This is a genomic window from Cryobacterium luteum, assembly GCF_900110125.1.
GTDB classification, from domain to species: domain Bacteria; phylum Actinomycetota; class Actinomycetes; order Actinomycetales; family Microbacteriaceae; genus Cryobacterium; species Cryobacterium luteum.
In genome coordinates, this window is the sequence record NZ_FOCN01000003.1 from 1 (window position 1) to 230,686 (window position 230,686).

Annotated in this window: 206 protein-coding genes, 6 tRNA genes and 1 pseudogene (1 of these 213 cut by a window edge); 139 read left to right on the top strand and 74 right to left on the bottom strand. The window is 64.7% G+C overall.

Features of this window, described 5'->3' with window-relative positions; all coding sequences use genetic code 11:
* On the top strand, nucleotides 1–1,657 hold a 1,657-nt coding region (locus BMW72_RS04290), incomplete at its 5' end, for a transposase (RefSeq protein ID WP_092107658.1).
* Nucleotides 1,658–1,879: 222 nt separating this feature from the next.
* On the opposite strand, the gene BMW72_RS04295 is transcribed toward BMW72_RS04290, so the two are convergent.
* The 4 genes from BMW72_RS04295 to BMW72_RS04310 all read right to left on the bottom strand — a co-directional run bounded on the left by BMW72_RS04295 (nucleotide 1,880) and on the right by BMW72_RS04310 (nucleotide 7,156).
* A complete protein-coding gene (locus tag BMW72_RS04295) occupies nucleotides 1,880–4,045 on the bottom strand; it encodes a 3-hydroxyacyl-CoA dehydrogenase NAD-binding domain-containing protein (RefSeq protein ID WP_092107660.1) in 2,166 nt (721 codons plus the stop codon).
* Nucleotides 4,042–5,247, bottom strand: coding sequence for a thiolase family protein (locus BMW72_RS04300; RefSeq protein ID WP_092107662.1), 1,206 nt, complete (start codon nucleotides 5,245–5,247; stop codon nucleotides 4,042–4,044). Before BMW72_RS04300 ends, BMW72_RS04295 begins: the two co-directional genes overlap by 4 nt.
* Before the next feature lie 99 nt (nucleotides 5,248–5,346).
* Nucleotides 5,347–6,573 carry an HRDC domain-containing protein gene (locus BMW72_RS04305; protein ID WP_092107664.1) on the bottom strand — a complete coding sequence of 409 codons (1,227 nt, stop codon included), beginning with the start codon at nucleotides 6,571–6,573 and terminating at the stop codon, nucleotides 5,347–5,349.
* The gene (locus tag BMW72_RS04310; protein WP_092107666.1) at nucleotides 6,566–7,156 is read right to left on the bottom strand and encodes a DUF3000 domain-containing protein; all 591 of its coding nucleotides are present in this window, start codon (nucleotides 7,154–7,156) and stop codon (nucleotides 6,566–6,568) included. The genes BMW72_RS04305 and BMW72_RS04310 overlap by 8 nt, the downstream gene beginning before the upstream one ends.
* A 64-nt stretch (nucleotides 7,157–7,220) precedes the next feature.
* On the opposite strand from BMW72_RS04310, the gene BMW72_RS04315 reads away from it, so the two are divergent.
* The gene (locus tag BMW72_RS04315; protein ID WP_092107668.1) at nucleotides 7,221–8,426 is read left to right on the top strand and encodes an alpha/beta hydrolase family protein; all 1,206 of its coding nucleotides are present in this window, start codon (nucleotides 7,221–7,223) and stop codon (nucleotides 8,424–8,426) included.
* On the opposite strand, the gene BMW72_RS04320 is transcribed toward BMW72_RS04315, so the two are convergent.
* Nucleotides 8,423–8,854, bottom strand: a complete 432-nt coding sequence (locus tag BMW72_RS04320) for a SufE family protein (RefSeq protein ID WP_092107670.1) — start codon at nucleotides 8,852–8,854, stop codon at nucleotides 8,423–8,425. The two genes, BMW72_RS04315 and BMW72_RS04320, sit on opposite strands and share 4 nt — an antisense overlap.
* Nucleotides 8,854–9,750, bottom strand: coding sequence for a sulfurtransferase (locus tag BMW72_RS04325; RefSeq protein WP_092107672.1), 897 nt, complete (start codon nucleotides 9,748–9,750; stop codon nucleotides 8,854–8,856). Before BMW72_RS04325 ends, BMW72_RS04320 begins: the two co-directional genes overlap by 1 nt.
* A gap of 155 nt (nucleotides 9,751–9,905) precedes the next feature.
* Here BMW72_RS04325 and zapE point away from each other — a divergent pair, with 155 nt between their 5' ends.
* Together zapE and BMW72_RS04335 are read left to right on the top strand one after the other, a co-directional pair.
* Nucleotides 9,906–10,958 carry a cell division protein ZapE gene (gene zapE, locus BMW72_RS04330; RefSeq protein WP_092107674.1) on the top strand — a complete coding sequence of 351 codons (1,053 nt, stop codon included), beginning with the start codon at nucleotides 9,906–9,908 and terminating at the stop codon, nucleotides 10,956–10,958.
* A gap of 156 nt (nucleotides 10,959–11,114) precedes the next feature.
* Nucleotides 11,115–12,341, top strand: a complete 1,227-nt coding sequence (locus tag BMW72_RS04335) for an ammonium transporter (RefSeq protein ID WP_092107676.1) — start codon at nucleotides 11,115–11,117, stop codon at nucleotides 12,339–12,341.
* Nucleotides 12,342–12,520: 179 nt separating this feature from the next.
* Here BMW72_RS04335 and BMW72_RS04340 read toward each other — a convergent pair whose 3' ends face one another.
* Nucleotides 12,521–13,702 (bottom strand): MarP family serine protease, encoded by a 1,182-nt coding sequence (locus BMW72_RS04340; RefSeq protein ID WP_092107678.1) that lies wholly within the window; start codon nucleotides 13,700–13,702, stop codon nucleotides 12,521–12,523.
* Between the two features lie 194 nt (nucleotides 13,703–13,896).
* On the opposite strand from BMW72_RS04340, the gene BMW72_RS04345 reads away from it, so the two are divergent.
* On the top strand, nucleotides 13,897–14,628 hold the full coding sequence (locus BMW72_RS04345) for a YqjF family protein (RefSeq protein ID WP_092107680.1): 732 nt from the start codon (nucleotides 13,897–13,899) through the stop codon (nucleotides 14,626–14,628).
* A 71-nt stretch (nucleotides 14,629–14,699) separates the two neighbouring features.
* Complete coding sequence (locus BMW72_RS04350) at nucleotides 14,700–15,281, top strand: hypothetical protein (RefSeq protein WP_092107682.1); 582 nt, start codon at nucleotides 14,700–14,702, stop codon at nucleotides 15,279–15,281.
* Between the two features lie 14 nt (nucleotides 15,282–15,295).
* Here BMW72_RS04350 and BMW72_RS04355 read toward each other — a convergent pair whose 3' ends face one another.
* The 6 genes from BMW72_RS04355 to BMW72_RS04380 all read right to left on the bottom strand — a co-directional run bounded on the left by BMW72_RS04355 (nucleotide 15,296) and on the right by BMW72_RS04380 (nucleotide 21,247).
* A complete protein-coding gene (locus BMW72_RS04355; RefSeq protein WP_092107684.1) occupies nucleotides 15,296–15,949 on the bottom strand; it encodes an SDR family oxidoreductase in 654 nt (217 codons plus the stop codon).
* A gap of 36 nt (nucleotides 15,950–15,985) precedes the next feature.
* A complete protein-coding gene (locus tag BMW72_RS04360) occupies nucleotides 15,986–16,699 on the bottom strand; it encodes a M50 family metallopeptidase (RefSeq protein WP_092107687.1) in 714 nt (237 codons plus the stop codon).
* 145 nt (nucleotides 16,700–16,844) lie between these two features.
* Nucleotides 16,845–17,351 (bottom strand): DUF2306 domain-containing protein, encoded by a 507-nt coding sequence (locus BMW72_RS04365; RefSeq protein WP_241983839.1) that lies wholly within the window; start codon nucleotides 17,349–17,351, stop codon nucleotides 16,845–16,847.
* Nucleotides 17,352–17,543: 192 nt separating this feature from the next.
* On the bottom strand, nucleotides 17,544–18,233 hold the full coding sequence (locus BMW72_RS04370) for a hypothetical protein (RefSeq protein ID WP_092107691.1): 690 nt from the start codon (nucleotides 18,231–18,233) through the stop codon (nucleotides 17,544–17,546).
* Nucleotides 18,234–18,359: 126 nt separating this feature from the next.
* On the bottom strand, nucleotides 18,360–21,092 hold the full coding sequence (locus tag BMW72_RS04375) for a winged helix-turn-helix domain-containing protein (RefSeq protein ID WP_092107693.1): 2,733 nt from the start codon (nucleotides 21,090–21,092) through the stop codon (nucleotides 18,360–18,362).
* Between the two features lie 82 nt (nucleotides 21,093–21,174).
* Nucleotides 21,175–21,247: transfer RNA gene (locus BMW72_RS04380), tRNA-Val, on the bottom strand.
* Nucleotides 21,248–21,537: 290 nt separating this feature from the next.
* On the opposite strand from BMW72_RS04380, the gene BMW72_RS04385 reads away from it, so the two are divergent.
* From BMW72_RS04385 to BMW72_RS04460, 16 genes are all read left to right on the top strand, one after another.
* Nucleotides 21,538–21,609 (top strand) — tRNA-Gly (locus BMW72_RS04385).
* Between the two features lie 73 nt (nucleotides 21,610–21,682).
* Nucleotides 21,683–21,753, top strand: a tRNA-Cys gene (locus tag BMW72_RS04390).
* Between the two features lie 46 nt (nucleotides 21,754–21,799).
* Nucleotides 21,800–21,871, top strand: a tRNA-Val gene (locus BMW72_RS04395).
* A 210-nt stretch (nucleotides 21,872–22,081) separates the two neighbouring features.
* Complete coding sequence (thrS, locus tag BMW72_RS04400) at nucleotides 22,082–24,049, top strand: threonine--tRNA ligase (RefSeq protein ID WP_241983851.1); 1,968 nt, start codon at nucleotides 22,082–22,084, stop codon at nucleotides 24,047–24,049.
* A 25-nt stretch (nucleotides 24,050–24,074) separates the two neighbouring features.
* A complete protein-coding gene (locus tag BMW72_RS04405) occupies nucleotides 24,075–24,644 on the top strand; it encodes an HIT family protein (protein ID WP_092108139.1) in 570 nt (189 codons plus the stop codon).
* 120 nt (nucleotides 24,645–24,764) lie between these two features.
* On the top strand, nucleotides 24,765–25,667 hold the full coding sequence (gene pdxS / locus BMW72_RS04410; protein WP_092107697.1) for a pyridoxal 5'-phosphate synthase lyase subunit PdxS: 903 nt from the start codon (nucleotides 24,765–24,767) through the stop codon (nucleotides 25,665–25,667).
* Nucleotides 25,668–25,684: 17 nt separating this feature from the next.
* Entirely contained in the window at nucleotides 25,685–26,320 is a 636-nt protein-coding gene (pdxT, locus tag BMW72_RS04415) for a pyridoxal 5'-phosphate synthase glutaminase subunit PdxT (protein ID WP_241983852.1), read from the top strand.
* A 74-nt stretch (nucleotides 26,321–26,394) separates the two neighbouring features.
* On the top strand, nucleotides 26,395–26,964 hold the full coding sequence (locus tag BMW72_RS04420) for a DUF1697 domain-containing protein (RefSeq protein ID WP_092107699.1): 570 nt from the start codon (nucleotides 26,395–26,397) through the stop codon (nucleotides 26,962–26,964).
* A gap of 76 nt (nucleotides 26,965–27,040) precedes the next feature.
* Nucleotides 27,041–27,805 carry a YebC/PmpR family DNA-binding transcriptional regulator gene (locus BMW72_RS04425; RefSeq protein WP_092107701.1) on the top strand — a complete coding sequence of 255 codons (765 nt, stop codon included), beginning with the start codon at nucleotides 27,041–27,043 and terminating at the stop codon, nucleotides 27,803–27,805.
* The gene (gene ruvC / locus BMW72_RS04430; protein ID WP_166787692.1) at nucleotides 27,756–28,448 is read left to right on the top strand and encodes a crossover junction endodeoxyribonuclease RuvC; all 693 of its coding nucleotides are present in this window, start codon (nucleotides 27,756–27,758) and stop codon (nucleotides 28,446–28,448) included. Before BMW72_RS04425 ends, ruvC begins: the two co-directional genes overlap by 50 nt.
* Entirely contained in the window at nucleotides 28,445–29,110 is a 666-nt protein-coding gene (gene ruvA, locus BMW72_RS04435) for a Holliday junction branch migration protein RuvA (protein ID WP_092107705.1), read from the top strand. Before ruvC ends, ruvA begins: the two co-directional genes overlap by 4 nt.
* A complete protein-coding gene (gene ruvB, locus BMW72_RS04440) occupies nucleotides 29,107–30,186 on the top strand; it encodes a Holliday junction branch migration DNA helicase RuvB (protein ID WP_092107707.1) in 1,080 nt (359 codons plus the stop codon). The genes ruvA and ruvB overlap by 4 nt, the downstream gene beginning before the upstream one ends.
* A gap of 239 nt (nucleotides 30,187–30,425) precedes the next feature.
* Nucleotides 30,426–30,812, top strand: coding sequence for a preprotein translocase subunit YajC (yajC, locus tag BMW72_RS04445; RefSeq protein ID WP_092107709.1), 387 nt, complete (start codon nucleotides 30,426–30,428; stop codon nucleotides 30,810–30,812).
* A 116-nt stretch (nucleotides 30,813–30,928) separates the two neighbouring features.
* Nucleotides 30,929–32,653: a protein translocase subunit SecD gene (gene secD, locus BMW72_RS04450; RefSeq protein WP_092107711.1), complete on the top strand. Its 1,725-nt coding sequence runs from the start codon at nucleotides 30,929–30,931 to the stop codon at nucleotides 32,651–32,653.
* A complete protein-coding gene (gene secF / locus BMW72_RS04455; RefSeq protein ID WP_092107713.1) occupies nucleotides 32,653–33,666 on the top strand; it encodes a protein translocase subunit SecF in 1,014 nt (337 codons plus the stop codon). Before secD ends, secF begins: the two co-directional genes overlap by 1 nt.
* Before the next feature lie 244 nt (nucleotides 33,667–33,910).
* Nucleotides 33,911–36,166, top strand: coding sequence for a RelA/SpoT family protein (locus BMW72_RS04460; protein ID WP_092107715.1), 2,256 nt, complete (start codon nucleotides 33,911–33,913; stop codon nucleotides 36,164–36,166).
* On the opposite strand, the gene BMW72_RS04465 is transcribed toward BMW72_RS04460, so the two are convergent.
* The 3 genes from BMW72_RS04465 to BMW72_RS04475 form a co-directional block, all read right to left on the bottom strand.
* Nucleotides 36,153–36,773, bottom strand: coding sequence for a type IV toxin-antitoxin system AbiEi family antitoxin (locus BMW72_RS04465; RefSeq protein WP_134360296.1), 621 nt, complete (start codon nucleotides 36,771–36,773; stop codon nucleotides 36,153–36,155). The genes BMW72_RS04460 and BMW72_RS04465 overlap by 14 nt on opposite strands.
* Nucleotides 36,774–36,883: 110 nt before the next feature.
* A complete protein-coding gene (locus tag BMW72_RS04470; RefSeq protein ID WP_092107719.1) occupies nucleotides 36,884–38,116 on the bottom strand; it encodes a DUF349 domain-containing protein in 1,233 nt (410 codons plus the stop codon).
* 109 nt (nucleotides 38,117–38,225) lie between these two features.
* The gene (locus tag BMW72_RS04475) at nucleotides 38,226–39,020 is read right to left on the bottom strand and encodes a peptidylprolyl isomerase (RefSeq protein ID WP_092107721.1); all 795 of its coding nucleotides are present in this window, start codon (nucleotides 39,018–39,020) and stop codon (nucleotides 38,226–38,228) included.
* Nucleotides 39,021–39,126: 106 nt separating this feature from the next.
* On the opposite strand from BMW72_RS04475, the gene BMW72_RS04480 reads away from it, so the two are divergent.
* The 11 genes from BMW72_RS04480 (at nucleotide 39,127) to aroB (ending at nucleotide 50,588) form a co-directional block, all read left to right on the top strand.
* The gene (locus tag BMW72_RS04480; RefSeq protein WP_092107724.1) at nucleotides 39,127–40,467 is read left to right on the top strand and encodes a replication-associated recombination protein A; all 1,341 of its coding nucleotides are present in this window, start codon (nucleotides 39,127–39,129) and stop codon (nucleotides 40,465–40,467) included.
* A gap of 198 nt (nucleotides 40,468–40,665) precedes the next feature.
* Nucleotides 40,666–41,295: a 30S ribosomal protein S4 gene (gene rpsD / locus BMW72_RS04485; RefSeq protein ID WP_092107727.1), complete on the top strand. Its 630-nt coding sequence runs from the start codon at nucleotides 40,666–40,668 to the stop codon at nucleotides 41,293–41,295.
* Between the two features lie 96 nt (nucleotides 41,296–41,391).
* The gene (locus tag BMW72_RS04490; RefSeq protein ID WP_092107729.1) at nucleotides 41,392–41,763 is read left to right on the top strand and encodes a DUF948 domain-containing protein; all 372 of its coding nucleotides are present in this window, start codon (nucleotides 41,392–41,394) and stop codon (nucleotides 41,761–41,763) included.
* A gap of 134 nt (nucleotides 41,764–41,897) precedes the next feature.
* A complete protein-coding gene (locus BMW72_RS04495) occupies nucleotides 41,898–42,122 on the top strand; it encodes a hypothetical protein (protein ID WP_092107731.1) in 225 nt (74 codons plus the stop codon).
* Nucleotides 42,123–42,225: 103 nt separating this feature from the next.
* The gene (alaS, locus tag BMW72_RS04500) at nucleotides 42,226–44,880 is read left to right on the top strand and encodes an alanine--tRNA ligase (RefSeq protein WP_092108143.1); all 2,655 of its coding nucleotides are present in this window, start codon (nucleotides 42,226–42,228) and stop codon (nucleotides 44,878–44,880) included.
* Between the two features lie 89 nt (nucleotides 44,881–44,969).
* The gene (gene ruvX, locus BMW72_RS04505) at nucleotides 44,970–45,440 is read left to right on the top strand and encodes a Holliday junction resolvase RuvX (protein ID WP_092107733.1); all 471 of its coding nucleotides are present in this window, start codon (nucleotides 44,970–44,972) and stop codon (nucleotides 45,438–45,440) included.
* A 1-nt stretch (nucleotide 45,441) separates the two neighbouring features.
* Nucleotides 45,442–46,857: an endolytic transglycosylase MltG gene (gene mltG, locus BMW72_RS04510; protein WP_092107735.1), complete on the top strand. Its 1,416-nt coding sequence runs from the start codon at nucleotides 45,442–45,444 to the stop codon at nucleotides 46,855–46,857.
* On the top strand, nucleotides 46,850–47,743 hold the full coding sequence (locus tag BMW72_RS04515) for a shikimate dehydrogenase (protein ID WP_092107737.1): 894 nt from the start codon (nucleotides 46,850–46,852) through the stop codon (nucleotides 47,741–47,743). Before mltG ends, BMW72_RS04515 begins: the two co-directional genes overlap by 8 nt.
* Nucleotides 47,744–47,748: 5 nt before the next feature.
* Nucleotides 47,749–48,957, top strand: coding sequence for a chorismate synthase (gene aroC, locus BMW72_RS04520; protein WP_092107739.1), 1,209 nt, complete (start codon nucleotides 47,749–47,751; stop codon nucleotides 48,955–48,957).
* A 19-nt stretch (nucleotides 48,958–48,976) separates the two neighbouring features.
* Complete coding sequence (locus BMW72_RS04525) at nucleotides 48,977–49,498, top strand: shikimate kinase (protein WP_166787694.1); 522 nt, start codon at nucleotides 48,977–48,979, stop codon at nucleotides 49,496–49,498.
* Nucleotides 49,491–50,588: a 3-dehydroquinate synthase gene (aroB, locus tag BMW72_RS04530; RefSeq protein ID WP_092107741.1), complete on the top strand. Its 1,098-nt coding sequence runs from the start codon at nucleotides 49,491–49,493 to the stop codon at nucleotides 50,586–50,588. The genes BMW72_RS04525 and aroB overlap by 8 nt, the downstream gene beginning before the upstream one ends.
* Nucleotides 50,589–50,591: 3 nt before the next feature.
* Here aroB and BMW72_RS04535 read toward each other — a convergent pair whose 3' ends face one another.
* The 3 genes from BMW72_RS04535 to BMW72_RS04545 all read right to left on the bottom strand — a co-directional run bounded on the left by BMW72_RS04535 (nucleotide 50,592) and on the right by BMW72_RS04545 (nucleotide 54,136).
* Nucleotides 50,592–51,071: a DUF779 domain-containing protein gene (locus BMW72_RS04535; RefSeq protein WP_092107743.1), complete on the bottom strand. Its 480-nt coding sequence runs from the start codon at nucleotides 51,069–51,071 to the stop codon at nucleotides 50,592–50,594.
* 132 nt (nucleotides 51,072–51,203) lie between these two features.
* Nucleotides 51,204–52,727, bottom strand: coding sequence for an acetaldehyde dehydrogenase ExaC (gene exaC, locus BMW72_RS04540; protein ID WP_092107745.1), 1,524 nt, complete (start codon nucleotides 52,725–52,727; stop codon nucleotides 51,204–51,206).
* Nucleotides 52,728–52,783: 56 nt separating this feature from the next.
* Nucleotides 52,784–54,136 (bottom strand): GAF domain-containing protein, encoded by a 1,353-nt coding sequence (locus BMW72_RS04545; protein ID WP_166787695.1) that lies wholly within the window; start codon nucleotides 54,134–54,136, stop codon nucleotides 52,784–52,786.
* Nucleotides 54,137–54,364: 228 nt separating this feature from the next.
* On the opposite strand from BMW72_RS04545, the gene BMW72_RS04550 reads away from it, so the two are divergent.
* The 19 genes from BMW72_RS04550 (at nucleotide 54,365) to BMW72_RS04640 (ending at nucleotide 74,684) form a co-directional block, all read left to right on the top strand.
* Nucleotides 54,365–54,769 carry a hypothetical protein gene (locus tag BMW72_RS04550; RefSeq protein ID WP_092107749.1) on the top strand — a complete coding sequence of 135 codons (405 nt, stop codon included), beginning with the start codon at nucleotides 54,365–54,367 and terminating at the stop codon, nucleotides 54,767–54,769.
* Nucleotides 54,770–54,814: 45 nt separating this feature from the next.
* Nucleotides 54,815–55,249 (top strand): type II 3-dehydroquinate dehydratase, encoded by a 435-nt coding sequence (locus BMW72_RS04555; protein ID WP_092107751.1) that lies wholly within the window; start codon nucleotides 54,815–54,817, stop codon nucleotides 55,247–55,249.
* A 104-nt stretch (nucleotides 55,250–55,353) separates the two neighbouring features.
* Nucleotides 55,354–55,917, top strand: a complete 564-nt coding sequence (gene efp / locus BMW72_RS04560) for an elongation factor P (RefSeq protein WP_092107753.1) — start codon at nucleotides 55,354–55,356, stop codon at nucleotides 55,915–55,917.
* Nucleotides 55,914–56,333: a transcription antitermination factor NusB gene (nusB, locus tag BMW72_RS04565; RefSeq protein ID WP_092107754.1), complete on the top strand. Its 420-nt coding sequence runs from the start codon at nucleotides 55,914–55,916 to the stop codon at nucleotides 56,331–56,333. The genes efp and nusB overlap by 4 nt, the downstream gene beginning before the upstream one ends.
* Before the next feature lie 53 nt (nucleotides 56,334–56,386).
* Nucleotides 56,387–57,394, top strand: coding sequence for a thioredoxin domain-containing protein (locus BMW72_RS04570; protein WP_092107756.1), 1,008 nt, complete (start codon nucleotides 56,387–56,389; stop codon nucleotides 57,392–57,394).
* Nucleotides 57,395–57,487: 93 nt separating this feature from the next.
* On the top strand, nucleotides 57,488–58,030 hold the full coding sequence (gene pyrR, locus BMW72_RS04575) for a bifunctional pyr operon transcriptional regulator/uracil phosphoribosyltransferase PyrR (RefSeq protein ID WP_092107758.1): 543 nt from the start codon (nucleotides 57,488–57,490) through the stop codon (nucleotides 58,028–58,030).
* Nucleotides 58,027–58,989 (top strand): aspartate carbamoyltransferase catalytic subunit, encoded by a 963-nt coding sequence (locus tag BMW72_RS04580; RefSeq protein ID WP_092107760.1) that lies wholly within the window; start codon nucleotides 58,027–58,029, stop codon nucleotides 58,987–58,989. The genes pyrR and BMW72_RS04580 overlap by 4 nt, the downstream gene beginning before the upstream one ends.
* On the top strand, nucleotides 58,979–60,340 hold the full coding sequence (locus BMW72_RS04585; protein ID WP_241983840.1) for a dihydroorotase: 1,362 nt from the start codon (nucleotides 58,979–58,981) through the stop codon (nucleotides 60,338–60,340). Before BMW72_RS04580 ends, BMW72_RS04585 begins: the two co-directional genes overlap by 11 nt.
* Entirely contained in the window at nucleotides 60,333–60,872 is a 540-nt protein-coding gene (locus BMW72_RS04590) for a PH-like domain-containing protein (RefSeq protein ID WP_174843163.1), read from the top strand. Before BMW72_RS04585 ends, BMW72_RS04590 begins: the two co-directional genes overlap by 8 nt.
* A gap of 130 nt (nucleotides 60,873–61,002) precedes the next feature.
* The gene (carA, locus tag BMW72_RS04595) at nucleotides 61,003–62,136 is read left to right on the top strand and encodes a glutamine-hydrolyzing carbamoyl-phosphate synthase small subunit (RefSeq protein WP_092108149.1); all 1,134 of its coding nucleotides are present in this window, start codon (nucleotides 61,003–61,005) and stop codon (nucleotides 62,134–62,136) included.
* Nucleotides 62,136–65,423 carry a carbamoyl-phosphate synthase large subunit gene (carB, locus tag BMW72_RS04600; RefSeq protein WP_092107762.1) on the top strand — a complete coding sequence of 1,096 codons (3,288 nt, stop codon included), beginning with the start codon at nucleotides 62,136–62,138 and terminating at the stop codon, nucleotides 65,421–65,423. Before carA ends, carB begins: the two co-directional genes overlap by 1 nt.
* 17 nt (nucleotides 65,424–65,440) lie before the next feature.
* Nucleotides 65,441–66,340, top strand: a complete 900-nt coding sequence (gene pyrF / locus BMW72_RS04605) for an orotidine-5'-phosphate decarboxylase (RefSeq protein WP_092108151.1) — start codon at nucleotides 65,441–65,443, stop codon at nucleotides 66,338–66,340.
* Nucleotides 66,333–67,253 (top strand): guanylate kinase, encoded by a 921-nt coding sequence (gene gmk, locus BMW72_RS04610; protein WP_092108153.1) that lies wholly within the window; start codon nucleotides 66,333–66,335, stop codon nucleotides 67,251–67,253. The genes pyrF and gmk overlap by 8 nt, the downstream gene beginning before the upstream one ends.
* A 96-nt stretch (nucleotides 67,254–67,349) precedes the next feature.
* Nucleotides 67,350–67,610 (top strand): DNA-directed RNA polymerase subunit omega, encoded by a 261-nt coding sequence (gene rpoZ / locus BMW72_RS04615; RefSeq protein ID WP_092107764.1) that lies wholly within the window; start codon nucleotides 67,350–67,352, stop codon nucleotides 67,608–67,610.
* A gap of 37 nt (nucleotides 67,611–67,647) precedes the next feature.
* On the top strand, nucleotides 67,648–68,874 hold the full coding sequence (gene coaBC, locus BMW72_RS04620) for a bifunctional phosphopantothenoylcysteine decarboxylase/phosphopantothenate--cysteine ligase CoaBC (protein ID WP_092107766.1): 1,227 nt from the start codon (nucleotides 67,648–67,650) through the stop codon (nucleotides 68,872–68,874).
* 140 nt (nucleotides 68,875–69,014) lie between these two features.
* The gene (metK, locus tag BMW72_RS04625; RefSeq protein ID WP_092107768.1) at nucleotides 69,015–70,208 is read left to right on the top strand and encodes a methionine adenosyltransferase; all 1,194 of its coding nucleotides are present in this window, start codon (nucleotides 69,015–69,017) and stop codon (nucleotides 70,206–70,208) included.
* A 13-nt stretch (nucleotides 70,209–70,221) separates the two neighbouring features.
* Nucleotides 70,222–72,309: a primosomal protein N' family DNA-binding protein gene (locus tag BMW72_RS04630; RefSeq protein ID WP_092107770.1), complete on the top strand. Its 2,088-nt coding sequence runs from the start codon at nucleotides 70,222–70,224 to the stop codon at nucleotides 72,307–72,309.
* On the top strand, nucleotides 72,310–73,227 hold the full coding sequence (gene fmt / locus BMW72_RS04635) for a methionyl-tRNA formyltransferase (protein ID WP_092107772.1): 918 nt from the start codon (nucleotides 72,310–72,312) through the stop codon (nucleotides 73,225–73,227).
* Entirely contained in the window at nucleotides 73,224–74,684 is a 1,461-nt protein-coding gene (locus BMW72_RS04640) for an RsmB/NOP family class I SAM-dependent RNA methyltransferase (RefSeq protein ID WP_092107774.1), read from the top strand. The genes fmt and BMW72_RS04640 overlap by 4 nt, the downstream gene beginning before the upstream one ends.
* A gap of 104 nt (nucleotides 74,685–74,788) precedes the next feature.
* Here BMW72_RS04640 and BMW72_RS18650 read toward each other — a convergent pair whose 3' ends face one another.
* Nucleotides 74,789–75,118 carry a ribosomal maturation YjgA family protein gene (locus BMW72_RS18650; RefSeq protein WP_166787696.1) on the bottom strand — a complete coding sequence of 110 codons (330 nt, stop codon included), beginning with the start codon at nucleotides 75,116–75,118 and terminating at the stop codon, nucleotides 74,789–74,791.
* Nucleotides 75,119–75,292: 174 nt separating this feature from the next.
* Here BMW72_RS18650 and rpe point away from each other — a divergent pair, with 174 nt between their 5' ends.
* The 15 genes from rpe to pyk all read left to right on the top strand — a co-directional run bounded on the left by rpe (nucleotide 75,293) and on the right by pyk (nucleotide 92,410).
* Nucleotides 75,293–75,973 carry a ribulose-phosphate 3-epimerase gene (rpe, locus tag BMW72_RS04650; protein WP_092107776.1) on the top strand — a complete coding sequence of 227 codons (681 nt, stop codon included), beginning with the start codon at nucleotides 75,293–75,295 and terminating at the stop codon, nucleotides 75,971–75,973.
* Nucleotides 75,973–76,236, top strand: a complete 264-nt coding sequence (locus BMW72_RS04655) for a phosphoribosyl-ATP diphosphatase (RefSeq protein ID WP_092107778.1) — start codon at nucleotides 75,973–75,975, stop codon at nucleotides 76,234–76,236. The genes rpe and BMW72_RS04655 overlap by 1 nt, the downstream gene beginning before the upstream one ends.
* A gap of 70 nt (nucleotides 76,237–76,306) precedes the next feature.
* The gene (hisG, locus tag BMW72_RS04660; RefSeq protein WP_092107780.1) at nucleotides 76,307–77,146 is read left to right on the top strand and encodes an ATP phosphoribosyltransferase; all 840 of its coding nucleotides are present in this window, start codon (nucleotides 76,307–76,309) and stop codon (nucleotides 77,144–77,146) included.
* Between the two features lie 23 nt (nucleotides 77,147–77,169).
* A complete protein-coding gene (gene hisF, locus BMW72_RS04665) occupies nucleotides 77,170–77,931 on the top strand; it encodes an imidazole glycerol phosphate synthase subunit HisF (RefSeq protein WP_092107782.1) in 762 nt (253 codons plus the stop codon).
* Nucleotides 77,931–78,296, top strand: a complete 366-nt coding sequence (hisI, locus tag BMW72_RS04670; RefSeq protein WP_092107784.1) for a phosphoribosyl-AMP cyclohydrolase — start codon at nucleotides 77,931–77,933, stop codon at nucleotides 78,294–78,296. The genes hisF and hisI overlap by 1 nt, the downstream gene beginning before the upstream one ends.
* Nucleotides 78,293–79,849 (top strand): anthranilate synthase component I, encoded by a 1,557-nt coding sequence (locus tag BMW72_RS04675; RefSeq protein WP_092107786.1) that lies wholly within the window; start codon nucleotides 78,293–78,295, stop codon nucleotides 79,847–79,849. The genes hisI and BMW72_RS04675 overlap by 4 nt, the downstream gene beginning before the upstream one ends.
* 11 nt (nucleotides 79,850–79,860) lie before the next feature.
* The gene (locus tag BMW72_RS04680; RefSeq protein WP_166787697.1) at nucleotides 79,861–80,505 is read left to right on the top strand and encodes a Trp biosynthesis-associated membrane protein; all 645 of its coding nucleotides are present in this window, start codon (nucleotides 79,861–79,863) and stop codon (nucleotides 80,503–80,505) included.
* Between the two features lie 73 nt (nucleotides 80,506–80,578).
* On the top strand, nucleotides 80,579–80,806 hold the full coding sequence (locus BMW72_RS04685; RefSeq protein WP_092107790.1) for a DUF6704 family protein: 228 nt from the start codon (nucleotides 80,579–80,581) through the stop codon (nucleotides 80,804–80,806).
* A 19-nt stretch (nucleotides 80,807–80,825) separates the two neighbouring features.
* Nucleotides 80,826–81,596, top strand: a complete 771-nt coding sequence (trpC, locus tag BMW72_RS04690) for an indole-3-glycerol phosphate synthase TrpC (protein WP_092107792.1) — start codon at nucleotides 80,826–80,828, stop codon at nucleotides 81,594–81,596.
* 1 nt (nucleotide 81,597) lies between these two features.
* On the top strand, nucleotides 81,598–82,824 hold the full coding sequence (gene trpB, locus BMW72_RS04695) for a tryptophan synthase subunit beta (RefSeq protein WP_092107794.1): 1,227 nt from the start codon (nucleotides 81,598–81,600) through the stop codon (nucleotides 82,822–82,824).
* On the top strand, nucleotides 82,821–83,669 hold the full coding sequence (gene trpA, locus BMW72_RS04700) for a tryptophan synthase subunit alpha (RefSeq protein WP_092107796.1): 849 nt from the start codon (nucleotides 82,821–82,823) through the stop codon (nucleotides 83,667–83,669). The genes trpB and trpA overlap by 4 nt, the downstream gene beginning before the upstream one ends.
* An 87-nt stretch (nucleotides 83,670–83,756) precedes the next feature.
* Complete coding sequence (gene lgt / locus BMW72_RS04705) at nucleotides 83,757–84,719, top strand: prolipoprotein diacylglyceryl transferase (protein WP_370448704.1); 963 nt, start codon at nucleotides 83,757–83,759, stop codon at nucleotides 84,717–84,719.
* Between the two features lie 151 nt (nucleotides 84,720–84,870).
* Nucleotides 84,871–89,448, top strand: coding sequence for a glutamate synthase large subunit (gltB, locus tag BMW72_RS04710; protein WP_092107799.1), 4,578 nt, complete (start codon nucleotides 84,871–84,873; stop codon nucleotides 89,446–89,448).
* Nucleotides 89,441–90,898 carry a glutamate synthase subunit beta gene (locus BMW72_RS04715; RefSeq protein WP_092107801.1) on the top strand — a complete coding sequence of 486 codons (1,458 nt, stop codon included), beginning with the start codon at nucleotides 89,441–89,443 and terminating at the stop codon, nucleotides 90,896–90,898. The genes gltB and BMW72_RS04715 overlap by 8 nt, the downstream gene beginning before the upstream one ends.
* 66 nt (nucleotides 90,899–90,964) lie before the next feature.
* Entirely contained in the window at nucleotides 90,965–92,410 is a 1,446-nt protein-coding gene (pyk, locus tag BMW72_RS04720) for a pyruvate kinase (RefSeq protein ID WP_092107803.1), read from the top strand.
* Nucleotides 92,411–92,523: 113 nt separating this feature from the next.
* Here pyk and BMW72_RS04725 read toward each other — a convergent pair.
* Nucleotides 92,524–92,609, bottom strand: a tRNA-Leu gene (locus BMW72_RS04725).
* A gap of 37 nt (nucleotides 92,610–92,646) precedes the next feature.
* Here BMW72_RS04725 and BMW72_RS04730 point away from each other — a divergent pair.
* Together BMW72_RS04730 and BMW72_RS04735 are read left to right on the top strand one after the other, a co-directional pair.
* Nucleotides 92,647–93,252, top strand: a complete 606-nt coding sequence (locus tag BMW72_RS04730) for an ANTAR domain-containing response regulator (protein WP_035879545.1) — start codon at nucleotides 92,647–92,649, stop codon at nucleotides 93,250–93,252.
* Between the two features lie 129 nt (nucleotides 93,253–93,381).
* Nucleotides 93,382–96,891: a TM0106 family RecB-like putative nuclease gene (locus BMW72_RS04735; protein WP_092107805.1), complete on the top strand. Its 3,510-nt coding sequence runs from the start codon at nucleotides 93,382–93,384 to the stop codon at nucleotides 96,889–96,891.
* Here the strand turns inward: BMW72_RS04735 and BMW72_RS04740 are convergent.
* Nucleotides 96,888–97,313, bottom strand: coding sequence for a hotdog fold thioesterase (locus tag BMW72_RS04740; protein WP_092108157.1), 426 nt, complete (start codon nucleotides 97,311–97,313; stop codon nucleotides 96,888–96,890). The two genes, BMW72_RS04735 and BMW72_RS04740, sit on opposite strands and share 4 nt — an antisense overlap.
* A 53-nt stretch (nucleotides 97,314–97,366) precedes the next feature.
* On the opposite strand from BMW72_RS04740, the gene polA reads away from it, so the two are divergent.
* Nucleotides 97,367–100,039, top strand: a complete 2,673-nt coding sequence (gene polA, locus BMW72_RS04745; protein ID WP_092107807.1) for a DNA polymerase I — start codon at nucleotides 97,367–97,369, stop codon at nucleotides 100,037–100,039.
* A 12-nt stretch (nucleotides 100,040–100,051) separates the two neighbouring features.
* On the opposite strand, the gene BMW72_RS18655 is transcribed toward polA, so the two are convergent.
* Complete coding sequence (locus BMW72_RS18655; RefSeq protein WP_166787691.1) at nucleotides 100,052–100,597, bottom strand: hypothetical protein; 546 nt, start codon at nucleotides 100,595–100,597, stop codon at nucleotides 100,052–100,054.
* Here BMW72_RS18655 and BMW72_RS04755 point away from each other — a divergent pair.
* The 6 genes from BMW72_RS04755 to uvrB all read left to right on the top strand — a co-directional run bounded on the left by BMW72_RS04755 (nucleotide 100,578) and on the right by uvrB (nucleotide 109,696).
* Entirely contained in the window at nucleotides 100,578–100,946 is a 369-nt protein-coding gene (locus BMW72_RS04755) for a sensor histidine kinase (protein WP_277871541.1), read from the top strand. The genes BMW72_RS18655 and BMW72_RS04755 overlap by 20 nt on opposite strands.
* A 9-nt stretch (nucleotides 100,947–100,955) precedes the next feature.
* The gene (locus BMW72_RS04760) at nucleotides 100,956–102,632 is read left to right on the top strand and encodes a DUF885 domain-containing protein (protein WP_092107813.1); all 1,677 of its coding nucleotides are present in this window, start codon (nucleotides 100,956–100,958) and stop codon (nucleotides 102,630–102,632) included.
* A 217-nt stretch (nucleotides 102,633–102,849) separates the two neighbouring features.
* On the top strand, nucleotides 102,850–104,304 hold the full coding sequence (gene rpsA / locus BMW72_RS04765) for a 30S ribosomal protein S1 (RefSeq protein WP_092107815.1): 1,455 nt from the start codon (nucleotides 102,850–102,852) through the stop codon (nucleotides 104,302–104,304).
* 287 nt (nucleotides 104,305–104,591) lie between these two features.
* Nucleotides 104,592–106,940, top strand: coding sequence for a response regulator (locus tag BMW72_RS04770; protein ID WP_092107817.1), 2,349 nt, complete (start codon nucleotides 104,592–104,594; stop codon nucleotides 106,938–106,940).
* Entirely contained in the window at nucleotides 106,940–107,563 is a 624-nt protein-coding gene (gene coaE / locus BMW72_RS04775; protein ID WP_092107819.1) for a dephospho-CoA kinase, read from the top strand. Before BMW72_RS04770 ends, coaE begins: the two co-directional genes overlap by 1 nt.
* 69 nt (nucleotides 107,564–107,632) lie before the next feature.
* The gene (gene uvrB / locus BMW72_RS04780; RefSeq protein WP_092107821.1) at nucleotides 107,633–109,696 is read left to right on the top strand and encodes an excinuclease ABC subunit UvrB; all 2,064 of its coding nucleotides are present in this window, start codon (nucleotides 107,633–107,635) and stop codon (nucleotides 109,694–109,696) included.
* Here uvrB and BMW72_RS04785 read toward each other — a convergent pair.
* The 4 genes from BMW72_RS04785 to BMW72_RS04800 all read right to left on the bottom strand — a co-directional run bounded on the left by BMW72_RS04785 (nucleotide 109,650) and on the right by BMW72_RS04800 (nucleotide 112,968).
* Nucleotides 109,650–110,048 carry a hypothetical protein gene (locus tag BMW72_RS04785; RefSeq protein ID WP_139175904.1) on the bottom strand — a complete coding sequence of 133 codons (399 nt, stop codon included), beginning with the start codon at nucleotides 110,046–110,048 and terminating at the stop codon, nucleotides 109,650–109,652. The genes uvrB and BMW72_RS04785 overlap by 47 nt on opposite strands.
* Nucleotides 110,049–110,305: 257 nt before the next feature.
* Nucleotides 110,306–111,340 (bottom strand): FtsX-like permease family protein, encoded by a 1,035-nt coding sequence (locus tag BMW72_RS04790; RefSeq protein ID WP_166787698.1) that lies wholly within the window; start codon nucleotides 111,338–111,340, stop codon nucleotides 110,306–110,308.
* Nucleotides 111,341–111,640: 300 nt separating this feature from the next.
* Entirely contained in the window at nucleotides 111,641–112,363 is a 723-nt protein-coding gene (locus tag BMW72_RS04795) for an ABC transporter ATP-binding protein (RefSeq protein WP_092107827.1), read from the bottom strand.
* A complete protein-coding gene (locus BMW72_RS04800; RefSeq protein ID WP_092107829.1) occupies nucleotides 112,360–112,968 on the bottom strand; it encodes a PadR family transcriptional regulator in 609 nt (202 codons plus the stop codon). Before BMW72_RS04800 ends, BMW72_RS04795 begins: the two co-directional genes overlap by 4 nt.
* Nucleotides 112,969–113,171: 203 nt before the next feature.
* Here BMW72_RS04800 and uvrA point away from each other — a divergent pair, with 203 nt between their 5' ends.
* The 9 genes from uvrA to secG all read left to right on the top strand — a co-directional run bounded on the left by uvrA (nucleotide 113,172) and on the right by secG (nucleotide 124,195).
* Nucleotides 113,172–116,039: an excinuclease ABC subunit UvrA gene (uvrA, locus tag BMW72_RS04805; RefSeq protein WP_092107831.1), complete on the top strand. Its 2,868-nt coding sequence runs from the start codon at nucleotides 113,172–113,174 to the stop codon at nucleotides 116,037–116,039.
* Nucleotides 116,040–116,052: 13 nt separating this feature from the next.
* Nucleotides 116,053–117,963, top strand: a complete 1,911-nt coding sequence (gene uvrC, locus BMW72_RS04810; RefSeq protein ID WP_092107833.1) for an excinuclease ABC subunit UvrC — start codon at nucleotides 116,053–116,055, stop codon at nucleotides 117,961–117,963.
* Nucleotides 117,964–118,024: 61 nt separating this feature from the next.
* Nucleotides 118,025–118,900 (top strand): RNase adapter RapZ, encoded by an 876-nt coding sequence (gene rapZ, locus BMW72_RS04815; RefSeq protein ID WP_092107835.1) that lies wholly within the window; start codon nucleotides 118,025–118,027, stop codon nucleotides 118,898–118,900.
* A gap of 80 nt (nucleotides 118,901–118,980) precedes the next feature.
* Nucleotides 118,981–119,961 carry a DNA-binding protein WhiA gene (whiA, locus tag BMW72_RS04820; protein ID WP_092107837.1) on the top strand — a complete coding sequence of 327 codons (981 nt, stop codon included), beginning with the start codon at nucleotides 118,981–118,983 and terminating at the stop codon, nucleotides 119,959–119,961.
* A gap of 102 nt (nucleotides 119,962–120,063) precedes the next feature.
* Entirely contained in the window at nucleotides 120,064–120,690 is a 627-nt protein-coding gene (locus BMW72_RS04825) for a superoxide dismutase (RefSeq protein ID WP_092107839.1), read from the top strand.
* A 98-nt stretch (nucleotides 120,691–120,788) separates the two neighbouring features.
* On the top strand, nucleotides 120,789–121,796 hold the full coding sequence (gene gap, locus BMW72_RS04830; protein WP_092107841.1) for a type I glyceraldehyde-3-phosphate dehydrogenase: 1,008 nt from the start codon (nucleotides 120,789–120,791) through the stop codon (nucleotides 121,794–121,796).
* A gap of 10 nt (nucleotides 121,797–121,806) precedes the next feature.
* On the top strand, nucleotides 121,807–123,021 hold the full coding sequence (locus BMW72_RS04835; protein ID WP_092107843.1) for a phosphoglycerate kinase: 1,215 nt from the start codon (nucleotides 121,807–121,809) through the stop codon (nucleotides 123,019–123,021).
* Nucleotides 123,012–123,812 carry a triose-phosphate isomerase gene (gene tpiA / locus BMW72_RS04840; protein ID WP_174721691.1) on the top strand — a complete coding sequence of 267 codons (801 nt, stop codon included), beginning with the start codon at nucleotides 123,012–123,014 and terminating at the stop codon, nucleotides 123,810–123,812. The genes BMW72_RS04835 and tpiA overlap by 10 nt, the downstream gene beginning before the upstream one ends.
* Before the next feature lie 131 nt (nucleotides 123,813–123,943).
* Nucleotides 123,944–124,195 (top strand): preprotein translocase subunit SecG, encoded by a 252-nt coding sequence (gene secG / locus BMW72_RS04845; RefSeq protein WP_092107845.1) that lies wholly within the window; start codon nucleotides 123,944–123,946, stop codon nucleotides 124,193–124,195.
* 11 nt (nucleotides 124,196–124,206) lie between these two features.
* On the opposite strand, the gene BMW72_RS19190 is transcribed toward secG, so the two are convergent.
* Entirely contained in the window at nucleotides 124,207–124,389 is a 183-nt protein-coding gene (locus BMW72_RS19190; protein ID WP_241983841.1) for a hypothetical protein, read from the bottom strand.
* Nucleotides 124,390–124,416: 27 nt separating this feature from the next.
* Between BMW72_RS19190 and BMW72_RS04855 the strand changes: the two genes are divergently transcribed.
* Nucleotides 124,417–124,785: an RNA polymerase-binding protein RbpA gene (locus BMW72_RS04855; RefSeq protein WP_092107849.1), complete on the top strand. Its 369-nt coding sequence runs from the start codon at nucleotides 124,417–124,419 to the stop codon at nucleotides 124,783–124,785.
* A gap of 102 nt (nucleotides 124,786–124,887) precedes the next feature.
* Here the strand turns inward: BMW72_RS04855 and pgl are convergent, their stop codons facing one another.
* The 6 genes from pgl to tkt form a co-directional block, all read right to left on the bottom strand.
* Complete coding sequence (gene pgl / locus BMW72_RS04860; protein WP_092108161.1) at nucleotides 124,888–125,670, bottom strand: 6-phosphogluconolactonase; 783 nt, start codon at nucleotides 125,668–125,670, stop codon at nucleotides 124,888–124,890.
* Nucleotides 125,671–125,672: 2 nt separating this feature from the next.
* Nucleotides 125,673–126,635, bottom strand: a complete 963-nt coding sequence (locus BMW72_RS04865) for a glucose-6-phosphate dehydrogenase assembly protein OpcA (protein WP_092107851.1) — start codon at nucleotides 126,633–126,635, stop codon at nucleotides 125,673–125,675.
* Complete coding sequence (gene zwf / locus BMW72_RS04870; protein ID WP_092107853.1) at nucleotides 126,632–128,173, bottom strand: glucose-6-phosphate dehydrogenase; 1,542 nt, start codon at nucleotides 128,171–128,173, stop codon at nucleotides 126,632–126,634. Before zwf ends, BMW72_RS04865 begins: the two co-directional genes overlap by 4 nt.
* Before the next feature lie 126 nt (nucleotides 128,174–128,299).
* Nucleotides 128,300–129,901, bottom strand: a complete 1,602-nt coding sequence (locus BMW72_RS04875) for a glucose-6-phosphate isomerase (protein WP_092107855.1) — start codon at nucleotides 129,899–129,901, stop codon at nucleotides 128,300–128,302.
* Nucleotides 129,901–131,043 carry a transaldolase gene (gene tal, locus BMW72_RS04880; protein WP_092107857.1) on the bottom strand — a complete coding sequence of 381 codons (1,143 nt, stop codon included), beginning with the start codon at nucleotides 131,041–131,043 and terminating at the stop codon, nucleotides 129,901–129,903. The genes BMW72_RS04875 and tal overlap by 1 nt, the downstream gene beginning before the upstream one ends.
* Before the next feature lie 94 nt (nucleotides 131,044–131,137).
* Nucleotides 131,138–133,231: a transketolase gene (tkt, locus tag BMW72_RS04885; protein ID WP_092107859.1), complete on the bottom strand. Its 2,094-nt coding sequence runs from the start codon at nucleotides 133,229–133,231 to the stop codon at nucleotides 131,138–131,140.
* A 346-nt stretch (nucleotides 133,232–133,577) separates the two neighbouring features.
* Between tkt and BMW72_RS04890 the strand changes: the two genes are divergently transcribed.
* Complete coding sequence (locus BMW72_RS04890) at nucleotides 133,578–134,498, top strand: heme o synthase (RefSeq protein WP_092107861.1); 921 nt, start codon at nucleotides 133,578–133,580, stop codon at nucleotides 134,496–134,498.
* A 31-nt stretch (nucleotides 134,499–134,529) separates the two neighbouring features.
* On the opposite strand, the gene BMW72_RS04895 is transcribed toward BMW72_RS04890, so the two are convergent.
* Together BMW72_RS04895 and BMW72_RS04900 are read right to left on the bottom strand one after the other, a co-directional pair.
* Nucleotides 134,530–135,117 (bottom strand): hypothetical protein, encoded by a 588-nt coding sequence (locus BMW72_RS04895; protein ID WP_134360263.1) that lies wholly within the window; start codon nucleotides 135,115–135,117, stop codon nucleotides 134,530–134,532.
* 47 nt (nucleotides 135,118–135,164) lie between these two features.
* Entirely contained in the window at nucleotides 135,165–136,136 is a 972-nt protein-coding gene (locus BMW72_RS04900; RefSeq protein ID WP_092107865.1) for a COX15/CtaA family protein, read from the bottom strand.
* A 321-nt stretch (nucleotides 136,137–136,457) separates the two neighbouring features.
* On the opposite strand from BMW72_RS04900, the gene sufB reads away from it, so the two are divergent.
* The 8 genes from sufB (at nucleotide 136,458) to BMW72_RS04940 (ending at nucleotide 144,431) form a co-directional block, all read left to right on the top strand.
* A complete protein-coding gene (gene sufB, locus BMW72_RS04905; protein WP_092107867.1) occupies nucleotides 136,458–137,876 on the top strand; it encodes a Fe-S cluster assembly protein SufB in 1,419 nt (472 codons plus the stop codon).
* Between the two features lie 42 nt (nucleotides 137,877–137,918).
* The gene (sufD, locus tag BMW72_RS04910; RefSeq protein WP_422386304.1) at nucleotides 137,919–139,124 is read left to right on the top strand and encodes a Fe-S cluster assembly protein SufD; all 1,206 of its coding nucleotides are present in this window, start codon (nucleotides 137,919–137,921) and stop codon (nucleotides 139,122–139,124) included.
* A 2-nt stretch (nucleotides 139,125–139,126) separates the two neighbouring features.
* Nucleotides 139,127–139,453, top strand: a complete 327-nt coding sequence (locus BMW72_RS04915) for a Rieske (2Fe-2S) protein (protein ID WP_092107871.1) — start codon at nucleotides 139,127–139,129, stop codon at nucleotides 139,451–139,453.
* A gap of 65 nt (nucleotides 139,454–139,518) precedes the next feature.
* Entirely contained in the window at nucleotides 139,519–140,283 is a 765-nt protein-coding gene (gene sufC, locus BMW72_RS04920) for a Fe-S cluster assembly ATPase SufC (protein WP_092107873.1), read from the top strand.
* Between the two features lie 4 nt (nucleotides 140,284–140,287).
* The gene (locus BMW72_RS04925; RefSeq protein ID WP_092107875.1) at nucleotides 140,288–140,617 is read left to right on the top strand and encodes a metal-sulfur cluster assembly factor; all 330 of its coding nucleotides are present in this window, start codon (nucleotides 140,288–140,290) and stop codon (nucleotides 140,615–140,617) included.
* Nucleotides 140,618–140,768: 151 nt separating this feature from the next.
* Nucleotides 140,769–141,398 carry a TetR/AcrR family transcriptional regulator gene (locus BMW72_RS04930; protein WP_092107877.1) on the top strand — a complete coding sequence of 210 codons (630 nt, stop codon included), beginning with the start codon at nucleotides 140,769–140,771 and terminating at the stop codon, nucleotides 141,396–141,398.
* A 118-nt stretch (nucleotides 141,399–141,516) separates the two neighbouring features.
* Nucleotides 141,517–143,115 (top strand): ABC-F family ATP-binding cassette domain-containing protein, encoded by a 1,599-nt coding sequence (locus BMW72_RS04935; RefSeq protein WP_092107879.1) that lies wholly within the window; start codon nucleotides 141,517–141,519, stop codon nucleotides 143,113–143,115.
* A gap of 56 nt (nucleotides 143,116–143,171) precedes the next feature.
* Entirely contained in the window at nucleotides 143,172–144,431 is a 1,260-nt protein-coding gene (locus BMW72_RS04940) for a glycosyltransferase (RefSeq protein WP_241983842.1), read from the top strand.
* Nucleotides 144,432–144,436: 5 nt separating this feature from the next.
* Here BMW72_RS04940 and BMW72_RS04945 read toward each other — a convergent pair whose 3' ends face one another.
* The 3 genes from BMW72_RS04945 to BMW72_RS04955 are packed head-to-tail and all read right to left on the bottom strand — an operon-like array spanning nucleotide 144,437 to nucleotide 145,844.
* Nucleotides 144,437–145,285 (bottom strand): SURF1 family cytochrome oxidase biogenesis protein, encoded by an 849-nt coding sequence (locus tag BMW72_RS04945; RefSeq protein WP_092107881.1) that lies wholly within the window; start codon nucleotides 145,283–145,285, stop codon nucleotides 144,437–144,439.
* Complete coding sequence (locus BMW72_RS04950; RefSeq protein ID WP_422386305.1) at nucleotides 145,282–145,554, bottom strand: hypothetical protein; 273 nt, start codon at nucleotides 145,552–145,554, stop codon at nucleotides 145,282–145,284. Before BMW72_RS04950 ends, BMW72_RS04945 begins: the two co-directional genes overlap by 4 nt.
* A complete protein-coding gene (locus BMW72_RS04955; protein WP_092107884.1) occupies nucleotides 145,551–145,844 on the bottom strand; it encodes a DUF3099 domain-containing protein in 294 nt (97 codons plus the stop codon). The genes BMW72_RS04950 and BMW72_RS04955 overlap by 4 nt, the downstream gene beginning before the upstream one ends.
* 166 nt (nucleotides 145,845–146,010) lie before the next feature.
* On the opposite strand from BMW72_RS04955, the gene fabG reads away from it, so the two are divergent.
* A complete protein-coding gene (gene fabG, locus BMW72_RS04960; RefSeq protein ID WP_092107886.1) occupies nucleotides 146,011–146,721 on the top strand; it encodes a 3-oxoacyl-ACP reductase FabG in 711 nt (236 codons plus the stop codon).
* Nucleotides 146,722–146,754: 33 nt separating this feature from the next.
* Here the strand turns inward: fabG and serB are convergent, their stop codons facing one another.
* Nucleotides 146,755–147,408: a phosphoserine phosphatase SerB gene (gene serB / locus BMW72_RS04965; protein ID WP_241983843.1), complete on the bottom strand. Its 654-nt coding sequence runs from the start codon at nucleotides 147,406–147,408 to the stop codon at nucleotides 146,755–146,757.
* Nucleotides 147,405–148,649, bottom strand: coding sequence for a glucose-1-phosphate adenylyltransferase (locus tag BMW72_RS04970; protein ID WP_092107888.1), 1,245 nt, complete (start codon nucleotides 148,647–148,649; stop codon nucleotides 147,405–147,407). Before BMW72_RS04970 ends, serB begins: the two co-directional genes overlap by 4 nt.
* 80 nt (nucleotides 148,650–148,729) lie before the next feature.
* Between BMW72_RS04970 and glgA the strand changes: the two genes are divergently transcribed.
* The 3 genes from glgA (at nucleotide 148,730) to BMW72_RS04985 (ending at nucleotide 151,238) form a co-directional block, all read left to right on the top strand.
* Nucleotides 148,730–149,911 carry a glycogen synthase gene (gene glgA, locus BMW72_RS04975; protein WP_092107890.1) on the top strand — a complete coding sequence of 394 codons (1,182 nt, stop codon included), beginning with the start codon at nucleotides 148,730–148,732 and terminating at the stop codon, nucleotides 149,909–149,911.
* 85 nt (nucleotides 149,912–149,996) lie between these two features.
* Complete coding sequence (locus BMW72_RS04980) at nucleotides 149,997–150,779, top strand: ABC transporter ATP-binding protein (protein ID WP_092107892.1); 783 nt, start codon at nucleotides 149,997–149,999, stop codon at nucleotides 150,777–150,779.
* 207 nt (nucleotides 150,780–150,986) lie between these two features.
* Entirely contained in the window at nucleotides 150,987–151,238 is a 252-nt protein-coding gene (locus BMW72_RS04985) for a type B 50S ribosomal protein L31 (protein WP_092107894.1), read from the top strand.
* 73 nt (nucleotides 151,239–151,311) lie between these two features.
* Here BMW72_RS04985 and BMW72_RS04990 read toward each other — a convergent pair whose 3' ends face one another.
* From BMW72_RS04990 to treS, 4 genes are all read right to left on the bottom strand, one after another.
* Nucleotides 151,312–151,998: an exonuclease domain-containing protein gene (locus BMW72_RS04990; RefSeq protein WP_092107896.1), complete on the bottom strand. Its 687-nt coding sequence runs from the start codon at nucleotides 151,996–151,998 to the stop codon at nucleotides 151,312–151,314.
* Between the two features lie 94 nt (nucleotides 151,999–152,092).
* Nucleotides 152,093–152,806, bottom strand: a complete 714-nt coding sequence (locus BMW72_RS04995; protein WP_092107898.1) for a GAF and ANTAR domain-containing protein — start codon at nucleotides 152,804–152,806, stop codon at nucleotides 152,093–152,095.
* A gap of 27 nt (nucleotides 152,807–152,833) precedes the next feature.
* Complete coding sequence (locus BMW72_RS05000; protein WP_092107900.1) at nucleotides 152,834–153,523, bottom strand: GAF and ANTAR domain-containing protein; 690 nt, start codon at nucleotides 153,521–153,523, stop codon at nucleotides 152,834–152,836.
* 128 nt (nucleotides 153,524–153,651) lie between these two features.
* Nucleotides 153,652–155,349, bottom strand: a complete 1,698-nt coding sequence (gene treS / locus BMW72_RS05005) for a maltose alpha-D-glucosyltransferase (RefSeq protein ID WP_092107902.1) — start codon at nucleotides 155,347–155,349, stop codon at nucleotides 153,652–153,654.
* A 116-nt stretch (nucleotides 155,350–155,465) separates the two neighbouring features.
* Between treS and BMW72_RS05010 the strand changes: the two genes are divergently transcribed.
* Together BMW72_RS05010 and BMW72_RS05015 are read left to right on the top strand one after the other, a co-directional pair.
* On the top strand, nucleotides 155,466–156,401 hold the full coding sequence (locus BMW72_RS05010; RefSeq protein WP_092107904.1) for an alpha/beta fold hydrolase: 936 nt from the start codon (nucleotides 155,466–155,468) through the stop codon (nucleotides 156,399–156,401).
* Nucleotides 156,398–157,471, top strand: a complete 1,074-nt coding sequence (locus BMW72_RS05015) for a glycosyltransferase family 4 protein (protein WP_092107906.1) — start codon at nucleotides 156,398–156,400, stop codon at nucleotides 157,469–157,471. The genes BMW72_RS05010 and BMW72_RS05015 overlap by 4 nt, the downstream gene beginning before the upstream one ends.
* A 170-nt stretch (nucleotides 157,472–157,641) precedes the next feature.
* Here the strand turns inward: BMW72_RS05015 and BMW72_RS05020 are convergent, their stop codons facing one another.
* Entirely contained in the window at nucleotides 157,642–158,295 is a 654-nt protein-coding gene (locus BMW72_RS05020; protein ID WP_092107908.1) for a histidine phosphatase family protein, read from the bottom strand.
* Between the two features lie 6 nt (nucleotides 158,296–158,301).
* Entirely contained in the window at nucleotides 158,302–159,225 is a 924-nt protein-coding gene (locus BMW72_RS05025; protein WP_092107910.1) for a Sir2 family NAD-dependent protein deacetylase, read from the bottom strand.
* A 130-nt stretch (nucleotides 159,226–159,355) separates the two neighbouring features.
* Here BMW72_RS05025 and BMW72_RS05030 point away from each other — a divergent pair, with 130 nt between their 5' ends.
* Together BMW72_RS05030 and BMW72_RS05035 are read left to right on the top strand one after the other, a co-directional pair.
* A complete protein-coding gene (locus BMW72_RS05030; RefSeq protein WP_092107912.1) occupies nucleotides 159,356–160,213 on the top strand; it encodes a TrmH family RNA methyltransferase in 858 nt (285 codons plus the stop codon).
* 4 nt (nucleotides 160,214–160,217) lie between these two features.
* Nucleotides 160,218–161,459 (top strand): D-alanyl-D-alanine carboxypeptidase family protein, encoded by a 1,242-nt coding sequence (locus tag BMW72_RS05035; protein ID WP_092107914.1) that lies wholly within the window; start codon nucleotides 160,218–160,220, stop codon nucleotides 161,457–161,459.
* 20 nt (nucleotides 161,460–161,479) lie between these two features.
* Here the strand turns inward: BMW72_RS05035 and BMW72_RS05040 are convergent, their stop codons facing one another.
* A complete protein-coding gene (locus tag BMW72_RS05040; RefSeq protein WP_092107915.1) occupies nucleotides 161,480–162,268 on the bottom strand; it encodes an SGNH/GDSL hydrolase family protein in 789 nt (262 codons plus the stop codon).
* A gap of 86 nt (nucleotides 162,269–162,354) precedes the next feature.
* Between BMW72_RS05040 and BMW72_RS05045 the strand changes: the two genes are divergently transcribed.
* A complete protein-coding gene (locus BMW72_RS05045; RefSeq protein WP_092107917.1) occupies nucleotides 162,355–164,172 on the top strand; it encodes a DEAD/DEAH box helicase in 1,818 nt (605 codons plus the stop codon).
* Here BMW72_RS05045 and BMW72_RS05050 read toward each other — a convergent pair whose 3' ends face one another.
* Nucleotides 164,173–165,396: a trans-sulfuration enzyme family protein gene (locus tag BMW72_RS05050; protein WP_092107919.1), complete on the bottom strand. Its 1,224-nt coding sequence runs from the start codon at nucleotides 165,394–165,396 to the stop codon at nucleotides 164,173–164,175.
* A gap of 106 nt (nucleotides 165,397–165,502) precedes the next feature.
* Between BMW72_RS05050 and BMW72_RS05055 the strand changes: the two genes are divergently transcribed.
* Complete coding sequence (locus tag BMW72_RS05055) at nucleotides 165,503–165,982, top strand: Lrp/AsnC family transcriptional regulator (RefSeq protein ID WP_092107921.1); 480 nt, start codon at nucleotides 165,503–165,505, stop codon at nucleotides 165,980–165,982.
* A 102-nt stretch (nucleotides 165,983–166,084) separates the two neighbouring features.
* On the opposite strand, the gene cspE is transcribed toward BMW72_RS05055, so the two are convergent.
* Both cspE and BMW72_RS05065 read right to left on the bottom strand, forming a co-directional pair.
* On the bottom strand, nucleotides 166,085–166,288 hold the full coding sequence (gene cspE / locus BMW72_RS05060; protein WP_035840308.1) for a transcription antiterminator/RNA stability regulator CspE: 204 nt from the start codon (nucleotides 166,286–166,288) through the stop codon (nucleotides 166,085–166,087).
* Nucleotides 166,289–166,599: 311 nt separating this feature from the next.
* Nucleotides 166,600–167,436: a DUF3097 domain-containing protein gene (locus BMW72_RS05065; RefSeq protein WP_092107923.1), complete on the bottom strand. Its 837-nt coding sequence runs from the start codon at nucleotides 167,434–167,436 to the stop codon at nucleotides 166,600–166,602.
* A gap of 59 nt (nucleotides 167,437–167,495) precedes the next feature.
* On the opposite strand from BMW72_RS05065, the gene BMW72_RS05070 reads away from it, so the two are divergent.
* The 3 genes from BMW72_RS05070 to BMW72_RS05075 all read left to right on the top strand — a co-directional run bounded on the left by BMW72_RS05070 (nucleotide 167,496) and on the right by BMW72_RS05075 (nucleotide 169,574).
* Nucleotides 167,496–168,206, top strand: coding sequence for an SOS response-associated peptidase (locus tag BMW72_RS05070; protein WP_092107925.1), 711 nt, complete (start codon nucleotides 167,496–167,498; stop codon nucleotides 168,204–168,206).
* A 104-nt stretch (nucleotides 168,207–168,310) separates the two neighbouring features.
* A complete protein-coding gene (locus tag BMW72_RS18660) occupies nucleotides 168,311–168,475 on the top strand; it encodes a hypothetical protein (protein WP_166787699.1) in 165 nt (54 codons plus the stop codon).
* Between the two features lie 163 nt (nucleotides 168,476–168,638).
* On the top strand, nucleotides 168,639–169,574 hold the full coding sequence (locus BMW72_RS05075; RefSeq protein WP_092107927.1) for a J domain-containing protein: 936 nt from the start codon (nucleotides 168,639–168,641) through the stop codon (nucleotides 169,572–169,574).
* Here BMW72_RS05075 and BMW72_RS05080 read toward each other — a convergent pair.
* Nucleotides 169,571–170,455, bottom strand: a complete 885-nt coding sequence (locus BMW72_RS05080) for a hypothetical protein (protein ID WP_092107929.1) — start codon at nucleotides 170,453–170,455, stop codon at nucleotides 169,571–169,573. The genes BMW72_RS05075 and BMW72_RS05080 overlap by 4 nt on opposite strands.
* Before the next feature lie 93 nt (nucleotides 170,456–170,548).
* Between BMW72_RS05080 and BMW72_RS05085 the strand changes: the two genes are divergently transcribed.
* From BMW72_RS05085 to BMW72_RS05100, 4 genes are all read left to right on the top strand, one after another.
* Nucleotides 170,549–170,929, top strand: coding sequence for a hypothetical protein (locus tag BMW72_RS05085; RefSeq protein ID WP_092107931.1), 381 nt, complete (start codon nucleotides 170,549–170,551; stop codon nucleotides 170,927–170,929).
* A gap of 104 nt (nucleotides 170,930–171,033) precedes the next feature.
* Nucleotides 171,034–172,197: a LolA family protein gene (locus tag BMW72_RS05090; RefSeq protein ID WP_092107933.1), complete on the top strand. Its 1,164-nt coding sequence runs from the start codon at nucleotides 171,034–171,036 to the stop codon at nucleotides 172,195–172,197.
* Nucleotides 172,198–172,228: 31 nt separating this feature from the next.
* Nucleotides 172,229–173,209, top strand: a complete 981-nt coding sequence (locus tag BMW72_RS05095) for an ABC transporter ATP-binding protein (RefSeq protein WP_241983844.1) — start codon at nucleotides 172,229–172,231, stop codon at nucleotides 173,207–173,209.
* A complete protein-coding gene (locus BMW72_RS05100; protein WP_092107937.1) occupies nucleotides 173,196–174,068 on the top strand; it encodes an ABC transporter permease in 873 nt (290 codons plus the stop codon). The genes BMW72_RS05095 and BMW72_RS05100 overlap by 14 nt, the downstream gene beginning before the upstream one ends.
* Nucleotides 174,069–174,178: 110 nt before the next feature.
* Here the strand turns inward: BMW72_RS05100 and BMW72_RS05105 are convergent.
* A tRNA-Leu gene (locus BMW72_RS05105) sits at nucleotides 174,179–174,263 on the bottom strand.
* 124 nt (nucleotides 174,264–174,387) lie between these two features.
* Between BMW72_RS05105 and BMW72_RS05110 the strand changes: the two genes are divergently transcribed.
* The 3 genes from BMW72_RS05110 (at nucleotide 174,388) to mshC (ending at nucleotide 178,068) form a co-directional block, all read left to right on the top strand.
* Nucleotides 174,388–175,737, top strand: a complete 1,350-nt coding sequence (locus BMW72_RS05110; protein ID WP_092107939.1) for a M20/M25/M40 family metallo-hydrolase — start codon at nucleotides 174,388–174,390, stop codon at nucleotides 175,735–175,737.
* 111 nt (nucleotides 175,738–175,848) lie between these two features.
* Nucleotides 175,849–176,703 carry an undecaprenyl-diphosphate phosphatase gene (locus tag BMW72_RS05115; RefSeq protein WP_092107941.1) on the top strand — a complete coding sequence of 285 codons (855 nt, stop codon included), beginning with the start codon at nucleotides 175,849–175,851 and terminating at the stop codon, nucleotides 176,701–176,703.
* Between the two features lie 60 nt (nucleotides 176,704–176,763).
* Nucleotides 176,764–178,068: a cysteine--1-D-myo-inosityl 2-amino-2-deoxy-alpha-D-glucopyranoside ligase gene (mshC, locus tag BMW72_RS05120; RefSeq protein ID WP_092107943.1), complete on the top strand. Its 1,305-nt coding sequence runs from the start codon at nucleotides 176,764–176,766 to the stop codon at nucleotides 178,066–178,068.
* Nucleotides 178,069–178,093: 25 nt separating this feature from the next.
* On the opposite strand, the gene BMW72_RS05125 is transcribed toward mshC, so the two are convergent.
* On the bottom strand, nucleotides 178,094–179,053 hold the full coding sequence (locus BMW72_RS05125; RefSeq protein ID WP_092107945.1) for a PAC2 family protein: 960 nt from the start codon (nucleotides 179,051–179,053) through the stop codon (nucleotides 178,094–178,096).
* A 95-nt stretch (nucleotides 179,054–179,148) separates the two neighbouring features.
* On the opposite strand from BMW72_RS05125, the gene BMW72_RS05130 reads away from it, so the two are divergent.
* The 9 genes from BMW72_RS05130 to lnt all read left to right on the top strand — a co-directional run bounded on the left by BMW72_RS05130 (nucleotide 179,149) and on the right by lnt (nucleotide 189,567).
* On the top strand, nucleotides 179,149–179,901 hold the full coding sequence (locus tag BMW72_RS05130; RefSeq protein ID WP_279625481.1) for an HAD family hydrolase: 753 nt from the start codon (nucleotides 179,149–179,151) through the stop codon (nucleotides 179,899–179,901).
* Nucleotides 179,898–180,899 (top strand): tRNA (adenine-N1)-methyltransferase, encoded by a 1,002-nt coding sequence (locus BMW72_RS05135; RefSeq protein WP_092107947.1) that lies wholly within the window; start codon nucleotides 179,898–179,900, stop codon nucleotides 180,897–180,899. The genes BMW72_RS05130 and BMW72_RS05135 overlap by 4 nt, the downstream gene beginning before the upstream one ends.
* Nucleotides 180,900–181,030: 131 nt before the next feature.
* A complete protein-coding gene (locus BMW72_RS05140; RefSeq protein WP_092107949.1) occupies nucleotides 181,031–181,975 on the top strand; it encodes an FKBP-type peptidyl-prolyl cis-trans isomerase in 945 nt (314 codons plus the stop codon).
* Between the two features lie 13 nt (nucleotides 181,976–181,988).
* On the top strand, nucleotides 181,989–184,130 hold the full coding sequence (locus BMW72_RS19195) for a helix-turn-helix transcriptional regulator (protein ID WP_241983845.1): 2,142 nt from the start codon (nucleotides 181,989–181,991) through the stop codon (nucleotides 184,128–184,130).
* Nucleotides 184,131–184,132: 2 nt separating this feature from the next.
* Nucleotides 184,133–184,447, top strand: a complete 315-nt coding sequence (locus BMW72_RS05155) for an Asp23/Gls24 family envelope stress response protein (protein WP_092107951.1) — start codon at nucleotides 184,133–184,135, stop codon at nucleotides 184,445–184,447.
* A 33-nt stretch (nucleotides 184,448–184,480) separates the two neighbouring features.
* Entirely contained in the window at nucleotides 184,481–184,738 is a 258-nt protein-coding gene (gene tatA, locus BMW72_RS19485; protein ID WP_092107953.1) for a twin-arginine translocase TatA/TatE family subunit, read from the top strand.
* Between the two features lie 46 nt (nucleotides 184,739–184,784).
* A complete protein-coding gene (gene tatC / locus BMW72_RS05165) occupies nucleotides 184,785–185,537 on the top strand; it encodes a twin-arginine translocase subunit TatC (RefSeq protein ID WP_092107955.1) in 753 nt (250 codons plus the stop codon).
* 36 nt (nucleotides 185,538–185,573) lie between these two features.
* The gene (locus BMW72_RS05170) at nucleotides 185,574–188,033 is read left to right on the top strand and encodes a DEAD/DEAH box helicase (protein ID WP_241983846.1); all 2,460 of its coding nucleotides are present in this window, start codon (nucleotides 185,574–185,576) and stop codon (nucleotides 188,031–188,033) included.
* Nucleotides 188,034–188,040: 7 nt separating this feature from the next.
* A complete protein-coding gene (gene lnt, locus BMW72_RS05175; protein ID WP_092107957.1) occupies nucleotides 188,041–189,567 on the top strand; it encodes an apolipoprotein N-acyltransferase in 1,527 nt (508 codons plus the stop codon).
* Between the two features lie 105 nt (nucleotides 189,568–189,672).
* Here lnt and BMW72_RS05180 read toward each other — a convergent pair whose 3' ends face one another.
* The 4 genes from BMW72_RS05180 to BMW72_RS05195 form a co-directional block, all read right to left on the bottom strand.
* A complete protein-coding gene (locus BMW72_RS05180) occupies nucleotides 189,673–190,041 on the bottom strand; it encodes an RNA polymerase-binding protein RbpA (RefSeq protein WP_092107959.1) in 369 nt (122 codons plus the stop codon).
* Nucleotides 190,042–190,150: 109 nt separating this feature from the next.
* On the bottom strand, nucleotides 190,151–190,888 hold the full coding sequence (locus tag BMW72_RS05185) for a glycerophosphodiester phosphodiesterase family protein (protein WP_092108176.1): 738 nt from the start codon (nucleotides 190,886–190,888) through the stop codon (nucleotides 190,151–190,153).
* A 30-nt stretch (nucleotides 190,889–190,918) separates the two neighbouring features.
* Nucleotides 190,919–191,884, bottom strand: a complete 966-nt coding sequence (locus tag BMW72_RS05190; RefSeq protein ID WP_092107961.1) for an SPFH domain-containing protein — start codon at nucleotides 191,882–191,884, stop codon at nucleotides 190,919–190,921.
* The gene (locus tag BMW72_RS05195) at nucleotides 191,877–192,368 is read right to left on the bottom strand and encodes an NfeD family protein (protein WP_092107963.1); all 492 of its coding nucleotides are present in this window, start codon (nucleotides 192,366–192,368) and stop codon (nucleotides 191,877–191,879) included. The genes BMW72_RS05190 and BMW72_RS05195 overlap by 8 nt, the downstream gene beginning before the upstream one ends.
* A gap of 163 nt (nucleotides 192,369–192,531) precedes the next feature.
* Between BMW72_RS05195 and BMW72_RS05200 the strand changes: the two genes are divergently transcribed.
* Nucleotides 192,532–193,296, top strand: coding sequence for an SDR family oxidoreductase (locus BMW72_RS05200; RefSeq protein ID WP_092107965.1), 765 nt, complete (start codon nucleotides 192,532–192,534; stop codon nucleotides 193,294–193,296).
* A gap of 53 nt (nucleotides 193,297–193,349) precedes the next feature.
* Nucleotides 193,350–195,780, top strand: a pseudogene (locus tag BMW72_RS05205) (ATP-binding cassette domain-containing protein).
* Between the two features lie 987 nt (nucleotides 195,781–196,767).
* Here the strand turns inward: BMW72_RS05205 and dhaM are convergent.
* From dhaM to dhaK, 3 genes are read right to left on the bottom strand one after another with little or no spacing between them, the layout of a single operon-like run.
* Nucleotides 196,768–197,493 carry a dihydroxyacetone kinase phosphoryl donor subunit DhaM gene (gene dhaM / locus BMW72_RS05210; RefSeq protein WP_241983847.1) on the bottom strand — a complete coding sequence of 242 codons (726 nt, stop codon included), beginning with the start codon at nucleotides 197,491–197,493 and terminating at the stop codon, nucleotides 196,768–196,770.
* Nucleotides 197,494–197,516: 23 nt separating this feature from the next.
* A complete protein-coding gene (gene dhaL / locus BMW72_RS05215) occupies nucleotides 197,517–198,227 on the bottom strand; it encodes a dihydroxyacetone kinase subunit DhaL (RefSeq protein WP_092107969.1) in 711 nt (236 codons plus the stop codon).
* 11 nt (nucleotides 198,228–198,238) lie between these two features.
* Nucleotides 198,239–199,240, bottom strand: a complete 1,002-nt coding sequence (gene dhaK, locus BMW72_RS05220; protein WP_092108178.1) for a dihydroxyacetone kinase subunit DhaK — start codon at nucleotides 199,238–199,240, stop codon at nucleotides 198,239–198,241.
* Between the two features lie 237 nt (nucleotides 199,241–199,477).
* Here dhaK and BMW72_RS05225 point away from each other — a divergent pair, with 237 nt between their 5' ends.
* Both BMW72_RS05225 and glpK read left to right on the top strand, forming a co-directional pair.
* Nucleotides 199,478–200,242 (top strand): MIP/aquaporin family protein, encoded by a 765-nt coding sequence (locus BMW72_RS05225; protein WP_255576012.1) that lies wholly within the window; start codon nucleotides 199,478–199,480, stop codon nucleotides 200,240–200,242.
* 91 nt (nucleotides 200,243–200,333) lie between these two features.
* Complete coding sequence (gene glpK / locus BMW72_RS05230) at nucleotides 200,334–201,848, top strand: glycerol kinase GlpK (RefSeq protein WP_092107973.1); 1,515 nt, start codon at nucleotides 200,334–200,336, stop codon at nucleotides 201,846–201,848.
* Between the two features lie 54 nt (nucleotides 201,849–201,902).
* Here glpK and trpD read toward each other — a convergent pair whose 3' ends face one another.
* Nucleotides 201,903–202,955 (bottom strand): anthranilate phosphoribosyltransferase, encoded by a 1,053-nt coding sequence (gene trpD / locus BMW72_RS05235; protein ID WP_092107975.1) that lies wholly within the window; start codon nucleotides 202,953–202,955, stop codon nucleotides 201,903–201,905.
* A gap of 143 nt (nucleotides 202,956–203,098) precedes the next feature.
* Here trpD and ctaE point away from each other — a divergent pair, with 143 nt between their 5' ends.
* The 5 genes from ctaE (at nucleotide 203,099) to BMW72_RS05260 (ending at nucleotide 208,242) form a co-directional block, all read left to right on the top strand.
* Nucleotides 203,099–203,728, top strand: a complete 630-nt coding sequence (gene ctaE, locus BMW72_RS05240; RefSeq protein ID WP_241983849.1) for an aa3-type cytochrome oxidase subunit III — start codon at nucleotides 203,099–203,101, stop codon at nucleotides 203,726–203,728.
* 37 nt (nucleotides 203,729–203,765) lie between these two features.
* Nucleotides 203,766–204,578 carry a cytochrome bc1 complex diheme cytochrome c subunit gene (qcrC, locus tag BMW72_RS05245; protein ID WP_092107977.1) on the top strand — a complete coding sequence of 271 codons (813 nt, stop codon included), beginning with the start codon at nucleotides 203,766–203,768 and terminating at the stop codon, nucleotides 204,576–204,578.
* A 95-nt stretch (nucleotides 204,579–204,673) separates the two neighbouring features.
* Nucleotides 204,674–205,747 carry a cytochrome bc1 complex Rieske iron-sulfur subunit gene (gene qcrA / locus BMW72_RS05250; RefSeq protein WP_092107979.1) on the top strand — a complete coding sequence of 358 codons (1,074 nt, stop codon included), beginning with the start codon at nucleotides 204,674–204,676 and terminating at the stop codon, nucleotides 205,745–205,747.
* Nucleotides 205,744–207,393 carry a cytochrome bc1 complex cytochrome b subunit gene (gene qcrB / locus BMW72_RS05255; protein ID WP_092107981.1) on the top strand — a complete coding sequence of 550 codons (1,650 nt, stop codon included), beginning with the start codon at nucleotides 205,744–205,746 and terminating at the stop codon, nucleotides 207,391–207,393. The genes qcrA and qcrB overlap by 4 nt, the downstream gene beginning before the upstream one ends.
* A gap of 24 nt (nucleotides 207,394–207,417) precedes the next feature.
* Nucleotides 207,418–208,242: a methyltransferase domain-containing protein gene (locus BMW72_RS05260; protein WP_092107983.1), complete on the top strand. Its 825-nt coding sequence runs from the start codon at nucleotides 207,418–207,420 to the stop codon at nucleotides 208,240–208,242.
* Nucleotides 208,243–208,349: 107 nt separating this feature from the next.
* Here the strand turns inward: BMW72_RS05260 and BMW72_RS05265 are convergent, their stop codons facing one another.
* From BMW72_RS05265 to BMW72_RS05285, 5 genes are all read right to left on the bottom strand, one after another.
* Nucleotides 208,350–208,772 (bottom strand): cytochrome c oxidase subunit 4, encoded by a 423-nt coding sequence (locus BMW72_RS05265; RefSeq protein WP_092107985.1) that lies wholly within the window; start codon nucleotides 208,770–208,772, stop codon nucleotides 208,350–208,352.
* Entirely contained in the window at nucleotides 208,773–210,503 is a 1,731-nt protein-coding gene (gene ctaD / locus BMW72_RS05270; protein WP_092107987.1) for an aa3-type cytochrome oxidase subunit I, read from the bottom strand.
* Nucleotides 210,504–210,506: 3 nt separating this feature from the next.
* A complete protein-coding gene (ctaC, locus tag BMW72_RS05275; RefSeq protein WP_092107989.1) occupies nucleotides 210,507–211,397 on the bottom strand; it encodes an aa3-type cytochrome oxidase subunit II in 891 nt (296 codons plus the stop codon).
* Between the two features lie 248 nt (nucleotides 211,398–211,645).
* The gene (locus tag BMW72_RS05280) at nucleotides 211,646–212,032 is read right to left on the bottom strand and encodes a HesB/IscA family protein (RefSeq protein ID WP_092107991.1); all 387 of its coding nucleotides are present in this window, start codon (nucleotides 212,030–212,032) and stop codon (nucleotides 211,646–211,648) included.
* A gap of 107 nt (nucleotides 212,033–212,139) precedes the next feature.
* The gene (locus BMW72_RS05285) at nucleotides 212,140–213,633 is read right to left on the bottom strand and encodes a dipeptidase (RefSeq protein WP_092107993.1); all 1,494 of its coding nucleotides are present in this window, start codon (nucleotides 213,631–213,633) and stop codon (nucleotides 212,140–212,142) included.
* 38 nt (nucleotides 213,634–213,671) lie between these two features.
* On the opposite strand from BMW72_RS05285, the gene BMW72_RS05290 reads away from it, so the two are divergent.
* A complete protein-coding gene (locus BMW72_RS05290; RefSeq protein WP_092107995.1) occupies nucleotides 213,672–214,265 on the top strand; it encodes a DUF3043 domain-containing protein in 594 nt (197 codons plus the stop codon).
* 39 nt (nucleotides 214,266–214,304) lie between these two features.
* Here BMW72_RS05290 and BMW72_RS05295 read toward each other — a convergent pair whose 3' ends face one another.
* Entirely contained in the window at nucleotides 214,305–215,462 is a 1,158-nt protein-coding gene (locus BMW72_RS05295) for an alkaline phosphatase family protein (RefSeq protein ID WP_174721690.1), read from the bottom strand.
* 119 nt (nucleotides 215,463–215,581) lie between these two features.
* Between BMW72_RS05295 and BMW72_RS05300 the strand changes: the two genes are divergently transcribed.
* Nucleotides 215,582–218,065, top strand: coding sequence for a DNA gyrase/topoisomerase IV subunit A (locus BMW72_RS05300; RefSeq protein WP_092107997.1), 2,484 nt, complete (start codon nucleotides 215,582–215,584; stop codon nucleotides 218,063–218,065).
* A 151-nt stretch (nucleotides 218,066–218,216) separates the two neighbouring features.
* Here the strand turns inward: BMW72_RS05300 and BMW72_RS05305 are convergent, their stop codons facing one another.
* Nucleotides 218,217–220,295: a DNA gyrase/topoisomerase IV subunit B gene (locus BMW72_RS05305; RefSeq protein ID WP_092108184.1), complete on the bottom strand. Its 2,079-nt coding sequence runs from the start codon at nucleotides 220,293–220,295 to the stop codon at nucleotides 218,217–218,219.
* Between the two features lie 184 nt (nucleotides 220,296–220,479).
* Between BMW72_RS05305 and BMW72_RS05310 the strand changes: the two genes are divergently transcribed.
* Nucleotides 220,480–220,716, top strand: coding sequence for a DUF7455 domain-containing protein (locus BMW72_RS05310; protein WP_092108186.1), 237 nt, complete (start codon nucleotides 220,480–220,482; stop codon nucleotides 220,714–220,716).
* Nucleotides 220,717–220,824: 108 nt separating this feature from the next.
* Here BMW72_RS05310 and BMW72_RS05315 read toward each other — a convergent pair whose 3' ends face one another.
* From BMW72_RS05315 to BMW72_RS05335, 5 genes are all read right to left on the bottom strand, one after another.
* Nucleotides 220,825–221,583, bottom strand: a complete 759-nt coding sequence (locus tag BMW72_RS05315; protein WP_092107999.1) for a type 1 glutamine amidotransferase — start codon at nucleotides 221,581–221,583, stop codon at nucleotides 220,825–220,827.
* Nucleotides 221,580–222,857 (bottom strand): MurT ligase domain-containing protein, encoded by a 1,278-nt coding sequence (locus BMW72_RS05320; RefSeq protein WP_134360240.1) that lies wholly within the window; start codon nucleotides 222,855–222,857, stop codon nucleotides 221,580–221,582. The genes BMW72_RS05315 and BMW72_RS05320 overlap by 4 nt, the downstream gene beginning before the upstream one ends.
* A gap of 43 nt (nucleotides 222,858–222,900) precedes the next feature.
* Nucleotides 222,901–224,190, bottom strand: coding sequence for an RNA polymerase sigma factor (locus BMW72_RS05325; protein ID WP_092108004.1), 1,290 nt, complete (start codon nucleotides 224,188–224,190; stop codon nucleotides 222,901–222,903).
* A gap of 204 nt (nucleotides 224,191–224,394) precedes the next feature.
* Nucleotides 224,395–225,720: an MFS transporter gene (locus BMW72_RS05330; RefSeq protein WP_092108006.1), complete on the bottom strand. Its 1,326-nt coding sequence runs from the start codon at nucleotides 225,718–225,720 to the stop codon at nucleotides 224,395–224,397.
* A 70-nt stretch (nucleotides 225,721–225,790) separates the two neighbouring features.
* On the bottom strand, nucleotides 225,791–226,714 hold the full coding sequence (locus tag BMW72_RS05335; protein ID WP_092108008.1) for a proteasome assembly chaperone family protein: 924 nt from the start codon (nucleotides 226,712–226,714) through the stop codon (nucleotides 225,791–225,793).
* A 129-nt stretch (nucleotides 226,715–226,843) separates the two neighbouring features.
* Between BMW72_RS05335 and BMW72_RS05340 the strand changes: the two genes are divergently transcribed.
* The 3 genes from BMW72_RS05340 to sucB all read left to right on the top strand — a co-directional run.
* On the top strand, nucleotides 226,844–228,337 hold the full coding sequence (locus tag BMW72_RS05340; protein WP_092108010.1) for a leucyl aminopeptidase: 1,494 nt from the start codon (nucleotides 226,844–226,846) through the stop codon (nucleotides 228,335–228,337).
* 99 nt (nucleotides 228,338–228,436) lie between these two features.
* Nucleotides 228,437–229,810 (top strand): dihydrolipoyl dehydrogenase, encoded by a 1,374-nt coding sequence (gene lpdA, locus BMW72_RS05345; protein WP_092108012.1) that lies wholly within the window; start codon nucleotides 228,437–228,439, stop codon nucleotides 229,808–229,810.
* A gap of 62 nt (nucleotides 229,811–229,872) precedes the next feature.
* On the top strand, nucleotides 229,873–230,686 hold the 5' portion of the coding sequence (gene sucB / locus BMW72_RS05350; protein ID WP_092108014.1) for a 2-oxoglutarate dehydrogenase, E2 component, dihydrolipoamide succinyltransferase. The gene runs 575 nt beyond the window's last position; only the first 814 of its 1,389 coding nucleotides appear in the window; its start codon is at nucleotides 229,873–229,875; its stop codon lies off the right edge, out of view.

A 230,686-nucleotide genomic window follows, 5' to 3' on the forward strand; every position in this document is an offset into this window, starting at 1 on the left:
TATGGCCCTGAATTATCGTCCGGTGGATCGTGATCAATCGTTTCTGATACCGCCGGATATGCGTGATTGGTTGCCGACGAATCACCTCGCGTGGTTCCTGATCGATGTCGTGAAGCAGCTCGACACGAGCGCTTTGCACGACAAGACCAAACTCGGCGGCACGGGCCGTGGGGGGTATAACCCCGACCTGTTGTTGGCGGTGTGGATTTACGCGTCGGCCCGCGGGATCTCGTCGTCGCGGCAGATTGAGCGGGCCTGCATCGAGGACGTCGCGTTTCGGGTGTTGTGCGGGCAGGACGTGCCTGACCACACCGTTTTGGCCCGGTTTCGGCAACGCAACCGCGGCGCGATGGCGGGTCTGTTCGCGCAGGTCCTCGTGTTGTGTGTCAGCCGCGGGCTGGGCAAATTCGGGGTCATCGCCATCGATGGCACGAAGATCAAAGCCAACGCGTCGAAGGACCAGAACCGGTCGTTGAAGAAGTTGCGCGACCTGGCGAAGACGATTCTGGATCAGGCGGCGGCGACAGATGCGGCCGAAGACGCCGCGAACACTCCGACGGCCGACGATGACCTTCCCGACGGGTTCGAGCCCGGCCCGGATCGAGCCACTCGAATCCGGGCAGAGCTCGACACCATCCGCGCAGCGATCGAGCCAGAGCCGGAAACCGATTCCGCGACCGAGGACACAACGGATGCGGCGGTGAAGCAGAAGGATCCGCCGGGTCCGGGTGGGAGCCGGCTCGAGCGCATCCAAGACGGGATCGCGCAGCTGGAGGCCGTGGTCAAGGCCGAGAATGATCCTCTGATCGAGGCGCTTCAGACCCGGCTTCTGTGCGCGCAGGAGCGGTTGAGCGATCTGGAAGCAAAGCAGGCTGCGTCCCGGGCGCGGTTCGCCGCCAAGCCCAACGGTTACCCACCGAGAGAGAACAACGGGCGATGGCACAAAGCCGTTCATGGTGTCGCGTTCGCCGAAGCCAACCTGGCCCGGGCCAGAGAGCGCGCGGATCGGCAACTTTCGGGAGAGACGGAATCCACCGGACGGTATCTTCTGCGCCGCAATATCACCGACCCGGACTCGCGTCTGATGCACGCCCGCGACGGGTTTGTTCAAAGCTATAACGCCCAACTGGCCACCGCCGACGACCAACTCATCATCGCCGTTGACGTCGTCACCGCCCCCAACGATCAAGGCCAACTCATCCCCATGATGGCCAACCTGGAAACCAACCTGCGGCGCTGCCAGCAGGAAACATCCCGCACCGATCTGGACGTTGGACTGGTCGTGGCCGACAACGGATATCTCTCCAACGAGAACGTTGACGCTCCCGGGTTCGACCGGCTCCTCGCTCCGGGCCGCGGAAAGATGAAGGACGGCGCCTGGGCGGGGACCATTAACGCCAAGTCGGGCGAAGCCCGCTCGCATGCCGTGAACACCATGGTCACCAAGCTCGCCCTGCCCGGCAATCAGAAGATCTACAATCGCCGCGGCGTCCTCGTCGAACCGGTCAACGCTTTCCTCAAAGACCGGCGCGGACTCCGCCAATTCGCGTGCCGTGGCCACGCTGCAGCCCAAGCCGAAGTCCACTTCGCCGCACTAACGACCAACCTGATGAAACTCTTCACCGCCGGCCTCACCGCAGCTCCCGCCACGAGTTAGAACGGCCCGCGGGACCACCGCACGCTGCCCCAACACCCCCGTCGAACGCCGAAAACGGCCTTCGACGCGGTCACCGCGCCTGCTCAACCACCACCCGACGGGCATCCGCCTCGAAATTCACTGCTGACTGCCGAAAACCTCCAGCCATAAATCAACAGGCTCTCAATCCTGGGCCCGCTTTTGCGAAGGCGGGCCCGGTCCGCAGACCGGGCCGGGTTCTCGCTAGTTGCGAGCGGATGCCGCCCCGACCGCAGCACCGACGCCGCGGATCGGCGGGGTGTGGAACGTACCGCCGAACACCCGTTCGCTCGCACCGACCCGGTCAAGGTAGGGGGTGATCCCGCCCATCTGGAACGGCCACCCGGCGCCGAGGATCATACACAGGTCGATGTCCTCGGCCGCGTGCACAACGTCATCGTCGAGCATCCGCTTGATCTCGTCGGCCAGGCCGTCTTCGACCCGCTGCAGAATCTGCTCGGCCGTCATGGGCTCACGGCCGCCGGCGACGATCGTCAGCGCGCCCTTATCGAAACCGGTGCGGCGACCCTTGCCGTCGCGCTCAAGAATCTTGCCATGTTCGGCGAGCTTGTGCAGATTGTCGCTCTCGAAGAACCGGTCGGGGAACGCAGCGTGGTGCGTGTCGAGCACGTGAGCCCCCACGGTGAGGCCGACCAGCTCGAGCAGTTCGAACGGGGTCATCGGCAGCCCGAAGGGCGCCACAGCGGCTTCCACCACCTCGAACGGTGTTCCGGTATCAACGGCATGCATGGCTTCGCCGAGCAACTTGGCCAGGATCCGGTTGACCACGAAGCCGGAAGTGTCTCGGGTGATCACCGCGTTCTTCCGCAGCTTGCCGGCGATGACCATCGCCGTCGCGAGGGTGACCTCGTCCGTTTGCGGGGTGTTGACCACCTCGATGAGCGGCATGACCGCGACCGGGTTGAAGAAATGAAACCCGACCAGGCGTTCCGGATGCGCCAGCTTCGACCCGATCTGCTCGACCGAGAGCGACGACGTGTTCGTGGCCAGAATCGCTTCCGGCGACACGAACTTCTCGATTTCAGCGAACACGGACTGCTTCACGCCGAGCTCTTCGAAGACGGCTTCGATCACCCAGTCGGCGTCGGAGAACAACGACTTGTCGGTGGTGCCGGTGACCAGGACGCGCAGCCGGTTGGCTTCGTCGGCGGAGATCCGATTCTTGCTCTGCAGCGTTGCGATCTCGTCGTGGATATAGGCGACGCCCTTGTCGACGCGGGCCTGGTCGAGGTCGGTGATGACCACCGGTACCTTGAGGCGTCGCACGAACAGCAGCGCGAACTGGCTGGCCATGAGACCCGCGCCGATCACGCCGACCTTGGTGATCGGGCGGGCGAGCTTCTTGTCGGGCGCTCCCGCCGGCCGTTTGGCTCGCTTCTGCACGAGGTTGAAGGCATAGATGCTCGCCTGCAGCTGGTCGCCGGCAATGAGGCCGGCCAGCGCCTCATCCTCGCGCTGGAACCCCTCGGCTCGGGTGCCGCTCTTGGCTGCCTGCAGCAGGTCGAGTGCCACGTAGGGTGACTTCGCGACCTCGCCGATGCGGTTCACGAGCATCTTGCGGGCAATACCGACGGCGACGTCCCACTTGACGAGACGCTCGATCTTGCCGGGCGCGTTCGGGCGGGACACCTTTGTCGTGCCCGCAATGACACCGTCGGCCCAATTGATGGAGTCTTCGAGGAACCGCGCCGAGGTAAACATAACGTCCGCGATGCCGAGGTCGAGGGCATCCGCTCCGCTGAGGGTGCGGTTGTTCTTGAGTGGGTTTTCAATGATGACCTTGAGGGCGTTTTCGATGCCGATCAGGTTGGGCAGCAGATAGGCGCCGCCCCAGCCCGGAATCAGACCGAGGAACACTTCGGGCAGGGCGATCGCGGGCACGGCCGCGTCGATGGTGCGGTAGTTGGCATTCAGGCCGATCTCCAGGCCGCCACCGAGCGCGAGCCCGTTGATGAAGACGAACGACGGCACCCCGAGCGTGTCGAGCTTGCCGAGCGCGTGGTGGCCGAGCTGGCTGAGCAGTTTTCCAGCCTCGAGGGAGGGGATCTCGGCGACCTTGCTGAGATCCGCACCGGCGGCGAGGATGAACGGTTTGCCGGTGATGGCGACCCCGTGGATCTCGCCGCGCCCGGCCCGCGCGGTCAGTTCGTCCAGGGTGGCGGCGAATTCCAGCAGGGTGACGGGGCCGAGGGTGTTCGGCCGGGTGTGGTCACGCCCGTTGTCGAGGGTGACCAGGGCCAGGGTTCGGCCCGCACTCAGCGGTACGTCGCGCACGAAGGAATGCGTGACAACCTCGTCCGCCGAGATGGCGACGAGCGAGGAGAAGTCCAGGGAACTGTAGTCGGTCATCGCTTGGCTGCCTTCTTGTTGAAGTGCGGGTTTTCCCAGATCACGGTGCCGCCCTGGCCGAGGCCGATGCACATCGCGGTGAGGCCGTAGCGCACCTCGGGGTGCGACTCGAACTGGTGGGCAAGCTGATTCATCAGACGAACACCCGATGAGGCGAGCGGATGCCCCAGCGCGATAGCGCCGCCGTATTCGTTGACGCGGGGGTCTTCATCATCGATGCCGAAGTGGTCGAGAAAGGAGATGACCTGCACGGCGAAAGCCTCGTTGAGCTCGAACAGGCCGATGTCGGTGATCGACAGACCGGCCTTGCGCAGGGCTTTCTCCGTGGAGGGGACCGGGCCGAGGCCCATGACCTCCGGTTCGACGCCGGCGAACGCGAAGTTCGTCATGGTCATCTTCACGCCGAGGCCGAGTTCCTTGGCCGTGGCGGCGCTGGCCAGCAGGCACGCGGACGCGCCGTCGTTGAGGCCGGAGGCGTTGCCGGCCGTGACGCGGCCGTGCGAACGGAAGGGGGTGCGCAGCGTAGCGAGGCCCTCCATGGTGGTTTCCGGGCGAGGTGCTTCATCACGGGTGGCCAGGCCCCAGCCGGATTCGCTGCGCGTGGCAACGGGAATCAGGTCGGGCTGGATGTTGCCCGCCGAGTAGGCTGCAGCGACCTTCTGCTGGCTGCGCAGCGCGAATCGGTCGGAGCGTTCCTTCGTGTACGACGGAAACCGGTCGTGAATACGTTCGGCCGTGGCGCCCATGTTGAGCGCGTCTTCGCTCACGAGCTTCTCGGACAGGAACCGCGGGTTCGGGTCGGCGCCGAAGCCCATCGGGTGGCGTCCCATGTGCTCGACGCCGCCGGCGATAGCCAGGTCGTACGCACCGAAACCGATCGAGGACCCCATCATGGTGACGGCGGTCATCGCCCCGGCGCACATGCGGTCGATCGCAAACCCGGGCACCGACTTGGGCAGACCGGCCAGTAGCGCCGCCGTGCGACCGAGCGTCAAGCCCTGGTCCCCGGTCTGGGTTGTGGCGGCAATCGCGACATCGTCGATGCGTTCCGGCGGCACGCCCGGGTTACGTTCCATCAGCCCGATGATCGCCTTGACCACGAGGTCATCGGCTCGGGTGTTCCAGTACATGCCTTTTTCGCCGGCGCGTCCGAACGGGGTTCGAACCCCGTCCACAAAAACGACTTCTGCTCTCTCGGCCACAATGCCTCCAGTACGTGTTGGATCAGATCCGAATCGATCTGTTAGTTCTGATCCGATCCTAGGGCGACCAAAATAGCCGCCCGAATCGTTTGCCGGTTTCTACGACTCCGGATCCGCGACAGGATCGGCCATTTGTAGAACCTCTACAAAAGCATCCGCTATTAATTGTGCAGTGGCGTCAACTTGCCAGCGGCGTGCCCCTAAATTGGCGAGTGCCTCCCCAACGGATGCTGCATCCGCCGGCTCCGGCGGAGTCCACGCCACCCGGCGCAGGTAATCAGGGGTGAGCAGATTCTCCAGGGGGATCTCGAGTTCGTCCGAGACGGTCTGCAGCGCAGCTCGAGACGCTTTGTACCTCACATCGGCTTCCGGATTGCGGTCGGCCCAGGCACGCGGCGGCGGCAGGGTGTCGTTGCTGGCCTTGAGCGCGGGCAGGTCGGCGGTGGCGCGGCCGCGCTGAATCGCATTCCACCAGCGATCAAGCTCGTTCCGGCTCGCCCGTCCGTTGAATTCCCGCAGATCGCTGAGCGCCTGGCGGGTCGCCGGCAGTACGCGGGCAGCGGCGAGCAGAGAGGCGTCGGGAACGAGGCGCCCGGGGGAGACGTCGACGTCACGAGCGAATTCGTCGCGGGCCAGCCACAGTTCGCGGGCGACGGCCAGATTGCGCTGGCCGTGCAACGAGTGGATGCCCGACAGCCGCCGCCACGGGTCCACGCGGGCGGCTTTGGCTTCCTTGGCCAGGGTCGCGGCGAACTCCTGATCAGCGATGTCGGTCTTGTCGGACTCGACGAGCAGGTCGACTATGCGGTCGCGCAGGTCGGGCAGCAGTTCAACGTCGAGGGCGGCGTAGACCAGCCAGGATTCGGGCAGCGGCCGGGTCGACCAGTTCGCGGCCGAGTGCTCCTTGGCGAGGTGGATTCCGAGCAGTTCCTCCACCACGGTGCCGAGCCCGACCCGCGGAATGCCCAGCAGTCGGGCGGCGAGCTCGGTGTCGAAGATGCGGGCCGGGTCAAGTCCGACCTCGCGCAGGCAGGCGAGGTCCTGGCTCGCGGCGTGCAAAATCCACTCAGCGTCGGCGAGGGCGTGGTTCAACTCACTGAAGTCGCCGATGGGTGGCGGGTCGAACAGAAAGGTACCGGCGCCGCGGCGATAGATCTGGATCAGATACGCGCGTTGCGAGTACGTGAAACCGGATGCCCGTTCCGCGTCGACCCCGACCGGCCCGGTGCCGGCGGCCAGGGCGGCCGTTGCAGCGAGGTAGGCCTCGCGGGTGTCGATGACCTGGTGATGAACGAGGGTGGGTGGGGTGGGTTGCGATTCAGCCACGGGCTGCTCGGCGTGCTGACAACATGCTGACTCCTTCCCCAGCGGGAGGGAGGCCGGCGAGCATGCAGAGCAGCTCGCCCCAGCCCTCGACGTGGGCGGTGAGATTGTGATCCAGGGGTGTCCACGACGCGCGCAGCTCAATCTGCGCGCCATCCCCCTGTTTGGCGAGTTCGCCAAAGCCTGACGAGATTATTTTAGTCGCCGTTCCGGAGGCCGCCGTGTACGTGGCCTTGCGGGAGTCCAGCGCATCGACAAGCCACGCCCAGGTGACCTCCGCCAGAAACGGGTCCAGCCCGATCTCCACCTCGAGCGGAGCCTGCGCGAAACACACCACGCGGAAGGCGCCGTTCCACGCCTCCGGCTCCTCGGGATCGTAGAGCAGAATGAACCGGCCCGTTCCCAGGTCCGAGTCGCCGCCGTGCCGCACCGGCTTGATGTTGGCGGCCAGGGCGATCGAATACGGCGCGAGCTGGGCGGGTGCGGCGATCTCGGTGACGACTAATTCGGCCCGACTCCTGGCGCGGCGAATCGCGGCCAAAGCCGCGGCAAACTCCGCGGGGAGCGATCGATCGGTTTCGGGCACGTCTGCAGACTAGAGTTTTTTCTGGGTGTTGTCCGTGAGGCACGCCGATCAGTCGGAGGTGCACATGCACGAACCACAGCCCCCAAACGGGCGTCAGCCGGGTGTTCTGCGCACGATTCTGGGCGTCGGCGGCATCGTCGCCGTCGGCTCCGCCGTGGCGCTCGTCGCGGCGGCCGGGGTTCTCTCGGCGGTGATGGCGAAGACGATCGTCACCCCTCCGGCCAGGCGTGAGGACGACACGCGCGTGGTCGCGGTCGACCGGTCGGGCGGTACCGTCACCCTGCAGCGCCATCGCGACTCCGTCCTTCCGGGCGAATACAGCTTTTTCTTCAGTGCGGGCACCGGGCACGTTCGGGTCGGCGAGATCACCGCGCGCACCACGCACACCGTCACTCGGCGCATCCTCAAGCTGGACTACGGCGACCTGGCCGCCGCCCGTCGTGGCCGGTTCAGCGGCTGGCTGTACACCGGGCCCGCCGATCTTGGGTTCGAGTGGAGCGACGTCACCGTGCCAACGCCCATCGGTCCCGCCCCCGCTTGGCTCATACCAGCGGATGCCGCACCCCCGTCGACCCGCTGGGTCATCCAGGTGCACGGCCGGGCGGTGCGCCGCGAAGAGGCGTTGCGGGCGGTTCCGGTGTTCCGTGCGGCCGGCTACACCTCGTTGCTCGTCTCCTATCGAAACGATGGCGACGCCCCGGCCAGCCCGGATGGACGATACGGCCTCGGCGATACCGAATGGCCGGACGTGGCCGCCGCGATCGACTTTGCCGCCGCGCACGGGGCCAGGAGCATCATTCTGATGGGCTGGTCGATGGGCGGCGCCGTGGCGCTGCAGACACTCACCCGCAGCCCATCGGCCGGTTTGATCGCCGGGATCGTGCTGGAATCTCCGGTCATCGACTGGGCCGACGTGGTCGCGGCGCAGGCGGTCGACCGGAGGCTTCCGCGGACGATCGCGCGCTGCGCCGTGCTGCTGATGGGGTCTCGCTGGGGTGCGAGCTTCACCGGCCAGGCCGCACCTATCGATTTCGGTCGGCTCGACTTCGTCGCTCGAGCCCGTGACCTGCACCGCCCGGTTCTGCTACTGCACAGCGACGATGACGGTTTCGTGCCGGCCGCCGGTTCGCGCCGACTCGCCGGCCGGCGGTCCGACATCGTGACCTTTGTCGCTTTCAGCGATGCCAGGCACACCAAACTCTGGAACTTTGACCCAGCGCGGTGGAACGCCGAGATCACGGCCTGGCTCGCCCGACTGCCCGAGGTTTAGGCCAGCCGCTCGCGCAGCTGACGTTTGGCCCGGCCGAGCATGGCGGTCATCCCGCGCAGACGCAGGGGGGAGACCGCCTCAGTCAGTCCGATCGACTGCGGAAAGTCATCGGGAACCTTGAGCACCTGCTCGGCGGTCAGCCCATCGAGGCCCTGGGCCAGGATCGACGCGAACCCGCGGGTGGTCGGCGACTCGCGCGGAGCTGTCGCGTGCAGGTGGAACGTGTCGGCAGCATCCAGTTCAACGAAGATGAACACCGGCGACTGGCACTCGACGACACGCTCGAGCAGATCGGGGTGGTCCTGAAACTTCTGCGGGAGTTCCGGCAGCTCGTTGGCGAACTCGAGCAAAAGCAGCAGGCGATCCTTCTGCTCGAGGGCCAAAAAGTCCTCTTGGATCTCCGCGAGCTTGGCCGGAAGTGCGCTCATCAGCGCGGCACCGCGCCGGGTTCGGTGCCGACGGCGATCGGCACGGCGACGGCATTGCCCCACTCGGTCCAGGATCCGTCGTAGTTGCGCACCTTCTCGAACCCGAGCAGGTGTGTCAGCACGAACCAGGTGTGGCTTGATCGTTCGCCGATGCGGCAGTAGGCGATCACATCGTCACCGGCGGTCAGGCCGGCTTCCTCGCGGTAGATGGCGTCCAGTTCGGCGCGGGTGCGAAAGGTGGAGTCGGCTGCTGCAGCGCGGGCCCACGGTACCGAAGCGGCAGAGGGAATGTGGCCGCCGCGCAGGGCACCTTCTTCGGGGTACGCCGGCATCGTCGTGCGAGCGCCGCTGTATTCCTCGTCGGAACGCACATCGATGAGCGGATTGCCGAAGTGGGCGAGAACGTCGTTCTTGAAGGCACGGATCGGCAGGTCGTTGCGCGCGATCACCGGGTAGTCCGTGGTGGCCGCGGGGGAGGCATCCGTTGTGATCTCGCGGTTTTCGGCGAGCCACTTCGTGCGTCCGCCGTCGAGCAGGCGAACATCCTCGTGGCCGAACAGCGTGAACACCCAGAGGGCGTAAGCGGCCCACCAGTTGCTCTTGTCACCGTAGATGACGACCGTGCTGTCGCGGGCGATGCCCTTCGCGCTCATCAGCGCGGCGAAGGCCGCGCCGTCGATGTAATCGCGATTCACCTTGTCGTTGAGGTCGGTGTGCCAATCAATCTTCACCGAGCCGGGGATGTGTCCCACTTCGTAGAGCAGCACGTCTTCGTCGGATTCGACTACGACCAGTCCGGCGTCGCTGCGGTGCTCAGCCAGCCAGTCGGTGGAGACGAGCCTGGCGGGGTGGGCGTAGGCGGCAAATTTCTCGGTCGGGTCGATCGGGGCAGACATGTAACCTCCAGGTGGACCGCGATGCACACGGATTCGGGTTGACCGCGGATTAGGCTTATCGGGCCCACCGTTTAAACCTACGCGGTGCCGGCACACCGCGCACGTGCACAGCACGGCGCATTCGCAGCTAGATCCAGAGGAACGGGCATTTCAGCATGGCACCAGAGGCGCACCAGAAAGCACAGCACACGGTTCCGCAACTGGCAGACCGAACCCCGACCATCACCGGGCGGGAAATCGTGGCCGAGCTGGTTCCGCCTCCCCAGTTCGAACACGCCTCGTTCGAGAACTACCGGCCCGATCATGACTACCCGTCCCAGATCGCGGCCGTTGAAAAGCTTCAGGAGTTCGTGAACCCTCGCCCCGCCGGCTTTTTCTCCCGCCGTCGGCAGGCCAAGGACGACCTGCCCGGCATCTACCTCGACGGTGGATTCGGTGTCGGTAAGACACACCTGCTTGCCGCCCTCTGGCACGCCGCGACCGGTCCGAAATATTTCGGTACCTTCATCGAGTACACCGCTCTGGTGGGGGCCCTCGGCTATCAGGAGACCATCAAGGAGCTGCGCAGCGCCAAGCTCATCTGCATCGACGAGTTCGAGCTCGACGATCCCGGCGATACCATGGTGATGACCAGGCTGCTCGGCGAACTCGTCGCCACCGGCACCCGCGTCGCCGCCACGTCGAACACCCCGCCGAACTCGCTCGGCGAGGGCCGCTTCGCCGCGCAGGACTTTCTGCGCGAGATCTCGGCCATGAGTGCCAACTTCGAGACCCTGCGCATCGACGGCCTCGACTACCGCCGCCGCAATGTCACCGGCCAAGCCGTGGCGGTGGAGCCCGAGGCACGGGAGCACCTCGTCAATACCCTGCTCGGGCGTGGTTCGAAGGTCACCGAGGATGACTTCGGTTCCTTGATCCGTCATCTGGGTACCGTGCACCCGTCGAAATACATCAAGGTCATTCGCGACGTCGAGGTCATCGCCTTGCGCGGCGTCTTCCTGCTGACGGACCAGTCGGATGCCCTGCGGCTGGTGGCCTTCATCGACCGGGTGTACGACGCCGAGATTCCGATCGTGGCCAGTGGGCGCCCGCTCAATGAGGTCTTCGATGACGAGATGATGGCTGGCGGGTATCGCAAGAAGTACCAGCGTTCCCAGTCGCGCATGGTTGCCCTCACTACGGGGGAGTTGCCGCCGCACACGGATTAGCCGTGAAACGTGGCGTTAACAATTCGCCAAAGCTCGTAACCCGCACGAAACACCTCGGAAGGTTTGTTGTAACAGTCACCTCAGATACTTGACTCGTATCCGAGGTGACTCACCTCGCGCTACACCCTGCACATTCGAGACGCGTGAGGACAATCTATGGATACCGGAAGCATTGCATGGGGGCTGACAGCCACCGCACTGGTGTTGTTCATGACACCGGGTGTCGCCTTCTTTTACGGCGGACTGGTCAAGGCCAAGAGCGTCATCAGCATGATGATGATGAGCTTCGGCGCACTGGGGCTGATCAGCGTCCTGTGGATTCTGTATGGCTTCAACATGAGCGCAGTGGGCAGCGCCACTGACTTCGCCGGCAACCCGTTCTCCGACTTCGGTCTGGGTCAGCTCGCGATGGGAGAGACCGGCAGCATCGATCTGCTCGGCGCCACCTACGGTGCGACGTTCGCGATCATCACCGTCGCCCTGATCAGCGGCGCGGTCGCCGACCGGGCCAAGTTCGGCTCCTGGATGATCTTCGCCGGTGTCTGGGCGACCCTCGTCTACTTCCCGGTCGCTGCATGGGTCTGGGGCGGCGGTTGGATCATGAACCTGGGCGAGACGCTCGGCCTCGAAGGCATCGCCGTGATCGACTACGCCGGTGGCACAGCGGTGCACATCAACGCCGGCGCCGCAGCTCTCGCGCTCGCCCTGGTACTGGGCAAGCGCGTCGGGTTCCAGAAGGGCATCACCAAGCCGCACAACGTGCCGCTCGTGCTCATCGGTGCCTCCATCCTCTGGTTCGGCTGGTTCGGCTTCAACGCCGGAGCTGAGTGGCTCAACGGCCTCGCCAACGTCGGCATCATCGTCGTCAACACCCTCGGCGCCACGGCAGCGGCCATCCTCGCCTGGATGCTCGTCGAGAAGTTCAAGGACGGCAAGGCCACCTCGGTCGGCGCTGCGTCCGGTGCGGTTGCCGGCCTCGTCGCCATCACGCCGGCCTGCGCCAATCTCGAGCCGGGCTGGGCACTCCTGCTCGGCGCCGTCGCCGGTGCCGTCTGCGCCATGGCCGTTGAACTCAAGTTCAAGCTCGGCTTCGACGACTCGCTCGACGTCGTGGGCATCCACCTCGTCGGTGGCATCATCGGCACGCTCTACCTCGGCTTCTTCGCGATCGGCACCGGCCTGTTTACCGGCGGCGACCTCGGCCAGCTCGCCGTTCAGGCGATCGCAGCCTTCGCGGTTCTCGCCTACTCCTTCGTCGTCGCCTATGTACTCGGCCTCGCGATCGAGAAGTCCATCGGCTTTCGCATCAAGAACGAAGACGAACTGGCCGGAATCGACACCAGCGTGCACGGCGAAGAGGGCTACGCCCTCGAGCGCGTCTAGGTTCTAACGCTCACCATCTCGGCGAGCGCAGGGCGGTACGGAAAGCGGGCCCACCCGCTTCCCGTACCGCCCTCTCCGTGCTCCTGCCGGTGCTGGGCCTGCCGGGATGTCAACCGGACACCGGACCAGCCGGCGGAGAGTGGATGCCGTCCAGCCGGCGGCAGGCGGATGCTCGCGGCTCAGCCGCGAACGCAGGTGCCGGAAGAGACCGGGGCCGACAAACCGGAAGCCTGACTGATGACCGGCTCAACCTCGGCGAGGGCGAGGGCATAGCCGACGTTCTCGGTGTTGCTCGCCTTGGCGAAGATCACGCCGACCACGAGGCCGGATTCGCTCAGCAACGGTCCGCCCGACTCGCCCTGCTCTACGTCGGAGGCGAGGGTGTAAACCTGACGAGGCGTCGGGTCCTGGCCGTAGATATCGGCGACGTTGATGGTGCCGAGCGCGATGACCTGGGCCGGGTCGGAGACGTACGGCCCGCCGAAGGGATACCCGTCGGCGACTGCGCCGCTGCCGGCAGCAAGGTTCTCTCCCACGGTCAGCGGCGCGGTGTCGAGGCCGGGCACCGAAATGATGGCGAGGTCGTCAACCGGGTCGAAGTACACGATCTCCCCGGCGAGGGCAACGCCGGCCGGTGTTTCCACAACGGGCTGGCCGACGCCGGCGACCACGTGCGCGTTGGTGATGACGTGTTCAGCCGAGACGACGAATCCACTGCCGGACTGGCTCTGCCCACAGGCGTAGGCCGTGCCGGTGATCCGCACGACCGACTGTGCGGCCAGGGCCAAGGCCGGGCTGCTGGTGTCGGCCTCGGCGGCCTGGGGGGTGGGGCCGGTGAAAGCATCGACGATGCGCGGCAGACCCTGCGTCACGGCTACGGACCGCAGCTGGGCCATGAACGCCTTCACCGGGTCGGGCGTCAACGAGTCAATGCCGGACACAACGGTGGAGGACGCGATGGCGGGGGAGAGGAACGGAATACCGAGGGCTCCGATACTGAACGCCACCATCGACGCGACGAGGGCCGATGCCACGGCTGCAAAAGCGGCTCCGAGCACGCGGTTGATGGTTCCGAGCGGTGAACGCTTCTTACGACTTCCGACCAGTCCGCCGACCGAAGCGCCGAGCGAGTGGCCGATGAGTACGAGCAGGATAGCGACGGCGATGGTGCCGGGGGTGCGCCATTCCGGGGCGGGAATCCAGCCGCCCACGAGCGGTACGACGAAGAAAGCGGCGATTCCACCGATCACGGCGCCGACAATGCCGGTGAGACTTCGCAGCAGCCCGCTGCGGTACCCATTGACGAGAGCCACCACCAGCATCAGGATCAGCACAAGGTCGAGAACGGTTGAGCCCGGCATCCTTCTCCTCGTCTGGTCATTTTTCGTGGTCGTGTCACAACGATTTCGTCTACGTCATGCTTACACAGCCCGCCTCCGCGATTGCTGGGGGCACCGGTCTGGCGGCCCGCATTCCCGGGCGATCAACAGGCGCGGACCCCTCCGCAGCGACTACCGTTGAAGCAAATCGGTGAGAATTTTGCAGGAGGACGTGCGTGACGAACGCTGAGGCATATCCCATTTCGGCGATCGCACCGCTTCTGGCCGGGCGGGCCGTGGCCAGCCAGCGCTGGTCGCACCTGGTCTTCCTGCACTGGCGAGTGGATGCCGCGCTCGTCGCGCCGCTCCTGCCGAAAGGCCTGATCCCCGACGAATACGACGGGTCGAGCTGGGTCGGCCTGATCCCCTTCGTGCTGGATCGCGCGACCGTCCTTGGCAGCCCGCCCATTCCCTACTTCGGAACCTTCGTCGAGGTGAACGTGCGTCTCTATGCGGTCGATGCCCAAGGCCGCCGCGGCGTGGTGTTCGTCTCGCTCGAGGCCGGTCGGCTCGCCGCTGTACTGGCCGCGCATGCTCTGTTCTCGCTGCCCTACAAGTGGTCCCGCACTCGGCTCCACATCGATTCGGGCCGGTACCGGTACACCTCGACCCGCCACCGCGATCGCAACCTGCACACCGACATCGTCGCTCGCCCCGGGACCGGCACCGTGAGCAACGACCCCTTGGCAGATTTTCTGACCGCCCGCTGGGCACTGTTCACGAGCATCCGCGGGCGCACCGTGCATCTGCGCAACCACCACGAGCCGTGGCCGATTTTCCGCGCCGACCTTGAGCGCCTCGACGACACGTTGCTGGCGGCCGCGGGCTTTGTCGGCCTGGCCGATCGCTCTCCCGATTCCGTGCTGTACTCGCCCGGCGTCACCACCTGGTTCGGCCGCGGCCACTGACGGCGACCGACGCCGTGACTGTTTCGCACACATCGGGGCAACCATCAATCCACACGAAGGAGCACAGCATCATGGGATTCTTAGACTTTCTGCTCGGTCGCAAGGAACAGTCACCGACCGGGCCCGCAGCCAATCGTACCGGCAGCGCCCCCGCGCGCAGCGAGGATGAGGTCGCGGTCGAGCGCTACCAGTACCTCCTGCGCACGGCCCCGCCCGAAACCATCGAGCAGGTGCACACCGAGGCCTTTTCAAAACTGACCGATGAACAGCGGGACATTCTCTTTCGCCAGCTCACCGAGAACGTCCCGCCGAGCGAACGACCAGCGGATGCCGCGCCAGCCACGCTCGCCCAGGCCGCGACCCGGGCCGAACTGCGCCAGCCGGGAACGCTCACCCGGTCGTTCGGCAACCAAAACGGCATGGGTTTCGGCGGCATGATGGGCAGTTCCCTGCTCGGCACGGTCGCCGGCTTCGTCATCGGTTCCGCGCTGGTCAGCGCCTTCATGCCGATGGATGGCGGAGGCACCGATGCCGGTAACGAAGCGAACACCGAAACGAACGCTGACGCCGGAAGCGACGCCGGCGGGGACTCCGGTGGTGATGTCGCCGGTGACTTCGGCGGCGATTTCGGCGGCGGTGACTTCGGGTTTTAGCCCGGTCGACCGGTTCAGCGCACGGCGGCGACGGCCTCATCGATGGGGACGTCACCGTCGGTGAACTCAATGAAGCGGCCCGCGGTGTTCTCGTTGGCGAGCACGGCAGCAGCGACTCGCGCCACGTTCTCGCGTGACGTATCAGCGCGGGGCAGGTCGCTGCCCACGTTGATGGTGCCGGTCGCCGGGTTCAGGGTCAGCGTGCTCGGTCCGAGAATGGTCCAGTTGAGCGAGGTCGCGCGCAGATAGTCGTCGGCGGCGGCCTTGGCTTCGTAATACGCGAACATGCCATCGTCGGGGGAGGCACCGTGGTCGGCGCGTGAGCCCAGGTAGGACACCATCACATAACGGTAGATCCCGGCCTGAGCCGCGGCATTCATTGAGCGGATGGCCGCATCCCGATCCACCGCGTAGGTGCGCTCCGCGCTTCCTCCGCCGGCACCGGCCGACCAGACCAGGGCGTCCTGCCCGGTCAGTATGGTCGCAAGCTCGTCGGTGGACAGGTTCTCGATATCCGCCAGCATCGGCGTCGCACCGGTAGCCGCGACGTCGTCTGCGTGTGCCGGGTTGCGGATGAGTGAACTCACGTCGTGGCCGTCAGCGGTGAGTAAGCGGGCCAGGTGGAGGGCAACTTTTCCGTGCCCGCCGATGATCGCAATTTTTGTCATGTATTCAAGCCTGCCACGGTTGCCTGCATGCACGACTCAGACGAGGCCGAATCCGAGCAGTTGTGCGCTCAGCGCAATGCAGCCCAGCTGCAGGGCAATGAAGACGCCCACCCAGACAGTGCCGGGAATGTGCGTCAACCGGGCCAACTGGTCCGCATCCGAGGAGGATCCGGCCCGCCGTGAGCGGGACTGCGCCAGCTCGAAAGACGTGCGGAGCGCACCGAACAGCAGAAAAGCCGTCACCAGCAGGGCGAACACGCCCTGCACCTGAGCTGACCCGAACCAGGACACTCCAAACACCACCGCGGCGGTCACGGCCACCGACCAGAGCCCGAACCAGTTGCGAATCTGCACGAGCAGCAGGGCCAGTGCGGCCAGCAACGCCCAGAGCAGTCCCACGTCGTACCCTCGGCTGAGCAGCCAGGCGGCGCCGAGCCCGAGCAGGGCTGGGGCCGGGTAGCCGGCGAGCAGGGTGAAGATCATGCCAGGCCCACTGGGACGACCGCGGCTCACGGTGAGTCCCGAGGTGTCCGAATGCAAGCGGATGCCGCCGAGTCGACGTCCGCAGAGCACCGCGACGACGCCGTGGCCGCCTTCGTGCACAATCGTGATGGCGTGTCGGGCCACGCGCCACACCGGCGGAAAGAGCACGATCAGGGCGGCCCCAGCCACGGTCAGCCAGGTCGTAGGGGGCTGCAAAGCGGCGTGCGGTGTTGTCATGCGTTGCCAGATATCGAGAAGCACGTCCATGTGTCCCACACTATGTGAGGTCCACTGTATGTCTGTGGCTCGATCAGTCGGGTGGGGTGCGGCCACGGGCGACGAGAGCCAGCAGCGACCGCCCGGTGGGTCGCGCAGGAGTCGTTGCAGGGCACGTGTACTGAACCGCCCGCAGTCATGTTGCCATCCTTGTCAGGTTTGGGGAGGGGAGTCGCCGCGCTCTGTGCCGGATGACCGTCTCGGCCACCACGACATTAATGACCCAGGCGGCACCCATGAGTGTTGTACGCGAAAGCTCGTCGGTGGATCCGAAGATGATCGAGCCGGGGAGAAGGACGATCGCCTGGGTGCCGGCGCCCATGCCGATCGCGAAGGCCCGCGTCATCCAGTCGCCGTGCGCAACGAACTTGCGCCGCATGAGCGCGCGGATGCCGAGCAGGATACTCGCGGCCATCGCGGAGCCGAAGAACAGGCGGAGGACCGTCAGTACGACGCCATCGCCGAGGGGGTGTGGGTAGAAAACCGCCATCCACATCCCGGACAGGGCCGTCAGCAGCCCGGCGGGGATGAGGATGCGGCCCGCCACGCGGTGCCATCGATTCCTGCGGCGACGCAGAGCAGGCACAAACTGGAACGCACCGAGAAGGCTGAAGATGGTGACGCTGATAATGTGGATTACCACGGGGAAGGGGGAGTCAATGAATCGCGCGTTGTGGCTTGTCAGTGCGGCCCCACCGGTCACCTCGCCAAGCCGCGCCGCGCCCGCGAGCACGGGGATAAGGCTGAGAAGGATGAGCCCCGTAGGCGTGAGCCATGGGGAACCAGGCGCTCCACCTCGAATCAAGCTGCCCAGCGAGGCGAATTTCGTACCGCCTCATCTCGACGCGCGGTCGAGGCCGGCCTCGTCGGTGTGCGCCTGCAGGGCCGTGGCGTTTGCGCGCAGATCGTACCAGAGCGAGTAGCCGAACCAGACGAGGGCGAGGCCCATGGGGATGGCGGCCATCCGCTCGAGAGTGTGCGGAAGCAGTGCCCCAGCGATCGGCGTTACGGCCGCGGCGGCGATGAGCAGGATGCCAGCCCCGCGCGACAGCATGCGGGCTCTGATGATGGCGATGCCGAAGAGAATCGCGCCAACCACGTACAAGACGGCTCCGACCTGAGGAAGTGCCGTGAGCGGTCCGAGGTCGGTCACAGGCGCGTAGCGGCCGAATAGCCCGACGAAGTCCGTGGAGGTCTGGGGAGCGTCGACCACGAACAGGGGTGCGATGAAGGCTTCCGCGAAGTTGAAGGCAGACTGCAGAATGAAGAAGAAGCCGAACATCAGGTATCCGATGAGGCCGAGGATCCCAAACTGCCGCACCTGCCTGAGGTAGATGCCGGTGACACCGACGACAGCGAGCACCGCCTCGACGAAACTCAGGATGTGGACGACCACCCACTGTTGTGTGGACAGCGATGCGACGACGTCGGCGGGGTGGATGAACTGGATGACGATATAGGCAAGGCCTGCGAGAGCGGCAGCAACCGCGGTCCCGCGGGTGAGGGTGGATGTCGTGATGTTCATGGCGTGCTCCTCGTGCTCCAGGTTGGCCGGGCGATTGCCCGGCCATATCCGAAAAGCTACGAAACGATGTGGTGACGCGTAATCACCACATTGGCGGATCGCGTGGTGATTGTGGGACTGGCGGCGCTAGATCAAACCCTGCGATTCGGCAGAGCGAACGGCGGCAGCACGGCTGCTCACGTTGAGTTTGAGGAAGATATGTTTCGTATGGGTGCGCATCGTGTTCAGAGAGACGTAGAGCTCGCGGGCGATCTGCGGACCGGAAAGTTCCGTCGCGAGGAGTCTCAGGACGTGCAGTTCGCGCTCGCTCAGCGTGTCGATCGGCTGCCCAGAGGCCATAACGCCCTCGGTCGCGCGAAGAGCCTGGCTGAGCCGACGAACGAAGTCTGGGCGGATGCCCGCGCCCGCTGCGGTGCGCAGGAGCGTGAGCATGGGCGCGCGCTCGTCGACGAACAGGCGGAAATAGCCCTCGGGCTCTGCCAGGGCGAGGGCGCGTTCCAGGGGGACGAGCGCGCGGGATGTCTTGCCCTGCGCGAGGAATGCGAGGGCCTGCAGCACCAGGATTTCGCACACGCTGCCTCTCCGACCGCCCGCTTCCGCAGCAATGATCAGCCGGCCGAGCACAGCGTGCGCGGCGTCGATGGAGTTGCTCAGGGCGTCAACGCTGTACTCCGCGATCAACAGTCGAGCGAGCGTGATGTGGCCAAACTCGCGGAGATAGTCTGGTGTATCCGTGGGCGTCAGCCCCTGCTCCACCACCCACGTGCGTGCCTCGAAAAGGCGCCCCTGCGTGATCCGAATGCGAGCCTTCATACCGTCGATCGGGCGGACGTCGGGGAAGAATCCGCGGCGGTAGTGGTGTTGCGCCTGCGTGAGCGAGTCGATAGCGAGGTCGGGTTCACCGTCGGCTTCGTGCACTCTCGCCATCGCCACGAACCATCGGTATCGATGCTCGTGCGAGAGGGCACCGTCGCCCAGTGCGGTGCTTGCTGTCAGGTGCTCCTTGGCGAGCATGAGATCGTTGCGCTCTCGAAGGACGTCGCTGAAGCCAGCGTGCAGGTCTGCCGTCGGCTGGCCGCCATTGCCGCGCTGGATGGCTTGCTGCAACGCATCATTATAGATTCCCTGAGCTTCCCGAAGCCGACCGAGCGGGATCAGCATGTCTGCGATGACCATTGTGGTGCTCAGCGCGTCGGTCAGGTTGCCGGCGAGGCGGAGGCTGTTCGCGGAATCCCCGAAAGCCTTAACGCCGGCCTCGAGGTCGCCGTTGGCCCATGCCGCGAGGCCCCACAAACCGGCCGCTGCGCCCCGCCCCAAGTGATCCTCGGGCCGTGCGGCGTCTAAGGCGCGCTGGGCATGGTGAACGATCCCGGCCTGGTTTCCCATCGCCAGGGCGAGGGAAGCACGGTACAGCTCGATCGTGACAGGGAGGGCTTGAAGTTCCTCACCCGGTTCCGAATCGTGTGCGGACCCATCGCCAGCTTCGCCTCCCGCCAGGAGCTGTTCTGCTTCGGTTAGCTGGCGATCCACGGAGGGGATATCGCCAGCGACGAGGGAGGACCATGCGGAAAACACTCGCAGCACCGGTCTGCGCTTCTTGGCGTCATCCGGCAGCGTCGCGAGCCATCCGAGGAGGGTCGCATCCTGTCTGCTCTTCCGGACGATCGGGATGGTCGCCTCGATCACGCGTGCGGCCCGCGTGAAGTCGGATGCTTCGAACGCATGTCGAACGGCTTCATCGGGCGAGTTATTGAGTTCGTACCATGCACTGGCACGGCCATGAAGCGGTCGGACGTGGTCGGGCCCGTGCACGAGGAGCCTCGAGCGCAAGACGTCAGCGAAGAGATGGTGGTAGCGGTACCACTGGCGTCGGTCATCCAGGGGAACTATGAACAGGTTCGCTCGCTCGAGTGATTCCAGAATCTCGGCGCTGTCCGAGCGTCCGGTCACGGCGTCGCACAGGGAGCCGCAGAGCCGGTCGAGAATCGCCGTCTGGCAGAGAAACTCACGCACGTGAAGCGGCGCCCGATGGAGCACCTCCTCAATGAGGTAGTCGATGACGAACCGGTTGCTGCCGGTGAAAGCGTCGATGAAGGCGGGGATATCTGTGCTGCCACGCATGGACAGCGCGGCGAGTTGAAGCCCAACGATCCAGCCCTCCGTGCGCATCTCCAGCGCAGCGACGTTCTCACGGGTGAGCGACAGACCGGTCATCTGATCGAGAAACGCGGCGGCTTCGTCGGAAGTGAAGCGCAGGTGGGCGGCGCGCAATTCCGTGAGGTGTCCGTCGGCTCGCAATCGAGCCAGGGGCAGAAGCGGATCGGAGCGGCTGGCTATTGCCAAGTGGATCGTGGACGGCAGATGGTCGAGGAGGAACGCGACCGCGTCGCGCACTGATGCGTCCTCGATGAGCTGGAAATCGTCCAGGAACAGGATCATGCGGTTTGGGCTGCGGGAAACGTTGTTGATGAGTGACGTGAGGGTCGCCTCTGGAGACAGTTGGCCGTGGTCATCCACCTGGCCGACATCTGGATCTGCACCGACATCTGGATCTGCACCGACATCTGGATCTGCACCGTGGACAGCGGCCACAAGATAGTTGAGAAATCGAACCGGGTCGTTGTCGCTTTGTTCCAGCGACAGCCAAGCGACGCGGACCTTCGGGTCGAGTCGACGACTCTGCGCGATCCACTCGCCCAGAAGTGTGGTCTTGCCAAATCCCGCTGGTGCGGAGACGACAGTCAGTTTTCGTCCCGCGCGGACCCCCGCTTCCAGTTGGTCGACGAGACGCGGGCGGGAAATGACGTGGGAGCGCAGCGGTGGTACGAAGAGCTTTGTGGCCAGTATCGGCATCACCATTGGCCCATCGTAGCCCTGTGCCGAACGCCTATACCGATCGGACGAGTTCTGGTTGCCAAACGCACTGACCGGGGGTTTTTTGTGGGCGATGCGGGACTTGAACCCACGACCTCTTCCGTGTGAAGGAAGCGCGCTACCAGCTGCGCCAATCGCCCAAATGAATTACTGCACCGCAACCAAACGTTGGCTTGCGACTTTTGATACTAGCCCAGACTGATGCGTTGCCGCACATCGACGGCGCACCGGGTGTGGCGCGTCCAACCTTGGGACCAGCCAAGCCGTCGTTTCGGACGCGGTCGAAGCCAATTTAGCGTGGCGCGGGAGCCGCGCCGCTGCGTCGCAAACCCGCCAGCACTACATGGCGCAACACGCCGTAAACGGCTCGGTTTGGTTTCCGTCTTGCTATTCAGCTAGAGTCTCTGAGTACGCAGAAATGCGGACAGTTGCGGATGTGGCGCAGTGGTAGCGCATCACCTTGCCAAGGTGAGGGTCGCGAGTTCGAATCTCGTCATCCGCTCAAATGAACTGGAATCGGCCTTCGGGCCGGTTCCAATTCGTTTGGTATGAACCCATATGGTGTGAACCCACATGGTGGATTGGCCGAGAGGCGAGGCAGCGGCCTGCAAAGCCGTTAACACGGGTTCGAATCCCGTATCCACCTCCGTTCTTTGAGCACGTCCTGAAGAATACGTACTTCCCAGAATCTTGGGCGATTGGCGCAGCGGTAGCGCGCTTCCCTGACACGGAAGAGGTCACTGGTTCGATCCCAGTATCGCCCACAGAGTATGTTCCGTTCACAACAAAAGCCCCGGTTCGCTGGGGCTTTTTTGTACCCAAAATCGCAACGGTGCGTGGAGAACTGTGCCAGCGCTCTGCCCGCCGACGAACTACGCCGCGCACGCCGCTAAAGTTGACGGGTAGGCAATCAATAGGGAGTTATACACGTGGCTGACGGCTTTGCGCTTTTCACCGATCGATCCGTTGTCGCAATGCGCGTCAACGGTGAGTTGAAAGATCTGGCGGCCACCGTGTTGCCGACGGATACCGTCGAACCGGTCAGCATAAATTCTCCCGACGGCCTCAACATTCTGCGCCACTCCGCCACCCACGTGCTCGCCCAGGCCGTGCAGACCGTGAACCCGGCCGCCCGCCTCGGTATCGGCCCCTTCGTCACGGATGGCTTCTACTACGACTTCGACGTGGCCGAACCGTTCACGCCGGACGATATCAAATCGCTCGAAAAGGCGATGGACCGCATCATCCGCCAGGGCCAGCGGTTCGTGCGCCGCGTCGTCACCCACGACGAGGCCCGCGCCGAACTGGCCGCCGAACCCTACAAGCTCGAACTCATCGGCATCAAGGGCGGACCCGGTGAGGGCGGCGATGCTGCCGGCAACAACAGCCCGACCGCCGACGAAGAATCGGTCGAGGTCGGCGGCGCTGAACTCACCATCTATGACAACGTCGACCCGAAGACGGGGGAGACGGTCTGGAAGGACCTCTGCCGCGGCCCGCACCTGCCCAACACCCGCATGATCGGCAACGGCTACTCGCTCACCCGGCTGGCCGCCGCGTACTGGCGCGGTTCCGAGAAGAACCCCCAGCTGCAGCGCATCTACGGCACGGCCTGGCCGACCAAGGATGAACTTCGCGCCTACCAGACCCGTCAGGAAGAGGCCGCCAAGCGCGACCACCGCAAACTCGGCGCCGAACTGGACCTGTTCAGCTTTCCGGAAGAGATCGGTTCCGGCCTGGCCGTGTTCCACCCCAAGGGCGGCATCATTCGGCAGGAGATGGAGAACTACTCGCGCAAACGCCACTCCGAGGCCGGCTACGACTTCGTCTACTCGCCGCACATCACCAAGTCGACCCTGTTCGAAACCTCCGGCCACCTCGACTGGTACCGCGAGGGTATGTTCCCCCCGATGCACCTTGACGAGGAACGCGACGAGACCGGCCATGTCACCCGTCAGGGCGTCGACTACTACCTCAAGCCGATGAACTGCCCGTTCCACAACCTCATCTTCAAGTCCAGCGGTCGCAGCTACCGTGAGCTGCCGATGCGTCTGTTCGAATTCGGGTCGGTCTACCGCTACGAGAAGTCCGGTGTGCTCAACGGGCTCACCCGTGTGCGCGGCATGACCCAGGACGACGCCCACATCTACACGACCAAGGAAGGCATGAAAGAGGAGCTCACCAGCACCCTCAACTTCGTGCTGCAGCTCCTCGCCGACTACGGACTCGAGGACTACTACCTCGAGCTGTCCACCAGAGACCCGAAGAAGTTCGTCGGCAGCGACGACGCCTGGGAGGAGGCCACGGAGACCCTGCGCGAGGTCGCGGAAGGCTCCGGTCTCGATCTGGTCGCCGACCCGGGCGGGGCAGCCTTCTACGGCCCCAAAATCTCGGTTCAGGCTCGCGACGCCATCGGTCGCACCTGGCAGATGTCGACCATTCAGCTCGACTTCAACCTGCCCGAACGGTTCGACCTGGAGTACACCGCGAACGACGGCAGCCGCCAGCGACCGGTAATGATCCACCGTGCCCTGTTCGGCTCGATCGAGCGCTTCTTCGCCGTGCTCACCGAGCACTACGCCGGGGCCTTCCCGGTGTGGCTGGCGCCGGTTCAGGTCGTCGGCATCCCGGTGTCCGAGCAGTACGGCCCCTACCTCGACGACGTGATCGCGACCCTGAAGAAGGCCGGCGTGCGCGCCGAGGTCGACCACTCCGACGATCGCATGCAGAAGAAGATCCGCACCCACACCAAGGCCAAGGTGCCCTACCAGCTCATCGTGGGCGAAGACGACCAGGCCAACGGCGCGGTGAGCTTCCGCTACCGCGACGGCACGCAGCAAAACGGCGTGCCGGTTGCCGAGGCTGTGCGTCTCATCGTGGAATCGATCGAGAATCGCGCCCAGGTCGTGACCACCCCGGTCGCCGCCGAAGTGCAGGCGTAGCGTGCCGGGCATTCCCGCCGACCGTCTGCGCGGTTCCGAGTCCGCTGACGCGGGTGCGGGGGAGACGTCTGCCGACTTCGCGGCGGTGCCGGATGCCTTCCAGCGGCTTTGGACGCCGCACCGGATGGTCTACATCCAGGATGGTCAGCAGCCGCACCCCGACGACTGCCCGTTCTGCATCGCACCGGGGCTGGGCAATGAGAAGGCACTGATCGTGGCGCGCGGCACCCACGCCTACGTGCTGCTCAACCTTTTTCCCTACAACAGCGGTCACCTGTTGGTCTGCCCGTACCGGCACGTCGCCACCTATGATCAGGCCACGCCGGAGGAGGTCGCCGAGATCGGTGAACTCACCCAGATCGCCATGCGGGTGCTCACCCAGGTGTCGAAGTGTGACGGATTCAACCTCGGCATGAACCAGGGGCGCATCGCCGGAGCCGGCATCGCCGAGCACCTGCACCAGCACATCGTGCCCCGCTGGGCTCTGGACTCCAACTTTTTTCCCATCATCGCCGGCACCAAGGCCATTCCGCGCCTGCTCGGCGACGTTCGCCGTGAAATCGCCGACGGCTGGCCCGCCGCGACGTCACTCTAGCTCTCCTGTCACCGTCGGGCGCCCGCTGGTATGCCTCGGCCCGTTCCCGTTCCGACCACAGCGCCCCCGACCCCCAGCCCCCGACCAGACCACCACCGTGCAAGGAATAGGATCGTAGTTATGACTGAATCAAACTCCGCCGAGCAGTTCGGCTCGAGCCGCGTCAAGCGCGGACTCGCCGAAATGCTCAAGGGCGGCGTCATCATGGACGTCGTCACCGCTGCCCAGGCTCGAATCGCTGAAGACGCCGGCGCTGTCGCCGTCATGGCCCTCGAACGCGTTCCCGCCGACATCCGCTCACAGGGCGGCGTGGCCCGCATGAGCGACCCCGACCTGATCGACAGCATCATCGCCGAGGTCAACATTCCAGTCATGGCGAAGGCCCGCATCGGCCATTTCGTCGAGGCGCAGATTCTTGAGGTGCTCGGCGTCGACTACATCGACGAGTCCGAAGTGCTCAGCCCGGCCGACTACAAGAACCACATCGACAAGTGGAACTTCACCATTCCCTTCGTCTGTGGCGCGACCAACCTCGGTGAGGCGCTTCGCCGCATCAACGAGGGCGCAGCCATGATCCGTTCGAAGGGTGAGGCCGGCACCGGCGACGTCTCCGAAGCCACCAAGCACATCCGCACCATCAACGGTGAGATCAAGCGCCTCACCTCGATGAGCCGCGACGAACTGTACGTCGCCGCGAAGGAGCTGCAGGCTCCGTACGAGCTCGTCGCCGAAATCGCCTCGACCGGCAAGCTGCCCGTTGTGCTGTTCACCGCAGGCGGCGTGGCCACCCCGGCCGACGCTGCCATGATGATGCAGCTCGGTGCTGACGGCGTGTTCGTCGGCTCCGGAATCTTCAAGTCGGGCAACCCGGAGCAGCGCGCGGCAGCCATCGTGAAGGCCGTCACATTCTACGATGACGCCAAGGTCATCGCTGAAGTCTCCCGAGGCCTCGGCGAGGCCATGGTCGGCATCAACGTGTCCGATATTCCGGCGCCGCACCTCCTCTCCACTCGCGGCTGGTAGCGCATCCGTTCGTGACGATCCTCTCCGTGGGCACCGGACCGACCGCTACCGCCGTACCGGCAGGACTGCGCGTCGGGGTGCTCGCGCTGCAGGGCGATTTTCGCGAACACGCGCAGGTACTGCGTGAGCTCGGAGCAAGCGTTGACCTGGTTCGCCGTCCGGAAGAACTCGACCAGATCGACGGTCTGGTCATTCCGGGCGGTGAATCCAGCGTCATGGACAAACTCGCCCGTACGTTCGGCCTCGCCGTGCCGCTCCGGGCTGCCATCCGCGGTGGGCTTCCGGTCTACGGTACCTGCGCCGGCCTGATCATGCTCGCCGACACCATTCTCGACGGCATGAACGGGCAGCAGAGTCTCGGCGGGCTCGATATCAGTGTGCGCCGCAACGCCTTCGGCTCGCAAACGGCGTCCTTTGAGACCGACCTCGACATTCCGGTGCTCGGTGAGCAGCCGGTACACGCCGTCTTCATTCGGGCTCCGGTCGTTGAGACCGTCGGCCCGCGAGCGACGGCCCTGGCCACCCTCGACGACGGTCGCTGTGTCGCCGTGGAGCAGGGAAACCTGCTTGGCACGTCCTTTCACCCGGAAATCACCGGCGAAGACCGTTTTCACCGGTATTTCCTGCAGAAACTGAGTCGCCGTCGCAGGTGAGGAGATGCTCATTTGTGCCGGGCGCGTGAGTGTGGCTAGGGTTCAGACATGACTCAGACAACCGGTGGTCAACGATGACCCGTTACGTAGCACTGCTCCGCGGCATCAACGTCAACGGCATCACCGTTGCCATGGCCGATCTCGCCGACACTTTTCATGAACTCGGCTACACCGACGTCAAAACGGTGCTGGCGAGTGGCAACGTGCTCTTCAGTATCGACAGCCCGCTCGTCGACACTCCGCCAATTAACAGAGTGGATGCCGCCGCCCTCAAGTCCCGCATCGAAGCCGCCCTGACCGCCCGGTTCGAGTATGAGGCGTGGATCGTGCTCGTCGACGCCGAATCGCTCGACCGAATCGTGCGTGCCTACCCCTTCAACGCGGACCACGATGGTTGGCATTCCTATGTCATGTTCTCCTCCGACCCCGGCCATCTCAGCGAACTCGCCGGCCACGCCAAGGAACTCGATGCGTCCGACGAACGCATCGAACTCGGCCATGGCGTGCTGTACTGGGAGGTGCGCAAGGCTGTCGGCATCAAGAGCGCTTTCAGCAAGAAGAGCGCCAAGCTCAAGTACCGCGACACGACCACCACGCGCAACCTGCACACGCTGCACAAGCTGCTCGAAGTCACTCCGGGATAGACTGGAATGGCACCAAGCGTGCACCAACTTCGCAGCGCTCACTTATTTTTTGACGTAGCACAACAACGGGAGATGTATGTCCGGGCATTCCAAATGGGCCACCACCAAGCACCAGAAGGCGGTCACCGACTCGCGTCGGGCCAAAGCGTTCGCCAAGCTCATCAAGAACATCGAGGTCGCGGCCCGACTGGGCGGCGCAGATCTCTCGGGTAACCCCACTCTGGTCGACGCCATTCAGAAGGCCAAGAAGACCTCGGTACCCAACGACAACATCGACCGTGCCGTCAAGCGCGGTGCCGGACTGTCGGGTGAACAGGTCGACTATACGACCATCATGTACGAGGGCTACGCTACGCACGGCGTCGCAATCATGATCGAGTGCCTCACCGACAACAAGAACCGCGCTGCCGCGGAAGTTCGAACCGCGATGGCCCGCAACGGCGGAGCCATGGCCGACCCGGGCAGTGTCGCCTACAACTTTCACCGGAAGGGCGTCGTGGTGGTCAAGCACCTGCCGACGATCACCGAGGATGACATCATGCTCGCCGTTCTCGATGCCGGTGCCGAGGAGGTCATCGACGAGGGCGACACGTTCGAGATCCACTCCGCCGTTGGCGACCTCGTCGCCACCCGCACCGCGCTGCAGGCAGCCGGAATCGACTACGAGTCGGCGGACATCGCCTTCATTCCGTCGCTCAAGATCGAGGTCGACGCCGAAACCGCACGCAAGGTGTTCCACCTGATCGACGCGATGGAAGACCTCGATGACGTGCAGAACGTCTACTCCAACTATGACCTGTCTGCTGAAGTGCAGGCCGCCCTCGCGAGCGAGTCCGAGTAGTTCGGTGGCGGTCCGGGTTCTCGGCATCGACCCGGGCCTCACCCGCTGCGGTGTCGGCGTCGTCGACGTAGAAGGTAACCGGTCGGCCCGCCTGGTGGACGTGACCGTGCTGCGGAGCGCGCCCGGCCTTCCCCTGGAGCAGCGCTTGCTGCTGTTGTCCCAGGGGCTGGAAGAGATGCTTGACCGGCACCGGCCGCAGTTCATCGCCATTGAGCGGGTCTTCGCCCAGCACAATGTGCGCACCGTCATGGGGACAGCCCAGATCAGCGGCGTCGCCCTGCTGATGGCCGCCCAGCGCGGCGTGCCGGTGACCCTGCACACGCCGAGCGAGGTGAAAGCCGCCATCACCGGTTACGGGGCCGCCGACAAGAAACAGGTCGGCACCATGGTCGCCCGCATTCTCGGCCTCACCGAGATTCCCAAACCGGCCGACGCAGCGGATGCCCTCGCCCTCGCCATCTGCCACGCGTGGCGCACCGGCGCCTCCGGCGGCACCCTGCCGACCGTAGCTTCGATCACAGCGACCGTCACACCCGGGCCACTCACCCCGGCCCAGAAAGCATGGCGGGCCGCTGAGCGTGGGTCGATGCCAGGGGTGTCTGTACCGGCACTGTCAGTGGTGCCCCGTAGTCTTAAGCAGTGATCTCTTCCGTACGTGGCCTCGTCCTCTCAGCCCTCGGCTCAACCGTGGTCGTCGAAGTGGGGGGTATCGGCCTCGCCGTGCAGGTGACGCCGGCCACTGCCCTGGGCGTGCGCATCAACGACGAAGCCCGGCTGATGACGACGCTCATCGTACGCGAAGACTCGCTCACCCTGTATGGCTTTTTCACCACCGAGGAACTCACGGTATTCGAACTGCTCGTCGGAGTCACCGGTGTCGGCCCCAAATCGGCCCTCGGCGTGCTGGCCGTGCTCACGCCCAACCAGATCGCGCAGGCCGTCGCCGGCGACGATGACGGCGCGTTCCGCAAGGTGAGCGGCATCGGGCCGAAGACAGCCAAACTCATCGTGCTCTCCCTCACCGGAAAGCTTGCCGTGACGCCCGCCAGCACGCCGACCCGCCCGCTGGGAGCCACCTCCGTGGCTGCGAGCGTGCAGGCGGCACTGATCGGCCTCGGCTGGTCGGAACGCGTCGCGGCCGAGGCCGTCGACGACACTCTCACCGAATTGGCGGATGCCGCCGGTGCCGACTCCGCCCCGCCGGCGGTCGCCGCCGTGCTCCGACTGGCCCTCGGCCGCCTCGGCCCGGCAGCGCACCATGCCACAGGAGCGGCCGCCGCTTCGACCAGCAAGGATCGTTCATGACCCGCGACGCCGCCGCCAACCCTGCAGCCGTCGAGCACCCCGCCGCCGAACTCAGCAATCCCTCGCTCGAGAGCGAATCGGAGCTGGCCTTCGAGGGCGCGCTGCGCCCGGCGAGCCTGGCTGAATTCGTCGGCCAGAAGAAGGTCCGCGGGCAGTTGCAGCTTCTGCTGACCGCCGCAACGATGCAGAATCGCACGCCCGACCATATCCTTCTGGCTGGCCCACCCGGCCTCGGCAAGACCACCCTGGCGATGATCGTCGCCTATGAGGGCAACCGCCCGCTGCGCATGTCGAGCGGCCCCGCCATCCAACACGCCGGTGATCTCGCGGCTGTGCTGTCGTCGTTGGTGCCCGGCGAAGTGCTGTTCATCGACGAAATCCATCGCATGGCCCGCTCCGCCGAAGAGATGCTCTATCTCGCCATGGAAGACTTTCGCATCGACATCATGGTGGGCAAGGGAGCCGGCGCCACCTCCGTTCCGCTCGACCTGGCGCCGTTCACCCTGGTCGGGGCCACGACCAGGTCGGGGCTCCTGCCGAACCCCCTGCGCGACCGATTCGGCTTCACCGCGCACCTCGAGTTCTACGCCGAGAACGAGCTTGAACAGGTGCTCGGTCGGGCCGCGCAGCTGATTGGTCTGCCGATCAAAGCGGATGCCCTCGCCGAGATCGCCGGCCGCTGCCGAGGCACACCGCGAATCGCGAACCGCCTGCTGCGGCGGGTACGGGACTATGCCCTCGTGCACGGGGGAGCGGCGGACATAGCGGCCGTGCACGCGGCCCTCGAGCTGTATGACGTCGATGCGATCGGCCTTGATCGACTCGACCGCGAGGTCATGAAGATCATCCTGACCCGCTTTGGTGGTGGGCCCGTCGGCCTCAACACGCTCGCCGTCTCGGTCGGTGAAGAGTCCGAAACAGTGGAGGCGGTCGTGGAGCCGTTCCTGGTACGGATAGGCTTCCTCACGCGCACCCCGCGAGGGCGCGTTGCCACCAGCGCAGCGTGGCAGCATTTTGGTCTGGCCTCTCCGCCTGGCCTGACCATACCGGGCAGTGCAACGCTTATTGACCTATAATTCAATTTGGCCCGTCTGTCTATACCAATTACGGCTATACCAATTACGGCCATACCAATTACGGCCATACCAATTACGGCTATACCAATTACGGCTATACCTACATCGGCCATACCTGAAAAGCCGTACTTGGGAAAGACGACACCTGATCGATCCGCTGGCACGTGCCGGTGGGTTAGTCTGGCCCACACTCACAAGCTTCGGCCACCCGCGCCGCAATCGGAAGGTTTCACCGCTCCATGGATAATCTGACTCTCGTCATGCTGGCCGTTCTGGCCGTTCTCGTCTTCTTCATGTTCCGCAACGGCCGTAAGCGCAAGAAAGACCAGGAGGCCCTGCAGGCCACCATGGTTCCCGGCGCCGATGTCATGACCAACTTCGGCATGTACGGCACGATCATTGCCATCGATGAAGAGGCCAACAAGGTCCAACTGCAGATCGCGCCCGGCGTCATCGTTGAAATCCACCGTCAGACCATCGCTCGCGTGGTCGAGCCGGTCGTTGCAGAGGATCTCGACGACACCCACGTTGACAGCATCGATTCGCTCAGTGAACCGGAATTCGGCCAGCGTGTTGCCGACACCGACACCGACACCACCGAGCAGCCCAAAAAGGGCGACGCGTAGCTCCTGCTTTATAGGTCTTCCTCGCCTGGCTTGACCTGCATCACGACATACGTCCTGCATTACGCGGCGCGCCCACGCATTCTGGCGTGGGCGCCAACAGAAAGCTGAGTTCATAGGTGGCTAAGTCGTCGTCTCCGGCCAAAAAGGCCTGGCGTTCCCTGACCTGGTTGGGCGTACTCATCGTCGGCCTGATCGCTCTCAACGCTTTCGGTGTCTTCACCCAGAACGGATCGTGGACGCCGAAGCTGGCGCTCGACCTTGAGGGTGGAACGCAGATCATTTTGGCTCCTCAGCTCGAGAGCGGGCAGACGGTCACGTCGGACCAACTAAGTGAGGCCGTGGGCATCATTCGCCAGCGCGTCGACTCCTCGGGCGTTTCCGAGTCGGAGATCAACACCCAGGGCGGGCAGAACATCGTGGTGTCGATACCCGGCACCCCCGATGACGCCACCCTGGAGCGAATCAAGTCGTCGGCCAAGCTCGAGTTTCGGGCCGTGCTCGTCGCGGGCCAGCCGTCCGGCCAGACCGTCGGCGCTGACGGCACAGCGACGCCGGCACCGGAGGCGACTGTCGATCCGACCCTGTCGACCACACCCGCCGTCGAGCCGACGGACGCGAGTGACCTCAACTACGTCACCCCAGCGCTCCAGGCCGAGTACGACGCCTTCGACTGCAGCAAAATCAACACGACCAACGTGGCTCCGGCGAATGCCCCCCTCATCACCTGCGAGTCCGACGACTCGGTCAAGTACATCCTCGGCCCGGTCGAGGTGGACGGTTCCACGATCGCGGACGCGACCAGTGGCCAGCGCACCACGCAGAGCGGTGCGACCACCGGCGAGTGGGCCGTCAATATCGTCTTCAACAACGACGGAACCTCGAAGTTCGCCGATGTCACCCAGCGCCTGTTCAACCTCACCGGCGTGCAGAACCAATTCGCGATCGTGCTCGACGGGCACGTGATCTCCGCCCCGGCCACGCAAGCTGCCATTCTCGACGGCAAGCCACAGATCACCGGGTCGTTCGATCAGGAGACGTCCAAGGCCCTCGCCGACCAACTCAAATTCGGTGCTCTTCCGATCAGCTTTACCGTGCAGAGCCAGGACACCATCTCGGCGACGCTCGGCTCAACGCAGCTGCTCAACGGCCTCATCGCCGGCCTGATCGGTTTGATCCTCGTGGTCATATATTCGCTCGCACAGTACCGTCTGCTGGGACTCGTCACCGTGGCCTCGCTCGGAGTCGCAGCGGTGATCACCTACTTGCTCATCACCATCCTCTCCTGGCGTGAGGGTTACCGGCTCTCCCTGGCGGGTGTCGCTGGTCTGATCGTGGCCATCGGTATCACCGCCGACTCGTTCATCGTCTACTTCGAACGCGTGCGTGACGAACTGCGCGATGGTCGTGGTCTGGAATCGTCGGTCGAAGCCGGTTGGAAGCGCGCTTTCCGCACCATTGTCGCTTCCGACGTCGTCAACTTCCTCGCCGCCGCCGTTTTGTTCGTGCTTGCGGTCGGCAACGTGCGGGGCTTTGCCCTGACCCTCGGCCTCACCACGATCGTCGACCTCCTCGTGGTCAGCCTGTTCACACACCCGATACTGCAGCTGATCGCCAAGACGAAATTCTTCAACGAGGGCCACAAGCTCAGCGGACTCGACCCGCGCGCGCTCGGTGCCGTGTACCGCGGACGGGCTCGGTTCGAGCCCTCGGCGTCGATCTCGCCGACCAAGGTCTCGTCCTCGAGCAAGGAAGCGGCAAAACGACAGACCATCGCCGAGCGCAAAGCGTCTGAACTTGTCGGTACCAGCACTGATCGATCGACGGACGGGAAGGATTCCTGATGGCCAGCTTCTCGCAATTCGGAAATGACCTCTACACGGGCGCTCGGTCGCTCAACATCGTGGGACGTCGCAAGCTCTGGTACCTGATCGCCGGCGGCATGATCCTTATCGCCCTGGTCGGCCCGTTCCTGCTGCGCGGCGGGTTCGTCTTCGGTATCGAGTTCACCGGCGGAAGCCAGTTCGTCGTCTCGCAGACCACGAGCCAGTCCGAGAGCATCGCGACGGATGCCGTGGCGAGCGTCGTTCCCGATGCTGTTCCGAAGGTCTCCACCGTGGGCTCGGATGGTGTGCGCGTGCAGACCGACCAGCTGTCGGAAACCGAGACGACCGGAGTGCGTGACGCTCTCGCCGCCGCTTTCGACGTGCCGGTCGCTGAAGTCGCCACCTCGTTCATCGGAGCAACCTGGGGGCAGGACATCACAGGGCAGGCACTGCGCGCCCTCGTCGTGTTCCTCGTACTCGCCGGCATCATCATGGCCATCTACTTCCGCACCTGGAAGATGTCGGTGGCGGCCATGGTCGCGCTGCTTCACGACCTGGTCATTACCGCCGGATTCTACGGAATCACCGGTTTCGAAATCACACCGGCCGCGGTGATCGGCTTCCTGACGATTCTCGGCTACTCGCTCTACGACACGGTCGTGGTCTTCGACAAAATTCGGGAGAATACCAACTTCGACGGGTCAGGCTCGAGCCGCACCTTCTCCGAATCGGTCAACCTCGCCGTCAACCAGACGCTCGTGCGTTCCATCAACACCTCCGTCGTCGCGGCTCTGCCCGTGGCGTCGATTCTGTTCATCGGTGCGTTCGTGCTGGGCGCCGGTACCCTGCGCGACATCTCACTTGCCCTGCTCATCGGAATTCTGGTCGGCACCTACTCGACCATTTTCATTGCCTCGCCGCTGTACGCCCAGCTGCGAAACGGTGAGGACGCCATCCGCAAGCACGACAAGAAAGCCATTGCGGCCCGTGCGAAAGCCTCGGCTCCGGCCGCGGAGAGCGTCACGGCCTAGCCTGACCTGAAACAACCGACACGGCCAGCCCAGCAGGGCTGGCCGTTTTGGTACCGGGCCGGAGTAAATTTTCCACCAAAAGGGAATCGGGTAGGGGCCCCGCTCTTTCCTTTTCGTCCGAAATTTGCGTAGGCCCCCGCCCTACGTTCTGCCAAGGGCGTACGGACGGCGCCCCGGGAACCGGCATAATTGATACAACGCAAAGCCCTTCAGCGTCTTTCGACGGGCGTGACGAGGTGAGACGATGACGGACACGACGACCCCCTCCCCGGCGTCGCTGCGCCGTCTGGTTCCGCGCATCTTCTCCCGGGCCCAGCCGGCCGGAGCCGTCGACCGCCTGATCAAGACGGTGCGACTGAACCACCCCAAGGTAGACCTGTCGATCATTGAACGTGCCTATACGGCCGCCGAGCGCGCGCACGACGGTCAGCTGCGGCGGAGCGGCGAACCGTACATCACCCACCCGGTCGCCGTGGCACAGATTCTGGCCGACCTCGGAATCGGTACCAAAACCATCGCTGCAGCTCTGCTGCACGACACCGTCGAAGACACCGACTACACCCTCGATGCCCTGCGAGCCGACTTCGGCGATGAAATCGCGATGCTCGTCGACGGGGTCACCAAGCTCGACAAGGTGAAATACGGCGATTCAACCCAGGCCGAAACCGTGCGCAAGATGATCGTCGCCATGTCCAAAGACATCCGAGTGCTCATCATCAAACTCGCCGACCGACTGCACAACGCCCGTACCTGGGGCTTTGTTCCCAACGAATCCGCCGTGCGCAAGGCCACAGAAACGCTGGAGATCTACGCGCCCCTCGCGCACCGGCTGGGAATCCAGACCATCAAGTGGGAACTCGAAGACCTCTCGTTCGCGGTGCTGTATCCCAAGCTCTACGCCGAAATCGAAAGCCTGGTCAAGCAGCGCACGCCGCAGCGCGAAGAATTCGTGCAGCAGGTCATCGACACCATCAACGACGACCTCAAATCGGCCCGCATTCGCGGGAAGGTCGCCGGGCGCCCCAAACAGTACTACTCGATCTACCAGAAGATGGTCGTGCGTGGTCGGGATTTCGATGAGATCTACGACCTCGTCGGTATTCGCGTCCTCGTGAACTCCGTGCGGGACTGCTACGCGGTGCTCGGATCCATCCATGCCAGGTGGACGCCGCTGCCCGGCCGGTTCAAGGACTACATCGCCACTCCCAAGTTCAACCTGTACCAGTCGCTGCACACGACGGTTCTCGGCCCGAGCGGTCGCGCCGTAGAAATTCAGATCCGCACAACCGAGATGCACCAGCGTGCCGAATTCGGCGTCGCCGCGCACTGGAAATACAAGGAACAGGTCAACGGCAAAAGTGCCGGCGGACCCGGCCCGCAGAGCGACACCGACATGGCCTGGCTCGCTCACATCTCAGACTGGCAGGCGGAAACGGCCGATCCAGGCGAGTTCCTCGACTCGCTGCGCTATGAGATCGGCGCCAAAGAGGTCTACGTCTTCACCCCGAAAGGCCGCGTCATCGGCCTGCCCTCCGGCGCCAGCCCGGTCGACTTCGCCTACGCCGTGCACACCGAGGTGGGCCATCGCACCATGGGAGCCAAGGTCAACGGCCGCCTGGTGCCGCTCGAGAGTGAGCTCATCACCGGCGACGTGGTCGAGGTGTTCACCTCCAAGAACCCCGACTCCGGCCCCAGCAAAGACTGGCTGAACTTTGTCAAAAGCCCCAGAGCGCGCAACAAAATTCGGCAGTGGTTCACTAAGGAGCGCCGCGACGAAGCCATTGAGCAGGGCCGCGACGCGATCGCGCGCGCCATGCGCAAGCAGAACCTTCCGCTGCAGAAACTGATGAACCAGGACTCCTTCGCGGAGGTCGCGGCCCAGCTCAAGTACGAAGATGTGTCGGCGCTCTACGCCGCCGTCGGTGAGGGGCACGTCTCCACCCAGTCCGTGCTCGAGAAGGTCGTCTCGTCGGTGCAGAGCATCGAAGACATCGACAGCAACGACTTTCCGGTCGCCGCACGAGGTCGGCCGCACACGACCCGCAACGGTGACTCTGGGGTGCTCGTTCGCGGTGCGCCCGACATTCTGGTCAAGCTCGCCCGGTGCTGCACGCCCGTGCCGGGGGACAAGATCGTGGGCTTCGTCACCCGCGGCGCCGGCGTCTCGGTGCACCAGGCCGCCTGCCACAACGTGCAGTCCCTGCTCAAGGAACCCGAGCGCATGATTGAGGTGGAGTGGGCGCCCACCTCGAAAAGCCTGTTCCTGGTGCACATTCAAATTGAAGCCCTCGACCGGTCCGGCCTCCTCTCCGACGTCACTCGCGTGTTGTCGGAGCACCATGTGAACATTCTCTCGGCCACCGTCAATACCTCGAGCGACCGCCTGGCCCTCAGCCGGTTCGTCTTCGAGATGGGGGACACCACCCACCTCGATCGCGTGCTCAATGCCGTGCGGCGCATTGATGCCGTCTACGACGTCTACCGGGTCAGCGACGGCTAACCGGCGGGACCGGCGGGCCAGGCTCCGTGCTGTGCCGCAGGGCACTGAGTGGGGCGCTGACGGCCGCGAACCGGGCAACGGCCAGGGTGCTGTGGGCCGGACTGCCGCGTTTGCACAGGCGCACGGCGGCCGCGACGTCGGTGAACTGGCCGTAATGCAGTAGTCGGGCCAGGAGCAGCGTCAGGTCGTTCGTCAGCGGCGACGTTGACGTCGGCGTGTAACGGGCAAGATCGACGGCGGTACGCAGGGGAGTGGTGATGCGGACGCCAGCGATGGTGTGCACGTCATCGGGAGTGCGCACGATCTCGCGCACCTGAGCCCGCGGCGACCACAGTGCCGTTGTGCGCGCCCCGATCACAACACAGAACTGGTGACGGCGGGGCTCCGGTGCCACACCGTAAATCCACGCGGCCGTGAGCTGCTCGGCGATGGCGCGGGGCGGAACCAGCTGGCTGGCGGCGACGGCCCGACTGGAGCATCCGTCTATCTCGTCGATCACGCACCAAGAGTCGGCGACCTGGAAAACCTGCCCGTCGAGGCGGGCGCCGTAGAGTTCGGCAAGCGCCAGGTCGTTGACCGTGAGCACTCGGTCTCGTGGAGTTGTCATGCCACCAGAATGTCGCTTAAACAGGTCCGGGCCCCCGAAGGAGCCTGGACCTGTGGAGAAGCTGAGCTCGGCGCGGAATTGTGGATAACCGCGAATGCTGCTCGCGCGGACTACTCGCCGATCGCCTTGAGCCAGGCCTTGCGGGCCTCGAGTGCCTCTGTGGCGTCCTTGATGGCGCGGGCGTTCTGACCCTTCTGCGCCGTGGCGAGTTCTGCCTCGAGCTTGGCGATGGCGTCGTTCAGCTGACCGGCCAGGCCCTCGGTGCGGGCCTTGGTTTCCGGGTTGTTGCGCTTCCAGTGGTCGTCGTCGAGTTTGCGCACTACGGCCTCCACCTTGCGGAGGCGATCCTCGATCGGCTTGACCTGATCGCGGGGGACCTTGCCGATCTCGTCCCACTTGCGTTGGATCGCGGTGAGGGTGTCGCGTGCGGCATTGCGATCGGTCGTGGTGAGCAGGGTCTCGGCCTGGGTGAGAAGTTCGACCTTGAGCACGAGGTTTGCGGAGAACTCCTCGTTGTCCTGAGCTTCAACTTCGCTCTTGACCGAGTAAAGCACGTCGCCGGCGGCCTTGAACTTCGCCCACATGGCGTCGTCCTGCTTCTTGCCGCTGCGGCCGGCTTTCTTCCACTCGTCGAGCAGGTTGCGGTAGGCGGAGACGCCGTCGGCACCCTGGGGGGCGAGGGCCTCGGCCTGTTCGATCAGGTGCTGCTTTTTGGTACGAACGTCTTTGTGAGCGCTGTCCAGTTCCGCGAAGAACGCCTTGCGGTTCTGCTCGATCGTGGTGCGTGCGGCGCGAAAACGCTTCCACAGGTCGTTGGCTTCGCCCTTGGGAATGCGCGGAGCGTCGTGCTGGTGCGCCTGCCATTTGGCGAACAGGGCGTCGAGGGCAGCGCTGGTCTGCTTCCACTGTGTCTTGGCGGGATCTTCGGCGGCCAGGCGCTCGGCCTCGGCCACGATTTCGGCTCGCTCGGCGACGGCAGCAGCGGATGCAGCCTTCGTTTCAATGCTCTGCTGTTCGGTGAGCTCACTGACGGCCCCGCCGAGGGCGCCGAGACGCTCAGCCAGTGCGGCGAGGTTGCCCACGGCATTGGCGTTGGCGACGGCAACGGTCAGGTTGGCCACTGACTTGGCGATGTCTGCGGCGGGAGCGCCACCCTTGGCACGCTGCTCAAGCAGGGTGACCTGCCCGTTGAGCTCAACATACTTGCGTTCGAAGTAGGCCAGGGCCTCTTCCGGAGTGGCATCCGGGTACTGGCCGACCGCGCGTTCGCCGGCTGCCTCGCGCACATAAACCGTGCCGGTTTCGTCTACGCGACCCCATGGTTGCTGATCTGTCGTAGTCAAGAGCCTCACCTTTGCTGAGTTGTTGTGTGGATCCGCGGGAGTGACGAGTGCGAAACCTAAGAAATACCCTGATAAGCCTATTGCAATAGCGCAGGGGGATCGATCGATCCTACTGAACTGTTATCGCCGTGATCGTCGTCGGCACGACCGGAGAGACGCCGTCAGCACTGATGCCTGCATCGGTGATCTGCGCCCTGACCGCGTCGAGGCGGCTCGTGATCTTGCCGAGCACGGTATAGCCGCCGGCTGAATCGGACGGAATCGTACTGTCTTCATAGACGATGAAGAATTGGCTGCCGTTGGAGAAGCCGTTGTCACCGGAGCGGGCCATCGCCAGCGTTCCCGCCGGATAAGAATCGTCGGCCGGGGCGTTCTCCACCGGGCCGTAGTTGTAGCCCGGTCCGCCCGTGCCGTCGCCGGCGGGGTCGCCGCACTGCAACACGAAAATGCCTTCTACCGTGAGGCGGTGACAGGTGAGGCCGTCGTAGACGCCACCCTGCACGAGGCTGATGGTCGACGACACCGCCTGCGGTGCGAGCGCACCGTCGAGTTCGATGCTCAGCGGAATGTCGTTGAGGGTGAGTGTGCCGGTCCAGGTGCGTCCCTCGGCGAGGGTGCTCGCGGGCACGTCACCCGAGTTCTCACCGGCCGCTGCGGTGGCTGCGGGCGTTGGAGTTGCACTCGCGGCTGCTGTCGGTGCCGGGGTGCCGGGGCCACCGTCGAAGTAGAAGACCTGCGCGACGACGATCAAGGTGAGCACGACGAGCAAACCGCCGCCGGCGATCAGATTGTCGCGCACGCGACGCTTCTGCTGATGCTCGTGCACCGCGCGCCGGGCTTGGTAGGAACGAACACGTCCGCGCTCTTCACGTGCTGCACGCTCAATCTTGTAATTCGAAGCCACTGGGAACCCCTCCGGGGCCGTCGGGGTTGGCGACGACCGTACAAAAAGCAACCAGGCGTCAACGCGCCCGACCTCGTAGAACTCTCTCACAAACTACGCTGGAGGAATGTCGGATGCTCAACCGGGTCTGCGCAGTGGTGCGACCCCCCTCGCCGTACGAATGCGCCCAAAAACCCTGGACGAGGTCGCCGGCCAGCGCCACTTGCTGACGCCGGGTTCACCCCTGGTGAGTCTCGCGAGCGATAAGACAGGGGAGCGCGGCAGCGTGTCGGTCATATTGTGGGGACCGCCAGGGACCGGCAAGACGACCCTGGCCCAGGCAATAGCGCACAGTTCGGGACGCCGTTTCGTCGAGCTGTCCGCCGTGACGGCCGGCGTGCGGGACGTGCGCCAGGTGATGGAAGACGCTCGCACCAATAGGGACCTGTATGGGCTCTCCACCGTGTTGTTTCTCGACGAGATCCACCGTTTCTCCAAGGCTCAACAGGACACTTTGCTGCCGGGGGTCGAGAACGGCGTCGTCATTCTGGTCGCCGCAACTACCGAGAACCCCTCCTTCTCAATAATCTCGCCCCTGCTGTCCCGGTCGCTGCTGCTCACCCTCGAAGTGCTCAGCGACGACGACCTCGGCATCGTTGTGGATCGCGCCGTCACGGATGCGCGCGGCCTGGCCGACCGGTTCGAACTGGAGCCGGAGGCTCGGGGCGCGATCATCCGCCTCGCCTCCGGCGATGCGAGGCGGGCGCTGACCGCGCTGGAGGCGGCATCCGTTTCGGCGGAATCAACGCTGGAAGCCGGCGCTACGGGGAAGCCAGTGATCACGACCGACATCGTTTCGCTCGCGGTGGATCGGGCGCTGCTGCGCTACGACCGCAACGGCGACGAGCACTACGACGTGATCAGTGCCTTCATCAAATCGGTGCGCGGCAGCGACGTGGACGCCGCGCTGCACTACCTGGCCCGCATGATCGAGGCCGGTGAGGACCCGCGCTACATCTGTCGCCGCATCATCATCCTCGCCTCGGAGGATATCGGCATGGCCGACCCCCAATCGCTTGTGATCGCCGTGGCCGCCGCCGACGCGGTGGCATTGATCGGCATGCCGGAGGGCCGGATTCCCCTCGCGCAGGCGGTCGTGCACCTCGCGACCGCCCCCAAGTCCAACGCCGCCTATATGGCCCTCGACGCGGCAATCGCCGACGTGCGGGCCGGGAAGATGGGCCGCGTGCCCAAGGGAATGCGCGACGCGCACTACCCGGGGGCCAAGCGGCTCGGGCACGGCAAGGGTTACCTGTACCCGCACGACGACGCCCTCGGCGTGGTCACCCAGCAGTACCCGCCGACCGAACTGAAAAGCACCCAGTATTACGTACCGACCGAGCACGGCCACGAACGCGATATCTCCGCCCGCCTCCTCAAAATCCGGCGCATCGTACGCAACCAGTGAGTGGGTTCTCGTATGCTAACCTTGACTCTGCCTACAACTGGTTTCGGCATGCGGCTGCGTCCGTTTCCGGTTTGGAGGGGAATCGTTCTGTAGCCGAACGTCCCATGGCACCCAATCCTCTGATCTCCCATGACCGGTGACGACTCTGTCGACACCCGCCCTGGTATCCCTGTTATTGAGTCCGATTGAAAGGAAACCGTGTCTACCAAGTCACGTACCCGCAGTAAAACTCGCCTCTCGCGCGCCCTGGGCATTGCCCTCACGCCGAAGGCAGCCCGCTTCCTCGAGAAGCGCCCCTACGCACCCGGTGAGCACGGCCGCACCAAGCGCAAGACCGATTCGGACTATGCCGTTCGTCTGCGCGAAAAGCAGCGCTTACGCGCCCAGTACGGCATCCGCGAAGCCCAGCTCAAGATTGCCTTCGAGCAGGCTCGTCGTCGTCAGGGACTGACCGGTGAGAACCTCGTGGAGATCCTCGAGACCCGTCTCGACGCCCTCCTCGTTCGCTCCGCGATTGCGCGCACCACGGCGCAGGCTCGCCAGATGATCGTGCACCGTCACATCCTCGTTGACGGAGAGCTCGTTGACCGGCCCTCCTTCCGCGTGAAGCCGGGCCAGCTCATGCACGTCAAGGCTCGCAGCGAGGGCATGGAGCCCTTCCAGGTTGCAGCAGCCGGCGGACACGTCGACCTGCTTCCCAAGCTCCCGCCGTACCTCGAGGTTGAGCTCGACAAGCTTCAGGCCCGCCTCGTGCGCGCCCCGAAGCGCATCGAGATCCCCGTGACCTGTGAAGTTCAGCTCGTCGTGGAGTACTACGCAGCTCGATAACACAACCGCTACGCTGAAGGGCGGATCACCTCAGGGGGATCCGCCCTTTTTGCATACCCGGGCTCGCGCCGAGCCCTCGAACAGAGTGGAGTCACCGTGTCAGGTGGAGATATTGCCGGCCTCGTCGCAGCCGGCGTGTTCGCGATCCTGGTTGCGTTCATCGCCATCCCGCTGGTCAAACTGGGCCGGGTCTTCGACGAGACGACCGCGGCCATTCACGAACTCAGCGACGGAATCACCCCGATTCTCACCGAGACGACCGAGACCATTCGCTCCACCAACCACCAGCTGGCGCGAGTCGACACCATCACGAGCAACGTAGCGGATGTCACCGGTAACGTCTCAGCGCTCGTCGCGTTGTTCGCGGCGACCGTCGGTGGGCCGCTGATCAAGCTCGCCGGTTTCTCGGCCGGCGTGCGGGCGGCCTTTCGCGCCGGGAGGCCGCGCTCCGGGCGCAATCGGAGTTGACCGGCTACTCTGGACACGGCGTTGATATTCTCGCGCCCCACTTATCGACAGCTTCGGCTAGCGGTGCTGCGGCTTCATTCAATTCTGTTCTATTGTCTGCGGCTGCAAGCCGCGCAGATTCAGGGAGAAACGCCATGAAGAACGTCATCTGGTTGGTCATCGGCGTTGCCGCGGGCTTCGTGGTCGCCCACGAGGTGAACAAGACCCAGCAGGGCAAGGCGTTTTTCACCGAACTCGACACCAAAGCACGTGAATTCGGCGAGGCCATGTCCGAGGGATACCGCCAGCGCGAGGCGGAGCTGCACGCCGCCCTGGGCGATGACGCCGCTGGCGGTGCGCCGGTGACCGGCGCCCCGTAGGCATCCGCTGAGGTGAAGCCGCACTGAATCAGCGCTGAAACAGCGCCGAAGCACCCTGATTTGAAGCACCACCACATTCATGCACCATGAACAAACGGACACCATGCAGACTGCTGACATTCGCGGGCGCTGGCTCGACTTCTTCGCCGATCGTGGACACACCGTTGTGCCGTCCGCGTCCCTGGTGAGCGACGACCCCACCCTTCTCTTCACCGTGGCCGGCATGGTGCCGTTCGTGCCTTACCTCACCGGGCTCGTTCCCGCGCCGTACCCGCGCGCCACCAGCGTGCAGAAGTGCATTCGCACCAACGACATCGAAGAGGTCGGCAAGACCCCCCGCCACGGCACGTTCTTTCAGATGAACGGCAACTTCAGCTTCGGAGATTATTTCAAGGAGGAAGCCATCGGCTTCGCCTGGGAGCTGCTGACCACCCCGGAGAACCAGGGCGGCTACGGCTTTCGCGAAAGTGACCTCTGGGTCACCATCTACCTCGACGACGATGAGGCACATCGCTACTGGCGCGCGCTCGGCGTACCGGAAAACCGCATCCAGCGCCTCGGCATGGAATCCAACTACTGGTCCACCGGCCAGCCCGGGCCGGCCGGCCCCTGCTCGGAGATCTTCTTCGACCGGGGCCCCGCCTACGGCAGGGACGGCGGACCGGCCACCGACGATGACCGTTACGTCGAAATCTGGAACCTCGTGTTCATGCAGTACCTGCGCGGCGAAAGCACCGGTAAGAGCGACTTCAAGATTCTCGGAGACCTGCCGAGGAAGAACATCGACACCGGCATGGGCCTTGAGCGTGTTGCTTTCCTGAAGCAGGGCGTCGAAAACATGTACGAGATCGACCAGGTACGCCCGGTGCTCGATCGCGCGGCCGCTCTGTCGGGCCGACGCTACGGCGCCGACCACGACGATGACGTGCGCATGCGCATCGTCGCCGACCACGTGCGCTCCTCCCTCATGCTCATGAGCGACGGCGTCATGCCGTCGAACGAGGGGCGCGGCTACATCCTCCGCCGCCTGCTGCGGCGCAGCGTGCGCGCCATGCGTCTGCTCGGCGTCGACACCGTGAGCCTGCCCGAACTGCTGCCAGCCTCCCGTGACGCCATGAGCGCCGCGTATCCCGAGGTGAAAAGCGACTTCGGTCGCATCAGCCAGGCCGCGTTCGCCGAGGAAGAGACCTTCCTGCGTACCCTCGCGAGCGGCAGTGCAGTGCTCGACCTCGCCGTGGCCAAGACGAAGAAGGCCAACAAGACCGAACTGGCCGGCCCCACCGCATTTCTGCTGCACGACACCTACGGTTTCCCGATTGAGATCACCCTCGAGATCGCCGAAGAGGCCGGCTTGAGCGTGAACCGCGACGCGTTCGACGTGCTCATGACCAAGCAGCGCACTATGGCGAAGGCCGATGCGAAGTCCAAGAAGACCACCCTCGCCGACCTCGGCGTCTACAGCGCCTTCCGCGCCCTCGGCGAGACCGTCTTCACCGGCTACGACGACCTACAGAACGAGTCGAGCGTGCTCGGCCTCATCGTCGACGGCGAGTCCGTCACGAGCGCGGTCGCCGGCGAGACGGCTGAGGTCATCCTCGCCGAAACCGCCCTGTGGGCCGAATCCGGCGGACAGGAAGCGGATGCCGGCCTCATCGTCGGCCCCGGCTACGAGCTCAAGGTGCTCGACGTGCAGAAGCCGGTCAAGGGGCTGATCAGCCACAAGGTGCTCGTGCAGGCCGGTGAGGTCGCCGTGGGCGACAGCGCAACCAGCGTGGTCGACGAAAGCTGGCGTCGCGGTGCCCGCCAAGCCCACTCCGGAACCCACGTTCTGCACGCGGCCCTGCGCCAGGTGCTCGGCCCGAACGCCCACCAGTCCGGTTCGTACAACAAGGCGGGCTTCTTTCGTCTTGACTTCTCCTGGAACCAGGCGCTGTCACCGGCGACCCGCACCGAGATCGAAGAGATTTCCAACAACGCCATCCGCGACAACCTGCCGGTCTCCACCCGGGAGCTGCCCCTGGCGGAAGCGAAGTCACTTGGCGCCATGGCCCTGTTCGGTGAGAAGTACGGCGACGTCGTGCGGGTCGTCGACATCGGTGGCCCCTGGTCGCGCGAACTTTGTGCCGGCACCCACGTTTCCAGCAGCGCCGAGATCGGCATGATCAACCTGATCAGCGAGGCTTCGGTCGGATCGACCAACCGGCGAGTCGAATCGCTCGTTGGCCTCGAAGCCTTCCGCGACCTCGCCGCCGAGCGGATGCTGGTGTCCCAGCTCACCTCCAGCCTCAAGACACCGCGCGACCAGCTCCCCGATCGCATCAGCGACCTGGTCACGAGTCTGAAAGCGGCGGAAAAAAAGATCGCCGCCTTCGAAGCCCGCGCCCTGACCGACCGGGTTCCCGCCCTGCTGGCCACGGCTCGTCGGATCGGTGCGGTAACGGTCGTCGCCGAAGATCTCGGCGTGCTGGGCTCTCCGGACGACGTGCGCCTGCTGGCCCTCGCGACCCGGGAACGCCTCGGCACCGACGCGGTCGTCGTGGCGCTCTCGGCCGTTGCCGCCGACAAGCCGGTCGTGATTGTCGCCACCAACCAGGCTGCCAGGGACGTCGGACACAAGGCCGGTGCTCTCGCTAAGACCGTCGCGGGCATTCTCGGCGGCGGCGGCGGCGGCAAGGACGACCTCGCCCAGGGCGGCGGACCCAACGGGGACGCCATTCCGGCTGCGCTGCAGGCCGTCGTCGCAATGATCAGCCGCTGACCATGCGATCCGACCGAACCCCGGCTCGGCCCCGCACCGACAGGACGGAGGCCGGAACGGTTGGGGTCGTGCCTGCGCCGGTGCACCGTATGCGCTCCGGGGTGCGCGTAGGGGTTGATGTCGGCAAGGTGCGCATCGGCCTGGCTCGCAGCGACAACCACGGCATGCTGGCCACACCGGTCGAGACCGTGGCCAGGGACCAGGCCGGCCTGACCGACCTCGCCCGCATTCGCGCGGTCGTGGTGGAGCTTGACGCGGTCGAGGTCATTGTCGGGCTGCCGCTGGCGCTGTCCGGAAACGCGACGGCCTCGACCGACGACGCGGTCGAATTCGCTGAAAGACTCGCGCGGGCCTTGAGCGTGCCGGTGCGGCTGGTCGACGAACGGCTCTCCACTGTGTCGGCGCAGTCTGCGTTGCGGGCATCCGGTCGCCCGGCGAAGACCCAACGGCCAGTGATCGATCAGGTGGCCGCGACTATCATTCTGCAACACGCGCTCGACAGCGAGCGTGCCTCGGGGCGACCAGCTGGCTCGCCCGTCGAACCGACCGAGAGGCCGTAACGTGCAGAGTTCCACCCCCGAAGAGCCGCCGCTGAGCCGCCGTCAGTGGCGCGCGCAACAGGCCGCTGCCGAGCTGGCCGCTGCCGAGCTCGCAGCCGCGGCGGGCACGGCAGCCGCGGCGGGCACGGCAGCTGACGATGCGGCCGGCACTGCGGCCGGCCTCAGGAGTTCAGCGGTCCAGCCGAGCGAGGCGCATTCCAGCCTGCCGGCGGAGCCCGCCCACGCCCCGCTGTTACCGCTCCGCCCCGCTCCCGACACGCAGTCGACTGAACCAGCTGACTCCGGTCGCGGACGCACCAACCGCCGCTCTCAGCTCGCCGACGAACCACCGCGAGAAAAGCGTAGCCACACCGGTGCCTGGGGATGCCTCATCGTCTTCGCCGTGCTGGCCGCGCTCGTAGCCGGCGCGTACTTTTTTCTCCAGGGGCCGATTTCCCAAATTATCGCGGCCACGCAGGGACCGGCCGATTTCACCGCAGAGGAAGCGGCCACCGGCGAAGACGTCGTCATCATGATCCACGAGGGCGACGGCGGTTCGGACATCACCAGCACCCTCGTCGACGAGGGCGTCGTGAAGAGCTTCGACGCGTTCTACTCGATTCTGCTGCAGACCACTCCGGAGCCGGTGTTTCAACCCGGCGCCTACCAGTTGAAGACCAAAATGGTCGCCAGCACCGCCCTCGACGCCCTGCTCGATGATGGCGCGCGACTGAACCAGACCGTGATCGTGCCCGAGGGCACCGCGGCCGTGGATGTGCTGCAGTCGATCTCAGAGGGCACCGACATTCCCCTCGCAGACCTGCAGGCCGGCGCAGCCAACGTGGCCGGGTTCGGCCTGCCGGCCGAGGCGACCACCCTTGAGGGCTTTCTGTTTCCGGCCACCTACACTTTTTCGCCGGGGGACACCGCCCAGATTGTTCTGCAGACCATGGTGAACCGGCAGTATGAAGCCCTCGACGCCGCCGGCGTCGCGGTCGCCGATCGTTGGAAGACCATCGTGTTCGCCTCGCTGATCCAGCGCGAGGCCGGCCTGCGCGTCGACTACTACAAGGTGGCCCGGGTGTTTCTGAACCGGCTGGACCCGGCCCAGTGGGAGAGCGGACTGCTGCAGTCCGACGCGACCGTCGCCTACGGCACCGGCAACACCCACCTCGTGACCACGACCGACGCTGAACGCGCTGACGCCGGCAATATGTACAACACCTACGCGCATCCGGGTATGGTCGTCGGCCCTATTTCAAACCCGGGTGACCTCGCAATCGACGCCGCCCTGCACCCGGCCGATGGACCCTGGCTGTTCTTCGTCACGGTCAACCTCGATACCGGGGAGACGGTCTTCTCCACTACCGTGGCAGAACACGACGCCGCGGTCGTGGTTTGGCAGAACTGGATGAGGGAGCACCCCGAATATGGATAGTCTCACGTCGAACCGTCTCGCAGTGCTCGGCTCACCGATCAAGCATTCCCGATCGCCGATGCTGCACCGGGCCGCCTACCGGCAGCTCGGCCTCGACTGGACCTATGAGGCCGTTGAGGTGAAATCCGGTTCTTTGGCCATGTTCCTGAGCAAGCTCGGCCGGGAATGGCGCGGCCTGTCACTGACCATGCCGCTCAAACAGGAGGTGCTGCCCTTCATCGACGATTGCGATCGGGTCGCGCAGCTGACCGGTGCCGTCAACACGGTTCTCCTCCGAAAGGTTAACGGTCGCAGCACCTTGAGCGGGTACAACACGGATGTCGCCGGGTTGGTGCGGGCCCTCGCCGAAGGGGGAGTCACCCGCGCAGCGCATGTGACTCTGCTCGGAGCCGGGGCAACGGCGGCATCCGCTTTGATGGCGGCGGCGGAACTCGGCACCGAGTTTGTCGCGGTGCTCGTGCGCGACCCGCAGAAGGCGCTGCCCCTCGTCGAACTCGGTCGGTCGCTCGGCGTGGTGGTCGACCTGCAGGATCTCAGCGGAGCTACCCGCGTGGACAGCGATGTCGTGATCAGTACCCTGCCCGGGGGAACCCTGCTTTCGGCGCCGTTGCCGCTCGCCCTGCGGGAACAGGCCATCCTGTTCGACGTGGCCTACTCGCCGTGGCCGAGCGGTGTTGCCACCTCATGGCAGGAAGCCGGCGGTACCGTACTGAACGGCCTGGGCATGCTGTTGCACCAGGCTCTGATCCAGGTGCGGGTCTTCGTCACCGCTGATCCGTTCGAACCGCTGCCCGACGAGTCGGCCGTCCTGGCGGCCATGCGCGGTGCGCTCACCCGCGACTCCGGCCCCGGTGACGCTGCACCCCTTACCGCTGTGGAAAGATAGGAACCATGCTTCGTTGGCTCACAGCCGGAGAATCTCACGGCCCCGAACTCATCGCCATTGTTGAGGGTTTGCCCGCTGGAATCCCGGTCACCCTTGATTCGATCCGCCTCGATCTGGCGCGCCGCAAGCTTGGCTATGGCCGCGGCGCGCGCATGAAATTCGAAGAGGACGAACTCACCCTCTCGGGTGGCGTGCGGCACGGACTCACCCTCGGCGGGCCGGTCGCGCTGCGCATCGGCAATTCGGAATGGCCCAAGTGGGTCGAGGTGATGAGTGCGGCACCGGTCGACCCTGCCACGCTCGCTCGCGGCCGTGGTGCCCCCCTGACCCGCCCCCGGCCGGGCCACGCCGACCTCGCCGGCATGCAGAAGTACGGCTTCGACGAAGCCCGTCCGGTGCTGGAACGGGCGAGCGCCCGCGAGACCGCCGCGCGGGTGGCGCTCGGCGCGGTCGCCAGGTCCTTCCTGAACGAGCTGGGAGTCCAGCTGGTCAGCCACACCATCGCCATCGGTCCGGTGCGCGTGCCCGACGGTTCGCCGCTGCCGGAGCCCGGCGACGTCGACACCCTCGACGCTGACCTGCTGCGCTGTTTCGACGTGAGCACATCCGCTTTGATGGTGGCTGAAGTGGATGCTGCGCACCAGGACGGCGACACCCTCGGCGGCGTTGTCGAGGTGCTTGCCTACAACCTGCCCCCCGGGCTCGGGTCCTTCGTGCACTGGGACCGCCGCCTGGATTCGCAACTCGCCGCTGCCCTCATGGGCATCCAGGCGATCAAGGGTGTCGAGGTCGGCGACGGTTTCGAGACCACCCGCCGCCGCGGTTCGGCCGCCCACGACGAACTCGTTCAGGCGGACGGCGCCATCCAACGGGTCAGCGACAAGGCCGGCGGCACCGAGGGCGGCATGAGTACCGGTACGGTGTTGCGGGTTCGCGCCGGGATGAAGCCGATCGCGACGATTCCGCGGGCGCTGCGCACGGTCGACGTGGCTACCAGCGAACCGGCTCCGGCGCACCACCAACGCTCCGACGTCTGTGCTGTGCCGGCGGCCGGCATCGTCGCCGAGGCCATGGTGGCGCTCGTTCTCGCGAACTCCATGCTCGAAAAATTCGGGGGAGACTCGATCGGGGAGACCCGACGCAACCTCGAGTCGTACCTGGCCCACATTCCCGCCAACCTGCGCACCGGCGCGGCGAGCGACGCATCGCTGTGAGTGAGAGCCGGCTGAAGCCATGCTGACCCGGCGAAACTCGCTGCTGCCGATCGTGTTCATCGGGCCGATGGCCGCCGGCAAGACCAAGATCGGTCGCCGGGTGGCGCGCGGCCTTGACGTGCCTTTCATCGACACCGACAAGCGTGTCGTGGAAAGCTACGGTCCCATCCCGGAGATCTTCGCCCGGGAGGGCGAAGAATATTTTCGTATCGTCGAGCGCGAAGCGGTGGATTGGGCGCTCGGCGAGCCGGCCGTCGTCTCGCTCGGCGGGGGAGCAGTTCTGCACCCCGAGACCCAGGCTGATCTCGCCGACGCGACCGTCGTCTACCTGAGCGTGAGCACCGCGGCCGTCGAGGCCCGCCTCGGCGGTACCAAACGGCCGCTCCTGGCTGGCGGCATCGCCGACTGGGAGCGCATCTATAACCTGCGCCGCTCCACCTATGAATCCCTCGCGACGATTCGCCTGGATACCTCCAACCGACCCATCAGCGGCATCGCCGACGAAATCGTGAATTGGGTTCAAGAAAGAAATGATGACTGAGATCTCCCAACAGACCGCTACCACCGTGATCACCGTGACCGGGGTCGACAGCTATCCGGTCAGTGTGGGGCGCGGCCTGGTCAGTACCGTCGCCGAGCAGCTCGGCAGCGGCGTCAATAAGGTGCTGATCGTGCACACCTCCACGGTCGGTGCCCGCGCCGTCGCCCTTCGCGACAACCTGCTCGAGACCTACTCCGAAGTGCTGCTGGCCGAGATTCCCGACGCCGAGGCGGCCAAACGCGTCGAAGTCGCCGCCTTCTGCTGGGGCGTCATGGGGCAGTCCGACTTCAGCCGCACCGACGCCGTGATCGGCCTCGGCGGCGGCGCTGTCACCGACCTGGCCGGCTTCGTCGCGGCGACCTGGCTGCGCGGCGTGAAGCTCGTGCAGATCCCCACGAGCGTACTCGGCATGGTCGACGCGGCTGTCGGCGGCAAGAATGGCATCAACACCGCCGAGGGCAAGAACCTCGTCGGCACCTTCTACGCCCCGTCCGCTGTGCTCTGCGACCTGGACCTGCTCGACGCGCTGCCCCGCAACGAAGTCCTGGCTGGCTTCGCCGAAATCGTGAAGGCCGGATTCATCCAGGTTCCCGAGATCCTCGACCTCATCGAAGCGGATGTCGACCGCGCCACCGACCCGACGACCCCCGAATTTCGTCGGCTGATCGAGCTCTCGATCGCCATGAAGGCCCGAATAGTGGGTGAGGATTTCAAGGAAGCCGGCCTCCGCGAGATCCTGAACTACGGCCACACGCTCGGTCACGCCGTTGAGCACGCCGAACGCTACGGCTGGCGGCACGGCGCAGCCGTCGCCGTCGGCATGATGTTCGCGGCGGAACTCGCCGCCCTCAGCGGACGACTCTCGGTCGAGGTCGTCGACCGGCACCGCAGCATCCTCGAATCACTGACCCTGCCGACCGGCTACCCGGTGGGTCGCTGGCCCACCCTGCTCGCCACGATGCAGCGCGACAAGAAGACTCGCAGCGGCATGCTGCGCTTCGTCGTGCTCGACGATGTCGGCAAGCCGACCATCCTCGAGGGTCCGGACGCCTCCCTGCTGTTCAGCGCGTACCAGGCCATCGGGCAGTAGGACTCAGGACGCAACCACCGGCGCGGGGGAGTCCGCGGCATCCGCTTCGACGGTGTCGGTCGGGCCGGCGAACGGTGTCATCGTGGTCATGAGCTCGGAACGGATCAGAAATCGCACGCCGCGGGGTGCTTCGGCGCTGAAGCCGCTGCCGCGGCCGGGCACCACATCGACCGTGAGAAAGGTGTGGCTCCAATAATTGAACTGCTCAGCCGACATCCAGAAATCGAGCGGCTGACCGGGCTCACCGGCCGGGGCCAGATCGAACTGGCCGAGACGTACATCCTGGTCGGAGGTGATGAATTCGCCCGCCATGAACAGCATCGGCGAGCTGCCGTCACAGCAACCGCCGGACTGGTGGAACATAAGCGGGCCGTGCTCCTCCCAGAGGCTGCGGAGCAGATCGACCGCCACCGGGGTGAGTTCGACGCGGGGGATTGTTTCGCCGGTGATGGTGACCGATGCGGTAATCGTGGGTGTCGACATTGACGGACCTTTCTGCAAAAGACAAGTGAAAAAAGGGGCTGCCTACGACGTTACGTCGTCGGCAGCCCCCGGGCCAGACCTGCAGCGAACTCCCACCCGACGGGAGCGTTGCCGCAGACCGGAACGAATGGCTTAGAAGAAGCCGAGCTTGTTTTCGGAGTACGACACCAGCAGGTTCTTGGTCTGCTGGTAGTGGCCGAGTGCGAGCTTGTTGTTCTCTCGGCCGATGCCGGAACTCTTGTAGCCACCAAAGGCGGCGCCGGCCGGGTAGGCGTGATAGTTGTTGACCCAGACCCGGCCGGCCTGAATGTCGCGGCCGGCCCGGTAGGCGACGTTGCCGTTGCGCGACCAGACGCCGGCACCGAGGCCGTAGATGGTGTCGTTGGCGATCGAGATGGCATCGTCGTAGTCGGTGAAGCTCGTCACGGCGAGCACCGGCCCGAAGATCTCCTCCTGGAACAGCCGCATCTTGTTGTGTCCCTCGAAGATGGTCGGCTGCACGTAGTAGCCGTCGGTGAGGTCACCGCCGAGGTCGGCGCGTTCGCCTCCGAGGGCGAGCCTGGCGCCCTCCTTGGTGCCGATATCGATGTAGGACAGGATCTTCTCGAGCTGGTCGTTACTGGCCTGGGCGCCCATCTGGGTGTCGGTGTCGAGCGGGTTGCCCTGGATGATCTTGCTGGCCCGGGTGACGGCGTCGCCGAGGAAGCTGTCGTAGATCGGCTTCTGCAGCAGCGCGCGGCTCGGGGCCGTGCAGACCTCGCCCTGGTTGAAGGCGAACAACACGAAGCCTTCCTGGGCCTTGTCGTAGAACGCGTCCTTCTCCTGGGCGACGTCGCTGAAGAAAATGTTGGGGCTCTTACCGCCGAGCTCCACGGTGGAGGGAATGATGTTCGCGGAGGCGTACTGCAGGATGAGACGGCCGGTCGTGGTCTCACCGGTGAACGCGATCTTGCGGATACGGTTGCTCGACGCGAGCGGCTTGCCGGCTTCGAGCCCGAAACCGTTGACAACGTTGACCACGCCGGGGGGCAGGATATCGCCGATGAGTTCCATCAGCACGAGAATCGAGACCGGCGTCTGCTCGGCGGGCTTGAGCACGATTGCGTTGCCGGCGGCGAGGGCGGGGGCGAGCTTCCAGACGGCCATCAAAATGGGGAAGTTCCAGGGAATGATCTGGCCGACGACGCCGAGCGGTTCGTGGAACTGGTACGAGACGGTGTCGCCGTCGAGCTGGGCGTGGTCGCCGTCCTGGGCGCGAATAGCCGAGGCGAAGTAGCGGAAATGGTCGGCGGCGAGCGGGATGTCGGCATTGATCGTTTCGCGCACGGCCTTGCCGTTGTCCCAGGTCTCAGCGACGGCCAGCATCTCGGTGTTGGCGTCGATCACGTCGGCGATCCGGTTGAGTACGGCAGCGCGCTCCGTGGCGCTGGTCTTGCCCCAGGCTGGTGCGGCTTTGTGGGCGGCGTCGAGGGCCAGCTCGATGTCCTCTGCGGTACCGCGGGCCACCTCGGCGAAGGGTTTGCCGGTCACGGGGGTGATGTCTTCGAAGTACTGGCCCTTGACCGGGGCGACCCATTCGCCGCCGATCCAGTTCTCGTATCGAGACTTGAAGGTAACTTTCGAGCCGGGTGTTCCGGGGGCTGCATAGACGGTCATGTCACTCCTATTTCGACGACGGTGTCGGGCTCGCAAACCTGCGGCCTGATCCGACTCTAGGTGTGGAAACGTTGCAGAATGTTGCGCTGTCCGCCGATTTCGTCTTCGATGCGCGCAAGATGTGCCACGACCGTCGCTCGTTTGGGCGACCGGGCCGGAAGCAGCTCGAGACAGGCCCGCCAGACCTCGGTGTCCCAGGTGGCTTCTTCGGTGCGCGCGTAGGTCAGCAGCAGGTCGACCGAAGCATCGGCGAGCATCGCCTCACGCAGTCTGCTGCTCACTTCTGAACGGATTTCAATGATTCCGGGCGCCGACGATCCTGGGAGCACCGCGCCGCGGTAGGCGCCGAGAGCCACCCGGTGGGCACCGCGTTCCAGAAAAGCCAACACCTGTTGCGAATCCAGTTCCAGCCGGGATTCCAATCGATACGGGCGGGAGGTGATCGTGATCGGAGGGTCGAGCACGGCGAGTACCTTGCGTACCCGCACCATTTCGGCGCGCAGCGTCTCCACCGCCGTGTCCTGATCGAAGAGATAGCCGGCCAGACGATCGGCGGAGAGTCCTTCGCGGTGCCAGGCCAGGAGCGTGAGAATCTCGGTGTGGCGGGGCGAGACATCCGCTGTGCTACCACCGCACTGCAACTGGCCGTGGTCGGTGCCGAGAACACTCAACACGGCTGGGGTGAGCCGCGGCACGCTCGGCGACAGCGAGAGGCGCGACCGCGGGGCGGGCGGCGCGGCCTGCGGCCGGCCCAGGCGCTGGATGCGCAGCTCCGCCTCCATCGCGGCGACGGCGGCCTCGACCAGGGGCAGAGTCTGCGGGGCGACTGCCTGGTCACCGCCGGTGATGTCGATCACACCGAGAATCTTGCCGGTGTCCGGGTCGTGGATGGGCACGGCCGTGCAGCTCCACGGGTGGGCGAGGGCGTTGAAATGTTCGGCTCGTCGAATCTGGATACCGCGGTCCAGGGCGAGGGCGGTGCCCGGTGCACTCGTGCCGACTCGGCTCTCCGACCAGTCGGCGCCTTCGACGAATAGCATTTCCTCCACCCGGCGACGCAGCACGCGGTCGCCGTCGATCCACAGCAGTCGACCGGACTCGTCACCGATGGCGACGATCAGTTCGGCGTCGACCGCATGACGAATGAGCAGGTTGTGCACGACCGGTAACACCGCGGCGAGCGGATGCTGGTTGCGCAGGTCGCGCAGCTCGGCGTCGGTCAGCGCCCGCTCCGGTGCAACGCTGCCCGGGTCGAGGCTCAAGGAGAGGGAACGTTGCCAGGAATCCTGCACGAGCTTACGCACGCCGGTCTGGAAAATTCGATCGGTCATTGCGGATTCGTGAGCACGTTCCAGGGCGACGATGTTCTCCCGCGCGTCGCCGGTCGGGACCGATGAAGAACTCTTCAAGCCGTATCCCATGAGCGTCTGCCTCCGTTAGCAGTGATCGGGTGCGTGCTGCCACAGCCAGCATCGGAATTTCATTCTACGGGCACAGCCCCGGCCATGCGTTTGGAGTGACAGGCATTCACAGCCGCAACGGGGAGGGCACTCCCGGAGGTTATCCACAGCCGGGCCAACCGTACTCTTTCTGGGGACAACGGGTCTCGCCCTGCCGCAGCCGCTCAGGATAGCGGTATGACACTGACAGTGAACATCGACGACGCTCCGCCCGTGACCACACCGGAGCAGGCCAGAGCACGGGTATTCGACCTGGTCGGCCATGCCATCCGCCGGCAGCTCTGGCTCATGCTGCTCGACGCTCACGGGCGGCAGCTGCCGGTGGTGATTCCCATCGACAATATTCCCCTGCGCCCAGAACCGGGACGCAGCCGGTTTTTCGCGATCGGAATCAACGAACTGCTGGCCGTTCAAGCTCCCGGGGGAAGTGTCATCCTGACGCTGGAACGGCCCGGTTCGGCCGCCCTCACCGCTCCAGACCAGGCCTGGGCCGTTGAACTGACCGAATCTTTCGGAAAACTCATGTGCATCACCGGCCTGTTCGTCGCGCACGACGACGGCGTCGCTGTTCTTGCCCCCTGACCGGCGCAGGCCGGTCGGCGGGTGCCCACGGCCTAGGCTGAGTGGATGAGTACAGTGCTGGTTCTAAACGGTCCGAACCTCGGGCGCCTCGGCAGTCGCGAGCCCGACGTGTACGGGTCGGCGAACCTGGACGACCTGCGCACGCTGCTGGTCGCATCCGCTCGACCGGGGGTGAGCATCGACCTGCGGCAGACCGATGACGAGGCCGAACTCATCCATTGGCTGTACGAAGCCGTTGACGAGCGGATGTCGGTCATCCTCAACCCGGCAGCGTTCACCCACTACAGCTACGCTCTGCGCGACGCCGCTGCCCTCGTCACCAAGGCCAGCCTCTGCCTGATCGAAGTGCATATCTCCAACCCGCACGCCCGCGAAACATTCCGCCACACCAGTGTTGTGAGCGCCATCGCGACCGGGGTCATCGCCGGCCTCGGCTTCGACTCGTACCGGCTGGCCCTGGATTTCGTCACCGCGCCGTGACCGCGGCGGGACAGCGCCTTTGGTGCCTGAGGCTTCGGCACGTAGACTCGATAAGGTGCCATTTGCACCCGCGCACCTTATCAATTGAACGGAACACCCCTCCCATGGCTTCTACCGCTGATATCAGAAACGGCGTCGTACTCAACATGGATGGCCAGCTTTGGGCCGTCGTCGAGTTTCAGCACGTCAAGCCGGGCAAGGGTGGCGCCTTCGTTCGCACCAAGATGAAGAACGTCGTCTCGGGCAAAACCGTTGACCGCACGTTCAACGCCGGCGCAAAGATCGAGACCGAAAACGTCGACCGTCGCGACTTTCAGTATCTGTACAACGACGGCGACGCCTACGTCTTCATGGACGTCGCCGACTACGACCAGATCACCGTGTCCGCTGCCGTCGTCGGCGATGCGAGCAACTTCATGCTCGAAAACCAGGCCGTGACCGTTGCCCTGCACAACGGCAACCCGCTGTACGTCGAGCTGCCGGCCTCCGTCACCCTGGAAATCACCTACACGGAGCCGGGACTGCAGGGCGACCGCTCCACCGGCGGCACCAAGCCGGCCACCGTGGAGACCGGCTACCAGATTCAGGTTCCGCTGTTCCTGGAGCAGGGCACCAAGGTCAAGGTTGACACCCGCACCGGCGACTACCTCGGTCGCGTCAACGAATGAGCGCACGGACCAAGGCCCGCAAGCGCGCCATCGACATTCTGTACGCCGCCGATGTGCGCCAGATCAGCATTCCGGAGTCGCTCGCAACCGAGGCCGAACGCGCCGCGAGCGAGCCGGCCCGGCTGGCGTCCTGGCTCTACGCTCGTGAACTCGTCGACGGGGTCGTCGACCATCGCGAAGAAATCGATGAGCTGATCGAGACGTACTCGCAGGGATGGTCGCTCGCGCGCATGCCCAACATCGATCGCGCCATTCTGCGCATCGGAATCTGGGAGATTCTGTACAACGACGCCGTTCCGCACGCCGTCGCTATCGATGAAGCCGTAGAAGCCGCGAAGATTCTTTCCACGGATGACTCGGCCGGCTTCGTCAACGGGCTGCTCGGCAAGATCGCCCAAACCGCACCGTCGGCCTGATCGGCCGCGTCGACTCCCGCCGCATTCGCCTCTCGTCACCGAAGGACACGCACATGGACAGCACCGGACCCGACGCACCTCGCGACCAGCCGGTTGTGCCCAACCCGTACCTGCCGGTGCCGCCGAAGGGAGGGCCGACTCCGCCGATCGCGCCGGCCCCGTTCGTGCCAGGCCAAAGGACGAACACTCTGGCCATCGTGTCGTTCGTGTCGTCATTCTTCATCGGGCTTGTCGCCATCATCACCGGGCATATCGCGCTCGCACAGATTCGGGCTCGCGGTGAACTCGGTCGCGGCTTTGCCCTCGCCGGTCTCATCATCGGTTACGTCGCCACGGCCCTGTTCGCCATTCTGGTCGTGTTCGCGATCATCTTCGCCTCCGCTATCGCAGCCTTCGTGGTCGCCATTGATGCCGGCACAAGCTCAGGAACCGCGACCTCGTCGTCAGCACCGGAATCGAGCGCACCGGAATCGAGCACACCGCTGCCGACCGGGCAGCTGGGCGCCGCCGACTTCGACGGCGGCTATCTCGAATTCGGCACCGGAGTGGTCATCATCGACGAGTACGTCGACCCGATGTGCCCGTACTGCGCCCAGTTCGAGGCCGCAAACGGTGAACTGCTGGCTGCGGGCGTTGCGAGCGGAGACATCACGCTGCGGGTGCATTCGCTCACCTTTCTCGACCGGATGTCTCAGGGCACCGACTACTCCAGCCGGGCCTCAGCGGCTCTCACCTGCCAGGCCACACTGAACCCGGGTGAGACCCTCGCGTTTCTGTCGGCGCTGTTCGCCAATCAACCGCTCGAGCAGACGGCCGGGCTCAGCAATGGCGAACTCGCCGCCCTGGCGACCGGCGCGTCCAATATTGCCGACTGCATCGATTCCGGGGACTATCAGGCCTGGTCGCAGCAGAACACCGAAGCAGCCCTGACCGGACCGATCGAGGGCGCTGAGATCGAATCCGTCAAGGGGACCCCCACGGTGCTGGTCGACGGTGTGCAATACACCGGCAGCCTCACCGACACGGCCGAATTCTCCGCCTTCGTTGCTTCCGCGTTCTAAGGGTTCGCACCACCGGTTCCCCACGGGCTAGGCTGGACCCATTCAGACATCCTTTAATGATCCGTCCTGTGAGACGGGGAAGGAGGTCGGCATTTGGCGCACATTGTGCTCACTCAGGCTGACATCACCCGCGCGTTAACTCGAATCTCCCACGAGATCCTGGAGTCCAATCGGGGCCCGGAGAATCTCATCATCCTCGGTATCCCCACCCGTGGCGTCATTCTCGCCCGCCGCATCGCCGAGACCATCCAGCGAATCGAACCCGCAGCATCACTCGTGCGGGTCGGATCGCTCGACGTCACGCTCTATCGCGACGATCTCGCCCACGGCCGTACCCGCACGCCGTCGCGCACCGAAGTGCCCGGCAGGATCAACGGTGCCACAGTCGTGCTCGTCGACGACGTGCTGTACTCGGGACGTACCATTCGCAGCGCCCTCGACGCGCTCGGGGACCACGGCCGTCCAACCATCGTGCGGCTTGCCGTTCTCGTCGATCGGGGACACCGTGAGTTGCCCATTCGCGCCGACTTCGTCGGCCGCAACCTGCCGACGGCTACCGACGAGCGCATCAACGTGCACCTCGAGGAGATCGACGGCGACGAGTTCGTCTCGATCGACGGCGGGACCAACCGATGAGACATCTTCTGTCCACCAAGGACCTCACCCGTGACGAGGCCATCAATCTGCTCGACATTGCCGAAGACATGGCGGATGTCGCCAAGCGTGAGGTCAAGAAGCTCCCGACCCTGCGCGGCAAGACCGTCGTCAACCTGTTCTTCGAGGATTCCACCCGCACCCGCATCTCCTTCGAGGCCGCCGCCAAGCGGCTGAGCGCCGACGTGATCAACTTCAGCGCCAAGGGCTCAAGCGTGTCGAAGGGCGAAAGCCTGAAGGATACGGCGCAGACCCTGGCCGCGATCGGCGCCGACGGTGTCGTCATCCGCCACCCGGCCTCCGGTGCCCCGGCCGTGCTCGCCGCAAGCGGGTGGATCGATGCGGGCATCATCAACGCCGGTGACGGCACCCACGAGCATCCCACCCAGGCCCTACTCGACGCCTTCACCATCCGCCGCCGCACCCACGGGCAGGCATCCCGCGGTCGGGGCCTCGACGGAGTCACCGTCACCATCGTCGGCGACGTGCTCCACTCCCGCGTCGCCCGGTCGAACCTCTGGCTGCTGACCACTCTCGGTGCGGAGGTCACGTTCGTCGCCCCGCCCACGCTGTTGCCGAGCGACACCACCCTCTGGCCGGCCCGATTCAGCTTTGACCTCGATGAGGCGATCGATGCCAGCCCCGACGTGGTCATGATGCTGCGCATCCAGACCGAACGGATGAGCGCGGCCTTCTTTCCGAGCAGCCGCGAGTATTCCCGGGTCTGGGGCCTCGACGACGCGCGATTTGGCCGACTCGGTCCGGCTAGCATTGTCATGCACCCCGGCCCGATGAATCGTGGCCTGGAGATCTCGTCGGCGGCGGCCGACTCCGCTAATTCGACCGTGCTTGAACAGGTCACGAACGGCGTCTCCGTGCGAATGGCCGCACTCTACCTGCTCTTGTCCGGTGACCGGAAGGAATCGAAGAATGTCGATTGACGCGATGCACGGAACTGCGCACAACTGGCTGATTCGCGGGGCGACCCTACCGAACGGCACGGGCACCGACATCCGTCTCGACGGCCGGCGGATCGCCGAACTCGGGACCGGCCTGTCGCCGAACGGCGCGAACGTGATCGACGCCGACGGCCTCATTGCGCTGCCCGGCCTGGTCGACCTGCACGCCCACCTGCGCGAACCGGGCTACGAACACAGTGAGACCGTGCTCAGCGGCAGCCGCGCCGCAGCCCGAGGGGGCTTCACGAGCGTGTTCGCCATGGCGAACACCCTGCCGGCGCAGGACACCGCCGGGGTGGTCGAGCAGGTGCTCGCGCTCGGAGAAAGTGCCGGCTACGTCGACGTGCAGCCGATCGGCGCCGTCACCGCGGGCCTCGCGGGCCAGCAACTCGCCGAACTCGGCGCGATGGCCTCGAGTCGAGCCCGCGTTCGGGTGTTCTCCGACGACGGCTTCTGCGTCTCCGACCCCCTTCTCATGCGCCGCGCCCTCGAATATGTGAAGGCCTTCGACGGCGTCATCGCGCAGCATTCGCAGGAACCGCGCCTCACCGAAAAAGCCCAGATGAACGAGGGCGCCCTCTCCGGCGAACTGGGCCTCGTCGGCTGGCCCGCCGTCGCCGAAGAGTCGATTATCGCCCGGGACGTTCTACTGGCCGAACACGTCGGATCGCGCCTGCACGTCTGCCACGTTTCGACGGCCGGCTCCGTCGACGTGATCCGTTGGGCGAAGGCTCGCGGCATCAACGTGACCGCCGAGGTCACGCCGCACCACCTGCTGCTCACCGAAGACCTCGTTCGCGGCTACGACGCCCGTTTCAAGGTGAACCCGCCGCTGCGAGCCCGGGAAGACGTCGAAGCCCTGCGCGCCGGACTCGCCGACGGCACGATCGACATCGTCGCGACCGACCACGCCCCGCATCCAGCCGAAAGCAAGGACTGCGAGTGGGACGCCGCCGCGAACGGCATGATCGGGCTGGAATCCGCGCTGTCGGTCGTGCACGCCGCGGTCGTGGCGACCGGGTTGCTCGACTGGGCCGACATCGAACGCGTTCTCTCCCGCACGCCGGCCCGCATCGGGCGCGTGACCGGCCAGGGCAATCCGATCGCGGTCGGGTCACCGGCCGAACTGACACTGTATGACCCTCAAGCGACCCGCGTTTTCGGGCGCGCCGACCTGGCCGGAACGAGCATGAACTCGCCCTACCTGTCGATGACCCTGCCGGGCGAAGTGCGGGCAACCTTCCACCGCGGCTATGCCACCGTGCTCGATGGTGTTGTGCGCAGCAGCCTCGAAATAGCCGAGAACGCGAGCGGAGTGCTCACTCATGGATAGGACCATTCCGGCCGTCATTACCGCGCTCGTCTTGCTCGGCGTTCTGATTTTGATGTGGCGCAGCTGGCGAAAGCGCAGCCGACGGGATGCGACACTCTCCGCCGGCTACCCCCTGCCGGAGTCCGCCGGGGTCACCCTGGCCGGCGCCGAAGCCTATTACGTGGCGACGACTCCGCGCGACGCGCCGCTTGAACGGCTCGCCATTGCCGGCCTCGGCTTTCGCGCCCGCGCCGCCCTAATGGTGACGGAGGCCGGAATCATTCTCGACCTCGACGGCAATGAGCCGGTTTTCGTTCCGGCCGGCGCCATCGATGCGGTCGGTGCCGCCCGGGTCGCCATCGACCGGGCCGTCGAAACCGACGGTCTCCTGCGCCTGTCCTGGCGGCTGGCCACCGGCACCCCCGACCGTCGCGCTGTCGACAGCTTCTTTCGCATCATCGATCCCAATGATCGGGCTCGCCTCGTCGACTCGATCCGCACCCTTGCCGTAACGGCCGCCGCCCCGGCCCATCAAGACGAAAGTGAGGCCTGACGTGCCCGATTCGACCGCACCAGACCAGACAGAACCCGACCAGGCGGCATCAGCTGACGTCGTTGCAAGCGAGGTCGGCGCATCCGCTGGCCTGACGTCCTCCTCCGTGGCGGACAAGCCCGGCCCGGCCGTGCTCGTGCTTGAAGACGGCCGCCGTTTCGTCGGCCGCAGGTATGGCAGCGAGGGTCAGGCTCTGGGCGAGATCGTCTTCGCCACGGGCATGACCGGCTACCAGGAAACCCTGACCGATCCGTCCTACGCCGGCCAGATCGTGCTGATGACCGCGCCGCACATCGGCAACACCGGCATGAACGATGAGGACATGGAGTCCAGGCAGATTTGGGTCGCCGGCTTCATCGTGCGCGAGCCGGCCCGGATCGCCTCCAACTTTCGCGCCACCCGAACCCTCGACGATGACCTCGAAGCACAGGGTGTTGTCGGCATCAGCGGCATCGACACCCGCGCCATCACCCGCCACATCCGTTCTGCGGGCGCCATGAAGAGCGGCATCTTCTCGGGCGACCTGTTCGGCCTCTCTGACAGCGAACAGCTCGAACGGGTGCTCGCCGGGGCTGCCATGCGCGGTCGCAACCTGTCGTTCGAGGTCTCGACCGTCGAACCCTTCTCGATTCCCGCGCAGGGTGAACGCATCGGCTCCGTCGCTGTGCTCGACCTCGGTGTGAAGAGCAGCACACTCACCTACCTCGCCGAACGCGGCTTCGAGGTGCTCGTGCTGCCGCAGTCGGTCACCGCAGAGCATGTTCTCTCGCTGAAGCCCTCTGCCCTGTTCTTCTCGAACGGACCGGGCGACCCGGCCGCGTCCGACGCGCACGTCACCCTGTTGCAGGAAGTGCTCCGGGCTGGCATTCCCTACTTCGGCATCTGCTTCGGCAACCAACTTCTCGGCCGCGCGCTGGGTTTTCGCACCTACAAACTGCCATTCGGACACCGCGGCATCAACCAGCCGGTGCTCGACAAGACCACCGGACGGGTCGAGATCACCTCGCAGAACCACGGCTTCGCGGTCGACATGCCCATTGAGGGCGTGCACGAGTCGCGCACCGGCTTCGGCCGGGTCGAGGTCAGCCACTACAGCCTCAACGACCAGGTGGTCGAAGGCATCCGCTGCCTCGATATCAACGCCTTCTCGGTGCAATACCACCCGGAAGCTGCCTCCGGCCCGCACGACGCCAACCACCTTTTCGATCGATTCAGAGACGTTGTTCTGGCTGCGCAGTCAGCCGTTGCAGGAGAAACCAAATAATGCCCAAGCGCGACGATATCAACAGTGTTCTTGTCATCGGCAGCGGCCCGATCGTCATCGGCCAGGCCTGCGAGTTCGACTATTCCGGCACGCAAGCCTGCCGCGTACTGCGCGAGGAAGGCGTGCGCGTCATCCTGGTCAACTCGAACCCGGCCACCATCATGACCGACCCCGACTTCGCCGATGCGACCTACATCGAACCGATCACGGCGGAGATCCTCGAGACCATCATCGCGAAGGAACGACCGGATGCGATTCTGCCGACGCTGGGTGGGCAGACCGCCCTCAACGCGGCGATCCAACTGCACGAGCGCGGAATTCTTCAAAAGTATGACGTCGAGCTGATCGGCGCGAGCTTCGACGCCATCAACAAGGGCGAAGATCGCATGATCTTCAAGCAGCTCGTACTGGATGCCGGCGCCGGTGTGGCCCGCTCATTCATCGCGCGCACCGTCGAGGAAGCCGTCGGCTACGCCGCCGACCTCGGCTACCCGCTGGTCGTTCGCCCCTCCTTCACCATGGGCGGGCTCGGCTCCGGCTTCGCCTACACCGAGGTGGAATTGCGCCGCATCGTCACCGACGGCCTGCATCACAGCCCGACCACCGAGGTACTGCTCGAGGAATCGATTCTCGGCTGGAAAGAGTACGAACTCGAGATGATGCGCGACACGGCCGACAACACCGTCGTCGTCTGCTCCATCGAGAACGTCGACCCGGTCGGAGTGCATACCGGCGACTCGATCACCGTCGCCCCGGCCCTCACCCTGACCGACCGTGAATTCCAGCACCTGCGGGACATCTCGATCGACATCATCCGCGCCGTCGGCGTCGACACCGGCGGTTGCAACATCCAGTTCGCGATCAACCCGGCCGACGGCCGCGTCATCGTGATCGAGATGAACCCACGGGTATCGCGTTCTTCCGCCCTGGCCAGCAAGGCGACCGGCTTTCCGATCGCCAAGATCGCCGCCAAGCTCGCCATCGGCTACCGTCTCGACGAGATCCCCAATGACATCACCGGTGTCACCCCGGCGAGCTTCGAGCCGACCCTCGACTACGTCGTGGTCAAGGTGCCACGCTTCGCGTTCGAGAAGTTCCCGGCCGCCGACCAGCGCCTGACCACCACTATGAAGTCCGTCGGTGAAGCCATGGCCATCGGTCGCAGTTTTGCATCCGCTCTGCAGAAGGCGCTGCGATCGCTCGAGAAGCGCGGCTCGAGCTTTCACTGGGGCACGGAGACCCGCACGGTCGACGAACTGCTCGCCGTCGCCGAGATTCCCACCGACGGCCGCATCGTCACCGTGCAGCAGGCCCTTCGCCGCGGCGCGACCATCGAGCAAGTTTTCGACGCCACCAAGATCGATCCGTGGTTCCTCGACCAGATCGTGCTGATCAACGAGATCGCCGAGCAGGTCAAGGCCGCCGACCGACTCGACCGCGACGTCATGATCCTCGCCAAGGACCACGGCTTCTCCGACGCGCAAATCGGCGAATTGCGCGGCTTCGGCGAAGCGGATGTGCGCACCGTACGCCACATTCTCGGCGTGCGCCCGGTCTTCAAGACCGTCGACACCTGCGCGGGGGAGTTCCCGGCGCTCACCCCGTACCACTACTCCAGCTATGACGACGAGACCGAGGTCGTCGCGAGCGACCGCCGTAAGGTTGTCATCCTCGGTTCCGGACCGAACCGCATCGGGCAGGGCGTCGAATTCGACTACTCCTGCGTGCACGCCTCCTTCGCGCTGTCCGAGGCCGGCTACGAAACCATCATGATCAACTGCAACCCGGAGACGGTGTCCACCGACTACGACACGAGCGATCGGCTCTACTTCGAGCCGCTCACCCTCGAAGACGTGCTCGAGGTCATCCACGCCGAAAGCCAGAGCGGTGAACTCATCGGTGTGGTCGTGCAGCTCGGCGGGCAGACCGCCCTGAGCCTCGCCCGCGGCCTCGAAGCGGCCGGTATCCCCATTCTCGGTACCACCCCCGACGCGATCGACCTGGCCGAGGAGCGCGGCCTGTTCTCCAAGATCCTCGATGACGCCGGCCTGCTGGCCCCGCGCAACGGAACGGCGATCGACTTCGCCGGCGCTGTCGTCGTGGCGGAAGAAATCGGCTACCCGGTGCTCGTGCGCCCGAGCTACGTGCTCGGCGGCCGCGGCATGGAGATCGTCTACGACTCCCCGTCGCTCGCAGATTACTTCAAGCGGATGTCCGGGCAGGGGATCATCGGCGCTGGACATCCTCTTCTGGTGGACCGTTTTCTCGACGACGCGATCGAGATCGACGTCGACGCCATCTACGACGGCCACGAGCTCTACATCGGCGGCGTCATGGAGCACATCGAGGAGGCCGGCATCCACTCCGGCGACTCGAGCTGCACCCTGCCGCCGGTCACCCTCGGCCGCGCCGAAATCGACCGGGTGCGCGAAGCCACCCTCGGCATCGCCCGCGGCATCGGGGTCAAGGGCCTGCTCAACGTACAGTTCGCGATTGGCGCCGGCGTGCTCTACGTGCTCGAAGCCAACCCGCGTGCCTCCCGCACCGTGCCCTTCGTCGCGAAAGCACTCGGTATCACCCTGGCCAAGGCCGCCGCGCTCATCATGGTCGGTACGACCATCGCCGAGCTCAAGGCCGAGGGCAAGCTGCCGCTCATCGACGGCTCGCGGGTGCCGATTGAATCGCCGGTCGCCGTGAAGGAAGCCGTGCTGCCGTTCAACCGCTTCCGCACCCCCGAGGGCCTCGTCGTCGACTCCATCCTCGGCCCGGAGATGCGCTCCACCGGCGAGGTCATGGGCATCGACCGCGACTTCCCGCGGGCGTTCGCCAAGAGCCAGCTCGCCGCCTATGGCGGAATCCCGCTCTCCGGCACCGTGTTCGTGTCGGTCTCCGACCGTGACAAGCGGGCCATCATCCTGCCGATGCTGCGCCTGCAGCAGCTCGGTTACGAGATATACGCGACCATCGGTACCGCCGAAGTGTTGCAACGCAACGGCATCCGCGCCCGCGTTGTGACCAAATTCAGCGAAAAAGCGGGGGAGGACGACGTGTCCATCGTCGAACTCATCCGCCGCGAAGAGATCCAGATCGTCATCAACACTCCCGGCGGCAGCACCGCGAGGGCCGACGGGTACGAGATTCGGGCGGCCGCTGTCGCCGGCGATCTTCCGCTGTTCACGACCATCGCCGAGCTCAGCGCCGCTGTCGCGTCGATCGACTCGATTCGCGACGGGTTCGAGGTGACCTCGCTCCAGGAGTACGCCACCGCCCGTACGGCACTGCTGTGACGGGCCCTGCTGAGGCGATGACGGCCGGGTCGGCGGCGGTGGTCTCCTTCGGCGAACGTCTCGAGCGGGTGTTCGCCAGCCGCGGCCAGCTCTGCGTCGGCATCGATCCGCACTCCTGGCTGCTGCGCGAATGGAACCTGCCCGACACGGCCGCCGGCGCCGAATCGTTCGGCCGCGCCGTCGTCGCAGCGGCGGCGGGCCGGGTCGGCCTGGTCAAGCCGCAGGTCGCCTTCTACGAACGGTTCGGTTCCGCCGGGTTTGTGGCGCTGGAACGGGTGCTGGCCGACGCTCGAGCGGCCGGTCTGCTCGTGATCGGCGACGCCAAACGCGGCGACCTCGGCACGAGCGTCGAGGCCTACGCGCAGGCGTGGCTGTCACCGGGCTCCCCGCTCGAAGTGGATGCCCTCACGCTCGCCGCGTACATGGGTGTCGGTTCGCTTGACTCGCCGCTCACCCTCGCGGCCGCGAACGGCAAGGGCGTCTTCCTGCTCGCCGCGACCAGCAACCCCGAGGCCGCGCACATCCAGCAGGCGATCGTAGCGGACGGGCCGCAGGCCGGTTCGAGTGTCGCCCGCGCCGTTCTCGACGAGGTCGGCCAGCGGAATGCGCGCGCTGGTGCGGCATCCGCTCGCGTACCGACCGGTCTCGGGTCGATCGGAGTCGTACTCGGCGCCACACTTGACCTGGCCGCTTTCGGTATCGACGTGCAGCACGTTTCGGGCGAATTTCGAACACCGGTGCTCGCGCCGGGCTTCGGACATCAGGGTGGGAATATTATGGATCTGATCTCTATATATGGTGGATACGCCGGAGGGGTTATCGTGAGTGAATCGCGCAGTGTGCTCTCGGCCGGACCCCACCGGATCGAAGAAGCCATTGAGCGCCGAGTAGCCGAAGTAGGTGCCGTTCGTGGTTGAAAACCGTCCCACCCCGCCCGAAGTTGATCGGGTTGCCGCGTCGCGTGCCGCTGTCGCGGCCCGCCGAGCCCGCGCCAAGGTCAAGGCCGAAGTCGCCTCCGGCGAACGCACCGCGCTCGAGGTGCTCGCTGCGGCGATCACGGACCCGGTCGGGGTCGAGGGCCGGCTGCGGGTCACCGAACTGCTCGTGAGTATCCCGGCCATCGGCGTGACCAAGATGCAGCGCATCATCAACCGCCTTGAAATCTCGCCGTCCAAACGCCTCGGCGGTCTGGGCCGTCACCAGCGCGACCGCCTGCGCGACTTTCTCTCTGAGCGGCCGGTGCTGCGCCACGGGGTTGCCGACTCCAAACTCATTGTGCTCGCCGGCCCGACCGCGGTCGGCAAGGGAACCGTCGCGGGCTACATCCGAGAGAACTACCCCGACGTGCTGCTCTCGGTCTCGGCGACGACACGCGCTCCACGCCCGGGGGAGACCGAGGGGCTCAGCTACTACTTCGTCTCCGACGAACAATTCGACCGCATGATCGAAGACGGCGAACTTCTCGAGTGGGCCACGGTGCACAACGCCTACCGCTACGGCACCCCCCGCGCCCCCGTCGACGCGGCGATCGCCGCGGGGAACAGCGTGCTGCTCGAGATCGACCTGCAGGGTGCTCGGGCCGTGCGACGCGCCATGCCGGAAGCCCGCCTGGTGTTCCTGCTGCCGCCGAGCTGGGACGAACTGGTGCGCCGCCTGATCGGCCGCGGCACCGAAGACGCCGCCGAACAGGCTCGCCGGCTGGAGACCGCAAAGCTCGAATTGGCCGCCCAGGGAGAGTTCGATTACCAGGTGATCAACCACGATGTCGGCGACGCCGCCCGTGAGGTCGTAGACTTGATGGAGATCCGCGCTGCATCCAGCATGTCGTAGCGCTCGTTTCTGCTGAATTCGTGTGCGTCGCCGGACGCACATCCCCGAAAACTCGCACGCCGCCTCAGGCCGTGCTCTATTAGGAGTGTGACACCAATGGCGAACAAGCCCACTGGCATCATTGACCCGCCCATCGACGACCTGCTGTCCAAGGTCGACTCGAAGTACGCTCTGGTGATCTTCGCGTCCAAGCGCGCACGCCAGATCAACGACTATTACGCCGACCTGCACGAAGGCAGCCTGTTCGACAATGTCGGGCCGCTCGTCGACTCGACCGTCGAAGACAAGCCGCTCTCGGTGGCCCTGCGCGAGATCAACGACGACAAGCTCGTTTCCCGCCCCATCGTTGAGGCCTAAGCTTCACGAGCCCTCAATAAATTCTCAAGCGCGCAGGATGAAGACACCTCGCACGATCGTCGTCGGTATCACCGGTGGCATCGCAGCGTACAAGGCTGTCAACATCGTGCGCGCTTTTGTGTTGAACGGCGACGCGGTGCACGTCGTCGCCACCGCTGCCGCCCTGCGCTTCGTCGGCAAGCCGACACTGGAAGCCATCTCCCGAAACCCGGTGCACACCGACCTTTATGAGGGCGTCGCCGAGGTACGCCACGTGGCCATCGGCCAGGGCGCCGATCTCATCGTCGTCGCCCCCGCGACGGCCAACAGTATCGCCAAACTCGCCGCCGGCCTCGCCGACGACCTGCTCGGCAACACTATTTTGGCCAGCACGGCGCCGCTTGTGATCGCCCCGGCGATGCACACCGAAATGTGGAACAATCCGGCGACCGTGGCGAACGTCGCGGTCCTGCGGTCGCGCGGCATCACCATTGTCGGCCCCGGCGTGGGCCGGCTCACCGGCACCGACTCCGGCGCCGGCCGCATGGAAGAGCCGGAGACCATCGTGGCGGTGGCCCTGGCCGTCCTGGACCGGGTTTCGACGACGGGTGCGGATCAGGCATCCGCTGTGCAGGATCTGGCCGGTCGCCGCGTACTGATCAGCGCCGGCGGTACCCGGGAACCGCTTGACCCGGTGCGCTTTCTCGGTAACCGCTCGAGCGGCAAACAGGGCGTCTACCTCGCCCAGGCGGCCCTGGCCCGCGGCGCACGGGTCACCCTCGTTGCCGCCAACCTCGAGGTCGCCGTTCCGACCAGTGTCACGACGGTGCTGGTCAGCAGCGCCCTGCAGATGCACGAGGCCATGACGCTCGCCGCGCAATCGGCGGAGGTCATCATCATGGCCGCTGCCGTCGCCGACTACCGGCCCAAGACGGTGCAGCTCGGCAAGATCAAGAAGGAAGACGTGGGGGACACCCTCACCCTCGAACTGGTCAAAAACCCCGACATTCTGGCCGGGCTCTCGGCTGCGCGCCGGCCGGGCCAGCTGATCATCGGCTTCGCCGCCGAAACCGAAACGGATGCCGACCGGCTGCTCGCGCTCGGCCGCGAGAAGATCACCCGTAAGGGCTGCGACTATCTGGTCGTGAACCGGGTCAGTCAGCACGAGGGGTTCGGTACGGAACGTAACACCGTGACGGTGCTCGATCACCACGGAGTTATAGTGAATGAGGTCTCCGGCAGCAAAATGTCGGTGGCCAATTGCATACTTGACCTGATCGACTAGCCGCCGCAACGACGGGTAGGTCGGGTCGCCCAGACACGTCCGACTCGTGGGTTTTGCTGCACAACGACGTTTTCACGACGTAACTTTCAACTTCTACGTTTTCATTCACCACTACGTTTTAATAAACAGAGACGGGCCAGATGAGCGATCTTCGCCTCTTCACCTCGGAATCAGTCACCGAGGGTCACCCCGATAAGATCTGCGACCAGATCTCCGACAGCATCCTCGACGCCCTTCTGACCGACGACCCGCACAGCCGGGTCGCCGTGGAAACCCTCGTCACGACCGGGCTCGTGCACGTGGCCGGTGAGGTCACCACCGAGGCCTACGTGGAGATTCCGTCGATCGTGCGCAAATGCATCACCGACATCGGCTACGACTCCTCTGACGTCTGGTTCGACGGCCGGTCCTGCGGCGTCGAGATTTCCATCGGCGGCCAGTCACCCGACATCGCCCAGGGCGTCGATAACGCCTTCGAGACCCGTGAGCAGTCCAGCCTCGACGACTTCGACCGGCAGGGTGCCGGCGACCAGGGGATCATGTTCGGCTACGCCACCCGGGAGACCCCCGAGCTCATGCCGATCCCCATCTGGATCGCGCACCGGCTGGCTGAACGCCTCGCCCTCGTGCGCAAGAGCGGCGAGCTCGACTACCTGCGCCCCGACGGCAAGACCCAGGTCACGATCGGCTACGACGGCATCATTCCACGCACCGTTGAAACCGTTGTGGTGTCGACCCAGCACGCTCCCTCCGTGTTGACCGAGCAGCTGCGAGTGGAGGTTGAAGAGCTCGTAATTCGCCCGGTGCTCGACACGATCGATCTCGACTCGTCTTCGCTCGCGACGTTGATCAACCCCACCGGCCGGTTCGAAATCGGCGGCCCGCAGGGCGACGCCGGCCTCACCGGACGCAAGATCATCATCGACACCTATGGCGGATCGAGCCGCCACGGCGGCGGTGCCTTCAGCGGCAAGGACCCGTCCAAGGTTGACCGTTCGGCCGCCTACGCCATGCGCTGGGTCGCTAAGAACGCCGTAGCGGCCGGCCTGGCCGAACGCCTCGAGGTGCAGGTCGCCTACGCGATCGGCAAGGCGTCGCCGGTTGGTCTGTACGTTGAGACCTTCGGTACCGGCCTGTTGCCCGACAAGGAGATCACCGCGGCGATCCGCGCCGTGTTCGATCTGCGTCCGGCAGCGATCATCCACTCGCTTGACCTGCTGCGACCCATCTACGCGCAGACGGCCACCTATGGCCACTTCGGGCGCGAACTGCCCGACTTCACCTGGGAGCGCCTCGACAAGGTCGACGACCTGCGCAGCGCCGCCGGCCTCTGAAGCCGGCCCCGTCATGACGCACACCGGCCTCGTCGCACGGGTGCTGATTGATTCCCCGCTGCCGCAACTGGACCACCTGTTCTCCTACAGCGTGCCCGCCGAACTGGTCGAGCCGGTGTCCGCCGGCGTGCGTGTGAAGGTGCCGTTCCGTTCGGGTGGGCGCGTCGTCGACGCCTACGTGATCGAGGTTTTCGATCCACGCGCCGAGTCAGCTTCTGAAACGGATGCCGCCTACCGCGGCGCCCTCAGCCCGCTCGACTCGGTCGTGTCCACGGCCGTCGTGCTGACTCCCGCCGTGTGGAAACTGGCGCGTCGGCTGGCGGATCGGGCCGCCGGGAACGCGAGTGACATCATCCGTCTCGCCGTGCCGCCGCGACAGGTGCGGGTAGAAAAAGCCTGGCTGGCCGCGCAGGGCGCTGCAGCTGCGTCGACCGCGCAGGCAGAGGCACTCGCGCCGGCGACCGTTTCGTCACCCAGCCGCCCGGTCATTGCGCCCGTCGAGGGCAGCAGTGTGCAGAAGGCACCCATCTCGCTGGCGACGCCCGCCTTCGTCGGGTACCCGACCGGCCGCCTCGACACCGCGATTGTGGAACACCACCGCGTGGCCGTCGCGGCGATCCCCGAACTCGTGCAGCTCGATGACGGCAGCACGATCGGCCGGTGGGCGAAGACGCTGGCCGAACTCGCCGTTGCTACGCTCGGTACCGGGCAGAGCGCCATTCTGTGCGTGCCCGACTTTCGGGACCAAGATCAGGTGCAAGCCGCTCTGGCCCAGCTCGCCCCGACGCTGCCGCTCAGCCGAGTCGACGCCCGCCAGCCCAATCCCGACCGCTACCGCGCCTTTCTGGCCTGCCTTGAACCGGCGCCGCGCATCATTCTCGGCAATCGGTCGGCCGTCTACGCCCCGGCGCACCGTCTCGGCCTCATCGCCGTCTGGGACGATGGCGACCCGCTCTACACCGAACCGCTCAGTCCCTACGTCAACACCCGGGACGCGGCCCTCGTGCGCCAGCAGCACTGCGACTGCGCCCTCGTGCTGCTGGGCCACTCGCGCAGCGTCGAAACCCAGCGCCTGGTCGAACTGAACTACCTGACCGAAGTGAACCCATCCGCCGACCGCCACCCGCGCATCATCCCCACCGACTTTCAGTCCGAACCGGACCAGCAGGCCCGGGCCGCCCGTATCCCCTCGGCCGCCTGGCAGGCGGCCCGTGAGGCGCTCGCTCACGGACCCGTGCTGGTGCAGGTCGCCAGCCCCGGCTACGCGCCGATGCTCGCCTGCCAGGGCTGCAAGAAGGCGGCCCGCTGCACGCACTGCCAGGGGCCCCTCGGGCTCAAATCGGCGTCGGCCGTGCCGTCCTGCCGCTGGTGCGGCGCCCTCGCCGCCGGCTGGAGCTGCGCGCACTGCGAGGGCACCAAACTGCGGGTGGTCACCCTCGGCACAGGGCGCACCGCCGAAGAACTCGGCCGGGCTTTTCCCGGTGCCCGCGTCATCGTCGCCGACGGTGAGCACACCATTCAGACCCTCGGTGCCGAGCCGGCCCTCGTCATCGCCACCCGCGGCGCCGAACCGGTTCCGACCGGCGGCTACCGTGCCATTCTCATTCTCGACGGTGAACGCATGCTCGCCCGCGAATCCCTCCGCGTCGGCGAGGATTGCCTGCGCTGGTGGGCGAACGTGGCCGCCCTCGCCGCACCCGGCGCTCCCGTGCTGCTCGCCGGGGTGGGCGGGGCCCTCGCTCGCGCTCTCAACGCCTGGCGCCCCGACGTCTTCGCCGCGAGCGAGCTCGCCGACCGCCGCCAGCTGCGTTTTCCGCCGGCCGTGCGGGTCGCCTCGGTCACCGGAACCGCCGCCGACGTCGACGCCGCCGTGACCGCCCTGGCCGAGGTCGCCGGCCTCGACGTACTCGGTCCGGTCGACACCGAGGCGCCCCTCGTGCGTGCGGTCGTGCGGTTCGGCTACGCCCGCGGCGATGAGGTCGCCCACGCACTCAAGGCGGCGGTCGTGCAGAACGCCACCCGCCGCCGTAAGCCGAAGTCGGGCTCGTTCCAGCCGGCACCTACACTTAAAGTTCGATTCGACGACCCGGAGCTGCTCTAAATGAAACTCGTCTTTGCCGGCACGCCCGAGGTCGCGCTGCCCAGTCTCCTGGCCCTGGCCGGCACCGATCACGAGATCGTCTCTGTGATCACCCGAGCGGATGCCCCGCTCGGCCGCAAACGCCTCCTCACCCCGTCGCCGGTCGCGCAAGCCGCGGCCGGGTATGGCTACCCGGTCCTGAAGACCAACCGGCTCGACGCCGCAGCCACCGACCAGATCAGCGCCCTGCAGCCCGACCTCGGTGTCATCGTCGCGTACGGCGGAATCGTGCGCGAGCCGCTGCTTTCGGTGCCCCGGCTCGGCTGGATCAACCTGCATTTCTCGGTGCTGCCACGCTGGCGTGGTGCCTCGCCGGTGCAGCGCGCTGTCATCGCCGGTGACGAGCTCATCGGCGCCGCCGTCTTCCAGCTCGTGCCCGAACTCGATGCCGGCGCTGTGTTCGGCAGCTTCACCCAACCCCTCGCAGCACATTCCACATCGGGAGTACTTCTCGATGAGCTCAGTCACAGCGGCGCAGAGTTGCTCGTGCGCGTCGTCGCCGAGCTCGCCGCGGGAACAGCCGTGGCCGTGCCGCAGACCGGCGAGGTGACCCTCGCCCCCAAGCTGGTGCGGGACGACGCGCGGATCGATTTCACGCAGCCGGCAGCATCCGTTTACAGCCGCATTCGCGGGGTGACGCCCGAGCCCGGCGCGTTCACCATCGTGAACGGCGCCGTCTTGAAACTGATCGAGGTCGCTCCCAGCGTCAATGAACCCAACCTGCCTGCCGGAACCATTCTGCAGCGCGACAAAACAGTGCTCGTGGGCACGCACACCGAACCGCTGGTTCTGCTGCGCGTGCAACCGGCCGGAAAGACAGCAATGACAGCAAACGACTGGTGGCGCGGAGTGGGAGCAGAATCGGTGCTTGCCTCATGAGCGACGAACACACCCGCGCTGGAACAAATGCGACCCGCAGCGGCTCGACACCTTCGGGCCCTGCGCGTTCCCGGCAGGCCCCCGCCGATTTCGTGCAGCCGGCCCGCCGCATCGCCTACGAGGTGATCGCCGCCGTGCGGGAATCCGACGCCTACGCCAACCTGCTGCTGCCGACCCGCATCCAACGCGCCGCCCTCACTACAGCGGATGCCGCCCTCGCCACCGAGCTCACCTACGGCACCCTGCGCATGCAGGGCTTCTACGACCGCGTGATCGCCCTCGCCGCGAACCGGGCCGTCACCGCAATCGACCCCGCCATCCTCGACGTGCTGCGTCTGGGCGCCCACCAGCTGCTCGCCACCCGCGTGGCGACCCACGCCGCGGTCAACGAATCGGTCTCCCTGGCCAAACAGGTGGGCTCGCGCTCGGCGACCGGCTTCACCAACGGGGTCCTCCGCACCATCTCACGGTCGAGCGCCGAGGAATGGCGCGAGCGGGTGCTCGAGCGCGCGGTCAACGTCGACGACCGGCTCGCCGCCGAATACTCGCACCCCGCCTGGATCGTGCGGGCCTTCCGCCAGTCGCTGAAGGCCGAAGGCCACGAGAACGAGCTCGCCGACCTGCTCGCCGCCGACAATATGGCGGCCAAGGTCAACATGGTGGCGCTGCCGGGCCTGGCCACCGACGCAGACCGGGAACGGCTGGGCCTGGCCGATGAATTCTCGCCGGTCGGATTCGTGCTCGACTCGGGTGACCCGTACCACCTCGTGACAGCGACGGACGGGCGCGTTCGGGTGCAGGACGAAGGCTCCCAGATCGCCGCCCTGGCTCTCAGCCGGGCCCGGCCAATCGTAGCGGGAGAGCGCTGGCTCGACCTCTGCGCCGGTCCGGGGGGCAAGGCCGCCCTGCTCGCCGCGGAAGCACGCGCCGGGGGAGCCGAACTCGTGGCCAATGAGCTCGTTCCTGCCCGCGCCACCCTCGTGCGTACCGCCCTCGCTGCCCTTCCCGAATCTGTCCCGGTGTGGGAGGTCGACGGCACGACCATCGGCCAGACGCATCCCGGCGAATTCGACCGCATCCTGCTCGACGCGCCCTGCACCGGTCTCGGCGCCCTGCGCCGCCGGCCGGAGGCCCGGTGGCGTAAGCAGCCGAAAGACGTTGCCGACCTCGCCGGACTGCAGTCCGGCCTGATCGACGCGGCTCTCGACGCGCTCAAGCCCGGCGGTATCCTCGCCTACGTCACGTGCTCGCCGCACACCGCCGAGACCCGGGCGATCGTGGCCCTCGCCGTGCGTAAGGCCGGCGGCGCGGTGACCGCGCTCGACACCGCCGCCGTCGTGCAGTCCTTCAGCGCGGCGAACCTTGACCTGCCCGCCGACAGCGGCAGTGTGCAGCTCTGGCCGCACCGCCACGGTACCGACGCCATGTTCATCACGCTGCTGCAGCGCGCCCTGTAGCCAGGCGCCCTCGCCGCGCGCCTCCCCGGTGCCTGCGCCCCTCGCGCCAGCGAGCGGATGCGCGCGCCCAAGATGGGTAGCCGCTACGCCCATTACCGTAGCGCCTACCCAGAGCGGGCGCGGTCCCGGGCTCGCGGAATGAGCCTGTCGCAGACCAGCGCGGCCAGGACCCCCACGGCATAGGCGAGAAGATCCACCGGCGCAAACGTCGTGCCGAGAACGAGCCTGGCCGGCGGAAAGGCATCGGCCAGGGCAGCCGGCGCCGGGGAGAGTTGGGCTGCCTCGACCGCCGCGCAGGCCAGAAAGGCAACCGCTGCGCTGCCCATCTGTCGAAGGCGTGGAGCGATGAATGACACGACCAGGTAGGCCAACACCGCGTACAGGGCGTCGGCAGCGAAATCGCCGACCGGTCCGGCAGTGGTGAAATGAACCATCAATCCAGCCCCGATGTTGACAGCCGCAAAAACACAAAAGTTCCGTCGGCTCCGCGACCCAGGTCTGATCCGGTGCGAATCCGGGGCGTGCGATCGTTGCATCCCTTGAGGATAGGTGACCCCCCCCAAGTGGCACGCAACCACGCACGAGCTGCGGCTCGATAGGCTGAATGGATGGCCACCCGCATCAACCCCAGCATCCTCGCCGCCGATTTCGCCAACTTTGAGAGCGAGCTCTCCCGCATCCGCTCGGCCGATCTGGTGCACGTCGACATTATGGACAACCATTTCGTGCCGAACCTCACCTTCGGGCTCGGCATGGTCGAACGCCTGCAGCAGGTGTCGTCGCTGCCGCTCGACATCCACCTGATGATCGACGACCCCGCGCGGTGGGCACCCGGCTACGCCGAGGCCGGCGCCTTCTCGGTCACCTTTCACGCCGAGGCCACGACCGAACCGGTCGCGGTGGCCCGTCGCTTGCGTCAGATCGGCGCTCGCGCCGGCATTGCGCTGAAGCCAGGCACCGACATCACGCCCTATCTCGAGCTGCTCCCCGAATTCGACCAGGTGCTCGTCATGACCGTCGAACCGGGTTTCGGCGGCCAGAGCTTCATGGAATCGACCATGCCGAAACTCGCGCGCTTGCGCACCGCGGTTGACCAGGGCGGCCTCGACCTGTGGCTGCAGGTCGACGGCGGAATCACCGCGCAGACCATCGAGATCGCTGCTGCCGCCGGCGCCGACACCTTCGTGGCCGGGTCCAGCGTGTTCGGAGCCGAGAATCCGGCCGCCCAGATCGCTCTGCTGCGCGAGCGTGCGGGCAGCCACCGTCACGGGGCGGGTAACCTAGAGTAGTGAAAACATTCGATGACCTTTTCGTAGAACTGAGCGACAAGGCCCGCACCCGCCCAGAAGGCTCCGGCACCGTTCGTGAACTCGACGCCGGCGTGCACGCCATCGGCAAGAAAATTGTTGAGGAAGCCGCCGAAGTGTGGATGGCCGCCGAGTTTCAGAGCGACGACGAAACGTCCGCTGAAATCTCCCAATTGCTGTACCACCTACAGGTCATGATGATCGCCAAAGGTCTCTCTCCGGCCGACATCTACCGACATCTGTGACCGGCGCCAGCCCCCCATGCTGGCCCGTATCCGTCACTAGTCGTGTGCAAGAGAACCGAGAGAGTACCCCATGCTGAGAATTGCCGTGCCCAACAAGGGTTCGTTGTCTGAAACCGCCGCGCAGATGCTCGCCGAGGCCGGTTACACCGGCCGCCGCGACCCGCGCGACCTCGTCACCGCCGACCCGCGAAACGGGGTCGAATTCTTCTACCTGCGCCCCCGCGACATCGCCACCTACGTCGGATCCGGCGCCCTCGACGTCGGTATCACCGGCCGCGACCTGCTGCTCGACTCGCACTCCACGGCGGTCGAGATCGCCAGCCTCGACTTCGGCGACTCCACCTTTCGTTTCGCCGGGCCGGCCGGCCGTTTCACCCAGCTGAAAGACCTCCACGGCCTGCGCGTCGCCACGAGCTATCCCGGCCTGGTCGAACGCTTCCTCGCCACCCACTCGGTGACCGTCGACCTCGTCGAACTCGACGGCGCGGTCGAATCCGCCGTTCAGCTCGGCGTAGCGGATGCCGTCGCCGACGTCGTCTCCACCGGAACCACCCTGCGCAAGGCCGGCCTCGAAATCTTCGGACCGGTCATCCTCGAATCCACCGCCGTGCTGATCAGCTCCACCAACGACAAGGCCGGAATCGACACCCTGCTGCGCCGGTTGCAGGGTGTGCTCGTGGCGCGCCAATACGTGCTGCTCGACTACGACATCCCGGTGGCTCTGCTCGACGCCGCTGCGGCGCTTGCCCCCGGCATCGAATCGCCGACCGTCTCCTCGCTGCACGACCCGGAATGGGCCGCCGTTCGGGTCATGATCGCCCGGCTCGACATGAACAACGTGATGGACGCCCTCTACGCCCTCGGCGCCAGGGCCATCCTGGTCACGACCATTCACAACGCCCGCCTCTAAGAACCAGCGGAGGAGAACCAGCGATGAGCCTGAGCGTTCGCGTCATTCCCTGTCTCGACGTCGCCAACGGGCGCGTCGTCAAGGGGGTCAACTTTCAGAATCTGCGTGACGCCGGCGACCCGGTTGAACTCGCCCGCCGCTACTACGAGCAGGGCGCCGATGAGCTCACTTTTCTCGATGTCACGGCGACGGTCGACAATCGCGCAACAACGTACGACGTGGTGCGCGCGACGGCGGAGCAGGTGTTCATTCCGCTCACCGTCGGCGGCGGCATTCGCAGCGTCGAAGACGTCTCCCGGCTGCAGGCGAGCGGTGCCGACAAGGTCGGCGTCAACAGTGCAGCCATCGCCCGCCCGGCTCTGATCGGCGAAATCGCCGACCGGTTCGGTGCCCAGGTGCTCGTGTTGAGCCTCGATGTCAAACGTTCCCAGCGCACCGAGAGCGGCTTCGTCGTCACGACCCACGGTGGGCGCACCGAGACGGATCTGGACGCCGTCGCCTGGGCTCGACAGGCGATCGAGCTGGGCGCCGGGGAACTCCTGGTCAACTCGATCGACGCCGATGGCACCAAGGCCGGCTTCGACACCGAGCTCATCGCGCTCATGCGGGCTAACAGCCGGGTTCCGGTGATCGCCTCCGGCGGCGCCGGACGGGTTGAAGACTTCCCACCGGCAATCCGGGCCGGCGCGGACGCCGTGCTGGCGGCATCCGTTTTTCACTCTGCACAACTGACCATAGGCGACGTCAAGCGCGAACTGAGCGACGCCGGAATGCTGGTGCGCTGATGAGCGCAAAACTGACCGATCAGCTCGACGCTGCGATTTTCAACGATGCCGGGCTGCTGCCCGCCGTCATCCAGCAGTTCGACAGCCACGAGGTGCTCATGCTCGGCTGGATGAACCGGGAAGCGCTGCACCGCACTCTCACGGAGGGGCGCGTGACCTTCTGGTCCCGCAGCCGGCAGGAATTCTGGCGCAAGGGCGACACCTCCGGACACGCCCAGTACGTGCACTCCGCAGCCTTCGACTGCGACAACGACACCCTGCTCGTGCAGGTCGACCAGGTCGGAGCGGCCTGCCACACCGGCACGCGCACCTGCTTCGATGGCCGCGATCTCGGCGCAACAGCTCAGGAAAGGCCCCTGGAATGACCGACAGCACCCCGGCCGCGACCGGCGCCCGCACAGCCGGCTCCACCACGCGTGCTCAGTTCGACGCGCTCATCGACGCGCACCGGGTCATCCCGGTCATTCGTGAGCTCTTCGCCGACGGCGAAACCCCGGTCGGCATCTATCGCAAGCTCGCCAACGGCCTGCCGGGCAGTTTTCTGCTCGAATCCGCCGAACAGGGCGGAATATGGTCGCGATTCTCCTTCGTCGGCGTCTCCTCCTTCGGCGTGCTCACCCAGGAGGGTGACGACACCCGCTGGATCGACTACGGACTGTCCGCCGATCGCGCACTCGGCTCCGCCGCGACCCTTCGCCCGCTCGACGCCCTGGCCTTCCTGTTCGACCGCTGGCAGACCCCGCGGCTGCCCGAACACCCGCCGCTGACCGGCGGACTGGTCGGCTTCATCGGCTGGGAGGCGATTCGCCAGATTGAACGTCTGCCGCACCAGCCGCCGGCCGATTACGATGTGCCGGGCCAGTCCTTCAGCTTCGTCGCCGACCTCGTCGTACTCGACCACAAGTACGGCACCGTGCAACTGATCTCCAACGTCCTCGGCGACGGCACCGACACACCCGACGAGCTGTGGGCTGACGCGTGCGCACGCCTGGATTCCCTGCAGAAGCGCCTCGCCGCGCCCGCCGAAGCCTGGCTCGCCGAGGTTGACCTGCAGGCTCCGAGCGCGCCGAGCAATCGCACCACCCGTGATGATTTTCTCGCCGCCGTGAATGTCGGCAAGCAGCACATCATCGACGGTGACGTGTTCCAGGTCGTCATCTCGCAGCGCTTCGACCACGTGTGCACTGCCCACCCCATCGACGTCTACCGGGTGCTGCGCAGCCTCAATCCCAGCCCGTACATGTACCTGCTCAGCCTTGAGACGCCGGGCGGTGACCCCTACTGGATCGTCGGTTCGTCACCAGAAGCGCTCGTCAAGGTGCAGGATCAGCGTGTCTTCACGCACCCGATCGCCGGCTCCAAACCGCGCGGCGGCACACCGGATGCCGACGCCGACTACGCGATCGAACTCGCCGAAGACCCGAAGGAACGGGCAGAGCACCTCATGCTCGTCGACCTCGCCCGCAACGACCTGCTCAAGGTCTGCGCGGCCGGTTCCGTCGAGGTGACCGAGTTCATGCGCATAGAACGGTTCAGCCACATCATGCACCTGGTCTCCTCGGTCGAGGGCAACCTCGTGCCCGGCAAGACCGCCATCGACGTCTTCCGTGCCACCTTCCCGGCCGGAACGCTGTCGGGCGCGCCGAAACCGCGGGCACTTGAAATCATCGACGCCCTCGAACCCACCCAACGCGGCGTGTACGGGGGAGTGGTCGGCTACTTCGGCTTCGCCGGCGACGCCGACCTTGCCATCGCCATCCGCACCGCCACCATCAAGGACGGCATCGCCCGTGTTCAGGCCGGCGGCGGCGTCGTCACCGACTCCGATCCGGCTTCCGAGTACCAGGAATCGCAGAACAAGGCGGCCGCGCCGTTGCGTGCGGTGGCCGTGGCCAACGCGATGCGCCGGGTGTACTGATGAAACGACGGATGCCTCCGCGCCGGCTCAAACTCGTTCTCATCCTCACGATCCTGGGCGCGAGTTCCCTCGCGCTGCTGGCGTGGACCCAGGTGTGGATTAAGGCCGAAGTTGGGCTGCCCGACGCCGGCACCCAGGTGCTGGAGATCGACGGTGCCGTCGCCGCTCCCGCGCTGACGGCACTGGCCCTGTCCGGATTCGCTCTTGCCGGAGCCCTCACCATAGCCGGGCGGGTCATCCGTATCGTGCTCGGAGCACTTGAAATGCTGCTGGGCTTTTCGGTGTTCCTCGCTGCGTTTCTCGCGCTCGAGGACCCCGCCCAGGCCAGCGCGGCAGCGGTCACCGCCGCGACGGGGATCGCCGGGCACGAATCCATCAGGCTCAGCGTGCTCGGCACGGTCGTCACGACCTGGCCGTTCGTCGCCCTGGCTGCCGCTGTCATCATGGCGGCCACCGGGCTGGCCGTCATCCTGACCAGCGCCCGCTGGCCGGGCCCGACGCGCAAATACCAGGCCGTACGGTTTGAAACGGTGGCGTCGCCCGACGGGCCCGACACCATCGCGCCCGTCGGCCACGCGCCCGTCGAACTCGCACCAAACGACTCCGTCGGTGACTGGGACGACCTCAGCCGCGGCGAAGACCCGACCGCTCGCTGAACGGCAGCCCTCGCTCCGCTAGACTTGACCCGCTTGTCAACGCACAGAGCGATACGTATTCACGAGGAGAACCATGAGCATCGATCCGTCAGATCCCGGACACGGCCACTCCGCGGCGGCCTGGACGGCCGTCACCATCATGCTGGCAGCTTTCACGATCGGCACCATCGCCTTCTTCTTCGAGCTGGCCTGGCTCGTCTGGGCGTCGTTCGGTTTGCTTATTGTGGGAGTCATTGTCGGCTACGCGCTGAGCAAGGTCGGCTACGGCGTCAGCGCCCTACCAGCCCCGCATGGCAACTAAGCGGCTGCGCTGAAACCTGGTGCTTCAAGAACTTCTCGCTGGCGCGCTTTCCGACGCCGAACAACGCCTCCACACTCGCCCGTTGGCGAGTGCGGAGGCTGCGGCGCGCGCCCACGCGCCCGCCCTCGACGCGCTGGCAGCGCTGGCCCCGATCGACCGCGTGAAGATTCTCGCCGAGATCAAGCGGTCCAGCCCGAGTCGCGGCTCCCTGGCGGCCATCACCGACCCGGCAGCGCTGGCCGTCTCCTACGAGACCGGCGGGGCGAGCGCCATCAGCGTGCTCACCGAGGGTCGGCGTTTTCACGGTTCCCTGACTGACCTCGAGCAGGTGCGGGCTGCGGTGAGCATTCCCATCCTGCGCAAGGACTTCATCGGCACGGCGTATCAGGTGTTCGAGGCCCGCGCGGCCGGCGCCGACCTTGTGCTGCTCATCGTGGCGGCCCTCGACCAGGGCACTCTGGTCTCGCTGCACGATCTCATCCGTGAGCTCGGCATGACCGCGCTGGTCGAAACGCACAGCGCTGACGAGGTGAGCCGGGCGCTCGATATCGGCGCGAATCTGGTCGGAGTCAACGCGCGCAACCTGTCCACCTTCGACCTTGACCAGAACCTTTTCGGCACTCTCGCCGATAAAATCCCGTCCGGCGTCATCCGTGTCGCCGAATCCGCCGTCAAAACCGCCGCTGACGTCGCACATTATCGTGCTGCGGGCGCCGACGTCGTCCTGGTCGGCGAAGCGCTCGTCACGAGTGATCCCATCCGAACCCTCTCCGAGTTTTTGGCGGTTTAACATGTCTTTGCGAAATGAATCCTTGCGTTTGCAGTCCGGGCCGTACTTCGGCGAATTCGGCGGCAGGTTCGTGCCCGAGTCCCTCGTGGCGGCCCTCGACGAACTCACAGCGGAATACGAGCTCGCCAAGAAGGATCCCGCCTTCGCTGCGGCGCTGATGGAGTTGCATCGCAACTACACCGGGCGCCCCTCCATCATCACCGAGGTGCCGCGCTTCGCCGAGTATGCCGGTGGCGCCCGCATCATCCTCAAACGCGAAGACCTCAACCACACCGGCTCACACAAGATCAACAACGCGCTCGGACAAGCCTTGCTGACCAAGCGGATCGGCAAGACTCGCGTGATCGCTGAAACCGGAGCCGGCCAGCACGGAGTGGCCACGGCCACCGTCGCCGCCCTGTTCGGACTGGAATGTGTCGTCTACATGGGCGAGGTCGATACCGAGCGTCAGGCCCTCAACGTGGCACGGATGCGCCTGCTCGGCGCCGAAGTCGTGCCGGTCAAGACCGGCTCACGCACCCTGAAAGACGCCATCAACGACGCCATGCGTGACTGGGTCACCAACGTTGAGACCACCAACTACATCTTCGGAACCGTGGCCGGACCGCATCCGTTTCCCGCCATGGTGCGCGACTTTCAGAAGATCATCGGGGAAGAGGCCCGGCAGCAGGTTCTCGACCTGACCGGCAGCCTGCCGGACGCCGTCACCGCCTGCGTCGGCGGCGGCTCGAACGCCATGGGAATCTTTCACGCTTTCCTCGACGATGCCGATGTTGCGCTGTTCGGCTATGAAGCGGCCGGCGACGGCGTTGAAACATTGCGGCACGCAGCCACCATCACCAAGGGCCGTCCCGGGGTGCTGCACGGCGCCCGCAGCATGCTGCTGCAGGATGAAGACGGTCAGACCGTTGAATCGCACTCCATTTCGGCGGGCCTCGACTACCCGGGGGTCGGTCCGGAGCACGCCTGGCTCTCGAGCATCGGCCGGGCTACCTACCTGCCGATCACCGATGATGAGGCGATGAGCGCCCTGCGGCTGCTGAGCCGCACGGAGGGGATCATTCCGGCGATCGAATCGTCGCACGCCCTCGCCGGCACTCTCGAACTCGGCCGCGCACTCGGCCCGGAGGCGACCATCCTGGTCAACCTCAGCGGGCGCGGCGACAAGGACATGGAAACAGCTGGCCGATACTTCGACCTGCTCGACGAAGGCGCGGAGCAGTCATGAGCACCCCGAAAATCAGCGACGCAGTCGCCGGAGGCGTGGTGAGCACGGTCGAACAGACCATTTCCCGGCGACGCTCCGAGGGCGGCGGCGCCTTGATCGGGTACCTGCCGGTGGGGTTTCCCACACTGACCGAGAGCATCGACGCCGCGGTGGCCCTCGTCGCCAACGGCGTCGACATCATCGAACTCGGCCTTCCCTACTCCGACCCGGTCATGGACGGCCCGGTCATTCAGGCGGCCACCCAGCAGGCACTCGCCAACGGCTTCAAACTGCGTCACGGGTTCGAAGCCATCAGGGCCATCACTGCCCAGGTCGACGCCCCCGTACTCGTCATGACCTACTGGAACCCGGTCGTGCAGTACGGCGTTGAGCGCTTCGCCGACGACCTGCGCGCTGCGGGCGGCGCCGGTTTGATCACGCCCGACCTGATCCCCGACGAAGCGGGCGACTGGATGGAAGCAAGCATTCGTACTGGACTCGACCGGGTCTTCCTGGCCGCACCGTCCTCGTCCGATGCTCGCCTGATCCAGGCAATCGAAGCCAGCCGCGGCTTCGTCTACACCGTTTCCACGATGGGGACGACCGGCGCTCGCGCCGGCGTCGACGCGGCCGCACGCATCCTGGTCGAGCGTTTACGCGCGGTCGGCTGCACGAGCGCGTGTGTCGGCCTCGGCATCTCCACCCCGGAGCAAGTGCGCGAGATCCTGGGCTATGCCGACGGCGCCATTGTCGGTTCGGCCCTCGTGAAGGCGCTCACCGACGGGGGAGTGCCGGCCGTTGCGCGTTTGGCACTGCAACTCGCTGCGGGCGCGCAAGATATTCGCCCAGCCTCATCGCCCGGGTAAATCCAGGCGCGATCTACACTAAATAGTTCGAGACAATCGATCGATTCGCCCCCGGTGACGTGAGTCACGATGAAAGGTAGTACCCAGGTGTCCTTGAGTCTTTTGAGCACGAGTATCCCGAGCCCCGACTGGAGCTTCTTCGATCTCGGCCCCTTCCGCATTCACGCTTACGCGCTGTGCATTCTCGCCGGAATCATCCTCGCTACGATCATCACTTCCCGCCGCCTGACCAGACGCGGCGCCGAGCCGGGGGTCGTGCTCGACATCATCCTGTGGGCCGTTCCGCTGGGTATCGTCGGGGCCCGCATCTACCACGTGCTCACCCACCCCGGTGATTACTTCTTCGAGGGTGCCGATCTGCTGCGTACCCTGTACATCTGGGAGGGCGGAAACGCTATCTTCGGGTCGCTGCTGGGCGGAGCGGTCGGTGCGTACATCGGCTGTCGTCTGGCCGGCATCCGCTTCTGGACCTTCGCCGACGCTGTCGCCCCCGCTCTTCTGGTCGCGCAGGCCACCGGCCGTCTGGGCAACTGGTTCAACACGGAACTGTTCGGTCTGCCGACGACCCTGCCCTGGGGACTGGAAATTCCGTCAAGCAATCCGGCCTTCCCGCTTGGACTGCCGGCCGACACCCTGTTTCACCCGACTTTTCTCTACGAGATCATCTGGAACCTGCTCGGCGTCGCGGTCATCCTCTACCTCGAGCGCAAGTTCCGCCTGCGCTTCGGCCAGACCCTGGGCGCTTACCTCATCTGGTATGGTCTGGGTCGCAGCTTTTTTGAGTCGATTCGCATTGACCCGAGCGAGATTTACTTCGGAATCCGCACAAATGTCTGGGCGGCCATCGCGGCCATCGCGCTCGGCATTGTGATCATTCTCGTGCAGCGGCACCGCCACCCGGGCCTGGAACCCAGCCCGTACGTACCCGGTCGCGAATGGATTGCGCCGGACGCTGGGGTAGAATTCGATGACAGCGATTCGGAGTCTGACGATAACAACACCGAATCATCCGAGGCCCAAGCCACAAGCTCGAGCGCTTCTCGACTGTAGACACAGTTCGCTGCATCTCAGCTGACACTCTCCGAGCGTCGCCCGGTTCGGGCCCGGCCCGAACCGGGCGCCCGTTACTGTTTTTCCTGCACACTTCTTCTTCGGGCCAGCGTCGTCCCTTACTGCCAGTCATTTCGTGAGGACGGTCTCAATGGCGCAGAAACCTCTTTATTCCCGCTTCAGCAGCATGCCTGAAGCTTCGGGGCTGTATGACCCCTCGGCCGAACGCGACGCGTGCGGCCTGGCCATGGTGGCGACCCTGCGCGGAACCGCCGGGCACGACATCATCACCCAGGCCCTCGACGCGCTGCGCAACCTCGAACACCGCGGCGCGGTCGGCTCCGATGCCGGAACCGGTGACGGTGCCGGCATCATCACGCAGATACCGGATGCCTTCCTGCGCGCCGTCACCGATTTCGCGCTTCCCCCGGTGGGCCAGTACGCCGTCGGCAACGTATTTCTGCCGACCGACCCGACCGCTCGCACCGGAATCAAACGAGCGATCAGTCTCATCGCCGACGAGGAAAGCCTCACCATCCTTGGCTGGCGTGAGGTTCCGGTGCACCCGGAGGACCTCGGCAGCCAGGCACGCGCCAACATGCCCGCCATTCAGCAGTTGTTCGTGCAGAGCACCCGCACCACCGAAGCGGGCGAGCCTGCGTCCGACATCGGCCTCGATCGCCAGACCTTCCGGCTGCGCAAGCGCGCTGAACGTGAGCTTGAGATCTACTTCGTCTCGCTGTCCTGCCGCACCCTGGTGTACAAGGGCATGGTCACGACCCTGCAGCTTGAGCCGTTCTACCCCGATCTATCCGACGAACGCTTCGTCTCGACGCTCGCCCTCGTGCACTCCCGCTACTCCACTAACACGTTCCCCTCGTGGCCGCTCGCGCAACCGTTCCGCATGATCGCCCACAACGGCGAGATCAACACGGTGCAGGGCAACCGCAATTGGATGCGGGCGCGCCAGTCCCAGCTCGAGTCCGATCTGCTCGGCGACCTGGCCCCGCTGCTGCCGATCGTTACTCCGGGCGCGAGCGACTCCGCCTCGTTCGACGAGGTTGTCGAACTGCTCAGCCTGTCCGGGCGGTCGCTGCCGCACGCCATCATGATGATGGTGCCGGAAGCCTGGGAAAACCAAACCGACCTCGACGACGAACGTCGCGACTTCTACGAATACCACTCCATGCTCATGGAGCCGTGGGACGGCCCCGCTGCGATCGTGTTCACCGACGGGTCCCTGGTCGGCGCGACGCTCGACCGTAACGGCCTGCGTCCCGGCCGCTACCTCATCACCGACGACGGCCTCGTCGTGCTCGCGAGCGAGATCGGCGTGCTCGGCATCGATCCGGCTCGTGTTGTGCGTAAGGGACGACTGCGCCCCGGCCAGATGTTCCTGGTCGACACCGTGGCGGGCCGCATCATCGACGACAGCGAGATCAAGGCCGAACTATCGGCGAGCGAACCGTGGGGAGACTGGCTCCAGACGGGGCGCATCAACCTCAAGGATCTTCCGGAGCGGGAGCACATTGTGCACCCGCCGGCCTCCGTTGTGCGTCGCCAGCGCACCTTCGGCTACACCGAGGAAGAGGTGCGCATCATCCTCGCTCCGATGGCCCGTACCGGCGCCGAACCGCTCGGCGCCATGGGCAGCGACACCCCCATCGCCGTGCTGAGCGACCGCCCGCGGCTCATGTTCGACTACTTCACCCAGCAGTTCGCGCAGGTCACCAACCCGCCGCTCGACTCGATCCGGGAAGAAGTGGTCACGAGCCTCAAGCTCGGTCTCGGTCCGGAGCGCAACCTGCTCAGCGCCGGCCCCGAGCATGCCCGGCAGGTAATTTTGGACTTCCCGGTCATTGACAACGACGAACTGGCTAAGATCCAGCACATCGACCCCGTTGTCGGCAGCCGCACCACCACGACCATTCGCGGCCTGTACCGCTTCGAAGAAGGCGCAGACGCGCTTTCGAAGCGGCTCGCCGCCATCTGCGTCGAGGTCGATGAGGCCATCGACGCCGGCGCCCTGTTCATCGTGCTGAGCGACCGCGATTCCAACAAGGACCTCGCACCGATTCCGTCGCTGCTGATGATCGCCGCCGTGCATCACCACCTGATCCGCACGGAGAACCGCATGAAGGTCGGCATCGTGGTCGAGGCCGGCGACGTGCGCGAGGTGCACCACGTGGCACTGCTCATGGGTTACGGCGCTTCTGCCGTCAACCCGTACCTGGCCATGGAAACCTGCGAAGACCTCGTTCGCAGCGGCATCATCACCAACGTCACACCCGAAAAGGCGGTGAGTAACGTCATCAAGGCCCTCGGCAAGGGCGTGCTCAAGATCATGTCCAAGATGGGCATCTCTACCGTGTCGTCCTATGCCGGCGCGCAGACTTTCGAAGCCGTCGGCCTGGCCCAGTCCTTCGTCGATCAGTACTTCACCGGCACGACGAGCAAACTCGGTGGCGTCGGCATCGACGTGATCGGGGTAGAAAATCTGTCTCGGCACGCATCCGCTTACCCCATGGATGCCGCGGTGACCGCTCACGAGCGCCTTGCGACCGGTGGCGAGTATCAGTGGCGCCGCGACGGTGCTCCGCACCTGTTCAACCCGGAGACCATCTTCCGACTGCAGCACGCCACACGCACGCGGCGATACGACATTTTCCGTGAATACACCAAGCTGGTCGACGACCAGGCCGAAGCCCTCATGACGCTGCGCGGCATGTTCACGCTCAACCCGGGCCAGCGGCCGCCCGTGCCGCTCGACGAGGTCGAGTCGGTCTCGCAGATCGTCAAGCGGTTCTCCACCGGTGCGATGAGCTACGGGTCCATCTCGCAGGAAGCGCACGAGACGCTCGCGATCGCGATGAACCGCCTCGGCGGCAAATCCAATACCGGCGAGGGCGGCGAAGACCTCGACCGGTTGCTCGACCCGACCAGGCGCAGCGCGGTCAAGCAGGTCGCGTCCGGGCGATTCGGTGTGACGAGTATGTACCTCACCCACGCCGATGACATCCAGATCAAACTCGCCCAGGGGGCCAAGCCCGGCGAGGGCGGCCAGCTGCCGCCCACCAAGGTCTACCCGTGGATCGCCCGCACCCGACATGCAACGGCCGGCGTCGGTCTCATCTCGCCGCCCCCGCATCACGACATCTATTCGATCGAAGATCTCAAGCAGCTCATCTTCGACCTGAAACGGGCCAACCCCAAGGCGCGCATCCACACCAAACTGGTCAGCCAGTCTGGTATCGGAGCCGTCGCGGCGGGCGTCGCCAAGGCGCTCTCCGACGTGATCCTGATCAGCGGGCACGACGGTGGAACGGGCGCCAGCCCGGTCAATTCGCTCAAGCACGCCGGTACGCCGTGGGAACTCGGCCTCGCCGAAACCCAGCAGACGCTCATGCTCAACGGCATGCGTGACCGCGTGGTCGTGCAGGTCGACGGCCAGCTGAAGACCGGCCGTGACGTACTCATCGGTGCGCTGCTCGGTGCTGAGGAATTCGGTTTCGCCTCCGCCCCGCTCGTGGTGGCCGGCTGCATCATGATGCGCGTCTGCCATCTTGACACCTGCCCGGTCGGCGTCGCCACGCAGAACCCGGAGCTGCGGGGGCGCTTCGCCGGTCAAGCCGACCACGTCGTGAACTTCTTCGAGTTCATCGCGCAGGAAGTGCGCGAGTACCTCGCCGAACTCGGTTTTCGCAGCCTTGAGGAGGCCATCGGCCACCGTGAGGTACTGGGCATGAACCGCGCCCTCACGCACTGGAAGGCGCAGGGACTCGACCTCTCGCCCATTCTGAGCGGTCCGGACTTCTCCGAGAGCGAACCACGCAAGTGGGCGCGCGCGCAGGAGCACGAACTCGACAAGCATTTCGACAACGAGCTCATTCGTCGGAGCCAGAGTGTGCTTGAACACGGCGGCACGGTCAGAATCGACCTGCCGATCCGCAACACCGAACGCGCCGTCGGCACCATGCTCGGCAACCAGGTCACGCTCCGCCACGGTGAAAACGGCCTGCCGGCCGGGTCCATCGAGGTCACCCTCACCGGGTCGGCCGGGCAGTCCTTCGGGGCGTTCCTGCCGAGCGGCATCACCCTGCGGCTCGAAGGCGAATCCAACGATTACGTCGGCAAGGGCCTGTCGGGCGGGCAGATCATCGTGCGACCCGACCGAGCGAGCCAATTCCCGGCCGAAGACAACGTCATCGCCGGCAACGTCATCGGCTATGGCGCAACCCAGGGCAGCATGTTCATTCGCGGCATCGTCGGCGAACGATTCCTGGTGCGCAACTCCGGAGCGATCGCCGTCGTCGAGGGCGTTGGCGACCACGCCCTGGAATACATGACCGGCGGCCTCGCTGTCATCCTCGGCGACACCGGGCGCAACCTCGGCGCCGGCATGAGCGGCGGAACCGCCTACGTCTTCGGGCTGACCGCCGAACGCGTCAACCGCGACGCGCTGACGTCGGGGGAGCTGCGACTGCTGTCCCTCGACAGTGTCGACCGTGAGATCGTGCGCGATCTGCTCGAACAACACCGGGACCAGACCGACTCGGCACTCGCTGCGCGAATGTTGGACAACCTGGAAGAAACCATGAACACTTTTGTCAAGGTGCTGCCGCGCGACTACGCGGCCGTACTGGAGACCAGACAAACGGCCGTCGCCGAGGGACTCGATCCCGACGGACTCGTCGTCTGGAATCGAATTCTGGAGGTAACCAATGGCTGATCCGAAGGGATTCCTGAAAACCACGGAACGTGAGCTTCCCGCTCGCCGGCCGGTGGCCATCCGCTTGATGGACTGGAAAGAGGTCTACGAGCAGGGAGATGCCGCCGTGCTCAAGCGGCAGGCCGGGCGCTGCATGGACTGCGGCGTACCGTTCTGTCATCAGGGCTGCCCGCTCGGCAACCTCATTCCCGAATGGAATGACCTGGTCTGGCGCGATGAGGGTCGCGCAGCCATCGAACGCCTGCACGCCACGAATAACTTTCCCGAATTCACCGGACGGCTCTGCCCGGCACCGTGCGAATCATCGTGTGTGCTCGGCATTAACCAGCCGGCCGTCACCATCAAGCAGGTCGAGGTGTCGATCATTGACCAGGCCTTTGCCAAAGGCTGGGTGCAGCCGCAGCCGCCCGGCCGTCTGACCGGCAAAACCGTCGCTGTCGTCGGCTCCGGCCCCGCCGGTCTGGCTGCCGCCCAGCAGCTCACCCGCGCCGGCCACACCGTCGCCGTGTTCGAACGTGACGATCGTATCGGCGGGCTGCTGCGCTACGGCATTCCCGACTTCAAGATGGAAAAGAAGCACCTGGAACTGCGCCTCGCGCAGATGACGGCCGAAGGTACCCGGTTCCGCGCCAACGTCAACATCGGCGTGGACATCACCTGGGACGACCTGCGTGCTCGGTACGACGCGGTCGTGGTCGCGACCGGCGCCATGGTTCCCCGCGACCTGCCCATTCCGGGCCGTGACCTGCCCGGGGTGCACTTCGCCATGGAATACCTCGTGCAGCAGAACAAGATCGGCGCCGGCGGCAGCATCGAAGCTCAGATCACCGCCGAAGGCAAGCATGTCGTGGTCCTCGGCGGCGGTGACACCGGAGCCGACTGCATCGGGACCGCGCACCGCCAGCTGGCCGCCTCCGTCACCAACCTCGCGATCGGCAAGCAGCCGGGTACCACCCGACCGGAGCACCAGCCGTGGCCGATGTCGCCTACCTTGTTCGAGGTCTCCAGCGCCCACGAAGAGGGCGGCACCCGCCAGTACCTCGCGTCCACGGTCGAATTCCTGGCCAACGAATTCGGCGAGGTGCGAGCCATTCGCATCGCCGAGACGGAATACCTCGACGGACGCCGCGTTCCCAAGGCCGGCACCGAGCGAGAGATTCCGGCCGACCTCGTGCTGCTCGCCATGGGCTTCACCGGCCCGGAACCAGACGAGCTCAGCCACCAGCTGAAACTGCCGTTCGATGGCCGCGGCAACGTGGAACGCGACGGCCATTACCAGACCAGCCATGAGGGCGTCTTCGTCGCCGGCGACGCCGGTCGCGGCCAGTCGCTCATCGTGTGGGCCATCGCCGAGGGCCGGGCCGCTGCGGCCGCCGTCGACCAGTTTCTGGAGGGTCAGACGCAGCTGCCGTCTCCCGTTAAGCCCACGGACCGCTCATTCGCCCTCTAATCCACTAGCATTCCTGCACCACGTCGTAATGCGCCCGAACAGCGCGGAAATCGGAGATTCACCAGAATGAGACGCGCAAAAATCGTCGCCACCCTCGGGCCTGCAGCTGCCAGCTACGAGCAGATCAGAGCGCTCATCGACGCGGGCGTTGATGTCTGCCGCATGAACCTGAGCCACGGCAACTACCAGGTGCACGAAAGCGTTTACGCCAACGTGCGCAAGGCCGCGAACGACTCGGGGCGTGCCGTCGCCGTCATGGTCGACCTTCAGGGTCCCAAGATTCGCCTCGGCAAGTTCGAGGGCGGCCCGTACGAACTCGCCGTCGGCGACATCTTCAAGATCACCACCGAAGACGTGCTCGGCACCAAGGAACTCTCCGGAACGACCTTCAAGGGCCTGCCGCACGACGTGCACCCCGGTGACTTCCTGCTCATCGACGACGGCAAGGTGAAAGTCCAGGTCGTTGAAACGGATGGCGTCGTCGTCACCACGCGCGTCATCGTCGCCGGCCCGGTCTCAAACAACAAGGGCATCAACCTGCCCGGCGTGGCCGTCAACGTGCCCGCCCTGTCGGAGAAGGATGAGGCCGACCTGCGCTGGGGCCTCCGCCTTGGCGCCGACCTCATCGCGCTGTCCTTCGTGCGCAGCGCCGAGGACATCACCCGCGTGCACGAGATCATGGCCGAAGAAGGTCGCCGCGTTCCCGTGATCGCCAAGATCGAGAAGCCGCAGGCCGTCGACAACCTGGAAGAAATCGTCGACGCCTTCGACGCGATCATGGTCGCTCGCGGCGACCTCGGCGTTGAGCTTCCGCTCGAGGCCGTGCCCATCGTGCAGAAGCAGGCCGTGGAGATCGCCCGCCGCATGGCCAAGCCGGTCATCGTCGCCACACAGATGCTCGAATCCATGATTCTGAGCCCGGTACCGACCCGCGCCGAGACGAGCGACGTCGCCAACGCCGTGCTCGACGGTGCGGATGCCGTCATGCTCAGCGGTGAGACCAGCGTCGGAGAATACCCGGTCGTCACGGTGCAGACCATGGCCCGCATCGTCGAGTCCACCGAGGTGCACGGCCTGGAACGCATCGGCAAGCTGACCAACCGCCCCCGCACCCAGGGCGGCGCAATCACCCTGGCCGCCATCGAGGTTGCCGAGTTCGTCGACGCCAAGTTCCTCTGCATCTTCACCGAGTCCGGCGATTCGGCCCGTCGCATGTCCCGTCTGCGGTCGAAGATTCCCATGCTGGCCTTCACACCGGAGCCGGGCATCCGTCGTCGTCTCGCCCTCACTTGGGGAGTTCAGACCTTCCTGGTGGAGCCGGTGACCCACACCGACGCCATGTTCGGCCAGGTCGACGACATTCTCATCGGTCAGGGCCTCGCCGAAATCGGTGACAAGGTCGTCGTCATCTCCGGTTCCCCTCCCGGAATCGTCGGCTCGACGAACGACATCCGCGTGCACCGTGTGGGCGACGCCCACAACGAGGTCGCACCGGCCTACGTCAAGAAGTAGCGCTTGGCACGAAAGCCCCGCCCGGGTTGTCCCGGGCGGGGCTTTCGTGCGTACCAACTCAGAACTCGACTCTGCACACACGTGCACGCCGACGGTTGACTAACCGTGGTATCTGGTACCGGTGGTGGGACTCGAACCCACACGTCCTTTCGAACAAAGCATTTTGAGTGCTCCGCGTCTGCCATTCCGCCACACCGGCTTGCAACTACTCGTTCAGAATACCGTAGGCTTTCCTCGTGACCGACCAAGACAGCACCCCCACCCCTCCGCGCCGCGTTGTCGTCGCTGAGGATGAATCCCTCATCCGCCTCGACATCGTCGAGATTCTGCGCGACAACGGCTTTGAAGTCGTCGGCGAAGCCGGTGACGGAGAAACAGCGGTCGCCCTGGCACGGGAACTCCGCCCTGACCTGGTCATCATGGACGTCAAGATGCCTCAGCTCGACGGAATCAGCGCGGCCGAGCGCCTCTCGAAGGAGCACATCGCCCCGGTCGTTCTGCTGACCGCGTTCAGCCAGAAGGAACTGGTCGAGCGCGCTACCGAAGCCGGCGCCCTCGCCTACGTCGTGAAGCCGTTCACCCCGAACGACTTGCTGCCCGCGATCGAGATCGCCCTCTCGCGCTATAGCCAGATCATCACCCTCGAAGCCGAGGTCGCCGACCTGGTCGAGCGCTTCGAGACTCGCAAGCTCGTCGACCGCGCGAAGGGCCTGCTCAACGAGAAGATGGGCCTGACCGAGCCGGAAGCCTTCCGTTGGATTCAGAAAGCTTCCATGGACCGTCGACTTACCATGCACGACGTGTCGCAGGCGATCATCGAGCAGCTCAGCGCCAAAAAGTAACGCATTTTCCGCAAAAAGGGGCCCGGCAGATTCTGCCGGGCCGTTTTGCGTCCTGCCTGGTTTCGGCTGAGGGCTAGCCGGATGCCCTGTCGGCGGTGTCCGATACTCTCAGATGAGGAAAGGCGGCGCATGTTCTTACTGGACGACAGCGTGGTGACGAGCGCGAGCGACCTGAGCGCGGCATCCGTTTGCGAGTTCGCGTTTCTGCGCCGTATCGACGCGAGACTCGGCCGCATCGACGCGGTGCCCGACCCGGTCGACGCCCTGCTCGAACGCACGTCGCGGCTCGGTGACGCGCACGAGCATCGGGTGCTCGAACGCTACCGGCACGCGCAGTCGGTCGCAGAAATCGCCCGGCCAGAGAGGATGTCGCGCGCGGCCATCGAGACCGCCGCCGACGACACCCGGCTGGCCTTCACCGAGGGCGCCGAGGTCATCTTTCAAGCCACCTTCTTTGACCCCGACTTCGGAGAGGAAACCGCAAACGGCCACATCGCCTTCGTCGGATTCGCCGACTTCATCGTGCGCCAGAACGACGGCGCCTGGCTGCTGCAGGACACCAAGCTCGCCCGGCACGCCAGGGTCACCGCCCTGCTGCAGCTCGCCGCGTACGCGGAACAGCTTGAGCGCATCGGGGTTGAAACGGCCGGCACGGTTGAGTTGCTGCTCGGCGACGGCTCGGTCAGCGTGCACCATCTCGCTGACATTCGCCCGGTGTACCGCAAACGCAAGCACCGCCTCGTGCAGATCATCGCGGAACGCCTGAGCGACACCGCCGTCGTCGCGTGGGGGGACCCGCGCTATACCGTCTGCGGGCGTTGTGCCACCTGTGAGCTGGAGGTGCAGCAGCATCGCGACCCATTGTTGGTAGCCGGGCTGCGTTTGTCGCAGCGGGCTCGGCTCGCGGCCGGAGGCATTCGCTCCGTTGATGACCTCGCGGCGTCCACCGGCGCAATCGAAGGCATGGCCGATTCGACCCTCGCCGCGCTTCGCACGCAGGCCCTGCTGCAACTGCAGGCGGTCGCGGGCACAGCCCCACCGGTCGACCTGTACAACCCGGGAGCGCTGGTCGCGCTCCCAGAGCCGAACCCCGGAGATATCTTCTTCGACTTCGAGGGTGACCCGCTCTACTCTGAGACGTACGCGACCGAAACAGACGCGACCGAACCCGCCAGCACGCAGTGGGGCCTTGACTACCTGTTCGGTTTGGTCGACACCGATGAAGAGTTCCGTGCCTTCTGGGCGCACACCTGGGCCGATGAGAAGCAGGCGCTTACCGATTTCCTGGCGTACCTCGCCGACCGTCGAGCTCGGCACCCCGGCCTGCACGTGTACCACTACGCCGCCTACGAGCGCACCCACCTGCTCAGCCTCGCAGCGCGCCACGGCGTCGGCGAGGAGCAGGTCGACCAACTGCTGCGGGAGAACGTGCTGGTCGACCTGTATCCGCTCATTCGCAAGACCATGCGGGTTGGCTCACGTTCGTACTCGATCAAGAAACTCGAACCGCTCTACATGGGCACCGAACTGCGAGGCGGTGAAGTCACCAACGCGGCCGATTCCATCACCGAATACGCGGCCGCGCGCGACTTGCACGCGCACGGCGACCGGTCAGAAGCCCAGCGTATGCTCCACTCCATCGCGGACTACAACCGCTACGACTGTGTGTCAACGTTGCGCCTGCGCGACTGGCTGCTCGCCCTGGCGCGTGGGGCAGGCGTCCGCTCGGCCGACACCCAGCTCGTGACGGATGCCGACACGCTCGAACCGTCACCGGTGCGCGACGCGCTACTCGCCGTTGCGGTCACGGCTGGCCACACGCCGCGCAGTAGCGACGAGACGGCGGCCGCCTTCGCCGCCGCCGCCATCGATTATCACCGCCGGGAGCAGAAGAGTTTCTGGTGGGGCCACTACTTCCGGCTCGAGTACCCGATCGACGAGTGGCAGGACACCCGCGATGTGCTCATCGTCGAACGGGTAGACGTTGACCGGGACTGGTTTCGCGAGGGCCAGCAGCGCGTCGACCGCCGCCATCTCTGGCTTCGCGGGCGACTTGCCCCTGGCAGCAGCATCAAGCCGGGCGACCAGGCCGGCCCCTACCTGCTCTATGAATACCCGGGCCCGTTTAAGAACCCCGACACCTCCGAGGGCTCCCGCACCCACCGCACCGTGAAAGTGCTCGAGGTAGCCGACGACGGCGGCATCCTGGTCGAAGAGACCCTGCAGAATAACGTTGCCCGGTACGATCACCGGCCGAGTGCCGTCGCACCGGCCGCGCCGCCCCGGGCGATGCAGCAAAAACCCGCCATCGACGAGTGGGCCGCAGCCATCGTCGACGCCCAGCCGGGCTGGCCGAACGACCCGATGGTCGACATTCTGCGCCGCACCCCGCCGCGCACCCGCACGGGGCACCTCGCTGCCGTTCCGGCCGCTGGCACCATGATCGACGCTGTCATCGCGACCCTGCTCGACCTCGACCGCTCCTTTCTCGCGATCCAGGGCCCGCCCGGCACGGGCAAGACCTACCTCGGCGCCCACGTCATCACCGCCCTCGTGCAACAGCACGGCTGGAAGATCGGTGTCGTCGCCCAGTCCCACGCGGTCGTCGAGAATCTCCTTGGCGCCGTCGTTTCGGCCGGGCTCGATCCGGCCCTCGTCGGCAAGGTGGCGAAGACGGGGGCCGACGAGGCTGAAGTCGGCTACACGATGCTGCCGAAAGACGGCCAGCTGCTGTTCGCACTCGATCACACGGCCACCGGATTCGTGATCGGCGGCACCGCCTGGGACTTCAGCAATCCGGCGCGCGTGCCCCGCCACAGCCTCGATCTGCTGGTCGTCGACGAAGCCGGGCAGTTCTCACTCGCCTCGACCATCGCCGCAAGTGTCGGCACCCAAAACCTGCTGCTGCTGGGCGACCCGCAACAGCTGCCGCAGGTGAGCCAGGGAACCCACCCGGAGCCGATCGACCAGTCGGCGCTTGGCTGGGTCGCGGCCGGCCATGACGTGCTACCAGCCGCGCAAGGCTATTTTCTGGCTGAGAGTCGACGCCTGCATCCTGCGGTCACCGCGCCGGTCTCACGTCTCTCCTATGGCGGTCTGTTGCGTGCTAACCCGGTCACCTCGACACGGTCGCTTGCTGGCGTCGCGCCAGGGGTGCACGCCGTTCCGGTCATACACACCGGCAACGCCGTCTCCTCACCCGAAGAGGCGCAGGCAGTGGTCGCCCTCGTGCGCGCCGCGCTGGACCGGCTGTGGACCGACCCGACCGCGGGGCGCCGCAACGACCCATTGGCTGCAGCGGATGTCATCGTCGTCACCCCTTACAACGCCCAGGTGGTCCTCGTGCGCCAGGCCTTAACCGATGCCGGGTATTCCGGCGTGCGGGTCGGCACGGTGGATAAGTTCCAGGGCCAGGAGGCGGCTGTCGCGATCGTCACGCTCGCGGCCAGCTCGGCCGATGACGTGCCGCGCGGCATGGCCTTCCTCATTCTGAAGAATCGGCTGAATGTAGCCATCTCGCGGGCTCAATGGGCCGCGTACCTGGTCTATTCACCGGCGCTGACCGAATACCTGCCGGTGACGCCCGCTGGCGTCGCCGAACTCAGTGCGTTCATCGGCCTGATCGAGCCGGAAAACTAGCCTCGCGGCGGAAGGTCCTTAATGATGTTCGTGATGCGTATCGTCGAGCAGCGCCGCCCGGCGTCGTCCGTGACCACAATCTCGTGCGTGGTGAGCGTGCGGCCCAGGTGGATCGGCGTGCAAACTCCGGTGACGTAGCCGGTCGTCGCCGAGCGATTGTGCGAGGCGTTGATCTCGATACCGACGGCGAGCTTTCCCGGACCGGCGTGCAGGTTCGCGGCCATCGAGCCGAGCGACTCGCCGAGCACGACGTAAGCGCCACCGTGCATGAGCATGGCGGGCTGGGTGTTGCCGGCCACCGGCATCCGTGCCACGGCCCGGTCAATGGTGAACTCGGTGAACTCCAGCCCCATCTTGTCGGCCAGGTCTCCGCCGCCGCGCTGCTGAACCCAGGCGAGTGCGTCGTCAGTCGTATCGAACATGATCACCTTTGGTCGGGGGAGCCCACGTGGGAAGACACTTGTAGGCTGGGGGAGTGTTGGACTCCGAAAAGCCTACCCTGATGATCATCGACGGCCATTCCCTGGCATTCCGGGCGTTCTTCGCCCTGCCAGTGGACAGCTTCCAGACCCACGCCGGGCAGCATACGAACGCCATCCACGGATTTCTGTCGATGCTGCTCAGCCTGCTGCGCAACGAGAAGCCGACGCACCTCGCGGTTGCATTCGACATCTCCCGTGCCTCCTTTCGCACCAGGGAATACCCCGAGTACAAGGGCACCCGCAATGCGACGCCGCCGGAGTTTCTCGGCCAGATTCCGCTGCTTCAGGAAGCCCTCGCCGCGATGAACATCACGACCATCACCAAGGAAGACTACGAGGCCGACGATATTCTCGCGACGCTGTCGGTCGAAGGGACAGCGGCCGGCTACAACGTGCTCGTCGTCTCCGGCGACCGGGACGCCATCCAGTTGGTCAACGAGACCGTCACCCTGCTGTACCCCGCGAGCCAGGGCGTGTCAGCCCTCACCCGCTACGATCCGGCCCGGGTGCGTGAACGCTACGGCATCGAGCCCGAGCAGTATCCCGATGTCGCCGCTCTCGTCGGCGAAACCAGCGACAACCTGATCGGCATCAGCAAGGTCGGCGAGAAAACCGCGGTCAAGTGGCTTGGCTTGTACGGCAGCCTCGACGGAATCCTGGAACACGCTGAGGAGATCAAGGGCGTCGTGGGCAACAACCTGCGCGAGCAAAAAGAGAACGCGATTCGCAACCGCCGTCTCAACCGCCTGGTCACCAACCTGGAGTTGCCGCTGGCCGTGGCCGCCCTCGAACGCGGCGCCATGGACACCGACGCCGTGCGCGACATCTTCACCCGCCTCGAGTTCAAGACCCTGCTCGACCGGGTGCTCAAACTCGCCGGTGAGGACCCGGCGGTTGAAGCGGCCGTCGCCGTCATCGATGAGGTGCCCGCCGTTCAAGCCCCCGTCGCGCAGGATCTGCTCGACGAAGAATTGCAGTCCTGGCTTGACCGGGCCACAGCCGCCCGCCCGGCCGGACTCGGCCTGACCGTCGAGGTACAGGACGGCAAAGCGATCGGTTTCGGACTAGCCAGTCCGACCGAGACCATCAACCTGCCCTGGCAGGCCGATCGCAAGGACTACGCCCCGCTCGAAGCGTGGCTCGCCAGCGACGCCCCGAAGATCATGAACGACGCCAAACACCAGGTGAAAGCGCTGCGCCGCAGCGGACTGCCCTTCGCCGGTCTGGCCTTCGACACCTTGGTGGGGGCCTGGCTTATCCGCCCCGGTGGCCCGGACAAGACCCTGGCCGACCTGGTCTCGCGCTATCTCGACGAAACGCTGCCGATCGCCGACCCCAACCAGCTCGTACCCGACGAGACCCAGCAGGCCGGCTCCCCTGCCCAGGCCTGGTACACGATGCGGGTGTTCGCTGCTGTTGAACAGGCGCTCGACCCCGGCTCGCTCAAGCTGCTGCTGGAGATCGAGCTGCCAACCCTGCTGGCCCTCGCCGACATGGAACTCGCCGGAGTCAGTGTGTCGCACGAGCAACTCGCCGAGCTGTCCGCTGAGCTGGGGGCCAGTACGGCGAGCCTCGCCGCGGCGGCCTACGCCGAGATCGGCCGTGAGGTCAACCTTGGGTCGCCCAAGCAGCTGCAGGACGTCCTGTTCGAGCAGCTGGAGATGCCGAAGACCCGGGCCAACAAGACCGGATTTTCAACGGATGCCGGCGCCCTTGCCGACCTGCAGGCCAGCAACCCGCATCCGTTCCTCGATCTGCTGCTCAAGCATCGCGACGCCACCAAGCTGCGCCAGATCGTAGAAACGCTCGACAAGGCGATCGACACGACCGGCCGCATCCACACCACCTACGTGCAGATCGGCACCACCACCGGCCGCATTTCGTCGAACGACCCGAACCTGCAGAACATCCCGGTGCGCACCGAGGAGGGCCGGCGCATCCGCGCCGCGTTCCAGGCCGGCGCCGACAGCGAGAGCCTGCTCACCGCCGATTACTCGCAGATCGAGATGCGCATCATGGCGCACCTCTCCGAGGACGCCGGGCTGATCGACGCCTTCAACGCCGGGGAGGACCTGCACCGTTTCGTCGGTTCGCGCATCTTCGGTGTCGACCCCGCCGATGTTTCCGGTGAGATGCGCAGCAAGGTGAAGGCCATGAGCTACGGGCTCGCCTACGGCCTCAGCGCCTTCGGGCTGTCCAAGCAGTTGCGCATCGACACCAAAGAGGCCAAGCAGCTCATGACCGACTACTTCGAGCGGTTCGGCGCGGTGCGTGACTACCTGCGCAACGTCGTCGAGCAGGCCAAGGTCGACGGTTACACCGAGACCATCTACGGTCGGCGCCGTCCCTTTCCCGACCTGGCCAGCCCGAAACGCGTGCTGCGCGACAATGCCGAGCGGGCCGCCCTCAACGCGCCCATCCAGGGGTCGGCCGCCGACATCATGAAGATCGCCATGAATGGAATTGCCGCCGACCTGACGGACGCCTCGATGGAGTCCCGCATGCTGCTGCAGGTGCACGACGAATTGATCTTCGATGTTGCCCCGGGGGAATGGGAGGCTCTGCGCCTCGTCGTCACCCACAACATGGAGTCCGCTGCCGACCTGCTCGTCCCGCTGACCGTTCAGGTGGGGCGCGGCGCCAACTGGGACGAAGCCGCGCACTGATTGACGAGGGTCCTAGTGCGGCTGTCCGAGTGGACCCGTCCCCGATCCATCCGAAACCGTTTCCATACGGACCAACTCTGCCCGCCCTGCTCCACCGGAGACATCAAGTGTGAGCACCGGCCCGACATCGCGTGCATACAACTTGTACTCCAACACCTCAGGATCGATCGTGATGGTGTCTTTAGTGAGGAGAACTGAGTCAAAGTGGCCCAGTGGGACGTCCACCATCTCAGCAATGCTGAGGATCTCGCCGTTGTCCTCGGCTTCTCCCTGGTAGTACTCCTGTCGATATTTCATGCCAGGTGCCGGATCGGCGGGAATGGCGATCCCGGGCAGGGCACCATTAACTCCGGCCTCGAACGAGCCGCTTGTGGAGACGATCGCACCGTTCTCGAATTCCGCAGTATCTTCGCCGAGGTACCAGATCGCTCCTTGTCCGTCCTGCGCATACCAGTCAAACGTGTCCTCGATAATACTGTCGCCCCGAAAAACGGTGTCGCGTACGACGCGCGCGGTGATTCCGTTGGCGACCTCCTTTGTGTCGGTTGTCACTGTCACGACAGCAGTCAGCTCGTCCGACAACGCCGCACAGCACGGTGGCAGAACCGTGACGATCACGCTCTGCGAGTATGCCGGTGAGGCCGTGTTAGCTGTGGCGGATGATGGCCAGGGCATCCCGGCCCATTTGCGGGAGCGGGTTTTTGAACGCTTTGCGCGGGTTGACGAGGCAAGGTCCTCGTCAAACGGCATCAGTAACGGCAGTGGACTGGGGCTCGCAATAGCCAGGGAGCTCATCGCCGGCCATGGCGGAACGATCGCGATCGACCCAGGCCAGGCTGCGGGCATCCGTTTCGTGGTTCGACTTCCTCTTTCTCGGGGGGCGACACGCCCGGGCCCGGTGTTCTAGGCTCATGACATGACAAACGACTTCCAGCGCACTCCGACGGCTATCGATCAGATCGCTGAGAAGTGGGTGGACACCCTCGTCGACCTCGACCCCACCGTCGGCACCTACATCGGGCGCACCGAGGGTGACGGACGGTATGGGGACTATTCACCGGCCGGGCACGAACGATTCGTCGACGAGGCGAAGAAGACGATCGCCCAACTGGATGCTGCCCACCCGGTCGACGGCGTCGACGAGGTCACGCAGACCGACCTGCGAAGTGAGTTGTCGCTGAGTGTGGAAAGTTCTGAGGCGCAGTTGCAGCTGCGCGACCTCAACGTCATCGCCTCGCCAGCTCAGGAGATTCGTGAGATCTTCGACCTCATGCCCACCAAAACCGTTGACGACTGGGCCAACATCGCGTCGCGTCTGGGGAATCTTCCCGCCGCCGTCGATGGATACATCGAGACGCTTCGCCTCGGCATCGAACGCGGCGTGACGCCGGCGCGCCGCCAGGTGCGTGAGGTGCTGGTTCAGGCTCAGCGCCACGCCGCCAACGACGGATTTTTCGCTGAATTCGCCGCCAACGCCGCGCTCGAGGACGGCACTCTCCCCGCCTCCCTGGCTAAAGACCTCGGACGTGGTGCCCGCCGCTCGGCGACCGCCTACGACAAACTGGCAGCATTCTTCAGCACCGAGCTCGAGGGCAAAGCCACCGAAGACGACGCGATCGGCCGTGACCTGTATACCCTCGTCTCGCGCCGCTTTCTTGGCGCCACGATCGACCTCGACGAGACCTACGAGTGGGGAATCGAAGAGCTCGCCCGCATGGTGGACGAGCAGGAGAAGGTCGCCGACCAGATCAAACCCGGCGCGAGCGTGCTCGAAGCCATCGCCTACCTCGACACCGACCCGAGCCGCAAGCTGCACGGCACCCAGGCACTGCAGGAGTGGATGCAGAAGACCAGCGACAAGGCTGTGGCCGATCTGGCCGAAACCCAGTTCGACATTCCCGATGACATCAAGACCATCGAGTGCATGATCGCTCCCACCCAGGAAGGCGGCATCTACTACACCGGACCGACCGACGACTTTTCCCGGCCGGGCCGCATGTGGTGGTCCGTTCCGGTCGGGGTGACCGAATTCGACACCTGGCGCGAACTCACCACCGTTTACCACGAGGGCGTGCCCGGCCACCACCTGCAGATCGGTCAGGCTGTCTACAACCGGGCCAAACTCAACACCTGGCGTCGCCAGTTGGCCGGCACCTCCGGCCACGCCGAGGGCTGGGCGCTTTACGCTGAACGATTGATGGAACAGCTCGGCTACCTCGACGACCCGGCGGACCGTCTGGGTATGCTCGACGGGCAGCGGATGCGCGCCGCTCGAGTCGTCCTCGACATCGGCGTGCACCTCGGCAAGACGCTGCCGGACGGTTCAGGTCCGTGGACCGCGGACCATGCTTTCGAATTCCTCGGCCAGAACGTCAATATGAACGAGAGCTTCGTGAAGTTCGAGGTCAACCGCTACTTGGGCTGGCCAGGCCAGGCTCCGTCGTACAAGGTGGGGCAGCGCATCTGGGAGCAACTCCGCGACGCTGCGAAGCAGCGACAGGGTGCGGCCTTCTCGATCAAGGAATTCCACCGCTCGGCTCTCGACCTGGGTGGCGTGGGGCTCGACACGTTGCGGGCGGCGCTGCTGAAGTAGGCATCCCCCTGGTGCGGTCACGCTTCGGCCCGCCGGACTGCGTGTGCTGGTGAAGTTGCCCGTGAGGGAGTCTGGTAGCTAGGATAGAGTGTCACATTTGTGGCGCCTATCCGCTGCCATGCGCGGAGCGTTCCACGGTCTATACCGCGGAACATGCATAAATCTGAACGACTTTTCGCGTATGGCCCGACTATGTCCATCCTGGAGCAACTACTACATGACAATCGCAACGACCGAACGGGCACCCAAGCAGGTCGCCATCAACGACATTGGATCTGCTGAAGACTTTCTTGCCGCGGTCGAAAAGACTCTGAAATTCTTCAACGACGGAGACCTCATCGAGGGCACCGTTGTGAAGATCGACCGCGACGAGGTTCTCCTCGACGTTGGGTACAAGACCGAGGGTGTCATTCCCTCCCGCGAACTTTCCATCAAGCACGACGTTGACCCCTCCGAGGTTGTCAAGGTCGGCGACCTGGTCGAGGCCCTCGTTCTTCAGAAAGAAGACAAAGAAGGCCGCCTCATCCTTTCCAAGAAGCGCGCTCAGTACGAGCGGGCATGGGGCGACGTTGAGAAGATCAAGGAGTCCGACGGTGTTGTCACCGGTTCGGTCATCGAGGTCGTCAAGGGTGGACTCATCGTCGACATCGGCCTGCGCGGCTTCCTGCCGGCCTCGCTCATCGAGCTTCGCCGCGTTCGCGACCTGACCCCGTACCTGGGCCAGGAAATCGAAGCGAAGATCCTCGAGCTCGACAAGAACCGCAACAACGTCGTACTGTCGCGTCGCGCCCTGCTCGAGCAGACGCAGAGCGAAAGCCGCACCACGTTCCTCAACAACCTCCAGAAGGGACAGGTCCGCAAGGGCGTCGTCTCTTCGATCGTCAACTTCGGTGCGTTCGTCGACCTCGGCGGCGTCGATGGTCTGGTGCACGTTTCCGAGCTCAGCTGGAAGCACATTGAGCACGCCAGCGAGGTTGTTGAAGTTGGCCAGGAAGTCACCGTCGAGATCCTCGAAGTTGACCTCGACCGCGAGCGTGTCTCGCTGTCTCTCAAGGCCACCCAAGAGGACCCGTGGCAGGTCTTCGCCCGCACCCACGCCATCGGCCAGGTTGCACCGGGTAAGGTCACCAAGCTCGTTCCGTTCGGCGCGTTCGTTCGCGTTGCCGAGGGCATCGAGGGCCTTGTGCACATCAGCGAGCTCTCCGGCAAGCACGTCGAGCTCGCCGAGCAGGTTGTCTCGGTCGGCGACGAGGTGTTCGTCAAGGTCATCGACATCGACCTCGAGCGTCGCCGCATCTCGCTCAGCCTCAAGCAGGCCAACGATGGCGTCGACCCCGACGGCACCGAGTTCGACCCGGCGCTCTACGGAATGCTCACCGAGTACGACGACAAGGGCCAGTACAAGTACCCCGAAGGCTTCGACTCCGAGACCAACGAGTGGCGCGAAGGCTTTGACGAGCAGCGCGAAAAGTGGGAGCAGGACTACGCTGCAGCCCAAGCCCGTTGGGAAGCTCACAAGAAGCAGGTTTCGACCGCGAACGACGAGATCGCTGCCCCCAGCGACGTCGCACCGGCCGGCTCCGCCTTCTCGAGCGAGTCGGCTGGCGCCGGCACGCTCGCCGACGACGAAGCACTCGCGGCCCTCCGCGAGAAGCTCTCCGGCGGCAACTAGCAGTACAGCACGACACTGAATCAACGGGTCGCAACCTTCGGGGTGCGGCCCGTTTTGTGTACCGAACGTGCCACACCCGGCTCAGGGCTAAGTCCGGGTCGTGGGAGCATCACGGCCCACCGGGAGGTTCGTGATATACCTGATAATGAGGATCTATCCTCTTGTGATTTAGGATCGGCTGTTCACGAGGTCGTTGAAATCATTGAGTTTTCCACCGATGCACCCGAAGGCTGGATGGAATTCGAAATCGAATAGTTCCAGGCACTACGGTCCCATCGGAGAATGGTATGAATGGTTTTCACCCCCCAGACGACACAGACACCCGGTTCGAGGACAGCTCTGAGGCAACCGCTGCGCGGTCGGCCAACCTGAACGATGCGGATGCACCGAGCCTGTCGTTGTCAGTGGAGGTGCTCAATAGACGCCTGCATGACCTGCAGTTCTACACCCGGTCGCTGATTGAATCGAACATCGATTCATTGATGACGACGGATACCACGGGGATCATCACCGACGTCAATCAGCAGATGGTGGACCTCACCGGAAGAACCCGCGATGAACTCATCGGTGCTCCTTGCCGCAACTTCTTCACGAACCCGGCACGGGCCGACACAGCGATCGCCCGAGTTTTGACCGAGGACCGCCTCAGTGATTATGAGTTGACGGTACGCGCTTTCGACGGCACCGAAACCGTGGTGTCGTGCAACGCTGCGACCCTGCGAGACCGGGAGCGAACGGTCCGCGGAGTCGTCGCCGCAGCCCGTGACGTTACAGAGAGCAAGAAATTCGAACGTGCCCTCCTCGAGAAGATTTTCAAGCTCGAACAGGCGAACATTTCGCTCTCTGAGGACCTTGAGCGTGCAAAAGTCGATCTGCTTACTCCATTACAGGCCGTGGTCGAGTCGTCCGAAGCCCTGCGAAGCGGTAATGACGGAGACCTGAATACGACCCAGCAGGAGCGGATCGAGAAGATCTCCTCGCATGGCAAGCACCTGCTATCGCTGCTCAGCGAACTCATCGGCATGTCCACGGTAGAAACCGGGCTGGTCGACTTCGACTTTCACAACGTGGACGTTTTCGGTCTTCTCAGCGCCACCGCCGCGGCGGTGAATCACTCCGGTGAACCGCAGGTGTCGGTCAGCGTTGACGTCTCCGATGGGGTGGGTCTGTTCCCTCTCGATGCTACAAACGTCGAGCAAATGTTGGCTGTCCTGGTCGCCAACGCCCTGGCCGCGGGTAGCGATACTCCGGTGATCCTGAGCGCGCAAACCGTGGAACCGGGCATGGTGGGCGAATTCGAGGGGGTCCGTCCGCACTGGTCTTTCCCGCTGCCGGCAGGCGACTATGTCGACTACCTGCAGATTCGGGTTGAGGATCACGGGGTGGGCATTGCAGCTGAGGACCTGCCTACGGTTTTCCTGCCGTTGCGTAACGGCATGTCCGACGCCGGCTGGAAGTCGAGCGGCGATGGCGTCGGCCTGGCCAAAGTAAAATTGTTGATCGAGCTGCAGGGTGGCACTCTCGGCGTGCAGGGGGCCCCCGGCGATGGCGCGACTTTCGCCATCTGGCTGCCCCGCCGCATTCTCGGGGCAGCCAGCAATGGTGCAGCGGGGGAAGAGGCTGCCAGGCCAACGCTGGAAACTCGGCTCGATGCAGGGCAGCCAACGGTCGGTGAGCTACACGTGTCGTCCGGGGCGCCTCAGGAACCTCACGACGAAAACAGCGACGCGCTCGTGGAACACGCATCTCCTGACCTGGTCGGCGCGGCCGACGCAGATTCCGATGTCGACGTTCAGAGTCTCGGCGAAGCCGTGGCCGATCTGGACGCTGAAACAGAGCGCTCAATCGCACTCGTGGTTGAAGACGATCAGAAATCGGCCAAACTCGTGCGGCTGCTCCTCGAAGCAGAAGGATTCCAGGTGATTGCGGCTCCGAGCGGCGAGGAGGCGCTCGAATTGGTGCATCGTACGGCCGTCAGCCTGATCACGCTCGACGTGCGGCTACCAGGGATGGACGGGTGGAAGTTCCTGATGAAGCTCCACGATTCGCCTGACTGGGCTTCCGTACCGGTCGTGGTTATCGCAGGACTGGCGGACATGAGCCTGGCGCTGAGCCGTGGTGCTGCCGCCGTGCTGGAGAAGCCGCTCCAGCGAGCCGAGCTGCAGAAGTCCCTCGCCCTCCTCGGGTTTCGCCCAGACGACGCTCGCACCCGCTGCATCCTCGTTGTCGACGAAGACTGGGAGACCATCCAGAGGGTCGATTCCTATCTGGAACTCCCCGTTTATCGAGTCAAATCGGCGTTGACCGGTGAAGCGGCGATCACCGACGCCCTCTCGCTCAAACCGGACCTCATCCTGATCAACCTCATGATGGAAGACTTCAGCGGGTTCAAGATCGTGCGCGCACTCCAGGAGCACACCGCGACTCAGCACATCCCCGTTCTGGTAATGTCCTCGTCCCAGCTCACCGGCGAAGATCAAGCCGCCATCAACAGCGACCCTGGCCAGCCTGTACTGGCCATGGACCGGCCTGACTTCAACCGGGAGGTCTTGCTCGCCGAGGTCAAGCGTGCTCTCAGGGGAGCGGATGTCCAGAACCACCCGGCGAGCGGACGAGCAGGAGATAGCATGGAATGATGTATCTGATTGGGCTGACCGGCGGCATCGCCTCGGGAAAGAGCACCGTGGCGAAGATGCTGGCTGACCTTGGTGCCGTGATCATTGACGCCGATCAGCTGGCCCGTGAAGTGGTGCAACCCGGCACCCCCGGTCTCGCGGCGATAGCCGCCGAGTTCGGTGGCGATATTCTGCTCGCCGACGGCACCTTGAACCGCCCAGCGCTGGGTGCCATCATCTTTTCCGACCCGATTCGCAGAACACTGTTGAATAACATCACACATCCGGCGGTGCGCCAGCTCAGTCGCGACCAGATTGCCGCTGCTGCGGCAGCTGACCCGAGCGCCATCGTCGTCTACGACGTTCCGCTTCTGGCCGAGGCCGTCGCCGGCGGACTCGTCTCCTTTGACCTGGTCGTCGTCGTGCAAGCGGATGCCGACACCCGAATCCAACGGATGATGGAGTTGCGCGGTCTCACGCGCGCAGAGGCGACTCACCGCATCACCGCGCAGGCGAGCGACGCGGAGCGCCTCGCCCTGGCCGACGTGGTGATCGACAACACCGGCACCGTCGACGCCACCCTGGCTCAAGTCAACGCTCTCTGGGAGCGGGTGCGATCGGCCGAGGCCGCGCGACTGCCGTAAACCTGACATCCGCTGTTCACGATCGGCCGTGCAAAGCTGAGTGTCAGACCCCCTTTGTACAATGGAGTCATGGAACCCACGCGCGCTGTGAACCCCTTTGAAGTGGTCAGTGAGTACACACCGAGCGGAGACCAGCCCACGGCGATCGCCGACCTGACGGCCCGCATCAATGCCGGAGAAACCGACATCGTGCTGCTCGGCGCCACCGGCACTGGTAAGTCTGCGACGACGGCCTGGCTGATCGAGCAGGTGCAACGGCCAACACTGGTTCTGGCCCACAACAAGACTCTGGCGGCCCAGCTGGTCAACGAATTTCGCGACCTGATGCCGAACAACGCGGTGGAATACTTCGTCTCCTATTACGACTACTACCAGCCGGAAGCCTACGTTCCGCAGACCGACACCTTCATTGAGAAGGACTCCTCGATCAACGAGGAGGTCGAACGGCTGCGGCACTCCACCACCAATTCGCTGCTGAGTCGCCGCGACGTCATCGTGGTGTCGACCGTGTCGTGCATCTATGGTCTGGGCACGCCGCAAGGGTACCTCGATGCCATGATCGCGTTGCAGGTCGGCCAGAAAGTCAGCCGCGACTGGCTGGTTCGCAAATTCGTGGCCATGCAGTACAAGCGCAACGACGTCGATTTCTCCCGAGGTAATTTTCGAGTTCGCGGCGACACGATCGAGATCATCCCCATGTACGAAGAGCTCGCCATCCGCATCGAAATGTTCGGCGACGAGATCGAAGGACTCTACAGCCTGCATCCGCTCACCGGTGACATCGTCAAGAAACTCGACGCTGTCTCTGTTTTTCCCGGGTCGCACTACGTCGCGAGTGATGACGTCATGCGCCGGGCCATCGGCACCATCGAGATCGAACTGGCGGAACGACTCGAAGTTCTCGAGCGCGAAGGCAAACTGCTCGAAGCCCAACGACTGCGCATGCGCACGACCTTCGACCTCGAAATGATGGAGCAGATCGGGTTCTGCTCCGGCATCGAGAACTATTCCCGGCACATCGACGCGCGCGAACCGGGGGAGGCCCCGCACTGCCTGCTCGACTATTTTCCCGACGACTTCCTCATGGTCATCGACGAATCGCACGTGACCGTGCCGCAGATCGGTGCCATGTACGAGGGCGACTCCTCGCGCAAACGCACGCTGGTCGATCATGGTTTTCGGCTGCCGAGCGCGCTCGACAACCGACCGCTCAAGTTCAACGAGTTCAAGAACCGGGTCGGACAGACCGTGTACCTGTCGGCGACACCGGGCAAATACGAGATGGGAATCGCCGACGGCATTGTCGAGCAGATCATCCGCCCAACCGGGCTGATCGACCCGCAGATCATCGTGAAGCCGAGCGCCGGTCAGATCGACGACCTGCTCGAAGAGATTAAGAAGCGCACCGAACGCAACGAACGCGTGCTCGTCACGACGCTGACCAAGAAGATGGCCGAGAACCTCACCGACTTTCTCACCGAGGCCGGGGTGCGTGTGCGGTACCTGCACTCCGACGTCGACACCCTGCGTCGGGTCGAGCTGCTCACCGAGCTGCGCGCCGGCATCTACGACGTCCTGGTGGGCATCAACCTGCTGCGTGAGGGCCTCGACCTGCCCGAGGTGTCCCTCGTCGCCATTCTCGACGCCGACAAGGAAGGCTTCCTGCGGTCCGCAACCTCGCTCATCCAGACCATCGGGCGAGCTGCGCGCAACGTTTCCGGTGAGGTGCACATGTACGCCGATCGGCTCACCGCCTCGATGGAGAAAGCCATCGACGAAACCGACCGCCGGCGCGAAAAGCAGGTCGCCTACAACACCCTGCACGGCATCGATCCAACCCCGCTGCGCAAACGCATCGGCGATATCACCGAGGCCCTGGCCCGGGAGGAGGCCGACACCGCTGAGCTGCTCGCCGGCCGCGATGCCCGGCGCAAGAGTTCGACGCCCAACCGGCGGGTGGGCCTGGCGGCGAACGGTGCCAACGATCTCGAATCGATCATCGCCGACCTCAACTCGCAGATGCTCGAAGCTGCCGGGGAGCTCAAGTTCGAGCTCGCCGCCCGCCTGCGCGATGAACTCTCCGAGCTCAAACGCGAGCTGCGCCAGATGGAGAAAGCCGGCCACCTGCAGTAGCCGTGCCCACCCTCCACCGGGCCATGGCGGATCGCGGCACGTGTTTGAGAAGCTGGCACTGGTTCAAACACGTGCGAACTTCTCTAACCAGTGCCACGAGAGCGGACGCCCCGAGCGAGGTGAGCACCGCATTGTCCCGGTGCCCGTCAGCGCGTGCGAGCCCGATCGTGATCGACGCCGTGACGAGCGCGATGATCGCCGTGAGAGCGACGACGTATTGCGGGTAGGTTGCCACGGCGCCACCGGCGGTGAGCGTTGCCCGGGACTTGGCCGAGACCGGTTCGCCGAGAATCGCGGCGAAATCCGCCAGATCGCCGACCCAGAGCTGGTCGTTCATACTCGAGTTCATCATCGTGTCGAGATAGTACGGAGTTGGGCAGCGGATGTCGGTGGGCGTGTCCTCCTGACTGGCATCCATCCGAGTTGAATCACTCGGGGCACGGTGTCAGCATTGATCCTCGGGAAGGCGAAGGTGGGTGCCGCCGAGGCGGTGCCGTCGGCATCCGCGTCCCCGAATCCCATCGGCGGTTTCTCGGCGCTGGTGAGAAGCCTGGCCTGGGCGCTCGGAAAAATGCTATCTACGGCGGCAACGACGTCGGGCCCGGTGGTCTACAGAACCTGTCCATACGGTGGCACGTCGAGGGAGGTCGTCAGGCTCACCGAAGCCGTGGGCAGCGGTGCGCCGTAGATGTAATCCGTGGTCGAATTCAGCTGCAACGTCGAAATGAGGGTCATCGCGAAGGTTGCCACGAAAACACAACTCATGATGGCCGCGAGGGCCGGAACGCTGCGACCAGGGTTACGGGCCACATCGCGGGTCGCGAGGCGGGCCCCCGGTCCGACCCGGGAAGCCACGCGGGCAGCCCAGCGCAGAATCATGGGAACGATCAAGACCGCCCCGATCTGCATGATGACCGGACCGTCGATGATCAGGGCGATCCCAAAGTTTACGAGTCTGATCTGATAGACGGGCATGTATGCGGCGCGCTCGACCACGCCGCCGATCACGCCGCCGATCACGGCGATGACCGCACCGAGGGCCAGCAGAACGAGTCCAGCAACCGTGCGGCGTCGCGTCACTCGCGGCGGACGCTGCGCGCCGCGCAGCGCCGCCAGAACGTCGATGCGCCCGGCCGCTCGGGCTGGAACCGTGGCCGCGCACCAGCCTGCGAGCACGGCAAAGCCAGCGATGACAATGAAGGACACCACGTCGAGGTGAAAGCCCGGATACCGAGCCGCGCTGCCGTTCGCCGAAATCTGCATGAAGATCCAGGCACCAGTGAGGCCGAGCACCGTTCCCAGTGCCGCTCCGAGAGCGCCGAGAATGACACCGCCGAACGACACGACGCCAATCAGCATCCGTTTGTCGCCGCCGACGCTCGCCAGGGTCGCGAGGGTGCGCTGCTGGGTACGGGCGCCGACGGTGAACGCGGCTCCAGCCAGCAGCGCGACCTCGAACAGGGCGAATCCGCCGAGCAGGGCAATGAACAAGTTGGTAGAGGTGTCCGTGGTATCGCCAGAGCTGTAGATGTAGCTCCCCACAGGCGGCGGGTCGAGCAGAACGGTGCGCGACAGCACGGTCGCCCCGCGCGGGTTGAGCTCCCCGATCTGGCTCCAGGTGAGTCCGTGTCGGGTAGGTACCACTCGGTCAGCAGGTCGTCGCCGGGCATGACGCCATCGAAGACTCCGGGCATTCCGTAGAACGACACCGCGGCGTCGTCGAGACTCGCGGTGCGAATCGTGCCAACAATAGTGAACGATTCGGCGATGGGCGCCGTGAATGTCGCTGTCGACCCGATCTGCGTCCCGAGTCGTTCCAGGGTGGCCGCGGTCACCATGATCTCGTGGTCAGCGCTCGGGACGGAGCCGGCCGTCATATCCCATTTTCCAGCGAATGCCGGGTGCCGCCGCTGCGCCCACCGGAGAGCGAATTCGGTTCAATACTCAGGCCGGCGACCCCGCGAGCAGGCTCGACACAGCGGATGCCCGCGACTCGTCCGCGATGCGTCCGTCGCGCAGAAAGACGATCCGGTCCGCCCAGGCCGCGTGGCGGGCATCGTGGGTGACCAGGATGCCGCCGGCACCGGCGTCGACTCGCGAGCGGAGCATCCGCAGCACGAGCTCGCCGGTCGTGCTGTCGAGGGCTCCGGTGGGCTCATCGGCGAGAATCAACGACCGGCCGCCGACGACCGCGCGGGCGATCGCCACGCGCTGTTGCTGGCCGCCCGACAAATCGGAGGGAAAATGCTGGGCCCGGTCGCCGAGCTCGACGATATTGAGCGCATCGAGTGCTGGACGGTGTGCCTTCGTCGAGGTCCACCCGTCGAGTTCGAGTGGCAGGGCCACGTTCTCGAGCGCGGTCGGCGAGGGAATCAGGTTGAAATCCTGAAACACGAAGCCGAGGCTGCGCCGCCGCAGCGTCGCGAGTTCCCGGGCCGAGAGCTGGCTGAGCCAGTGGCCCTCGACGATGACCTCCCCGGCCGTCGGCGGGGTGAGCCCGCCGGCCACGGTCAGCAGAGTCGACTTTCCCGAACCGGATGCCCCCATCACCGCCACGAGTTCGCCGCGCCGCACTAACAGGTCAATTCCGGCGAGGGCGGTGATTGCGGTCTCGCCGCGCCCGTACTGCATCGACACGCCGTCGAGTTGCAGGAGAATGTCACTCATGCGCCGGCCTGCACTGTCTTGGCCGGGCGACCACGCTTGGGTACCTCGGTGTTGAGCGGCAGCGGCGCGGCGAAACCGGCTGCCCGCGCCCGGGCGAGCCGACTCTCCGAGTGGTCGAGCCAGCGAGCTTCGGCCTCGGCGGCGAAGATGAGCGAGTCGATCACGAGCAGCCAGGCCAGTTGCTCGGAAGATTCCGGGTCGGTCGTTGCGTTCTTGGTGCGGGTCAGCTCCTGCAGGGTGCGCATGGTCGCGGTGCGCTGCACCTGAATCACCTGGGCAATATCCACGCCCGGCAGCGTCACTGCGATCGCGAGCTTGATGGCCAGCTCGTCGCGGGTGGCCAGGGTTCGCACCACGGGGGAGCCTAGCCACTCGGCGACCTCGGTGCGGCCGGCATCCGTTATCTCGACGTAGTTTTGACCCTCGGCGTCGATGTCAGCCTTCCGCACCAGGCCGTCCCGTTCGAGCCGGTCGAGAGTGTTGTAGATCTGGCCCACGTTGAGCGGCCAGGTCGATCCGGTACGGCGGTCAAATTCAGACCGCAACTGGTAGCCGTAGCACGGCCCCTGGTTCAGGATGGCGAGCAGACTCTGGCGAACGGACATACGACCTCCGGCAATTCACGCGACTAATAACTACTGAGTATATACATACTCGGAAACACGAGGGCGACTCGTTAGACTCGAGTCTGGGAAAGTGGCACGAATTACCAGCCGCGAGAGGGCCCCCACGCGTGCTGTGAGCGCAATCGGAGGGGCAATGAGGCCCGCTGTACGAGACTGTCAGTGGCGTTGCATAGACTCAATGAGTGTCGATTACCAAGGTAGAAACAGGTCCAAAACTCAGTGTGCGCGGAGCCCGCGTACACAATCTCCACAACGTCGATCTGGAGATCCCGCGCGATTCGCTCGTGGTCTTCACCGGCCTCTCCGGGTCGGGCAAGTCGTCGCTCGCCTTTGACACCATCTTCGCCGAGGGGCAGCGGCGCTATGTCGAGTCGCTCTCCGCTTACGCTCGCCAGTTTCTCGGGCAGGTTGACCGGCCCGACGTGGATTTCATCGAAGGCCTGAGCCCGGCGGTCTCGATCGACCAGAAGTCGACCAACCGTAACCCTCGGTCCACGGTCGGCACCATCACCGAAATCTACGACTACATGCGCCTGCTCTGGGCCCGCATCGGGGTGCCCCACTGCGCCGTCTGCGGCGAGATCATCCAGTCACAAACCGTGCAGCAGATCGCCGACCAGCTGATGGAGCTGAAGGCTGGCACCCGCTACCAGGTGGTCAGCCCGATCGTCTCGCAGAAGAAGGGTGAGTTCGTCGACCTGTTCCAGGAACTTGCCGGCGGCGGTTACTCCCGCGCCATCGTCGACGGCACCCAGATTCAGCTGAGCGAACCGCCCGTGCTCAAGAAACAGCAGAAGCACGACATCGCCGTCATCGTCGACCGCCTCGTCGCCGGGCCCGAACTGCTCAGCCGCCTCACGGATTCGCTCGAGACGGCGCTCAAACTCACCGACGGCCTCGTGCAGATCAACTTTCTCGACGAGGAAGGCGACAAGGCCTGGCAGAACTACTCCGAAAAGCTGTCGTGCCCGAACAACCACCCGGTGCAGCTGACCGAGATCGAACCACGCACCTTCTCTTTCAATGCACCGTTCGGCGCCTGCCCGGAGTGTTCCGGCCTGGGCACCCGCATGTCCGTCGACGAAGACCTTCTCCTGGGCGACCCTGATCTGAGCATCGCCGAGGGCGTCGTGCTGCCCTGGACTACCCAGGGCAAAGGCCTGTTCCAGTATTACGAGAAGCTGCTCGACGGTCTCGCCCGTGACCTCGGCTTCTCGCTCGACACCCCCTGGGGCGAACTCAGTCACGAGGTGCAGAACGCTGTCATGCGCGGCGACAACTTCGAGGTTCGGGTCAAGTGGAAGAACCGCTACGGCCGGGAAATGAGCTACACCTCCGGCTTCGAGGGCGTCGTGCCCTATATTGAACGTCAGTACCTGCAGGCCGAGAGCGACACCCAGCGCCAGCGCTGGTCTGAATATTTGCGTGAGGTCGACTGCCACGTCTGCAAGGGCACCCGGCTCAAGCCCGAGGTGCTCGCCGTGCTCGTGCACGACGCGAGCATTGCGGATGTCTGCGCGCTCAGCTTGAGCGACGCCCGCGCGTTCATGGACAAACTCACCCTCACCGACCGGGAGGCGGCCATCGCCGCCCAGGTCCTGCGTGAGATACGGGCCCGCCTCGACTTTCTGATTCGGGTGGGGCTGAACTACCTCAACCTCGCCCGCGCCGCGGCGACCCTCTCCGGCGGTGAAGCGCAGCGCATCCGCCTGGCCACGCAGATCGGTTCCGGCCTCACCGGTGTGCTCTACGTGCTCGACGAACCGAGCATCGGCCTGCACCAGCGCGACAACCGGCGCCTGATCGAGACGCTGGTCACCCTGCGGGACCTCGGAAACACTCTCATCGTGGTTGAGCATGACGAAGACACGATCAAGACCGCCGACTGGGTCGTCGACATCGGCCCCGGCGCCGGCGTCAACGGCGGGCACGTGGTGCACTCCGGCTCCTACACAGGACTGCTGGCCAACACCAAGTCACTCACCGGCGACTACCTGTCCGGACGCAAGTCCATCGCCACGCCGAAGACCCGCCGCCCGGTCGACCCTGAACGCCTGATCGGCGTCACCGGTGCCGAGGCAAACAACCTGCAAAAGGTCTCGGTGACCTTCCCGCTCGGTACCTTCACGGCCGTCACCGGAGTAAGCGGCTCCGGCAAGTCGTCGCTCGTCAACGACATCCTGTACCGGGTGCTCGCTAACCGGCTCAATGGCGCCCGCAAGCTGCCGGGCAAGCACACCCGGGTCACCGGATTGGAACAGCTCGACAAGGTCATCCACGTCGACCAGGCGCCGATTGGTCGCACCCCACGGTCCAACCCGGCCACCTACACCGGGGTGTTCGACAAGATCCGCACCCTGTTCTCCGAGACCATCGAATCCAAAACCCGCGGCTACCTGCCCGGTCGGTTCAGCTTCAACGTCAAGGGTGGGCGCTGCGAAGCCTGCTCGGGCGACGGCACGATCAAAATCGAGATGAATTTTCTGCCCGACGTATATGTGGCGTGCGAGGTGTGCGGGGGAGACCGGTACAACCGCGACACCCTCACCGTGCACTACAAAGGCAAGAACATCGCCGAAGTGCTGGACATGCCCATCAGCGAAGCGGCCGATTTCTTCGAACCGATCTCGTCCATCCACCGGTTCCTTAAGACGCTCGTTGAGGTCGGGCTCGGCTATGTGCGCCTCGGCCAGAGCGCCACCACCCTCTCCGGCGGCGAAGCCCAGCGGGTGAAGCTCGCCACCGAGTTGCAGCGCCGCTCCAACGGGCGCAGCGTGTACGTGCTCGATGAGCCCACCACCGGCCTGCACTTCGAAGACGTGCGCAAACTGCTGCTCGTTCTGAACAGCCTCGTCGACAAGGGCAACACCGTTATCGTGATCGAGCACAACCTCGACGTCATCAAGAGCGCCGACTGGGTGATCGACCTCGGTCCAGAAGGCGGCTCCGGCGGCGGTAAGGTGCTCGCCACTGGCACGCCAGAGCACCTCGCCACGGTCAAGAAGAGCTTCACCGGTTCGTTCCTCAAGGAGGTTCTGGCCGCCGGCTAGGCGGCAATCGGCTATGTCTGATGCGCTGAGCTATCGCCCGAAAACGGGCGAGATTCCCACGACCCCCGGGGTGTACCGCTTTCGCGACGCGACCGGACGCATCCTCTATGTCGGCAAGGCCAAGAACCTGCGGGCACGGCTGAGTAATTACTTTGCCCCGCTACACAGCCTGCACGAACGTACCCGGCGCATGGTGACCACCGCGACGGGTGTGGAATGGACGGTGGTCGGCACCGAAGTCGAGGCCCTGCAGCTCGAGTGGATGTGGATCAATGAGTTCGATCCGCCGTTCAACGTGCAGTTCAAAGACGACAAGTCCTACCCGTACCTCGCCGTGACCCTGGCTGATGAGGCTCCGCGCGCACTGGTGACCCGCACCGAGGGCATCAAGGGAGCGCGCTACTTCGGACCGTATCCCAAGGTCTGGGCCGTGCACGAAACCATCGAACTGATGCTCAAGGCCTTTCCCATCCGCACCTGCAACACCGCCAACTACAAGCGGGCAATGCAAAGCGGCAAGCCCTGCTTTGCCGGGCAGATCGGGCGCTGTTTCGGCCCCTGCTCCGGACTGGTCTCGATGGAGGACCACCGGGCGATTGTCAATGAGTTCGTCAGCTTCATGAGCAGCCACGACAAGAAGCTCATCAACGAACTCACCCAGGAGATGAAAGACGCGGCTGCCGCCCAACAGTACGAAATAGCGGCTAAGCGTCGCGACCAGGTGCGGGCGCTCAACGCCGTGCTCGAGAAGAGCGCGGTCGTGCTGCGCGATAACGTAGACATCGATTTGTTCGCCATCGAGCAAGACGAACTGGCCGCCGCCGTGCAGCTGTTCATCGTGCGTGGCGGGCGCATCCGCGGTGTTCGCGGCTGGATGGTCGACAAGGAACTCGATGTCACTACGAGCGAACTCATCGACTCCATGATGCGCACCGCCTACAACGCCGACGCCTTGCCGCCACGCGAAATCGTCCTTGCCGAACTGCCCGACGATGCCGAGGCCCTCGAAACCTGGCTGGCCGAGCGAGCCGGACGCAAGGTGCGCCTGGTCGCCGCCCAGCGCGGTGAGAAGGCCGCCCTGCTCGTCACGGCCGGCAACAACGCCAAGCAGGCACTCATGCTCTACAAAACCCGCCGCAGCTCGGACTTCGTCGCACGGTCAAAAGCCCTCGAAGACATTCAGGACGCCCTCGAGATGCCCGCCGCCCCGCTGCGCATGGAGTGCTACGACGTGTCGCACCTCAGCGGCACCAATATCGTCGCCTCCATGGTCGTCTTCGAAGACGGCCTGCCCCGCAAAGACGAGTACCGACGCTTCAACATTCCCGAATCAACCGATGACACTGACTCGATTTACCAGATTCTTTCTCGTCGGCTCGCCTACCTGAAACCCGACTCCTTCCCAGCGAATGCCGCCGGTCCAGCACTGAACGCGGCGGCCGATGGCGACCAGAACGACGTCGCCCAGGTCGAGCAGAAGCGTGCCAAGTTTAAATACCAGCCGAACCTCCTCATCGTCGACGGCGGCCAACCGCAGGTAGCGGCCGCGAAACGTGCCCTCGCCGAATCCGGTGTCACCGGCATTCAATTGTGCGGAATCGCCAAGCGGCTCGAAGAAATCTGGCTCCCCGACTCCGACTACCCCGTGATTCTGCCCCGCAACAGTGATGCACTGTTTCTCATCCAACGCATCCGCGATGAAGCACACCGATTCGCGATCACGCATCAGCGCATTCGCCGCAGGAAGGACATCTCCTCCATTCTGGCGGAGATCGCCGGGCTGGGGCCGGCCCGAGTGAAGGTCTTGTTACAACATTTCGGGTCGGTGTCGCGGCTGAAGGTCGCTTCCGCGGCGGAAATAGCGGATGTCCGCGGTATCGGCCCGGTGCTGGCCGAGTCCATCCACGCCCACCTGCGCGCGTGAAGGGTCCGGCGCTGGGTAGGCTGGATAACCCACCAACTTCTCATGAAGGCGATTTCCAAGAATGACTACGGACCCCGACAAGCAGGAAGTGCTGATCGTCACGGGAATGTCCGGGGCGGGACGTTCCACCGTTGCCAACGCGTTGGAAGACCTCGACTGGTATGTGGTCGACAACCTGCCGCCACAGATGCTGCGACCTCTGGTCGATTTGGTCGAACGCGCCGGCACCAACCTGCCCCGAATCGCCGCGGTCGTCGATATTCGGGGCCGCGACCTGTTCGGTGACTTCCTCGAGACCGTGCAACTGCTGCGCAGTGGCACCCAGGTACAGGTCATCTTTCTCGAAGCCAGGGACGACGCGCTCGTGCGCCGTTTCGAATCCGTGCGCCGCCCGCATCCGCTGCAGGGGGACGGCACTCTGCTGGACGGTATCGCGGCAGAACGGTCCAGACTGCTCGCGGTGCGGGAATCCAGCGACCTCGTCATTGACACCTCAGATCTCAACGTGCACCAGCTCGCGACGACGATCACCGAGCGGTTCGCGGCTGAGGGCCGCGCGGGGGTGCAACTGACCATCATGAGTTTCGGCTTCAAGTACGGCCTGCCAACCGACGTCGATCTGGTCGTGGACGCCCGTTTTCTGCCGAACCCGTTTTGGATCCCGGAACTTCGCGCGCACACCGGCGTCGACCCCGAGGTGAGAGACTTTGTACTCGCGCAAACCGGTGCCCGTGAGTTCATCGAGCACTATGCCGCCGCCATGGCACCCGTGCTGGCCGGCTACCAGCGAGAAAACAAACGTCACGCCACCATCGGCATCGGCTGTACCGGCGGCAAGCACCGTTCCGTCGCGATGGCCAGAGAACTGGCGTCCCGGCTCGAAAAACTTCCCGGAGTCGCGGTCAATATCAAGCACCGCGATCTCGGACGCGAATAAGCGAGGCGGGGCGCAGCATCCGCTCCCCGGCCTTTCACCACTCAGACGTAACGCAACTGATCAACAGAATGGAAAAGCGATTGGCACTCACCGCCGACGTTAAAGATGAACTTTCGCGTGTGGAGGTCTCCAAGACCACCGTGCGCGCGGCCGAACTGGCCACGATTCTCCGGTTCTCCGGCGGATTGCACATGATCAGCAGCCGCATCGCGATCGAATCGGAACTCGACACGGCCATTCTGGCCCGCCGGGTGCGCAAAGACCTCGCCGAGCTGTACGGGGTGCGCAGCGCCCTGCAGGTCATCGCCGCAACCGGAATTCGTCAGTCCAGCCACTACCTCGTGCAGGTGATCGAGGGCGGCGAGACGCTGGCACGCCAGACCGGCCTGCTGGATGCTCGCCGCCGACCGATCCGCGGGCTGCCGAACCGGCTGACCACGGGCTCGAAGGAAGAAATCGCCGCCGTCTGGCGCGGGGCATTCCTCGCCCACGGAACCCTGACCGATCCGGGCCGCTCCGCAGCTTTGGAAGTCGTCTGCCCCGGCAACGAGGCCGCGATGGCGCTGGTCGGAGCGGCGGGACGCCTCGGCGTCGCGGCCAAGGCTCGTGAAGTGCGCGGAGTGCATCGCGTCGTCATCCGCGACGGCGATGCCATCGGCGCGATGCTCGTGCACATGGGTGCGACCAACACCGTGCTCAACTGGGAAACTTTGCGCCAGCGCCGCGAAGTGCGTGCCACGGCCAACCGGCTGGTCAACTTCGATGACGCGAACCTTCGGCGATCCGCCGAGGCCGCAGTCGCCGCCTGCGCCCGGGTGCAACGGGCCATGGACATCCTCGGTGAGGATATCCCCAAGCACCTCCGTTACGCGGGAGACCTGCGACTAAACTTCCGGGACTCCAGCCTTGACGAGCTGGGCCACCACGCCGATCCGCCCATGACCAAAGACGCTGTTGCAGGCCGCATTCGACGCCTGCTTGCCATGGCCGACAAGAAAGCGGTCGAACTCGGCGTTGAAGGAACCGATGTTGACTATCCGGTTCATTCCGATGGCGCTTAAAGCGGCGAATTCTGTGGCTCGCAACGCCCGCAGGTAGACTAAATCGTCGCTTACAACGCCGCCGCACCCGGTGCGGTGGCACAACTCACAAGGAGATAAGTAATGGCCGAATACACCCTGCCCACCCTTGATTATGACTATGCGGCTCTCGAGCCCAGCATCAGCGGCACCATCATGGAACTCCACCATGGCAAGCACCACCAGGCCTACGTCACCGGCGCCAACACGGCACTGGCCCAGCTCGCGGAGGCCCGCGACAGCGGAAACCTCGCCAACGTGAACAAACTGCAAAAGGACCTGGCCTTCAACCTCGGCGGCCACGTCAACCACTCCATTTTCTGGACGAACCTGTCGCCGAACGGCGGCGACAAGCCGGTCGGTGAGCTCGCTGCTGCGATCGACGACAACTTCGGCTCTTTCGACAAGTTTCAGGCGCATTTCACCGCCGCGGCACTTGGCGTTCAGGGTTCCGGCTGGGCCGTCCTCGCTTGGGACTCCATCGGGCAGCGCCTGATCATCCAGCAGTTCTTCGATCAGCAGTCCAACTTCGCGGCCGGAACCGTGCCGGTTCTCATGCTCGATGTCTGGGAGCACGCCTACTACCTCGACTACCGCAACGTGCGAGCCGACTATGTCAAGGCTTTCTGGAACATTGCGAACTGGGCAAACGTGCAGAAACGTTTCGACGTTGCACGCGAGAAGACGAACGGCCTGCTGCTACTCTCGTAACCCTGCCGGTGCCCCGAACGATTCGGGGCACCGAGGTTCCCGTCCCCGTCCTCTTTTCATCGCGCCAAGTGGCGCCTTTTCTCAATCAGGAGCTATCAGTGTCCGTAAAGATCGGCATCAACGGATTCGGCCGCATTGGTCGTAACTACTTCCGAGCAGCCCTTGCCAAGGGCAGCGACATTGAAATTGTCGCTGTCAACGACCTCAGCGACCCCGCGTCGCTCGCCCACCTGCTGAAGTATGACTCTGTCGGCGGTCGCCTGAACGCCACCGTCGAGGTCGATGGGGACAACATCATCGTCAACGGCAAGCCCATCAAGGTGCTTGCCGAGCGCGACCCGGCCAACCTGCCCTGGGGGGCGCTGGGCGTGCAAATCGTCATCGAGTCCACCGGTCGTTTCACCAAAGCCGTCGACGCACAGAAGCATATCGAAGCCGGTGCCAAGAAGGTCATTGTCTCCGCCCCCGCAACGGGTGCCGACGTCGCGACCCTCGTGCTCGGTGTGAACGAGAACACCTATGATGCCGCGATCCACAACATCATCTCGAACGCGTCGTGCACCACGAACTGCCTCGCGCCGCTCGTCAAAGTGTTCCTCGACAATTTCGGCATCGAACGTGGCCTCATGACCACCATCCACGCCTACACCGCAGACCAGAACCTGCAGGACGGCCCGCACAACGACCTGCGACGTGCCCGCGCTGCCGCACTCAACATCATCCCCACCTCGACCGGCGCGGCCAAGGCCCTCGGCATGGTCATTCCAGAGAGCGTCGGCAAGCTCGACGGCTACGCTCTGCGCGTTCCGGTCCCGACCGGCTCGATCACCGACCTCACCGTCACCGCGTCCCGCGCGGTGACGGTCGAAGAAGTGAACGCCGCGTACAAGGCTGCCGCCGAGGGACCGCTCAAGGGCATCCTCAGCTACACCGAGGACCCGATCGTGTCCAGCGACATCGTTGGCGACCCGCACTCGTCGATCTTCGACGCCGGACTCACCAAAGTGATCGGTGACCAGGTCAAGGTTGCTGCGTGGTATGACAACGAGTGGGGCTACTCCAGCCGTCTCGTCGACCTCACCGAGTTCGTCGCCGAGCGACTCTAAGGGCCGCGCGGTGACGTTACGCACGATTGATTCGCTCGGACCGCTGCGCGGCAAGCGGGTTATTGTTCGCTTTGACCTGAATGTGCCGTTGAAAAACGGTCAGATCACCGACGACGGACGAGTGCGGGCGTCACTGCCCACCCTCAACGCCCTCGTCGCTCAGGGCGCCCGCGTGGTGATCGTCTCTCACCTTGGGCGCCCCGACGGGGCGGTTGATCCCCAATACAGCCTCAAGCCCGTTGCCGCTCGCTTGAGCGAACTGGTGAATCTCCCGGTAGCCTTTGCCACCGACACCGTCGGCGACTCAGCTACCCAGTCCGTCGCTGCGCTGAACGACGGCGACATTGTCGTTCTGGAGAACCTGCGCTTCAACGCCGGTGAAACCAGCAAAGCGGATGCCGAGCGCGTCGCCTTCGCCGAGCAACTCGCTCGGCTTGGTGACGCCCTCGTCTCCGACGGATTCGGGGTTGTGCACCGTAAGCAGGCGAGCGTCTACGATCTGGCCTCGCTCTTGCCGAGTGCCGCCGGGCTGCTCATTGCCGCCGAACTCGACGTACTCGATCGTCTCACCGAGAAGCCGGACGTACCGTACACGGTCATCCTCGGCGGCTCCAAGGTCAGCGACAAGCTCGGCGTCATCGGACATCTGCTGCCCCGGGTGAATTCCCTGCTCATCGGCGGCGGCATGCTGTTCACCTTCCTCGCCGCCCAAGGGCACCAGGTCGGCGCCAGCCTGTTGGAGAGCGACCAGATCGAAACTGTTCGCGGCTACCTCGCTGAAGCCCAACGTCTTGGTGTGAAAATCGTGCTTCCGACCGACGTCGTGGTGGCATCCCGGTTCGGTGCCGACGCTGAGCACGTAATCACTCCGGCTGATGGCATCGAAAATACACCGTTCGGCGCTGCCGGACTCGGCCTGGATATCGGGCCCGAGACCGCGGCAGCCTTCGCACAGATCATCCGTGCATCGAACACCGTGTTCTGGAACGGTCCGATGGGTGTTTTTGAACTGGCACCATTCGCGGAGGGCACCCGAACGGTGGCCGCCGCACTCACCGAGGTCACCGGCCTCAGCGTGGTCGGTGGCGGTGATTCGGCCGCTGCCGTGCGCATCCTCGGTTTCCACGACGACCAATTCGGTCATATTTCTACCGGCGGTGGCGCTAGCCTCGAATTCCTCGAGGGCAAGCGTCTACCAGGACTGGAGGTCCTCGGATGGCAGTGAATATCAACCCTCGGCGCACACCGCTGATCGCGGGCAACTGGAAGATGAACCTGGACCACCTCCAGGCAATCGCCTTCGTTCAGAAGTTGGCCTGGAACCTCAAGGACGCCGGGCACGACTTCGCCGCGGTCGAGGTCGCCGTCTTCCCACCGTTCACCGATCTGCGCAGCGTGCAAACGCTCGTGTCGGCCGACAAGCTTCCGCTGGCCTTCGGTGCTCAGGATGTGTCAGCCCACGACTCCGGTGCCTATACGGGTGAGATCTCCGGTGCGTTTCTGGCGCAGCTGGAATGCCAGTACGTCATCATCGGGCACTCCGAACGCCGAATCCTGCACAATGAGACCGACGAGCAGGTCGCCGCCAAGGTGACGGCGGCGCTGAAGCATAACCTCGTACCGCTCATTTGTGTCGGAGAGAGTGCCGAGGACCTCGCCGTCCATGGTCCGAGCGCCGTCCCGGTCGCGCAACTGCGGGCAGCCCTCGCCGGCGTCACAAACGCGGCCGACATCGTCGTAGCTTACGAGCCGGTGTGGGCGATTGGCTCCGGCCAGGCCGCCACACCGGAGCAGGCCGAGCAGGTCGCCGCAGCGTTGCGCGGAGTCCTCGTCGACACCCTCGGGCAAGACGTCGCCGATAAGACTCGAATTCTGTACGGCGGCTCGGTCAAGAGCGGCAACATTGCCGCTTTCATGCGCGAACCCAACGTCGACGGAGCCCTGGTCGGCGGTGCGAGCCTGGACATTCCAGAGTTCTCCAGTATCGTTCGCTATCACAAGCACGTCGGAGTCTAACCCGACGCTTTCCCGACACCAGGTGGCGAGGTGGTTGCCCCCGGGGGCAACCACCTCGCTCCCGTGTAAAGGGTATAATTACGATGGTCTGGGCGCCAGAGTTGCGCCCACCGTGTTTTGAAAGGTTTCGTGTGGAGATTCTCCAGGTCGTCATGCAGGTGCTCGTCGGAATTACGAGCCTCCTGCTCACCATGCTCATTCTGCTGCACAAGGGGCGGGGTGGTGGGTTGTCCGACATGTTCGGGGGCGGTGTGACATCGAACCTTGGAGCCTCAGGGGTTGCCGAGCGCAACCTCAACCGCATCACGATCATCCTGGGCCTGCTCTGGATCTCCTGCATCGTGGTGCTCGGTTTGATCACCAAGTTTGACACCGGGGCTTAACTTTTCGCTCTTCACGGAGTTACCCTGTGCAGGGTTAACAACTGCAGGGTTAACAACTGCAGGGTTAACAACTGCAGGGTTAACAACTCCAGGGTTAACAACTGCAGGGCCAACGCCTGCAGAGTCAACACCTGCAGACTCAGGTAACGGTAGTTCAGCAACAGAACCAATAACTGCTCGATAATGCGGCGCACAACTGCACGAGTCAACGGAGGAACAAGATGGCATCAGGCGGCAGCGCAATTCGTGGCTCGCGTGTAGGCGCGGGCCCCATGGGCGAGCAGGACCGGGGTTTTCACGCGGACCGCATCAAGGTTTCCTACTGGGATGCACTCGGCAATGAGACCGTACGGTACTTCGCCGCGAGCCTTCCCGACGAGGAGATTCCGGTGACCATCGATTGCCCGTCATCCGGGCTGCCGGCCGGCCGCGATAAGGAGAATCCTCCGTCAGTCGTAAAGCTCGAGCCCTACAAGACGCACCTGGCTTACGTTAAGGAACGTCGCACCGAGGAAGAAGCAGAGTCGCTCCTTGAAGAGGCACTGAATCAGCTGCGCGTTCGTCGCGGAAAGTTGTCTCCCACGAACTGACGCACGACGCAGAAGCCGGCTCTCGAGAAATCGACAGCCGGTTTCTTTGTTCTCAGGGAGAGTTCTCCACGACGGGTTCATCCGGGACCGCCGACATTTTGACTACGCCGGTGCGATGAGGTTTTCCGGAACCTGGGCTGCCGCGTCACTGTCCACAAAGAACATCGTACGGTGGCGTCCCTTGATTCCCGCTGCCGGAACCTCGTCGCGGCTCGCGCCGGCCAGTGCGAGTCCGAGCGCTGAGGCCTTGTCGGATCCGGCCAGAACCAGCCAAACCCGGTCAGAGGAATTGAGCACGGGACGCGTCAGCGACAAACGATCAGCCGGCGGCTTTGGCGAGTCGCGCACGGTGATCACACTGGCCTCACGCTCCCGAATGCCCGCCCGATGCGGGAACAGCGACGCGACATGCCCGTCTGGTCCGACTCCGAGAAACGTCACGTCTAAACGGGGGTACTGGGCACCCTCCGGCGCGTGGGCCAGCAACTCGGCCGTATACCGAGCGGCTGCGGCCTCGAGGGGGTCGGTCCCGGTTTCAGCCGGATCATCCGACGCTCCGAACGCGTGGATGTTGGCGCGCGGAACATCGATGTGGTCGAGAAGAGCTGCCCGTGCCTGCAACTCGTTGCGCTCGGGGTCAGCGCGCGGAAGCCAACGTTCGTCACCCCACCAAAAATTAACCCGAGACCAATCGATGGTGTCTCGTGCGGCCGACTCATTGATGGCCGCCAGGACTGCGATTCCCACGGAGCCACCGGTCAGCACAACATGCGCTTCGTCTTGTTCTTGGAGCACGTCGACCATGTTCGTCAGAAAACGGGCCGCGACCGACCCGGCCAGCGCCTGCTTGTTCTGGTGCACCAGCACGCGGCGATCATTTGTCACGGTCACACTCCGGTTCCTGAGCTCACCACGTCATCGAGTTGCGGCAGACCGCGGGTGATGACCTCACCATACAGCTCGTCGGGATCAAGTCGACGCAGTTCGTCGGCCAGACAGTCGCGCAGGCTCCGACGTTTGAGGGTCAGATCCTGCATCGGCTGTCCCGGCTGGCTGAGCGTGGCGATGTCGGGGACTTCACGTTCGAGGGAGATCGTCCCGGACGCCCGGGTGAGGTGAACCCCGTGCACGCCATTGGCGAGGGGGCCGGTGGTCAATTCGTAGTCCACGGGCACCTGCAGCTGCATCTGCAGCCATGCGGCCAACAGGGTGGTCGACGGTGAGGCCGCAGCGCCGGTGACCTGGATGCCCGTGACCGGTTCGTAGGGCGGCTGGTCCAGCACGGCGGCCAGCTGAGCGCGCCACAGCGTCAGGCGGGTCCAGGCAAAGTCGGTGTCACCAGGACGGTAGCTTCCGCACAGGTGGTGCAGCGCAGACTGCGGGTCCGGCTGCGCCGAGGCATCCGTAATGCGGCGGTAGGCGATACGCCCGAGCGGTGAATCACCGGGAACGGCCGGGGCCGTCCCCGGCCACCAGGCTACGACGGGAGCATCCGACAACAGCAGGCCGGTGACCAGACTCTCCGGATCACTCGCAGCGTCACCGTACGCGCGCAGAACGATGACCTCGCTGGCGCCGGCGTCGCCGCCGACCCGAATTTCCGCATCAACCCGGGCCTCGGGCGTCGCCGCTGACGAGGTGGTTTCCTGGGTAGAAACGACGATGACTCGCATTGGATGCTCCCGAGAAGCGTCATTGGCGGCCTCGATGGCTTCTTCCTCGTGTCCGAGGGTAGATGCGATGATCAGGGTCAGCACACGTCCGAGGGCGACAGCGCCGCCCTCTTCCCGAATGCGAACGAGAGCCTTCGAGATCTTCGCGGTCGTGGTGTTGGGCAGATCGACGATCATGGACGCCTCCAGGTGCGGCCGTCGCGGGCCAGTAAATCATCAGCGGATGTGGGACCCCAGGTTCCCGGGCGGTACTGCTCCGGCTGCCCCTGCGCGGCCCAGTACTCTTCAATCGGGTCGAGGATCTTCCACGACAGTTCAACCTCTTCGTGCCGGGGAAACAGCGGCGGATCGCCGAGGAGCACATCGAGGATGAGTCGCTCGTACGCCTCAGGGCTCGCCTCGGTAAAGGCATGGCCGTACCCGAAGTCCATGGTCACATCGCGCACCTGCATGACGACTCCCGGTACTTTCGATCCGAACCGGATCGTGACGCCCTCGTCAGGCTGCACCCGAATGACCAGGGCGTTGTGGCCGAGTTCGGCGGTCTGGCCGGGAGCGAACAGGTATTGTGGGGCGCGTTTGAACACCACGGCGATTTCGGTGACGCGGCGTCCGAGACGCTTGCCGGCGCGCAGGTAAAACGGCACTCCCGCCCAGCGGCGTGTGTCGATCGTCAATCGCATGGCCGCGTAGGTCTCGGTGACCGAGTCCGGATTCATGCCGTCTTCCTCGAGAAAACCGACGACTTTTTCGCCACCCTGCCAACCACCGGCGTACTGCCCGCGGGCGGTGCCGGTGCCCAGGTTGGCAGGCAGCCGAACCGAGGCGAGCACCTTCTCCTTCTCAGCGCGCAGGTCGGCGGCATCGAATGAGATGGGCTCCTCCATGGCCGTCAGGGCGAGGAGCTGCAGCAGGTGGTTCTGAATCACATCGCGAGCGGCGCCGATGCCGTCGTAATATCCGGCACGGCCACCCACACCGATGTCCTCGGCCATGGTGATCTGCACGTGCTCGACGTGGTTGGCGTTCCAGAGCGGCTCGAACATCTCGTTGGCGAAGCGCAGCGCCAGAATGTTCTGCACCGTCTCCTTCCCGAGGTAGTGGTCGATGCGAAAGACGGAATCGGGCGGAAAGACCGACTCGACCACATCGTTCAGCTGACGCGCTGTCCTGAGATCGCTCCCGAAGGGCTTCTCAATGACGACCCGACGCCACTGGCCGTTCTTCTGCTCGGCGAGGCCGGAGCGGCGCAGCTGCTCGGTGACCTGGGGGAAGGCCTTGGGCGGAATCGCCAGGTAGAACGCATGGTTGCCCATCGTTCCGCGCTCACGGTCGAGGTCGTCGATGGTCTGGCTGAGCCGGGTGAAGGCTTCGTCGTCATCAAAAGTGCCCGACACAAAACGGATGCCCTCGGCCAGCTGCGCCCAGACATCCTCGTGGAAGTCGGTGCGGGCGTGTTCTTTGACGGCATCGTGCACAACCTGCATGAAGTCTTCGTTGTCCCAGTCTCGGCGGGCAAAACCGACGAGGGCGAAACCGGGCGGCAACAGCCCACGGTTTGCGAGGTCGTAGACGGCGGGCATGAGTTTCTTGCGCGCCAGGTCACCGGTGACGCCGAAGATTACGAGGCTGGAAGGCCCGGCGATACGATTCAGACGATAGTCGGAGGGCGACCTGAGCGGATTAAACTCCGGGGTAATTTCCACCGGGGACATGCAGCTCCTTTGACGGGACAGTGCAGAAAATATGAGGGGGTGAAACGCGGGGATGCAGCGAAGATCTTGGCTGGTGCTGGTGGCCGGTTCCTCGCGGGCGCATGCCCGCGAGGAACCGATCAGTGGCTAGGCGAGTGCGCGGAACAGGGTGGCGATGTTCTGCGCCGGCTGGGTCAGGGTGAGCGTCAACACGGGGCGGCCGTGCTCGGCGAGCACGCTCGCGTCGCCGCTGGCCTGCGCCTGGATCAGCTGACCGAACGTGAACGGACGCTCGGGAATGTCGAGGTCCTCCGCCGGTCTGGCGAGAATCTGCAGATACACGGCGGTGGCCGGCCCGCCCTTGTGGAACTGCCCGGTGGAATGCAGAAAGCGCGGACCCCAACCGAACGTGACCGGCCGCTTCGACAGGGCGGCCAGCTTGTTGCGCACCTCGGCCAGTTCCGGCAGGGCGAGACGGTCGACGTACGCTTGAACGGCAACGTAACCGTCGGGGCCGAGTTCCTCCAGCAGCGCGTCGATCGCTGAGGCGAGGTCGCTCGCGGCACCGATGACGTGCGGGGTGCCACGCACCTCAATGCCGTCTGCGATGAACGCGGCAGGTTCCGGTGCTGGGCGGGCGTCGAGCAGACCACGGGTGGCGATCTTAGCGGATTCCACGTCGGGCTGGTCGAACGGGTTGATGCCGAGCAGTCGTCCGGCCACGACGGTCGCGTATTCCCAGACCATAAATTGCGCCCCGAGGGTTCCGCTGACCCGGATCTCATCGCCCGCGTCACCGAAGAGTTCAGTCCCGGCATCAGCGACGACCCGAACGAGCTGCACATCGGGCAGCGCCTCGATCAGTTCGGGAGCATTCAGCTCGAGCACGACCGGCAAGATGCCGGTACCGAGCTTGCCGGTTGATTCGGCGATGAGCTGTTCGACCCAGTCGGCGAAACCGATGATGTGGGTACCGTCAGAGACGATGGCGAGCTTGTCGCGCCTCGGGTCGGTGGCGGTGATCGCCGCGCCGAGCACGAGTCCCGGGTTCTCGGGGGAGTCCACGGCCAGCGCCCGTGCGATCGACTCGGCCTCGTCGAGCAGTGCGCCGACATCGACCCCGGCCAGTCCCGATGGCACGAGACCGAATGCAGTCAGGGCCGAATAACGTCCGCCGACGGTCGGGTCGGCAGTGAAGACACGGTACCCGGCTTCCCGAGCGGATGCCTCGAGCGGCGATCCCGGATCGGTCACGACAATGATGCGTTCGGCCGGGTCGACGCCGATGGCGCGGAACGCGCGTTCGAACACGCGCCGCTGGCTGTCGGTTTCGACCGTCGAGCCGCTCTTGGACGAAACCACGAGCGCAGTGCCGGCCAGGTTGTCGTTCAGCGCGGCGAGCACCTGTCCGGGGTCGGTCGCGTCGAGCACGGTCAGGTTCACGCCGGCGGTGCGGGTGATGACCTCGGGGGCGAGCGACGATCCGCCCATTCCGGCGAGGGCGATCTGCGTGACGCCGCGGGCCTGCAGGATGGCTCGCAGTTGCACGATTTCGGCGACCAGCGGGCGGGATACCGAGGCGGACTCGGTCCAGCCGAGGCGCAAAGCAGCCTCGGCTTCGGCCTCGGGGCCCCACAGGGCGGCATTTTTGGCAGTGATACCGGAGGCGACGCGATCCGTGACCAGGGTAGGAACCGTGGCGCGCACGGCATCGGCCGCAGCGCCACTCACCGAGATGCGAAAGTTCATCAGAGAGCCGAGCTTGTCGGGGCCGCGCTGGTCGAGGCGGCGGTGAGGGCGGTCTGCACGGTATCGAGCAGTTCGTTCCAGGACACCTCGAACTTCGACAGGCCCTCTTCTTCGAGCAGACGGGTCACGTCGTCGTAGGAGACGCCCTGGGCTGCGAGTGCGTCGAGTATGGCGTTCGCAGCCGCGTAGGAGCCGGTGACCGAGTCAGCTGGGATGACGCCGTGGTCGGCGGCGGCCTGCATGGTCTTCTCCGGCATCGTGTTGACGACCTCGGGGGCGACCAGCTCGGTCACGTACAGGGTGTCGGGCAGGCTGGCGTCCTTGACGCCGGTCGAGGCCCAGAGCGGACGCTGCTTGGTAGCGCCGGCCCTGATCAGACCGAGCGCGCGCTCACTGCTGAACGCCTGCTCGTATACCTGGTAAGCGAGCTGCGCGTTGGCGACTCCGGCCTTGCTCTTGAGCGCGAGGGCTTCCGGGGTGCCGATCGCTTCGAGGCGGGCGTTGATCTCGGAGTCGACGCGCGAGACGAAGAACGAGGCGACCGAGTGAATCGTAGAGAGATCGAGGCCGGCGGCCTTGGCCCGCTCGAGACCGGCGAGGTAGGCGTTGATGACCTGGCGGTGACGCTCGAGGCTGAAGATCAGGGTGACGTTGACGCTGATGCCAAGAGCAATGGTCGACGTGATGGCTTCGAGGCCCTCAATCGTCGCAGGAATCTTGATCATCGCGTTGGGGCGGTTGACCTTGGCCCAGAGCTGCTGCGCCTCGGCGACCGTACCGGCCGCGTCGCGGGCGAGGCTCGGCTCGACCTCGATGGAGACGCGTCCATCCTGGCCGTTGGTTGAGTCGTACACCGGGCGAAAGATGTCACAGGCAGCGGCGACGTCGTCTGTGGTGATGGCGAAGACTGCGTCGGTCACGTTCGTGCCGGCGGCGGCCAACGTCGCAACCTGTTCGGTGTATGCCTCACCCTTGGCGAGAGCGCCGGCGAAGATCGTCGGGTTGGTGGTAACGCCGACGACGTTGCTGTTTTTGATCAGGTCTTGCAGCCCGCCGGAGTTGATGCGTTCGCGGGAGAGATCGTCGAGCCAAATGCTGACGCCGGCTGCGGACAGCTGGGCGAGGGGTGTCGGGTTTGTCATTGTTGAAAATCTCCTTCGTGCTGCCGTCAGGCAGTGAGCTGATGCGGTGTGGTGGAGAGGATAGTGCGATGTTGACCCCGTATCGGGGCCAACATCAGGCTGCGCTGATTGATTCCCTGGCGGCTCTGACAACGGCCTCTGTGGTGATGCCGAATTCGCGGAACAGCGTCTGGTAGTCGGCGGACGCCCCGAAGTGTTCGATGGAGATACTGCGGCCGGCGTCGCCGACGTAGCCGCGCCAGGTCAGCGCGAGGCCGGCCTCGACCGAGACCCGGGCCGTGATCGCGGCCGGAAGCACCGATTCACGGTATTCGCTGCTCTGCTCGTCGAACCATTCCAGGCACGGGGCACTGACCACGCGCGCATTGATGCCTTCGAGAGCCAGCTGCGTGCGGGCGTCCACGGCAAGTTGCACCTCGGAGCCGGTTCCGATCAGGATGACGTCAGGGGTTCCGCCGGCCGCTTCGACCAGTACGTAGGCGCCACGGGCTACGTTCTTGGCCGAGGCGAAAATTTCAGCGGATGCTGCGCCCTCGCCACGCTCGTACACGGGAATGTTCTGGCGGGTCAGGGCGATCCCGGCCGGGCCATTCCGTCGTTCCAGGATGGTCTTCCAGGCCCAGGCGGTTTCGTTGGCGTCGCCGGGGCGCACGACGTCGAGTCCGGGGATGGCACGCAGGGTTGCGAGCTGTTCGATCGGCTGGTGGGTGGGGCCGTCCTCGCCCAGTGCGACGGAGTCGTGGGTCCAGACGAAAATCGACGGCGCTTTCATGAGCGCGGCCAGTCGCACGGCCGGGCGCATGTAGTCGCTGAAAATCAGGAAGGTGCCGCCGAACGGTCGGGTGTTGCCGTGCAGCACGATGCCGTTGAGAATCGCGGCCATGGCGTGTTCGCGGATGCCGAAGTGCAGAACACGACCGTAGGAGTTGCCGGTCCATTCACCGGTGGAGTGCTCGCTCGGAATGAACGAGGCGGCACCGCCGATGGTGGTGTTGTTCGATTCGGCGAGGTCGGCCGAGCCGCCCCACAGTTCGGGGATGACGCCGCCGAGGGCGGTGAGCACCTTGCCGGAGGCTGCGCGGGTCGAGACCGCGGTGCCGCCAGGGAAAACCGGCAGAGCGTCGTCGACGCCGTCGGGCAGGTCGCCGGACAGCACTCGATCGAGCAGGATCTTGCGCTCGGGGTTGGCCGTCGCCCAGGCATCGAACTGAACAGTCCACTCGGTGTGCGCGGTGGCACCGCGCTCCACGGCCAGACGGGTGTGGGCGATGACCTCGGGGGACACGTCGAAGGTCTTCTCCGGGTCGAATCCCAAAACCGTCTTGACCCCGGCGAGTTCATCGGCACCGAGCGCGGAGCCGTGAATCTTTCCGGTGTTCTGCTTCTTCGGGCTCGGCCAGCCGATGATCGTCTTGAGGATGATCAAGCTGGGCTTGCCGGTTTCGTGCTGGGCGGCCTCGATGGCGTTGTTCAGCTCGGCGAGGTCTTCGACGTAGGAGCCGGTCTTCTTCCAGTCCACCGTCTGCACGTGCCAGTCATAGGCGGCATAGCGGGCAGCGACGTCCTCCGTGAAGGCGATATTGGTGTCGTCCTCGATCGAGATCTGGTTGCTGTCGTAGATGGCAATGAGATTGCCGAGCTGCTGGTGGCCGGCGAGAGAGGATGCCTCGCTCGTGATCCCTTCCTGCAGGTCGCCGTCGCCGGCGATGACATAGACGAAATGGTCGAACGGGCTGGCGCCGGCAGCGGCATCCGGGTCGAACAGGCCACGCTCGAAACGCGATGCGTAGGCGAACCCGACAGCGGATGCCAGCCCCTGGCCGAGCGGGCCGGTCGTGATCTCGACACCGTCGGTGTGGCCGTATTCCGGGTGGCCGGGGGTCTTGGATCCCCAGGTACGCAAGGCCTTGAGGTCTTCGAGTTCGAGGCCGTAGCCGCCGAGGTACAACTGCACGTACTGGGTGAGTGAGCTGTGGCCGACCGAGAGAATGAAGCGGTCGCGACCGATCCACTCGTTGTCGACCGGATCGCGGCGCATGATCTTCTGGAAGAGCAGGTAGGCGGCCGGGGCGAGACTCATCGCGGTGCCCGGATGCCCATTCCCAACCTTCTCAACGGCGTCCGCCGCCAGAATACGCGCGGTGTCGACCGCCTGATCGTCAATGGAATCCCATTGGAAAGCTGCCACGTCTCGTAACCCTTCATCGGAGCGAAGGCGGGTTGAGCTCAACCCATCCTTTGATAGTTGTGCAATTGTCGGCAACCATTTCGCTCCTGCCGGTCGCGCCGTGCTGGCGCTGGACCGCAAGCGAAATGTCACCCCCAGCGAGTTGGCCTGCTTAGTGCTGCCATCTCCCACCCGGGGGCTCGCCGAACTACTGATTCACTGTGGGGAGCACCACAAGTATACGGAAGGAATGTATCGAGACGCTCGGAATGACGTGACATGGAGACACAAACCGCATTTGACCAAGGTGGAGCGTCGCGCCGGACGTGTCCTAGAATAGGAAGACTTGCCTAGCGTTAGAGGATTAATGGACGTCGCCCTGAAGACCCCGGTCCGGAGCGGACCGCGCACACTGAAGCGCACCGTTAAGGCCTACGTCTCCCTGACCAAACCGCGAGTGGTCGAATTGCTCCTGGTGGTCACCGCCCCCACCATGCTGCTCGCTGAGCGGGGAATCCCCAATCTGTGGCTGATCCTGGCCACACTCGTCGGCGGATCGCTCAGCGCCGGATCCGCCGGGGCGTTCAACTGCTATCTCGATCGCGATATCGATCGCCTCATGAAACGCACCAAGAACCGGCCGCTCGTCACTGGAGAACTGAGCGATCGGGAGGCTCTGATTTTTGCATGGGCGCTGGGTGCAGCATCCATTTTGTGGCTGGGACTTCTGACCAACTGGCTCGCCGCCGCACTGTCGTTCGGTGCCATTTTGCTCTACGTCGTGTTCTACACGATCATCCTCAAGCGTCGCACGCCGCAGAACATCGTCTGGGGCGGCGTCGCCGGCTGCATGCCCGTGCTCATCGGCTGGGCGGCTGTGACCAATGATGTGTCCTGGCCCCCGATCATCCTGTTCATGATCATCTTCCTGTGGACCCCGCCGCACTACTGGCCGCTGTCCATGAAATACCGCGCCGATTACCAGGCTGCCGGCGTTCCGATGCTCGCCGTGGTGCGGGGTCGTGCCCAGGTGGGCCTGCAGGTCATCCTCTATGCCTGGGCCACCGTAGCCTGCTCACTGCTTCTGATTCCCATCGCCGATATGGGGCTGCTGTACAGCTTCACCGCCCTCGTCACGGGTGGATGGTTCATCTACGAGACGCACCGCCTGTACAGCCTGGCTATCCGACACGAGCACGTGTCGCCGATGCGGGTGTTTCACGGTTCGATCGCCTACCTGACGCTGCTGTTCGTGGCTGTCGGAGTAGATCCGCTCCTGCCGTTCTAACCCCACCGCCCTCGTCCGCGCGCGGGCGGAGTCAGACGCGGCGAGTGAGCCGAGTATCGATTTTGCCGACGTCGGCGGTATGAATCACGACCGTGACCACTCGTCCAGCCAGGGCCATCGTCGTCGCGGTGAAATCGGACGCCGTGACGGTGATGGCGGGCAGGGCCGTGTCATCGACGACCAGATTGGACCGGTGTGCGAGGGCGAGTTCGATTTCCGCCTGCTGCTGGGTGTGCCTGGCGGCCCACAACTCCGACCCGAAGTCGTGCGGGTTCTTGGCGTAGTTCATGACGATGTACTGCAGATGCTGATTGAGCGCGTCGCGAATGGGGTCACCGCCACGACTGGTGGAGCCCGGCACGTCGGTGAAGACGAATCCGCGAAGTTCGGCGATGCCAACCGGGCCCGCCGGGGAATCTTCGAACCAGAAATTACCCAACGGATCGGCTAGCCAATAATGCGCCTGAGCCTCCAACGTGCGCCCGTGGTTGCCGTACCAACTCCAGCCACGCTCCTGAATCCGCGGTTGCGGAACAAAACCGAACACCGGCGGGCCGAACAAAGCAAGGCGCGCCGCGTCGTCTGGCGGCTTCCACTTGGCTCCCGGAGCGAGATGCATGTCTGGAGAGTACACCGGTGCACCCCGCCGGGGGAGAGCCACGCGGACTAATTCCTCGCGGTCCCGTTCCCGGCAAACTCGGGGAGTGCGGCAGGATGACCGACCGGAGCCTTGAGGTTCAGTATGACCAGAGTCATCGCTGCAGCGAGCACGCAGGCCAGCACCATGTGCAGGCCGACGAGCACCGGCGGCAGCCCCAGGTTCGCCTGCAGCAGTCCAACGACGATCTGCACGAGCTCGACCACCAGCAACGTCACAACGTAGGAACGAACGGGCAGCGTGCCGCGAACGGATGCCACGAGCAGCACGATCGTCAACACCAGCGTCGCGTAGCCCGGCCAGGCGTGCAGGTGCTCGAGCAGTTCGGCGTTGAAGCCGGTGCGCCCGGCGGCGGCATCGCCCGAGTGCGGTCCGGAAGCGGTGGTGAGAACGCCCATCATCACCGTCAGCGCCACGACGAAGCTCGTGGCGTGGGCCAGGCCGGCGAACCCAGCCGGAACGACGAGCGCGCGCGGCCCGGGGGCGAGGTAGACGCGGTGAACGAGCACCGTTGCAAAGCAGACCATGACGAGCGAGATCGTGAAGTGAAATCCGACGATGAACGGGTTGAGGCCGGTCAGCACGGTGACGCCGCCGACGAGCGCCTGCGCGAGAACGCCGGCCGCGAGAATCACGGCGAGAACGAACAGGTCTTTGCGTTCCTTGCGCAAACGCCAGAGCAGAACAACTGCCGCGATCGCAATGATGCCGATCAGTCCGGTCATGGTGCGGTTCGCGAACTCAATGACGCCGTGGATCCCCATCTCCGGGGTCGGCACGAGTGAACCGGCGACGCAGGTCGGCCAGGTTGGGCAGCCCAGGCCGGAGCCGGTGAGGCGAACGGCGCCTCCCGTTCCGACAATGAGAATCTCCGTCACGAGTGACAGCCAGGCGACCACCCGAATTCGTGCATCGATAGCGCTCGGTAGCCATTGGTATATCGCATTCACCGGTTCTGCTCCCACTGTCTTGCTTCTCATCGCGTGCCTTCTGATCGTGCCCTGTGCAAATGTGAATCGACCAGCAAAGCACGCGTATCGTGCTGATCAACCTGTAGAATTAGTATCTCCATGGAGATCTTCGTGCGGTCATGGTGATTGCACGTTGTGGTCGGAACCGAACAGCCTCACCGAGGTCTGGCTGGCTCCGGTTCGTTTCTTGCTCCATGAATATTCTAGGTACGCAACGAAGCTGTCCACACAACCCGTTCCCCGTGGTCTCCACTGACTTGATCAGTACGGCGGCCCCGCGGGAATGACCGGACTAATATCCGGGTTGTGCTGGGTAGAGAAGAGGTAATTATGTCGGATGTCCTGCTCGACCGTCCCGACCTTGAGGGGATCGGTACCTACGAATTCGGGTGGGCCGACTCCGACAAGGCCGGCGCATCCGCTCGCCGTGGTATTTCCCCCGAGGTCGTCACCGACATCTCGAACCTGAAGTCCGAGCCGGACTGGATGCTGCAGCGACGCCTCAAGGCCCTGCAACTGTTCGAACGTAAGCCCATGCCCACCTGGGGCGCGGATCTCTCGGAGATTGACTTCGACAACATCAAGTACTTCGTGCGCTCGACGGAGAAGCAGGCCCAGACCTGGGAAGACCTGCCCGACGACATCAAGAACACCTACGAGAAGCTCGGCATCCCCGAAGCCGAGCGCCAGCGCCTCGTCTCCGGTGTCGCCGCGCAGTACGAATCCGAAGTGGTCTATCACCAGATTAACGAGGAGCTCGAAGCCCAGGGCGTCATCTTCATGGACACCGACACGGCGCTCAAAGAGCACCCGGAATTTTTCGAAGAGTACTTCGGCACCATCATCCCCTCCGGCGACAACAAGTTCGCCGCGCTCAACACGGCCGTCTGGTCCGGCGGATCCTTCGTCTACGTGCCGCCCGGCGTGCACGTCGAGATCCCGCTGCAGGCCTACTTCCGCATCAACACGGAGAACATGGGCCAGTTCGAGCGCACGCTCATCATCGCCGACGAGGGCAGCTACGTGCACTACATCGAGGGCTGCACCGCCCCGATCTACAAGTCTGACTCGCTGCACTCCGCTGTGGTCGAGATCGTCGTGAAGAAGAACGCCCGCGTTCGCTACACGACCATTCAGAACTGGTCGAACAACGTCTACAACCTCGTCACCAAGCGGGCCACGGCCGGCGAAGGTGCAACGATGGAATGGATCGACGGCAACATCGGCTCCAAGGTCACCATGAAGTACCCGTCGATCTACCTTATGGGCGAGCACGCCAAGGGCGAGACGCTCTCGGTGGCCTTCGCCGGCCCCGGCCAGCACCAGGACGCCGGCGCCAAGATGATCCACATGGCTCCGTACACGCAGTCGTCGATCGTCTCCAAGTCCATCGCTCGCGGTGGTGGCCGCAGTGGCTACCGCGGCGAGGTTCGAGTGGATGCTGCCGCGCACCACTCCGCCAACACCGTGCGCTGTGACGCCCTCCTGGTCGACACCCAGTCGCGCTCCGACACCTACCCGTCCATCGACATCCGTGTCGATGACGTGCAACTCGGCCACGAGGCCACCGTTTCCCGCGTCAGCGAAGAGCAGCTGTTCTACCTGATGAGCCGCGGTATGCCCGAAGACGAAGCCATGGCCATGATCGTTCGCGGATTCATCGAACCGATCGCCCGGGAGCTCCCGATGGAGTACGCCCTCGAACTCAACAAGCTCATTGAAATGGGCATGGAAGGATCCGTCGGCTAAATGTCCGCCGCTTCAGCGCTTTCGAAGAGCGCTTCAAAAACTGTGCCCGAATCAACCACCCCCACCGCCGACTCGTCGACCCTTCCGGTCGGCCAGCACGGAATCAAGGAACACTCCGACGGACGTTTCGGCTACGTACCGGTGCAAACCCGCTCTGCCCGCTTCAAAAGTGTCAACGTGGCCGACTTCGAGGCCGTCACCGGCCGCGAAGCGGTCTGGAAGCACTCGCCCGTCGCGAAGTTCACCGACCTCACCGCGGGTGCCCTCGACGGCTCGCGTTACACCGTCGAATCCACCCCGTCAGCGGACGTGTCCGTTGAATGGGTGCCCAGAACGGATGCCCGCATCGGCACCGCCGGACTGCCGGAGGAACGCGCCGCCGCCAACGCCTGGTCGGCCTTCGACGAAGCCCTCGCCGTCACGGTGAGCGGTGAGGAAGCCAAGGAGATCACGGTCACCCGATCGGGCCTGGGCACCATCGCTCGTGGCGCGCACACAATCATCGAGGCCAAACCCTTCAGCCAGGCCACGGTCATCCTGCACAACACCGGCGACGCCCGGCTCAGCGAGAACGTCGAGATCATCCTCGGCGAGTCCGCGAACCTCACGGTCGTCTCGCTGCAGGAATGGGACGATTCCGCGGTGCACCTGGCCAACCATTTCGCATCCGTCGGTCGCGACGCGCGTCTCAAGCATGTCGTCGTTTCCCTCGGCGGCAGCATCGTGCGGGTCAACCCCTCGGTGCGTCTGGCCGGTCCCGGCTCCGACACGTTGCTCCTCGGCCTGTACTTCGCAGACGCCGGTCAGCATCTGGAACAGCAGGTGTACGTCTTCCACGACGCCCCCAGAAGCCGCAGCCGCGTCAACTATAAGGGCGCGCTGCAGGGCCAGGACGCTCGCACGGTCTGGATCGGCGACGTTCTGATCGGCAACAAGGCCGCCGGCACCGACAGCTATGAACAGAACCGCAACCTTGTGCTCAGCGAGGGTACCCGCGCCGATTCCATCCCCAACCTGGAGATCGAAACCGGCGATATCGTCGGGGCCGGACACGCCAGTGCCACCGGGCGGTTCGACGACGAGCAGCTGTTCTACCTCCAGTCTCGCGGCATCACCGAGGAAGAAGCGCGACGCCTGGTCGTGCGCGGTTTCCTGACCGAGGTCGTGCAGCAGATTGGTTCCCCCGAACTTGAAGCTCGGTTGCAACTCGCAATCGAGGCCGAACTTATTGGAACGGACGACAAGTAAGCATGGCCGCAACGAAGATCTGCGCTCTCGATGAGCTCGAAGTAAACCACGCCGTCAAGGTCGAAATCGACGGGGTCGCTATCGCCCTCGTGCGTGACGCCGCGGGCGACGTCTTCGCCATCGGTGATACCTGCACGCACGGTGACATCTCCCTGTCCGAGGGATTCGTGGAAGGCCAGACTCTCGAGTGCTGGGCACACGGCTCAATGTTCTCCCTCACCACAGGCAAGCCGCTGTCTCTGCCGGCCTATGATCCGGTCCCGGTTTACAACGTGGAACTCATCGACGGGTTCGTCTTCGTCGATCCGTCCGTCACCGTCGCGGTCTGAACCTGCCTCACGCAGCGACCGCCCCACCAGCTCATTTTTAGAATTCAGAAAGGAATATGACAGTCATGTCTGTTCTTGAGATCAAAGACCTGCACGTCAGTGTCGAGACCGACCAGGGCACCAAGCAGATTCTGCGCGGCGTCAACCTCACCATCAACGAGGGCGAAATCCACGCCATCATGGGCCCGAACGGCTCCGGCAAGTCCACCCTCGCCTACACGATCGCCGGGCACCCCAAATATCACGTCGAGAGCGGCTCCATCCTGCTCGACGGCGCCGAAGTGCTCACCATGACAGTGGATGCCCGCGCTCGCGCCGGTCTATTCCTCGCCATGCAGTACCCGGTGGAGATCCCCGGAGTGACCGTCACGAACTTCCTCCGTACGGCCAAGACGGCCATCGAGGGTGAAGCCCCGCCGATCCGCACCTGGATCAAGGACGTTCGTCAGGCGATGACCAACCTGCGCATGGACAAGACTTTTGCCGAGCGCAACGTCAACGAGGGCTTCTCCGGTGGAGAGAAGAAGCGCAACGAGATCCTGCAGCTTGAACTGCTCAAGCCCAAGTTTGCCGTGCTTGACGAGACCGACTCCGGCCTCGACGTCGACGCATTGAAGATCGTATCCGAGGGTGTCAACCGTGCCAAAGCCAACACCGGCCTCGGTCTGCTTCTGATCACGCATTACACGCGCATTCTGCGGTACATCCACCCGGACTTCGTACACGTATTCGTCAACGGTAAGATCGCCGAACAGGGCGGCCCAGAACTCGCCGACCGTCTCGAGGACGAGGGCTACGATCGCTTTCTCGTTCCGTCGAACGTAGGCTGATCCCATGGCCTCCACACTCAGTCCGGCGCGCTTCGATGAAATCGAAGAAGCCCTCAAAGACGTCATGGACCCGGAACTCGGCATCAATGTCGTCGACCTCGGGCTCATCTACGACCTCGGCTGGGACGACGAGAACAACGCGCTCATTATCCATATGACCCTCACCTCGGCCGGCTGCCCGCTGACCGATGTGCTCGAGGAGCAGACGGCCGAGGCGCTGGACGGCGTCGTCGACCAGTTCCGTATCAACTGGGTCTGGATGCCGCCGTGGGGTCCGGAGAAGATCACCGACGACGGTCGGGACATGATGCGGGCCCTCGGCTTCGCCATGTAACACTGGTTCTAACTTGAAGGCCCCGCCAGCAACCGCCGGCGGGGCCTTCGGTTTAGGTGGGGGTCGCGTCGGAACCGTATCCCTCGTTCGGCTCGACCGCATTCCGAACGTTAGTAAGTGCATCTATTCACTGGAACGATACGCTAGTTGCATGGATATAGTGGAGAACGGGGCCACAAGGCGACGCGCGGCGCAGGCGGCGAGCACCCGGGCGGAGATCGTCATGGCAGCCGGGCGGCTCATGCTGGAGCGGGGCTATGTGGGTACGTCGGTCGCCGCGATCGCGGCCGAGGCCGGCGTGGTGGTGCAAACCATTTACAACTCGGTGGGGTCGAAGGCCGAACTGCTGGCCGCAGTTCTGGACCGGGTGGCCGCTGAGCCGGGGGCGCCGGCGCTGCTGTCGGGAGCGACCCGGGAACGCATTGCCGAAGCGCGCACCGCGACCGAGGTCATCCGCATTCTGGCCCGGTCGAGCGCGCTGGTGAACGAACGCACCTCGGGCATTCTGCGCATCGTCAGCGAAGCTGCCGTCGTTGATCCCGACGTGGGGGAGTTCGAGCAGAAGCGCGACGCCGCACGGCTGCACGGCTTCGGCGAGGTGGCGGCGGCGCTCCGGGAGAAGCGGGGATTGCGCGGCGGCATCAGCGACCACGAGGCGGCGGCGACGATGTGGGCTCTGGCTCACCCGCACACGTTTCGGACGCTCGTTCTGTCGCTGGGCTGGTCGACCGAGGCCTACCTCAACTGGCTGGAAAAGTCGCTGCTGGCAGCCCTGCTCTAGGTCGGCCAAGGGCACCGGTGTGCCGAGCACAGCCTGAAGGCAAATATACTAGTGAGTTGGACCGCTTCGGCCCACTCACACTTCTCACCCGTACCAACACTTCGAATGGACTATTGCTGTGCTCAACGTGCAAGATCTCGAAATCCGCGTTGGAGCCCGCGTGCTCATGGAGGGCGTCAGCTTCCGCGTCGCGAGCGGCGACAAGATCGGCCTCGTCGGCCGTAACGGCGCGGGCAAGACGACCCTGACGAAGACGCTCGCGGGGGAGACCAACCCGACCAAGGGCTCGATCAGCCACTCGGGTGAAATCGGTTACCTGCCCCAGGACCCGCGGGCCGGCGACCCGACCATGCTCGCCCGCACCCGCATTCTCGATGCCCGCGGCCTCGGTACCATCGCCCTCGGCATGCATGAGTCCAGCCTGGCCATGGCCGACCCCGACCCCAAGATCAGCGCCGCCGCCATGAAAAAGTACGGTCGCCTGACCGATGAATTCAACGGGCTCGGCGGCTACTCCGCTGAGGCTGAGGCTGCGTCGATCGCGAGCAACCTGAAACTACCCGACCACATTCTCGACCAGGCTCTGAGTACCCTGTCTGGTGGTCAGCGTCGTCGCATCGAACTGGCTCGCATTCTGTTCTCGGCCGCCGAAATGATGATCCTCGATGAGCCCACCAACCACCTCGACGCCGACTCGGTGGCCTGGCTGCGCGAGTTCGTCAAGAACTACAAGGGTGGCGTCATCATCATCAGCCACGACATCGAACTCGTCGGCGAGACGGTCAACCGGGTATTTTACCTCGACGCGAACCGCATGATGATCGACATCTACAACATGAACTGGAAGAACTACCTGCTGCAACGCACAGCGGATGCCGACCGGCGTAAGAAGGAACGCTCCAACGCCGAGAAGAAGGCGTCCACGCTGCAGCTGCAGGCTGCCAAGTTCGGCGCCAAGGCCAGCAAGGCCGCGGCAGCGCACCAGATGGTGGCCCGCGCCGAGAAGCTCCTGTCCGGCCTCGACGCCGTGCGCGCCGTTGAACGCGTCGCAAAGCTGCGGTTTCCCGAGCCAGCACCGTGTGGCCGAACACCGCTCATGGCCAAGGATCTCTCGAAGAGCTACGGCTCCCTCGAGATCTTCACCGCCGTCGATCTCGCGATCGACCGCGGCTCCAAGGTTGTCATCCTGGGCCTCAACGGTGCGGGAAAGACCACGCTGCTGCGCATGCTCGCGGGCGTCGACAAATCCGACACCGGGTCGATCGAACCCGGCCACGGCCTGCGCATCGGTTACTACGCGCAGGAACACGAGACGATCGACGTCAAGCGCAGCGTGCTGGAGAACATGGTCTCCTCGTCGCCGAGCATCACCGAGATGGAGGCCCGCCGGGTGCTCGGCTCGTTCCTGTTCACCGGCGACGACTCCAACAAGCCGGCCGGGGTGTTGTCCGGTGGCGAAAAGACCCGCCTCGCCCTGGCCATGATCGTCGTCTCCGGTGCCAACGTTCTGCTGCTCGACGAACCCACCAACAACCTCGACCCGGCCAGTCGCGAGGAGATCCTCGATGCCCTCGCGCACTACGCCGGAGCCGTCGTCCTGGTCAGCCACGATGAGGGTGCCGTGCAGGCCCTCAACCCGGAGCGCGTGCTCATCATGCCCGAGGGCACCGAGGACCACTGGAACAAGGATTACCTCGATTTGATCGAGCTGTCCTAAGTCACCATCTGATTCGGCGCTGGCACGCCGAATCGTCCGAGTCAAAGGAAGCGTGCGTGTTGCCGCCTGCTGAGTCATTGCGCATCGCGCTGGTGTGCCTGCATACGTCGCCGGGCGCGGATCCGGGTTCCGGCGATGCCGGCGGGATGAACGTCGTCGTGCGCCACCAGGCGGAGGCTCTCGCGAGCCTCGGCCACGAGGTGAGCATTCTGACCAGGCGCTCAGCGGTCGATCAGCCAGCCGCCGCGCAGCTCGCCCCCGGCGTAACGTTGCGATTTCTGGATGCCGGTCCGGCGATCGCCCTGCCGAAGGGCCAGCACGAACACTGGATTGCCGACTTTTCGTCCCGACTTGGCGAGCTTGAACCGTGCGACATCGTGCACTCGCATCACTGGTTCTCCGGCATGGCGGCCCTGCCGGTCGCTCGCCATTGGGGCGTTCCGCACGTGCAGAGTTTTCATAGCATCGCTGCCGACGATTCGACTCCGCTCTCCGCGGGGGAACGGGCTGAATCACCGGGACGGATGCTCGGTGAGGCCTGGTTGGCTCGCGAATCGGATTTGCTGGTCGCGATCAGTGCCGCCGAGGCGGCGACGATCACGGGGCGCCTCGGAGGCGCGGCCGAACGCACAGCAATCGTGCTGCCGGGCGTCGACAATACTGCGTTTTCACCGGCCGGTCCGTCCAGTGGGACTCCCGCGGCCGACGACCGAGGCTATCTGCTCGTTGCAGCCCGCCTACAGCCATTGAAGGGGCTCGACCTCGCCATAGCAGCCCTGGCCGGCGTTCCGGCTGATCTGCGCCCGAACCTGGTGATCGCCGGGGCAGCATCGGCCGACTACGACGGTTATGTCACTGAGTTGCGTGAAACCGCTGAACGGCTCGGGCTCGGGGCACAGCTTCGACTGGTCGGCCCCCGATCCCGGAATGACCTGGCCCGCCTGTTTCGCGACGCGAGCCTCGTGCTGGTTCCGTCTCACTCAGAAACGTATGGTCTGGTCGCGCTCGAGGGCGCGGCGAGCGGCGTGCCGGTCATCGCCGCAGCATCCGGTGGCCTGCGTGAAGCCGTCGTCGACGGCGTCACCGGCCTGGTGCTTGAATCGCGGGAACCGCGGGTGTGGGCCGAGGCCATCACCGGTCTGCTGACCGATGCGCCGCGGTCCCAAAGGATGTCCGTGGCGGCTCGGAAACATGCGCTCGATCTGGACTGGACCAGGTCTGCCGCGTCCCTGCTCGGCGTCTACCGGAGGTTGCTTGGTCCCGGCACCGGACAGATTGCCTCCGGCAGCAGGCAGCACCACCGCGCCGTCGCCTGACACAACTAGTGGGGCTGCCGGTCAAGCAGTGCGTCCTCAATTTCGGCGTCATTGCGCGGTTTCGCCGCACGCTTGCGGGCGCGCTCATCGGCGCGTTCGCGTTCCTCGGGGTCTTCAGCATTCACACTGCGATACTCCTCGCGCAGTGCCCAGCCGAGGCCGATGAACGCGAGCAGGCCGAACACGAACCACTGGAACGCGTACGACAGGTGCGGGCCTTCATCGCGGATCGGTTTCGCGACGGCGGCCGGGCGTTCCTCGGTCGCGGCAGGGCTCTCGGTGTCCAGGAGACCGTAGGCACCGGTGTACGTGGGTTGGTCGAGGCGCTCGGCGATGGTCGTGAGGTTGATCGTGGCAACCTGGTCACCGCTCGCGGTACGGCCGGGCAGGTCGGGCTCGCTCGCTTTGAGGCGGGCGACGACGGTCACCGTTCCGCTCGGCGGCGCCGGCACCGTGTCGGGAGCATCCTGCTCCTGCCCCGTCGGCAGCCAACCGCGGTCGACGATGAAGACCGTGCCGTCGGTGAGCAGCAGCGGGGTTAGTACCTCGAAGCCGGGATTGACGTTAAGTGGTCGGTTGCGTGCAAGCATCTCGTCGGCCGTGAGGTAGGACCCGGTCAGTTCCACCGGCATCCACTTTTGCGATTCGTCGAAGGAATTCAGCTCGGGGAGCGCCTCGGTCACGGGAATGGGATTGGAATCGAAATTTGAATCGATCTTGAACAGTTCGGTGAGAGCCTCATCGCGCCGGGCCAGCTGCCAGACGCCGAGTCCGGAACACACCGCTGCGAACAGCATGGTGAGCGCGAGATAACCGGCCCAGCGGCTGCTGAAGGCAAACGTCCAGCCCGTCATTGCACAGCTCCACGCGGTTTCGGGGTGGCGTCAACCGCGCTCACGGTCAGGGGAAAATCACGCGCGGCCAGAAATTCACGCAGAAAGTCGACGTGGTCGTCGCAGGCCAGCCAGGTTTTGACGCGGTCGGTCGAGTGGATGCGCGGGTTGCGCCAGTCCAGCCGCCAACGCCCGGCGTTCTTGCAGTCGGCCCGGGAGCACGTCAATGATTGCAGGGGAGCGCCCAGTCCGATCATCGAACTCACCGAAGCGGCCGCGCGAACACTCACTTGACCCCGTTCTCACTCGTGTGGTTCTCGGATTGGGTGTAGATCTCGACGCTGCCCGGACGCAACACTTCGGCACCACGCGGCGCAATCTTCACATTCGCTACCACCACGGCGAAATACGGCAGAAGGATCGCACCGACGGCACACAGCACCAACCACCATCCCTCTACGAACAGCATGAGCACAATGCAGACGACACGCACCCCCATCGCAATCGAATATTTGATCATCCGATTGCGGCGTTCTGCCTCGGGGGAGGCGGGGAGCGAGGTGATCGACTGCTGCTTCATAGGTCCATCGGGTTCGAGTCGGTTCCGTCCACGGTAGAAAATCCACCTCAACAAGCCTACGTCCGCGCGACGTGGTTGGAGCACGCCTTAAACTTGAATCTGCCGGGTATTTCAGTGATCCCGACCCGCGACATCCACCCACAGCAAGCAAGCGAACAGGAACTTCATGACAACGGCTCGAACAGTGCTCGTCACCGGCGGTAACCGCGGCATCGGCTTTGCCATCGCCGAGGAATTCCTCGCCCAGGGTCACCGCGTCGCCGTGACGTCCCGGTCGGGGTATGGTCCGGCCGGAAGCCTCACGGTGCGCGCCGACGTGACCGACGCCGCATCCATCGATGCCGCTTTCACCGAGATTGAGACGACCTACGGTCCGGTCGAGGTCATCGTGGCTAACGCCGGGATCACCCGCGATACCCTGCTCATGCGCATGTCAGAGGACGACTTCACGTCGGTGGTCGACACGAACCTCGGCGGGGCGTTCCGGGTCGTCAAGCGTGGCAGCAAGGGTATGCTCAAAGCTCGTTTCGGGCGGATCGTGCTCATCTCGAGCGTTGTGGGCCTGTACGGCTCCGCCGGGCAGGTGAACTATTCGGCGTCGAAGAGCGGCCTGATCGGACTGGCTCGCTCGATCACCCGCGAGCTCGGCGCCCGCGGCATCACCGCCAACGTTGTTGCTCCCGGTTTCATCGAAACAGACATGACCGCTGCCCTGCCCGAAGCGCAGCAGGCGGACTACAAGCGCAATATCCCGGCCGGCCGCTTCGCCACACCGTCAGAGGTCGCCCGTGTCGTCACCTGGCTCGCCGGCGACGACTCCGCCTACATCTCCGGCGCGGTCATTCCGGTCGACGGTGGTCTCGGTATGGGCCACTAGAACGCTCTCGGTTTGGGTGGCCGGGTTGGTGACTCAGCCGCGCAGGCCGAGAAGCGGAAGCACCTGACTGAGATTGCAGTGGTCGATCACCACGTCGGCTTCGCGCTTCACCCGGGGCTTCGCGTTGAACGCCACGGCGAGGCCGGCCGCGTCCATCATGCGCAGGTCGTTTGCGCCGTCTCCGACCGCGATCGTCTGCGTCAGGGCGATCCGGCCGCCGGCGGCCCATTCGCGCAGGGCGACCGCTTTCGCCTCGGCGTCGATGATCGGCCCGAGGACGCGCCCGGTCAGTCGGCCGGCATCAACTTCGAGCCGGTTGGCTCGCCAATGGTCCAGACCCAGCTCGATCGCGAGCGGGTCGAGCAGCTCGTGAAAGCCGCCAGACACCACCCCGACGACGCCCCCGCCGGCATGGATACCGGCAATCAGTTCGGGAACCCCCGCAGTCAGGCGGATGCGTCGCCCCACCTCGCCGAAAATGGTCTCCGGCAGTCCCGCCAGGGTCAACACCCGCTGGCGCAGGCTTTGCGCAAAGTCCAGTTCGCCGCGCATGGCGCGTTCGGTGACGTCGGCGACGAGATCGCGCGAGCCGGCGGCATCCGCCAGCAACTCGATCACTTCGTCTTGGATCAGGGTGGAGTCGGCATCAAGCACGACCAGGAAACGTGGTGCGGAGGTACGGGTCACGGAGTAACGAGCACACCCTTGCCGACGACGGTGATACCGGATTCGGTCACACTGAAGCCGCGCGCGAGGTCTCGATCCCGATCGACCCCGACGGTGGCGCCGGCCTCGACGATGACTTCCTTGTCGAGAATGGCACGCCGCACGATGGCGCCCGGCCGAATCTGTACCCGGTCGAACACGATCGAGTCGACGACCTCGCACGCGGAACCGATCGAGGTCCACGGGCCGAGCACGCTGCGTTCGATGTGAGCGCCGGAGATGACGCAGCCCAGCGAGACGATCGAGTCGATCATGGTGCCCAGGGCGCCACGGCCGTCGCGCACGAACTTCGCCGGCGGCGAGTTCAACTGCATGCTGAAGATCGGCCATTCCTGGTTGTACAGGTTGAACACGGGAAGCGCCGAGATGAGATCCTGGTGGGCTTCGAAGAACGAATCGATCGTTCCCACATCGCGCCAGTAATACTTATCGCGGTCGGTCGACCCAGGCACTTCGTTGCGCTGCAGGTCGTACACGCCGGCGTCGCCGCGGAAGACGAAGTCGGGGATGATGTCACCGCCCATATCGTGGCTTGAATCGGTACGCTCACCATCGCGCAGTACCGCTTCGATCAGAGCATCGGTGTTGAAAACATAGTTGCCCATCGAGGCGAAGACCTCGTGCGGGGCATCGGCAAGACCGACGGCGTCCTTGGGCTTCTCCCGAAAATCGGAGATGCGGTCGGGGGTGGCGGCATCCACTTCGATGACGCCGAACTGGTCGGCCAGGCCGATCGGCTGGCGAATGGCCGCGACCGTCGCGGACAGACCTGATGCGATGTGGGCGGCGATCATCTGGCTGAAGTCCATGCGATAGACGTGATCGGCGCCGACAACGACGACGATGTCAGGTTTCTCATCGTGGATGAGATTCAGGCTCTGCAGAATCGCGTCGGCTGAGCCGCTGAACCACCGTTTGCCGAGGCGTTGCTGTGCGGGTACCGAGGCGATGTACGAGTTGAACAGTCCACCGGAAACATGCCAGGTCTGCGACACGTGCCGGTCCAGGCTGTGCGACTTGTACTGGGTGAGCACCACGATTTGGGTGACGCCCGAGTTGATCAGGTTGGACAGGGCGAAATCCACAAGCCGGTAATGCCCGCCGAAGGGGACAGCGGGCTTGGCCCGGTCCTCGGTCAGCGGCATGAGCCGTTTTCCCTCGCCACCCGCGAGAACGATTCCAAAGATCTTCTTGGCCTTCATGTGTACAGAGTAGGGCCAACCGGGCCACTCGACTAGCACCACGGGGTGTGCGTCGGGTCCGGCTGCGCTACCTTTGCTCCATGCGAGTGGATTTGATGACCAAGGAGTACCCCCCGGAGATTTACGGGGGAGCGGGAGTGCACGTCACGGAGCTCGTACGAGCGCTCCGCGAAGACATTGACGTCTCGGTACGCTGCTTCGGTGCGCCCCGCTCAGACGTTGATACCTTCGCCTATGCGGTGCCGAAACAGCTGGTCGATGCCAACGCCACCCTGAGCACGCTGGGCGTCGACCTGCAGATGGCCCAGGACGCCGCCGGTGCCGATCTGGTGCACTCACATACCTGGTATGCCAACGCGGCCGGGCACCTCGCCCAGATGCTGCACGGCATCCCGCACGTTGTCACCGCCCACAGCCTTGAGCCCCTGCGCCCGTGGAAGGCCGAGCAGCTCGGCGGTGGCTATCGTGTGTCGAGCTGGATCGAGAAAACGGCCTTCGAGGCAGCGGATGCCGTCATCGCCGTCAGCGACGGCATGCGCCGCGACATCCTGCGCAGCTACCCGGCACTCGATGAGGGCCGAGTGCACACGGTGTACAACGGCATCGACCTCGAGCGCTGGAAGCCCCGGCTGGACGCTGATTTCGTGCGCGGGCTGGGAATCGATCCGGACCGGCCGTCCGTTGTCTTCGTCGGCCGCATCACGCGGCAGAAGGGACTGCCCTACCTGCTGCGCGCTGCGGCGCTGCTGCCGCCCGAGGTGCAGTTAGTACTGTGCGCCGGTGCGCCCGACACTCCCGGCATTCTCGCCGAAGTCACCGCCGGCGTCGAGGCCCTGCAGCGCGAACGGTCGGGCGTCGTCTGGATCAACCGGCTTCTCGCCCAGCCAGAGCTCGCTGCGGTGCTGACCCACGGCACGGTCTTCGTCTGCCCGTCAATCTACGAACCCCTCGGAATCGTCAATCTCGAAGCCATGGCCTGTGGCCTCGCCGTCGTCGGCACGGCCACCGGAGGGATACCCGAGGTCGTCGCCGACGGCCGAACCGGGCGCCTGGTACCGATCGAGCAGCTCACGGACGGCACCGGTACCCCGCTGCATCCCGAGCAGTTCGTCGCCGACCTCGCCCGCATCCTCACCGAGGTTGTGAGCGACCCTGCCCGTGCCGCCGAGATGGGGCGCGCCGGTCGCCTGCGGGCCGAGCACGAATTCGGCTGGAGCCAGATCGCCACTCGCACTCGCGAGATCTACGCGTCCCTGCTCTGATCACTGGCACTGGCACTGGCACTGGGCCGGTCGCCGCGACGGCCCGGCGTATTTCAGCACTGGCGCCGCCCGATAACATGGCTGTATGGTCAACGTTTTGCATTTCACCGGCGTCTCCGTCGTCCGGGGTGGCACCACCATCCTCGACTCAGTGAATTGGAGCGTCGACGACGACCAACGGTGGGTCATCCTCGGGCCGAACGGCGCTGGCAAGACCACCCTGCTGCAGATCGCCGCCGCCTTCATGCACCCGTCGAGTGGGCAGGCCGAAGTGCTCGATGAGACACTCGGCGAAACGGATGTCTTCGAGCTGCGGCCCCGAATCGGGTTCGCCTCGACCGCCATGGCCCGCAAAGTGCCGGGCAACGAGAAAGTGCTCGACGTCGTCATGACGGCGGCTTACTCCGTCACCGGCCGGTGGAACGAAGAATACGAGACCATCGACGAACGCCGCGCCCAGCGCGTACTGCAGGAATGGAAACTCGACCACCTCGCCGACCGCAAGTTCGGCACCCTCAGCGACGGCGAGCAGAAGCGGGTGCAGATCGCCCGCTCCGTCATGACCGACCCGGAGATTCTGCTGCTCGATGAGCCCGCAGCCAGCCTCGACCTCGGCGCTCGCGAATCGCTCCTGCAGCTGCTCAGCGGTTTCGCACAGGAGCCCAACTCGCCGGCCATCATCATGGTCACGCACCACGTCGAAGAGATTCCGCTCGGGTTCACCCATGTGCTGCTGCTGGCGGGCGGGCAGGTCGTCTCGGCCGGTCCGATCGGTGAGGCACTCACCGCGACGGCGTTGAGCGAGACATTTGGTCTTAACATCGAACTCACCGAGACCGACGGTCGTTACTCGGCCCGGGCGCTCTGAACCGAGCATCCGAACAGCTCGGCTTTCAGCCGCATCAATTTCTGCCAGGACAATTTCTGCCAAAGCAATGTCTGCTAAGGTAAGTGGCTGGCCATCTGGCCACCCAGCTTGCCGTCGTTGTGTTGCGCATGGCGGGCGGGGCCCCATAAACGAACAGCACTGTGACCAGTTACAAGTCTGTTCACCAGAAGTGCAAAAGGAAATTTCATGAAGTCTGACATCCACCCCGAGTACGCTGCCGTCGTGTTCCGCGACCTCGCCTCCGGCGCGACCTTCCTGACTCGTTCGACGGTCTCCAGCAAGAAAACCATCGAGTGGGAAGACGGAACCACATACCCGGTCATCGACGTGGAAATCTCCTCCGAGTCGCACCCGTTCTACACGGGTAAGCAGCGCATCATGGACTCCGCCGGTCGTGTCGAGAAGTTCAACTCGCGTTACAAGGGCTTCGGCAAATAGCACCAGATTTTACAGCGAAGAAGGCGACCAGCTCCGGCTGGTCGCCTTCTTCGTATCGATTCCGCGCAGTGAGTTAGCGCAGCGGCCAGGCGGTGTCCGCCAGAAATTCAGGATCGCGGCCGCGTCGGACGTATTCCTGAAAACTTTCCGCCTGCTGGCGGTACCAGGTGACCTGCAGAGAATGCATCTCGTCGAGGGTCGTGGGCAGGGCGCCTGCGTGCGCTCGGTGGATCGCCTGAGCGACGCGGCCGGCCGCGATCGCGTCGGCCCCGGCATCGTGGGCGTCGTCGAGAGCCACGCCGTAGAACGCGCTCGTGACCGCGAGGGTGCGCTTTCCTTTGCGATACTTGTCGACGGCCTTGTCGATGACCAGTGGATCGACGATCGGACTGGGCGAGGCCAGGGGGGCAATGCCGTAGCGCAGAGCCTCACGGTCGAGCAGGGTGAGGTCGTACGGGGCGTTATAGGCCACGATGGGCAGACCGTCGCTCAGATGCCCGCGGAGGGCCGTGACGATCTCCGCCACGGCTTCCGACGCGAGGCGGCCGTGCTCCACGGCCTGCTGGGTGGTGATGCCGTGCACGCCGGTCGCGCCGGCCGGAATGTCGATACCTGGATCGACCAGCCAATCGATGCGCTCAACGGCCGTGCCGCTCGCGTCGAGAACGGCGACGGTGGCCGACACGATGCGGCAGGTTTCCACGTCGATGCCGGTGGTTTCAAGGTCGAATACGGCGAGGTGATCGCTCCAGGTGCTCATACTTCCACCCTAGGGGCGACCACCGACAGGCATCCGCGCCGCCCGCCGGGTACGCCCCAACGGCGTGCGCGGGGCGCAACATCAGAGCTGACGTTTAGAGCTGGATTCGTCTGCTGATGACATTTTCGGCACTCTCGCGCATCGTGTGGTTGCGCGCGCGGGCATCCGCTCGCAGTCGTTTGAAGGCTTCGTCCATGTCGACGGAACTGATTTGGGCGATGACGCCCTTGGCCTGTTCGATCAGGATTCGGCTGTTGAGGGCCCGCTGCAGTTGCTCGTTGACGACGGCGTCCTCGCGCACGGTGCTTTCCTGAAGGATGCTGATGGTCGCGACATCGGCCATGGCCTGTCCGATCGCTGCCTCTTCGGGGGTGACGTCGCCGGTTTCGGTGCGGAACAGATTGAGCGCACCGATCGCCCGATGGCGAACCCGCATCGGAATGGCGTGCACCGAACGAAAGCCTTGCGAGAGAGCGGCCGCTTTGAAGTCCGGGTAGGTGTCGCCGGAGGCGGCGATGTCGCCCATCGTAACGACCTTGCCGGTTAGATAGCAGTCCACGCAGGGGCCGGCACCGGCCTGCTGCTGCAGCGCCTCGACGAGGTAACTCTCCTCGCTCGTGGACGCTACCACCTGGAGTTCCCCGCTGGGATCGGCCAGGAGTAGACCGGCCGCGGTGGCGTCGAGCAGTTCCACGCACTCCTCCACCAGGGTGTGCAGTACGTCGAGAACGTCATATTCGCCAACCAAAGTGTCCGTCAACTTCACGAAGGCGGCGCTCACCCGGGAGGCGCGAGTCATGGTGACCATCAGTGATTCTGTGACCTTTCTAAATTTTCAATCATTTACCGGTGAAAAGTGCAGCCGTCTGGCGACCACGTCACCCGCGATCGTGCGTACCGTCTTGCCGTGGGAGAAGGCGTGCGCGCGAAGCACGAGCAGAGCATCCGTTGCTGTGATGTTCATCTGCACCAGCACCATGCCGGTCGCCTGGTGAATTTCCCGCCGCGACAGGGGCGATGCCGTGGAGGCCAAACCAGCGTCTCCGACGGCCGGTGACTCCTGCACGCAAAGCAGGCGATCGAGCAGGTTCCAGGCCGTCTTATTGGCCAGCACTAAGGCTCTGGCCCGGTCCGTGCGATCCAGTACCCCCGGCGTTCGGCTGTACAACTCGACAATTCCGACATCGAGTGCGCCGAGAGTGAGCGGAAAGACGTAGAGCGCTTCGACGACGGTGTCCATCAGTGCCGTGGAGAAGACCGGCCACAGCGGGTGAGCCCCCTCACGTACCCGGGGTTCCAACACGGGAAGTCTGGTGCGCGCCGCCACCCACCGCGGGCCCTCGCCCAGGTCGAACTGCAGTTCATCCAGGCGAGCGGCGAGGTTGTCGGTGGCGCAGACGACGGTTTCGGGGACTGCGCCACCGAAAACTGACACGGCAGCACCGTCGACCGGTAGGGAGGAGAGAAAATGGGCACACAGCGCCGTGTCCTCGACTCCGCCGTCTGAACTCGACCATGCTGCCATCGACCGGCCTCCGGACCCTGGGCGATTGCTTCGTTAGCCCAAGAATACGTCTGCTGGGAGCCGTAATAAAGAGAAAAGTTGAGTGATTTCGCACCCGCGGTCATCGCCGCCCGCTGGCGCTCCTGACGTCAGCCGCAATGCAGCCAGTAGAAACTCTGCGCCCCGAGGGTGAGGGTGAGGGCGCCCTCCTCGTTGAAACTGGGAAAGACAGCGCCGCCGAACAGGTCATAGAGCCGGGTGCCGGCCATGTCGACATCCTCGATGGTGAAGGCGACCGGATTGTGCGAAAAGCTGAAGACGCACATCACGGATTCCGGCTGATCGCCGAAGATGGAACCAGAGCCGGCGTAGCTACGGGTGAACACGAGCACCGATTCGTGGTTGGTCTTCAACACGCGGATCGTGCCGAGCCCGAAGGTGGGGTGTGCCTTGCGCACGTGGATCACGTTACGGATCCAGTGCAGGAGCGAACCGGACTGGGCCAGCTGGGATTCCACGTTGGTCTGCGTGAAATTGTAGACCAGGGACTGCACGATCGGCAGGAACAGCTTGCCCGGGTCGGCATCGGAAAAACCGGCGTTGCGGTCCGGGGTCCACTGCATCGGGGTGCGGGAACTATCCCGGTCGGGCAGCCAGATGTTGTCGCCCATGCCGATCTCGTCGCCGTAGTAGAGGAACGGGCTGCCCGGCAGGGCAAACAACAGGGCGTGGGCGAGCTCCAGCTCCGCCCGAGAGTTGTCGAGAAGCGGCGCCAACCGCCTGCGGATGCCAATGTTCGCGCGCATCCGCGGGTCGTAGGCATACCAGCCATACATTGCCTGCCGGTATTCCTCGCTGACCATTTCCAGGGTGAGTTCGTCGTGGTTGCGCAGGAACACGCCCCAGCCGGCGCCGTCGGGAATGTCGGTCGTCTCGGAGAGTACCCGCACCAATTCGTTGGCTTGCTGGGAGCGCAGCGAATAGAAGATGCGCGGCATCACGGGAAAATCGAAGGCCATGTGGCATTCCGGTTCGTCTTCGGTGCCGAAGAACGCGGCGACTTCCCGCGGCCACTGATTGGCTTCAGCGATCATGACCCGGCCGGGGTAGTCCCGATCCACCATGGAGCGCAGTCGCTTGACGAACTCGTGCGTCGGCGGCTCACCCTCGCCATTGCCCTCCTCGGATTCGAACAGGTACGGGATCGCGTCCAGGCGAAAGCCGTCGACGCCGAGGTCCAGCCAGAAGCGCACGACATCGAAGATGGCTTCCTGAACGGCCATGTTCTCAAAATTGAGGTCGGGCTGATGTGAGAAGAAACGGTGAAAGAAAAACTGTCGGCGCACCGGATCGAAGGCCCAGTTCGATTCTTCGGTGTCGGTAAAGATGATGCGAATGTTGGGGTACCGCTCGTCGGTGTCGCTCCACACGTAGAAATCTCCGTACGGGCCGTCGGGGTCCTCACGGGACTGCTGGAACCATTCATGCTGGTCCGAGGTGTGATTCAGCGGAAAATCGATCACGATGCGCATATTCCGCTCGTGCGCTTTGGTCACGAGGTCCTTGAACTCCTCCAGCGTGCCGAATTCGGGCAGGATCGTGCGGTAGTCGGCCACATCGTATCCGCCGTCCTTGAGCGGAGAGTTGAAGAACGGCGGAATCCACAGGGCGTCGATGCCGAGCCACTGCAGGTAGTCGAGCTTCGACACGAGGCCGGAAAGGTCGCCCGAGCCGTCGGCATTGCTGTCCACAAAGGATCGAACCATGACCTCATAGAAGACGGCACGGCGATACCACCGCGGATCGAGGGCCAATCCGGGCAGCTGAATGGGTGCGGTGAAGCTCACGGCAGTCCTTCCGTCCCCGCGAAGGGCTCTCTCGATGCAGATAGTGGCTCGAGTCTAGATCGACCACCCCGGTGCACGTCCAGCCTTGCGCAAGTCTCGCGCCTAAACTAGGTCCGATGATCGTTTCTTCTCCCTACGACAAGCTCCTGCAGAGCCTCCCGGTGCGCGAGCTCACCGCATCCGTTCCCGGCATCGAACGCCGGGCGAGTGACACGCGGTACTGGGAGTACGGCGATCCGGCTGCGACCACCACGCTGGTGCTGGTGCACGGCTTTCGAGGCGATCACCACGGCCTGCAGCTGGTCGTGGCCGAGATGCTCGGCGACGCCACAAGCTCACCCGACCTGCGCATCGTGGCACCCGACCTGCCCGGATTCGGCCAGTCTGCTCCATTTCGGGATGGCACACATTCCCTGTCGGCCTACGTCGGCTGGCTACAGGACTTCCTTCGGGTACTGGCCCCGACCGGTCGGGTGGTCGTGCTGGGCCATTCCTTCGGTTCGATCGTGGTCGCTGCCGCCGTCGCCGACAAACTGGCGGTCGACGAGGTCATCCTGGTCAACCCGATCGCCGCTCCGGCACTGTCCGGGCCGCGCGGCATACTGACCCGTCTGGCTGTTTTCTACTACTGGGCCGCTGCGACCTTGCCGGAGCGCTGGGGTTATGCGCTGCTGCAAAACCGTGCCATCGTGCGCGTCATGAGCGTGAGCATGGCCAAGACTCATGATGCGCAGCTACGGCGCTGGATTCACAATCAGCACGACCGTTACTTCAGTGCTTTCGCCAATCGTCAGGTCGTGATGGCCGCCTTCACCGCCTCGGTCAGCCACGACGTGAGCGAATTCGCCGCACAGATTCGACAACCGACGCTGCTGATCGCCGCCGATAAAGATGACATCACACCCCTGGCCGCCCAGTACCGGTTGAAAACGTTGTTTCCCAACGCGACGCTGCGGGTCATCGAGAATGTCGGCCACCTTATCCACTACGAAAAACCGAAACCGGCTGCAGCCTGCATTCGGGATTTCCTCGCGGCGGAGCGACCGCTGTGAGGATTGTCGTCGACTGCCGTTATGTGCGCCTCGATCAACACGACGGCATCAGCCGCTACACGGCGGGGCTGGTCACCGAACTGGGCCGCCTGCATCCGCTCATCATGTTGATCAGCGATCATCGCCAGCTGAAGATGCTTCCGGCTCTGCCCTGGCAGTTGGTGCGCGCACCGACCAGCCTGTTCGAACCGCTCGTCGCGCTGTCGGTCAATCGGCTGAAACCCGACGTCGTCTTCAGCCCCATGCAGACGATGGGGTCCTGGGGCCGCAAGTATCGGTTGTTCCTGACCGTGCACGACCTGATCTACTACCGTAACCGCACACCGCCGCGCGATCTGGCCCCGTTCATCCGCCTGCTCTGGCGGGCCTACCACCTGTCCTGGTGGCCACAACGGATGCTGCTGAACGGCGCCGACGGCGTCGTGACGGTCTCCGAGACCACGCGTTCACTGATCAGGGAACACCACCTGACGCGGCGGCCCGTCACCGTGGTGCCCAACGCCGCCGATCCCGCACCGGGTCTGCCCGGTCACCGGAGCATTCCGGAAACGACCCGACTGATCTACATGGGTTCCTTCATGCCGTACAAGAACCTCGACACGCTCGTTCTGGCCCTGGCCGACCTGCCGGACTACGAACTGCATCTGCTCAGTCGGGTGACGTCGACCGAACGGGACCGGCTCGGCCGGCTGGCACCCCAGGCCCGCCTCGTCTTCCACGACGGGGTCAGCGATGAGCAATATCACCGGCTGTTGCGCTCGGCGACCGCGCTTGTGACCGCTTCGCTCGATGAAGGCTTCGGAATTCCGTTGGTTGAGGCGATGAGCCTGGGAATCCCAGTCATCGTCAGCGACATTCCGATCTTTCGGGAGATCGGTGGCGATGCCGCGCTGTACTTCGATCCGAGGAGTGCGGATGCACTCGCTGGAGCGGTGCATCAGTTGGCAGCCCCGGGGGAGTGGGCTGCCCGTTCGGCTCGATCGATCGACCAGGCTACCCGTTTCACCTGGCAAGCCTCGGCTCGAACCCTGCTCGGGGTGCTCGAGGGAACCGTTTCGACGACTCCGTAGCTGCGATTCACGCCGCTCGGGAGCTGCGCCGCTGCGCGGGACGCGCAATTCGCGCGCAACGGCGCAGGTCGAGCGCCTTGCGTCGCGCTGGAGTTGTGTCCAGCCCCATTCTCCCGCGCATTGGCGCAAGTCCAGCGTGACGCGCGGCATCCGTGCGGTGGGGTGCCGGGTTAGAGTACGGGCGACGCTGGAAAATCGCCACGATCTCCCGGCAGGCGAGTCGTCGCATCGAAATGCGTCAGCAGTAGCTGATCGTTTTGCCACCGAAAATCGTGCACAGACCCGTTGGCGATGAATTCACCGTGCCTCGGCCGGTCACCCGCGGTAACGTGACGCAGCAGGGTGCCGATGATCCCGCCGTGGCTGAGCACAAGCACGCGCTGGCCCGCCCGCCCATCGGCAAGCGCAGCAAGGGCCACAAGCACGCGATCAACGACGTCTCGCCGAGTTTCCAGCCCGGGAACGGCCACACCATCGGGAAAGCGAAGCTGACGTTCAGCGAAGGTGAGTCCCTCAATGGCACCGTGGTGGCGTTCGGTGAGCGCGGCAACGACCTGTGGATCGTTCAGGCCAAGCTCAGCGGCAATGATCCGAGCAGATTCTGCCGCACGCAGCAGCGGGCTGGTCACGATGACATCCCAGCGCCGGCCGGCAAGGCGCATCGCTGCGGCGACGGCCTCTGCTCGCCCCGTGGCGTTCAGGGGAATGTCTGTGCTGCCCTGAATTCGATGGTGCAGGTTCCAGTCCGTCTGGCCATGGCGCACGATGGAGAACGATGTCGTCGCCGGTTCACCCTCGACCGTGGTGATTCGCTCCGTGAACAAACGGGGTCAGCCCAGCAGTCGGGCGGCCAGGGCAGCGAGGGTTTCGGAGGTGCCGGCCTCGAGTTTGTGCAGGGCGCGCCCATCACCCTTGGTCACCCCACGGTTGATCACGATGATGGGCAGCTTGCGCCGACGAGCCTGCTCCACCAGCCGAATACCAGAATTCACGGCCAGCGACGATCCAGCCACGATGAGGGCGTCGGAACCCGAAATCAAAGCGGATGCCTCCAGAAACGTTTCCGTGGGAACGAGCTCACCGAAGAAGACGACATTGGGCTTGAGCATGCCGCCGCAGACGGTGCAGTCAGGCACGACGAAGTCATCGATGTTTCCCACATCGGCATCGCCGTCGGGGGCGATCTGAATGCTCTCCGGGTTGCGCAGCACCGGGTTGTCGGTCTCGAGGCGAGCGGCGATACTGTCGCGCCCGAACGCCTGACCGCAGGCCAGACAGATGACCCGGTCGAGGGATCCGTGCAGCTCGACCACATGGAGCGACCCGGCGCGGGTGTGCAGGCCGTCGACATTTTGGGTGATGACCCCGGCGATAGCGCCGGCGCTCTCCAACTGCACCAAAGATCGGTGTCCCAGGTTGGGTTCGGCCCGGTGGAAAACCCGCCAGCCCAGGTGGCTTCCGGCCCAGTAGCGTTTACGGGATCGTTCGTCGGCGACGAAGGTTTGAAAAGTCATCGGGGTGCGCGTCGGCGCACCCTCGCCGCGATAGTCCGGAATACCGGAATCCGTACTGAGACCGGCTCCGGTGAGCACTGCGGCACGTTTGCCGCGCAGCAACGTCGCGACGGCATCCACTGCGCGCTCGGAATCGAGGGCAAGCGCCGAGGCGAGCGCGGCGGCGGTATCGGGAGCGTCAGACGGTTCGAGCGCATCGACCAGTACCGTGTCGCGGGGCGAAGCCGAGTCGGCAGTCATCGGCGCTCCTTTCGGGCCAAGGCGAATACGAACTATTGCTCGCCCCTTGATTCTAAACTCGTCTGTTTTCCTGTTTGACTACCCACCTGTCAGGCTTGGTCTAAACACTCATCTCGAAAGGCATGTTTTCGTGCAGATCACCCGCATTACCGACCTGTCCACTGCGGGTCTCGCCGATTATTCGCGTTTGACCGATGTTGCCCTCCGTCGGGTTCTGGAACCGGCCGGCGGTCTGTACATCGCCGAGTCGCCCAAGGTCATCGCCCGGGCGTTGAACGCCGGGCATCGGCCCCGCTCCCTGCTCATTCAGGAACAGTGGATGCCCGATGCCGAGCGACTGCTCGTCGACTGGCCGGACGTGCCGGTCTACGTCGGTGAGGCGAGCGTGCTGGAACAGCTGACCGGCTACAACCTGCACCGGGGCGCCCTCGCCGCCATGCACCGGCCAGCGCTCGAGCCGGTCGAGGCGCTCCTGACCGACGCCCGCCGTATTGTGATCCTGGAAGACATCGTGGACCACACCAACGTCGGTGCGATATTTCGATCCGTGGCCGGGCTCGGTGCCGACGCGGTGCTGATCACCCCGCGTTGCGCAGACCCGCTCTATCGACGCAGCGTGCGCGTGAGCATGGGCACCGTGCTTCAGGTGCCGTGGACCCGCCTGCCGGAATGGAGCGTTGCCACCCCGCTGTTGCACGCGGCCGGCTTCCACCTGGCGGCCCTGGCGCTTTCCGACGCAGCGGTGTCGCTCGACGTGTTCGCCGAGGCGCCACCCGAGCGACTCGCGATCATCCTCGGTGCCGAAGGCGACGGGCTCAGCCAGCACGCCCTGGCTGCCTCCGACACGGTGGTGACCATACCGATGCTGCACGGTGTGGATTCGCTTAACGTGGCATCCGCGAGTGCCGTCGCGCTCTACGCCCTACGCTCTGCGCATTCGTTCGTGACGTCGGCGGGCCCGATGAACGACGCGAAGAAGTTAGGCTGAACGGATGTCTCCCTCCCGTCGCGTAGTCCTCCAACGTCGGCGACTGGCCGTCTTCAGCGTTGTTCTCTTGGTGCTGGGCGGCGTCGGATATGTCGGCGCCACCACTCTGGCTCCCGTACCCGTGAGCGCCGCGGCCCTCGTGCAGCCCGCCGACCTCACCCAGCCGATGGCCGCCCCGACCTGGCCGTCCTTCGGTGCGAGCGCCATCGGCGCTGTCGGTCTTCCCGGCGTGTTGGCGTCGAGCGGCGCGCAGGACACGGTGCCGATTGCGAGTATCACCAAAATGGTCACCGCACTCGTCATCCTCGATGCGAAGCCGCTCGGTGCCGGCGAGGCTGGGCCCGACATCACGTTCACCGACGCCGACGTGGACATCTACTACGACGTGATCGCCGAAAACGGTTCGGTGGCTCCCGTCGTGTCCGGAATGGTGCTCACCCAGCGGGAGGCATTCGAGGCGATGCTGCTGCCGTCGGCCAACAACTATGCGGCGTCCCTCGCGGTGTGGGCCTACGGATCCATCGACAACTACCTGGCAGCGGCGAAGGCCTGGCTGGCTGACAATTCGCTGGACCAGACCAGTGTCGCCGACACCAGCGGCCTTTCCTCGTCGAGCGTGAGCAGTCCGGCTGACCTCGTGGAAATCGGCAAGCTCGTCGTCGGCCACCCGGCCCTCGCCGAGATCGTGGCCCTTCCTGCGGCGGTCCTGCCCGTCATCGGCACCATCACCAACACCAACAAGCTGCTCGGCCGTGATGGCGTCGACGGCATCAAGACGGGAACGACGGATGTGGCCGGCGCCTGCCTGTTGTTCTCGACCGACTTCACCGTCGGAACCACCACGGTCACCGTTGTCGGCGTGGTGCTGGACGGTGAAACGCACTCCGAGCTCAATTCTGCGATTTCCGCGCTGATCACGAGCGTGCAGCCCGGGTTTCACGAGGTCGCGCTGGTTGAAGCCGGTGCCGTGTTCGGCAGTTACACGACCGAGTGGGGCGACGTGAGTGACATCGTCGCCGAGCGGGCGGCATCCGTTCTGGTCTGGTCGGACTCACCGATCAGCGGCGCCGCGGCGGCCGCCGACGTGCAGCTCGCCCGGGCCGGCGACGAGGTGGGGGACGTGTCGTTCACGATCGGGACCGGAACGCCGACGACGGTGACCGTGCCGCTCGAACTGCACCGGGGCCTGACCGATCCCGGCCCAGCTTGGCGCATGGGGCACCCGGGCGAACTCGCGGCGGGCTGACGCTCAGAGCGACCTGCCGGTCAGACCGTCGGCAGGGTGAACGGGCCGGCCGCCGGCCGTTTGGGCAGGACGTTGTCGCCGGAGGATTGGTGCCGCACCCGACGCAGCACCCACGGCACCAGGTACTCCCGCGCCCATGCGAAGTCTTCGGTGCGCGCCTGACGCCAGCTGGTACCCGGCATCGGCTCTGGCGCGCTCGGTTCGAGGGAATTCTTCACGTTGAGGGTCTGCAGCACCATGCGGGCCACCGTGTGGTGTCCGAGAGCGTTCAGGTGCAGCCGGTCTGGCGCCCACAGCCGTGGGTCCTGGATCTCGGTGAGCTGCCACATGTCGGCCACGATGCAGTCGTACTTCGTTGCAATGGCGCGAATGTTCTCGTTGTAGATGGCGACCTTGCCGCGAATGCTGCGAAACACGGGGGAGAAGCCCACATCGGCACCGGTGAACAGCACGACCGTCGCGCCATCGCTGGTCAACCGAGAAATGACTTCGTCACAGCGCGCAGCGATGAAGTCCGGGTCGGTACCCGGTCGGAGCACGTCGTTGCCGCCGGCCGAGATGGTGATCAGGTCAGGGCGCTGCGCCAGCGCCGGTTCGACCTGTTCGTCGGCAATCTGCCGAATGAGTTTGCCGCGCACAGCGAGGTTGGCGTAAGCGAAGTCCTCGGTGCCGTCGCTCAAAATCTCGGCGACCCGATCGGCCCAGCCCCGGTGCCCGCCGGGGCTCTGCACCTCAGGATCGCCGATGCCTTCGGTGAAGGAGTCGCCCAGGGCGACGTAGCGCGACCACGGATGCTGTTGCTTCGTCATCGACCCATTCTGTCGGACCACCCGGGTCGGGTCGAACCGAGCGCGCTGCACGCGAACGTCAGTGGGCTTTGGTAGATTTGTCAGAAGTGAATACTCCATCGGTTTTCGGTCCCGCGCAGGGAACGAGTGCAGCCGAACATCTTTCGCCGTCCTTCCCCGAACGCGCCGCCTGGGGTACCGCTGGCAAGCTGCGTGCCTGGCAAGCCGAAGCGCTCGAAGCCTACTTCGTGCACGAACCGCGAGACTTCCTCGCCGCGGCCACGCCCGGTGCCGGCAAGACAACGTTCGCCCTGCGTCTGGCGGCCGAACTTCGGTCCCGGCGAACCATCGATCGCATCACCGTCGTCGCCCCGACCGAGCATCTCAAAAACCAGTGGGCGGATGCCGCGGCGCGCGCGGGCATCCGTCTCGACCCAATGTTCAAGAACGCCGACCGCAGTTACGGCAGCCACTATCACGGAGTCGTCGTCACCTACGCGCAGGTCGCAGCGCGCGCCGCCCTGCACAAGCAGCTCACCGAATCGAGCCGTACCCTGGTCATCCTCGACGAGATCCACCACGGGGGAGACGCCCTGAGCTGGGGCGACGCGATTCGTGAGGCGTTCGGCCCGGCCACCCGCAGGCTGTCACTGACCGGTACCCCGTTCCGGTCAGATACCTCGCCGATTCCGTTCGTGAGCTACCTGCCCGACAAGCACGGCATCCGCATGTCGCAGAGCGACTACGCCTACGGGTACGGCCGTGCCCTCGCCGACGGCGTGGTGCGCCCGGTCATGTTCATGGTCTACGCCGGGCACATGAAATGGCGCACCCGCGCCGGCGACGAGATGGAAGCAAAACTCGGCGAGGGTAACACCAAGGACATCACGAGCCAGGCTTGGCGCACCGCACTCGAGCCCAGCGGCCAGTGGATACCGTCGGTGTTGCGCGCCGCGAATTCGCGTCTGACCGAGGTGCGGCACGGCATTCCGGATGCCGGTGGCCTCGTCATCGCCACCGACCAGACCACCGCACGCGCCTACGCCGTTATCCTCGAGGACATCTGTGGTGAGCCGGTCACGATCGTGCTCTCCGATGAGAAAGAAGCCAGCGACCGGATCGACGAGTTCTCCAAGAACACGCGGCGTTGGATGGTCGCCGTGCGGATGGTGTCGGAGGGTGTTGATGTGCCGCGTCTCGCTGTCGGCGTGTACGCGACGAGCGCGGCCACCCCGCTGTATTTTGCCCAGGCGATCGGCCGGTTCGTGAGGGCGCGTCGTCGTGGAGAGACGGCGTCCATTTTTCTGCCGAACGTTCCCGGGCTGCTCAGCCTGGCCAACGCCCTCGAACTGGAACGCGACCACGCCCTCGACCGCAGCAACCGTGACGACGGCGACGATGGCATGTACAACCCCGAAGACGCCATGGTCACTGCGGCGAACAAGGAAGAGAAAGCGTCCGATGACCTCGGCGTGGACGACTTCACCTGGCAGGCCCTGGACTCGCAGGCGACCTTCGACATGGTCATGTTCGACGGTGATGAATTCGGTGAGCTCGCCGAGCCGGGCACCGATGAGGAGTTCGACTTCATCGGGATCCCCGGCCTGCTCGAGCCGGAGCAGGTGTCGGAGTTGCTGCGGCAACGCCAGTCCCGTCAGTCCAAGCGGTCCACCGACAAGCGTAGAGACCCCGTCACCGGCGACATCGCCCCGCTGGAGCCGCCGCCGCTTTACCGTACGCTGAAGGAACAGCGCACCCTGCTGTCGAGCCTGGTGGGCATGTGGTCGAAGCTGGCCAACGAGCCGCACGGCATGATCCACGCTGAGATGCGTCGGATCTGTGGCGGGCCCGCCGTCGCGCAGGCCAGCGTGACCCAGCTGCAGATGCGCATCGACCTGCTGCGCCGCCGTCTCGGCCGCAGCTAGCTAGTCACGCAGCGTCGTCGACCGGGCCTTGTTTTCGACACTGACGGGCGCACGGGCGACCAGCAGTGCGGTGAGAATGTCGTCGAGCAGGTCATCGACGTGTTCGAGTCCGATCGACAGGCGCACGACACCGGCGCCGGGGCGTGCCGTTGCCGCGACCGGCCGGTGGGTCAGGGATGCCGGGTGTTGAACGAGGGAGTCGACACCGCCCAGCGACACGGCGTGCGTGACCAGCCTCAGTGCTTCGGTGAAGCGCACGGCGGCTGCGTAGGAGCCCAGGTCCAGGGCCATCAGGGAACCGGCCCCCGCGCTCTGTCGGCCGATCAGCCCCTGCGGGTCCTGGCCGGGCAGGCCGGGGTAAAGTACGCGAGACAACGCCGGATGTTCGTTGAGCCGGGCAGCGATCACACCCGCCGTGTCCTGTTGGGCGCGCACCCGAATCGGCAGGGTGCGCAGCCCGCGATGCAGCAGGTAGGCGTTGAACGGCGCCAGCAAGCCACCGGTGAGCGCGCGCACCTGCCGCAGCCGCACCATCCACTCGTGGGGCCCCGAAACGGTTCCGCCCATGGCATCGCCGTGCCCGCCGAGGAACTTGGTCGCGCTGTGCAGAACCAGGGTAGCCCCGCACTCGATCGGGCGTTGCAGCACCGGCGTCGCAAAGGTATTGTCGACCAGCACCGGAACATCTCCGGCGGCCGCAACGACCGCCCGAATATCGGTGAGCTCGAGGGTCGGGTTGGCCGGCGTCTCGAGCACGACCAGACCGGTGTCCGCACGGATGGCCGCTGTAACGCCGGCCAGGTCGGTCCAGGTGACCGTCGTGCCGAGCAGCCCACTGGCCAGGACGTGGTCGGTTCCGCCGTACAGGGGGCGGAGGGCCACGATATGCGGCTTGCCGGCGGTCACCGTCGCGATCAGCGTCGCGGTAAGGGCGGCCATTCCGGTGGCGAAGGCCACTGTGCCCTCAGCCTGTTCCAACGCCGCCAGGGCGCACTCGAACCGGGCGACTCCGGGCTGCCACAACCGCTGGTAGACGGCGGAGTCCTCAGGTCGGGGAGTGCCTCCGGTCGCCAGGTTCTCGTACGACTCACCACCGGTCTCCACTGTTCGCAGCGGATTCGTTGTCGACAGGTCGATTCCCGGAACGTGAACCCCGGCCTCGGTGAGGCCGTCCATTCCGGCATGCACGGCTAGGGTTTCGATGTGTGGCGTCGATGGCAGCATGACCTCACAGAAGCAGATTCTGTGCGTTCCTACAAGGCACTCTGCAGACCCTTCCAAAACTGATCTTCACATCGCATAAACTCCTTGGTAACGAGGGAGTCTCTTAATGGAATCGAAGAAGCCGGAACTTGACCGGGTTGATCGCGCTTTACTGCGTGCCCTGTCCGTCAATGCGAGGGCTTCTGGGGCGGCCCTGGCCAGCGAGATCGGCGTCGCCGAATCCACCGTGTCCCTGCGTCTGCGCCGTCTGCAGCAGCTCGGCCACATTCGCGGCTATCGGGCCAACATCGACCTGGCCGCACTCGGCGCGAGCCTGCAGGCCCTGATCTCGGTGCGGCTGGCCAAGCACGCCCGGGTACAGATCGATGACTTTCGAAACGCAGCCCCGCACTGGCCCGGGGTGATCGGCCTGTTCCACACCGCCGGAGCCGATGACTATCTGCTGCACGTTGCCGCCGCGGATGCCTCCCACCTGCGTGACTTCGTGTTGGAACACCTCGCGGAGCATCCGGCCGTCGCCCACACCGAGACCAACCTGATCTTTGAGTACGTCGACGGTGACGGCTGGCAAGATCTGGTCAAGTAGCACCGCGGACGGACTGTGGGTCGTTGCTGACCGGTCCAGACCAATTCGGTTAAAACAAGAACGCCTCCCGCGTGAGCGGGAGGCGTTCTTCGCAAGCTCTATTTAGAGGGCGCGGATGTTTTCGGCCTGAGGACCCTTGGGGCCCTGGGTTACCTCGAACTCGACCTTCTGGTTCTCATCGAGGGACTTGTAGCCGTTCGACGCGATCGCGGAGTAGTGCGCGAAAACATCGGCGCTTCCGTCGTCGGGTGCGATAAAGCCGAAGCCCTTTTCAGCGTTGAACCATTTCACGGTACCTGTTGCCATTTGTAAAACTCCTCCAGGAGTGTTAGACCGGCCCCGACTGTCGGGACCGTTCGTCGCGGTATTCGTCGTCCGCTTCCGAAAGGAATGTGGCGCACAAACCGCAATCCAGTTGAATCACGATCGGTGCGTTTAAGACGTGCAAGCACTACAACTTCGAGTCCAACACTAGCCCACAAGTCTGGATGGTTTCAAAATTCCCAGCCTTTTCGACGTGAAAGCGTTACGTTCACGGCGAAATTCGGGTGAACTCCCGGTCTACCACTGCCTGTCGAGGGTCACGGCACCCGGTTTTCACAATGTCTTACGGCGTGTCATTCGGCGGTCACGAAATCAATCAGGTGCTCCACGCGGCCCAGGAGTTGCGGTTCCAGATCGGCAAAAGTGTGCACCCGGCCAAGAATTCGCTGCCAGGCCCTGGCGATGTCGGCCTGCTCCTCGTGCGGCCAGCCGAGCGCATCGCAGATGCCGTGTTTCCACTCGATACTCCGCGGCACCTCCGGCCAGGCCTGGAGGCCAACCCGAGCCGGCTTGACCGACTGCCACACGTCGACGAACGGATGCCCGACCACGAGCACGTTCGCGGCGAACGGCCCGCGCGCCACGGCCTCCGCGATGCGGCTCTCCTTGGACCCGGGCACGAGATGGTCGACGAGCACTCCGACGCGACGATCAGGTGCCGGCCGGAATTCGCGGAGGATGTCGTCGAGATTGTCGACGCCCTCGATGTATTCCACGACGACCCCTTCAACTCTCAGATCGGCACCCCAGACCTTTTCCACCAGTTCGGCGTCGTGCCGACCTTCGACAAAGATGCGGCTCGCACGAGCGACCCTGGCCCGCGCGTTCGGCACGGCGGTTGAGCCAGAGGCCGTGCGCACCCGGCCGAGGGCAGCGGCCATGGTCGGAGCCACCAGGGTCACCGCACGGCCGTCGATCAGAAAGCCGGAGCCGAGCGGAAAGAGTCGCAGTTTGCCGTGCCGATCCTCCAGGGTGACGATCTTCTTATCGACGCTCATGACGGCGCCGCAGAATCCGGTCGCGACCTCTTCCACAACCAGGTCTCGGGTGGCTTCCTGCGTCGGAATGACACGGCGGCCGGCGGCGCGCCAGCCGGGGGAGAGCACGTCTGCACTGTATCGATCGTCCATTGCATCGACGCTAGCCGACAACAGGGAGACGTCCGGGCAGGGCGCGGTATTCTGAAGACATGTGTGGTCGATTCATCATTACCGATACGGCGCCCGATCTGGCGTCCATGTTCGATGTCGAACACGAGGGGGAGAACCTGCCGGAGCCGTCCTGGAACATCCGGCCGACCGAGCAGATTCCCATCGTGCTCGAATCCGCCAGGACCGATCCGGCCGTGCGGCGGCTGGAATCGGCGCGCTGGTCGTTGATTCCCTCGTTCGCCACGGAACCGACATCGAAATTTCCGACCTTCAACGCCCGCGCAGAAACCGCCGCTGAGAAACCGACCTTCAAAACATCAGTACGGTCACGGCGTGCCCTGATACCGGCCACGGGCTATTTCGAGTGGCACACCGAAGGCAACGTCAAGACGCCCTACTTCGTCCATTCCGATGACGGCCTGCCGCTGGCTTTCGCCGGCCTGTATTCCTGGTGGAAGAACCCGGCCGCCGCCGACACCGACCCGGCGCGTTGGGTGCTGTCCGCCACCATCCTGACGACGGATGCGCGCGGTCCGCTCGCGCAAATCCACGATCGCACCCCCGTCGCCCTGCCGGAGGAATGGTGGGACCACTGGCTCGACCCGGCCACACAGGGCGACCAGTCGCTCATCGATGCCGCCGTGGCAGCCTCGCACGAGGTCGTCGAATCGCTGGATTTTCACGAGGTCGCTCCGGTGACCGGAAACGGCCCCGAACTGATCGAGCCGGTCACCAGGGATTCGATGTAAGCACTCCTGGCCCCAACCGGTACGCTCGAATCAATACAAATATTCATTACGCTCAACTCAGTGACTGGCGAAATTACGCGGGCGCTGCCGTGAAAGGACCACCCATGAACATTGTCGCCTTCGTCGTCGCGTTTGCGATTTTCGTCTTCGGTTTTTGGCTGTTCGGCCTGGCGTTCTCGGTCACGTCCCTGATGGCACCGATCTTCATCGGCGGAATCGTCTGCGTTTCCATCGCCATGGCGATCCCGTTCCACCTGCTCCGCGACTAGTCAGCGCCAACGTCGCGTTCGAACCGGCGACAGCAACCGACCGCGCGCAGCCGGCCAGGGCTCGCTCGGCGTACCTCGGCCCAATGTCAGAATCCCGCGGTACCGTTGACCTTCGATCGCCTTCGCAGCGATCGCCTTCGAACACGGAAAGGTCCCGCCCAGGATGCAAGACAGCCCGGCCGCATCCACTCCCTACGAGGTCCTCGGCGTGAGCCCGACCGCGACCGACGACGAGTTGCGTCGTGCCTACCGGCTGCTGCTTCGCCAGACGCACCCCGACGTCGGCGGCAGCGCGACCAAATTTCACGCCGTGCAGCTCGCCTGGGAGCGCATCGGCAGCCCCGAGAACCGTGCTGCCTACGATCGTCGACGTTTCGACGGTCCCGAGCAGCCTGCCGCTGCGGATGCCTACGCCGCCCCATCCACCCGCGGTCCAGCCACGAAATCCAGCCTGAAAACCCGCATGCACGGCCACCCCGGCGGCCAGGCCCGGCTGAGATACCTCGATCTCGTGCGCGAATGGGCCGGTCGCGGCACGGTCATCGATGACCCGTACGCCCCCGCCCTCATTCGCAGCGCCCCCAAACTCGTGCGCCACTGCCTCGCCAAGGCTCTTGCCGAGGAGGCCACCGCTGCGCTCGTCGGCAACCTGGGCATCGGTTTCACCGCCTGGCACGACATCGATACCGGCGGCCAGACCGACAAACTCGACCACATCATCCTCGGCCCGGCCGGCCTGTTCGGCGTGCTCTCCGAGGACTGGGGAGCATCGGTGCAACTGCGCCGCGGCGAACTGGTCGGCGACGACCTGCCCGAAGATGACCGTCCGATTCACCAGTTCGAGGATGCCGCGCGCTCCATCACCCGCGCGCTGAAGGTGCGGTTCACCGCCCTCATCGTCGTCCTGCCCGACGGCGCGCTCGAGGAACCCGTGTCGCTGCCGAAGCGTGGCCGCCGCCCGATGATCATCGCCATCCCGCGTTCGCGCCTCGTCGGCGTGCTCCGCGACGGCCTGGCCGGCATGGAACGCGGCAGTTTCGAGAAAGTCTTCGAGCTGCGCAGCACCCTGCAAAACGGCATCCGCTTCGTGACGACCTAGCTGTCGGCGGGCAACGCCAGCTTCTGCACCCAGTGATGCAGGAACGTCGCCCCGGCCTCATCGTGGATCTGGTCGCCGATGACGATCACCGGGTACGGTCGGTCCAGAATCCCGTCGGCGGGTCGTACGTCCACGTGGGAGACGTCGAAGCCGGCCTCGTGCAAGTGGTCAGCCATGCGATAGTCGCTGCGGGAATCGCCGACCGAGCGCCACAGTCGGGGCAGCGGTCCGCTCTGCGCGAAGTAGGCCAGCGCGCGCCTGGCGGCGTGGTCTTTGTCGAGGGTGACCGATTCGATATCGGTCGAGATGATCGTGGCGTCGAGCCGAAACGGAATCTCCCCGGAGGCATCCGCTGATTCAAGGTCGTTGAAGCGCACGCCCAGGCCGTGTTTCACCAGGAGGGCGAAGGCCGCCGCGTTGAATTCGGGTTGGCGGGCACGGTAGTCACCATGGCTCACGTCGGTGCGCTGCTCGACCGAGATCATGGCCTGCTTGGTCTCGTCGAAGAACATCTCCCGTGCGAACGACCGCGTGACCAGCCGGCGCACGTCGTCTATGACGGCCTGCGGCAGTGCCAGGGCCCGGTCGACGACCACCTCACCCATGCCGTCGTGCCCGATCGGAAACCAGACGGCGCCCTTTTCGCAAACACCGTACATTCGAAAGCTCTCCGGCAGACCGGCCGCCACGAGCGGGGCGACGACCTGCTCGCGAATGAAGTCGGCCGAGCGACCGGTGATGAAGGCGATCGGCACCTGTCCGGCCGCGAGCGTGATCAGGTCGGTCAGGATGCCGGGTTTGGCGATGGTGCGCGTGACCGGGCTGGCAATCGGACCGTCGACGTCGAGGAGCAGTCCGAGGGGGGAGACGGGCGTAGGCATCTGGCCATTGTCCCATGCCGCTCGGGGGGTAATCAGGCGCTGACGGCTAGCGGATGCTGCGCCCACACTCCCAAACGCCTATCGTTGCCTGTGATGATTACGCGACGAGAAGTAGCACTGCGCCTGGATATCCCCTTGGAAATGGCGGCCCGCCACGGCATTCCCTCGCGGCTCAGCGAGGGCCAGCTCGCCAAACTCGAAGCTGAACCGCCGGTCTGGCTGGTGCAGTCGCGCGCCAACCGCACCGGCAAGAAGCCGGTCTGGGTGCAGCTCACCTGCACGATTTGTGGTTACACCGAAGCCGTCCGCCCGAAAAAGTGGTGGCCGACGTTCACCTACATCAGTTGCTCGAACCACGGTTTCGACGAATTACCCGAACCGGCCCCCGGATTCGGCCGCACCGAGTGCGACGGCATCGGCAGCCAGTTCATCGGCATCACCGATGAGGCGCCGACCCCCGAGCACTCGGTCTGACCTCCCGCAGCCCGCGCACCTGAAAGTCCGCTGATCTGGCAGCATTCCGGCATGCTCGGGGCGTACGATCCGGGTATGAATCCGAATGCACGAGGTCGTTGATCATGTCCGGCAATTTTCTCCGTTGGCTCCCCGCCGTCATCGTTCCGGCCGTTGTTGTCGCCGCAGTCATCGCCGTGCCGCTCCAGGCCGGTGCTGCTGTCGACCTTCCCGATAAGACTCCCGAGCAGGTGCTGCTCCTGGTGAACGACAGCACCGTATCCACCTTCTCCGGAACGGTCGCCCAATCAGCTGATCTGGGCCTTCCGTCGCTCGACCTCGGCGCGGGCATGAACGAGGTCGCCCCCACCGGAACGTCGACCGGAACGTCGACCGGAACGTCGACCGGATCGTCGACCGTGGCGCTGACCACGGCACTGGAACTGCTCAGCGGCTCGCACGATTTTCGCGTGTACGCCGGGGGCGAGAACCGGTTTAGAGTGCAGGTCAAGGATCGCATGGACGAACGTGACGTGATCCACAACGGCAGCGACGTCTGGCTGTACGACTCGAGCAGTAACGCGGCGACCCACCTGCGCCTGCCGCCGGACCTCTCCGCTGCCGCTGCGGAGAAACTGGCCGAACTGCCGTCTCAGCTGCCCTCTGACCTGTCGACGCCGTCCCAGCTTGCCGAGCGCGTATTGACCGAGCTCGAACCCAGTACGACGGTGTCGGTCGGCACCGACGCCCGGGTAGCCGGGCGCAGCGTGTACCAGCTGGTGCTCACGCCGCGCACAACGGACACCCTCGTGGCATCCGTATCGATCGCGGTAGATGCCGAGACCGGCCTGCCCTTGCAGGTGACGGTGCTGGCCGTGGGGCAGAGCACACCGGCTTTCCAGGTTGGTTTTACAGCCATCGACTTCGCGGCTCCAGAGGCGGCCCTGTTCGACTTCGTGCCGCCGGCGGGCGCCACCGTGACGGAACAAGCCGTTCCGAACCTGTCCGGCACTGTCGGTGAGGGCGGGGTCGATCACTCGTATGACCCCAGCAAAGCCGCCGGTGCGGTCCCCATCGTCACGGGTACCGGCTGGTCCAGCATCACCGAAGTGCCGGCAGCCGCGGTAGCGGCCGAACTGGGGGATAACCCCATGATCGACCAGCTGACGACGGCCGTCGACGGCGGGCGTGCCCTGAAAACGTCCCTCCTCACGGTTTTCCTGGCCGGTGATGGTCGCGTTTTCGCCGGGGCGGTTCCGCTCGCCCGGCTGCAGGCAGCGGCCGAGTGATTCCTCCGGCAACGCTGGTCACCGCCGTGACGTGCACGACGCCGTGACCGGCGCTACCCCGGAGGGTGACCTCGCCATCGAAAGTCGGGGTCTGACCAAAAGGTTCGGCAAACAAACCGCGGTGAACAGTATCGACCTCGCGGTTCCCCGTGGGTCCGTCTTCGGGTTTCTCGGCCCCAACGGTTCGGGCAAGACCACGACCATCCGCATGCTGCTCGCACTCACCCAGGCCACGAGCGGCACCGTCTCCGTGTTGGGCCACAGCATGCCGGCCCGGCTCCACCACGTGCTTCCCCGGGTCGGCGCGCTCGTCGAGGGACCAGCGTTTTATCCCTTCCTCTCGGGTGCGGCCAACCTCCGGCGACTGGACACCGCCGACCGACACGCGTCAAGCAACACCCGCGGCGCCCGGGTGCAGTTTGCGCTGGAACGGGTCGGGCTCACCCACGCGGCCGACAAAAAGGTGCACGCGTATTCGCTCGGCATGAAGCAGCGGCTCGGTATCGCCAACGCGCTGCTGCTCCCTCGGGACCTGCTCGTGCTCGATGAGCCCACCAACGGCCTTGATCCCCAGGGCACCCGAGAGGTGCGCACCCTCGTGCGATCCCTCGCGGCCGAGGGCACGACCGTCTTCGTCTCCAGCCATCTGCTCGCCGAGGTGGATCAGATTTGCACTCATGCTGCCGTCATGAGCGCCGGCAGCATCGTCGCCCAGGGCACCCTGGCCGCGCTGCGGCAGGGCGGGGACACTCGGGTGCGCGTGCGCACACCGGATACCGCCGGTGCGGTGCGCGTGCTCACCCACCTCGGACTGGAACCATTTCTCGCTCCGGACGACCGTGCCGACCGGGACGTGGTCGCGCCGCTACGCGGCTCCCAGTGGCAACCGGAAGCCATCGTCACGGCCCTCGTTGCCGGTGGGGTGCGCATCCGTGGTTTCCTCGTCGAGGAACCGAGTCTCGAAGAACGTTTCGTGGCGTTGACCGGGGAGGGTTTCGATGTCGTCCAGTGACGTTTCTGTGCCAAACAGCGCCGAGGTCCCCGTCCGGGGGAGGGGTGGCTGGGACCTGCTCGGATCCGAGCTGGCGGTGCTGTTTCGCCGTCGTCGCACCTGGGCCATGCTCGTCGCCATTGCGCTGATCCCGATCCTGCTCGCCGTCGCGGTGCGCTTGTCGTCGTCGACGCTGAACCCGGGGGAGGGACCGCCCTTTCTCGATCGGGTGACTCAGAACGGACTGTTCGTCGGCTTCACGGCTATGGTCGTTGCTATTCCCCTGTTTCTTCCGCTCACCATCGGTGTCGTCGCCGGTGACACGATCGCCGGTGAAGCCGGCCTCGGCACCCTGCGCTACCTTCTGGTGGCACCGGCCGGCCGGGTGCGGCTGCTGCTGGTCAAGTACGTCGGTGCGGCCGTGTTCTGCCTCGTGGCGACGCTGACGCTCACCGTGTCCGGTGCGCTTATCGGTGCCGCCCTGTTCCCGGTGGGCCCGGTCACGCTGTTGTCGGGGGACACCATCAGCGTCGCCGAATCGCTGCTGCGTTCGTTGCTGGTGGCGGCCTACGTCACCGTCTCGCTGCTGGGTCTGGCGATGATCGGACTTTTCATCTCCACGCTCACCGATGTTCCCGTGGGAGCCATGGCGGCGACGGTCGTGGTGTCGGTGGTCGCTCAGATCCTCGATGTCATTCCGCAGCTGTCCTGGCTCCACCCATGGCTGTTCAGTCACTACTGGCTCGGATTCGCCGACCTGCTGCGGCAGCCCCTCGACCTGGGCTCGTTCGGCCAGAACGCGATCGTGCAGGCGTGTTACCTGGCCGTGTTCGGCGCGTTGGCCTACAGCCGGTTCGTGACCAAGGACATCCTGTCCTGAATCGCAGCCGGAATAAGACGGCAATTTAACGTGACAAGGCCGGATCCAGGGGATCCGGCCTTGTGAACTGTCTCAACCAGTCCTCGATGATCTCTCGAAAGAAATCTCCGTGTCCGAGATGGGAATTGAACCCACACGCCCTTAACGGGCACTGGCACCTCAAGCCAGCGCGTCTACCAATTCCGCCACCCGGACTGGGTGAAACGGCCTCCGGATGAACCGGCCGCCGAGGTAATAACTTAGCACGGTTTTGAAGCCTGCTTGTGTCACTAGCACCAGCAGCGACCGGTAGCGTTTGATCATGGCTTCCTCCCCGAACATGCTCCCGGCTCCACATTCCGCTGATTCAGCGGGTCCGTCCCGTGCAGATGTTCCCCAGAAACTTGACCTGACCGCGCAAATTGCGCGTGATCTCATCCGTTTCGACACCACGAATTACGGTGAGGGGCGTTCCAACGGCGAAACGGATGCCGCTGAGTACATCGCCGAGAAGCTGCGCGCCCTGGGCCTCGCCCCCGAGCTGTTCGATTCCGAACCTGGCCGCACCAGTGTGGTCGCGCGGGTCAAAGGCAAAGACTCCTTGCGGCCGGCACTGGTCGTACACGGGCACCTGGACGTCGTGCCGGCCGATGCGGCCAACTGGAGCGTCGACCCCTTCGCCGGCGTGATCAAGGACGGGTTGTTGTGGGGTCGTGGCGCCGTCGACATGAAGAACATGGATGCCATGATTCTGGCCTCCCTGCAGGACGTCATCAGCGCCCAGGGTGCGCCGGAACGAGACCTCGTCATCGCGTTCTTCGCTGACGAGGAAGCGGGAGGCGTGCTGGGCTCACATTTTCTGGTCAACGAGCACCCGCACCTGTTCGACGGGGCTACGGAGGCGATCAGCGAGGTTGGCGGCTACTCGATCACCCTCGGCGGAAAGCGCGCCTATCTGCTGCAGACCGGTGAGAAAGCGCTGATCTGGGTCAAGCTTGTTGCCCGCGGCGAGGCCGGGCACGGCTCCCGCATGCACCCGAACAACGCCATCACCCGACTCGCCGAGGCCGTGGCCGCATTGGGGCGCCACGAATGGCCGATCCGGCTGACCGACACAACCGAGCAGCTGCTCGGTGAGATCGCCCGCATTCTCGACGTGGACCCGCAGCGCGTCGGCCCCGATGAACTCGCCCTGGCGACCGGCACGGCCTCGGGCTTCATCCAGGCCAGCCTGCGCACGACCGCCAACCCGACCGGCCTCACCGCCGGTTACAAGCACAATGTCATCCCCGATACGGCCGAGGCTCTCATCGACATCCGGTCACTGCCGGGCGAGGAAGATCTCGTACTCGCCCAGATTCAGGAGATTGTCGGTTCCGACATCGAAATCGTCACAATGCACCGCGATATCGGTCTGGAAACGGAATTCAGCGGGCCACTGATCGACGCGGTCGTGAGCACCCTGGAACGCCACGACCCGGGCGCACCGGTGTTGCCCTACCTGCTGTCGGCCGGAACCGACAACAAGGCACTCAGCACCCTCGGAATCAAGGGCTATGGTTTCGCACCGCTTCGCCTCCCCGCCGACTTGGACTTCCCCGCAATGTTCCACGGAGTGGACGAGCGGGTGCCTCTGGACGCATTAGTGTTTGGCAGGCAGGTTTTGACCGACCTGTTCTCAAACTATTGACTTAGTGAACCGTCGCTCGGCGTAGCCGGGCCCGGGTTCTCCGAGTAGTCAAGAGTGATCAAGTGTTCGAAGTAATCGAAGTAATCGAAGTAATCCGAGAAAGCGAAGCGTGTGGACTTTCTGAATGCGATCATCCTGGGCCTGGTTCAGGGACTGACCGAGTTCCTCCCGGTATCGTCGAGCGCGCACATCACCATCGTCGGCCAGTTTCTCGGCACCGGTGAAGATCCGGGAGCTCGATTCACGGCGATCACGCAAATCGGTACCGAGGCAGCCGTCGTCATATTCTTCTGGCGCGACATCGTGCGCATCATTGGCCAGTGGGCAAAATCACTGACGGGGCGAGTCTCTCGAGCTGACCCGGATGCCCGACTGGGCTGGCTGATTATTCTCGGCTCGCTGCCCATCATCATTCTCGGCTTGCTGTTCCAGGACCAGATCGAAACCGTACTGCGCTCGCTCTGGATCACCGCCACGATGCTCATCGTCTTTGGGGTGCTGCTGGGCATTGCCGACTTCGTCGGTGCCAAACGGCGCAGACTGCAGGACATCACGGTGGGCCACGGCGCGATTTACGGCTTTGCCCAGGCGCTTGCTTTGATCCCCGGCGTGTCCCGGTCGGGCGGAACCATCACCGCCGGCCTGTTTCTCGGCTACGAGCGCGCTGCAGCGGCCCGCTACGCTTTCCTCCTGGCGATTCCCGCCGTGCTCGGGAGCGGCTTCTTCCAGGTCTACAAATCCATCGCCGAGCCCTGCCTGGCCGGCGCCACCACCTGCACCCCCGAAATCTTCGGTCCGCTCGAAACGCTCGTCGCGACGATCATCGCTTTCGTGGTGGCTCTGGGCGTGATCGCCTTCTTCATGAACTACATTTCCAAGCGCAGTTTTCTCCCGTTCGTGATCTATCGCATTGTGCTCGGCATCGTGCTGTTCGTGCTCCTCGGCACCAACGTCATCTCCGCCTAGCCGATTCCCACCGCGATGACCCGTGCGAACCGATCGCCCCAGCAAAGCTAGGCTGGTCGAATGCGTGCATGGGAACGACCCGATCTAGTTTCTGTCCCCGGTGAGTCGAGTGCACCCTGGCTCCACGACACCAAAACCGACAGCCTCGTGCTGGCGCTGCCACTCGATGCCGCCCGCCTCTATGTTTGCGGTATCACGCCATACGACGCGACCCACATCGGCCACGCCAACACCTACCTGGCGTTCGACACCCTGCAGCGGGTCTGGATCGACGCTGGTTTTCGCGTTCACTATGCCCAGAATGTGACGGATGTCGACGACCCGCTCCTGGAACGGGCGACCGCCACAGGCATGGACTGGCGTGACCTGGCGGAGTCTCAGGTCGAGCTCTTCCGCACCGACATGGAAGCGCTCGGCATCATCCCACCAGATGATTTCGTCGCCGTGACCGAGGTTATCGACGAGGTCGCCGCAGCCGTTGCGCTGTTGCAGGATGCCGGCCTCGCCTACACGGTGCCGACCGAGGACGCCATTGCCGGCGCTGACGGTACGATCGCCGCCGACTGGTATTTCGACATTCGGGCTGCGGAAGACAACACCGACTGGACGCTCGGTGACGAGAGCAACCTCGACCTGGTCAGCATGCTCCGTCTGTTCGCCGAGCGCGGGGGAGACCCGGACCGGGTCGGCAAACGGGATCGCCTCGATCCGCTGCTGTGGAAAGCCGCGCGCAGCGGGGAACCAGCGTGGGAATCGGCCGTCGGTGCGGGGCGCCCCGGTTGGCACATCGAGTGTTCGGTCATTGCCCTCAAGGAACTCGGTACCGACTTCACCGTGCAGGGCGGCGGCTCAGACCTGATCTTCCCGCACCATGACATGAGTGCCGGGCACGCGGAAGCGCTGTCCGGTCATCCGCTGGCCGGTGTCTATAGTCACACGGGCATGGTCGCGTATCGAGGCGAGAAGATGAGCAAGTCGCTCGGCAACCTCGTTCTGGTCTCCAGGCTTCGCGCCAGCGGCTTTGACCCGCGCGCGATTCGACTGGCTCTGTTGGCCCGGCACTACCGCACCGACTGGGAATGGACCGCGACGCTGTTGGACGAGGCCGTCGTGCGCCTGTCGGTGTGGTCGGCCGCCTTCGGCGCTGCGGCCGTGACCGGGGCCGCGGGTGAACCCGGTGACGCAACCAAAACGGCGGCGGTCGGTGCGTCAGCCGCGCTCGTGCAGGCCCTCCGACTCGCTCTGCGCCACGACCTCGACACTCCGGAAGCCCTGCAGCTCATCGACGAGGCTGTCGACGTGCCGCTCGACGACCTGGGTTTGGTCAATCGTGCGATCAGCGCGCTGCTCGGCGTAGCGCTCTAGCGCCGGCTGGGCTGGCTGGCTGCGCTCAGTGCCGGGGCCCGTCGGGCCTGCTGCCAGGACCATCCGGACGACCGTCGGGTCGGCCATCGGCGCGGCCGTCGCCGCCACGCTTGCGCAGATATTTCTCGAATTCCTGGGCTATCGCCTCGCCGCTCGCCTCCGGCGAGTCGACCGTATCCCTCGCCTGCTCAAGCTGGGCGATATAGGCTGCCATTTCCTCGTCTTCGCCAGCGAGAACGTCGATCCCGGACTCCCACTCGGCTGCCTCGGTCACCAGCACACCCCGGGGGATCACCACGTCGATGACCTCTTCGAGCTTGTCGATCAGCGCGAGCATCGCCTTGGGCGACGGAGCATTGTGTACATAGTGGGGGACCGATGCCCAGATCGACAGGGTAGGAATTCCCACCGTCTCAGCGGCATCCGACAGCACGCTGAGAATACCGACCGGCCCCTCGTAGTTGCTGCGCTCGATCTGTAGTTCGGCGCGCACCTGCGCATTGTCGCTGGACACGAAGATCGAAATCGGACGGGTGTGCGGCACGTCGGCGAGCATCGCCCCCAGGAACACCACACCGCTCACGTCGGCGGCGAGTGCCGCGTCGAGGATCTCGGCGGCAAAACTTTTCCAGCTGCGCGACGGCTCCGTGCCGATTAGCAGGTAGATATTTCCCGCGTTGGTGCCGCTGACACGCAACTGCGCATCTTCGGCCAACGGAACGCTGACCACTCCGGGGGTTTTGGGGCCGTACATGATCGCGCCCGGCCAGCTGAGCGTGCGAACGCCATCTTCGTTGGTCGACACCGTGGGCCGATTGAACTGATAGTCGAAGTACAGTTCCGGATCGACCTCGGTGATCACCTCGACGTCGAGCAGGTCCTTGAGCGCGCGAACGGCACCCGTCGCGGCCTCACCGGCATCATTCCAGCCTTCGAAAGCGACGACGAGAAGCCGCCCGCCCAGAAACCCATTACCGTCAGCCACCGTGTTCGTCCTCAATTCCTTCGGCCTTCCGTGTGGAGAGCCTCAGTCAAGGATAGGCGGTGGCCCTACACTTGAACCCCGTGAATGTTTTTCCTGTGCCACCGCCCACGCCCGCTTCCCTGCCCGCCGCCGTCTTGTGGGACATGGACGGCACCATCGTCGACACCGAGCCGTACTGGATGCGGGCGGAAACTGAACTCGTCACCGAATTCGGCGGGGTATGGAGTCACGACGACGGCATGCTATTGGTCGGCTTGGGGCTATGGAATTCCGCCGCGATCCTGCAGTCCCGAGGCGTGGATCTGTCCCCGGATGCCATCGTGGCCCGTCTCACCGATCGAGTGCAACAACAATTGGCCGAACACGGTATCCCGTGGCGTCCCGGATCACGCGAGCTGCTGCAGGAGTTGAAAGTGGCCGGTGTCCCGACGGCACTCGTGACCATGTCGGTGGAGCGCATGGCACGCCAGATCATCGACCTCATCGATTTCGACGCCTTCGACGTCGTCGTCGCCGGCGACATGGTCGCCAACAGCAAGCCCCACCCCGACCCCTACCTGGTCGCCGCCAAGAACCTCGGTGTCGACCCGGCAGAGTGCATCGCGATCGAGGATTCCGTGCCCGGCGTCGCATCCGCTGTTGCCGCCGGTACCATCACCATCGCCGTTCCGCACCAGATCGACCTGCCGGAGAGCGACCGCTACACCCGATGGTCCACCCTCACCGGGCGCACCCTCGACGACATTGTCGCGCTGTACCAATTCTCGACTCGGCCAGGTTCGGCCGTACCCGTTCATTCTCTCGCCCCCACCGGGTTCGCCCGAAACGAAAGTGCACCACTCGCATGAGCAACAACCAGGTTATCCAAAACAGTGGACTCTTTCGCGTTGGCGACCGGGTGCAACTCACCGGGCCTAAGGGGCGGATGAACACCATCACGCTGCAGCAGGGCCTCACTTTTCACACGCACCGCGGCATCCTCGCGCACGACGACATCATCGGTCAGCCAGACGGATCCGTCGTCACCAACAACGTCGGGGTCGAACACCTGGCGCTGCGACCGCTGCTGGTGGATTTCGTGATGAGTATGCCCCGCGGTGCCGCCATCATTTATCCCAAAGACGCCGCCCAGATTCTGGCGCAGGCCGATATTTTTCCCGGCGCGACCGTCGTCGAAGCCGGCGTCGGTTCGGGGGCGCTGTCGCTCTGGCTGTTGCGCGCAATCGGCCCGGCCGGCCGCCTCGCTTCCTTCGAACGACGTGAAGAATTCGCCGACGTTGCCAGGGACAATATCGCCACCTTCCTCGGCACCGATCCGGAGAACTGGACAATCACGCTCGGTGACCTCGCCGAGACGCTGCCAGACACCCTGCCCGCGCGCAGCGTCGACCGAGTCGTGCTAGACATGCTGGCGCCGTGGGAATGTCTCGGTGCCGTCTCCGATGCCCTCAAGCCCGGGGGAGTTTTGCTCTGCTACGTTGCCACGGTGACGCAACTCTCCCGCGTGGCTGAAGCCATTCGCGGTACCGGGTTCTACACCAACCCTGATTCCAACGAAACGATGATTCGCGGCTGGCATGTCGAGGGACTCGCTGTGCGGCCGGACCATCGCATGATCGGCCACACCGGTTTTCTCATCACCGCTCGACGTCTGGCCCCCGACACGATCCTGCCCGAGCTGAAGCGACGCCCCTCCAAGACAGATTTCAGCGACGCGGATGTCGAGGCCTGGACCCCGGGAGCGCTCGGCGAACGCAACGTGAGCGCCAAGGTCATGCGCAAACGCGTACGGGCGGCCGGTACAAGCGCAGAGCTTTCCAAGGCTCGAGACCTCGACGCCGGTTAGGATGGGGCTCGGCCCTTTTTGGTTGTAGTGCGCCGAAACCACGGCCATCCTGCGCCTGAAGCACCCGTACCACCCCTCACACCCGCGCAGCGGATCCATGCTGCAGCAACCCAGTACCGAAAGAAGGACTTGTGCGCAAAGCATCCGCGCTGATCATCACCGCCGGCCTCGTGATGACGGCACTGACCGCGTGTGCCAGCCCCGGCCCGGCTCAAGCCAGCTGTGACTCCACGACCACGTCGGGTCCCGCTTCGGAACTCGTGTCGGTCACCGGCGAGTTCGGAACCGCCCCGGACGTCAACTTTCCGACCCCGCTGAAGTCAGCCACCACCCAGCGCAGCGAAATCATCGCGGGTTCCGGCGAGAAAATCGGCGGCGGCCAGCTGATCTCTGCCGAGATCAATATCTACAACGGAACCAACGGCAATGTCATCGCGCAGGGCGCCTACGACGCAGCCAACGTGCCCCTGTTCCTGCTGAACGGCGCCGACATCAGCGGCATCACGGACGGGCTGCTCTGCGCCCGCGTTGGTGAACGCGTCGTGATCGTTGTTGCGCCCGACGACGGGTTCGCGGGCACCGACAGTCAGCCAGCGGGAGTGGCACCGACCGACACCCTCGTCGTCGTCGTCGATGTTGTCAAGGCCTTCCTGCCCCGGGCCAACGGTGTGGACCAGACGGTCGCAAACGGCCTGCCCGCTGTCGTCCTCGATGAAGACGGGGTTCCGGGAGTTGTCGTGCCTAACGGTGACGCGCCCACGACCCTCGAAGTCGGCGTGCTGAAGAAGGGGTCGGGGGAAAAGATCGAGGCGGATTCCAACGTCATCGTCAACCTCATCGGCGTGCTGTGGAAAGACAAAAAGGTTCTGTCATCGACTTGGAGCGACGGTTCGCCCACCCAGCTGGTGCCCAACGGTGTCATCAGCGGTCTGGCGACAGCACTCACCGGACAGACGGTCGGCTCGCAGATCGTCGCCGTCATTCCCCCCGACCAGGGCTACGGAGCCACCGCCACCGACACCATCCCGGCCGGTTCCACCCTCGTCTTCGTCGTCGATATTCTCGGCGTCAGCTAAATCGAGTCGCTTCATGCCAATCCAGCCGGGCGCTGAACCCTCGGAAAGCCAGACCGAGCGCAAACCTGCATCGGTCACGGCTCCTGAACGGTTGTTCAGCCTCGTCCTGGCGCTTATTGCGACGGAAGCGGGCCTGACCAAGGCCGACATCCTGGCCAACGTGCAGGGATACCGGCAGCGGTATACCGCGGACGGTTCGAACGAGAGCCTCGAGCGCCAGTTCGAGCGCGACAAAGACGACATCCGTGAATTGGGTATACCGCTGGAAACCATTGAGCCCCCGGACGATCCGGGCAGCAACCACTTTCTGCGCTATCGCATCCCCAAGGGTTTGTACGACCTGCCCTCGGATGTCACCTTCACGCCGAACGAGGTATCCCTGCTCAAACTGGCAGGAACGGTCTGGCGCGAAGGGTCACTGTCCGGAGAATCCCGCCGGGCCGTGATGAAGCTGAACTCCCTCGGTGTTGAATCGAGCGAACCTGTTCTGGGTTATGCACCCCTGCTGCGCACGAAGGATCCGAGCTTCGACCCCCTGAGCAAGGCCCTGGACCGCTCACAGGTCGTGGCGTTCCTGTACCTCAAACCGGGGGAGACCAAGCCTGCGCGTCGCGTGGTCGCACCCCGGGCGCTCGTCCAGCATGAAGGGCGCTGGCACCTGTACGCCACCGATGAAGCCGTTCGCTCCGCACGGACCTTTCTGCTGGCGCGCATCGTGGGCGCAGTCGCCGTGGTCCCCAACACGACGCCGGTTCCGTTCAGCGCTGACACGACCAGCGGGGCCACCGACAGCGCAACGGCCCTCGCCGAACTCGACGCCCTGTGGGCAGCCAACAGCGCACGCATCGTCGTTCTGCCGCAATCCGACGCCGCCGTGCGCCTGGGTGCCCGGCAGGCAACACAGTACACCAGCGGAACGCACACGCCGTCGGCCGAAGGTGCCCTGACCCTGCACTTCACCGACCTGAATATCTTCGCTGACGAACTGGCCGCATTCGGCCCGGAAGTGTTCGTCGAGAGTCCCCTCAGCGTGCGCACCGCGGTGCGCGCACGACTGGTCGCGGCCCGAACCGCCCACGCTGCTGCGTTTCCCGAGTCCCCGTCCGGCCGCCCAGTGCGCCGCCGCACGCCACCCGCGCACCCCCAGCCGGCCAAAGCCGCCAGCCAACCCCGGATCGCCGGCGACCAGCTCACCCTGCTGCTCTCTCTCGTTCCCTACCTCATCGACCAGGGGCGGGTCACGGTCATCGAGGTGGCTGAACATTTCGGCCTCTCCGCAGATCGGGTGCGCGGGCTGGTACGCCTCATCGCGCTGTCCGGCATTCCCGGGGAAACCCGGCAATACCTGCACGGCGACCTCTTCGACATTCTCTGGGATGAATTCGAAACGAATGATCGGATCGTGCTCACCCACCAGGTGGCGATTGATGATTCCCCGCGATTCTCGGCCAGGGAGGCCGCAGCACTCATCGCCGGACTGCAATACCTGTCTGCCCTGCCCGACAATGCCGATACCGACGCGATCGCCTCCCTGATGGCGAAGTTGACCCGCGGCGCCTCTGCGCCACCGACCCAGGTGGCAGTCGCCCAGCGTGATGCCGGAACAACCCGCAGCATCGTGCAGACGGCTCTGACCACGGGGATGCAGGTCGAGTTCGACTACCTGAACGCTCGCGGCGGTCACGAACACCGTCTCGTCGACCCCCTGCGCATCGAATCGGTCGACAACGACTGGTACCTGCGGGGTTGGTGCCACCTGCGCGAAGCGGTGCGAACCTTCCGGCTGGACCGTATGAGTGAGCCTCGCATCACCGTGACGCCGCGCAGCACCCACGCCGGAGATCTACTGCTGCCCGATACCCTGTTTCAAGCGTCCACTGACGATGTCGATGTGCGCCTGGAACTCTCGACCGCAGCCCTGCCGCTGCTCGCTGACTACCGGCCAGAGCGGTCAGAGCCGGTCGGCTCGGGTGCGCTTACCCGCACCACCCTGCGCGTGGCCCATTTCCACGGGCTCAAACGGCTGGTCACCGGGCTGGCCGGCATCGTCACGGTGCTCGAACCGGCCGAATCGCGCCGAGTGGTGGCCGAGTGGGCCGCGGCCGGGCTCGCGCAGTACGCCGCAGCTGACCAGACACCGACAGAGACGCTCTAGCGATGCCGTGGTGGTCGTGGCTGCTCCTTTGGTGCGGTCTCGTGCTGGGCCTGATATCCGTACTTACCTGGTGTGCGGTCGTGCTCTACCGAAAGGCGCTGGGAACTCTGCGGGCGGGTGAAGCCCTCACCGCTCGTATCTTTGAATTGGATTCTGACCCGACCCACCCCGCTGCGACATTCACCCCGGCTGTTTTCACCGACCTCGCCGAGCTGCGTGAGAACGTCGAGCAGCAGCGGGTGGAACGCACCCGCCGACGCGAGGTGCGTCGCGATGCGCTGATCGTGCGGGGTAAACTGATGCGAAACGTCCGCTAACCGCCACGCCCGCTAAACAGAGGACACACCCTCATGCTGCAAAACCTGACCGGATGGCATTTCCTGATCATCCTCGTCGTCGTCCTGCTCCTCTTCGGTGCTCCGAAGCTTCCCGGACTCGCTCGCAGCCTCGGCCAGTCGATGAAAATCTTCAAGAGCGAGATCAAGAGCGATTCGGTCGACCCTGATCCCAACGCCCCGACTTCGTCCGCGAGCACCACGGGTACCGACGCATCGAAGACGTCCGGCCCGACGGCGGCCGGCCCAGCCGACCCCGCCGTCAAGCCCTAGTACCGTGGCGGTCCGCGCCCGACGAAGTGCGACCGAAGCGGGAAAAATGTCGCTGGGGCAGCACCTGATCGAACTGCGCAAACGCCTCTACCTGGCGGCGGCCGGTTTGTTCATCGGTGCTATAGCCGGATGGTTCCTTTCGGATTTCGTGTGGGATCAGTTGCGAGAACCGATTTATGCAATCATCAACGCACAGCATCGCAACGCACAGATCAACTACCCCGACATCACGAGTGCCTTCGACCTCAAGCTGAAGATTTCGCTTTACGTCGGGCTCATCGTGTCGAGCCCGGTATGGCTCTATCAGGTGTTCGCCTTCCTCGTTCCCGGGCTCACCCGAACCGAGAAGAAATACACCTTCGGATTCCTCTTCACGGCCATTCCCTTGTTTCTGGCCGGCTGCGCAGCGGGTTGGATTCTACTGCCGCACGTGGTCGAGCTCATGACGAGCTTCGCCCCCACCGAGGACTCCGCGTTCATCAACGCTCAGGGCTACTTTGACTTCGTGCTCAAACTCGTGGTGGCGATCGGCATCGCGTTCGTGCTGCCGGTCTTTATCGTGCTTCTCAACTTCGCCGGCGTCATCAGTGCCGCCTCGATCATCAAATCGTGGCGGATCGCCATCCTGGTCATTGTGCTCTTCACGGCGATCGCAACCCCGGCCGCCGACGTGGTGTCGATGTTCCTGCTGGCCATTCCCATGGTCATGTTGTACTTTGCCGCCTATGGCATCGCCTGGCTGCACGATCGGCGCGTAGCCAAAAAAGTGCTCGCGTTCGAAAAAGAACTTGCGCTCTAGCGCCGAAACTCGGATGCAGCAATTGTTAAGGACCTCGTGACGCACACGCAATCGCCGGCCGAACGGTACTCGTCCGCACGCACCCGGGCCGCCCAGCCCATGCTGCAGGACTTCGAGGGCGGCCTCAAATTCGACCTCGATCTGTTTCAACGCGAGGCCTGCGCATGCCTGGAAGCGGGCAATAGCGTACTTGTGGCCGCACCGACCGGAGCCGGCAAGACGATCGTGGCCGAATTCGCGATCTACTTAGCGATGCGACAGTCCCGTGCGAAAGTCTTCTATACCGCGCCGATGAAAGCGCTCAGTAATCAGAAGTTCCAGGAATTCGTTGCCGAGTACGGCGCCGACCAGGTGGGATTGCTCACCGGTGACACCAACGTCAATCCGGGGGCACGCATCGTGGTCATGACGACCGAGGTGCTCCGGAACATGCTCTATGCCGACTCCGACCTGCTGACGAACCTCGCCTTCGTGGTTATGGACGAGGTGCACTACCTCGCGGACCGGTTTCGCGGAGCCGTATGGGAGGAAGTGATCATCCATCTTCCCCAGCCGGTGCGCATGGTCTCGCTCAGCGCGACGGTGTCGAACGCGGAAGAATTCGGAGACTGGTTGCAGGCCGTGCGCGGGGAGACCGACGTGATCGTGTCAGAGGAGCGTCCGGTCCCGCTCGAGCAACACGTGCTCGTCAAAAACAATATGCTCGACCTGTTCGATTCGACGGGCCTGGTCGGCACCCACCGAGTCAACCCCGAACTGGTTCGTTTGGCCCATGCCGGCGGGCGCTCGGCCGGCGGGCGCGGCCGAGGTTCCGGCCGGCAGAGCGGCGCCGTCGGGGGCTATCGGGGGCATGACACGCAGCGCCCGCAGTTCGATGCCGGTCGGATGGATCGTGGCGACATCGTGCGCATGCTCGACGGCAAGCATTTGCTGCCGGCCATCTTCTTCATCTTCAGTCGGGTCGGTTGCGACCAGGCCGTGCGGCAGGTTCTCCGCTCCGGGGTGCGTCTGACGCAGGAACACGAGCGCGAAGAAATTCGCCAGATCGTCGACGATCGGTGCCGTACCCTGCTCGACGAAGACCTCGGCGTGCTCGGCTACTTCGAGTGGCTGGACGGCCTCGAACGCGGTGTCGCCGCCCACCACGCCGGTCTGCTGCCGGCGTTCAAGGAGGTCGTGGAAGAGCTGTTCCAGAAGAAGCTCGTCAAGGCCGTGTTCGCGACCGAAACGCTTGCGCTCGGTATCAATATGCCGGCCCGCACGGTTGTTCTCGACAAGCTGGAGAAGTTCAACGGTGAGGCTCGGGTGCCGATCACACCCGGGGAGTACACGCAGCTGACCGGTCGGGCCGGGCGCCGCGGCATCGACACTCTCGGCCACTCGGTGATCCAGTGGGCGCAGGGACTCGACCCCCAGGCCGTTGCCTCGCTCGCTTCCCGGCGAACCTATCCGTTGAATTCGAGCTTCAAGCCGACCTACAACATGGCCGTCAACCTCATCGACCAGTTCGGTGTCGTGCGCACCCGGGGAGTCCTGGAATCGTCGTTCGCGCAGTTCCAAGCCGATCGCGCGGTCGTCGACCTGGCCCGCTCGGTGCGCCAGCAAGAGGAGTCCCTGGCCGGGTTCAAGACCAGCATGACCTGCCACCTGGGCAATTTCGAGGACTACTCGGCGATTCGTCGGCGTCTGACCGAGGTTGAACGCGAAGGTACCAAGGCCGATAATTCCTTACGCGGACAGCGCGACAAGCGTCAGCGGGAGGTAGCCAGCCTGCGCAAGCAGATGCGGGCGCACGGCTGCCACCACTGCCCCGACCGGGAGGCGCACTCCCGGTGGGCGGAACGCTGGTTCAAGCTCAAAGGCCAAAAGGATGCTCTCAACCAGCAAATCTCGCAGCGCACCGGAGCCATCGCCCGCGTTTTCGACCGGGTGACCGATGTTCTGCTCGGCTACGGGTACCTCGAATCCGACGCCAACGGCGCCATCGCGCTCAGCGAGAGCGGACGCATCCTGCGCCGCATCTACGCGGAACGGGACCTGCTCGTCGCCGAGTCCCTGCGCCGCGGGCTGTGGAACGAACTCGATGCCGCGAGCCTGGCAGCGATGGCCTGCGCGCTCGTCTTCGAGCCGCGCCGGGAAGAAGGACTCATCGATGCCCGCTACCTGCCCAAGGGTGCCTTCCGGCCCGCCCTCGACGAGACGCAAGACCTGTGGAGCCGTATCGACGACCTCGAACGCGACCACAAACTACCCGGCAGTAATCCGCTTGCAGTGGGCCTCAGCCTGGCCATGTGGAAGTGGGCTCGCGGCGCGTCGTTGAGTGACGTGCTCTACGAGGCGGAGATGGCCGCCGGCGATTTCGTGCGCTGGACCAAGCAGACCATCGACCTGCTCGACCAACTCTCCATCGCCGGCGATGCACACGTCGGACCGACCGCCCGTTCAGCCATGGACGCCATCCGCCGCGGCATCGTCGCGTACTCCTCGGTAGCCTGAACCGGCCATGTGGGGGAGTGAGCGAGCGTTCAGCCTGCCGTTGTGGGCATCCGTTCTCGTCGCTGCGGGCGCCGGCGCGATCCTCGACGCCGGTTTTCCCGATCGTGACTGGTGGTTTCTCGCACCCGTGGGCGTCGCGCTCATGCTCCTGGCTCTGCTCGGCCGCAGCCTGGGCACCGGGTTGCTCGTAGGCCTGGTGGCCGGACTGTCGTTCTGGCTGATCCACATCTTCTGGATCACGCTGTACCTCGGCCTCGTGCCATGGTTCGCGCTCGGCGGGTTGCAGAGCCTGTTCTTCTCGGCCGGACTCGGCTTCACCGCCGTCGTGCTGCGGCATGGTCAGCGTGTCTGGCCAGGCGTCTGGGGTCGGCTCGGAGTCGTGCCGGTGATTGTCGCCGGTCTGTGGACGGCGCGTGAAGCCATCAGCGCCGTCTGGCCCTACGGGGGGTTCGCCTGGGGCCGGATCGCGCTCTCGCAGTCGGAGAGCCCGTTCGCGCCACTCGTCGCGTGGGTGGGCTTGTCCGGCCTGAGCTTTCTCCTGGTCTGGCTGAGCGCCCTCGCCGTGCAGCTGTTCCGCGAGCCCGAGCTGGCTCGGGCCGTGCGCGTGGGCGTTGCCCTCGGCGCCGTCGCGCTCCTGCTCGCCATACCGGCCTGGCCGACCATTCAGAGCGGCACGACGCGCCTGGCCGCAGTGCAGGGCAATGCGGATGCCGGACTGTTCGCCGAGTACGCTCCCGGTCAGATTCTGCAGGACCACACCTCGGCTACCCTGCCGCTGCTTGACGAGACCGTCGATTTCGTGGTGTGGCCGGAGAACGCGAGCGACATCGACCCCACCCGATCGGCAGCCGCGGCACAGGTGCTCGACTACATCAGCACCGAAATGGATGCCCCCCTCATCACCGGCACCATCACCCGGCCTGAAGACACCTATTACAACAGCTCATTGCTCTGGAAGAGCGGGCAGGGAGCAGTCGACGTCTATGACAAGATCCATCCGGTGCCGTTCGCGGAATACATGCCGGATCGGGCTTTCTGGCGACCGTTCGCCCCAGACCTGATCGATCTGATCGGGCGCGACTACGGTATCGGTACCCGCGACAATATCTTCGACATCGACGGCGTGCTGGCCGGTATCGCGATCTGCTTCGACATCGCCGACGATCAGCTGGTGCACGAGATGATCGACGGAAACGCCGAGATCATCCTCGCCCAAACCAACAACGCCGATTTCGGCCACACCGACGAGAGTGTGCAACAACTCGCCATCGCCCGGCTGCGTGCGCTGGAAACCTCACGCACTGTGGTGAATATCTCCACCGTCGGGTCGAGCGCCATCATCACTCCTGACGGACAGACGCTGGACAGCCTGCCAACCTTTACAGCAGGTGCCATGGTGCAGACCGTGCCGCTCAGCGACACCCTCACGCCCGCCATGGTGGCCGGCCGCGTTGTGGAGTGGCTAGTTTCGGGGCTGGGCCTTGCCGGTCTGGCGCTCTGCAGTGCTGCCGCTCGGCGCCTGCGCCGCAGCTAGTCGTTCCCCGCTGACTGCCCTGTCGACGGACCTGTGTCGGAACGGCCGGGTTAACCAACGACGACCCCGCCACGAGGAGCGGGGTCGTGCGGCTGCGATCGGCTCTCAGGCGCCGATCTTTTGCTGGCCACCACGGCGCAGACGCAACACGGAGAGGCGCTCTTCGAGCAACTCTTCGAGTTCGTCCCTGGTGCGACGTTCCAACAACATGTCCCAGTGGGTCCGAGGAATCTTCTCGTCGGAGTGGTCGACGATCACCGGCAGGGAGTCGACGAGCCGGGTCGCCGTCCGTGCACAGTATTTGCATTCCCATTCGTCCGGAGCTTCAGCTTCGGCCGAAAAAATCATTACCGTCTCTCGCCCACAAGTCTCACACCGGTAGGTGTGCGGAACTCGGGGGGAGAAGGTGACGCCTTCTTCGCTCTGTAGGCTTTGTGCGCCCAATCTCATGCCACGCAAACTGCGGTCAGCCATAGTGTGGTCTCCTCTCGCTCGCGATCACAGATTCGATCACGCTTTCACAGTTCTAAACCATCAAGCTGGGTATTAACCTTCCCGGACCCCCCATTCTGGGAGGTAATTCTCAGGTTCGGCGGGTAAGGGCGGCGACAGCAAGATCCGTGCGGTCCGTGACCAATCCGTCGACACCGAGGTCGAGGAGTCTCATCATGTCGTGGGGGTCGTTGACGGTCCACACGTGAACCTCGACTCCTGCTCGGTGCATCATCGTGACGAATCGGGGCGTGACGATTCGAACGGGGCCGGCTCGTTCGGGAACCTGCACGGCGACACAGCCCTCGAGGACCCGGCGAACGAGGGCGGTCAGTCCTAAATTTGCCGCCGCTACAGCCCGACCCACGAGGGGTGCCGATGCCGACGAGACCACACCGGGCAGCAGGCTGACCACGCGTCGGCGGCGGTGCTCATTGAACGAGGTCACGAGGACCCGAGCGGTGGCTCGCTGGTCTTTGATCGCACGGGCAGCGGGTTCGGCGGCGGCATCCGTTTTGATATCGATATTGAACAAGGCGGCAGGAAACGCCTCGAGCGCATCCGCAAGGGCGGTGAAACCCTGCCCGTAGCCCAGATTGATGTGTCTCAACTCGGCCATGGTCAGCTGATCGATGCGCACGTCCCGGTCCAGGCTCGCCAGATCGGGATCGTGGCTGATGACGGCCACACCGTCGAGCGACACGTGCACGTCGGTCTCGAGGTGGGTGGCCCCGCCCGCGAGCGCCTTCACGAAGGCGAGCAGAGTGTTTTCCGGTGCCTCCTGTGCCAGCCCGCGGTGGGCGAATACCCGGGGCGACGGTGCGGTCAAGAACTCCGACTGCGCGCTTTCGCCCACCGGTTAGACCCGAGGCGAGGCGGATGCCGCCGGTGCAGCCCCTCCGGACGGTGCAGCCCCGGGGGACTGGGCCGCATTCGCACCGAACGCGCTGCCGATGCCCTTCATCGCTTCGGTCAATTCACTCGGCACAATCCACAGCTTGTTGGCGCTGCCTTCGGCCAGTTTCGGCAGGGTGAGCAGGTACTGGTAGGCGAGCAATTTCGGGTCGGGATCGCCGTCGTGAATAGCCTTGAACACCGTGGTGATTGCTTCGGCTTCGCCCTGGGCGCGCAGAACGGCGGCTTTGGCGTCACCTTCGGCCTCGAGGATCGCCGCCTGGCGCGCGCCCTCAGCCGTGAGGATGGCTGACTGTTTGGTGCCCTCCGCAGTCAGGATGAGCGCGCGGCGGTCTCGCTCGGCCCGCATCTGCTTTTCCATTGAATCCTGGATGGAGTGGGGCGGTTCGATCGCCTTGAGTTCGACTCGGCCCACACGAATGCCCCATTTGCCGGTGGCCTCATCGAGCACGATGCGCAGCTGGCTGTTGATGTTGTCCCGGCTGGTCAGAGCCTCCTCGAGGTTCAGCCCGCCGACCACGTTCCGCAGGGTCGTAGTGGTGAGCTGCTCGACCGCACCGAGGTAGTTGTTGATCTCGTAGGTCGCGGCGCGGGCATCCGTCACCTGAAAATAGACGACGGTGTCAATGGAGACGACGAGGTTGTCCTCGGTGATCACCGGCTGCGGGGGGAACGAAACGACCTGCTCACGAATATCGAGCAGCGGGCGCACCCGGTCAACGAAGGGCACGAGCAGATTGAGTCCGGGCAGCAGCGTCTTGTGATACTTACCGAGGCGTTCCACGACGCCGGCGTTGCCCTGCGGAATGATGCGAATGGCGCGTACGAGTATGACGATGACGAACACCGCCAGAACGGCGAGCAGGGCGATCACGAAGATCTGCCCGATGAAGGCTGCGGGATCAAGCATGGTTCTGGGTCCTTTCAGCGGAGAAGACGACGGCGGTGGAGCCCTCGATGAGATGCACGGTGACCAGCTGGCCTGGTTCCACGCTGGATCGGAAACCGATGCTGTCTCCACCGGGTGTCAGCAGCCGAGCCGTCCAGGTTTCGCCATTGGCGAGTTTCACGAGCCCGCCGGTCTCGGTGACGGTCGAGACGACCCGGCCGGTCATGCCGATCAGGGCATCGATGTTGCTTCGCGCCGGATCGCCGCCCTTCCGCAGGGCCCGCAACAGGAACGGGCGGATGGTCAGGAGTAGCAGAACCGACAGTCCGGCGGCAACCACGATCTGCAGCCACCAGTCCAGGCCGAGCAGATTGGCAGCGAGGCCTCCGAGACTGCCAATGGAAATCATGAGGAAGGTGAATTCCAGGCTCAGCAGTTCGATGGTGATGGCCACGAGAATAAACACGAGCCATAAAATCCAGAGATAGTCGGTCAGGTCGACCATGGGTGACACCTTCCCCAATCCGTTTCCCTTCGAAACTAGCAGGTGCCGACGACAACACGCCGGGGGAGCGACCGAGGCTTGTTGATAAGGTCGAAACCTGATGGGATGGCCGATCAGGCCAAACTTTGCCAGGAATAATCTGATCGAACTTAGAGGAGCACGCGTGACCAATCCACTTGCAGCAGGATCACTCGAGGGCAAGCGTGTACTCGTCACAGGCTCGTCCCGCGGCATCGGCGCCGACACTGTCGGCTATTTCGCGCAGGCCGGAGCCCGCGTGGTCATCAACTACCGCAATAAAGAGGCACGAGCCAACAAACTCGCCGACGCTATTCGCGCCGCTGGGGGAGAAGCCATCACCGCCGGCGCCGACCTGACCGATCCGGCATCGGTCACGGCGATGTTCGCGACCATTGAGGCGGAATACGGTGGCCTCGACATCCTCGTGATGAACGCTTCTGGCGGCATGGAAAGCGGTATGGCCGAGGACTACGCCATGACCCTCAACCGTGACGCGCAGGTGAACTTGCTCACCGAGGCCATTCCGCTGCTCGGCGACGACTCGCGAATTGTCTATGTCACCAGCCACCAGGCACACTTCATCAAGACCACCCCAACCATGCCGGAGTACGAGCCGGTCGCCCGCAGCAAGCGTGCAGGAGAGGACGCCCTGCGCGCCGTCATCCCGCAGCTGGAGGAGTCCGGGATCGGCTTCGTCGTCGTCTCTGGTGACATGATCGAGGGCACCATCACGGCGACTCTCCTTGAACGGTCCAACCCGGGCGCTCTGAGCGCCCGCAAGGAGGCCGCGGGGCGGCTGTATAACGTCAGCGAGTTCGCGGCGGAGGTCGTCCGGGCCGCGGTCGAACCGGTTCCGGTCGGCAACACCCGCCTCGTTGGCGACACGAGCGGCTTCGCCGGCGACTAGCCGGTGGTCGACGCCGTGCCCGAATCGCGCAAAATGGAGTCATAGGAGAACCGATGCGCACGACAACGAAAACGGCCACCCCGTCAGCTGACCTCCAGATTGCCGACAGCCATGATCTGATCCGCGTGCAGGGCGCCAGGGAAAACAATCTCAAAGACGTCAGCGTGGAGATTCCCAAGCGACGACTGACCGTGTTCACCGGCGTGTCCGGGTCCGGCAAGAGTTCGCTCGTCTTCGGTACCATCGCCGCTGAATCCCAGCGCATGATCAACGAGACGTACAGCACATTCGTGCAGGGGTTCATGCCGACCCTGGCCCGGCCGGACGTCGACGTGCTCGACGGGCTGACGACCGCGATCATCGTCGACCAGGAGCGGATGGGCGCCAACGCGCGTTCCACGGTCGGTACGGCGACCGATGCGAACGCGCTGCTGCGCATCCTTTTCAGTCGACTCGGCCAGCCGTACCTCGGCTCGCCGCAGGCCTATTCCTTCAACGTCGCGTCAATCAGCGGAGCGGGCGCTGTCTCGATCGAACGCGGGGGAGCGACCGTGAAGGAACGCCGCAGCTTCAGTATCACTGGAGGAATGTGTTCCCGCTGCGAAGGTCGGGGATCGGTCACCGACATCGACCTGACGGCGCTCTACGACGAGCGCAAATCCATCAACGAGGGCGCACTCACGATCCCCGGGTACAGCATGGACGGCTGGTTCGGTCGCATCTTCAACGGCTGTGGCTTCTTCGACGCGGACAAGCCGATCAGGGACTTCACCAAGAGGGAGCTGGCCGACCTCCTGCACAAGGAGCCAACAAAGATCAAAATCGAGGGCATCAACCTCACCTATGAGGGGCTGATTCCAAAAATCCAGAAATCGATGTTGAGCAAAGGCGTCGACACCCTGCAGCCGCACATTCGAGCGTTTGTCGAGCGGGCGGTTACATTCACGGTCTGCCCCGACTGCAACGGCACCCGACTCAACGAGGGAGCCCGATCGTCTAAAGTCCACGACGTGAGCATCGCGGATGCCTGCGCGATGCAGATCAGCGACCTCGCGGTCTGGGTGCGGGGGCTGGCTGAACCCTCCATCGCTCCGCTGCTCGCCTCCCTCCAGCACCTGCTGAACTCCTTCGTCGAGATCGGGTTGGGCTATCTGTCCCTCGACCGTTCCTCCGGCACCCTCTCCGGCGGCGAGTCGCAGCGAACCAAGATGATCCGCCACCTCGGTGCCTCGCTCACCGACGTCACCTACGTCTTCGACGAGCCGACCATCGGGCTGCACCCCCACGACATCCAGCGGATGAACACCCTCCTGGTCCAGTTGCGCGACAAGGGCAACACGGTCCTCGTCGTGGAACACAAGCCGGAGATGATCATGATCGCCGACCACGTCATTGACTTGGGCCCTGGCGCCGGCAGTGACGGTGGCAGCATTGTGTTCGAGGGGTCCCTCGCTGGTCTTCGATCAAGCGGTACGCTGACCGGGCGGCACCTGGACGACCGTGCCGCCGTGAAACCGACGGTGCGCACACCGTCGGGGATCCTTCAGGTGCGCGGCGCCGACGCCCACAACCTGCAGCACGTCGATGTCGACATTCCGCTCGGCGTGCTGGCCGTACTCACCGGTGTGGCCGGCTCCGGCAAGAGCTCACTGATCCGGGGCTCCGTTTCGGGTCGGGACGGCGTGGTGACGGTAGATCAGGGCGCGATCAAGGGCTCCAGACGCAGCAACCCGGCGACCTACACGGGAATGCTCGAGCCCATCCGCAAGGCTTTCGCCAAGGCCAACGGGGTCAAACCTGCCCTGTTCAGTTCCAACTCAGAAGGGGCCTGCCCCAACTGCAACGGTGCCGGCGTCATCTATACCGACTTGGGGATGATGGCGGGCGTAGCCATACGCTGCGAGGTGTGTGAGGGAAAACGATTCCAGGCATCCGTTTTGGAATTCCGGCTCGGTGGTCATGATATCAGCGAGGTGCTGGCGATGTCTGTGACCGACGCCCACGAATTTTTTGGTGCGGGGGGAGGCGCGCATTCCTGCCGCCCACGCCGTGCTGGGCCGACTCGTCGACGTCGGGCTCGGTTATCTCAGCCTCGGCCAGCCGCTGCCGACACTGTCCGGTGGCGAACGGCAACGCCTCAAGCTCGCCACCAACATGGCCGAGAAGGGCGATGTCTACATTCTGGACGAACCGACCGCCGGTCTCCACCTGGCCGACGTGGAGAATCTGCTCGGCCTGCTCGATCGGATCGTGGATTCTGGAAAATCGGTCATTGTGATCGAGCATCACCAGGCTGTCATGGCGCACGCTGACTGGATCATCGATCTGGGCCCTGGGGCGGGTCACGACGGCGGCCGGATCGTCTTCGAGGGCACGCCCGCCGAGCTGGTGGTCGCTCGTTCGACGCTTACGGGTGAACATCTGGCCGCTTACGTCGGTGCGGCGGCTGGCGGCAGAACCGGGGTCGAACCGCTCGGTCGCTGACCGGTCGGTGCACCGCACCGGTCAAGCACATAGGGCCCCCTTCCCAGCCCCATACGACGCGACCGATAATGCACATTATGTCAACAAGGTGACATTCAGGTCCTCGGTTGTCCGACAGCGCAGATCGATCAGTGTCTCCCCGACCAACGTTCAGTCCGCTGTTGAGGGTTCGGTCTCGCTTCGCCGCGACGGTTCTCCGGATAGCCCGGTGTTTCCACCGCGACGAGGGGTGCGCGCCCGAGGCCCTCGCCCGGAACTGCTGCCGCTCCCCTGCCCGCCCGCAGCGACAGGGCTGCCAGCCCGAGTGCCTCGCTGGTTCCGGCGGTGACAATGATGTCGTCGGCCGTGCACACCACCCCGCGCGCGTGCCGCCGAGAGGTGCGCCCGATGACTCGTCGGGAACTCGCCGCGACGATCGTCTTGCGTATTCCGCTGCATGAGGTGAGCCTCAAGGTACGAACCGGGCCGCCGAGTGAGAGCGTCGACGACGGCGAAGACCGCACTGTCTGGGCCGGCGTGCTACCAATGACTACGACGTGGGAGCCACTAGAAGCGTCACCGCTCACCCAGAGGCGATCGCCGTGCCGACCTCGGTCCAGCGCCAGTGCGCTGGGAACGCAGCACTTCGCCAAGTCGCAGGGACACAGTAGGCACACTGGACGCAGTAGCCGCGCGGATCGCAAATCCGTCAGGACTGCGTTCGGTGAATCACCATGCCGAACTCATTCACCGGTTCAAATGCGTCGCGATCCCACGCTCCGGGGTGGGTAACCGGACAGTTGACCACAGTGTTCCGGGTCGAATGATCGATACTGTGCTCGCCCATCGCATGGCCGCAAATCGGGCACGCCGGTAGGTCCGTCGCGGCCCGCTCGTCCGAACCGTTTGAGGTGTTCCTGTCCTGAATCATGCCCTCACGATACGCCGGATTGGACAAAAAGGCACGCAACTGCTATAACGCTTCGCCTCGACAGGGGGTCGGGACGGCTACGCCTCGCCGAAGCCTGATTTCAGCAGGTCTGCGAGGGCCGTGATCGCCGGCCCGGCTGTCGGATCGGTCGAGGCGAGCCGCACCGTGCTCCCCTTGGCCAGCCCGAGCGACATAATGCTCAACAGGCTCCGCGCATCCGTTCCGTTCACCGTGATGGGAACCGGGAACGTGCTCGCCAGGTTGACGAACTGGGCGGCTGGCCGGGCATGAAGGCCCTCCCTGTTGGTGAGGATCACCGTGCGTGAGATCGCACCGGAATCCGCCGAATCGGTGTGCGGCGGGGTGTCGTCTCGCGGTGTCCGGGTGGTCGTGTCGTGACCTCCAGCGGGAGATGGGTTAGGGCTGAGCGGCTGCAGCGCTGTCCGCGCGGCTGCCGCGACGGCGTTCAGCCCTCCCCCGGTTTCCGCGGCCACCGCCGCGGCCACCCCGCCCTCGACGAGCGGAGCATCGACGATCCGAACCTCGAGCTGCGCCGCCTCGTCGAGAAAATCGCGTGCCGTTTCCGCCGTCAGAATAGCCGAACCGAGATCACAAAGAATCACGACTCCTCCGCCGGCATCTGCCGCTGTGATCGCGTTGCTGATCTTGTCGAAGCTGGTGCCGATCCCGCCGGAATCCGTCCCCCCAGCAGCAATGAGCTGGGTGGTCGGCGCCATCTGCCGCGCGAGTTCGACCAACCCCGTCGCTATCTTCTCGCTGTGGGACACAAAAACGATTCCCACGCGCTGAGCGGATGCCGACGCCATCAGGCCCGGCCCACATCGGCGGCGGCCCGAAGCAGCAGCGAGGTCGACTGGGCACCGGGATCGCGGTGGCCGATCGCTCGCTCCCCGAGGTAACTCGCCCGACCCTTACGTGCGATCAGCGGTTCCGTGGCCTGCGCACCGGATGCTGCGGCATCCGCTGCGATCAGCAGTACCTCGTCCACGGCCGATCCGGCCGCCTGCGCTGCTGCCGCCGCGTTGACCGCGGGCGTCCAGGCGTCGATCATGGTCTTGTCACCCTCCTCGGCTTTGCCGCGCAGCACGATGCCGTCACGCGCCGCGGTCAGCAGAGCGACGAGTGCGGCCGCGTCGAGGCACCTTGCCGACCCGACGGCTCCGGCTGCTTTGAGAAATGCCGTACCGTACAGCGGCCCGGCGGCGCCTCCCACGGTTGAGATGAGAGTGGTGGCGACGAGCTTGAGCACCGCGCCGGGGGTGGACTCGTCGACCAGATCGTTCAGCTTGGACAGGACTGCCTGAAATCCTCGATCCATGTTCTCACCGTGATCGCCGTCGCCGATGTCCCGGTCAAGGGTGTTGAGCGCGGCACGTTCGGCGGCGAGCACCTCGGCACTGCGCCGAATCCAGCCAACGGTCCAGGCGGCGTCGAGCGTGAGCGAGGCCGTACCGGGCGCTCTGTCGCCCAGATCTGCGTCAGCGTTGGCCGTGTCTGATTGTTCTTCGGGGGTCATCGACTCTCCTTCTACCGTCCCCACCGTAGCGCCGCTGTCTGCACCGGGGCATCCCACAAGCTGGTGAGTTCCTCATCGAGCTTGAGAACGGAAATGGAGGTGCCGGCCATTTCGAGACTTGTCGTGTAGTTGCCAACGAGACTGCGGGTGACGGTGATTCCCTTCTCCGCGAGCACTTCGGCGGCGCGGCGAAACACGATGTACAGCTCAACCTGAGGTGTTCCGCCCATGCCGTTGACAAATAGGAGTACAGCGTCGCCAGCAACAAAGGGCAGGTCGTCGAGTATGGGAGCCAGCAGTCGGTCGACGATGGCGTCGGCCGGTTCGAGCTTGATACGCTCCCGCCCTGGCTCGCCGTGAATTCCAATACCGATCTCGATCTCGTCGTCAGCGAGCACGAAGCTCGGCTCCCCCGCGTGCGGCACCACACAGGGGGTCAGCGCGACGCCCATGGTGCGCACACGAGAGTTCACTTTCTCCGCGACGGCGACGACGGCAGCCAGATCATCGCCGCGTTCAGCGGCAGCCCCGGTGATCTTCTCCACCAGCACCGTTCCGGCCACGCCGCGGCGCCCCGCAGTGTACAGCGAGTCCTTGACCGCCACATCGTCGTTGATGATGACGGCGCGCACCTCGATACCTTCAGCGGATGCGAGATCGGCCGCGGTCTCAAAGTTCAAGACGTCCCCGGTGTAGTTCTTCACGAGGTGCAGCACCCCGGCGCCGCCATCGACGACCTGAGTCGCCGCGAGGATCGGGTCGGGTGTCGGCGACGTGAACACGGCTCCCGGTACGGCGGCATCCAGCATTCCGTACCCGACGAACCCGCCGTGGAGTGGCTCATGACCGCTTCCACCGCCGCTGACAATGCCCACTTTGCCGTGCACGGGGGCATCGCTGCGTGCGATGAAGATCGGGTCGTGCGAGACGCGCACGATATCGCCGTGCGCTGCTTCGAATCCGGCGACGGCCTCGATGACGACGTTCTTGGGATCGTTGATGAGCTTCTTCATGACCATCCATTCACTCGGTAATGCCACGGTTCGAATAGGGAGCTGACGGTGCGGGCGACACTGCCCAAGATGCCATTTTCCCACGGTCAACATACGCGCTTCGCGCGTACGCGGTAAGGGACGGGAAGCAACTCCACCAGCCCATTCCCCTCGATCACACCCCGCGCTATGTTGTTTGCCAACCGCTCGCCGCAGAGGGGCAGCTTCGGCATCCCCGGCCTGATCAGAAAGGTTCTCGTGGAAAATATCGGAGCTGTATTCGTCTCGGAGCTCGTTGGAACTGCCATGCTGGTCCTCTTGGGCACCGGCGTGGTCGCCAACGTCGCCTTGGCCAAGAACAAGGGCCTCGGGGGCGGTTTCCTCATGGTGACCATCGGCTGGGGCTTCGCCGTCTTCGCAGGCGTCATGGTCGCCTACCGTTCGGGTGGACACCTCAATCCCGCCGTCACCCTGGGGCTCGTCGCCCACGGTGACTCGACATTCGGAAACCTGGAGGTTCCGGTCAACGCGGTCTCCGTGCTCACCTACATCGGCGCACAGATGATCGGAGCCGTGCTCGGCGCCGTGGCCTGCTGGCTCGCCTACAAGCAACACTTCGACGCCGAGCCGGATCCGGCGAACAAGCTCGGTGTCTTCTCGACCGGGCCGGCCATCCGCTCGTACGGCTGGAACCTCGTGACCGAAATCATCGGCACCTTCGTGCTGGTCTTCGTCGTCATAGCGTTCGGCAGGCAGGGCGAAGCCAGCGGTCTTGCCGCCCTCGGGCCACTCCCCGTTGCACTGCTCGTGATCGTCATCGGTACGTCGCTCGGCGGCCCGACCGGGTACGCCATCAACCCTGCCCGAGACCTCGGTCCACGGATCGCGCACTTCATCCTGCCGATCAAAGGCAAGGGCGGCTCCGACTGGGCCTACTCCTGGGTCCCCGTCGTCGGCCCCGTCATCGGCGGTCTGCTGGCCGGGTGGGCTGCGCTGCTTCTCCTGCCCCTGCTGACCTCCTAAACCGAACGAACGGGCCGGTTCCCCAGCGGACCGGTCCGTTGTCGTGCACACAACATGACGTCTGAACGATTCAAGAAAAGGACACCCACCAATGACTGATTACATTCTCGCCATCGATCAGGGAACCACCAGTTCCCGCGCCATCATCTTCGACAAGGCCGGCTCGATCGTGTCGACCGGGCAGCTCGAACACGAGCAGATTTTTCCGCAGGCCGGCTGGGTCGAGCACAACCCGAAAGAGATCTGGGACAACACCCGTGAAGTGATCGGGCAGGCTCTGTCCAAGGCCAATCTCACCCGGCACGATATCCAAGCCATCGGCATCACCAACCAACGCGAAACGGCTGTGGTCTGGGATAGGACAACCGGTGTTCCCGTCTACAACGCCATCGTCTGGCAGGATACCCGCACGCAGCCGATCGTCGATCGTCTCGCCGCCGACGGAGGCGTCGAACGTTTCAAGAAGAAGGTCGGGCTACCGCTGGCCACCTATTTCTCCGGGACCAAAATCGTCTGGATCCTCGAAAACGTTGAGGGCGCCAGGGCGAAAGCGGATGCCGGCGACCTGCTCTTCGGAACAACGGACTCCTGGGTGCTGTGGAACCTGACCGGCGGAGTGGACGGCGGAGTGCACGCCACCGACGTGACCAACGCGAGCCGCACCTTGTTCATGGACCTGGAGTCCCTGCAATGGGACGACGAGATCCTCGCCATTTTCGACGTGCCGAAGTCGATGCTGCCGTCGATCCGCTCATCGTCTGAGGTCTACGGCACCGCGCACACCTCGAGCCTGCTCCGCGAGGTGCCGGTGGCAGGAATTCTCGGCGACCAGCAGGCCGCGACGTTCGGTCAGGCGGCGTTCGACCAGGGCGAAGCCAAGAACACCTACGGCACGGGAAACTTTCTGATCTTCAATACCGGAACCGAGATCGTGCACTCCAAGAACGGCCTCCTGACTACCCTGGGGTACAAACTCGGGGACGCCGCTCCGCATTACGCCCTGGAGGGTTCCATCGCCGTCACCGGGGCTTTGGTGCAGTGGATGCGCGACAACCTCGGCATGATCAGCTCGGCCGCTGAGATTGAAAGCCTGGCGAAAACCGTCGACGACAACGGCGGAGCCTACTTCGTGCCGGCTTTTTCGGGGCTGTTCGCCCCCTACTGGCGTTCCGACGCCCGCGGCGCGCTGGTCGGACTCACCCGGTTCGTGAACAAGGGACATATAGCCCGCGCGGCACTGGAGGCGACGGCGTTCCAGACTCGAGAGGTGATCGATGCGGTCAACGTCGACTCCGGCGTTCCCCTCACCGAGATCAAGGTTGACGGCGGCATGATCGCGAACAATCTGCTCATGCAGTTCCAGGCCGACATCCTGGGTGTTCCCGTGGTGCGACCGGTCGTCGCCGAGACAACCGCGTTAGGCGCCGCTTACGCCGCGGGCCTTGCGGTCGGCTTCTGGAGCGGTCTCGACGAACTGCGCACCAACTGGCAGGAAGACAGCCGGTGGACGCCCAAGATGGACGAGGCCGAACGCAACCGCCAGTTGCGCAACTGGAAGAAGGCGGTCACGAAAACCTTCGGCTGGGTCGACGAGGACGTTCTGTAGGGCGCCGATTCGCCGCATCATCCTGCGGCGATCACTACCTGCGGCGACCCGGAATCACACCTGGGTCGCCGCAATCCACGCCGCCAGCTTGGATGTCGCGGCACCGGAGTCGACTGCATCGGCAGCGACGGCCATCTTGTCGCGAAATCTGTCGAGAATGGCCACCTGCATCTGTGAGTAGTCGTTGGCCAGGTCGAAGGCGACGAGCCCGGCGGCGGCGTTGAGCAACACGATGTCGCGAATAGGACCAGGCTCGCCGGAAAGAACGGAGTGCACGACCTCCGCATTATGTTGCGGCGTGCCGCCCACCAGATCGCTGATCTGCGCGCGCTTGATGCCCAAATCTCTGGGGTCGATGTCGTGCTCGGTCACCAAACCGCGGGACACCTCCCAAACGTGACTGTGCCCGGTCGTGGTCAGTTCGTCGAGCCCGTCATCGCCGCGAAAGACCAGGGCCGTCGCGCCGCGGGTCTGGAACACGCCCACGAAGAGCGGAACCCGGTCAAGGTTGGCCACCCCGACAGCGGATGCCTCCGGCCGCGCCGGATTGCACAGCGGTCCGAGGTAGTTGAACACGGTCGGGATCCCCAACTCTTTGCGGGTGAGGGCCGCATGTCGAAATCCGGGATGGAATGCCGCCGCATACGCGAACGTGATCCCTGTCTCCTTGAACACTTGCGCCACGCGCGTCGCATCCCGGGACAGGTCGATCCCCAATTCACCGAGCACGTCCGAAGACCCGGAAGCCGAGCTGGCGGCACGGTTACCGTGCTTGACAATTGGCACACCGGCTGCCGCGCACACGATCGACGCCATCGTGGAAATATTCACCGTACCGAACCGGTCACCACCGGTTCCGACGATGTCGAGGGCCATTGGGTCAACCGGAAGCGCGACGGCCTGCTCGAGGATCGCATCCCGGAATCCGACAATCTCGTCGACGGTTTCGCCCTTGGCGCGAAGCGCGACTAAGAACGCCCCTAACTGGGATGGGGAGGCCTCACCGAGCATGATCCGTTCCATGCTCCAGGCGGCATCCGCAACACTCAGGTCACGTCCGTCGAGAAGGGAACTTAATATGTTTGGCCAAGACTGCGATTCGAGCATGGTCCTGATCTTAGGAGAACGGGCCCAACTCCCCCGAATTCACGGCATTCGCATGCCGAAATTGCCTACCCGTAGCAGGCGCTAACCCGCACTTGCACGCCAGATTGAGAAAAACCTGTGGGAATATCGGCCATAATGGAGGGGTGACCAGCACCTCAATTACTCAGACGGCGAGTGCGCCCGTCGTGAACCGGCCCAACAGCGTGGCTGTAGGCACCATTGTGTGGTTGGGCAGCGAGGTGATGTTTTTCGCGGGGCTCTTCGCAATCTACTTCACGCTCCGTTCAACCTCCCCCGAGCTATGGCTGTTCGAGGCCGATAAGCACAACTTCACCTTCGCGTTGATCAATACGCTGATCCTGGTGTCGTCTTCGGTGACCTGCCAGTTCGGCGTGTTTGCTGCCGAACGACTGCAGGCGCGCTCGACCGGCTGGAAGCCGAGCGAGTGGGGAATGGTTGAGTGGTTCTTCCTCACCTACGCCCTCGGTGCCATCTTCGTCACCGGCCAGGTGTTCGAATATGCCACCCTGGTGTCAGAAGGGATTTCGCTCACCTCCAACGCCTACGGTTCAGCCTTCTACATCACGACCGGTTTCCACGGCATTCACGTAACGGCCGGGCTCCTCGCCTTCCTTCTTGTGATTGGGCGCGGATTCGCGGTCAAGAACTTCGGCCACAAGGAAGCCACCAGCGCCATTGTGGTTTCCTACTACTGGCACTTTGTCGACGTCGTCTGGATCGGGCTCTTCCTGGTCGTCTACGTTCTTAAATAGAAGTTCATACTTAGAAACGGGAGCGGACTACTTCAGCATGACCACGATCAAACCCCCTCGCGCACGCCGGGCACGCAAAGCCGGACGTCGCCATCCTCTTGCCAGCGTCGCACTCATCGCCATCGGGTTGCTCTTCACGGGAGGCGCCTACGCAGCTTTCAGTACCAGCACCGCCATTGCAACGACTGATGCGTCTTCACAGCAGACCATCGCCCAGGGTGAAAAGCTTTTCGCGGCGAACTGCGCCACCTGCCACGGACTCAGTGCGCAGGGATCGTCAGAAGGTCCCAGCCTCATCGGAGTCGGCGCGGCCTCGGTGGACTTTCAAGTCGGCACCGGTCGCATGCCGATGCAGATGCAGGGCCCGCAGGCGCAGAAGAAGCCCGTGCAATTCACGGCAGAGCAGACCGCTGCTCTCGCCGCGTACGTCGCCTCCCTCGCTCCCGGCCCGGCCATTCCTGCGGCTGAACTTCTCGACGGTGCGGGCGACTCGGCCAATGGTGCTGAGCTGTTCCGCATCAACTGCGCCATGTGCCACAACGTCGCCGGTGCCGGTGGCGCGCTGACCGAGGGCAAGTTCGCCCCCGCGATTGAGAACGTCTCTGCCCAGCACATCTACGAGGCCATGATCACCGGCCCGCAGAACATGCCGGTCTTCAACGACATGAATATCTCACCCGAAGACAAGCGCGACATCATCACCTACCTCAAGTACGTCGAGGACAACCCGTCTCCGGGCGGACTGGCTCTCGGTTCTCTGGGGCCGGTGGCGGAAGGCCTCTTCATCTGGATCTTCGGACTGGGCGCAATCGTTGCCCTCACCGTGTGGATCACCGCAAAATCAAACTAAGCATCGGTATCCGGTGTTGACGCGGCCTTCGATTCCAATCGAATGCCGCACAGCACCAGAGTGCAGAGTATTTACACAGCCCACAAAGGAGAACAATGGCCAAGGACGATAACGGCGCGGAGCACGTAACCGCCGCCGACTCGCCTGGCGCGCAGCTCGCGACATCCGCCGCAAGCACAGCCGTCGTTACACGGGATGCCCTGGTCAATCCAGGGTTCCCGCCGCACCGTCCGCGCATCACCGACCTTGACCACAAGGAAGAGCGCAAGGCTGAGCGGGCCGTTTACACGCTGTTCTACGTCTCCATCGTGGGTAGCGTTTTTGCCATTGCGGCCTACATGGCCTTTCCTATCGTGGCCGAAGATCCCGGTTCTGTTCGACTGAACAACCTCTTCATCGGCCTTGGCCTCAGCCTCGCGCTCCTCGCCATCGGTATCGGCGCCGTGCACTGGGGCAAGGCCCTCATGAGCGATCATGAAGGTGTCGACGAGCGTCACCCCGTGCGTGGAACCGAGCCAGTTCGGGCCCGCGCCGTGGAGATCTTCCAGCAGGCCAATGAAGAATCAGGCTTCGGTCGCCGTACGCTCATTCGGAACAGCCTGATCGGCGCCCTCGTCGTCTTTCCGCTGCCGGCCGTCGTACTTTTTCGTGGCCTTGGCCCGATGGACCAGGATCCGGTCGCTCTTCTCAACGAGACCATGTGGAAGAAGGGCGTTCGCCTCACCATGGACCCCAGTGGCACCCCGATCAAGGCAGCGGATGTCACTCTCGGATCGTCGTTCCACGTCATTCCTGAGGGCCTGGCCGAAATGGGCCACGGTCGTCTGGAAGAAAAGGCAAAAGCAGCCGTTCTGCTCATTCGGATGGATCCGGAGGACCTCGTCGAAGAAGAGGACCGCAAGTCCTGGTCGTACGACGGAATTGTCGCCTATTCCAAAATCTGTACCCACGTTGGGTGCCCGGTCGCGCTGTACGAACAGCACACGCACCACCTGCTTTGCCCGTGCCACCAGTCCCAGTTCGACGTTGAGAACCACTGCAAGGTCATCTTCGGACCGGCCAAACGGGCACTACCCCAGCTCCCAATCGCCGTGGATGCTGAGGGCTACCTGATCGCTCAGAGCGATTTCACTGAACCAGTCGGCCCGAGTTTCTGGGAGCGAGCATGACAACATTAACCACCCGCGAATCCACTGAGGATCCAGCTGTCGGGGTGAAGAAATCCGGAGGCTTCACCGCTTCCGCTGCCAATTACATTGACGAACGCACCAGTATTTCTGGTGCTGTCAAGGAACTTGGTCGCAAGATCTTCCCCGATCACTGGTCCTTCCTCCTCGGCGAGGTGGCACTGTACAGCTTCGTCATCATTTTGCTGTCCGGATCCTTCCTGACCTTCTTCTTCCAGGCTTCTATGGCCGAGGTCGTCTACGAAGGCTCGTATGCACCGCTCAAGGGCATTCCGATGTCGGCCGCGATGTCCTCGACCATGGACATCTCGTTCGACATTCGCGGTGGCCTGCTCATGCGTCAGGTTCACCACTGGGCTGCCTTGCTCTTCGTTGCAGCCATCGGTCTGCACATGCTCCGCATCTATTTCACCGGCGCGTTCCGCAAGCCGCGCGAGCTCAACTGGGTTATCGGCTTCGTTCTTTTCATCCTGGCCATGGCTGAAGGCTTCACCGGCTACTCCCTTCCCGACGACCTGCTTTCCGGAAACGGCCTGCGCATCATTGATGGACTCATCAAGGGCATCCCGGTCGTGGGAACCTGGGTTTCGTTCCTGCTGTTCGGCGGAGAATTCCCCGGCACGGACATCGTCGGACGGCTCTACTCGCTTCACATCCTGTTGCTGCCGGCCATTATCGTCGCCTTGATCGCCATGCACCTCTTGTTCGTCGTCGTGCACAAGCACACCCAGTACCCGGCCGCCGGACACACCAACCAGAACGTGGTCGGCTACCCGGTGCTCCCGGTCTACGCCGCGAAGGCCGGTGGGTTCTTTTTCATCGTTTTCGGTGTCGTCATGCTCATCGCGTCGTTCTTTACGATCAACCCGATCTGGAATTACGGACCCTACGACCCCTCACCGGTGTCGGCAGGAACCCAGCCCGACTGGTACATCGGCTTTGCCGACGGCGCCATGCGGCTCATCCCGACCGGGTGGGAATTCGTTTGGCTGAACCACACCTACTCGCTCAACATCCTTGTGGTTTTGATCGTGGTCGGTTTGTTCATCGTGACCGTCATGATCTACCCGTTCATCGAAGCGTGGATCACCGGCGACAAGCGTGAACACCACGTGCTCGATCGTCCGCGGAACGCACCGACCCGCACCGCGATCGGCGCAGCCGGCGTGACGTTCTATGCGTCGCTGTGGGCCGCCGCTTCATCGGACATCATGGCCACGCACTTCCACCTCACCATGGAGGGCGTCATCCACACCCTCCAGGCGACCACACTGCTCGGCCCGTTCCTCGCTTTCTTGATAACCAAGCGCGTCTGCCTGGCGTTGCAGAAGAAGGACCGCGAAATCGTCTTGCACGGTTACGAGTCCGGCCGCATCGTACGGCTTCCCGGCGGCGAATTCGTCGAGGTGCACCAGCCCGTCGACGAGTACGAGCGTTGGAAGCTGGTCAGCTACAGTGACTTCAAGCCGCTCATGCTGCGACCGAACGCTCAGGGCAAGATTGGTGCGACCGAGAAGGTTCGTGCCGGCCTGTCCCGCTGGTTCTTTGAAGACCGGATCACCCCGGTGACTCAGGCAGAACTAGATCATGCCCACGGCGACCACCCCGCGGAGATCACCGACAAGTAGCAAGAACCAACAGAACGGGCATCGATGTCACTCCAGACGTTAGCGGAGTGGCTTCGGTGCCCGAATTGTTTTCTCCCCCTGCATCCCAGCGGCCACCTTTTGTTGACGTGTGAGCGCGGGCATTCTTACGACGTCAATAAGCGGGGTTTTGTCAACCTGCTCACCGGCCCGCGCAAATTCATCGGCGACAGTGCGGCCATGCTTGACGCCCGCGATCGTTTTCTTGCTGCCGGATGGTACGAGCCGCTCCGCGATGCCATTTGCTCTCGAGCCGCCGGTGAATTACCCCGGCGCATCCTCGATGTCGGTTGCGGAACCGGATACTACCTGGGCGCAGCGTTGCCCTCAGGAGACGACGTGCGGGCTCTGGGAATGGACCTCTCCCCCATCGCCGTCGGGCGCACCATCCGCTCGCACGATCGCGTTGACGGGCTGGTAGCCGATGTCTGGTCGCCTCTCCCCCTGCGAGATGGCACCGCGGACATCATTCTCAACGTTTTCGCGCCACGGAACGCCGCCGAGTTCCATCGGGCGCTTCGACACGACGGACTGCTGCTGGTCGTCGTACCGCAGCCTTCCCACCTACGGCAACTGCGTGAGTCAGGTCTGGCCGTTCAGATGCAAGCCGATAAAGCCGTTCACCTGACTACGAGCCTCGCTGCCTGGTTCAGTTTGGAATCGCACGACCAGCTCGCCCGGACGGTGCGCTTGTCGGTGACCGAGGTGGCATCTCTAGTCGGCATGGGACCGTCCGCGCATCACATTGACAGCGCAGCCGAAGCTGACCCCGTCACTCCTGATCGGGAGGTCACCGTGGCCTTTGACATTTTCGGGTTTCGACGTCACTGAGCTGGCGCTGGCTTTGCCCGGAATGTGCACTGACCAGGGCCAGGATCCCAGTTAAACGACGATACCGACCTCCCGGTAGGGAGATCGGTATCGTGGCGTGGGAACGCTTAGCGGGCGAACAGGCCCCGGTAGTACTCGTAGACCCATCCCGTGAGGGCGACCAGGCCGAGTCCCAGACCGATGAAACCAATCCAGATTCCCACGGCCAGACCCAGGAAGACCAGGGCCGTCGAGGCCGCGAGGAAGATCGGCCACCAGCTCCACGGACTGAAGAAGCCCAGTTCGGGGTCGCCGTCATCAATGTTGCCATCAAGACGGTCCTCGGGCAGTTCCCCGCCCTGAGCTCCCCGAACCTTGTCGAGGTAGAACGCGATGAAGGCCACGAGCAGCGTCGACAGCGCGAGCATGAACGTGCCGGCCCACTCGATCTCTCCGTGCTCCGGGTCGAGCAGGTTCCAGGCAACGTAGACAACCGTCACAATTCCGAAGAAAGCGGTGAGGACCCAGAGGATGTTGACGTTGGTCTTCATTTACTTAACCTGATTCGAGTCGATGTCGTAAACCGCAACGTCGGGCGCATCCTTGCCCGGGCCGATGCCGACGGGCAGGCCGGCTTCGGGGTGGTTCAGGTCGAAGGCAGGACGCTCGGAGCGGATTCGCGGAATGGAAGTGAAGTTGTGACGCGGCGGCGGGCAGGACGTGGCCCACTCGAGCGAGGAACCATAGCCCCACGGGTCGTTCACGGTCACCAGAGGAGCCTTGCGAGCCGTTATGTACACGTTCAGGAAGAACGGAATCATCGACACGGCGAGGATCATGGCACCGATGGTGGACACCTGGTTCATCCAGGTAAAGCCATCCTCGGGTGAATACGTCGCGTAGCGACGCGGCATGCCCATGACTCCGAGCCAGTGCTGGATCAGGAAGGTGGTGTGGAAGCCGATGAACAGAAGCCAGAAGTGCCACTTGCCGAGGCTCTCGTTGAGCATCTTGCCGGTCCACTTGGGCCACCAGAAGTAGAATCCGCTGAACATCGCGAAGACGACGGTGCCGAAGATGACGTAGTGGAAGTGCGCGACGACGAAGTAGGTGTCTGACACGTGGAAGTCGAGCGGCGGGGAGGCGAGGATGACTCCGGTCAAGCCACCGAAGGTAAAGGTGACGAGGAAGCCAATGGCCCAGATCATGGGAGTTTCAAAGGTGATGGAGCCTCGCCACATGGTGCCGATCCAGTTGAAGATCTTCACCCCAGTGGGGACTGCGATCAACATGGTCATGAGGGAGAAAAACGGCAGCAGTACGGAGCCGGTGACGTACATGTGGTGAGCCCAGACCGAGATCGACAGCGCCGCGATAGAGATGGTCGCGTAGATCAGGGTCTTGTAGCCGAACATCGGCTTGCGGCTGAAGACCGGGAACACCTCGGAAACGATTCCGAAGAACGGCAGCGCGATGATGTACACCTCGGGGTGGCCGAAGAACCAGAACAGGTGTTGCCACAGGATGGCACCACCGTTGGCCGGATCGTAGATGTGCGAACCGAAGATGCGGTCGGAAGCTGCGGCGAGCATGGCGGCCGCCAGTACCGGGAAGACCATGAGCGCGAGCAACGACGTGATCAGCGAGTTCCAGGTGAAGACCGGCATGCGCCACATCGTCATGCCGGGGGCGCGCATTGTGATGATCGTGGTGATGAAGTTCACGGAGCCGAGGATGGTACCGAAGCCGGAGAGTCCGAGGCCCACCATCCACAGGTTGCCGCCAACACCGGGCGAGAACGTTGTGCTGGCCAGCGGCTGGTAGGCGAACCAGCCGAAGGAGGCCGCACCCTGCGGGGTGAGGAATCCCGCGACAGCGATGAGGCTGCCGAAGTTGAAGAACCAGTAGGCGAGGGCGTTCAGCCGCGGGAACGCAACGTCGGGGGCGCCGATCTGCAGCGGAACCAGGAAGTTGGCGAAGCCGAAAAAGAGCGGCGTGGCAAACATCAGGAGCATGATCGTGCCGTGCATCGTGAAGAGCTGGTTGTACTGCTCCTTGGTCTGCACCACATCGAGACCCGGAGCGAACAGCTGGGCACGAATGATCAGCGCCATGACGCCGCCGATGCAAAAGTAGATGAAGGAGGTGATCAGGTACATATACCCGATGACCTTGTGGTCGGTGGAAGTAATCCACCGGACGAGGACGTTGCCCTTGTGTTCCGCGGACGTGGAGACCGGTGCGGCCGGACGTGACGGGGCGGGTGCGATGGTCGTGGTCATGGCTTAGTTGCCCTCCGGAGCCGTCGGGGCACTCGTGCCCGGCTGATTCTGATTACGGTCGAATTCGTTGTCGAGCTGGCCGACGTTACCCGCGGTGCGCAGAGACTGGATGTACGTGTCATAGTCGGCCTGGGAGACAACCTTGACGTTGAAGAGCATAAGGGAGTGGTACTCACCGCAGAGCTCGGCACACTTACCCGCGTAAGTTCCGATGCGCTCGGGCGTGACCGACATGTAGTTGGTCTTGCCCGGGATGACGTCTTTCTTGTACAGGAAGTCGATGACCCAGAACGAGTGGATGACATCGCGTGATTCTAAGGCGATCTCAACGGTCTGGTCGACCGGAAGCACAAGCACGGGAAGTTCCGACTCGATCAGGGAGCCACGCTCCCCGTCAGGATCGAGCTGACCCTGGATGCCGGGAGAGTAGACATTTTCGTCGACGTAGTTGAAGTCCCAGGCCCACTGCTTGGCCTGCACTTCAATCGTCACGTCAGGGTTGTCGTAACGCGATTCGATGGCGATCTGGTCCCGCACTGTGAAGGCGAAGAAGCCAACGACGAGAATGAGCGGCACGACCGTGTAGAAGATCTCGATCGGCATGTTGTACCGCAGCTGGACCGGAAGGCCCGTCTGACCTTTGCGGCGCCGATACACGACGATCGTCCAGATGATCAGACCCCAGGTGATGAGGCCGACGATGAGGAGCACGATCCACGAGGTGGTCCAGAGACCGGCAATGCGGTCGGTCTGATTGGTCACCGCCGTTTCGCCCTCTTCTTCAAAGCCGGGCAGGTAGCCATGGAGCTGGGCTTGCGTGCATCCGGCCAGTACAACGGCGAGCGTCGCGGCGAGCGGAATAGCAGCCCAACGAAGGCGGTGGTTATTGCGCACCGGGGACCTTTCGGGAGATTCGAGGACACTTCTCAGGAAGCGTTTTGATCGATTCCTAGCCTACTCCGCGAGAGCAGGCACGAAGTGCACTCCTGGTCGGGTCGCACTGCATTTATGCTCTTGGCGGCCGTGGGGCGGGCAATTTCGGGCGCGTAGAGCGCATTTTGGGCAAAAAAACAGGGACACCATCGAAGTGATGATGTCCCTGAAGGGTGTTTATCCGACACCCATGCTGCTACGAATCTGCGCTAGTGGAAGGAATCTCCACACGCGCAACTGCCGCCAGCGTTCGGGTTGTCAATGGTGAAGCCCTGCTTCTCAATGGTGTCCTCAAAGTTGATCGAGGCGCCATCGAGGTAGGGAACGCTCATTTTATCGACGACGACCTCGACTCCGTCGTAGTCGACGAGGGCGTCGCCCTCGAGGACGCGTTCATCGAAGTACAGCTGATAGATCAGGCCGGAGCAGCCACCAGGCTGCACTGCGACGCGCAGACGGAGGTCTTCACGACCCTCCTGGGTTAGCAGGCTGCGGACCTTGAGCGCGGCGGCCTCCGTGAGTCCGACGCCATGGGCAGCGGCCGGGGCGGGTGCGGTGTCAGCAGTGCTGACGGTTTCGGTCATGGTGTCGGTCATGCTTCTCCTCGGTTCACGCAGTCACGCACGGTTGCGATCTCACTGAATTGCGATTTATGAATTCTACCTGCGACAACCAGAAAGTCGACGCGGGCATTCCCACGCTTTCATATTTTCTTGGGCGCAGGCTGTTGACCGGGTTCGGTGTCGGTCTGATGGTCGACGCGCTCATTCAGGCTGCCGAGCAGGAAGGCTTCGCTCAGGATGGCGCGTTTGAAAACGCCAAGGTGGAGGGATTCGTTTGGACTGTGCGCCCGGGAATCCGGATCCTCCACTCCGGTGACCAGAATCTGAGCGGTCGGAAAGACACGCACCAGGTCGGCGATGAACGGAATGGATCCGCCGACCCCGATGTCGATCGGCGGTACACCCCAGGCAGCGGTCATCGCGGATCGAGCCTCGGTGACTGCCCAACCGCTGGTGTCGACGAGAAACGGCTCCCCCGTGTCCGCATCGTCGATTTCGACAATCGCGCCGAACGGGACGTTCTTGCGCAAATGCGCCTCGATCGCCACGGCGGCCTCGACCGCCGATTGCCCAGGGGCGATGCGGGTGCTGATGCGAACGCTGACCGACGGGGTGAGCGTATTGGACGCGTTGTCGACGGTGGGGGCGTCAATTCCGGTGATGGTCAGGGCAGGCTGCGACCAGATCCGGCTGAGGATGGAGCCATGACCGATCGGTGTGACGCCGGGCAACAGGCCGGTCTCCGCGCGCAACTGCGCTTCGGAATAGTCGGGGGTGGGCACATCAATGCTGGTGAGGCCGGCCACGGCCACCGAGCCGTCCTCGTGATAGAGCGTGGCGAGCAGCCTGATGGTGGCGAGCATAGCGTCGGGCACCGCTCCCCCGAACATGCCGGAGTGCGAGGCGTGTGCCAGTGTGCGCACCGTTAATCGCAGGGTGACGTTGCCGCGCAGAGCGGTCGTGATGGCCGGTGTGTTGATGTCCCAGTTGTTTGAATCAGCAACGACAATCACGTCACCGCGCAGGGATTCACGATTTTCGTCGAGAAAAGTCGCGAAGGAGCGGCTTCCAAACTCCTCCTCCCCCTCGACGAACAGGGCGATACCCAGATCAAAATCGGCGCCCACTGCCGCGACCAGAGCGCGAATGGAGGCGACGTGCGCTATGACACCGGCCTTATCGTCGGCAGCGCCGCGCCCGTAGAGACGGTCGCCGCGCACCGTCGGTGTGAATGGGTCAGACTCCCAATCCTGATCGTGGCCGGGAGGCTGTACGTCGTGGTGGGCGTAGAGCAGCACCGTGGGGCGGCCGTTTCGAGCGGGGCGGGAGGCCAGGATTGCCGGTTGGCCCAGTTCGGTGCCCCCCGGAATGCCGGCCTGCACGATGTCGACTGATTCGAACACGTTGAGGCGGCGCACGAGCGAGGCGACGGCGGCGGCGCTGGCGGCGACCTCGGAACGATCGAACGTCGCCCACGACACCGAGGGGATGCGCACCAAAGCACAAAGATCGGCGATCGCGGTCGGGAGCCCCCGTTCGACCGCCGTTCGGAGGGCCTCGCGCGCCCCCGGATCGACCGCCGGCTTCAGCGTTGAGGCGTTGGGACGTGAATTTGTCTGTGGGTTACCAGTCATACGGGTAATCTTAAGGCACCCAATTGCAAGGATTTGATGTGGCCAAGCCTCCCGTAAACCCCGACGCCCAGCCGTCGATTGAAAGTTCCGACGAGACCGCAGCACGCCTCGGGCTCACGCACAACACGGGTAAGGGTCAGGCGACCCCCACCCGTAGGAAGCAGGAAGCAGCGAACAAGCGTCCGCTGGTTCCCGACGACCGCAAGCTTGCCGCCAAGCAGGCGCGCGCCAAGTCCACGGCTGCGCGCGATGTGGCCAGGGCCGGTATGGCCGCCGGCGTCGACAAGTACCTGCCGCTGCGGGAACGCGGCCTGCAGAAGCGGTATGCCCGCGACTACGTCGACGCACGGTTCAACGTCGGCGAGCTGATGATTCCGATCATGTTCCTGGTCATCCTGCTCACCACGATCCCCAGCGTTGATGTGTATGCCATCTTTGCGCTCTGGGCCTTCTTCATCCTCGCGGTCATCGACTGCGTTGTGCTCGGTTTCATCCTCACCAAGAAGATCGAGGCTAAGTTTGGCAAGGACAACGCCGAGCGGGTGCGCTGGTATTCGGCCATGCGCGCGCTGCAGCTGCGGCCGATGCGTCTGCCCAAGCCGCAGGTCAAGCGCCGCCAGTACCCGGTCTGATGTCAGAGCCGGAGTCCGCCGTGCTGGTTGTGCGGCGGGCTATCTGGAGAAGGCGCCCGCGCGGATCAAAGGCACTCGCACTTCCTCATCGGTGAGGGAGCCGTGCTGCCCGATCATGCCGCGGGCTTTCTGATTCGCGGGTCGAGAATCGTAGTAGGCGATGGATTTGCGGGCGGCGATGACGACGTCGCCAATGCGAGGGAGCACCTCGTCGGCCACCCGGCCGTAGAGGCCGGCGGCGACCGCTTCGGCACGGGTGTAGATCCAGGCGCGGTCTCCCTGGGACTCTCGCCAGGCATCCGCCAGTGTGTCGGCGGCGCTCGAAGCAGAGCCCGCAGTCTGCTGCGGCTCCAGGTAGAGCTGCACGCAGCGAGGGTCCCCCGCGACGTGGCGCACACCGGAAATGAGCGCGGGTTCCGTGTCGAACAGGACGTGCCGGGTGCTCGGCACGTCGATCACACCGTGATCCGCGGTGAGCAGCAAGCCTTCGTCCGAGCGCAGGGTCGAGGCGAAGCGGCTCACTTCGGAGTCGAGGGTTTCGAGCTGAGCCAGCCAGCGGTCTGATTGCCAGCCGTGCGCGTGCGCGGCGACGTCGAGTTCGGCGACATAGAGGTAGATCAGTGCCGTCGGGTTTTCCGAGAGGATGCTGCGCGCCGCAGCGAAGCGGTCGGCCACCGTGTCGGCAGCAACGTATCGTGCGCCGCGGAGCACGGCCTGGGTGAAGCCGGACGCCACGAACCGTTTCGGGCCGATGGCGAAGCTCGGCACGCTCTCGTCGGCCGCCCGTTCGAAGACGGTGCGCTCTCGCTGCCAGGTGGCCGGCCGCATGTCGCCGTCCCAGCCGGTGAGCTGGTTCACGACGCGGTCGCGGGCGCCATCGAGCACCTGGTAGCCGACCAGGCCGTGCTGGCCCGGTTCCACTCCGGTGGTCAGGGTAGCGATTCCGGCGGCGGTCGTTGCCGGGAAGACCCCGTCGATGATGCTGGACTTGTTCAGGCGGGACGACAGAAACCGGGCGTGCCCGGACCGCGCCCGGATCGAGCTGGCGCCGAGACCGTCGGCCAGAATGACCACGGCTTTGCGGACCGTGGGAAGCCCCAGCGGATTCTGCCGGGCGCAGACGGCTTCGAGGGAACTGGTGAGAACATCGGCAAGGCGCAGAGCACTGAATTGGCGGGCCGGTAGCATGGTGGGCATCGGGTCTCATTCTTTCACAGGGAGCAACCCGAGCCCTCCAGCGCTCGAAGGCGCCCCCGATGTAGTGCAGCCCGACCGGTTCGACCGGTTCTCGCTGCACGCCCGAAGCAGAAGTCACAATGAGCCGCTCAGATAGCACCCCACCCGCCGCCGGCAGCACCGAACGCATCGAAGACGTCGACGTCACGGTCGAGATGCAGGGGTCCTTCCTCGAGTACGCCTACTCCGTGATCTACTCCCGGGCACTGCCCGATGCGCGGGACGGCCTGAAGCCCGTCCAGCGGCGCATCCTCTACCAGATGAGCGAAATGGGGCTGCGCCCTGACCGGGGGCACGTGAAAAGCGCCCGGGTCGTCGGTGAGGTGATGGGTAAGCTGCACCCGCACGGTGATACGGCCATCTATGACGCCCTCGTGCGCATGGCCCAGTCGTTCTCACTGCGGGTGCCGCTCATTGACGGGCACGGTAACTTCGGCTCCCTCGACGACGGGCCGGCGGCTCCCCGCTACACCGAGGCGCGCCTGGCCGCCCCGGCACTCGCCATGACCGAGAACCTCGACGAAGATGTCGTGGATTTCGTACCCAACTATGACAACCAACTCACCCAGCCCGACGTGCTGCCGGCCGCCTACCCCAACCTGCTGGTCAACGGCACGAGCGGCATCGCCGTCGGCATGGCGACGAACATGGCGCCCCACAACCTGATCGAGGTGGTCGGAGCTGCCCGGCACCTGTTGGCGCACCCCAACGCCACCCTCGACGATGTGATGGAGTTCGTGCCGGGGCCAGACCTGCCCACCGGCGGCACCATCGTTGGCCTGGCCGGCATCAAGGATGCCTACGGCACCGGGCGCGGCAGCTTCAAGACCCGTGCCCGCGTGTCGGTCGAGTCGATTAGCGCTCGCAAGACCGGGCTCGTCGTGACCGAACTCCCCTACCTGGTCGGTCCGGAAAAGGTGATCGAGAAGATCAAGGACGGCGTTAACTCCAAGAAGCTCAGCGGCATCTCGGACGTCACCGACCTCACCGACCGTACCAAGGGACTGCGCCTGGTCATTGGCATCAAGACCGGTTTCAGCCCTGATGCCGTGCTCGAACAGCTCTACCGCTATACCCCGCTCGAGGATTCGTTCAACATCAATGCCGTCGCTCTCGTCAACGGTGCCCCGCAAACCCTCGGCCTGCTCGAACTGCTGCACGTCTACGTCAACCACCGCATCGAGGTCGTCACCCGGCGCTCGGCCTATCGGCTGGCTCGGCGCAAGGAGCGCCTGCACCTCGTTCTCGGTCTGCTTGTCGCGATTCTTGACATTGACGAGGTTATCCAGGTTATCCGGGGCAGTGACGACACCGAGCAGGCCCGGGCCAAACTCATCGACGTGTTCGACCTGAGTCAGATTCAGGCCGAGTATATTCTCGAACTTCGGCTGCGACGCCTCACCAAGTTCTCGCGCATCGAGCTGGAAGCTGAGCGCGACCAGTTGCTCGCGGAGATCGCGAAACTGGAGAAGCTCCTGTCGTCCAAGCCCACCATCCGCACGCTGGTGTCGGAGGAACTGGGCGCGGTGGCGGAGAAGTTCGGAACTCCGCGGCGCACGGTGCTCACCGAGGCGAAACCGAGTATCGCCGGCCTGTCTGCGGCCGCTGCCAAACGACAGGCCGCGGTGCTCGAGGTGCAGGACATTCCTACCCGGGTCTTCCTGAGCGTGACCGGGCGCATCGCCCGCGTCGATCTGGTCGCGGTCGACGACGCCGTACCGCCTCGGATCCAGCCTCCGCAGCGGCGCAGCAAGCACGATGCCGTGCGCTCAACGCTCGACACGACGAGTCGTACCGAGGTGGGCGCGGTGACCAACCGTGGCCGGCTCATCCGCTTCTCCCCCGTCGACCTGCCGGTGATGCCGCCGACGTCGATTCAGCTGGCCGCCGGTGTGCGCATCAGCGAGTACCTGGCCTTGCCCGATAAGACGGAACGCGTGCTCGCGATCGTCTCGCTGGACTCCGATCAAGCCATCGCCCTCGGCACCCGACAGGGCGTCGTCAAGCGCGTCACACCCGGCGACTGGGCCAACAAGCCGGGCTTCGAGATCATCGCGCTCAAGCCCAAAGACGAAGTGGTCGGTGCGGTGCAGGGTGCCGAGGACGACGACCTGGTCTTTATCAGTTCGGACGCTCAGCTGCTGCGCTTCACCGCTCTCGGCGTACGGCCGCAGGGCCGAGCCGCGGGCGGCATGGCCGGCATCAAGCTGACTCCCGGCGAAACGGTCGTGTTCTTCACGAGTTTGTCTACGGACGACCTAACCACGGCGGTCGTGGCCACGGTGGCCGCGAGTAGCCAGACCTTACCCGGAACGGATCCCGGCAGCGCCAAACAGAGCGAGTTCTCCGAATACCCGGCCAAGGGCCGTGCGACCGGCGGCGTGCGCGCCCAGCGATTCCTGAAGGGAGAGGATACCCTCGCGGTGGCCTGGGCCGGCCGAGCGCCCGCCCGAGCCGTCGGACCGGACGGCACCCCGCGCGCCTTGCCGGAGTCCGGCTCCCGTCGAGACGCCTCCGGGGTCATGCTCGACGCCATCATCGGAGCCATCGGCACCGAGATCTAGCACCGTCTGGTGTGGCCGCCGCTCGACACCACCCCGAGGTGTTGCCAATTCAGGAAAAACGCCCCGTTGCCGCTCCCTGAGCCGGAAAACATGGGCCGGTATTCTCGGCGACCGGGAGGATTTCCTGAATCAGCCCCCGCAGCGGTCCCGGCTAGACGTCGATGCGGTCCCGGGACAGCGTGTCGGAGCTGTCGATGATGAATTCCTTGCGTGGGGCCACATCGTTACCCATCAAGAGTTCGAACACCTTTCCAGCTGACTCAGCGTCGTCGACACGTACCCGCCGCAGCGTGCGGTGGGCGCGTTCCATGGTCGTGGTCGCGAGCTGGTCGGCATCCATTTCACCGAGACCCTTGTAACGCTGGATCGGGTCCTGGTAGCGGCGGTTCTTCTTCTCGAGCGCGCTGAGCACCGCGTGGAGTTCGGTTTCCGAGTAGGTGTAGATGGTCTCGTTGGGCTTCGAGCCCGGATTCATGACGACGACCCGGTGCAGCGGCGGAACGGCGGCGAAGACTCGGCCCTCGGTGATCATCGGTCGCATGTAGCGGAAGAACAGCGTGAGGAGCAGGGTGCGGATGTGGGCGCCGTCGACATCGGCGTCGCTCATGATGATGACCTTGCCGTAGCGGGCCGCCGACAGGTCGAAGCTGCGGCCGGAGCCGGCTCCGATCACTTGGATGATCGAAGCGCACTCGGTGTTGGAAAGCATGTCTGAAACGGATGCCTTCTGCACGTTCAAAATCTTGCCACGGATGGGCAGCAGCGCCTGGTGCTCGCTGTCTCGAGCGAGCTTGGCGGTGCCGAGAGCCGAGTCGCCCTCGACGATGAAAAGCTCACTCGTGGACACATCGTTGCTGCGGCAATCGACCAGCTTCGCCGGCAGGGACGAACTTTCCAGGGCATTCTTGCGACGCTGGGTCTCCTTGTGGGCCCGAGCGGAGATGCGCGATTTCATCTCGGCGACGATCTTATCGAGCAGCAGCGCCGACTGCGTCTTGTCGTCGCGCCTCGGTGAGGCGTACCGCACGGCCATGGCCGTGGCCACGACGTTCGCAACGATCGCGCGCACCGCCGGAGTGCCGAGCACCTCCTTGGTCTGCCCCTCGAACTGCGGTTCGGGCAGGCGCACGGTGAGCACGGCGGTGAGCCCCGCCATGACGTCGTCCTTGTCGAGCTTGTCACTGCCGACCTTTAGCCGGCGAGCGTTGAGTTCCACCTGCCCACGCAGGAACTTCAGCAGTCCCGCGTCGAATCCGGCCTGATGGGTGCCGCCCTTGGGGGTGGCGATGATGTTGACGAAGCTCTGCACGATCGTGTCGTAGCCGGTGCCCCAGCGCAGGGCGATATCAACCTGGCAGTCACGCACGAGTTCGGTCGGCACCATGGCACCCTTGTCGGTGAGCACCGGGACGGTTTCGCTGAAGGTGCCGCTGCCGGTCAGTCGCCAGGTGTCGGTGATCGGGGCATCCGTTGCGAGGTGTTCGACAAACTCGGAGATGCCGCCGTCGAACTGGAACAGGCTGGTGACCGACTCCTCGGTGCGCCGGTCTGCCACCTCGATGGCGAGGCCGGGTACGAGGAAGGCCGTCTGGCGGGCTCGATTGAGCACCTCGTCGGTCTGGAATGAGGCGCCCTTGGTGAAGATCTGGCGATCAGCCCAGTAGCGGATGCGGGTGCCGGTGACGCCGCGTTTGACCTTGCCGATCACCCGAAGTTCGCTCTGGTTCTCGAACGGAGTGAACGGCGCGTCGGGGCTTTTCTCGCCCGAATCGGCGAAGAGACCCGGTTCCCCGCGATGGAAGGACATGGCCCAGGTCTTGCCGTCACGATCGACCTCGACGTCGAGGCGCTCGGACAGGGCGTTGACGACGGATGCTCCCACCCCGTGCAGCCCGCCCGACGCGGCGTAGGACCCGCTGCCGAACTTTCCCCCGGCGTGTAGCTTGGTGAAAACCACCTCGACGCCGGTCAGGCCGGTCTTGGGCTCGATGTCGACCGGGATCCCCCGAGCTGTGTCGCGAACTTCGACGCTCTGGTCCGGGTGCAGCTCAATCTGGATGCTCGCACCGTGCCCGCCCAGGGCCTCATCGACGGAGTTGTCGATGATCTCCCAGAGGCAGTGCATGAGACCACGCGAGTCGGTGGATCCGATGTACATGCCGGGGCGTTTGCGCACTGCCTCCAGTCCCTCGAGGACTGACAGGTGGCGGGCGGAATAGTCGGAGCTCACAACCACCAAGAATACCGGCCCTGACCGGTGGTCTGTCGCGCCGGCCCGGCCGGTCACGGGCCGCCACTCGACAGGACACGTCTACGCGGTAAGCGAAATACCGGCCGTTCATCTCGTCATTGCTGCCTTGGCGTGTTTACATTAGTGAAGAGGGTTCATGCAATTCAGTCTGGAGGAGGAGAATATGTCCCAGATCGCCACCGAAAATGGTGCAACAGACCACCAGAGCGCCCCCCACCAGCTCACCGCAGCCGACCGCTGCGACGCTTGCGGTGCCCAGGCTTACATTCGCGTGGTCGTGAAGAACAGCGAACTGCTGTTCTGCGCCCACCACGGCCGCAAGCACCAGGAGAAGCTCGCGAGCATCGCCGAAAGCTGGCACGACGAGTCGAGCAGATTGCTCGAAGACCAACGCTCCTGATCAGTGCTCTTCACTCCGTCGGGAGTTAGTGCACAAAAATGCCGCGCAGTCGGCTGGTATCCTCCAGCCACCTGCGCGGCATTTCCTTGCCCACTCGCCCGCGTTCGGCTATTCGGCGCTCTGGCCCAACCGAACAGCAGCGTTATTGCGTGCGGACTGGGCGATCGCATCGACGCTGGCGGCCAGGAAGCCACGTGAATACGCGAGCCCATGGCGATTGAACGCTGCCAGCAGCAGGTGGTCGGCGAGGCCAGGGTTGCGCGCCAGCACCGGACCATGCAGGTGGGTGCAGAACACCTCCCCCATGGTCAGCCCTTCGATCCGGGGACCGGTTGCCGCATCGCCGTTTCCCGTGCCGTAGACGACTCGTCCGAGCGGACTGGCTTCGGCCCCGACATAGTCACGGGCGTGGTTCTCGAACCCGATCAGCCGTCCGTACTTCGAGGCGACGATAATGTCATCGGTGGCTCGGATCGAGCGCGGTACAGCGTGGCCGGCCACGAGCCCGAGGCCCTCCAGCACGCTGCCGTCGGCCAGGTCGATGCCCCAGCTCAGCAATTCCCAACCGGTACCAACGGCCAGGATGGGAACACCGGAGTTCGACCAGACGCGAAGTTCCTCGACCAGGGCACGGAGGCCATCTCGGGCCGGCAGGAGCGCAGCATCCGTTCCCGACCCGATCGACACAGCGTCGATCTGTTCGGGCAGATCGGAGCGCAAGTGCACGTCGACGACCCGTGCGTCGTGGCCACTCCAGCGCATGCGCTGGGCGAGCACCCGGGCGTTCCCGGCATCACCGTTGGTGTCGAGCAGGCGGGGCAGCAGCGAGACGACCGTGAACGGTCGCCCCAGGGAGGTGGCGGTCATTCCGGATCCTCAGCGTTGGAGACGAGGCCGAGGTGGGCGCGGGTGCGGCGCATGCCGTCGGCAGAGAAGATGATGGTTTTCACCCCGAAGACGGGATCGGGCAGGGCCAGGAACGCGTCGAGGGCCGTCGGCACGTCCGGTTCGATGCGGTCCACGACAACGTCGTCGTAGGCGAGCTGCAGGGCGATGTCGTGAGCCTTCAGGCCCGACGCAATGAGCACATGACCCAGACCCGAGGTGTCTACCGGCCAGAAGTACGACGGATCCCGAACATCGGATCCGATGATCATCAGAATCTGCTCGGTGCCGGCCTCGAGGCTGTCAACGTTGAGTTGAAAGCTGGACGGGTTTTGAACGAGCACGAACTCAACGGTTTTGCCGCGAACGGTGACGACCTCACCGCGACCGAAAACTGCCGGCATGGCCGACAGTGCCGCACAGGCCAAGGCGGGATCGAAGCGTTCGCCGAGGGTGGCCTGGGCCGTGCTCAACGCCGTCAGCGCATCGACGGCGTAGTGGATGCCGCGCGCCGGCAGACGGATGTGGCGCCCGCCCGTCGGGAATAGCACATCGGCGTCACGACCGACCACGCGGGTCAGCTGCAGGCCGGTGCCGGCTGGCAGCCGATTCACAGCGGTGTCGGCATACCCGAGCCCGCGGGGATACTGGCCAAGCACCGCGGCGGTGACGCCGTAGCGGGCGACCTGCACGGTGGCGTCAAGGTGGGAACCGAGATCGGCGAGGTATCGGTCGTCGGCGTTGAGCACAACCGTCTCTGTGGCGCGCGCGGAAATTTTGGCGAGCAGGGCGGCGACCATCTCGGAGTCGTGAAACCGGTCGATCTGGTCGACCATCACGTTGGTGAGGGCGACGACGCGCGGCGTCAACGATGCGGCGATCAACGCCCCGTGGCCTTCATCCATCTCAAGTACGGCAACGTCGCCGGCGATCTGCCCGGAGAGGGTGACCCGCTCCAGAAGAGCGCTGGTCAGGCCCTGGCTGATGTTCGCCGTCGACTGGTTGGTGAAGACGGTCAGGCCGTGGGCACGCAAAACGGCGACGAGCATTTTCGTCGTCGTCGACTTGCCGCTGGAACCCGTGACGATCACAAGCCCGAGCGGGAAACCATTGAGGGTCGACGCGAGAAAGCCGGGCGCGATGCGATTGACGATGACGCCGGGTATGGCCGAGCCGCCGCCCGGTTTGCGCCACCGAGCAAGCACCCGAACCACCCGACCGATGAGAATCGCGGGAGCGTGCCGAAAGGAACTCACGAACGGCACGTCACAACCCGGGCGAACCCTGTCACTGTCACGTTTACTCGAGGTAGTCGCGCAGGGACTGCGACCGGGACGGGTGGCGCAGCTTGGCCATCGTCTTGGACTCGATCTGGCGGATCCGCTCACGGGTGACACCGAAGGTGTCGCCGATCTGGTCGAGGGTCTTCGGCATTCCGTCGCCGAGGCCGAAGCGCATGCGGATCACGCCGGCTTCACGCTCCGAGAGTGAGTCGAGCAGGCTTTCGAGCTGCTTCTGCAGCATGGTGAAACCAACGGCATCTGCCGGCACGACAGCTTCGGTGTCTTCGATGAGGTCACCGAATTCACTGTCGCCGTCTTCGCCGAGCGGGGTGTGCAGCGAAATGGGCTCCCGACCATATTTCTGCACCTCGACGACCTTCTCCGGCGTCATATCGAGTTCGCGGCTCAGTTCTTCGGGCGTGGGTTCGCGACCGAGGTCCTGCAGCATCTGGCGCTGCACGCGGGCGAGCTTGTTGATGACTTCGACCATGTGCACGGGGATGCGAATGGTGCGGGCCTGGTCGGCCATGGCGCGGGTGATCGCCTGGCGAATCCACCAGGTGGCGTACGTGCTGAACTTGAAGCCCTTGGTGTAGTCGAACTTCTCGACGGCACGAATGAGCCCGAGGTTACCCTCCTGAATCAAGTCAAGGAATTGCATGCCACGGCCGGTGTAACGCTTGGCGAGTGACACGACGAGGCGCAGGTTCGCGCCGAGGAGGTGACTCTTGGCCCTGGCACCGTCTTTGGCGACCCACTGCAGCTCACGGCCGAGAGAATTCTTTTTCTCGACCTCGGTCATCTCCGACAACTTGTCTTCGGCGAACAGGCCGGCCTCGATGCGCATCGCCAGTTCGACCTCTTCGGCCGCGTTCAGCAGGGCGACCTTACCGATCTGCTTGAGGTAATCCTTGACCGGGTCGGCCGTGGCGCCGGTGATGGCGCTGGAGTAAACCGGTACCTCGTCGTCGTCATCGACGAGCGAAAGTACGAGGGCCCCGCTGGGAAGCGGTTCCGTCGACGCCGTGCGCTTGGTGCTGTCGTCGTCCGAGTCGTCTTCGTCAGGTTCGGAACCGCCGTCCACGTCGGCTTCATCGTCTTTCTTGACGACCTTCGCCTTGGTGACACGCTTCTTGGGAGCGGGCTTCTCGGCGGCAGCTGTGGACTTCTTCGTCGCGGCAGCCTCTGCGGCAGCGGCCTTGGCGGCAGCCGCCTTGGTGACGGTCTTCTTGACCGTCGGTACTACGGGAGTCGTGACAGACTCCTCGGTCACCTCGGTCACCTCGGTCTTGACGGTGGTTACCATTCGAATACCTCTCATGCGGAGTAGTACCTGCTTCTGGGAGCCGCAAAAGGAGCCAGAAGCGTTTTTGGGCAGAACTTGGACCCATGTCAAGTCCCGGGATGCCCACACCGATACGAAATCAGTGTGCCCCGGACCAGAACGGGTCCTAGAAAATATTATTGCACGGTTTGTGTGGACGACAAGCCACGGCGCGTACTACGATCATCAGTTACGCCGTTTCCACGCGCGTGATAGTGCAACCCAGATCGGGGCGACTTCTATTCCCTCATCACGGGAGAGTTGGCGCCGCGTTCTCCGTCGGGCGTGGATCAGAAACCCGACGCCGATTCCGACGATGATGTACTGCACCGAAAAGGCCACCCGGAACGCGTCGAGCGTGTACAGGTCGCTCGACGCTCCCCCGGCGACGCGCCAGCCGTTCTGCAGGTCGAGGAGCAGCCCGACCAGATACATCATGACGAAACTCGCGGTGAAGCCGCCCACGTTGACGACGCCGTTGGCCGAGCCCAGACTCCGTTGCGGGTTGAAGGTGCGTGCGAAGTCGAAACCGATGAGAGACCCGGGACCGCCGATGCCGAGCACCACCAACAACACCACGATTGTCCATAAGGGCGGAACCCCTGGCCAGAGCAGCACGATCGCCCAAGCGATTCCGATAACCGTCACGATGCCCAGCACGATGTTGCTCCGACGCAGCGGGTGGCGTGCCGTCAGCAGGCCAAGGATCGGGCCGAACACGAGACCGGCACCGACCAGCACGGTCAGCATTCCGGCGGCGAATGCCGGTTCGTAGCCGAGCCCGAAGACCATGAACGGATAGCCCCAGAGCAGACTGAACACGGTACCGGAAGACTGCGTTACATAGTGCGACCAGAATCCGAGTTGGGTGCCCGGGCGCCGAAAACTGTGCCGCAACTGAGTCAGAGCGATGCCCAGGCTATTGGCGCGCACGTGCTCGGTGATATCCCGGGGGCGGTCTCGCACGAAAATGATGACCACGATCAGGGCGATGACAGCCACGGAGGCCGCAGACAGAAAAGCGGGCTCCCAGCCGCTTGTGTGCAGCAGCCAGGCCAGAGGAACCGCAGAGAGAACCTGACCGAGTTGGCCGATATTGCCCATCCACTGCGACAAGAGCGGAACGATGCGTCCGCTGAACCATGAACTGATCAGGCGGATCATCGAGATGAAGATGGTGGCGTCGCCCGCGCCGACGAGAATGCGGCCGATGACTGCGACGCTGATATCCGGCGCAAGGGCCAGGGTGATCTGGCCGGTCACCATGAGCGCCGTGCCGGTGATCATGAGCACCCGGGGTCCGTACCGGTCGATCAACACGCCGACCGGAATCTGCGCGGCGGCGTAGACGATGAGTTGAACGACGGCCAGGCTCGACAGGATGGCAGCTGAACCGCCGAACCGCTCCGTGGCGGCCACCCCGGCGATCCCCATCGAGGTGCGCTGCAGAACGGCCGACAGGTACGCGAACGACCCGACGATAAATATCAGGGTAGATCGACGAGAGTTCATTCGATCAAACCTATCGCGTTCCTCCCGCCGGTCGGGTCAGGCCGTGGTCTGCACCGGACTCCGATTGCGTTCAGCTGGCGGGCCCGTCGTCACGGCTGCGGCGCAATGCCAGGAAATTCTCGAGTTCCGCGGCGATTTCGTCAGCCGACGGCAGTTCACCGTCTTCATCGGTGAGGGGAGAGCGCAGCGGGCTGCCCTCCATATAGGCGTCGTAGCGTTGTTCGAGGGTGCCGACGAGTTTGGCCAGTTCGGGGTTGCTCTGCACCTGATCATCGATGCGCGCGACGAACTCGCGATTGGCTTCCCGCAGGCGATCGGTCGGAAAGATCAACCCGGTGGACGCGCTCGTGCTTTCGAGGGCGCTCAATGCTGCCGCGGGAAACTCGGTGTCGCCCAGGTAGTGCGGAATGAGCAGCACGTATCCGACCGTCGACGACCCCCGCTCCTGCAGCCGATATTCCAGCAGGTGAAGCACATTGGCCGCCACCTGGGTGTGCGGCCGCCAGACCGAACGGTTCTCGATGAGATCGGATCGGTTGCCGCTGACGGTCACCCCGACCGGACGGGTGTGCGGCACCGGCATGGGAATCGCGTGCACCCAGGTCGTCGAGGCGACGGTGAAGCGGTCGATGAGCTGCAGCATGGCTGCGGTGAACTGCTCCCAGCGGAAGTCGGGCTCGAAGCCGGTCAGGAACAGGAACGGCTGCCCGATCTCGTCGCGGGCCAGGTACAGTCGCAGTGACGGCGGCTGATAGTTGGTGAGGTGATCCTGATCGAAGTAGATGATCGGGCGCCTGGCCCGATAGTCCAGCAGGGTGTCGGTGTCAAAGGACGCCACCACCGTGTGATCCAGTGTGGTCAGGAGGTAGTCGGTAAACTGCGCGACCGCACCGCCGGCATCCGCGAAGCCGGTCAGGCCCATGACCAGATGCAACCCTTGCGGGACGCCATCGGCGTCAACGGTGAGTTCGTAGAGCTCCTCGGGGTCTGACATTCCTTAACTCTAATCCGGAGGCTCCATCCGTGTTGTGTTTGCGGGCGTTCAGCATCGCGCCCAGAGCGAACAGCGATGAGCGACCCGGCTGGACCGGCGACGCCGACGGGCCACGGTTACCATCAAGATATGACTGTTCCGACACTGTCCCTGTCCACCGAGTCCGCAGGGGACTCCGCCGCCGACGTTCTCATCCTCGCTGCACTTCAAACGGATGATGGGGCGCGGCTGCTCGCCGACGTCACGCTCGGCGACGCCCTCATCGCGTCGGTGGCTGCGCAGCTCCCGCTGCTGAACGTGACCGGCGCTCGTGATGAGGTGGTGCGTCTGGTGGCCGCTGTCGGCACCCCGCGCGCCATCGCCATCGTCGGGCTCGGACGCCAGATCAGCACCGACACCCTCCGCCACGCGGCTGGTTCCGCCGTGCGCCAACTGATCGGTGCCGCTTCCGTTGCCTTCGCTCTTCCGCTGAACGACGCCGCGCAGGTGGAGGCCGTGCTCGAGGGCGCGGCCCTCGGTGGGTACTCCTACACGACCTACCGGCAGAGTTCGCTGGCCGACGCGAAGCTGCCGGCTCAGAGCGTCGTCGTGCACAGCACGACTCCGGCGGGATCCGCTGTCGACCGTGCCCGAGCCAGCGCCGAGGCGATCCGCCTGGTCAAGGACCTCGTGAACATGCCGCCGCTCGACCTCTACCCGGCGTCGCTCGCCGACCTGGCAGTCGAAGCTGCGCGCGACCTGCCGCTCGACGTGACCGTCTGGGACGAAGATCAGCTCGCCGCCGATGGGTTCGGCGGCATCGTCGGAGTCGGAGCCGGATCCACCCGACCGCCGCGACTGGTCAAGCTCAGCTACGCCCCGACCGGGGCCGCCAAGCACCTGGCCCTCGTCGGCAAGGGCATCACCTTCGACACCGGCGGGCTTTCGCTCAAGCCGCCGGCATCGATGGTCGGCATGAAATACGACATGACCGGTGCGGCCACGGTGCTCGCCGTGGTGGTCGCCGCTGCCCGGCTCCAGCTGCCGGTGCGGATCACCGCGTGGATGTGCATCGCCGAGAACATGCCGTCGGGCTCGGCTATTCGCCCTAATGACGTACTGCGCATGCGCGGAGGCCGCACCGTCGAAGTGCTCAACACGGACGCCGAGGGTCGCCTCGTGCTCGCCGACGGCCTCGTCGCCGCCGGCGAAGAACACCCCGACGCGATCGTCGATGTCGCCACCCTCACCGGAGCCCAGGTAGTCGCCCTCGGTAACCGGTATTTCGGCACGATGGGCGATGACGCCCTGGTGCAGCGGGTGCTCGCAGCCAGTGCCGCGGTCGGCGAATCGGCCTGGCCGATGCCGTTCCCGGATGAGTTACGCGCCACCCTGAATTCGGACGTCGCCGACATCGCGAATGCGAAGATCGGCAGCACCGCCGGCGGGATGCTCCTCGCCGGGGTTTTTTTGCGGGAGTTCATCGGAACGGATGCCGCCGGGCAGACGATTCCGTGGGCTCACCTCGACATCGCTGGGCCGGCTCAGAATTCCGGTGCCGGCTGGGGATTCACCGCAGCCGGACCGACCGGGGTGTCGGTTCGGGCGCTGCTTCGACTGGCCGAGGACTTTTCACGCCCGTAGTACAGTCGTAGGGGCAAGAAAAGCTTGTCAAACCACGCGGCCGATCAGCACAATCCGTCGGTCGTCGTGACAAAGCGTAATGCGCGAGGGAGTAGCTGAGTGTCGGAACAGAATTTTGACATTGTCGTTCTCGGTGGCGGAAGCGGTGGATACGCAGCAGCGCTGCGGGCCGTGCAGCTGGGATTCACCGTTGGCCTGATCGAGAAGGGCAAACTCGGCGGCACCTGCCTGCACGTCGGTTGCATCCCGACCAAGGCCCTCCTGCACTCGGCCGAGGTCGCCGACGTCAGCCGGGAAGCCGCCAAATACGGCGTCAAGACGGCGTTCGAGGGCATCGACATCGCTGCCGTCACCGCGTTCCGCGAGGGCATAGTAGCGAGCAAGTACAAGGGACTTCAGGGTCTGATCAAGGCTCGCGGGATCACCGTGATCACCGGTGAAGGCCACCTGGTCTCCCCCACCTCCGTTCAGGTCGGCGACGACCTGATCGTCGGCAAGAACGTGATCCTGGCCACGGGTTCCTACTCCCGCTCGCTGCCCGGCCTCGAGATCGGTGGCCGTGTCATCACGAGCGAGACCGCACTCGCCCTGGACTACGTTCCCAAGAAGGTCGCCGTCCTCGGCGGCGGCGTCATCGGCGTCGAGTTCGCCAGCGTCTGGAAGTCCTTCGGCGCCGACGTCACGATCATCGAAGCCCTGCCGCACCTCGTGCCCAATGAGGAAGAGTCGATCTCCAAGCAGCTCGAGCGCGCGTTCCGCAAGCGCGGTATCGAGTATTCCCTCGGCATCCGCTTTCAGAGTGTCACTCAGTCCGACTCCGGCGTCATCGTCACCCTGGAGAACGGGACGACCGTTGAGGCCGACCTACTGCTCGTTGCCGTTGGTCGCGGCCCGGTCACGGCCGGTCTCGGCTTCGACGAGGTCGGAGTCACCATGGACCGCGGGTTCGTCCTCACTGACGAGCGCCTCGCCACGAACATCCCCGGCGTCTACGCCGTTGGCGACATCGTCCCCGGACTGCAGCTCGCACACCGCGGTTTTCAGCAGGGCATTTTCGTCGCCGAGGAAATCGCCGGGCTGAACCCGATCATCGTCGAGGACGTGAACATCCCCAAGGTCACCTACTGTGACCCCGAGGTTGCATCCGTCGGGTACAGCGAAGCTAAGGCCGCCGACAAGTTCGGTGCCGACCAGATCTCCACCTACGAGTACAACCTCGGCGGAAACGGCAAGAGCTCGATTCTCGGCACGGCCGGTTCGGTCAAGCTGGTGCGGGTCAAGGACGGCCCCATCGTAGGTATCCACATGATCGGCGCCCGCGTCGGTGAGCTCATCGGCGAAGGCCAGCTCGTGGTGAACTGGGAGGCGTACCCGGAGGACATCGCTCCGTTCCTGCACGCCCACCCGACGCAGAACGAAGCGATGGGTGAGGCCTTCCTGGCTCTGGCCGGCAAACCGCTTCACGCGATGTAGGCGGAGCCCACCATTTTCATCCAATTTTCAGACAAGCAAACGGTTTTGAAGGAGACATACGCATGAGCGAATCCGTCAGCCTCCCGGCACTCGGAGAGAGTGTCACAGAGGGCACGGTCACCCGCTGGCTCAAGAACGTGGGCGACCGCGTGGAGGTCGACGAGCCGTTGCTCGAGGTATCGACCGACAAGGTGGACACGGAAATCCCGTCCCCGGTCGCCGGCATCATTGAAGCCATCCTGGTGCAGGAAGACGAGACCGTCGAGGTCGGCACCCCGCTCGTCACGATCGGCGACGGGTCCGGCGCTGCCGCACCCGCTGCCGAGGCGCCCGAGCCCGTCGCCGCTCCGGAGCCCGTCGCAGCCCCGGTTGCGGCCCCGGAGCCCGTCACAGCCCCGGTTGCGGCCCCGGAGCCCGTCGCGGCCCCGGTTACATCCCCCGAGCCCGTCGCGGCTCCGATTGCTGCTCCCGCACCGGCGCCGGTTGCTGCAGCCCCGGCACCCGCGCCGGTCGCTGCTGCTGCGCCGGCTGTCGCTGCCCCGGCAACTCGTGGCTCCCACGCCGGCACCAGCGGTTACGTCACGCCGATCGTGCGCAAGCTCGCGAACGAAGCCGGCGTCGACCTGTCGACGATCAGCGGCACCGGAGTGGGCGGACGGATCCGCAAGGAAGACATCGTGCAGGCGGCCTCGGCTGTCGGCGCGGTCGCGGCCGCCCCCGTGGTCGAAGTGTCGCCGTTGCGCGGCACCACTCAGCCCATGTCCCGCCTGCGCAAGGTCGTCGCCGAGCGCGCCGTCATCTCGATGCAGTCATCCGCCCAGCTCACGACCGTGGTCGAGGTCGATGTCACCCGCGTCGCCATGCTGCGCGACCGGG

Excerpts from the sequence above, each read along its gene's own strand:
- BMW72_RS05135 (WP_092107947.1), top strand. The coding sequence starts at position 179,898 with ATGAGCAACAACCAGGTTATCCAAAACAGTGGACTCTTTCGCGTTGGC.
- qcrC (WP_092107977.1), top strand. The coding sequence starts at position 203,766 with ATGACCACGATCAAACCCCCTCGCGCACGCCGGGCACGCAAAGCCGGA.
- BMW72_RS04355 (WP_092107684.1), bottom strand. The coding sequence starts at position 15,949 with ATGACAAAAATTGCGATCATCGGCGGGCACGGAAAAGTTGCCCTCCAC.
- BMW72_RS04640 (WP_092107774.1), top strand. The coding sequence starts at position 73,224 with ATGAGCGACGAACACACCCGCGCTGGAACAAATGCGACCCGCAGCGGC.
- tatC (WP_092107955.1), top strand. The coding sequence starts at position 184,785 with ATGTCGCTGGGGCAGCACCTGATCGAACTGCGCAAACGCCTCTACCTG.
- BMW72_RS05040 (WP_092107915.1), bottom strand. The coding sequence starts at position 162,268 with ATGACGAAGCAACAGCATCCGTGGTCGCGCTACGTCGCCCTGGGCGAC.
- gltB (WP_092107799.1), top strand. The coding sequence starts at position 84,871 with ATGGCGCAGAAACCTCTTTATTCCCGCTTCAGCAGCATGCCTGAAGCT.
- BMW72_RS05315 (WP_092107999.1), bottom strand. The coding sequence starts at position 221,583 with ATGACCGCCACCTCCCTGGGGCGACCGTTCACGGTCGTCTCGCTGCTG.
- BMW72_RS05280 (WP_092107991.1), bottom strand. The coding sequence starts at position 212,032 with ATGACCGACACCATGACCGAAACCGTCAGCACTGCTGACACCGCACCC.
- BMW72_RS05325 (WP_092108004.1), bottom strand. The coding sequence starts at position 224,190 with ATGGTAACCACCGTCAAGACCGAGGTGACCGAGGTGACCGAGGAGTCT.
- efp (WP_092107753.1), top strand. The coding sequence starts at position 55,354 with ATGGCTTCTACCGCTGATATCAGAAACGGCGTCGTACTCAACATGGAT.
- BMW72_RS05090 (WP_092107933.1), top strand. The coding sequence starts at position 171,034 with ATGTCCGGCAATTTTCTCCGTTGGCTCCCCGCCGTCATCGTTCCGGCC.
- BMW72_RS05155 (WP_092107951.1), top strand. The coding sequence starts at position 184,133 with ATGCCGTGGTGGTCGTGGCTGCTCCTTTGGTGCGGTCTCGTGCTGGGC.
- trpD (WP_092107975.1), bottom strand. The coding sequence starts at position 202,955 with ATGCTCGAATCGCAGTCTTGGCCAAACATATTAAGTTCCCTTCTCGAC.
- trpA (WP_092107796.1), top strand. The coding sequence starts at position 82,821 with ATGAGCACCCCGAAAATCAGCGACGCAGTCGCCGGAGGCGTGGTGAGC.
- hisF (WP_092107782.1), top strand. The coding sequence starts at position 77,170 with ATGAGCCTGAGCGTTCGCGTCATTCCCTGTCTCGACGTCGCCAACGGG.
- BMW72_RS04785 (WP_139175904.1), bottom strand. The coding sequence starts at position 110,048 with ATGATGAACTCGAGTATGAACGACCAGCTCTGGGTCGGCGATCTGGCG.
- BMW72_RS04825 (WP_092107839.1), top strand. The coding sequence starts at position 120,064 with ATGGCCGAATACACCCTGCCCACCCTTGATTATGACTATGCGGCTCTC.
- BMW72_RS04970 (WP_092107888.1), bottom strand. The coding sequence starts at position 148,649 with ATGAAGGCCAAGAAGATCTTTGGAATCGTTCTCGCGGGTGGCGAGGGA.
- BMW72_RS04480 (WP_092107724.1), top strand. The coding sequence starts at position 39,127 with ATGTCGGATGCTCAACCGGGTCTGCGCAGTGGTGCGACCCCCCTCGCC.
- BMW72_RS05100 (WP_092107937.1), top strand. The coding sequence starts at position 173,196 with ATGTCGTCCAGTGACGTTTCTGTGCCAAACAGCGCCGAGGTCCCCGTC.
- mshC (WP_092107943.1), top strand. The coding sequence starts at position 176,764 with ATGCGTGCATGGGAACGACCCGATCTAGTTTCTGTCCCCGGTGAGTCG.
- BMW72_RS04995 (WP_092107898.1), bottom strand. The coding sequence starts at position 152,806 with ATGGTCACCATGACTCGCGCCTCCCGGGTGAGCGCCGCCTTCGTGAAG.
- glpK (WP_092107973.1), top strand. The coding sequence starts at position 200,334 with ATGACTGATTACATTCTCGCCATCGATCAGGGAACCACCAGTTCCCGC.
- ruvB (WP_092107707.1), top strand. The coding sequence starts at position 29,107 with ATGACCCGCGACGCCGCCGCCAACCCTGCAGCCGTCGAGCACCCCGCC.
- zapE (WP_092107674.1), top strand. The coding sequence starts at position 9,906 with ATGGCACCAGAGGCGCACCAGAAAGCACAGCACACGGTTCCGCAACTG.
- BMW72_RS05035 (WP_092107914.1), top strand. The coding sequence starts at position 160,218 with ATGTCTCCCTCCCGTCGCGTAGTCCTCCAACGTCGGCGACTGGCCGTC.
- BMW72_RS04515 (WP_092107737.1), top strand. The coding sequence starts at position 46,850 with ATGGATAGTCTCACGTCGAACCGTCTCGCAGTGCTCGGCTCACCGATC.
- BMW72_RS04760 (WP_092107813.1), top strand. The coding sequence starts at position 100,956 with ATGACAAACGACTTCCAGCGCACTCCGACGGCTATCGATCAGATCGCT.
- aroB (WP_092107741.1), top strand. The coding sequence starts at position 49,491 with ATGACTGAGATCTCCCAACAGACCGCTACCACCGTGATCACCGTGACC.
- BMW72_RS05075 (WP_092107927.1), top strand. The coding sequence starts at position 168,639 with ATGCAAGACAGCCCGGCCGCATCCACTCCCTACGAGGTCCTCGGCGTG.
- metK (WP_092107768.1), top strand. The coding sequence starts at position 69,015 with ATGAGCGATCTTCGCCTCTTCACCTCGGAATCAGTCACCGAGGGTCAC.
- hisI (WP_092107784.1), top strand. The coding sequence starts at position 77,931 with ATGAGCGCAAAACTGACCGATCAGCTCGACGCTGCGATTTTCAACGAT.
- BMW72_RS04630 (WP_092107770.1), top strand. The coding sequence starts at position 70,222 with ATGACGCACACCGGCCTCGTCGCACGGGTGCTGATTGATTCCCCGCTG.
- BMW72_RS05000 (WP_092107900.1), bottom strand. The coding sequence starts at position 153,523 with ATGGCAGCATGGTCGAGTTCAGACGGCGGAGTCGAGGACACGGCGCTG.
- BMW72_RS04895 (WP_134360263.1), bottom strand. The coding sequence starts at position 135,117 with ATGCATCTCGCTCCGGGAGCCAAGTGGAAGCCGCCAGACGACGCGGCG.
- BMW72_RS18650 (WP_166787696.1), bottom strand. The coding sequence starts at position 75,118 with ATGGTTCATTTCACCACTGCCGGACCGGTCGGCGATTTCGCTGCCGAC.
- pyk (WP_092107803.1), top strand. The coding sequence starts at position 90,965 with ATGAGACGCGCAAAAATCGTCGCCACCCTCGGGCCTGCAGCTGCCAGC.
- BMW72_RS04680 (WP_166787697.1), top strand. The coding sequence starts at position 79,861 with ATGCCTCCGCGCCGGCTCAAACTCGTTCTCATCCTCACGATCCTGGGC.
- BMW72_RS04570 (WP_092107756.1), top strand. The coding sequence starts at position 56,387 with ATGGACAGCACCGGACCCGACGCACCTCGCGACCAGCCGGTTGTGCCC.
- BMW72_RS04325 (WP_092107672.1), bottom strand. The coding sequence starts at position 9,750 with ATGTCTGCCCCGATCGACCCGACCGAGAAATTTGCCGCCTACGCCCAC.
- BMW72_RS04800 (WP_092107829.1), bottom strand. The coding sequence starts at position 112,968 with ATGTCCGTTCGCCAGAGTCTGCTCGCCATCCTGAACCAGGGGCCGTGC.
- BMW72_RS18660 (WP_166787699.1), top strand. The coding sequence starts at position 168,311 with ATGAACATTGTCGCCTTCGTCGTCGCGTTTGCGATTTTCGTCTTCGGT.
- cspE (WP_035840308.1), bottom strand. The coding sequence starts at position 166,288 with ATGGCAACAGGTACCGTGAAATGGTTCAACGCTGAAAAGGGCTTCGGC.
- BMW72_RS04525 (WP_166787694.1), top strand. The coding sequence starts at position 48,977 with ATGCTGACCCGGCGAAACTCGCTGCTGCCGATCGTGTTCATCGGGCCG.
- BMW72_RS04320 (WP_092107670.1), bottom strand. The coding sequence starts at position 8,854 with ATGAGCGCACTTCCGGCCAAGCTCGCGGAGATCCAAGAGGACTTTTTG.
- BMW72_RS04675 (WP_092107786.1), top strand. The coding sequence starts at position 78,293 with ATGACCGACAGCACCCCGGCCGCGACCGGCGCCCGCACAGCCGGCTCC.
- fabG (WP_092107886.1), top strand. The coding sequence starts at position 146,011 with ATGACAACGGCTCGAACAGTGCTCGTCACCGGCGGTAACCGCGGCATC.
- BMW72_RS04900 (WP_092107865.1), bottom strand. The coding sequence starts at position 136,136 with ATGAGAAGCAAGACAGTGGGAGCAGAACCGGTGAATGCGATATACCAA.
- hisG (WP_092107780.1), top strand. The coding sequence starts at position 76,307 with ATGCTGAGAATTGCCGTGCCCAACAAGGGTTCGTTGTCTGAAACCGCC.
- ruvC (WP_166787692.1), top strand. The coding sequence starts at position 27,756 with ATGACCTGTCTGCTGAAGTGCAGGCCGCCCTCGCGAGCGAGTCCGAGT.
- BMW72_RS04375 (WP_092107693.1), bottom strand. The coding sequence starts at position 21,092 with ATGGTGATGCCGATACTGGCCACAAAGCTCTTCGTACCACCGCTGCGC.
- BMW72_RS04420 (WP_092107699.1), top strand. The coding sequence starts at position 26,395 with ATGACCCGTTACGTAGCACTGCTCCGCGGCATCAACGTCAACGGCATC.
- BMW72_RS04590 (WP_174843163.1), top strand. The coding sequence starts at position 60,333 with ATGGATAGGACCATTCCGGCCGTCATTACCGCGCTCGTCTTGCTCGGC.
- BMW72_RS04465 (WP_134360296.1), bottom strand. The coding sequence starts at position 36,773 with ATGACAACTCCACGAGACCGAGTGCTCACGGTCAACGACCTGGCGCTT.
- qcrA (WP_092107979.1), top strand. The coding sequence starts at position 204,674 with ATGGCCAAGGACGATAACGGCGCGGAGCACGTAACCGCCGCCGACTCG.
- BMW72_RS05055 (WP_092107921.1), top strand. The coding sequence starts at position 165,503 with ATGGAATCGAAGAAGCCGGAACTTGACCGGGTTGATCGCGCTTTACTG.
- BMW72_RS04945 (WP_092107881.1), bottom strand. The coding sequence starts at position 145,285 with ATGACGGGCTGGACGTTTGCCTTCAGCAGCCGCTGGGCCGGTTATCTC.
- BMW72_RS04350 (WP_092107682.1), top strand. The coding sequence starts at position 14,700 with ATGGGATTCTTAGACTTTCTGCTCGGTCGCAAGGAACAGTCACCGACC.
- BMW72_RS05080 (WP_092107929.1), bottom strand. The coding sequence starts at position 170,455 with ATGCCTACGCCCGTCTCCCCCCTCGGACTGCTCCTCGACGTCGACGGT.
- BMW72_RS04535 (WP_092107743.1), bottom strand. The coding sequence starts at position 51,071 with ATGTCGACACCCACGATTACCGCATCGGTCACCATCACCGGCGAAACA.
- BMW72_RS05190 (WP_092107961.1), bottom strand. The coding sequence starts at position 191,884 with ATGCTTGATCCCGCAGCCTTCATCGGGCAGATCTTCGTGATCGCCCTG.
- BMW72_RS05285 (WP_092107993.1), bottom strand. The coding sequence starts at position 213,633 with ATGACTGGTAACCCACAGACAAATTCACGTCCCAACGCCTCAACGCTG.
- dhaK (WP_092108178.1), bottom strand. The coding sequence starts at position 199,240 with ATGAAGAAGCTCATCAACGATCCCAAGAACGTCGTCATCGAGGCCGTC.
- uvrC (WP_092107833.1), top strand. The coding sequence starts at position 116,053 with ATGTCTGATGCGCTGAGCTATCGCCCGAAAACGGGCGAGATTCCCACG.
- carB (WP_092107762.1), top strand. The coding sequence starts at position 62,136 with ATGCCCAAGCGCGACGATATCAACAGTGTTCTTGTCATCGGCAGCGGC.
- BMW72_RS04585 (WP_241983840.1), top strand. The coding sequence starts at position 58,979 with ATGTCGATTGACGCGATGCACGGAACTGCGCACAACTGGCTGATTCGC.
- BMW72_RS05300 (WP_092107997.1), top strand. The coding sequence starts at position 215,582 with ATGAGCCGCTCAGATAGCACCCCACCCGCCGCCGGCAGCACCGAACGC.
- BMW72_RS05310 (WP_092108186.1), top strand. The coding sequence starts at position 220,480 with ATGTCCCAGATCGCCACCGAAAATGGTGCAACAGACCACCAGAGCGCC.
- ctaD (WP_092107987.1), bottom strand. The coding sequence starts at position 210,503 with ATGACCACGACCATCGCACCCGCCCCGTCACGTCCGGCCGCACCGGTC.
- BMW72_RS04795 (WP_092107827.1), bottom strand. The coding sequence starts at position 112,363 with ATGAGTGACATTCTCCTGCAACTCGACGGCGTGTCGATGCAGTACGGG.
- alaS (WP_092108143.1), top strand. The coding sequence starts at position 42,226 with ATGCAGACTGCTGACATTCGCGGGCGCTGGCTCGACTTCTTCGCCGAT.
- BMW72_RS04985 (WP_092107894.1), top strand. The coding sequence starts at position 150,987 with ATGAAGTCTGACATCCACCCCGAGTACGCTGCCGTCGTGTTCCGCGAC.
- rpoZ (WP_092107764.1), top strand. The coding sequence starts at position 67,350 with ATGGCGAACAAGCCCACTGGCATCATTGACCCGCCCATCGACGACCTG.
- nusB (WP_092107754.1), top strand. The coding sequence starts at position 55,914 with ATGAGCGCACGGACCAAGGCCCGCAAGCGCGCCATCGACATTCTGTAC.
- exaC (WP_092107745.1), bottom strand. The coding sequence starts at position 52,727 with ATGACCGTCTATGCAGCCCCCGGAACACCCGGCTCGAAAGTTACCTTC.
- dhaL (WP_092107969.1), bottom strand. The coding sequence starts at position 198,227 with ATGACCCCCGAAGAACAATCAGACACGGCCAACGCTGACGCAGATCTG.
- BMW72_RS05195 (WP_092107963.1), bottom strand. The coding sequence starts at position 192,368 with ATGGTCGACCTGACCGACTATCTCTGGATTTTATGGCTCGTGTTTATT.
- trpB (WP_092107794.1), top strand. The coding sequence starts at position 81,598 with ATGTCTTTGCGAAATGAATCCTTGCGTTTGCAGTCCGGGCCGTACTTC.
- BMW72_RS05330 (WP_092108006.1), bottom strand. The coding sequence starts at position 225,720 with ATGAACTCTCGTCGATCTACCCTGATATTTATCGTCGGGTCGTTCGCG.
- BMW72_RS05335 (WP_092108008.1), bottom strand. The coding sequence starts at position 226,714 with ATGTCAGACCCCGAGGAGCTCTACGAACTCACCGTTGACGCCGATGGC.
- BMW72_RS05085 (WP_092107931.1), top strand. The coding sequence starts at position 170,549 with ATGATTACGCGACGAGAAGTAGCACTGCGCCTGGATATCCCCTTGGAA.
- BMW72_RS04340 (WP_092107678.1), bottom strand. The coding sequence starts at position 13,702 with ATGCCGGGCTCAACCGTTCTCGACCTTGTGCTGATCCTGATGCTGGTG.
- zwf (WP_092107853.1), bottom strand. The coding sequence starts at position 128,173 with ATGTCCCCGGTGGAAATTACCCCGGAGTTTAATCCGCTCAGGTCGCCC.
- ruvX (WP_092107733.1), top strand. The coding sequence starts at position 44,970 with ATGCGCTCCGGGGTGCGCGTAGGGGTTGATGTCGGCAAGGTGCGCATC.
- BMW72_RS04495 (WP_092107731.1), top strand. The coding sequence starts at position 41,898 with ATGAAGAACGTCATCTGGTTGGTCATCGGCGTTGCCGCGGGCTTCGTG.
- rpsA (WP_092107815.1), top strand. The coding sequence starts at position 102,850 with ATGACAATCGCAACGACCGAACGGGCACCCAAGCAGGTCGCCATCAAC.
- BMW72_RS05340 (WP_092108010.1), top strand. The coding sequence starts at position 226,844 with ATGACTGTTCCGACACTGTCCCTGTCCACCGAGTCCGCAGGGGACTCC.
- BMW72_RS04915 (WP_092107871.1), top strand. The coding sequence starts at position 139,127 with ATGGCCGCAACGAAGATCTGCGCTCTCGATGAGCTCGAAGTAAACCAC.
- rapZ (WP_092107835.1), top strand. The coding sequence starts at position 118,025 with ATGACTACGGACCCCGACAAGCAGGAAGTGCTGATCGTCACGGGAATG.
- BMW72_RS05295 (WP_174721690.1), bottom strand. The coding sequence starts at position 215,462 with ATGCCCACCATGCTACCGGCCCGCCAATTCAGTGCTCTGCGCCTTGCC.
- BMW72_RS04360 (WP_092107687.1), bottom strand. The coding sequence starts at position 16,699 with ATGGACGTGCTTCTCGATATCTGGCAACGCATGACAACACCGCACGCC.
- tatA (WP_092107953.1), top strand. The coding sequence starts at position 184,481 with ATGCTGCAAAACCTGACCGGATGGCATTTCCTGATCATCCTCGTCGTC.
- thrS (WP_241983851.1), top strand. The coding sequence starts at position 22,082 with ATGCGCGTCAACGGTGAGTTGAAAGATCTGGCGGCCACCGTGTTGCCG.
- BMW72_RS04770 (WP_092107817.1), top strand. The coding sequence starts at position 104,592 with ATGAATGGTTTTCACCCCCCAGACGACACAGACACCCGGTTCGAGGAC.
- sufC (WP_092107873.1), top strand. The coding sequence starts at position 139,519 with ATGTCTGTTCTTGAGATCAAAGACCTGCACGTCAGTGTCGAGACCGAC.
- secF (WP_092107713.1), top strand. The coding sequence starts at position 32,653 with ATGGCCAGCTTCTCGCAATTCGGAAATGACCTCTACACGGGCGCTCGG.
- BMW72_RS05260 (WP_092107983.1), top strand. The coding sequence starts at position 207,418 with ATGTCACTCCAGACGTTAGCGGAGTGGCTTCGGTGCCCGAATTGTTTT.
- BMW72_RS05050 (WP_092107919.1), bottom strand. The coding sequence starts at position 165,396 with ATGCTGCCATCGACGCCACACATCGAAACCCTAGCCGTGCATGCCGGA.
- tal (WP_092107857.1), bottom strand. The coding sequence starts at position 131,043 with ATGACAAACCCGACACCCCTCGCCCAGCTGTCCGCAGCCGGCGTCAGC.
- yajC (WP_092107709.1), top strand. The coding sequence starts at position 30,426 with ATGGATAATCTGACTCTCGTCATGCTGGCCGTTCTGGCCGTTCTCGTC.
- BMW72_RS04370 (WP_092107691.1), bottom strand. The coding sequence starts at position 18,233 with ATGAACATCACGACATCCACCCTCACCCGCGGGACCGCGGTTGCTGCC.
- BMW72_RS05265 (WP_092107985.1), bottom strand. The coding sequence starts at position 208,772 with ATGAAGACCAACGTCAACATCCTCTGGGTCCTCACCGCTTTCTTCGGA.
- BMW72_RS04550 (WP_092107749.1), top strand. The coding sequence starts at position 54,365 with ATGACACTGACAGTGAACATCGACGACGCTCCGCCCGTGACCACACCG.
- BMW72_RS04315 (WP_092107668.1), top strand. The coding sequence starts at position 7,221 with ATGCACGAACCACAGCCCCCAAACGGGCGTCAGCCGGGTGTTCTGCGC.
- BMW72_RS05010 (WP_092107904.1), top strand. The coding sequence starts at position 155,466 with ATGATCGTTTCTTCTCCCTACGACAAGCTCCTGCAGAGCCTCCCGGTG.
- lnt (WP_092107957.1), top strand. The coding sequence starts at position 188,041 with ATGTGGGGGAGTGAGCGAGCGTTCAGCCTGCCGTTGTGGGCATCCGTT.
- rpe (WP_092107776.1), top strand. The coding sequence starts at position 75,293 with ATGGCCACCCGCATCAACCCCAGCATCCTCGCCGCCGATTTCGCCAAC.
- BMW72_RS04925 (WP_092107875.1), top strand. The coding sequence starts at position 140,288 with ATGGCCTCCACACTCAGTCCGGCGCGCTTCGATGAAATCGAAGAAGCC.
- coaBC (WP_092107766.1), top strand. The coding sequence starts at position 67,648 with ATGAAGACACCTCGCACGATCGTCGTCGGTATCACCGGTGGCATCGCA.
- tpiA (WP_174721691.1), top strand. The coding sequence starts at position 123,012 with ATGGCAGTGAATATCAACCCTCGGCGCACACCGCTGATCGCGGGCAAC.
- BMW72_RS05180 (WP_092107959.1), bottom strand. The coding sequence starts at position 190,041 with ATGGCTGACCGCAGTTTGCGTGGCATGAGATTGGGCGCACAAAGCCTA.
- sufB (WP_092107867.1), top strand. The coding sequence starts at position 136,458 with ATGTCGGATGTCCTGCTCGACCGTCCCGACCTTGAGGGGATCGGTACC.
- BMW72_RS04990 (WP_092107896.1), bottom strand. The coding sequence starts at position 151,998 with ATGAGCACCTGGAGCGATCACCTCGCCGTATTCGACCTTGAAACCACC.
- BMW72_RS04555 (WP_092107751.1), top strand. The coding sequence starts at position 54,815 with ATGAGTACAGTGCTGGTTCTAAACGGTCCGAACCTCGGGCGCCTCGGC.
- BMW72_RS04875 (WP_092107855.1), bottom strand. The coding sequence starts at position 129,901 with ATGAACTTTCGCATCTCGGTGAGTGGCGCTGCGGCCGATGCCGTGCGC.
- qcrB (WP_092107981.1), top strand. The coding sequence starts at position 205,744 with ATGACAACATTAACCACCCGCGAATCCACTGAGGATCCAGCTGTCGGG.
- BMW72_RS04955 (WP_092107884.1), bottom strand. The coding sequence starts at position 145,844 with ATGAAGCAGCAGTCGATCACCTCGCTCCCCGCCTCCCCCGAGGCAGAA.
- BMW72_RS04740 (WP_092108157.1), bottom strand. The coding sequence starts at position 97,313 with ATGTTCGATACGACTGACGACGCACTCGCCTGGGTTCAGCAGCGCGGC.
- glgA (WP_092107890.1), top strand. The coding sequence starts at position 148,730 with ATGCGAGTGGATTTGATGACCAAGGAGTACCCCCCGGAGATTTACGGG.
- BMW72_RS05065 (WP_092107923.1), bottom strand. The coding sequence starts at position 167,436 with ATGGACGATCGATACAGTGCAGACGTGCTCTCCCCCGGCTGGCGCGCC.
- BMW72_RS04460 (WP_092107715.1), top strand. The coding sequence starts at position 33,911 with ATGACGGACACGACGACCCCCTCCCCGGCGTCGCTGCGCCGTCTGGTT.
- BMW72_RS05070 (WP_092107925.1), top strand. The coding sequence starts at position 167,496 with ATGTGTGGTCGATTCATCATTACCGATACGGCGCCCGATCTGGCGTCC.
- uvrB (WP_092107821.1), top strand. The coding sequence starts at position 107,633 with ATGGAACCCACGCGCGCTGTGAACCCCTTTGAAGTGGTCAGTGAGTAC.
- BMW72_RS04735 (WP_092107805.1), top strand. The coding sequence starts at position 93,382 with ATGTTCTTACTGGACGACAGCGTGGTGACGAGCGCGAGCGACCTGAGC.
- BMW72_RS04335 (WP_092107676.1), top strand. The coding sequence starts at position 11,115 with ATGGATACCGGAAGCATTGCATGGGGGCTGACAGCCACCGCACTGGTG.
- aroC (WP_092107739.1), top strand. The coding sequence starts at position 47,749 with ATGCTTCGTTGGCTCACAGCCGGAGAATCTCACGGCCCCGAACTCATC.
- BMW72_RS05025 (WP_092107910.1), bottom strand. The coding sequence starts at position 159,225 with ATGACTGCCGACTCGGCTTCGCCCCGCGACACGGTACTGGTCGATGCG.
- BMW72_RS04425 (WP_092107701.1), top strand. The coding sequence starts at position 27,041 with ATGTCCGGGCATTCCAAATGGGCCACCACCAAGCACCAGAAGGCGGTC.
- BMW72_RS04715 (WP_092107801.1), top strand. The coding sequence starts at position 89,441 with ATGGCTGATCCGAAGGGATTCCTGAAAACCACGGAACGTGAGCTTCCC.
- BMW72_RS04865 (WP_092107851.1), bottom strand. The coding sequence starts at position 126,635 with ATGATCGTCGATCTGCCCAACACCACGACCGCGAAGATCTCGAAGGCT.
- BMW72_RS19195 (WP_241983845.1), top strand. The coding sequence starts at position 181,989 with ATGCCAATCCAGCCGGGCGCTGAACCCTCGGAAAGCCAGACCGAGCGC.
- BMW72_RS05110 (WP_092107939.1), top strand. The coding sequence starts at position 174,388 with ATGCTCCCGGCTCCACATTCCGCTGATTCAGCGGGTCCGTCCCGTGCA.
- BMW72_RS04295 (WP_092107660.1), bottom strand. The coding sequence starts at position 4,045 with ATGACCGACTACAGTTCCCTGGACTTCTCCTCGCTCGTCGCCATCTCG.
- BMW72_RS04890 (WP_092107861.1), top strand. The coding sequence starts at position 133,578 with ATGGACGTCGCCCTGAAGACCCCGGTCCGGAGCGGACCGCGCACACTG.
- BMW72_RS04685 (WP_092107790.1), top strand. The coding sequence starts at position 80,579 with ATGAGCATCGATCCGTCAGATCCCGGACACGGCCACTCCGCGGCGGCC.
- coaE (WP_092107819.1), top strand. The coding sequence starts at position 106,940 with ATGTATCTGATTGGGCTGACCGGCGGCATCGCCTCGGGAAAGAGCACC.
- BMW72_RS04580 (WP_092107760.1), top strand. The coding sequence starts at position 58,027 with ATGAGACATCTTCTGTCCACCAAGGACCTCACCCGTGACGAGGCCATC.
- BMW72_RS04980 (WP_092107892.1), top strand. The coding sequence starts at position 149,997 with ATGGTCAACGTTTTGCATTTCACCGGCGTCTCCGTCGTCCGGGGTGGC.
- BMW72_RS04930 (WP_092107877.1), top strand. The coding sequence starts at position 140,769 with ATGGATATAGTGGAGAACGGGGCCACAAGGCGACGCGCGGCGCAGGCG.
- BMW72_RS04855 (WP_092107849.1), top strand. The coding sequence starts at position 124,417 with ATGGCATCAGGCGGCAGCGCAATTCGTGGCTCGCGTGTAGGCGCGGGC.
- pdxS (WP_092107697.1), top strand. The coding sequence starts at position 24,765 with ATGACTGAATCAAACTCCGCCGAGCAGTTCGGCTCGAGCCGCGTCAAG.
- pyrF (WP_092108151.1), top strand. The coding sequence starts at position 65,441 with ATGACGGCCGGGTCGGCGGCGGTGGTCTCCTTCGGCGAACGTCTCGAG.
- fmt (WP_092107772.1), top strand. The coding sequence starts at position 72,310 with ATGAAACTCGTCTTTGCCGGCACGCCCGAGGTCGCGCTGCCCAGTCTC.